A 230,686-nucleotide genomic window follows, 5' to 3' on the forward strand; every position below is an offset into this window, starting at 1 on the left:
GCGCAGGGAATCAGGGCAAACAGGCGGGAGGTCACGAAAGTCGCACAATCCGTGCAAAGTCAAAATGTAAGACGGATTTTATAATAGACGATTAAAGTTGCCGCCCGCAGCCCTCATTGCCTGCTCATGCCCGATTATTCCGCTACCCTGCCCGATTCACCGCCCGCCCCGTTCGCCTGCCCCGTTCCATTCATCAAGGAGGGCCAGCGCTATGCATTCGATGGCGCCTCAGGATCCGCCGATGCGCTGGCGATTGCGCGCTACCATTTAGCGTATCGCGACCGCATGCCGATGCTTGCGCTGATCTGCGCAAGCGCGGTCGATGCGCAGCGCCTGCAGCAGGAAATCGGCTGCTTCGCGCCCGACGTGCGCGTGCGGCTTCTACCCGACTGGGAAACCCTACCGTACGATACCTTCTCGCCGCATCAGGACCTGGTGTCGGAGCGTCTCGCCACGCTGCACGACCTGGGCGAAGGCCGCTGCGACATCCTGGTCGTGCCGGCCACGACCGCATTGTATCGGATGCCGCCGGCCACGTTCATGGCCGCGTACACCTTCGAATTCAAGCAAGGCCAGCGGCTGGACGAAGCCAAGCTCAAGTCACGGCTCACGCTGGCCGGCTACGAGCACGTGAGCCAGGTCGTGCGTCCGGGCGAATACTGCGTGCGCGGCTCGCTGATCGATTTGTTCCCAATGGGCTCGTCGCTGCCGTACCGGATCGACCTGTTCGACGACCAGATTGATTCGATTCGCGCGTTCGATCCCGATACGCAGCGCAGTCTTTACCCGGTGCACGACGTACGCCTGCTGCCGGGACGCGAGTTCCCGTTCGACGAGGCTGCGCGCACGGCGTTTCGCAGTCGATGGCGCGCCGAATTCGAAGGCGATCCGTCACGCGCGCCGATCTATAAGGACATCGGCAATGGCGTGCCGTCGGCGGGTATCGAATACTACCTGCCACTGTTCTTCGAGGACACCGCGACGCTGTTCCACTATCTGCCCGAGCACACACATTTGGTACTAGTCGGCGATATCGAGGCGTCGATCCGGCAGTTCAGCGCCGAGACAAAGCAACGGCACGCGTTTCTGTCGCATGAGCGCGAGCGTCCGATTCTAGCGCCTGCGCGACTGTTCCTATCCGAGCAGGACTTCTTCACATTGGCCAAGCCGTTTGCGCGGCTCTCGCTCGGCACGAAATCCTCGGACGACGCCCAGCGCTGGTCGATGCCGCTGCCCTCGCTGGCAATCGACCGGCACGCGCAGGATCCAGTTGACGCACTGCGCCGCTATCTCGGCACGGCAGGCCATCGGGTTCTGCTCGTCGCGGAGTCAGCCGGACGCCGCGAGACCCTCTCTCAATTGCTCGTCGATCACCATCTGCGAGCGTCGCTGTTCGATTCGTTCGACGCGTTCGTACAAGGCGACGCGCCGTTTGGGTTAGCCGTCGCGCCCGTTGCATCCGGCTTCGTGCTACCGGCCGAGCATATTGCGCTGGTCACCGAAACCGAGCTGTACGGGCCGCTTGCACGCCGTGCCAGCCGGAGACGCCAGGAACAGGCCAGCGACGTCGATTCGATGGTGCGCGATCTGTCTGAGCTGAAGGTCGGCGACCCTGTCGTTCACAGCCAGCACGGTGTCGGACGGTACATGGGCCTGGTGACGATGGACTTAGGCGAAGGCGACACCGAGTTCCTGCACTTGGCGTATCAGGGCGACAGCAAGCTGTACGTGCCGGTGTCGCAGTTGCACGTGATCTCTCGCTACGGCGGCGCCGATCCGGACAGCGCACCGCTGCACGCGCTCGGCTCGGGCCAATGGGAAAAAGCCAAGCGGCGCGCCGCCCAGCAGATCCGCGATACCGCAGCAGAGCTGCTGAACCTATATGCGCGCCGCGCAGCGCGCCAGGGCCATGCGTTCGCGCTGGACCCGCGCGACTACGTGCGCTTTGCAGAAAGCTTTGGTTTCGACGAGACGCCGGACCAGGCCGCCGCCATCGCCGCGGTGATCGGCGATATGACCAGTGGCAAGCCAATGGACCGGCTGGTGTGCGGCGACGTCGGGTTCGGCAAGACCGAAGTGGCGCTGCGCGCAGCCTTCATCGCGGTGCTCGGCGGCAAGCAGGTGGCGTTGTTGTCGCCGACGACGCTGCTGGCCGAGCAGCACGTGCAGACCTTCACTGACCGTTTTGCCGACTGGCCGGTGCGCATCGCCGAGTTATCGCGCTTCAAGTCCACCAAGGAGGTCAATGCCGCGATCCAGGCGATCAACGACGGCAATGTCGACATTGTGATCGGCACCCACAAGCTGCTGTCCGCTGATGTGCGCTTCAAGCGCCTGGGGCTCGTGATTATCGACGAGGAGCACCGCTTCGGCGTGCGGCAAAAAGAAGCCCTCAAGGCGCTGCGCGCGGAAGTGGACGTGCTGACATTGACCGCTACGCCGATCCCTCGCACGCTGGGCATGGCGCTGGAAGGGTTGCGGGACTTCTCGGTGATCGCCACTGCACCGCAAAAGCGCCTGGCGATCAAGACCTTTGTGCGGCGCGAGGAAGACAGCGTGATCCGCGAGGCGATGTTGCGCGAGCTTAAGCGCGGTGGCCAGGTTTACTTTCTGCATAACGAGGTCGAGTCGATCGACAGCCGCCGCGCGGCGCTCGAAGCGCTGGTGCCCGAAGCCCGCATCGCGGTGGCGCACGGCCAGATGCACGAGCGCGATCTCGAACGCGTGATGCGCGACTTCGTCGCGCAACGGGCCAACGTGCTGCTGTGCACGACAATCATTGAAACCGGGATCGACGTGCCGAGCGCCAACACGATCCTCATTCATCGCGCCGATAAATTTGGCCTGGCCCAGCTGCACCAGTTGCGGGGCCGTGTCGGTCGCTCCCATCACCAAGCGTACGCCTACTTGCTGGTCAACGACCCGCAGTCGCTGAGCCGGCAGGCGCAGCGCCGCCTCGAGGCGATTCAGCAAATGGAGGAGCTGGGGGCCGGCTTTTATCTCGCGATGCATGATCTGGAGATCCGCGGCACCGGGGAGGTGCTGGGCGAGAAGCAGTCAGGCGACATCCAGGAAATTGGCTTCCAACTCTATACCGATATGCTCAATGACGCCGTGCGCGCGTTAAAGGATGGCCGCGAGCCGGACTTGAACGCGCCGCTGGCCGCCACCACCGAGATCAACCTACATATGCCGGCAATCCTGCCGGCCGATTATTGCAGCGACGTGCAGGAGCGCCTGTCACTGTACAAGCGCCTGGCTAATTGCGAAGCAGGCGAGGCCATCGACGGCATCCATGAAGAGCTGATCGACCGCTTCGGCAAGCTGCCGGTACAGGCGCAGGCGCTGATTGAAACGCATCGACTGCGGCTGGCCGCCAAGCCGCTAGGCATTATCAAGATCGACGCGGCGGAAAGCGCGATTGGGCTGCAATTCGTCCCGAATCCACCGATCGACGCGATGCGCATCATCGAAATGGTGCAAAAGCACCGGCACATTAAGCTGGCGGGGCAAGACAAGTTGCGGATCGAGTTGCACAGTCCTGACCTGGCGAGCCGGATCGCGACGGTTAAGGAAACGCTGCGGGCGTTAGGCGCACCGGGCAAGCAGCGGACCAACGCATGAGCGGCGCCACGCTGTGCCGCTCATGCACGGCGCACAACCGCCTGAGTCAACGCTTGAGTCAAACTCCGTGCGCACGGCGCTAACGGAATTGATGCCTCGCCGCTTTGGAACGGATTCGTTTTTGGGTATGATCGACTCGTGATCAATGGGAGCCACACTATGTCTGCATCCGCGACATCGGCGTCGGCCGGTTCATCGGCCGCGCTGCCGGGTACTCCACCCTCGCCCGATCTGCCCGCCAGTGCCACCGCCATTGCGTGGACTGAGAAGCTGATTAGCTTCGATACCACAAGCCGCCTGCCCAACCTCGGATTGATTGAAACAGTACGCGACTACCTGCGCTCAGCCGGTCTTGACGCGACGCTGACGTACGACGAAACGGGCCAATGGGCTAACCTGTTCGCCACTGTACCGGCCCATGACGGCACTACACACGGCGGCATCGTGCTGTCCGGCCACACCGACGTGGTGCCGGTTGAGGGACAGCAATGGGACAGCGATCCGTTCGTTGCCCGCATCGACGACGGTAAGCTCTACGGGCGCGGCAGCTGCGATATGAAGGGGTTCATTGGCACCGCGCTCGCTTTGCTGCCGCAGATGCAGTCGGCGAAGCTCGCCAAGCCGATTCATTTCGCGCTGTCGTTCGACGAGGAAGTGGGTTGCGCCGGCGCCCCCCTGCTGCTCTCGGATCTGCAAAAGCGCGGCCTGCGGCCCGAAGGCTGCATTGTTGGTGAGCCGACCAGCATGCGCCCGATCGTCGCCCACAAGGGAATCAATGCCTACCGCTGCTGCGTGCGCGGGCACGCGGCCCACTCATCGCTGACGCCACAGGGGCTCAATGCAATCGAATATGCGGCGCGGCTGATTTGCCACATACGCGACGTCGCGCAGCGCTACCGCTCACACGGGCCGTTCGACACGCTCTACGACGTGCCATTTACGACCGCACAGACCAGTACAATCACCGGTGGCAACGCGATCAACACGGTCCCAGCGCACTGCGAATTCCAGTTCGAATTCCGCAACCTGCCGACGATGGATCCGCAGGCCATCCTGGCGCAGATCGAGACGTATGCGCGTGATACGCTGCTGCCGCAGATGCGCCGCGAGCATCCGGACGCAGCCATCGAGATCTCAGAGATCGCCGCTGCCCCGGGGCTGGACGCCAGCGAGCAGGCGGCGATCACGCAACTGGTACGGGCGCTCACCGCCGACCAAGCCAAGCGCAAGGTCGCATACGGCACCGAGGCCGGCCTGTTCCAGCGTGCCGGCATCCCGACCGTCGTCTGCGGGCCGGGCAATATCGAGCAAGCCCATAAGCCCAACGAATTTGTTTCGCTCGAGCAACTTGGCGCGAGCGAGTCATTCATTCACAAACTGATCACCAGTCTCGAGGTTCATGCACATGTCTGATTGGGCCGTGCCGCCGCCTGTTTCGAAGCCGTTGCCCGCGTCCGCGGCGAACCTATCGACAACGCCCGCGTCGGTTGATGGCCAACGCGTACCGACGCTGGATGATATCGCCGCGCAGCACCTAGCGCTCGCCCCATGGGTGATTCGCACGCCGACCTTCGATCGCAGCGATTTTCCGTCCCTCGAAGGCACGACGGTCAACTTCAAGTTCGAGTTATTCCAAACCGCAGGCTCCTTCAAAGTGCGCGGCGCGTTCTCCAACCTGCTGGCGCTGAACGACGCGCAGCGCAGCGCCGGCGTCACATGCGTGAGCGCCGGCAATCACGCGGCCGCCGTCGCGCACGCCGCGATGCGCCTGGGTATCAGCGCTAAGGTGGTGATGCTCAAGACGGCCAGCCCAACGCGCATCGAGTTGTGTCGGCAGTACGGCGCCGAAGTGGTATTCGCCGACGATGGCGCGCAGGCGTTCGACAAGGTCCGACGCATCGAGGCGGACGAGCGGCGCTGCTTCATCCATCCGTTCAATGGGTATCGCACCGTGCTCGGTACCGCGACGCTCGGCTACGAATGGGCCACGCAGACGCCAGCACTGGACGCGGTGATCGTACCGGTCGGCGGCGGCGGGCTCGGTGCGGGTGTCGCCACCGCGTTGCGCCTGGTGAACCCGCGCCTTCATGTCTATGGTGTCGAGCCGGAAGGGGCCGACGCGATGAGCAAGAGCTTCGCGGCAAACCATCCGGTGAAGATGGGCCCGATGCGCAGTGCCGCCGATTCGCTGTTGGCGCCGCACACCGAGGCGTACAGCTACGAGCTGTGCCGCCGGCACATCGACCGGATGGTTACCGTCTCCGATGACCAGTTGCGCGTGGCCATGCTGCGCTTGTTTGAGCAACTGAAACTGGCTGTCGAGCCTGCGTGCGCAGCGGCGCTCGCCGCACTGCTCGGGCCGCTACGCGATGCGCTCGAAGGCAAGCGCGTCGGCGTGCTGCTGTGCGGCACCAACACCGATCCCGATACGTTGTACCAGCACCTAACCTACGCGCGCACGCTGTCGAGCTAGCTTTCCGTTTCCTGAAGCGTCCCTATCCCGAGGTACGTGTCAGATTCTTCACGCAATTCGAATACGGGTGGCAATTGAAGGAAATGCGTGGCGAATGTTTCAGCGCGATAGTTCGATGCCTTCGTGATTCGCCAATCTTGCCGATTGCGGGCTTGGCTGCACTTCGAGCACCGTCACGGTCGGCTCAATAGACAGGCCAGGCTCGATGGACGGGCCACTACAGATCGTTTAGCATGGGCGTTTTCGCCTTCCCATTTTCGACGCGTTATCGATGAGTTCCCCCCTTCACTCGCAGCCGGACAGCCCTTGCATCGGCGTATGCTCCACGTTATTTGACGAAGTCTGCAAAGGCTGCGGCCGGACGGCGGCGGAGGTGTCAAACTGGGTGTTCATGACCGACGATGAAAAGCGCGCGGTCTGGAAACGCATCACGCGCGATGGAACCGCGATGCGTTTCACGCGCGCCGCCGATTGAGTCGCAGGCCAACGCAACACTTATGAACGCGCGCTGCGGGCCCTGGGCAGCCGCCCCGGGAGTGGATCGCCTACGCGCTAGCCAAACTGCCCCGAGCAGAGCGCTTCATGCTGGCAACGTCGTTTTTTGCGCGGGGCGAATGACCGACCTTCCCCATCGTTCAAGACAGGTCAACAGGGAGAGGCAAGGCGTGACCCTACGGCGTAGTAGCTAATAAACAAAAGCCATTTCACGCCAACAACACGGTGGCGGCGTGACTTCGTTCGGCGCGCTGTGCGCTGCCCGGTTTCGGGCCAGGGAAAATGCTCGTCCACGTCAATCAGACGCTCAATCAGGCAAGCGTGAAGCGAAGCATGTCGTCGGCATCGGACAGGCATTGCGGAGTTCGTGCCAGTGCAGTGCCGGCAGTCACGTCTACGCAAACGCCGGTGCAAAAGATCGTCGTTAAGAAAGTTAACAAGCCCTCGCCTCGCCCTGGCATCTGATTTATCGAATCGGTTACGCGCCGTGGGCGGCACGCTTGTTGCGCGATAACCGGTCATCGGGGGCCAATCCGGCCGCCGCGCTTCCAGGAGATCGGTATGTCCACTTTATCCAAAGGCGACAAAGTCCAATGGCAAACTTCGCGGGGACGCACGGACGGCGTCGTCACCCGTAAGGTGACAGGTACCGCTAAGGCGGGCCGCCACGTCGTTAAGGCATCTGCGCGCGACCCTCAGTACGAAGTCAAAAGCGCACGTACCGGCAAAACTGCAATCCACAAAGCGGATGCGCTAAAGAAAGTGGGCTAACGATCCGTGGCGATAGTGTCGCGTGGCCCCCGCTCTATGGTGACGCTTCGGTTGCGGCCCACGCGCAAAGGCGTATAATACTGTATATCCATACAGTATTGCCATCGCGATGGAATTGCTGAAGAAGCTAGAAATTTTGGCAGACGCGGCCAAATACGATGCATCGTGCGCCAGCAGCGGCGCGCCTGAACGAGATGCACGAGCGCGTGTTGGACTAGGTGCCAGCGTAGGCGCCGGAATTTGCCATAGTTACACGCCCGATGGCCGGTGCGTGTCGTTGCTGAAGATTTTGCTGACCAATTTTTGCCAGTACGATTGCCAGTATTGCGTGAACCGGCGCTCCAGCAATGTCCCGCGCGCGCGTTTTTTGCCGCAGGAGGTCGTCAATCTGACGATGGACTTCTACCGGCGCAATTACATCGACGGCCTATTCCTCAGTTCCGGCGTGATCCGCAGCGCCGATTACACGATGGAGCAGTTGGTTCATGTGGCGCGGTCGCTGCGTGAAGAGCACCAATTTCGCGGTTATATCCATTTGAAGACAATCCCGGACGCCGATCCGCGGCTCATCTTGGAAGCTGGCCAATATGCCGACCGGCTTAGCGTTAACATCGAACTGCCGACCGACCGCGGCCTGCAACGGCTGGCGCCCGAGAAAAACGCGTCGACGATTAAGCGCGCCATGGGATCGATCCGTCTGGCTCGGGAACAAGCACAGAGCGAGAAACATGCGCCACTCAACGCGCCGGCCGGGCAAAGCACGCAAATGATCGTGGGCGCCGATGATGCCGACGACCGCACCATTTTACGCACCGCGCAAACGCTGTACGGTGCCTATCAATTGAAGCGCGTGTACTACTCCGCTTTCAGCCCAATCCCGGACAGCCCGTCCGCGCTTCCGTCGCACGCTCCGCCGCTCCTGCGCGAGCATCGACTGTATCAGGCGGACTTCTTGTTGCGCGGTTATGGTTTTCGTGCTGAAGAGCTGTTTCAAAAAGACGGCGATCTGCCACTGGACATCAACCCAAAGCTAGCCTGGGCGTTGGCGCACCGCGAATCGTTTCCGGTCGATCTGAATCGCGCGCCGCCGTGGCTGATCGCACGCGTACCGGGCATCGGCGTACGCAATGCAAAACGGCTGGCGCAGTTGCGTCGCGTGCGCGCGATCCGCTATCACGATTTGATTCGCCTGCGTTGCGTAATGGATCAAGTCAAATCATTTATTGTGGCGCAGGACTACAGGCCCGCACGAGTCGATATGCCATCGGAACAGCTGCGGCACGCCCTGTCGCGCGCGCCCGTACAATTGGCGTTGCTATGAATGGCGCGTGCCCGTCCACGCTGATAGTCGATGGCGGCTACGCCAGTTGGCGCTCGCAGGCGTTGCGCGCGCTTGCGGCGCGTTGGCCACCAGAGGCCGTGACATGGGTCGAACGTGGTTCGGTAACAAGCGCCACCACGGCACAAATGCCGCTGGACTATCCAACCACCGCACCGGTCGTATGCGACGAGCAGACGCGGGAATCCGGCGCGGACAGCGGCAGCACTGGCTTGCGCGTGAGTGTCTCGAGCGCGTTGGCCTCGCTGCTGCAGGACGCCGCGCTGTATCGTTCGCCGCAACGTTGGGCGCTTTTGTATCGGGTTGTGTGGCGATGGTGGCATGGCGATCGGGCAGTGGCATCGGCGGCCGACGAAGACGGCGCGCGACTGCACGCGATGGCCAGGTCCGTGCGTCGTGCCAAGCACGACATGATCGCGTACGTGCGTTTTCATCGACGTGGCGGCGCTGCGATGCCGGAATATCTGGCCTGGTACGAACCCGAGCATGACGTGTTGGCATACGCCGCAGAGCACTTTGCACGCCGCATGGGAACGTCGTCCTGGTGGATCGGCACGCCACAGGGCACGGCGCTATGGGATGGCGCGACGCTGCAGTTCTCGGCCGTATCCGGCGATGCGGTGGCAATACGGGCCGATGCCGCTGTCGACGAAGTTGAGTCGCTGTGGCTCGCCTATTACAAAAGCACTTTCAATCCGGCGCGGCTGAACGAAACGGCACTGCACCAGCACATGCCGGTGCGCTTTTGGAAAAGTTTACCTGAGGGACCGCTGATACCGGCGATGATCGCCGACGCGCGAAGTGGCACGCGTCGTATGGCGCAGGCTAGCACAGTGCGCGCGATGACAGGCAAGCCGGTCATCGTGGACGCGCAGCGCGCGCGGCCGTCACGGCCGGTCCCGTCTTCGCTCGACGAATGCCGTCGCTGTGAATTGTGGCGCAATGCTACCCAGGCGGTGCCGGGCCACGGTCCGGAAACCGCCCGGATGATGCTGATCGGCGAACAACCAGGGGACTACGAAGACTTGGCCGGCCGTGCGTTCGTGGGCCCCGCCGGTCAGGTGCTGGACGAGGCGCTGCGCCGCGCCGGTGTGCCGCGCGACACGGTTTTCCTGACCAATGCAGTCAAGCACTTCAAATGGCTTGCGCACGGCAAGCGGCGTTTGCACAAAACGCCAGCGCAACGCGAGATCGACGCTTGCGCCCATTGGCTAGAGCACGAACTGGCGCGTGTACGGCCAGCCGTCATCGTTACGCTGGGTGCCACGGCGCTGAGGGCGGTCCTGCGCCGCAACGTCAACATGCAGGACTACCTGCACGCTCCTGTACGGCTCGGCGATACGTGGCTGGTCGCCACGTGGCACCCGTCCTATGCGCTGCGAGTAGACGACGCTGCGGCGCGGGAAAAGATCGTTGCGGCAATGGGAAAAGCCGTCGCGTGCGGACAGCAGTTGGCCACGGCAGCTGTTGACGCGGGATGCGCGCGAGGCATGCAGGACGCGTCATTAGCCCGGCTCACATGCCGCATTTTTTATTATCGAGTAGGCTAGCCAAGGCCTATATCCGCTAGGCACGACTTACGAGAACGCTGCCAGCGCAAGGCGCGATACGAATCTTGTACTACGCCCCCTCATGATATATATATTTAAAGGAGCCGTTATGAGTCGTATCCTCGTTGAATTACCGGATTCGCGGATTGAGGAGTTGGCGGTTATCGTGGAGACCGAACATCGTCCACGCGCTGCCATCATTCGTGACGCAATCGAGGCGTATATCTCCCAGCGCAAGCGCACACTCGGGGCAGACGTCCTCGGGTTGTGGAAGAGCAAGAAAGTCGACGGCCTTGCCTACCAGCAGGAGCTCCGCTCCGAATGGTAAAGGCGCTTTTTGACACGAACATCCTGATCGACTATCTAAGCGGAATCAACGCTGCGAGGAAGGAGCTGGAGCGCTATGAATATCGTGCGATCAGCACGATTACCTGGATGGAGATCCTTGTTAGTGCCTCCACAGAGGAAGAATCTGCGATTCGAGCATGGCTCAGTTCATTCGATGTAGTCGCCCTCGATAATGCGATCGCGAACCGGGCAGTGGAGATTCGAAAAACCAAGCGGATTCGGTTGCCGGATGCCATTGCATGGGCGACGGCACAGGTGCACTCGCTGCTGCTTGTCTCACGCAATACGAAAGATTTCCCTGCGGACGAACCAGGCATGCGCGTCCCGTACAAAATTTAGGAAAGCGCAATGGCTTACAAAATCGTGCGTGCTGAGGGCCGAACAACGTAAGCGTTTTTTCGTCGTCTGGTCGCACGACTGCGCGAACGCGGGCCGCCGGCAAAAGTAATTGTCGCCAGACAGAAGACGAAGAGCGCACGGCTCTGGGTGTACGTGCGCGACGACAGCCGTTCAGGCTCGGCGCAGCCGGCTGCGGTGTGGTTTGCCTATTCGCCCGAGCGCAAAGGTATCCATCCCCAGACCCATCTGGCCGGATTCGAGGGCATTGTGCAGGCCGATGCTTACGTCGAGCCACCTGCAAGGACCGGGTTTTGTTCGCACGTGGAAACGCGCACATAGCCGATTTTCATCCGTAGGCTTGTTGACCTATGGACACGTCGTACCGATTGCTCCGCCGTAGTCCATAGAAACGATCGTTTTATCGAACCATTGCAAGCGCGGCAAATATGGCACATAAACACCTATGCGTGTAAGCACCCAAATGGAGGGCATTATGAGCACTGTGCGCTGGAATATTGCCGTGTCATCCGACACGGATCAGTCCGTCCGCATGTTCCTTGCATCGCAAGGCGGCGATCGCAAGGGCGATCTATCGCGTTTCATCGAGGAGGCGGTACGCACCTATATCTTCGAGCGCGCCGTTGAACAGGCTAAGGCGGCGAACGCCAACGTGAGCGAGGCTGATTTGACGGCTATCGTGAACGAAGCCGTGCAATGGGCGCGTGAGCACTGATGCGGGTCGTCCTCGATACCAACATGTTGCTCAGTGCGCTGCTCTCGCCGCACGGCTTGCCGGACACCATCTATCGTGCATGGCAGAAGGATCGTTTCGACCTGGTGACATCGGCCGCGCAAATCGACGAACTGCGCCGCGCGAGCCGCTACGCGAAGTCCAAGGATGTGCTCCAGCCGCACCGCGTCGGCACGATGGTCAACAACATGCGGCGCTCGATCATGCTAGATGCGCTGCCGCCTCTGCCGGATGGCATCGAGGTCAACGATCCGAACGATGCGTTGCTGTTGGCGATGTCCTTGGCCGGCGAGGCCGACTATCTGGTGACCGGCGACTATCGCGCCGGGCTATTGCAACGCAGCAGTATCAGTCGTGCGCGCATCATCACGCCGGCGGCCTTCTGCGCCGAGACGCTGTGACATTACTCTAGTCGGACCTTCAAAATTCAAAATTTAGATGACAAGATTCGTGCAAGGGAAGTGAAACAGAACAGGTCGTGGCGCAGCGCCAAAGCGAGCGCAGCCACCCAAGCACAAAAAAGGCGGGCTTGATGCCCAATCGGGTAATGGCGCGCAGCAGCCAGCGCAGGTTATAGCCTGTCGAGCACAGCACGGCATGTACCGCATCACCCGTGACGCCTTTGAGCCAGCAGCGCCGCATTCCATGATCCTGTTTGAGATGCCCGATGATCGGCTCGATGGCTTGACGCCGCTTCAAACGACGCTGTTGTGCCGGGTTCAGCCTGTTGAGTTTTCCGCGATGCATCCACTGTACGGGCGCAACCTGAGCATCCACACCACGAAAGCCCAGATCGGTCAGCACAGTCTTGACACGTGGGGCACCGGCCAGATCCTGTAGCAGGATCGAGGTTTGTTCGAGCTGTTGGGCCAAAATGTGGCCGTCGTAGGGATTGCCAGCGAACGCTCGCGTCCCGACAATGAGCCCTTGTTTGTGCGTGATAGCCAGGCTCACCTTGACGCCGAACTCGTACGGTTGGCGGGCCTTGCCTTTACCGATGCATGCCACTTCCGGCGCGTGTAGTGCGTACAGTTTGTCTTTGTCCTTGGGGCGCTGTCGGCAAATGCGCCAGGCTTGTTGCAGCCACATGTGCAATGGCACTTGTCGCTCGTGCGAGATCTCGCCCAGCTTGCGCTCGATCTCGCGCAGCACTCGGCCCAACACGGTACGCTGACGCTTGAGCACGCGGTGCAGACGCTTAAACTGCTTGGCATGCGCGTAGCCACCGGCACGTCGGCGTAGTCGTTTGCCTTCGCGCTCGTAGGTTTGCTTGAGCGCCAAGCCCGCGTGCTGTGCCAAGCGCACCAGCTTGCTACGCGCTACCTCCAGCAGCCGGCTGTCAGTCGGATAAGCAATCGCTTTCTCTTGGACGGTAGTATCCACGATCACGCTCTCACATTCGACTGGCTTGAGCACCTTCATTTGTGCGGCAGCGGTCATGGTCGCGGCCAGCCATTCTTCGATGCCGGCTTCACCCAAGGCTTGCCGAAAACGCACTAAATTGGTCGGATCACATGGCAGGCGTGGCTGAAAGTACTGCTCACCGCAGAAGAACTGAAATTACACATCCTGTGCCCAGCGCTCGCATACCGACTCATCACTTTCGTTGTAGGCATGCTTCAGATAGAGCAGCCCCACCATCAATCGGATTGACAGTCGAGGACGACCGGCTACGCTTACACCGGCGCCAGCCAGCTTCGGCGCCATCCCGAACAGATCGGGCACTGTGCTGCTTTGACCTTCGCGCGTGCGCCGCTCAAACAGCGGGACGAGCGTCGCTTCAATCGTGCTCCATGGCATACGCGTGGCCAGCACCACAAGCGGGTGCCGCAGATCAATCATCGCGTCCAGGCGGCTACGAAAAAAATCTGGTGTCCCACAAGAACTTGTCTGGCTCGTGCTCATCGGCAGTGTTTAAAACTCCCAGAAATTTCCCCTATTGGATTATCTTTCTGGGAGTTGCGCAACCCCTCGATTGATTTCTGCGCCTGACCGCAACAGCATCTCAAACTTTTTTCAGGGCCGACTAAGTAAATAAAATATTCCTATTTAGTCGGTTCTGAATAAACCGCAGACGTTGGTGCAGTAAGGCTCTGAGGCCAGAATGGTGTTGTGGGAATTGCAAGAGGCAGGCATATTAATGCGAGATTCCTGCAAATTTCGACGAGGTTCGGATGGGTCCGAAGACGCCGGTGCCAGAGGGAGATTTGTTTCGCCAACCGCTGCGCGAGCAGATCAACTTGAAGCATCCGTTGGTTCGTCTGGCCGATCTAATTGACTGGGACCGATTGAGCGCGGCGATGAGCGCGAGCTTCGTGTCGCAGCGCGGCCGGCCGGCAACGTCGCCGCGTTTGATCGCGGGGTTGCTGTATTTGCAGCACGCCTTCGACTTGTCGGACGAGGATGTGGTCTGGCAATGGCTCGAGAACCCGTATTGGCAGGTGTTCACCGGCGAGACGTACTTGCAGACCAAACCGCCGATCGATGCGTCGAGCCTGACGCGCTGGCGCAAGCGGCTAGGCGAAGCCGGCGTTGAAGAACTGTTGGCTGAGACAATCGAAGCGGCCAAACGCGCGAACGTCATCAAGACTTCGAGCCTGAAGCGGGTGATCGTCGATACGACAGTGATGGAAAAGGCGATTGCGCATCCCACCGATTCGCGCCTGCTCGAGCGTTGCCGAGAACATCTAGTCAAGGCGGCCGCCTGGCACGGGCTGAAGCTGCGGCAAAACACCAATCGCGAGGCTCCGCGCCTGGCAAGTCAGGTAGGCCGCTATGCGCATGCGAAGCAGTACAAGCGGATGAACAAAGCGCTGCGCACTTTGCGTTCTCGAGTGGGGCGCGTGATGCGCGATCTGGAGCGGCAACTCAATGGTGTCGCTGGGCAAACTCGCGCGGCGTTGGAAGAGCTGATCAGCCGCACGAAGCGGATTCTCACGCAGAAGCAGAAGGACAAAAATAAGCTGTATGCGCTGCATGCGCCGGAAGTAGAATGTCTGGCCAAGGGTAAAGTACACAAACCGTATGAATTTGGCGTGAAGGTGTCGATCACGACCACGCACAAGGAAGGTCTGGTAGTCGGCGCTCGTTCGATGCCGGGCAATCCGTACGACGGGCACACGTTGGTTGAAGCGTTGGAACAAGCAGCGATCCTGAGCGAGGTGCAGCCGCAGATCGCCATCGTGGACCGTGGCTACAAGGGTGTAGCCATCGATGAGGTGAAAATCTATCACCCGGGTTTGCGTCGTGGCATCACACGCGGCTTGCGCGCAATGATCCGGCGGCGCAGCGCGATCGAGCCGGCCATCGGACACATGAAGTCAGACGGCAAGCTCGATCGAAACTGGCTCAAGGGTGCGCTGGGCGATGCCATCCACGCGGTGCTGTGCGGCGCCGGCCACAACCTGCGCATGATCCTGCGCAAGCTGCGGCTTTTTTACGCCCTGATTCTCCTCGCTTTGCTCAGCTTCAAAACCGCTGCGCCCTCGGCTGCATGACTTCATCTGCGAGCTAAAACGAATTGTTCAGGCCCAACTATTTATATTTAGCATAACGGAATCATTGGGTTATATCGACTCTCCATCTCTAGTCAACGTTAGCGGTATGCAGCCCATGCTGCATGCAACGACGGGCCAGTCCAACCAGCCCACGAGAACAGGCACCAGCCAGCTCAAATGCTCAAGCTCGGCTCAAGCCCATTGACGAAACAACTGGCTACATTCACGCAGCAGCGTTCGGCATTCAATATGCTTAGCCTTAACCAATAAACGCAGCTGGGCAATCGTAAACACGGTGTGCCTTTGCTAGCCTTTTAGCCTATCGCCTAAGGCTGCGCCATCGCCTTCTGTTAGTCTTATCTGCCTGCGGCCGGCAGAGCAGGCCCATGCCAGCCGCTATCCGGTGTGGGCGGTACATGGCTGCCAGCCCTGCCACCCACAGCTTTGTATCATTTAAATCGGAATCCGCTGGCGATCAGCGAGCTGGAAACGAAGGTGGCCGTGCGTTAGACTGTGTCCCCCAAGTCGAAGGTTTATCACCTAATGTGATATCTAGCGTTGCACCATCGCGTATCGCGTTAAACGGTAGCCAACTACTGTCATAGGGATAACCGTTCAATTTAACACTCTGAATATACGTGGACGATGCATTCGCCGCATTGATGGTGAGTACCTTGCCATTACCCATTTTTACCACGGTTTTAGGAAAGAGCGGTGACGCGATCGTCAAACCTGGGACGGCTGGAATGGCCGGATATAATCCCAGCGCCCCCCAAACCAACCAACCTGACAGTGCACCGACATCATCATTACCGGGCAATCCCGACGGTCGCGTAGTAAACTGGGTGTTGACGATCCGACGCACCACTTGCTGAGTCTTGAATGGCTGAGCAGTCCAATTATATAGCCATGGTGTCGCGAAAGAAGGTTCGTTGCCAATCCACATGTGAAGGTCGTCCGAACCAGCATTAATGTAGGTAAAAAACGAATCAAGTCGATTAATTGCTTGGTCTTCTCCTCCCAGTTTTTCAAACAAGCCTTGAATATCATAAGGCACCATCCATGTATATTGCTCTGCGTTACCTTCAACGTAGCCGTGAGGACCAGGAGTGTAAGCCGTCCAGCGACCGTCTGCATTGCGCGGCTGAAGCTGCGGATAAGGTTGACCTGGAACTGCATCCAGTTCGATAAAAATGGTCTTCAATTTCCAGAGCGCAACAGCAATTTTTTGCCATTTCAGCATTGCCTAATGCGAGTGCAAACTGAGAAATAGCAAAATCTGTGTTCGCGTATTCCACTGTGGTCGACGTATTGCCATTTCTATTAAAAAAWTCATAATACGTCCGGTCTGCAGGCAAATAGCCGAGCGTACAGTAGTCGTCTAGACCGGGTAAAATAGTTACGTTTTTACATTTTTGGCATTCGCCAAGCGCAGTATTGAACATGATACCAAGCGCTCTGCGAAGATCAAATTGATTTGCACCATAGAAATAGCTTTGTGCAACAACAATAGATGCCGAATCACCCGCCATCACATTGCTTGTTGTATTACCTTCAACCCACTGCGGAAAAATACCCCCACACTGCTGCGCGTCGGCAATAAGTGAGGTCATCATATCACTGAGCTCGCGTGGCGACAGAATCGACAGCAGCGGTATCAGAGAACGGTATATGTCCCAATTAGAGAAATTGGTGTAATGAACACGCCCAGCTTCTGTTTTATGTATTTCATCGTCAAACCCTAAGTAATCTCCATTTACATCACTAAACACGGCTGGTCCGGTAAAAGCATGATAAAGTCCTGTATAAAACTTTTTCGTATCTTCATCACTACCGCCGCTGACCTGAATAGCATTCAAATATTGGTTCCAGCTGGCATCCGCCTGTGCACGGATGGCGTCGAAGCTTGCCACACTTTCAGACTCGAGGTTTAGCTTGGCATTATCGACGCTGACATACGACAACCCAACTTTCATACCAACGACCAAATCCGATGCTTTTTTGCTAGAGGGGTTAAACGTTAGAGTCTGCAGTGTTGCCATCAATCTTGCTCGTGAATGGCTGATCCAATCTAGCATAAAAATATAATTTATAATATTGTCTATTATTGCAAAAATCACCTCCCATCGTCCAGCCCGATAACGCCTTTTCATCACCTTCGACGGTAGTAATATTACCCACCCCTCTGTTAGTTTTTCCTATTATTTTAAGTATTGCAGGTTTGCCAGCAGGATAGGTCAAGCGCGTTGCACCAGTGCGCAATGTCGCAGTTAATTCAACATTTACACCATTATCCAATAAAACTTTATAATATCCTGGCTTGGCTGTTTCATTTTCGTGACTAAAAGATGATCCACCGAGTTGACCTTCCTCCGTAGCTGGAAAAATTGGAAAAGCTCCGCCAGCATCGCATCCCACCCCGCTGACGTGAGTCATACTGAAGCCAGTGATACGATTTTGGCTATAATGATAGCCTGGTGGACTCCATTTGCCAGGCACGCCTGGCGTATCCGGTCCCCATTGCACCATTCCAAACGGAAGTTGTACTGCGGGTGTGGTAAAGCCGCCAAGTGAATCTTCCTGAGACCCAGAATCGAACGGAGGTGTTCGATCCGTTCCGATCATTGGATCGACATATTGAGTTAGCGGTATTTCTTTTGGCAGCAAGTCCGAAGTAGATGCCAACACGCTACCAACCATATTAAATGTCAAAAAAGCAGCGCCACACAGATAAAAAAAATTCATTTTTCACCCTTAATTCAATTTAATCAACCAGCAATATAATATGTATTTCCTATAATTCAAATTATAAATTAAAATCAATATATAAGTAATTATCCGGTGTACATAATATACAACAACATCGTATAAGCAATATCGTGCCCCATATTTTCACCCATAGTAAAGCACCATCTATGAGTCTTTTCAGGCCTTACATTCTCCGGCCGCACTCCCCAAGGTTGGCTCCCGAGTAGATCAGGTGTTCCATTCGACCCATCGCATATGGACCAACCGTCTGGAATTTCCGTTCCGAAAAATGGTATAATCATGCCTTTTACAAAATTCGTTACTTCCTATATTATTTATAATATAATCCATATCAGCATGAACCGCATCGCCGCTGACCGTAATACCATTACCCTTACCAACCTTCAATCCCTCATTGGATGATAATCCTGAGTCCTCTGCCAACTTTACGGCCACACCAGTGCTCAACACCTCAATGCCCTTGCCTTCTTTGACTGACACCTTGTCACCCGAGACCTCTACACCGTTGCCCTCGCCAACCTTCAATCCCTCATTGGATGATAATCCTGAGTCCTCTGCCAACTTTACGGCCACACCAGTGCTCAACACCTCAATGCCCTTGCCTTCTTTGACCGACACCTTGTCACCCGAGACCTCTACACCGTTGCCCTCGCCAACCTTCAATCCCTCATTGGATGATAATCCTGAGTCCTCTGCCAACTTTACGGCCACACCAGTGCTCAACACCTCAATGCCCTTGCCTTCTTTGACCGACACCTTGTCACCCGAGACCTCTACACCGTTGCCCTCGCCAACCTTCAATCCCTCATTGGATGATAATCCTGAGTCCTCTGCCAACTTTACGGCCACACCAGTGCTCAACACCTCAATGCCCTTGCCTTCTTTGACCGACACCTTGTCACCCGAGACCTCTACACCGTTGCCCTCGCCAACCTTCAATCCCTCATTGGATGATAGTCCTGAGTCATCTGCCAACTTTACGGCCAGCAAGCCACTAGTTTCATTGCATTCCAATCCCATTCCGGGCTTCCCGATATCTTCGTCCTTAGGGCTGCCCACTGCTTTCCATCCTGCATTGGCTCGGTTGATCAATGTGGCAAATCATCCGCTACTGGAATTTTGTGCGTATCAAACGCCTGTTTTAGCTCATCAGTCGTGCTAGGCGCAGTGGACGGACTTGTTTCGTTCAGTTCACGGTAGGGCTCTTGTTTAGACAGACGGGACATGAGAGGCTCCTTTCAAAGGTTAAAAGACACAACAAGTTCAAATTAGCGCTACTTAAATCCTTTGTTTCTCTCTGATATAAAACAATTTATTGTCTCTGACGTAACCCAAATTAAACGGGTCACTGCCCTCAGCCTGTTCTTCTCGGGACGCAACTTGAAGCGTGCTAATACCAAACGCCTCCACGCTTGAGGAGAACTCAACTGCATGCGCTGGCATACGCTCGCATGTCAAGGCTAGGTCGACGACACCAGCGGCGTTTTCTTCACAACTGATGTGCCAAGTTAGTCCTGTATCTGGCAGGGGCCCACACCAGTCCAGCGCTGGCGAAAAACTGACCCCCGACGCACCCGCGTTCCGCAACTTCAGTTCAACAGTCTCTCCGACGAGCACGCAGTCCTCGCTAGGACAAATGCGCAGCGTGTGTGTTTTGCCCCAACGAAGCTGACTCGGCTCAGCTGCCTCCGTAACCGGTTGATCATCGAGCGTGATATCAAATTGCTCCCACGGCGACGTCGGGATCGCGCGTACAGTGAACGTATACTGATCCGGCTCAATGTTATACGGGGCATCGACACTCGCCTCGACAGACGTTTTATCTTCCGTTGGATGATAGGTAAAATAGGCCCAACCCTCTTCGTCGGTAGTACACGATTCTGTTCTCTTCGGCGTCTTCCATTGCACCACCACGTTGTCGGCAGGCACTTTCGCCACGCTATTGCATACTCGCACTGCCAGCTGCACCGGTTCGTTCGATGGAATAACCGGCCAGTGTAGCGGTTCTGGATGCTCGCTAATTGCTAATTGATAATGCCCAACCGAACACGGCAATATAAAACGGTCCGCATGATAAACACTGTCAATGGCGATATCAAGCTCGCCGCTGGCGGCATTACCACACTCGATGCGCCACGGTGCGGTGACGTGCTGCGCATCGTCTTCGGGATCTTCGGGATTTGACTCAGTGGCGCTGAGCATGACCTTCAGCCGCTCAGCTTCGTCGGGATTGTCCAATTCACCATAAACATCAGTGCCTGGATAAAGACCGTCCTCGGCCCAACCATTGTCTTCTTCGGGCAGCAGCGTCATCATATGTGTCGCACCACGGCAAATTGGTACCCGGCCATCGGGCAGCAGCGGTGCGATATGCGTGTTACTGTTACCTTCAAAATGAATGCGCACTTTGCCGTCCTGCAACTTCAACGGTGGTAGATGGAGCTGCACCGCCACCCCCGGGTGCACCGAGGCATCGGTGCTACTTCCTGCCACATGCAACTCGCCCTCTCTGAACGGCCATTCGACGGCCAGGTGCGTCGCTTCGGGTGGCTCATGCTCAGGATCGCTTAAACTCACTTCAGGGTTGCGCCCGGACGCCAAGCGCACTTCGAATTCTCTGTCGCCGTCCTCGTACGACTTAAAAAATACCTCGCGTGAAAGCCACTGTGTATAGTCATCAGCGGCCAGGCGATTGTCCGAGCCAGCCGTTGGTAGTTTCACGCAGTCTTTCTTTTCACTGGGCCAGGCGCGCAATTCAGCGTACGGCTCCTTGCCCCCTTGGAAACGAGTCGGCTGATACTGAAACGACAGCTGATACCCATAGTTAGTCGCGTCCAGCTTGCGTGGATTGACCGGCAGCGCAAACCGCTGCTGGACAATGCCCCTTTCTAAATACAGATAATTTAGGCCAGTGCCAAAATCTTTCTCTTGTGCCACTCCCGGTGCATCGGGAGTGGCCACATTCCAGCCATTGTCAGGGTCAAGAAAATTTTTTTCAAAGGTTCCATTTTTCAGTAAGTTGCGGCCAGTCTTGCGTGGAGTTGTCATGATCAAATCCTCTTCAAAGAGTCAAACTCGCGCGTAGGAAGTCGCGCCAAGATGCGTAAGTGGGCTCGGATTCGCTGACGATTCGGATGCCGCATTAAGCAGTTCCTCGACGTCTTGCGCCAATTGACGCCCCCCGTCGACGGCAGTGTACTGAAACTGAATCACAATATCGGTCATCGCTTCGAACAATGCCTGCTGATCGTCTTGGCCGTGCCGCGGAAACTCCAGCAGCCATGACGAGACTGCACCGGTGCCTTCAAACGGGAAATAGCGCCCATCATCAAAACTCATCTGCACCACCCCGCTATCGTCTAAGCCGGTAGATAGCGCAATCTGCCCAGTTGGACGCAAGTTGAAACGAATATCGGTGGTATCTGCCCGATCATCGTTGGGATTATGGGTGTAGCAAACTGCCGCAAAAGAAGGTTTGATCACTGTTTGGCTGGACGTTTGCAGCAGTCGCGCGCGAATGTTTTGGTACGGGCCAATGACCGCCGGGAGCGTGACCGACACGCGCAGCAGCTGGCGCAGATACAGGCCCGGGTAGTCTTCATCTAGCATGCGTGCTGTCAACTCAAACGGCAGTTGACCGTCTTTTTTCAACTGCTCAATCACGCCAGACCAAGCCGTTTTCTTTATTGCCGCCTGTGCCTCAAACAGCTGGCGCAGCGACACGGTTTTGATCAGCTCCAGCCGTCGCTCATTGCGATGCACAAAAGCCGACTCCATTTTCAGTAGCGCAAGCTTAAGCGCTTCACCCGCGCCGAGACCATGATAGTTATCGAACCACACATCGGGCTGAATAAACTGCGTATCATAATCGCCAACCTCGTATTGCCAACACGCCTGCGCCGACAGACACAGGGCAGTGACTGCGTCATAGGCTTGAAAGTACAATGTTGCCATCTGCCCTTGCAGCCAGCGATAGAGCGAGACCTTGCTGCCGCGGGTTTGGCTCAAGAACGTGTACAGCTCCTGCGCTTGCGTCTTGGCGCGACGTTGCTGCTTCAGCGCGGTTTGAGCCGCTTGAATCTGCACTACTTGTGCCGCGATCTGCGCATCGATTGCCTCCATCTCTTTTTGCGCCAGATCCCGCTGGTGTTCCCATTCCTCGCGACGGCGGCGATAGCGATCCGACGCCTCAAGATTCATAGCCATGATTTGTGCCATGGCTGACTCAGTCGCCAGGCCATGCGCAGCGGCTTGAAGCGGCGCGCCAAAGTCCATGCCACCATTGGCCAAACCAAAGACGTTAGGCGCCGTTGACGCGACTGCACCGGCCATCGATAACGCACTCACACCAGCCTGCAGTTCCTGGCTCCGGTTGTTGGCCGCTAGCGCAGCGATCTCCTCAGCCGACACATCACGCTCCACTTGCTCACGGTAATAGTCGTAACGTAATGCGATGCTGGCTTTGTTGGCATGTAACGCCGCTTCAGTTGCTTGCGCCTGCTCGACATATTGCTGCTGCAACTGTTCAGCAAAATCGGCTAGCTCAATCACATGACGCTGTTGTAGTTCTTCTTGCGCGCAGCGATCTCCCGCCTCCATATACTGGCGAACCTGATCGCCAAAACGACACAGTGTTTCTACCGCGTTCTGCGCCCGCGGCAAAATCGCAATAAACCGGTACGGTGGAATCACCAGGTGCGCGCCTGGATTACGCTGGCCTGGGCCGGCCCCGGCCGCTTGTGCGCGCAGCAAATCGCGTGGATTGGCTAGCGCGTCAAACAGCGGCAAGCTCATCGGCTTGCCATCAAGCGTCAGATTATGGCGCAGGTTGTGAAGCCGGGAGGCCAGCGTATCCCACACGTCGAGCAACTGTTGATTGAGCGGCAGGCGAAAGTCCGGCACATCGAGTAAATCAAGCATCACTGGCCCGCCGGGTTGGGCCGGAAGATTGCTGAGTGTCGCGTCATCGAGCGTCGCTTCGAACGCGGTGAGTGCCGTCACATCGGATTGGTTAAGCGCCTCTAGGCTAGCCGGCGTCCAGCGGCTCACGCCGCGAAACGATGGTGCATTGCCCATCAACGACAAGGCCCGCACATACAACAATTTGGCTTCGGTCAGGCTATCGCGTGTCAAGCGCCGATAGAGCGAGTCGGCCCATGCAATCAAATTGTGCACATAATCAAGATAGACCTTTTTACAGTAGTGCTCGGGACGCGAGTACGCAATGGCATCTGGGTCGGTCGGCCCGTCCACTTCATATGCGTCATCACCTTGTCCAATCAGGGGCCGCACCTGCCAATAACTGGGCGTGTCGCGTTCAGCCGGAATCACCAATGCGCTCGGATTGAATAGATAATGCAACCAATCTTGTGCGTCCGCGTAGTTCAACTCGTTTGTGAGTTGGTGTGCCACTAAATGGGGCATATGGAAAAAGAGCTCCCAGAAATAGCGGCCATTGGCACCATCAAAATCCATCAGCACCGGCGTTTCAGGCGCGTCCGGCGTGCCTGGCTCTTCGATATGCTGCGTATCCCAGTGCAGCAACCGCGCCAATGAAAACGAAGCGCGCTGAATCAACTGCCCCGCAAACAGTGTATTGAGCCGTACGTACTTGACGTTTAAATTTTGATCACAGGTAAGATCCAAAAACTGCCCGCCATTGCACTCTACGATTGCGGGGCGGTTCAAGGGTTTTTCTCGAACGGTGACATCAAACCAATTATAGCCATACGAAGAATCATCGTTCTTTGCTCACGCCAAAGACAAATGCATGCTTGTAAGGCCAATTGGCATTCTCGCTTCTAGTCGTAGTGACCATGCCCGTCACAGCGCCACCGTTTAGTGTCAATGGATCACGTTTAACAGTGAGCTCTTCTTGTTCTTGAAAATGATCTCCTTTGCGCTGCCAGACACCAAAAGGCACAGCATAAAAGCTGTGTCGATATGTAACCAGCCGATTATAAATTGATTGAAAGTTATATTTTTTATTTTTTTCATTAATTTTAAATGAAAATCCTGCGCCATCTCGCACATCATTAAATGACATCTTCAAAATATGGTTTTCAATTTCATCTGACAGGCCAAAAGTTATTGTTGTTGTACTATTTCGCTCGGCCCTTAACTTCGTAATTAAGCTTTGCTCATAAAACAACTCGACTTCCGCAACAAAATTGAAAAAATTTTGAGTAATGGAGAATGTTGCCTGACTGGGTCCAGACCGATTACTATTGTTTGGCCGAACCTCCAGCTTGAGCGTCAACCATAAATCATCCCATGATGCTTTATCTAGCAGTGTATACTGCACTAACAGAGTTTCAATGCGCCGGTTTTCCCGTATTGCATGGCATTTGCCGCGGATATTGAAGTCAACTTCGTACTGGATATTACCTTCTAAAGAGAGAATGTCTTCTTTTTTGGTGACGCATTCCACTTCCAAATCAAGCATTGGGTTGATGCCGCCATTTGGCGTATGTGGTGCCCAACTATTGTCATACGTATCATCGGGATTTTTATTCCATCGGACAGACTCGACCTCAAACTCAATCCCCTCAAAAACGGTCTCCCAACTGACGAACCGGCTTTGCAACGTTTGCGGATTGGAAAACCGTTCTGATGCCAAACCCTTAAGTACAGCTTCATTTTTTCCTAAATCAATAGGATCAAACACGGCATTCCATGCACGCGTAATCGCGTTTTCGTCTTCCTTATCTTTTGTTAAAGCTACCGCTAATGTGGTGTCTTGTTTAGAGAGACTTTCGAACGCAATTGCGAGCAACTTAAACGGCGGCTGGTCGTCTTTCTCAGCGTCCCTTGTACCCACTGTCATTGGCGCCGACCACTGACCATTCAGGTTCAGGTACGCGAGCTTGAGGTCATAGTTGTACTCGTTAATCGTCCCGTCATCGCTCATCGTTTCTACTTTCGGATGCTGCTCGACCCACACAACGAACAGTCGGCCGCCGGTGCACACTGGGCGAATCAGCGAGACATTATCGCTAAACGCAACGTCAATCAGTTGCCATTCATCCCACGCGGTGGGATTGAGCCGCGTGTTGGCGGGTTCAAGCTGCACCCGCGCCTTGCGCCAATAGTAGCGGTGCGGCGCGGTCTTTTCCTGTCCGATAAAATAGTAATCGGCATCACGATGACTGGGCCCATCGATGTAGCCACTGAGCACTTTGAGGTTGCTCACTTGCTCAAAGCGCCTCAAGTAGTCGAGCGCCGCGTCGCGCACCCGATCGCTGTTGATACGCGCTTGCGCAATAGACGATTCAAACTCTTTAAAAATTTGCGTCTTCTTAATGCGCAGTGTCGGATCAATATAGTTTTCCGGATACGACTGCAGCAGCTGATTGGCACCCCAGACTGAATACAGCGCCTGCCAGTGGCGCCAATAGTCAATGTCGTCACGCTCATAGGCTTGTGTTGCATGGCCCGGCTCCATGCCATTGTAGATGCCATGGATATACTGCTGAAGACTGGCAATCGCCTCAGCCACCCAAGAGGTGGTGACCTTTGCGCTGACTTGATTGTCCAGCAGCAGATACTGATACAGATCTTCCGGTGTGGTAAGTTGACCGGCCGCAATACCTTGCTCAGGGGCAATCTGCCCCAGATAAAACTGCACCAGCGCATCGCGGCGGGTTTCGTCAAGCTGTGACAAGATTGGGTGATCGGCGTTCATCGTCGTGGTTCCTTATGCGTGTGGCCGTTTTCTCATTTGGGCACCGCTGGCCGACTCCAGGAGGTTGACTTTGAGCCACTGCACATGACCAAGTCCGACCAGACGGATACCTAACGCGAACTGCGCACGCTCACGCCCGCGACAGTCAATCTCCCAACCTATCCCCTGCTCGAGGTCGTTCAGTGGCTCAACTTGCAAAAACGGCGGTGTCGCGCTTAGCCCTAGCCCCATCACGTTGGGACCGCCCCACGTCAACGTGACCTCTTGGTCTTTAAGCCAAGCTTGGTTTGACGCCCGGCTTCACCTGCAACTTGTAGGCTTGTCCATGCCGGAACGTGATAGGCGATGACGCATCGGTGAGGGGTTGGTCATTCAGTATCAATTCCCATCTAGGCTGCGCAAAGATGTCAACGTCAATCGTAACTTCTTGTTCATTGGCCAAACGAGCCACCACGGTGTATGAATTAGCGTGGTCGCGTGGAAGGGGTAGGATACTTTCACCCAATACGTCACTCTTTACGATCTTGGGCTCATCTTCGCCGATCTGCCAGCTCACCGGATAGCGAGCGGCGGGCTCTATTTGGTTCGATCCGCTCGTGGCCTGCACACGTACTTTTAATAAGAGCGGTTGTCCACCCACAACCGTGCGCACGTTACTCTCAGTTATTCGCTCCAGTGTTGGATTGCCGAGCACCTCGATAGCTTGTTCCAACATCTCGAGCGACTGATCGTTTGACTTATTGCCCGGCTTTGGTTTGGGCCCCATATAAGCCGCACCCACTGTCACACTACCGGCCTCAGTTGGCTGAAAGGTAAATTGCGCAAGACCATTGTCATCGGTATAGGACTCACGCAACTCACCGGTGGTCGCAAGCTCCCAGCAGATAGTTTGGTCTGGCGCAGGCTCACCGGACAAGCTCAGCATACGGCATTGCACGGTGATGGCTTCCCCAGCCACATTGCTCGTTATCACACGCAGGTTATACGACCTATCTAAATACGGTCGGTCTACAAAGGTAATCGTCGGGAAAGTTCTGCCTGAATTCGTCCCATAGGAGGCCAAGACATTGCAGTCTTGCACTTGTTGACTGACCAGCTTGACCCGCGCATAGCCATCCCGATCCGTATGCGTGTCAGCCTGCAACAGTCGGCCCGCAGTGGTCGTCCATTGAACCAGACGATCCACGCCGGCATTGTCATACCGGTCCTGGAGTTGCACAAAAAGCTCGACGCTCTCACGCTCACCTGCCAGCGGTGGTTGAACAGGCGGTATGGGTTGCTTAGTAGTAAATCTCAGACTGACTTCATCACAGTCGATCAACACCGTCGGCATGTCAATCACTTGGTCCAACCCGATGCGCGCACGCACGCGGGCCACTCCCATAACGACGCCTGGATAAAGTTCAACAGTGGTCACGCCATCTTCGTTCGTCAGTGTCTGCGTCTGGTGCAAACTACCGGCGTCTTCAACACTCCATCGCACCACAATGCCATGCAGCGGCTCGCCGGCCAAATCCCGGATGGTCAGCGTAAAGGTGGCAATATTGTCCGATGCGTCATAATTGGCAATGAGCTGCTCGGGGCTCACCGTGCATGTGCTGGTCACGCTCTGGCCCACTTCCACCACAGGTCCGCGCTCGGACTGTTCGCTGGCCACTGTCGCAGCGGTTAAGCAACTGAGCGCATTTTGCGCCGCCTTGCGATACGCCGAATCAGGCGAATGTAGCGTGAGCGCGCCCAAATCAAGCAGCGCTTGCGCATTCAGCCCCGTGGTGCGGCACAGTGCGTAGCAGCGCAGCAGCTTGTCGAACTCGACTAGATTGAATACGATGCCCTGCTCGTTAATCGACTGCGCGACCGTTAAAATCTCGCGTGCACTCCAGCCCAACAACTCAGCCAGTTTACCCGCTGCGCCATCGCGCACCAGCCGCAACTGATCTTCAGACGGCGCACTGACACCATCGTGGGCAAACAGTTCCGGGTCGTTAACCAGTTTGAGATAGTGCAGCAGCTTCTCTGGCGGGTGCTGAGCCACTTTGATCACGCGCGCATACAAGCTCAGATAATATAAGTGCTGCAGCGTAATCGTGCCTGCGGCAAAGCCAAACCAATCGCGTCCCCAACTTTGGGCGTGCGCCTGTAGCATCGCCGCATCCAGCTGAAACTGTTGCGCAATACGCGCGAGCCGACCCAATTCGGCCAGCTTCACTAGCATCGTGTCATAGCCCTCGGGCGTTTCGTTGTCCTCGTCCACAAGCGAACGCGTAAACCGGCGAGCAGTGGACAGCAGCGTATCGACCGCCTTGTCAGCAGCCTGCATCGACCACACGAGCAGTGCGTACGCACTTTGACCGGCCCATGCAATGATCGGCAACACGCGCTCCGCGCTCAGCTGCAAATACCCCGCTACACTTTCTTGCACCACCGCCAGCTGGGCAGCCCGTGCACGCAACACCACAGCTAACAGTGTTTCGATTAGATTTTGCTTTTCCACCTCCACTGGCGCCGCATCGTCGTGCTTGGGCACCGGCGCACTCGGCGCAGCTCGATGATGGCCACGTGCGTTGTCGGGCTTGCTAGCATACAGTGCATCGATCACCTGCGTGAGGATTGTGCGGGCACTAAGCGCATACGCGTCGTCTGACGCCGACACGCCATCGCGTATCACGCCCTGCTCATCCATCAAATCGTGCAACAGACATAGCCAATCTGGCGAGATGGAGTCTATACCGTTAATTATGATCGTCTCGGGTATTCCTGCTTCGAGCAGCGTAGTGCGCGTCACGCGCACCGGCTCGAGTCGGCTTTTGAGCTCCTGGATTAGTTTCTTTTCCGCATCGGTGGCCACCGTGGGGGTGACTGGCGACTGCACATGTTGTATCAACCACACAACGTCGATATTGTTGCCTTGGCACCACTCGACGCAATTGACTACGGCCACTAACGTGCTGAGCAAATCCGCGGAACCATAGACTTGGTACGTCAGGTTTACGGGCCGGCCCGCCATCTGATTCACCAACGATGGCCCCCCATCACCGAGTATTTCCAATAGCGCGGTCAGCACAATTGGATGCAGCTTTAGCGTGCGCGCCAGGCTTGTGATGCGATAAAAAGACGAGACCGTGGCCAGCGAACGTGTCAGCCGTAGTTGATTGTCTTGCTGCGGTGTACTGCCAGTGTTCGCTTCGGCAACCAAGCGAGCTAAATATTGAAACGTTTCTTGATTCAGACCCAATGCGGCACAGATGTGCTGCACCGTCTGCTTACCCCGCTCGTCGTGCTCGGCTGGCCGAATATCGAAGGGCGTGTCATCGAGCACCAGCGGCTGAGCAAACAGTGACTGAGCATTGAAGAGGCGGTCAAACTGCGACGGTGTCGTGCCTTGCCCATACGGTGAAATCTGATGCAGCCACGCGGCAAAGTCCTCAGCCTTCACACCATAGCGCTGTCGCAGGTCCTGAAACACGCCCAACGCGCGCAGTGTGTTGGGCGTCATCCACGGTCGCTCGACGGCCTCGCCTTGCTCAGCAATAATCGCTGCGCTCACCAAGCGATCCGTGTCAGCGTACGATAGGTTCAGCCAGCGGCTGAGCCGAATCAATCGATTCGCCCGATCGGCCCGATCTTCGGTTAAATTCACGAGACGATGCGCTGGTTGCGCGTCGAGTTCGGGATTGCCATCGCCGCTCAGCCGCGCTTGCCCGAGATCGGCCTTACTGTCGATATCAATCGACGGTTGCGAAGCGCTGTTGACAAACACCGCGCCAAACATCGACGCATCGACGGGCCCCGGATCGGGTTTGACATTCGGCGAGGCCGTGGGCGCGTGCGTTTGCAGTGCAAATAGCTCATCCAAGGCGTGGCGTGACATATCCGTGCGCAGACAAAAAACGTCGGTGCGCTGTAGCTCAGGCAGCGTATCAACACCAAAATGCCGCTTGAAAAACGTCGTCTGGTCCTCGCTAAGCGCGGTGGCCCGTACCGCGAGCGTATGCGGGTCATAACGGTGCGAGCGCGCCGTATCAGACGTAGCCAAACCGGGAAAGTATGGCGCCTCGATTAACAGCGCACGCCGGTTAGCACCCAGGCCAGTGCTTTGCTGCATCGCCGCATCCGAGCGCGGTGAATGCGCGCCTTTGCGGTAGAAGTACGGATAGTCGTTGTCCGTGTGCCGCGCGACATCGCCCAGCGTCAATGGCGGCTCTGCAAACGCGAGAATTGCATTGATTTGTTCCTGCCAATGCTCATACGGTAAACGCCACGGGTAACGGCAATCGGCCAAGGCCGTATCCACTGCATCATTGAGCGCGTCATCTTCGTCGCTCGACGACGCGGGCAAATACTGGTCAATCGCATGCGCGAGCACATCGTTGACAATCGAAAGCGTGCGGCACGGCTGATTCATCGCAGCCGTATCAAGCACCTTTTTTGCAATGTCCGGTCGGCGCTGAGCGAGCCGGATCTTAAAATCGTCCTCTGAGTCTGCCTCCAAGGCTAGCGCAATTCGATATAGCTGCATCAGGTACGCGACCGACGAGGTCCGTGACTCGATTGCGCTCGGCTGCGCCATCGCGTCAAAGTCTGGTTGGAACAACCAGTCATAGCGAGGACCGGCCGTGAGCGCATGCAGGCCATGACGCAACTCGAACGCACGCCGCCCACGCAGCTCCTGTTCGCGAAAGCGGCGTGCCACCGCCACCGCCACGCTGCGCGCTCGATTATGCAGCCGCCGCGCTTCGGTAATGTGCAGCTGATTAAATTGGCGCATCCATTCGCGAGGATGGTGTTGTGCCAATGTGATCACCGAACCGGCTTGCGCGATCACCGAGCGCACGACTGACGACTCGGCAGCGCCTATGCGCTGCATTAGCGACGCAAATTGCTCAGAAGACTCTGAATCCATACGCTTCCTCATTGTGTCGGCCTTGCTTCTACTCTCGCAGACGATGGCCATCTTGAATTCGCGTGAGTCCATCTACCCATATCTGGATAAATTAATAAGCACAACCAACAGATTAAAGATTTTTAGCTTAGCAATGCTACGCACTGCCAACGCAGCGGCACTTTAAACAAATGGCTTAAACGAGCGGACTACCCAAAGTGCAGTGAGATGTCACTGGTAAAGAGGCGTGCAAACGCCTTAGGTTACGCAGGACGGTTGAAGAGTACAATATAGGCAGGGCAAGCAGAGGCGTTGCACAGACACGGCGCCATTCGGTTTATGGCTGGGGTACTTCTTCATCTTGTTCCTCCAGACATCAAATTTATCTATCAGGAACGACTATCGTTAGGCACCCGTTCGCTGACCGATCACTTCATCATTTAGCCGCTGACCCACAATATATTGAAGCATCGTACTGCGCTGTCATGCGCAACTTCAACGATGTGGCTTCCGACCACTATAGAACGTCATCGTATAAACCTCAAACAAATTATCTTTATTTAAACCGACAAACAACTGAGGTGCCCGGCGCAAGGCATGCTTCGAACAACTTTTGCTTGCTCCGCCGGACAAATCGACGCTTGCCGTTCGCGGCCGACGCTAACGGCCTTCAAGCCAGTTGGGCAAATATACAGAGCAGGCCAGTTGGCAGCCGTCGAAGATTACTGCACCAGCCATCACGGACTGAAGGCCGTGGCTCGACGTCACGGCGTGAACGTTGAATCGCTACGCAGATGGTCTGCGCTTTACCACGTGCATGGCGTCAACGGGATACAGCAGAAGCGCAGGAGCCGAAACTTCAATATCATTGGCGACTGGGACCGCGCGTATGACGAAGGCGGTGTGGCCGTCTTGTCTGCGTATTCGTCGATGTACCACATAAGAATGACAAAGCAGTTGATCAACGAGCCTGAGGCTAAGTTGCGTGATGACGAGGTACGCACTCGCCAGGACCTGCTAGACGAGTTGAACCACCTTCGCATGGAGAACGCTTACCTAAAAAACTTGACGCCTTAGTTCAAGCGAAGAAGCAGGCAGCGCCGCAGTGAAAACGCGCATCGTGCTTGAGCTAAGGCGACAAGTACGCGAGCTTGAAGGCCAAGATCCGCTCGGTGTTTGACATTCACAAAGGGCGGTACGGCTATCGACGCATCACCGCGGCCATACCGTAGGAAGGGGAGGCTGAGCCCGGTGGCGTACCGGGCTCAGTTCGCACAGGCATAGCTGCCACACCATCCAACTGTGTGGGGTCACTTTATAGGCAGATGTACCCTTTTTTAACACGCAGGCGCCGAAAGCAACCTTTTACGTCAAGACAGTCCTAACACCGCGCTTACCCTCAATCAACTCTTGCCCATACAGCGACACGCAGAATTCTGCGATCACGTCAAACACCTCGGGTTCGGTCAACAACGTCATATGGCTGGATGAGTTCACCTCAATCATCTCAAAGCTTGGCAATTGTCGTTGCCATTCTTGCCAATAGTTTGTGTGATTAAAGGCCGCGAATTCTTGGCTGTCGGTGGAAAAATAAGGCTCCAAATCTCCCATCCACAAACCACTGGCATTACGGAAGTAATAACAGGCGACTTCCTCGGCCTTCGGCAACGGCAGAATCTGATAATGCTCCACCTGGTAGGATTGTTGAATCCGCGCCACTTGCTCCATCATCTGCTGCAACCGGTCATCACTTATCTTCAGCCCTCGCTGCCGCGCCAACGTCATCAATTGCTGCCGATATTCTTGATGCGACAACGACAGATCAATTTCGTCCCGGTGAATTAACACTTCGGCAAAACGTTCAGGCGTGTCGCTGATCGTCATCTGCAAAGACATATTGACTGCCTGTAGCAGTCGGGTCTTATCGGCCAACTTGGCGGTACGCTCACCGGTGACATCCGGCGAATCCAGCATCACCAAAGTCGTTACCGCTTCCCCCGATTCCTGCAATTGCCGGGTCACCTCATAGGCCAGCATGCCACCGAGCGAGTAACCGCCAAGATCGTAGGGGCCCTGGGGCTGCACCGATTGAATCGCTTGAACATAATAGGCCGCCATCGCCTCAATGCCCTGGAGCGGTTCGCGCTCGGTCATCCATCCCTTGGCTTGAAGTCCGAAAAACGGCCGGTCGATATGATGGGCTAGCTCTTGGTATATCTCAGTGCCACCCAGGGCGCCATGGAACCAGAAAATGGGTCGGCCATCGTCCACCGTATTGAGTCGCTGCAGCTCCAAGAAGTGTGTCGTTGGACGAGTAAACAGCTCGCTGATTTTCACTGGCAGCATGGGCCCTTTTGCGCTCGCCCGCTCACCCCGTTCGTTCAGCAACGCAAGCAAGTCTTGAATCGTGACGCACTGCTGGATGTTGGCCAACGCTAACTCAGGATCGATTTCCGCTTGTAGCCGCATCGCCAACTGGACCATGACGATGGAGTCAGCACCATAGACACTGAGTGGCTTGGCCGGCGACAACTCTTGCGGTTGCATACCCAGCAAATCAGCCAACACGCGCAGCCCATGTTCAGCGGCAGTCTCCTCGTGGCTAACATGCTCATCGACCACGTTCACTGCCGTACTGTCCGAGGTCTGCTGCGTCGCGCTAGCCGCCATAGCGTTGTCATGCAACGTTTTTGGCGTGTTGGACTGCTCGAGCCAGTAGCGTTTTTTATCAAACGCATAAGTCGGCAATGAGACGATTTTTACGCCATAACCAGCAGAGGTATTTTCCGCTAGATTGTCCCAAGAAATCTCACCGCCCTGAGTCCAGAATAGCGCCAGCTGTTGTCGCTCATCGGCAGCCATCAGGCTACGGCTTAACGCGTCTGCGCCAGGACCGGATAGCAGGCTAGCTATCGCCGCCGGTACCTCGTCAATATTGCCAAAGAACAAAGGCAAATTGAGCTTTTCCAACGCAGCCATCCCGTCACCGCGGTTCAGCACCTGCACAATCTTGTACAGTGCAGCGCGTAACTCGTCCATGCTTTTCACTAGCAACGCCAGCCGCCACGGCATCGCTTCACGGCCAACTTGCAGAGTGTAGGCAACGTCGTTGATTCGTAAATCCGGATGCGTATCGAGATGGCGGGCCAACCTCGACACCCCCTGGTGCAATGAGCGGACGCTTTTCGCCGATATCGGCACGATATAAAGAACACCGTTCTCGACCTGCGCTACATTGCCCTCTAGTTGTCCTGGGGTTTGCTGATGCTTCTGATATTCTTCAAGCACCAGGTGAGCATTGGAGCCGCCAGCACCAAAAGCGCTGAGCGCTGCCCGGCGCGGATATTGTCGACTTACCCCGTCCGTCTCGACCACGGGCTGAGGCCAATGGCCCAACTCGCGTTGCAATACAAAAGGTGAATTCTCAAAATCCAGCTTAGGATTAAGTGAGCCAAGCAACAAAGACGGCGCCAGTTGCTGATGTTGCAGTTGTAATACCAGCTTGCTGAGTTGGGACATGCCCGAAGCCGCCTCGGCGTGGCCGATATTCGACTTGACCGAGCCGATTGCACAGGATTGGTGGGCCACGCCGGCTTGGCCAAAGACTCGATTCAGCGCACTAAGCTCGATGGCGTCGCCCATTGCCGATCCATTCGCCGCCGCCTCCACATAACTGATCGTGCGCGGATCAACACCTGCTCGCTTGAAGTTGCTGTCGATCAGCGCTGCCTCCGCCTTGGCACTAGGCATCGAAAAACCATGGGTATGGCCGCCATGATTGACGGCGGTCGACTTGATCACCGCCAGGATCTGATCGCCATCGCGTTCGGCGTCGGCCAGTGTCTTAAGCAAGACTGCGCCGACCCCTTCCGCCGGCAAATAACCATCGCCGTCGGCAAAGCTGCGGCTGCTGGCGTGGCTGCCCAGCACCTTACCGATACTCAGGCCGATGTATTTTTTCGGATGCAGCGTTAGGTTAACGCCGCCGGCAATCGCCAGCCGGCAATCGCCATTGCGCAGTGCCTCACCGGCGGCATGGATCGCGGAGATCGACGACGAGCACATCGTGTCGATCGCCAAACTCGGCCCCTGAAAATCAAAGAAATAAGAGACCCGGTTCGCAATCGCGCTGTATGAAGTCACGGACACCAGCGACTCTCTGACGAAATCCGCTTCAAACGCTTGGTACTGTTGGTACATGACGCCGACAAACACGCCAACCTGCTGCTGATACTGCTGTTTTAACCGTTGTCGAGTCAACCCGGCACTTTCCAGTAAGTTCCAGCAAGTTTCGATAAACAGCCGGTCGTTGGGGTTGATGATTTCCGCCTCACGAGGCGACAGATTGAAAAACAGCGGGTCGAAATCTTCTACCCCATCGAGAAAACCGCCCCATTTACAATAGGTCTTATCAAACCGGTCGCGCTGGTCAGCAAAATAAGCCTGATGGTCCCAGCGCTGCGTGGGCACTTCGCTGATGAGGTCTTCGCCGCCTGCCAGCTTATGCCAAAACGCCTCCAAATCTTCGGCGCCAGGGTAGCGCCCGCTTATACCGACGATCGCCAGTTCACGGCTTGAATTGGCCATTGACGGGGTATCTTGCCGCGCAGCACGGCGACGACGCTTGCGCGCGGGCAGCTGCGTCGCAACGGCTATTTGCTCGACCTTTTCTACCTGCGCTACCGGCTCTGTCTTCTGTTCGTTCTTGGCGGTCGTGCGCCGATTAACCGGCTCGCCCAACACCCGCTGCTGCAACGCGTCGCGATGATGATGAATAAAGTACTCGCTCAGCTCACGCACCGTTTGGTATTCGTATAACAACGTATTCGGTAGCGAGCCAAAACTTTGTTCCAGTTTAGTCGTCAGCTCGGTGAGGATGATCGAGTCAACGCCGTAGCGTTCGAAGGAGCCATCGCTGTCGATTTTTTCTACAGGCCGCTTCAGCGTCGTCGAGAGCAATTGCTTGAAATAACGGATCGCCGGCTCGGTCAAATCCCGGTGCACTGATTCGTCATTGGCGTTGGCCACCGGCGACGGCTCATCAACTAGAATTTGCGTCGTCGGCGCAGCAGGCTGTTCAGCCGCGACCGGCTCGTCAAACATAGCCGACACCGGCTCATGCCACTGAGCCGCGATAAAGGCTTTAATTTTGGCGGTATTGCCTTCTAACACCATCAACCGCTCAGGTGCGCTGGTATCGGCAAGCGCCCGACGCAGCAACTCCAGGCCACCGTGATCGCTCAACGGTTGGATGCCAGTCTGCTCGACCATGAGTTGCTCGCGTTGAGGATCAATCTGCATCCCGCCATTGCGCCATAACGGCCAGTTCACCGCGAGCGTGCGGCCATGGCGATGACCCGCAGCGGTCTGGCGGTTACGCCAGCCGGTGAACTCGTCCAAAAAGGCATTAGCCAGCGCATAGTCGCCCTGGCCAACATTACCAATCACCGCGGAAACCGACGAAAACAGGACAAAACAATCTAGCGCAAGATGAGCGCTAGCCCGGTCCAGATTCAGCACCCCCGCCACCTTAGGCCTCAGTACCGCCGCCCAATCGGCCTCGCTCTTGTTGTTAAGCAAGCTGTCCCGGGTCAGACCAGCACAGTGAAAAATGCCGTTAATACCGCCAAACTCCCGCTCGCACCGCGCGATTAGTTCATCGACAGCGGTCCGATCCGCCACGTCCAGCGCCTCAAGCTGCACTTGAGCGCCTAACTTTTTGATATCGGCGATCCGCTCGGCGGCTTTAGACGACAATTGGCCAGCCGAGCGGCTAGCTAGGATCAACTTGGCGCCATGCGCTTCCCGGGCTATCGCTTCGGCCAGCAACAGCCCCAATCCACCTACGCCGCCGGTCAGCAAGTAGACGCCGCCGGCGCGCCACGGCGCGGTTCCGGTAGCGGCCAACGCCGTTTCCCGCCAGGACGCCACCTGGCACTGATACCGGGTTCCAACGCTATCCTGATAACGGACTCGCTCGTCATCCTGATCGCTATCCTCGATCAATAACTGCGCCAGCGACTCAGGCGAATGGATCCCAGACACCTCAATGCACTGGCCGGCAGCGATCAGTCCTTCGTTTTTAGCGGTCTTGAGCAGCGCTTGCAGTGATGCGAAGACCGGGGCGGTAAGTCGTGGGCCATGATCACTGTCAAGCAGAACCAACTGCACCAAGCTATCCGATCGGTTGTCTTTCAGGTAACCAAGCAAAACGCCGGCCAAGGATTGCAACGCTAAGGCGGGATCCTCCGCAGCGGCAGGCAATCGCTCGACGCTGATCTGCCGGCCCGATCTCCGTTCCTGGCAGCAGTCTGCCAGTTTGTCCAGCATGATGGGTTGATTACCCGCCAGTAAGATCAATTGCCGGTTGTAGTGTCGTTCACCGTCCTGGCGTGGCGCTTTATCCCGCCAGATTGGCGCCATCACCAGCGACTTAGCCTGACTGCTATCCAATCTTTTCGACGAGAAGCCAAGCAGACGCAGCGCCACCCGGCCCTGGGCGTCACACAGATCCACGTCCAACTTGTTAATTCGTCCGGGATGGTGATTAGCGGCATAACGTACCCATGCATAGCAACCGTTGCCGAGCAGGTTAAGATCACCCAAAATCACGCCATCCAGCGCAAAGGGTACGAGTGGCTCACGGCGAGCATCCGACTGAGTCGGATCTACCAGCGCCAGTCCTAACGCCGCCTGCAACGCTGAATCGAGCAGGCCGGGAGGCAAACGCAGCGACTTGTCGCACTCGTCAGCTTCTGAGGGCTCGCCGGGCAACGCCAATTTAGCCAGCACTTGGCCGTTGCCCGCCTGCAATTCGCTGATCCCGCGGAAGTGTTCCCCATAGTTCAGCCCCATCTTGCCAAGGATTTGGTAGCACTGCTGTGGCTCCAGTCGCTGCTGCTCGGTAGCAGCGGCGATGGCTGGCAAGTTCAGCTGCGGTAAGGCTTGAGCAGTGCCGAGCAACGCCACGCCGCGGCAGTAGCTTGGGCCATCCACGGTAGCACCGAGAATCTCGAACAGAATCTCGCCATTGTCTTGCTCTGACAGCTCGATGTCGATGGCCAGCTCGCCACCGTCATGGCGCATCGGGTGCTGCCACGCGATATGCTTGAATTGGACCAGCGCCTCATCGTCGGCCAGCGACAGCTCGACCGCAGCCCTGGCCATTTCTAAGTAAGCGACCCCTGGCAGGATTTTGACGCCATTGACCCGATGCTCGTCAAAGAAGAATTCGTTACCATTAAATCGGCTGCTAAACCGTTGCCCCGCCAGGTCCGAAGTATTACGCTGCACTAAAGGATGTAGGATCGGCTCACCCGAGTGCTCGACCGCCAGCGCAGCGCTGATCCAATAAGTTTCACGGCTAAACGGATAGGTCGGCAGCGGGATTCGATGCGCCCGACCATCTGGATAAAGCTGACGCCAGTCGACGGTTGCCCCCCGGCACCATAACGCGAGCAACGTGTCGCGATCCTGTTGTTGCAGCGCTCGGAGCACCTCACCCGTCGCAATGTCGCCGGCAGGTTCGTCGCCCTGATCGTCGCCGTTGGTAAGATAGTGTCCGAGTTGGTCCAGAAGGCTGTCTCGACTGTCTGCCACGATTGCCAACCGGCATTCCATCGCCTCACGGCCCAACTGTAAACTGGCGGCCAAATCCGGTAACGCAAGCTGAGGCCGTTGCGCTATAAAGTCAATCAACTGCTTGACTCGCGACTTGAGTGCGTCAGGCGTCCTGGCCGATATCGGAAAGATCGTCGCAGCGCTGCCTTGTGCGGTTACGCCGACCGGTGGCTCAGCCGCCTCCAGTACGATGTGAGCATTCGTGCCGCCAAAACCGAACGAGCTGACACCCGCACGACGGGGCGTGTCAGACTGCTGCGGCCACTCCCGCGCTTGCTGCAACACTTCAAAAGGGCTGTCAGCCAAGTCGATATAGGGATTAAGCTGCTCGCTATGCAGGCTCTTGGGTAGATAACCGTGTTTGAGAACCAGCAACGTCTTGATCAATCCGGCGATACCAGCAGCAGATTCGAGGTGGCCAATATTGGTTTTTACTGAGCCGAGGTAACAGCGCCGCTCGCTGCTACGGCCCAGCTCAGCAAATGCCTGCTTGAGCCCGCTGATCTCAATGGGATCTCCGAGACGAGTGCCTGTCCCATGGACCTCAATATAGCCTATGCTGTCAATATCAACGCCTCGACAGGCCTGTTTGATCAGATTGGCTTGCGCCGTGGAGTTAGGCGCGGTCAGCGAATTGGCGTGGCCGCCATGGTTTCTCGCCGAGCCAATAATCGTGGCTACGATGTTGTCACCATCGGCCAATGCTTGTTGGTAATCCTTGAGGATTAACACTCCAACGCCTTCGCCCCGCACATAGCCGTCGGCATCGGCGGCAAAGGTTTTGCAACGGCCGGTAGGGCTTAACATGCCTGCCTTCGCGGCGCCGATGAACACCATGGGCTCGAAACAGAGGTTGACCCCACCGGCGACCGCTACCGTGCAGTCACCGTTAAGAATGGCTTGCGCCGCCTTGTATACTGCCACCAACGAACTAGAGCAGGCCGTATCGACCGGCGCGCTGGGACCGTGAAAGTCGAACAGGTAGGAAATCCGATTGGCAATGATCGAATGGGCGTTGCCAGTAGCATCGTGAGCGCCTGCCGCCGTGCGGGCCAATAAACCGTTATAGTCGGCTGACGATACGCCGATATAAACCCCCGTATCACTGCCACGCAGGCTTTGCGGGGGAATCCCCGCGTCTTCGAAAGCAGCCCAGGTTTGCTCCAGCACGATGCGGTGCTGAGGATCCATCGCTTCGGCTTCACGCGCCGAGATTTTAAAGAAATCGGCGTCAAACGCCATGGGGTCCTTGATGAAGCCGCCCGGGCAAGCAAATTCTTTCCGCAGGTGGCGGCGTTCGGCAATGCCCGGCACGTTCCAATAAGGAAACTCGCTGATGGCTGAGTGCCCCTGCACCAGTAAACGCCAAAATTCCTCAGTGTTATCGGCGCCGGGAAAACGCCCGGAGAAACCAACGATCGCCACTTTGCTGGCGTTCGGTTCCGTTTTAGCACCGCTGTCTACGCCACCGCCGATTTGCCGTCGGGTCTGCTGCTGCACAGTTTGCCGTTGTCCCGCACGCCGCTGGGTGGGCAGGCTGATGTCATTTAAATCGTTTGCAGTTGTCTTTTCCATGGCTCTGAATGCCCTTCCCATCCTGATGTGCCCGGCCGCATTGCGTACCGGGTCGATACGTCAGATTCAGTCAATCGCCTTAGGCGGCTTCCAGCCTCGCCACCAACTCGCCGAGCTGCTGCTTTTCATAAAACAAATCAGGCATCAATTTGGTACCGAAGCGTTTGTTCACGCTATCGGTCAGCTGCACGACCATAATTGAATCCAACCCTAGATCATGCACCTGGGTCGACTCGCCGATATCTTGCGCCGCAAAGCCCAGCTTGTCCTGTAACTCCTGTTGGATAAAAGCAAGAATTTTTTCGCCAAATCCCGCTTCGCTATCATCGGCCTGCGGCTTAGCCTCCTGCTTTTCCACCCTAGCTGTAGTCGGCTGGCCTGCGGGCTCAAGCAGCGGCCGGGCGAGTACAGCAGCCGGCATATTGGCCATTTCGACTGTCCCAGTCAGTAAGGAATGCTTTCGATCGACACTTGCTACCTCTTGTTTGCCAAGATACAGGCTGACTTTGTCTAACTTGACGCAAATTTGCTCCCGCTCATCCAGCACAAGTAAGCTAAGCGATAGTTCGTTATCGTTCAGCCCAATTCCCGAGAGCACGACGGAAAAGCCCCCTGCTGGCGTGTGGTAGCAGCAAAGCCGTTCGATATTACGCACAATGACTCGGCCTTGCGGCAACCCTAGCTCATCCAGCAACAAGTAGAGCGCTTTATCAATGGTCGTCGCGAGGTAGGGTGATAGCTGAACGTTGTCAGCATAATGGTTGTGACGGTTAACTGGCGGCCGGCCCTTCAGCACCAAGCCGCTGCGGCCAATTGTCAATTCGCCGTCATGATCCAGATAAGGGGCGAAATCATAACCGGCTTGCGCCAGTCGCTGACTGACTTCGGCGGCGCTGAGCTGGCGGCCCGCCTGCAGTGCCTGGCGATTGAGCAACTCACGGGCATCATCCAACCACTGTTGCGGTAGGGGCGGCTCGTCGCTAGTCAGTGGATTGATCACGGCAAAGCCTAGGTGGGTAGGCTGTTCACCACTGCGACGGAAATCAAACTCTAGCTCCAGTTGCTCGCTGTCAATCTCGAACAGCCGGTACTCCAGTCCGGTCACCGTCGTCCAGTCGGCGATATAGTGTTCGAACGCACAGGACACCGACAGCGTGCGGCCGTCGAACCGCGACGCCAATGCCGGCATCGCCAGCGCGACATCGGCAAAATTGAAAGCGCTCAAGCGCCGGCCGCCCCGTCCACTGTAGACGTAATCCAGCAGTTCGTCTTCGACGAAGTCGGTGCGGAATATCGCGCCTGGCTGCGGAGTCGAGCAGTTCTTTGCCACCAGTGGATGCAGCTTGTTTTTAAACATCAGCGGATTGACGATCGACGACTCGTAACCTTCCTCGGTGTACCAGCAGCGCGTTTTCTCGAAACGATAGGCCGGCAAGCTGATCCGCACCGGCGGTTGGGCATACAGACTGGCCCAATCGACTTGGCTATCGCCGTTCAGCCACTGGGTCAGCAGCGGCGCCAACGGATCGTTTAAGTCGGACTCCAGCGGCTGTACCGCGTCGCTTTCCTGGAAGCGATAGAAGATCTTGCTGTCCGCACTGGATTGATAATGCCCGTCAATACAAGCGTTAAGCGCACGGGACAGCGCCTGGCGGGTGCGACAGCGAATCGCCAGCCGGTTGCGTAGGTTGTTTTTGCCCACCTGTAGCGTATAGGCGATTTGCGCCAGCGGTGCCTCGCTGCTCGCCAGCCAATCCCTAAAGCTTGTCAGGTTCTGCGCCAACAACGCCAGCTTGTGCACCGAGAAGACAAACACCAGCTGATCTTCTGAGATTTGTCCGGCGCTGTCCGCTGGCTCTGGGTATTCCTCGACGATCATATGGGCGTTCATGCCGCCGGCAGCAATCGAGGTAAGCCCCGCCCGACGCGGGAATACCTGCTTGCGACCATTAATGATGCGCTCCGGCTGGCGCCATTCGATCAACTGCTGTGGCACGACAAACGGCGTATCAGCAAAGTCGATATCCTGGTTGAGCTGGCTCGAATGGATCGACGGCGCAATCTGCTTATGCTTGAACTGCAGCAAGGTTTTAGTCAAGCCGGCAATGCCCGAAGCCGCCAATAGGTGGCCGATATTCGACTTGATCGAACCCAGGTAGCAAAACTGCTTGTCGTCAGTCGCCCAGCGAAACGCGTTATTCAGTCCCAACACCTCGATCGGGTCCCCTAGCTTGGTGCCAGAGCCATGGCCCTCGATATAGGAGATCGAAGACGGATGCACTTTGGCCTGATCCATCGCTTGGCGAATTGCCAGGGTTTGCAAATCCGGGTTAGGCACATTGAAGCCGTTACGCTCGCCGGCATTCGTCATCGCTGAGCCTTTGATGACGCCATAGATTTGATCCCGATCGGCAATGGCCCGATCCAAACGCTTGAGTAGTACTGCACCGATGCCTTCACCAATCACCGTACCATCAGCACCCACCCCGTAGCTGTTGACCGACTCCGAAGTGATCGATGTGAAATTGCCTTGGGATGTATTCACCGTGGTGTACGGGTGATACATCAAATTGAGGCCACCCGCCAGCACCATCTTGGTCTCGTCATGCTTGAGCATTTGACAAGCGGTGTGGATACAGGTCGAGGACGACGAGCACATGGTATCGATAAACAGGCTCGGACCCGTGAGGCCGTAGAAATAAGAGACCGTCATCGGAATGGTCGCCATGCCTGACCCGGAAGCCATCGAGCCACGGAATACGTTGCTCTCGAAACCGTAGTAGTGGTAGTCATTGGACATGGTGCCCAACAGCACGCCGACATCGCCGTTATAACGGCTCAACAGGGTTTCTTTCGAGTAACCGGCGTCTTCAAAGGTATGCACCGCCACCTGGAGGAACAGTCTGACCTCTGGCGACATATGGTCGGCATAGACCTTGGGCATTTTGAAATAGCTGTAGTCGAACTTGTCAACGTCCTTGATGAAGGAGCCATTGATGCAGGTGGTCTTGCCTAGCACCTTGCGGTTCTTGTAATAGATTTTGCTGTGGTCCCACCGGTCTGCCGGAAAGTCGCTCATGCAGTCAACGCCATTGGCTAAGTTTTGCCAAAGCTCATCGATGCTGTCCGCCCCCGGGTAATAACCGCCAAGGCCGATCACTGCGATATAGTTCGCTAACTCGTTGTCCTCGACGCGCTCACCGGAGGCACCCGACGCTACGGACGTGCCTAGCGCTACGGACGTGCCAGGCGCGACGGGCGCGACGGATCCAATGGACGTGCCACTTGACGCTGCTGGGCTGTTGGCATTGGAATGAGCAGCAGCGAAACGATTCAGTGGCAACGACTGCGCTAACGCAGGCTCGACGGCGCTTTGTTTCATGGTTGGCACTTGATGTTCAACGGTTGACACTTGAACGCCACGCGAAGTCTCCTGCTGCTCTTCGCTAGCGCTGAACATCGCGACAAACTGGTCGCGGTATTTCACCGCGAAATGGTCAACCATGCCAGCAATATTGACATGCTCGAACAACAGGGTTTTGGGTAACGAGCCGAGATATTTTTCCAACTCATTGGTTACGCCCACCGCCATGATGGAATCAAAGCCATAGACCTCGAATTTCTCCGACGGATGGATTTTCGCCGTATCGATCTGGACCACGTCGGCGATAATTCGCGTGACAAAGGCTTCAATCCTTTTTTTCAATTCGCTATCGCTGAGGCTCGCCGTTGCGGCAGCCGGTGCGGGTTGGGCCGGAGCCTGCGGTTTGGCGTCCACCGGCTGGCCAATGGCCGTCAGCCGCGATGACTCGCCATAGATCACCCAACCCTGAGCGCTGACCGGGTTGTTCAACAGTTGCCACAGGCTTTTGACGCCCTCCTCCACCGGCATCGGCACGATACCCAACCGTTGCCGCATCTGTTGCTCGATCACCGGCGCCAACTTCATGCCGCCATCGCGCCACAGCGGCCAGTTGACGCTCAGTGAACGCCCCTTGCGCTTGCCGTCGCCGGCCAAATTTTGGCGGTACTGCATAAAGGCGTCCATATAGGCGTTGGCGGCGGCATAGTCCACCTGACCAAGATTGCCCATCGCCGCCTGAGACGAACAACAGACAAAGAAGTCCAGCGCACGTTCGTTGATCGCCTGATCGAGCGCCTCGGTACCGGCCACCTTTGCTGCAAGCACCTGCTCAAACTCGCTGGCAGGCTTATTAATAATCATGCTATCGCGGATGACGCCCGCGCTGTGTATCACCCCATGTAGTGAACCTTCTTTGGCATAGATGTCGTCAATCCACTGCCTAACCGCCGCTGCGTTGCCGACGTCTAGCGCCTGGTAGTGAACTTGGGCGCCCAGTGCTCGTAACCGATCGGCTTTTTGTTGCAACGGCTGGCTGACGGTTGAACGTCCTGCCAAGTAAAACACCGGGTTGCGACAGCTGCTCACGATATGTTCAGCGAAAATCAAGCCCAGCCCGCCCGCGCCACCGGTGATTGCATAAATACCGCCGTCGCGCAACGGCGCCTGCTCATTCTGTTGCGCTGGTGCTAGCTCACGCCACTGCCTGCTATACAAGCTGCCGTTGGCGAAGACTCGCACCAATTCGTTGCTGTGGTAACGGCTCTGCTCGACGATCACTTTGACCATCGCATCATTGCCCATTTCGGGATCGAGCGCGACCAAGCGAGCTTTCAACGCGCTGTTTTCGATCATCGCCGTTTTCAACATCGCATCCAGTGCGGTCAAGCGCAGATCGTCCTGGCCCTGCCCCACAAAGAGCTGCAAATAGCCGTCGGCATGACCGCTAAGCAACCGCTGTAGCCACTCGAGCAGCGCCAGCGCTGCTGCTTGGTAGGCCGCGGCGTCATTTTCACCTGGCGCACCCGGTAGTACGCTGACCTGATTGCCAAACTGCCGGCGTATCTCGCTAACCGTCGTCTCTGGCAGTCCAAGCAAAAGTAACTGTGGCTTGGCGTCAGCCGGCAGCCATTCACCGAGGCTGCCGACGGGTTTCCAAAACGGCGTCCGGATCAAGCGCCCCAAAGTCTCGTCGCTGTCTGCCGCCTCGTCGCTATCTGCCATGACGGGTGCCTGGGCCGGTTGGGGTTCAACGCCAGTCTTGCGTGAGCTAAAACCCTTTAGCTGAACCAGACATTGGCCTGCATCATTGCAAATTTGCAGGTCAATTTTCTCGATCGCGCCGCCACCCCGAGCTTCACTGTAAGCCGCGGTAACCGTCAGTGGCCCGGCTCTGAGCGCCTGTTCCACTGAACCGTACAGCCGTAGGCTTTCCAGCGCAAAAGGCAGCATCGGCTCGGCAGCGCCTTGCCGGCGGCTCTCCAATGAAGCTGCGATATGCAGCGCACTGTCGAGTACGCCCGGCGGCAACAGAACACCCTCTAATTGGGGATCAAGCGCCTCGTGGATTAACCGGCCGATCACCCGGTCGCGGCCGATGCGGATTTGGCCGGCGGCGCGGAATGTCACGCCGTAATGGACGCCCATCGTGTCAAAATCGTGGTACAGCACGTCATGGCTTCGCTCACTGACATTGCACCGAGCGGCCCATTGCGCCAGGTCAACCGGTTGCGGCAACGGTGCGGCGACGGCCGCCAACTGCGCGTCGCCCTGGGCGTGCAATTGCTGCGTTCCGCCGTCCAGGCTGTAAATCCTGAACGACACGCTGTCGTTGCCGTTCACGGCCAGCTCACAGTACAGTTCGACGTCACGGTCGCCGCCACCGACTGCAAAAGCCAGCGGCCGCAGCCATACCACGTTCTGTAGCGTGACTTGCTGCGGCGGCAGCTCGCTAGCCCTGACGATTGCCTCACGCGCCAGTTCGAGGTACGCGGCACCAGGGAAGATCAGCTGGTCGCCGATACGGTGATCGGCCAGGAACGTCTCACGACCGCTAAAGCGGCTGACAAACCGCTGCGTCGCCAACGTCGAAATGTTGTGATGCACCAGCGGGTGCAGCCGTTCCATAGGCTGGTTCACCACGAGCGTGGGCTGTCGTTGGCGCCGACGGCCTTCGGGCCAATAGTGCTCGCGAGCGAACGGATAGCCTGGCAGCGGCAAACGCGGCGGCATGCTATGCGCACCGTTTTGTGCCGCGCCAAACAGTCGCCGGCCATCGATGTCGTAGCCCTGGCGATAGAAGTCCGCGAGGCCAAACAACAACTCCCTGGTTTCATCTTCGCTGGCATTGCGACTGTCGTCCAGCAGCTGATTGATATAGCGCGCAATCGTCTTCTGCGCAGAAAACTCGCGCTCCACCTCACCGACAAATAGGTTGGGACGCTTTTCGCCCGCCAGATATTGCGCAAGGGTGTAAAGCACTTCTTCTAGATCCGCCGCCACTAGCGCCAGGCGATGGCGAAAATGGTGACGTCCTTCCAGCAACGTATAGCTGATCGACGGTAACTGATTATCGCGGTATCCGCCCTGCTGCAGAGCCGCGCTCAGTTGTTCGATTTTTTCTTTCAGCGCCTCAGCGGTTTTGGCTGATAGGACAAACAAATAACAGGGCCGTCGGAACGGTGACGCATCACGCTCGCGACTGTAGCTTTCCAGTACAACGTGGGCATTCGTGCCGCTCATGCCGAATGCGCTGACCGCGCCCAACCGCTCACTGTCGCGGCCCGCCGCCGGCCAGGCCTTGTTCGTTTTGTTGACGTAAAACGGGCTTTGCTGCCAGTGGATATAGTCGTTTTCTTGCTCGCAGTGCAGGCTGGCCGGAATGGTTTCGTGGCGGAACGCCTGCAACAGGCTAATGACGCTAACCAAGCCCGACGCGGCAAAAGTATGACCGAGATTGGTTTTGGTGGAAGTCAGTGCGCAGTGGCCTGGCTTGTTGCCTCGGAACGCGTCGTTGAGCGCGTTAATTTCTACCGGGTCTCCCAGTTGCGTGCCGGTACCATGGGTCACAATATATTCGACAGCTTCGGTATTCATCCCCGCGCGCTGGTAAACCTCCTCCAATAAGCGCTGCTGAGAAGCGCCGCTTGGCGCGGTAATACCGTTGGTCTTGCCATCGTAGTTGATGCCGCTGCCTCGCAAGACGCCGTAGATCGGGTCACCATCGGCCTCGGCTCGGCTCAGAGGCTTGAGCACGACGCAGCACACCGCCTCGCCCGGCACCATGCCATTGGCCCGGCGATCAAAGGCAAAACATTTACCGTCCGGTGACAGCATCCCTGCCTGGGTCATGCCAATAAAGGCGTCCGGCGAGAAAATCAGGTTAACTCCGGCGACAACCGCGATCTCGCATTCGTTATTACGCAGGCTCAACGCTGCTTGGTGTAGCGCCACCAACGCTGACGAGCAGGCGGTGTTAATCGCCATCGTCGGCCCGGTCAGGTTGAGAAAATAGGCGAGCCGCGACGCCAAGATACCATTATGGCCCGAGGTTAGGCTTTCTTCGCTCGCCAACCGCTGGAAGTCGCCCTCCTCAACGCCAACAAACATCCCCACCCGTTGCGTTTCAAGGTGACGCGGGCCGACGCCGGCATCTTCCAGCGCGTTCCAGGACTCCTGCAACAACAGCCGCTGCCTAGGATCCAGTGTTTTCGCTTCGCGGGGCGAGATCTCAAAAAACATGGGATCAAACTCACTGACTCCTGGCACGCTGCCCATCCAAATACAACGCGTCTTGCTGGGATCCTCGCGATGATCGCCATAATAATCGCGCCAGTCGTAGCGATCAGCCGGGATCTCGCCCACCATGTCACGTCCTTCGGCTAGCACACGCCACAGCTCATCGGCATTGCGAGCACCAGGGAAGCGGCCACTGATCCCGATAATGGCGATTGTGTCGGCACTCGATGTTGACGCGACGACAGGAGCCGGTATCGGCAACGGCTCCGTTGCGCTGATCACTTCACCGCGATAACAAGCTTCGACCGCCTGCCGGTGGTGTGCTAGTAAATAGGCGGCGATTTTTGCAAGGGTGGAATGGCTAAAAAACAGCTCCGGGGTCAATTTGAGGCTAAGGTGACGACTCAACAGTCCGGCGTATTCCGCCAAGCTAATGGAATCAAAGCCGAAGTCCGCCAAGTTGGTGTCTTCACCAAGCGTATGCCGTTCGGCATTGAGCGGCCGGCTCGCCAAATCCCGCAAATCCCATAACAGAGACTGCTCTACGCTCAGCCCTTTGAGTTCCGGACGGCTTCGCGTCCGCTCGCTCATGGGTTGGGCCGCCGTTGCTTTAACCGTTGAGTTAGCCGTTGCTTTGCGTGCCGGATCATTGATCCCGTCCACTAATTGCTGCAATCTCGCCGGCTCACCAGCCAACACCAGCATGTGATCGGCATCGCTGGCGACAATCTGCTGCAACAACGTCAGGCCCTCAGCGTTTTCCAGCATGCGCTGACCGCTCGACTTCAAATAAAACTCGGTCGATGCCTGCTCGCCCACTGCCATACCACCATTGCGCCACAGCGGCCAATGGATCGCCACGACACGCCGAGCACGCCCGGCCTGTGCATAACGCGCATAGGCCTGCTGGAATCGATTAGCCATCGCATAGCTGCACGCTCCCATATCGCCAAGCATCGCCGAGCTAGACGAGAAATAACAGATCAATGCCAGCGGTTGCGCCGCCAGCACTTCATCCAACACAAGCGTGGCCTTGACCTTAGGATGCAATACCGCGTCGAAATCAGCTTGTGCACTGTCAAACAGGCTGCCCTGCGCGCTTAGGCCAGCAGCATGGATCAATCCGTCGATCGGTCCGCTCTGTGGCAGCACCTCGGCCAGCGCAGCGGCTATCGCCTGACGATCAGCACAATCAGCCTGCAAATAGAAAATGCTGCACTTATCATGACGCAGGCTATCAAGTTGCGCCTGTTGGGCCGCCGACAGCGAGGAACGACCGTTTAGAATGAGAGTGAGTTGACCGTCGCTGCGTCGCTTCGCCCGGCTTGAAAGGTCTTGCGCTAACAGCAACCCCAATCCACCCAGCCCTCCGGTGATCAACAGCGTATTGATCTGCTCCAGTGCCAGCGGCTCGACAGCTGCGGTTGCACGAGTCGACGCCAGCCTCAACTGGAAAGTGCGCCCGCTTTGGTATAGCCTGCCGCCCGCCGCGTCGCCGCTAAGCTGCAGCCACAGGCGGCGCAGCCAGCGACTGTCGTCGCCGGTGTTATCCGGCAAATCAATCGCCACTTCGACGGGGCAATGCGCCATTACTGCGCCGAGCGAACGCTCGATGCCGATCCAAGATTCAAGATAACAGCGCTCAAGCGCGTCGCCAGCCCGGCCGGCCAGCAATAATCGGTCGATTGGCGCCGCCGTGGCAGCCATCGCCTTAAGCAGGGCGACAATCGCGCTGTTGTCGATCATCCAGCGACGATCGTCCATACTCCATAAATAGAGCACTCGGCTAGCGCCATGAGCCGACAACGCGTGTTGCAGACCTTCTTGTAACTGCTGCGGATCGTCGACTGCGACACGATAATGGCCATCGTCATCGCGTTCATTTCGATTACCGGCCGCAATAAATATCAATTCGGTTTGCGCACTGAGCGCACGGACCTGCTGCACTAACTGCTGCCGCAGCCCAGGTTCGCTCAGCAAGCAAATCAATCGTTTGATCGGCGCGCCCGGCCCCGGTTCATCAACTTCCTGCCATTGCTCCGTATAGGTTGCCACTGTCGTTTCGGTGGCCACTGTCGTTTCGGTGACTGCTCTTTCTCTTTGTCCGACGGTAGCTGCCGGCGCATCTAGCCAGTACCGCTCTTTGGCGAATGCATAGCTCGGTAGACCGATTCGGGCCGGACGCGGCCCCTCGCCATAAAGACACGTCCAGTCCAATGCTTCGGCCTCTTCAGCGCCAGCAAGCCATCGCGCCGCCAACTGTCGCATATCGCCAGCGGCCACGGCCTCTTCGGCCGTCATGCTGGCTATGCCAAAGTCGACGCCCGGCTCGCCGGCCATCCACGCTTGCAGCTGTCGCCGTAACTGCTCCACGCTGTCAACCATGAAAATGGCCCGCGTTGCCATCGCCTCCCGGCCGGTTTGCAGCGTGTAAGCCAAAGCGGCAAGATCGGGCGTGTGTTGCGCCAGGTATGCCAGTAACCGCGCCACCTGCTCTTTCAAGCGTGACGCATTGCGCGCCGACAACGGAACCAGCACCTTCTCGCCCTGGTGCGTGGCGAACTCGCGCTGCTCACGATACTCTTGCAGCACAACATGAGCGTTTGTGCCAGAAAAACCAAAGGAGCTGACGCCAGCGCGCCGCGGTGCGCTTTGCTCCGGCCAGTCGCGTCCTTCTCGATCGATCACCAGCGGCGAATCATCAAGCTTGATGTGGGGATTCTGTTGTTTAAAGTGGCCTAACGCCGGCAACTTATGGTGCTTCATCTGCTGCAGCACCTTGATGACTCCCGCGATGCCTGCCGCACCCTCGGTATGACCAATATTGGCCTTCACCGAGCCAATATGGCAAAAACCCCGGTCGTTGGTATAACGTGCAAAGGCCCGCTTGAGCGCATTGATCTCGATCGGATCGCCAAGCTTGGTACCGGTGCCATGGGCCTCGATATAACTGAGGCTACGAGGATCAATGCCGGCATCTTGCCAAGCATGCACGATCACGTTTTCCTCTCCGGCCACGCTCGGTGCAGTCAGTGAGGGCGTGTAGCCACCGTGCAACGCCGCCGAACCCTTGATGATCCCATGAATCGGATCGCCGTCAGCCAACGCTTTCGACAGCGGCTTAAGCAGCAGCATCGCCACGCATTCGCCTGGTACGTAACCGTCCGCTTGTGCATCAAAGGTGTGACAGCGTCCCGTCGGCGATAGCGCGCGGATCGCAGAAAAATACCGGTAGTGCCAGGATGACAGCAGTAAGTTGCTGCCGCCCACAAAGGCCATTTCACATTCGCCGTTGCGCAATGAAACACAGGCGGCGTGCAACGCCACCAACGACGACGAGCAGGCCGTATTGAACATCAGGCTCGGCCCTTTGAAGTCGAACCAGAATGAAATTCGGTTGGCGGCAATCACCCCACTGCCCGTGGCGATATAGGGATCCATCGGCAGTCCCAGCTCGGTGATCTTGTCAACGTATTCGTTGAAACAGGACCCGATGAATACGCCGGTACGACTGCCTCGTAACTGCCTGATTACTCCAGCATTCTCGGCAGCAGCGTAAGTGCTCTGCAGTAGCAGCCGCACCTGAGGATCCATCCATTGGGCTTCGCGGCGAGACAGATGAAAAAAGTCGGCGTCGAATTTATCGACGTTGTCGATAAAACTGCCCCACTTGGAATAGGTCTTGTCATGCGCGTCAGGATCAGCATCAAACCAAGGCGCAACGTCCCAGTGATCTGCCGGCACCTCCTTGATCAGCTCACGGTCCTGCCAGATATTTTGCCAAAATTGGTCAAGGTCGTCGGCGCCACCGAACTGTCCCTGCATACCGATGATGGCGATATCCTGCTGACGGTCACCGCCGCTGACGGCCTTGGGCGAATCGTGGGCGACACACTCGTCCATGGAACAAGTTTCAGCAATCGGCGAAGCATCACTTACCTTCACCGGCGTAACACTTGTTTTCACCGGCGCAACGTCAGTCGTCTCGCTACGCCCGGCCAATAATGGCGTAAAAGCCGCTTTATACTCCTGCCATAAAAACGTCGCCAGTTCAGCCACACTGGGATATTCAAAAAATATCGTCGGCTCCAGCTCGATCGCTGCAGCACTTTCAAGCCGACTCGTCAAGTTGACCAGCTGCAGCGACTCCAGTCCCAATTCCATCAAGTTGCGGTGACGCTGCTTTTTACCAATTTGCTTGGCACCGAGGGCTTGCAATTGTGCCAACAGGTAGTCTTCGATCCCTTCGCGGCTACAGCCACTGTCACTGTCGCGCCGCGCTTTATCGTCAACCAAGTGGCTGCCTCGCAGCCGCTTCAGCGAGCATCCGCTGAATTCGGCCACCAGCACCCCATCGTCGCCGTACAGCTGTGCGTCGAACAACACCAGCTCGCCAGAATTTTTGACTAATTGGGTATGAATCCAGCCCGTTGCCGGTGCTTGGCCACGATGGAGGACCAGCGATTTAACGCCAAACGGAATAAAATTGCTGTCCAGTTGTTCGCTGGCCAGCAGCGGAATGACAGTCAAAAAGGCGCTGTTGATCAACAACGGATGCAAGCTGTAGTGGCGGGACTCCGCGTCGTCAGAGACAGCCAGCGTAATTCGGGACAGCGCTTCGCCGTCATCCTGCCGCTGGTAAAGCGCCTTTAGGGTCCGATAGCTATCGCCGATGTGGATCTGCTCGCTAATCTGGTAGATCGATGCCAGCGGCTCTACCGCTGTCATACCCGCCATGAGCGCGGCTGGATCGACCTGCCGCCGCTGGGCCGCCACGGCCGACAATTCACCACTCGCCTTAGGCTGCCAAGGCGCTGACGGCGAATGTCGGCATACCGCCTCGAAGACCCGCCCATCACGCTGGGTTGCGCGGATCGCCACCTCAAGCTGCTCACCTTCAGCCAGCGCGACGGGCGCGGCAAACGTCAGCTTTTTCAGTTGCAGCGCCTCACCATCGGCGAGCTGGCCCAAGCCGTACTCCAGCGCCAAGCTGGCATAGGTCAGTCCCAACAGGATCTGCTGCTGATTGAACTGGTGATCCTTGAGATAGCGCTCATCGTAATGGTAAACAGCGGCTGCAATGGGGTTCTCGATCGCCGGTGGCGCTTGAATCACCCGCTCCGCCTGGTCACGGCGATAGCTAGCCCGGATCTTTTCAAACTCTCTGGCCGCTTCTTCGACACTGATTTCTTTGCGCTGTATTTTCCGGTGTAGAACCCTAATTTGACTGTCCACTGTTCTCTTCGCTCTCAAATGCGGATATGGCAGGCGGTGTCCAAGCGACTTTCCCGCCCGTGTCCGGTTAGCGACCGGTCAGGTCGAGAAATGCCTTGTTCGAAGGCCGCAAAAACGGCAGGTAGGTTGGCGGCGGCAACTTGCCCACCAGACGCGGTGAGATCCCCTTGGGCCCCATCTCTCGAGCCAACATCGCGATAAACAGCGTGATCTCCAACGCGGCGACATGACGGCCGAGACAGGTGTGAGGACCGCCGCCAAACTGGCAGCTTTCCACCTGGTTCGGTGCCCGATCCATGCCCAGCCAGCGCTCTGGCCTCCAGCTATCCGGATCCGGGTAGCGTTCAGGATGACGAGAAACATGCAGCAGGCTGACACCCACCATCGCACCGGCAGGGACCGTATGACCCATCATTTCAAACTCGGTATGCACCTTGCGCATTTCAAACGGCGCCGGTGGATAGAGCCGCAAGGTTTCTCGGAATATGGCTTCAGCCAGCGGCACTTGCTTGACCAGTTCCTCATGGGTATAAGGCACGCTGTCTAGGCCAGCGACCTGTTGACACAACTGTTGCCAGACGTGCGGGTGCTGCGACAGCATTAACGCCGACCACGCCATCACCGCGGCGGTTGTTTCCGAGCCGGCAAAACCCAGACCTAGGATGTTGTGCACCAATTCGACCTCAGACATGCCGTTGCCGTTATCGTCGCGACCGAAGATCATCGCCCCGACCAGGCTATCACGGTCGTTGTTGGCGCGTACCGTGGCGACGATTTGTGACACCCGCTGCTCCAGCCAGCCGCGCGCCTTACGGCAGCGCCAGGCAGGAAAGCCCGGCAAGTTGATTTTCAGCGGGATCATGCCGAGAAAAAACTCTTCGTACTGGTGGCGCCACTGCTCTAGCTCGTGGGTTTCAATGCCCATAATCCGGAACACCACCTCCAGCGCAATATCCTTGGTCTCTGGGAAAATCGCCAATTTGCGCTCGCTGGTCCAGCGCTTGAGCCGTTGCTCGATGGTTTCCACCACGAACTGGCCGACTCGCGCGCGGGTCAGCCCTTTCGGGGTAAAAGCATCCATGCTAGCGCGACGCGCATTGCGATGGCGTTGACCATCAAAGGCGTTCATTGCCTCGCCGGTGATAACCGGCATCTGTTCGCGCAGATAGGAGTTGTCAGTGTACTTGTTCTGAAGGATCGCCAGGCCATCCTCATCCATAATCTGCAGCACAGGTAGCTTAGTGCCGAAATAAGTCCAAAACATCGGCCCGCAAACCGCCTCGGCCTGGCGCAACTCACTGAGCGCATTCTGACTGATCTTATGGACATGGCCCAGCAGTGGAATCTTGCCTGGCATGACCGGAAACCCGTCTTTCATTTTCAAGTTCTTGGCAACCGGGCGCGCCACGTTGGCCGGCTGATCATTGCGCTCGATTTTGAGATCGTTTACCGCCACCTGGCTAGGTTGCGCTTCCATGCCCGCATCTGCCTGCGCCAACGCGATCGTATCTTGTTTATGGTTCATTTTATTCCCCGTTATGCATTCGTTAGACTGTTGTGATCAGTTGCTCAAATTGTTCAGCATTCAGCTCGCCGCTACTAATGCGGCGATAGAGCAGGTTATTGAACAACGGTTGCGGCGTTGCGGCGACCTGCGACGGCTGCGCCATCGCGTGTTCAAACTCATATTCCGGCAAAGCGACCCGATTGCCACCTTCCGGGTAGAGCGTGGACGTGTCCAACTGCGCGCCGCGGCAATAAGCTGCCGCCATCTGCGCGAGCGTGCCTGACGCGGTCCCGGCCTCCCCGTCTTCAATACCATCAAACGGCGAGATCCAGCAGCAGCCTTCCACCGACAGCTCGTCAGACAGCAATGACTGCAGCCGTGCCACCATCTGTTCCATGGTGTCGGCCACCACCGCCGCGCGGTGCGTCAAACGGTGTTCACGCTGCGCTAAGCTGTAGGCCAGATCCTGCAGTTCGAGACTGGGATGAGCAACGGTAAATGCGTTGAACTTTTTTAAGTAGGCTAACAAGCTGTGGCGGCTAGCCGCCGCGAAAACCAACAACTGCGTCTGCCCTTGACGGTGTCTGAGCGGTGTCCGACGCTCCAGGTGCTCCTCCACCACTAGGCTGGCGTAACTGCCACCGGCGCCAAAAGAATTGATTAAGCAACGGCGCGGCTCACGCGCTCCCTCTGCGCTTACCGGCGCCGGCCACGGCGCCACCTGCTGTTGCAAATAAAAAGCGCTGCCCTCGAGCCGTATATGAGGGTTGGGCGGGTCGGCGTTGATCGACGGCGCCAATTGCCCATGCTGCAACTGCAGTAACACCTTGGTGAGCTGGGAAATGCCCGATGCCGCCTCAAGGTGGCCAATATTTGACTTAACTGTGCCAAGCGCGCAGCTGGAGGGCTGCATATCGCCAAACACTTTTTTAAGCGCCGCCACCTCGATTGGATCGCCCAACTCGGAGCCATTGGCCGCCGCTTCGACGTAGTTGATTTGCGCCGGTTTCAAGCCAGCCCGCTCGATGGTTTGCGCAATGAGCCGAGATTGCTGCTGAGTATCCGGAGCCGAATACATCAGCCTGCCACCGCCATGATTGACGCTGGAACTTTTGATCACCCCGTAGATTCGGTCGCCGTCGGCCACGGCTGCGGCCAAAGGTTTGAGCAGCACGGCGCCGGCACCCTCGCCCGGAATCATCCCATCACCTTGACCGAAGCCGCGGCTAACATCGCTACTACCCAAGTAGTTAGCCAGTTTTAGCGTCTGGTACTTGGACGGATCAAGAATTAGATTGACGCCGCCGGCGATTGCCATTGCACAGTCGTTCTGCAACAGGCTTTGGCAGGCCAAGTGGATGGCAGTCATCGAGCTGGAGCACGCCGAATTGACCGCTAGGCTTGGGCCCTTCAAATCGAAATAATGGGAAATCCGATTGGGTATCTGCCAGTCAGTAACATTTGACTTGATCGCTGCCCGCTCCAGGCTGCTCTCGGTCCATGGCGATTGGTGATACATCGAGCCGATGAAGACCCCGACTCCCGCCGCGTCGCGCTGCTGGATTCGGGCGATGGCATCGCTGTTGTAACCTGCGTCCTCAAAGGTACGCCAAGTCACTTCAAGCATCTGTCGCAGCTCTGGCGAAAGATTGCTTACCTCCTCGTGAGGCACACCGAACAACTTGTGATCAAACTCCTCGACTTGTTCAAGGAAACCACCGTAGTACCGTCCAGCCGCCCAGGACTGCGTGCCGGTTAGAGACTCGGACCAACGCGAATTCGGTGCCTCACTGACACAGTTACGTCCATTGCGCAGGTTATCCCAGAAACACGCCAAGTCGGCGGCCATAGGATAGCGGCCACTGACGCCAATAATCGCAATATCCCGACACGTCGTGGGCTGTTCGGCAACCGTCGTGGGCGGTTCGGCGACCGTCGCGGGATGTTCAACGACGCTTGCTTGCGTGGTCGTCGCCATACGACGAGCACTATTGGCATGGTTGTCGATTGGCTGGACATGACGGGGAGCGTGACGCGGCGCACGCTCGTGACTGGCCGCCACCGCAGTCACTGGCTGCACCGCAACCGGGCGATTAACCTGCTGGCTAGGCGCAAAATGCTTGGTCAGCGCAGCGCGATGCTCACTCAGAAGGTAGTCCGTTAGCTGATTGATCGTGTTGTATTCAAACAGTATGGTACGCGACAGCTCACCGGTTGCTTTCTCCAACGCCTGGATCAGGCTGATCTGCAAAATGGAATCGATGCCGTAGCGATCGAAGGCAACATCCCGCTGCAACCGCTCAGGCGCAATATTGACCAGCTTCGACAGCACTTCAGTAATCAGCTGACGGCACTGCTTGGCTAGAACGGCTTCGTCGATCTCGCCCTCAGCTATCGTCGGCGTTACCCTGGGTGCAATGGCTGCGACGGGTGCGATGGCTGCCACGGGTGCGATGGCTGCGACGGACGCATCCACCGCGACGTCGATGACGTCGGTAACGTCGGTGACGTCAGCGACGGGCATAACCCGTTGCTGCGCCGGCAGACGCGCCACGCCATCACTCACGGCGACGATAATTTGCTGGCCCAAGCCATGACTACCCGCGACTGGGAAGGCAATGTCGCCAAAGCCCTGCGACTGCAGCAGCCGCTGCCAGCTCTCGGGAGACAGACCGGGACAGCCGTCGATTCTTAGCGCCTCGTCATCATAGAGCCACCAGCCTTCGAGCAGACCGAAGGTCAGGTGAGTAAACATCGAGCGCCCACTGATTTCGTTCAGCAGCAGCAACCCGCCATGGCACAGCGTGGCTTTGGCATTTTGCAGCGTACAACGCAAGTCTGGCGTAGCATGCAACACATTAGTGGCAATCACCAAATCGTATTGATTCGTGCTAATGCCCTGCTCCAGGCAAGCTTTGCTGACGTCAAAAATGGCGGTGCGCAAATAGGGCGCGTCGGGCGCAAAATGCTGTTCGGCATGGCGCAGGAAAGCCTGCGACAAATCTGTGTAGCAATATTCAGCGATCTGATGCCGCCACGGCCGCAGTTTGCTGATCAGCCCAGCGGTCGTGCCGCCGGTGCCCGCGCCGATCTCCAAGATCCGCAGTGGCCGGTTGCCTTCAGCATGACGGCGGGCGATATCCACCACGACCTCACCAAGCGCCTCGTTGAAATAATCGGAAATCTTGTTGTTTTTATAGATATCTTCTACCAACGACATGGAGCCGCCAGGGAACATCACCTCGGTAGCCTGCTTCTCACCGCGCAGGATAGCCGGCAACGCCCGAGCACACGTTTCCACTAGCTGCAACTGAGCATGCAAATCGCCATCCCGGCGCCATTCATCGCTCGCCTGGCGCCACTGCGACCACAGTGATGCGGCAGCAGGGATGGCCGTCAGCAACTGCCCTTGATCGTCGATATAGCCTTTTTGCGCCAGCAAGCGCAGGCTTTCCCGCAGCCACCGACGATAAAAGGGATGGGCGTCAAGGTTCGCCGCCACCGCCGGATGGGCGGCAATCTGTTGTTCAGTCAGTGGGCCACCGCCGGCTAGCTCGCCCATGCAGGCGAAGGTCAGGGCCAGCAACAGTCGGTCCATCTCCGTCGCCGCGCTGTGATGTTGCGGCGGCGGGCCGAGCCTTTGAGCTACGTTTGTCCACACATACGACGCTGGCGGCTTCTCCAACGGGTAACAATGCAGCTGTGTGCCGCTGTCGATACCGGCAATGGTCATCGGCTCAAGCAGTTTGATTAAACCCACCTGTGGCAGCGCACCGGCTAGCAACTGATCCAGTGCCGCCATGCCTTCGTCCGGCTCGATTGAGCCGAGCCCCTGTTCAGCCATCCGGGCTCGATAGCCGGCATTGGCCACCACGCCAACGCTGCCCCAATAGCCCCAGTTGATAACCTTGACTGCGCAACGCCAGTGTTGATTGAGCTGAGCGGCAAAAGCGTCCGCGAAGGCGCAGCCAGCGGCGTAATTGCTTTGGCCAGCGGCCCTGCTAAAGGCAATCATCGACGAGAAAAACAACACAAAATCTAGCGCCGGATTGTCGGCTGGCGTAAAGACCTGGGCCATCCGAACACTGGTCGCCATCTTGGCGTCGAGACAGGCAGTGAACTGCGCTTCGTTCATCTGCTCCAAGCGAGCGTCATCCAGCACCAACGCCGAGTGCACCACGCCATGGATCGCGCCAAACGATTCGACCACCTGCCGCCTGGCCTGCGCCAACTGCTCAACATCAGCAGCGTCAGCCTGGATATACAATGGCGTCGGAGCGTTGCATGCTTGGCTTATTTGTGCCAGCGCCGCCAGCTTGCGATGGATTTCATCGTCAGCGGCGCGGCGGCCAAGCCAAATTACTTTGGCACGGTAATGACGGATTACGTGACGCGTCCACACTTCACCAATGCCGCCGGCCCCCCCTATCACGACGTAGACGCCGCCTTCACGGTAGCTCACGCCGCCATCTGTTTGAGCCTGCTGCGCCAGCGGCAATAGCCGTTGGCAAAACCATTCGCCATCACGCCAGGCCAAGCATTCGCCGGGCAGCCTCTGCACAGGCGTTGCGGCCGGCAACCCCTGAGCGTCAGCCGGCAGATCGATCAGTTCAACCCGCCAATGTTCATATTCCTTTGCCAGTGATCCCGCCAAGCCATGACAGGCCGCCTGCTCCGGCGCCAACGGCTCACCGGTACGCACCGCGACGCTGGCGGTCAAGATCAATTGCAGTTCCAGCGCTCGCTGCTGATAGCCCAGTTGCAACAGCGCCTTGATCAATCTGAACAACGCCAGCACGCTTTGTTCACGGCTGTCGATCAACCGTTGATTCGCAAAATCGGTCGACGGTTGCGGCGCCAGCCAAATCAACCGCTGAAACGGCGCGCAAGCAGCCAGCTGAGCGGCAATCCCGTCAATCGTTGTCGCCAGCGACGGCAAAAATTCAATCTGCGGGTGTTGCTCGGCCAGCCAGTTGCGCCGTCCCCCAGCCGCGCCAATCGCCAGGGTGGGCAACGCTTGCCGGGCGGTGGATGCATGGTCGGCCACCAGCCATTGTGGCGCCAGCAGGCTCAGTCCTGCTGGCAATCGATTGCCAGCGGTGAGAGACGCCATGTGCCCGCGCGTGCCATTCAACGGCCGGGAACTGAAACCGCGGAAACTGACAGCGATGTGCCCTCGCTCATCACACAGCTCGATATTGATCCGCTGCACTGCGCTGCTTTGGCCACGGCGGTCAACGTCGATTAACGCCCACATAACCGGTCGGCAGCCATCGTATACATTCAGTTGCTCTAACGCGAAAGGCAGCAAGGTCTCGTTCAGGCCCTGCGCTTGTTGCAGCAATAAGCCGATCGATGCCTGTACCGCTGAGTCCAGCATACCGGGGTGCATCACCCAGTCGCTGCTCAACCATTTGGCATCCAGCTCGAGCCTAGCCAGCAATTTGCCGTCGCCGAGCCACAGCTGCTTGACACCACGGTGGCTGGGGCCATAGTCGATATTGATGGGTTCAAATAGCGAGTATAGCTGCTCAGCCTCAACGCTACGCTGCCACGGGCCCGCTGCGAGGGCTTCGAGATCCAGTGGCGTCACGGTAGCGGCAGGGATGACTTGTGCGCTGCCTTTGCAATGCTCGACCTCGTCGCCCTGAACCTGTGAGTAGATCCTGAAATTGATTGTTTGCTGCTCCAGCGCCAGCTCAATATGCAACTCGTTGTGCTGCGACGCCAGCGTATACGGAGCCAGCCAGACAATGTTTTTAAATTGCAGCCAACCGGCGGCCAATTGCTTCGAATCCCATGATTGGGCGATCGCCGCCCGAGCCATTTCCAGATAGCCGACGCCTGGCATGGTTGGACGGCCGTTGACTTGATGGTCGGCAAACCAACACTCTTGGCCGCGCCAGCGGCTACTGAACCGCTGGCGGTAAAAATCCGAGGTATTACGCTCGAGCATCGGGTGCAACCAGCCGCCACCGGGCACTGAATCAGTGACGGGTCCGGTCGCCAAATCCGTCACCCAGTAACGCTCTTGGGCAAACGGATAGCCTGGCAGGCTGAGGCGTTGCATCGAACGCCCATCGCGATAGAACTGTCGCCAGTCGATCGCCAACCCCTGTGTCCACAATTCCAGCAATTTGTGGTACTTGCGCTTGTCAATCCATGCCGCAAGCGCCGCAGCCATGTCTTCATCCTGACGAAACAGCGCCAGCGCCCGGTTCTCACCTTCGCTACGGCCACGATAGACAGCTTTGCCACCGGCGGCGAAATCGGCAAGTTGGCGCTGCAAATCAGTCAAAGAGTCACTGAGCAGCGCGAGCCGCTCTGGCATCGGATCACGGCCAACCTGCAGCGTGTAAGCCAGATCATCGAGGTAACGCTCAGGGTTGAGCCTGGCCTCGGCCGGCTCCGCGGCAATAAACTCGGCCAGGCGACGCGCATATTCACGCAATTGCTCCGGCGTTTTGGCCGACAGCAGGATCGGTCGCGCACCGGACGTCACGTCGTGGCGAGGGCGCTGCGGCGGTTGGTATTCCTCCAGCAGGATATGCGCGTTAGCACCGCCAAAGCCGAAGGAGCTCACCCCCGCCCGCCGCGGCAACGCATGACCGTTACTGTCCTTGGCAGCCAACCAAGGCCGGCTTTGCTGCACGATATAAAAGGGGCTGTTGTCCAGTTCAATATACGGATTGAGCGCTTCGCAATGCAGGCTCTTAAATAGCACCTTGTGCTTCAATTGCAGCAATACCTTGATCACCCCGGCAATACCGGCCGCCAATTCAAGGTGCCCGACGTTTGATTTCACTGAACCCACGCCGCAATAGCCTGGCTGCAGTGGGCCAATGCCCAACTCTTCACTCAGCTCGCGGAACGCCATTTTCAGGCCGTTGATTTCGATCGGATCACCCAGTTCAGTACCGGTGCCATGCGCTTCGATATAGCCGATGCTGCGTGGATCGACACCGGCTTGGCGATACGCTGTTTTGAGTAACTCCGCTTGAGCCCGCGGGTTTGGCGCAGTCAACGAATTCGCCTTGCCACCATGGTTTTCCGCGGTGCTGCGAATCAGCGCGTAGATGTGATCGCCGTCGGCCTCGGCCTGCGAACGATTCTTCAGCACAATCATCCCAACCCCTTCGCCCCGGGCGTAGCCGTTAGCCTGAGCCGAGAAGGTTTTACTGCGCCCATCCAGCGCCAGCATGCCCGCTTTATTGAAGCTGATCTGCGCTTCGGGCGCGATAAGGGTATTCACGCCGCCGACGATCGCCATTTGGCAATCTCCGTTGCGCATCGCCTGAACCGCCCGGTGGATCGCCACCAGCGACGATGAGCAGGCCGTTTCGACTGGCTCGCTGGGACCATGTAGGTCAAGCAGAAAGCTCATTCGATTGGGGCCGACCGACGGTACCATCGCCGTGGCACTGTAACCCTCCACCGGCACGCCGGTTTTGGCGATCAGGCTGCTGTAGCCAGTCATTCCGGTGCCAACAAAAATCCCGGTACTGCTGCCCGCCAGATCAGCAGTGGCATAGCCCGCGTCTTCAATCGCCAGCCAGACATAGGTCATCAGCAGGCGTTGCTGAGGATCCATCAGCTGGGCTTCCCGCGGCGAAATACCGAAGAACAACGGATCAAAGTGGTCCACGCCGTGGATGAAGCCACCCCATTTGACGTTGGTCTTGTTGGGCTGCTGATGCGGATCGCCATAATATTCACGCCAGTCCCAGCGATTGGCGGGGATCTCGCTGATACAGTCTCGGCCTTCCGTAAGATTGCGCAAGAACTGCTCGACATCGTCGGCCATTGGGAAGCGGCCGCTGACGCCGATCACGGCAATATCGTCCTCCTGCGCCGGTTTGCTCGGAACAGAAGAGACAGCCTGATGAGCGGAAGATTGCGCAACTGTCAGTGGGCGCCGCTTGAGCGCCGATTTTGACGCCTGGACGCCATGTTGCTGCGGCGTTGAGGACGATGGCTTGACCTGCTGTTGTGGCGCCCTTTGCTGCGGCGATAGCTTGGCCGCGAGCACGCTACCGTGCTCGCGCTCCAGGTACGCCGCAAAACGGTCAATTGTGGCATGTTCAAAAAAGATCGTCGGCGCCAGGTTAAGTCGCCATTGCTGTTTCAACGTGCCCGCCAGCGCGGTTAGGCTGATGGAGTCGAAGCCGTATTGGCTGAACTCGGCATCGGTACGGATCTCTGCGGCAGGAATTTTCATCTGCTGGGACACGAGATCGATCAGCGCGCGGCGCAATGGCTCGGCTAATGGCGCCTCGGCATCGGTTGGCAACGCCGGCGCTACGTCTTGGTGTTGCGACGCGTTCTCATGCGCGAGTGCCCTATCGGCATCGTCGCCGCCGGTCACCAGCGCGGTCATCTGCTCACGTCGCCCGTTCATCACGAGCAACTGCGGCTGATCCCAGGCAAAACATTGGCACAGCGCATGAATTCCAGCATTGGTGGGCATGGCCACCATACCAGTGCTTTCTGCCATTTGCTGCGCAATCGTCTCATCTACCTTCATGCCGCCTTCTTTCCACAACGGCCAATTGATCGCCAGGCTACGGCCGCTTCGCCGTCCCTGCTTAACCAGCTGGCTGCGGTACGCGGCGTAGCGGTCGACAAAGGCGTTCGCTGCCGCATAGTCAGCCTGGCCGGTATTGCCGATCACGCCGGTACCCGACGAAAAGAAGATCATGAAATCCAATGGCAGCTCGGCAGTGGCTAAATCCAGGTTGCGAGCGCCGGCCACCTTGGCGGCCATCACTTGTTTCAGTTCGTCATCCTGCTTATTGATCAGCAGGCTGTCTCGGATCACGCCGGCGCTATGCAACACGCCATTGAGGCGGCCATGCTTGTCGCCAATCCATGCAACCAATCGCTGCACCGCGTCGCGGTCGCTGACATCCAGCTGCCGGTATTCAATCGTGTTTCGACCCGCGTCGATCTCAGCCACGCGCTGCGGGTCCACCGCAGAGCGGCCTGTCAGAATCAATGTGGCATCGCTGACACTGGCCGCCATCGCCCGGGCAAAAATCTGTCCAAGGCCCCCAAGCCCCCCGGTAATCAAGTAGACGCCACGATCTTTCCATGGCGTGCCGACTGCTAAATCAACGCTCGGACAAGGGCGCCAGCGTTGCACTTGGCGCTGTCCTGCCTGGTAACGGATCTCGACGTCGCCGGTGGCGGCGTTTTCCTTTAGCCGTTGCACCAATGATTGCGGCTCGTCCAACTCAATCAATTGGCCGCTCAAGCCCGGCGCTTCGAGTTGCAGGCTGCGCAGCATGGCCGCTAGGCCGCCGATCATCCGATCGCCTTTGGGGTTGTAGAGCGCAAGCTGGATCAGTGAGCGTGCACTGACGCCCCGACCGAGTAACGGCCGAATCCGCTGCAACAGCGCCAGCGCCGCCTGTTGATAATCCTCGGCTGGATCCTGCTGCGGCACGGCCAGTAACTCACAGCGACAATCGGTACCCTGCTCGGCTAGCTGGCGTTGCACGTCGGCGACACATGGCTCATCAAAGCCGCTGAGCAACACGAATTGCTGGTTAAAGTCGGCCGTCTTACGGTGACGGGCCGCCTCGTCAATCCACTGCGGCTGGAACAGCACAGTTTCTGTCAGCGCAGGCTCGGTCGTGGCCTGATCGCTATGGTCGCCGAGTACCCGAGAGGTAAAACCTTGCATCAGCACGCAAAGCTTGCCCTGCTGATTAAAGAGTTCGATATTGAGTCGTTGCAAGCTGGTGTCGGCCTGCTGGTCGTCGCGCCGCTCGGCATAAGCCACCCTGGCCCACATCCGCTCACTGCAGCGGTCCCATATTTGCAAGCCTTCAAGCGCAAAGGGCAATGCCGGCCGCGTCGCCGGCGGCAGACTGCCCCGATCGCCTTCGGGAAGCACGACGTCAGCGCCGATACTCAGCGCAATCGCCGCTTGGAGCGCCGAGTCCATCAGTGACGGATGCAGCAGGTAGTCATTCAGGCTGTCATGTTGGCAGGACGGCAACGCAAGCTCCGCCAATACCTCCGCCCGTCCCAGCGCGACCGATTGCAGGCCCTGGTAAGCTGGGCCATGCTCAAATGTCATCGCCCGATAAGCTTGGTAGCATTGCTCAGCGCTTAGCTGGCCGCCGTCCATCCTAGCCTTCAAAGCCGCCAAATCAACTTGGCGCTGCGCAGCAGGCTCAACAAAACTGGCCAAGCCCTGGCTGTGCAGCACGGGTTCACCCGAAACAAGGCCTGAAGGCGGGTCATAATCGCGGCTGGTGATCTCGAAGCGGATCTGATTGTCCTCTTCCAGCGTCAACGCCACGTCAATTTGCCGTGCTTGGCCGTCGATGATTAACGGCCGCAACCAGACAACATCGCTCAATACCGGCTGCTGCGCTGTTCCCGCCAAGCCGTTGGCAGCCATCGCCACCGCGGCTCGGGCCATTTCCAGATGACCGACGCCGGGGAAGATCTGCTTTCCACCCACCACATGCTGCTTGAGGAAAAATTCTTCGCCATCAAACACGGTGGTAAAGCGCTGGCTTAGCAGATCTGAAGTATTTTGCGTCAGGAACGGATGCAGGCGACCCACGCTTAAACTGGGTGCCGCACCAACATCACCTCCCGCCGTACCCCGACGGGCAGGCGGTATCCAGAAATCCTGCCGGGCAAAGGGATAAACCGGAGCGTGAATACGTCGGGCGTCGGCATTATAGCGACGGTTAAACGCGTTCCAATCGATATGGCCGCCCGCCACCCAAGCTTTAGCCAGGCGTTGTAAGTCAGCGTGATCGTCGGTAGACGGCAGTTCGATAGCCGAATGCTCGCCTGTGCCAATCTGCCCGTGCCATGCGTGCTCAGATGCACGGCCGTCCAGCCAGTCATTGAGCTGCTGTGTCAGTTGGGCTTTGTCGGTGCATAGAAAAATCAACCGATGATCTTGCGCCAGCCGGCCCGTTTGCAGGGTATAAGCGAGATCCGCAAGCCGAACCGCCGGATCGGCCAATGCTTCGCGCACTCGACAAGCATAATGCTTGAGGCTATCGGCGGTGCGTGCCGATAGTGGCAAGAGCCTCGGCCGTGACACCTCGGCACAGGTCGCAGCGGCCACTTCAACTGCCTCACGGACCACGATGTGCACATTGGTGCCGCTGTGGCCAAAGGAATTAAGCGCCGCCATCCGCAGCCCGCTGTCACCGACTGGCCAGTCTTTCAACTCGCGATGAATAGTGAACGCCGAGTCTGCTAATGCTATCCGTGGGTTCAGTTGTTCAAAGTTCAATAAACCCGGCAACTGCCGGTATTTCATTGACAGTAGGATTTTGATCAAGCTGACGACACCCGCAGCCGCCGAAGTGTGACCGATATGGGCCTTGGCGCTACCTAACGTACAGTAGCCGGTATCAGCGGTGAACTGTCGAAAGGCCCGGGCCAGCGCGTTGACCTCCACCGGATCGCCGAGCGGCGTGCCGGTGCCATGGGCTTCGACATAGCTAATCTGCCTCGGATCAATACCAAAACGCCGATACAGTTCGCTGATCAGCCGCTCCTGAGCCTGGCCGCTCGGTGCGGTAATACCGTTACTGGCACCGTCCTGGTTCATGCCCGAAGCACAGATCACCCCATAGATCGGATCGCCGTCCGCTATCGCTTCCGGTAAGCGTTTGAGGGTCACCATGCCGACCGCTTCCGACAATACGATGCCATCGCTGCGGCTATCGAAGGTATGGCAGCGCCCAGTGGGCGACAACATATCCATCTGCGACAAGCTGATCAGGCTGGGCTCGCCAAGCGTAGCAAAAACCCCGCCGGCCAACGCCAGATCCGTCTCACGGTTGCGCAGGTTTTCACAGGCCAGGTGGATGGCCACAGCCGAGGATGAACAGCCGGTATTGACGACTAGCGCCGGCCCTTTGAAGTCGAGAAAATAGGACAGTCGTGACGCGATGATGGCATCGGAGGCGCCGATAAACGTTTCATGGAAATAACCCGTCGGCTCGGCGCCGACAAAAATCCCCACCGCCTGATTCCGGAAACTTTTGGGGTTATAGCCCGCATCTTCCAACGCCTTCCAGCTTTCCTGCAGGATCAGCCTTTGATGCGGATTCATCGATTCCGCGTCACGGGGCGAAATATTGAAGAACAACGGATCAAAGTCATCCCGCTGCTCGAGCACGCCTCCCCATTTGCAATAGGTCTTACCGGGCTGGCGCTGCGACGAATAGCTGCGCCGGGCGTCCAGATAACGCTCGCCCAATTCAACGATGCCATCGACGCCAGTGCTAAGGTTACGCCAAAAGCGCTCAACGTTGTCAGCCGCGGGAAACTGTCCCGCCATGCCGATGACTGCGATTTCAACAGGCTCCTGCGCCCGCCCCGTGCCAGACACGGCTTTATCCGCTGCTTCGGTCTGCTCTGTCCCTAGTGTAGCGCTCGCGGCTTTCAGTCGTTGCAAACGCTGTTTGGCCTCGGCCACGGTGATCTGGCGATTTTGAAGTCCGGCAATGATGGACTGAAATTCTTGGCTGCTCATTATGTCGTTTCCCGGCAAGTGCCTACGCTGTACAGCGGTTTTCAACAGCGTCACCGTTCTACGGTACCAATACTTACTAAATTAAGCAAAGAATCGATGGATAATTCACCGGATAGAAATTGTTTTTCGAGTTGATGGTCGAGCGGATGCGGTGGCTCAAACTGACGGTATGGCTTGGGGGCACCACGCGCTGCCGAGCCGGCTTGATGGACGCCGTTTAGCCAAGTGGCCAGCTCTGCGCGATGATGATCGACCAGGTACGTGGACAACGTCGTCACGGTGGGATAGTCGAACAGTATCGCCGCGCTCAGCTCGATGCCGAGTGCTTCATTCAGGTGGTCCACCAAGCTCGCACCGAGAATGGAGTCAAGGCCATAATCAGAAAACGGCTGCTCGTTATCGATCTGCGCCGCGTCGAGCTGCAACGCGCTAGCCAACCCTTGCACCACCAGCGCGGCGGCAGCTTCTTGGGAGGCACCATTCACCTGAGCGGTAACAACCGGATCAAGCGTGGGCGCCAAAACCAGCTCAGGCGTATGCGCCGAAACCGGCTCAGGCGTGTGCGCCGACCCAAGGCCATTGGCAGACTCAACATCGCCACGCTGTCCGCCAGCCAACCGGGCGCTTTCCGCTGGGTATTGGCCAAGCAGGTAGTCAACCAGGCTATCCAGCGTCGGGTAATCAAAGAGCAATGCGGTATTCAGCTCTATACCGAGCGCTTCACCCAGATCGCCGACAAAGCTGACGCCAAGAATGGAATCGATGCCGTAATCGGCAAACGGTTGATCCGTCATGATCCGCTCGGGCTCTAGCTGCAGCGTTTTGGCCAGGCCGTTGAGCGCCACTGCGGTCAGTGCATCGCGACTGTCGCCGTTTCCGACCACGCCAGCGCTGCGCTCCTGAACGTCACTAGCCTGAAGTCCAGGACTGCGGTACGCCTGCGTTGGGCGATCCGCTGGGGCCGCACACGCGTGACCTTCGCTCTGAGCGACGATAATCTGCTGGCCGAGGCAATGGGCGCACTGCGCCGGAAAAGCCACGTCGCAGAACCCGGTCTCGCCCAGCACGCTGGCCCAGCTTGTTGGATAGAGCGCCGGCGTGCCGGGAATTCTCAGCTCAGGATCTTCGTACAGCCACCAGCCCTTGAGCAAGCCGAAAGTGAGGTGGGAGAACAGCGATCTGTCGCTGATCTCGTTCATCACTAGGATCCCGCCGCGACGCAATACCGCGTTGGCGTGACTTAGGGTGCGGTGAATTCTGCCAGTGGCATGCAGCACGTTGGCCGCGATCACAATATCGTAATGACCTAGCGTCAGTCCCTGGCTTTCCGGCGACTGCTCGACATTCCACAGTTGGTAAGTGAGGAAAGGATGAGCCGGACCATACGTTTTTTTGGCGTACATCAAAAATGCCTTGGACATATCGGTGTAGCAGTATTCGGCGATATGCTCACGCCAGGGTTGTAGCGCCGGCAGCACGATTGACGTGGTGCCCCCGGTGCCAGCGCCAATCTCCAGGATCCGAATCCGGCATTGGGGATCCTTAGCCAGTAGCGCTTCGATGTGCTGCTGCACCACGCCAGCGACTACCTGGTTGAAGTAGTCAGACAACGCATTGTTGCGATAGACCCCTTCGACCTTTTCCATCGATGACTTGGGGAATATGACGTCGGTTGCCTGGACCCGGCCACTGAGTATCGCCGGAAGCTGTTGCAAGCAGGCGTCAACCAGCTCAACCTGAGCCTTGCGCTGAGCAGAAGCCCTCAACTCGCCACTGAGTTGGTGCCAGCGCTCAGCCAGTCGTTGTTGCTGAGAAGACGCCTTGTCATTGGCGCAAATCTGCGTGCCACGGCGCAACACCAGCCCATGCTGTTGCAGCAGATCGATACAGGTTGACCACCAGCGACGATAGTGGTCGCCAATGCCAGCCTGACGGCGCATCACTTCGCTGTCTTCAAAGCATCCCGGCTGCCCAAACAGTCCCATGCGGCACAGCTGGACAAACGTCATGCCGGCCATCGCCTCGTCAAAAGGCATGGGGTCATGGGCAGCCAGCAGCGGTGCAGCGGCAACGCGGTAGCGCTCAAAGCCATCGATCGGCTTATGATCACCGCCGTCTGCGAGCACGATGGGCTCCGGTTGCAACTGCATGAGTTGCTGCACGGGTGCTGAAGCCGCCATGCAGATAACGTGATCGAGTTGGCCCCGACTCAGTGCCTGAACAAAGCGGGCGAAACATTCAAAGCCGTCGCGATCCTCCAATGCACCAGCGTGGCGGCTCATCGGTTGCGCCGACGGGTCAACCGCCTGTTGCTCCGTGAGCGACGAAAGCCAAAATCCCCAGTTGATTGCGCCTACCGGAAAAGCGGCATGATGTCGCAGGCTACGTACCAGGCTGTCGCAGAAGGTGATTCCGGCAGCATAAGCGCCCAATTTAGCGGCGCCGGAGAAGGCAAAGCTCTGCCCCGACGAGAAGTAGCACATGAAATCTAACGGTTCATTGGCAAACGCCCGGTAGAACTCAATGCCACCACGGCTTTTCACGTCCAAAATCTCGTGGAACTGCGCCTCTGGCATCCGGGTCAGGGCCTCTTCATGGTTGAACACCACACCAGAGAAAATCGCTCCGTTGATCGTGCTGTGACGCTGCTTGATCTGCGCTACAGCGCGCTGCAGCGATGCCAGATCGTTGGCGTCAGCTTGCAGGTACGCCAACTGCGCTGGATCGACCGCACTACCGACACTGCTCAAGCAGCGATCCAGTCGCCGTCGCACCTTGGGATCATCCGCCCCACTGCGCCCGAGCCAAATGACGTTGGCTTGGTAGTCGGCAAGCAGGTAGCGGCTGATAATCCCGCCCACTGTACCGCTACCGCCGAGGATCACGTAAACGCCGCCGCGCTTGAGCGCCGGGGTAACAAAATCTGTGTTGGCCCGCACCGGCTGCTGGGCCTGCCAGGCCAAGCTGAAGATGCGACGGCGATAGCGCTGGCCTGCACGCAAGCACAACACATCACCCCGCGCCAGCCCACGCTCACTTTGCAACTGACGCACCCATTGCGGCAGGCTCCGGCTGTCGGCCCGCTCACGACTATCAACATCGAGATGACGCACCCGGAATCGATGCTCGCCCTGGGCAATGGCATAAGCCATGCCGGTCAAACCGCCGCCAAAGGCGTTGACTGGCTCACCAGCCATGCCAAAGTTGTTTTGGCTAATGATATAGCTATCAATCGTTTGACGACCGCCATGTTGCTTGAGCCACTTGATCAACCGGAGCAACACAATCTCGTTGTATCGCGGGCTGTCGAGCAGCGCCTGCCAATCGGTTGCCTCGCCTGAGCCGCCGATAAAATAAAAACAATCGATCGCTGGATAGCCACCGAGACAACAATCCAGTGCTTGCGGATCTGCCACATCCAACAACCAGTGATCCGTGCCCACCAAACGGTTGAGCTGTCCCGGCTCCAATCGGATGACCTTGCCGCCGCCGTCAACAAAATCTGCGCTGGCGAGGTACTGGCTCGCGATCGCTTCGGCAGCGACCGCGGCCGATGCATCGGCGACAATCAAGACGCAACGGTGCTCGCTGATCAGTGGCTGATCGTGTCGCCCATCGGCCTGCCAGCGCGCTACATAGCTCAGTCGATCACAAACGGTTGACGCCACCGACGCAGCCACCGTCTCGATCGCGCTGGCGGGTTGGGCCGGGACTGGGGTTACCTTGGCAACTGCGCGCTCGTCACTGGCGATAGGCGCTCGGGCAGACGGCTCGCTATGGGGCAACCAGAAGGTTTCGCGGGCAAACGGGTAAACCGGCACGCTAATCCGGTAGGGCCGCGGGCCCGGGCGTTCAGCATGCAGCAGCGACCAGTCGATCACCTCGCCGTCCACCCATAATTGCAGCAGTTTGTCGAACTTACCGTTAGCAGCCCAGCGGCGGATAACCGGAGCCCAATCATCATCGGCTTGAGTGGCTAACCGTTCGCGCTTAACGTCGCCCACATAGATGCCGTCACCTGCCTGGCCGCCGCTGTCGATAAACGCCCGCAGCTTCATCGCTAGCGCAACGGGCGTCTCAGCCACCAGGCCAAGCCGCGTCGCCATCATCTCCCGGCCGGTTTGCAGCGTATAGGCCAGGTTGGCCAAGTCAGCCTCCGACATAGACGGCCGGGCTTCAATATAAGTTAGCAACGCCTTGGCATAGTCGTGCAGGCGCTCGCCGTCTCGGGCCGACAATAGAATCACCTCAGCGCCACGATGGTTTGGCAGTTCGCGGTATTCGTTGTACTCCTGCAGCAACACATGCGCATTCGCGCCGCCGGCACCAAAGGATGAGACACCGGCAATGCGCGGTCCTTCCGCTGCTGGCTGCCAGTCGCCCAACGCCTGTTGCAAGTAAAACGGCGTGGTATCCAATGTCAAGTTGGGATTGAGCTTGGCGGCATGCAGGCTTGGCGCAATCTGCTTGTGCTTGAGCTGAAGAATCACCTTGCTGACGCCAGCGATGCCGGCCGCGCCTTCTAAATGGCCAATATTCGATTTCACTGAGCCCAGCGCGCAACGACCCAGATCGACGCCGTCCATCGCAAAAGCTTGGCTCAGCCCGCTCACCTCGATCGGATCGCCTAGTTCCGTGCCCGTGCCATGGGCCTCGATATAGCTAATCTGGCTTGCGTGCAGCCCGGCTTGCTCGATCGCCAGGCGGATCACTTTGGCTTGAGCCTGAGGATTAGGCACAGTGTAACCGTTGGTTTTACCACCATGGTTGACCGCCGTGGCGCGGATGATTGCATGGATGTTGTCCCTGTCCGCTAACGCCTGCGACAGTGGCTTCAACAACAGAACGCCGACACCCTCGCCGGGTACGAAACCGTTACCGCCTTCGCCAAAGCTGCGGCAGCAACCGTCTTTGGACAGCATTTGGCCGGCACATAACTCAACATAGTTGGACGGATGCAAATAGAGGTTGACGCCACCGGCGAACGCCATTCGACACTCACCGCGACGCAGGCTTTCGCAGGCCCGGTGCAGCGCGGTCAAAGACGACGAACACATGGTATCCACCGGTTCACTCGGCCCGTTTAGACCCAGGACATAGGAGACCCGGTTGGCTGTTGAGCTAAACGATGTGCGCGGGAATATCAGATGACCTTGTTCACGCAACGCCGGCCCATAGAGGCCGTATCCGGTTTTGGTGATACCGGCAAAGACACCGACATTGCCTTGGTAGTGTTCAACCAGATCCGCCTTGGTGATGCCGGCGTCTTCCAGCGCCTGCCAGCAGGATTGCAGGAACAGCCGTTCCTGCGGATCCATGTTGACCGCCTCACGAGGCGAGATATTAAAAAACAGTGGATCAAAATCGGCAAAACCCTCAACAAAGCCACCCCACTTACTGTAGCTACGGCCCTGCTTCAGCGCCTGCTGCACTGAGTCAACATAAAAGTCCTGCAGCGGCCAACGATTCGCCGGAATTTCGCTGATGCAATCGCGCCCTTCCTTGAGGTTGCGCCAATACTCGTCGAGGTTGTCGGCTTGAGGATAGCGACCACTCATTCCGATCACCGCGATGGGCTCAACCGCAGCTGCCACCACCGGCTCAGCCGCCGTTACCCTGCGCTCAGCGACCGTCGTTTCCAGCTTGGCGACCCCTGCCTCACCTTGGCTCAAAGCCTGACTCGGCACTCGCCCGCCGCTTTCCACTTCTACCAAGCCGCTCCACAACAAGCAAGCGCGATGATGCCGCTCCACCAAATAGCCGGTCAACTTGTCCAAGCTGTGGTATTCGAAAAACAGCGTTTTCGACAGTTGACGCTCCGCCGGCTGCAGCGATGTCATCCGGGAGAAAGCGTCTTCCAGCGCCTTGTTGAGCCGGGTAATCATGATCGAGTCGATGCCGTACTGCTCCAGCAGCGCGTCGGACTCAACACGCGCGGGCGGCAGCTTGGTAACTTCACAAAACACGGCCTTAAGTCGCTCAAGCGTGGTCGCGATCAACCGCTCACGGTCTACAGCGGCATCGGCCAACGTCACCGGGTCTTGCACGCCACTGCCCGCCGCAGCTAGCACCGCGGCCAACTCTTCAGCGCCTGACGCGGCGGTGAAATGACCGCGGATCTGCGACAGATCGCCTTCAATGATTAAGAGCCGTTCCAGAGCGGCATTCAGTCCCAGTTGTAATGCGTTGACACCATGGACCGACTGCATCGGTGCCATCCCGGTCTTGCGGCGAATATCTGCCCGATCGGCAGCACTGATCTGCATGCCACCGTCCCGCCACAGCGGGTAATTGATTGACATTGTATGGCCAAATCGCTGGCCCTGCTCCACCCGCCTGTTGCGCAAGCTGGCAAAGTGGTCCATGAATGCATTGGCCGCGGCATAGTCAGCCTGCCCCACGCTGCCTAGCACAGCCGAGCACGATGAAAACAAGACAAAAAAGTCTAGGTAAAGCCGGCGGCAAGCTCGATCCAGCAGTTCGGTGCCGATGACCTTGGCAGCAAACACCTCGGCAATGTCCTGGGGAGACTTGCGTGCGAGTAGCCGATCTCGATTGACGCCTGCGCTATGCAGCACGCCGTTGAGGCCGCCATGTTTGGCACAGATCTCATCCATTAGCTGCTCAAGCGCTTGGGCATCGGTCAGATCGACCCGGTGGTAGCTGACTTGGGCGCCGGCGTCGCGCACTTGCTGCAGACGCGCCTGCTGCTGGTGGTCAAGAGCCGAGCGACCGATCAGGATCACCGTCGCCTCACGGCATTGTTCAGCGATCGCCTTAGCAAAGATCAGCCCCAGGCCACCCGCGCCGCCGGTAATCAGGTAGACGCCTCGATCTTTCCAGCCTGCCGTCGCGCCATGCCGGTGTATCGGTTGGCCCGCAGCGACATCGTCAGCCAACTCCTGCCATTGCAGCTCCAGGCGGCCACCGTCAGCGCCGCTTCGTTGCAATACCGAACTGCCGCTGCGGTGCGTCTCAGAGAGCATCGCCGTTAGCTCATTCAGTTGTAGTGCTGGTAATGGCTGGCTGGCCTCAACCTCGACTAACAAGCAACGCGCGCTGAGTGTGGGCTGCTCCAGACAAGCCGTTTTCAGTAGGCCATCGAGACCCGCGTAAAGCAAACTGTCCGACTCGTGCTCGGCAATGGCCAATTCGATGTGCACCCGGCCACTCAATTTTTGTAGACGCAGTAACAGTGCAATCGCCAACTCCTGGTAACGCGCTGCCGGCGTGCGCTTGTTAGAAGCCAGGACCTCACAGCTGAGCGCACCTGCTGCAGCGGCAGACAAGGATTGCCATTGCGCCACCTGCTCACTGCTGAACCCAACCAAAAACAGCAAGCGCTGGCCGGCTCCATCATGAGCATGCGCGTTTCCGCCGACAGGCTCCTGCCAAACAGGCCGTGCGAGGAACAAACCCGTAGCAGACTGCGGCAGGTCATCGCCCGTTGATTCACTCGTTGCATTCGGCGCTTCAATCGCGCTGTGCGCGGCGATGGCCGACTGTGCGGTCTGATCGACCCAGTAACGCTCCTTGGCAAACTGGTAACTCGGCAGATTCAGGCGCTTTGCCGATCCGGCCGGCCACCGCGTCGCCCAGTCGATCTCGGCTCCGCCGACCCATTCGGTGGCCAGTTGCCCAGCTTCGTCGGCCGACAATACTGGCGAGTCGCCATTGGCTAGCCGTGCCAGTTGGGCTTGCAGGTCCGAAAAATTGTCGGTCACCACCGCCGCGCGCACCCGCATAGGCTCTCTAGCCGTCTGTAAGGTAAAGGCCATATTGGCCAGCAGCCCCGGCTGCGACGACGCGCTGTTGTCCAGCCAGCGCGCCAGTGCCCGGGCATTGTCCTGCAGGCTTTCCGCGGTTTTAGCTGACAAGGGGAAAATCCGGCTCACTGTCGGTGGCGCCGGACACAAGTCAACGACTTGTCTCGCTTGGTATTCACCGATGACCAAGTGGGCATTGGTGCCACTATGGCCAAAAGCGTTTAGCGCCGACAGCAGCCGTTTGCCGCCCGTAGGCTGCCAGTCAATCGCTTGGTGGTTGATATAAAACGGCGAGCCCTCCAGTTCAATCAACGGGTTAAGCCGTTCGAAGCCAGGCATCGCCGGCAGCTTGCGATGCCGCATCGACAGTAGAATCTTGATTAAGCCGATTACCCCGGCACCCGCCGCCGCGTGGCCGAGGTTAGCTTTGGCGCTGCCCAATACACAATATCCGCGGGCATCGGTGAACTGACGGAACGCGCGGATCAATGCGTTGGCTTCGACCGGATCACCGAGCCGGGTGCCGGTGCCATGGGCCTCGACATAGCTGATCTGCGAGGGGTCGATGGCGAACTTACGATAAGTATCGCGGATTAACTGTTCCTGGGCATCACCGTTTGGTGCGGTAATGCCATTGCTGGACCCGTCCTGGTTCACTGCCGACGCTTCAATGACACCATAAATCGGATCGCCGTCGGCCTCGGCATCTTCCAGCCTTTTTAGCACCACCATGCCGACACCTTCGGAGATCACCGTGCCATCGGCTGCCGCGTCGAACGCGTGACATTGGCCGCTGGGGCTGAGCATATCGATCGCCGACAGGCTGATCAATCCCCGCTGATCCAGCAGCGCGTACACACCGCCGGCTAGTGCCATATTGCTTTCTGCATGACGCAGGCTTTCGCAAGCCTGGTGGATCGCCACGGCAGACGAAGAGCAACCGGTGTTGACGACCATCGCCGGCCCTTTCAGGTCGAGGAAGTAAGACAGTCGAGAAGCCACGATCGCCTCGGAGCCCCCGGTAAAGGAGTCGTGATGATAGCCACCGGGCTCCGCACCAACATAGACGCTGACCGCACGACCCGCCAGCGTCATCGGGTTATAGCCCGCGTCCTCAAGCGCTTTCCAGCTTTCCTGCATCACCAGCCGCTGGTGCGGAGTCATCGACTCCGCTTCATGAGGCGTGAGGTTGAAAAACAGGGGATCGAAGCAGTCACGGTTCTTCAGTATCCCTGCCCATTTGCAGTAACTCTTGCCGGGCTGCTTATCGGCACTGTAGGCACGAGGATCGAGATAATGCTGCGGCAGCTCTTGCACGCTATTGTGTCCGGCCAGCAAGTTATCCCACAGCTCATCGACATGATCAGCGCCCGGGAACTGTCCGGACATGCCAATCACCGCAATCCGCCCGCTAGCGGCCGGGCTCACCAACGATTGGTCGCTCGGGGCTGCGTCGATAGCCGTCGGCCGACCTGCACCACCCAGCGCAACGGCCATGACTGGACTCATCGTCGCTGCCGCGGCAGCGATTGCCGGCGGCGGTGTCTTCGAGGTGTCGTTGGCTACGGCTGCGGCAGGACGGGCGTCAATCGGTTCAGCCAGCGCCTGTTTGATTTGCTCGCCATACGTGTTTTGCAAATAGTCCCGCAGCTTAGCCACCGTGGCCTGTTCAAACAGGATCGCGCTATTAAGCTTGATGCCCAGTTGCTGGCTCAAATGCTTGACAAAGCCCACCCCCAGGATCGAATCCACGCCATAGTCGGAAAACGGCGTGCGTAGCGCAATGCTCTGTGCGTCAGCCTTAAGCGTCTTGGCTAAAGAATCGATGATTAATTGCTGCAGTTTGCCGGCCATATCTTCGCATTGTCCGGCCTTGCTTGTAGGGTGCTCGTTTAACATTGAGTCGTTGTTTTCCGGTTGGCGCGCCGACGTGGCTGGGGAGGATTGTCCGATGTCTTGCAGGACTAACCCGTCACTATGGGCGGTGATGATTTGTTGGCCTAGCGTGACCCCGTGGTTGATTCGCAGGCTGACTTGCTTGAAGCCTTCACTGCACAGCAGCGCAGTCCAGCTGTCATCGGCCAATAACGGTGAACCGGGGATCCGAAGTGATTCGTCTTCATACAGCCACCAGCCGTCGAGAAGGCCGAAAGTCACGGTCGCCGCTGTAGTCTTGCGGTTCAGCTCGTTCAACGCCAGCAGACCACCACCGCGTAGCATCGCCTTGGCGTGGGCTAGCGTGCGACGCATATTGGCTGTCGCATGCAGCACGTTGGTGGCAATGACGATGTCGTAACCGACAGCGGCAGGGTTGCTATCGTCAAAAGCTTGACTGATATCTAAAATCCGGGTGGTGAAATAAGGGTAATCAGCCGCAAAACAGCTCTGGCCATGCTGTAAGAACGCCCGGGAGATATCGGTATAGCAATATTCACCGATTTGCCCAGCCAACGGCTGCAGCGCGGGCAGCAGCCTTGCAGTGGAGCCACCCGTGCCAGCGCCGATTTCAAGGATTCGCACTGGCCGCTGAGGCTCCACCTCGACCCGGCGGCGCACCTCATCGGTTACCACCGCCGCTAATTGATCATTGAAAAAGTCCGACAGCGTATTCTGTTTGTAAATCCCTTCGACCTTGGCCATCGAACCATCGGGGAACAACAGATCCGTGGGCTGAATCTGCCCAATGAGAATGTGCGGTAGCTGTTGCAGGCAATCATCGATCAAAGCCACCTGAACGCGACGGTCACGGTCTTCCAGATAGCGATCGCGCTGCTCCCGCCACGCCGCCCAGATCGCGGCATGGCGCTCTTGGGCAATGTGTACCGCCAGGCCAAAGGCCTCGCCCTGCTGCTGTAGATAGCCATGCTCTACCAGGATCGCCAAGCACTCCTGCCACCAGCGGCGATACCTGTCGCTGATCCCTGCCTGCTGTCGCCAGGCTTCAGCACTTTGCTGTCCTGGCGCGGTGAAAATCCCCAGCGTCTGCAACTGGATCAACAGCAATACGGCAATCGACTGGTCCAGCATCCGAGGATCAAAGATGTGCTGCAGCCTGGCTAGCTCGGCGGGCTCCAGCTCGACGCTCTGCGCGGGTGGCGCTGGCACGGCAAGTGGATCCAGCTTGTACTGGCGCCCCTGCGGCACGGCCATCAACTGACGCACCGCCGTTGAAGCCTTGATACACAACAACCGAGGCAGCGAGCCGCCAGCCAGGTTGGCGACAAAGCGGCTGAAGCAAGCAAACCCTTCGTCATCGTCAAGGGCATCCATGTGTTGGCTGATCGCCTGCGGTTGCAGCGACGCACGCCAAAACCCCCAGTTGATCACGCCGACTGGGAAAGCCGCCGCCGGGCGGATCGCGTCGGCAAAGGCATCGGCAAAGGTGATGCCGCACGCATAAGCCGACAATTTGGCCGCACCGGAGAACGCAAAACCCTGGCCGGAAGAAAAATAACAGAGGAAATCGAGTGGCTGCTCGGCAAATGCCTGATAAAAATGGATGCTGCCGCGGCTCTTGATTTCAAGAATTTGCCTAAATTGCGCTTCCGAGGTCTGTTGGATGCTGTTCTCAAAGTCAAAGACCATGCCGGAGAATATGGCGCCATTGATCCGCCCATAGCGTTGCTTGATCTGCGCCACGGCCTGCTGCAGCTGCGACAGATCCGTCGCGTCGGCCTGAATATAGTCGACCCGGCCATGAAAAGAGACCGCCGTCACACTTTGCTGCACCTCGCGGCTGTCAGCAGCCTTGCGCCCCAGCCAAATCACGCTCGCCTGATAATGCTCGATCAGCTGGCGACTTATCACCTGGCCGATGACACCGCTGCCGCCCAGAATGACATAGACCCCCTGACGCTTTAGCGCTGAACGGCTGTTACCGCTCACGGGCAAGGCCAATGGCGTCAACTGTTGAACAAAACGCTCGCCTCGGCTGAACTTAACCAGCTCTCCCCGCTCTGAAGCGGGTTCAGCGAAGATTTGCGCCAGCAACCGCTGCCGACCCTCTAGCGTATCTAACTCCACGGAGCAGATATCTAGGTTGCGAAGTTGCACCCGGTGATCACTCTGAGCCATCGCATAACCCAGCCCGGCCATGCCCGCCCCCAGCGGATTGCCCACGCGCTGTTCACCGGCAAATGGGTAACGGTCCAGCGACAACAAGAAACAATCTATCCACGCGCTGGCGGCTAAATGGTGCTGCAACGCCTTAAACAATCTAAGCAGTGGCAATTCGTTGTGTTGCACACTGTCGGCTAGCATCAGCGGCGTGACGTCGCGCTTAGCTTCCGCGCCAATCACGATCATCTGCGCCACCTTGCCGACCGCCGCGAGGATCCGCGCAAAACCTTGCGGATCCTCGTCGCCACAACGCCAGCGACCCGCCGCCAACTCGGTAGTCGCGCCCGTCCCGCAGTCGATCTGCACCACCGTGCGGCTATCGCGATAATGATCAGCCAGTGCCGCTAGCAGCAGCCCGGTCGCCGCGCCGCGTTGCTCCGCCGCCACGAGCACAATCGCCCCAGGGCCTGCCAACATGGCCCGCTCGGCAGCCGCTTGCGGCTGCCAGCGCGGCAGATAACAGCAATGGGATAAATCGCTGTCGGCCAGCACCTCACGATCGAGCAACGGCAACGACTCTGCCTGCTGGACGTCAGCCTCGCCATGACACGGGGTGGGGTGCGCCAGTGAGGGCATCCAGTAACGGTTTTTGGCGAACGGATAACCGGGCAAGTTCACCCGCATCGGCTGCCGATAAGCACGATCAAGATAGAGCCGATGCCAGTCGATTACGCCGCCACGCACCCATAACGCCGCCAGTTCGGCCAACTCGCGTTGCTCCAGCCAACGGCCGATTTGCTTTTGCGATTCAGCGTCGGATCGCTGCGCCTCGAGCGCCTCGTCAAACGGATCGACATGACCGTGGAACGCATCGTCGATCGGCTCGCCGTTGAGCCACCGTGTCAGACGGCGCCGCAGATCTGGGAGGGTGTCAACGATGAGCGCTAGCCGCACGTCCATCGCTTCTCGCCCCACTTGTAGCGTATAGGCCAAATCGGCTATCTGAACCTGGTGACCGTCTTCACTGTCAAGGTAAGCCTGCAATCGGGACACCGACTCAGCTAGGCGCTGTTGATCGCGAGCCGACAGCAGGATCAACCAGGGACCGGCTGCGGCGGGTCGTTGGTCTACCGCACCAATATATTCTTCCACAATCAGTGAGGCGTTAGCCCCACCCGCCCCAAAAGACGAAATCGCCGCAATCCGCGTGTCGCCGTTGGCTGGCCACGGCGTCAACTGCCGCTGCACGCGAAATGGCGTACCTTCAAAATGAATTTTGGGATTGAGCTGCTCGGCGTGCAACGACGGCACCAGTTGGCGATGCTTGAATTGCAGCAGCACCTTGCTTAGCCCAGCGATACCCGCTGCGCTTTCACAATGGCCAATATTGCTCTTGACTGAACCAATGGCACAACCCTGACTGGCCACGCCGTTGCAATTGTCAAAGGCTCGGCTCAAGCCGCTGATCTCAATCGGATCGCCCAGTGCGGTGCCGGTACCATGGGCCTCGATATAACTAATCCGGCTGGCGTCGATCGCTGAGCGCGACAGCGCTTTTTCTAATACACGCTGTTGGGCACCGGCGCTGGGCACGGTATAGCCGTTGGTTTTGCCGCCAGCGTTAATCGCGCTGCCACGAATCACCCCATAGATCGGGTCACCATCGGCAACTGCCTTGTCCAGCGGCTTGAGCACCACCGCGCCCACCCCTTCACTATCGACAAAACCGTCGGCGTCATCGCCAAAGGCACTGCATCGTTCGCCTGGCGACAGCATCATCATCTCGCACAGGTTGAGATAGTGGTGCGGATTGACGATCAAGTTGATGCCGCCTGCAATCGCCATCTCGCAGCTGCCATTAGCCAAGCTTTCAAGCGCCAGATGAATCGCCGTCAGCGATGACGAGCAGGCGCTGTCGACCACAAAACTCGGTCCCTGCAAATTCAGCTGATAGGACACCCGATTGGCAATCGACCAATAGTTGCTAATGGGGTTATAGCTGCCATTCATGACCCCAACAAAAACCCCCACCTCGCCCTGTTGATACAGCGTTGCCGGGTTGTAACCCGCGTCTTCAATACTGTGGTAGGCCACTTCAAGGAAAAGCCGCTCTTGCGGATCCATCCGCTCAGCTTCGCGGCGGGAGATGCGGAAAAACGCCGGATCAAACTGATCAACGCCCTTCAGGAAACCGCCCCAGCGGGTATAGAGGTGGCCGGCCTTTCCCTTCTCCGGATCAAAATAACGGCGCCAGTCCCAACGGTCGGCCGGAATTTCATCGATCGCGCAATGGCCGCCGGCCAGGTTACGCCAAAATGCAGTCATCGACTCTGCGCCGGGATAACGGCCGTCGAGACCGATAATCGCAATCTTGTTCTTGCCGTCCCGCCCGGCCAATTCAACCGTCGCCGGCACGTGATCGATCTCTGGCGTGCCATTGACCTCCAACGCCGGCTGGGCATTGGCCTGCGACCCTTGCTGGTCAACGGCGGCTGCCCCCTTGTTCGGCTCAACCTTGGGCTGTCCCAATAAAGCTTTAAGCTCGTCTTGCCGATGCTGAATAAAATATTCAGTCAGCGCCGCCAAGGTTGGCATTTCAAAGAACAACGCACTGTCAATAGCCTCGAACTGCTCATTGAAAGCATTGGTCAGCCTGACCACTAGGATCGAGTCCAGACCGTAGTCCTCCAGCGGACGAGACAGGCTCATCTTGTCTGCCGGAATCTTCAGCGTTGACGCCACCAGTTTTCGAAGGTAATCGCTCACCCGCCGCCGCCAACTGCCCGACGCTATGCCATCCTGCGTCGGGTTGGAATCGTCATCACGCTGGCTGGCGATGGACGGCCGCGCGCTCGGTCGCTCAACCTTTGCGATAGGTTGACGCACGATACCGTCACTCTGGGCAACGATAATTTGCTGGCCTAGGCCGTGGGCCTGCTGAGCGGGAAACAGCACCGGACTCAGCCCCTCTTGCTCCAGCACCGCCTGCCAGCCAGCCGGCGACAATCCAGGGCAGCCGGGAATACGCAATGCACCATCCTGGTAGAGCCACCAACCTTCTAGCAGACCGAAGCTCAGGTGGGTAAACAACGATGCTTCACTGATTTCATTGAGCAACAACAATCCCCCTTTGCGCAAAGCTGCCTTAGCGTTGCGCAAAGTCTGGCGGATCTCTGGTGTGGCGTGCAGCACATTGGTCGCCACCACCAGATGATAATGATCTGTCGCAATCCCCTGCTCCATGCAAGGACGGGAAACATCGAACAGCCGGGTTTGTAAAAACGGGTTATCCCGGCCAAATTCATGGGCGCCATGCTGTAGGAAGGCATGGGACAGATCGGTATAGCAATATTCGTCGATATGTGCCCGCCATGGCGCCAGCGCAGCCAACAGCCCTGCCGTGGTACCACCGGTGCCTGCACCAATCTCGAGGATGCGTACCGACTCGGCGTCCTTAGGACGGCTTTCAACATAGGCCAACGCCGCTTCGATTAGGACCCGATTGAAGTAATCGGAGATCTTGTTGTGTTTGTAGACTCCTTCCACCAGCGCCATCGAGCCACCAGGAAAAATGACGCTGGTCGCCGGCTTCTCGCCGGTCAGTATAGAGGGCAGGTCCTTCAGGCAAGCGTCAAGCAACTGCGCCCTGGCTGCCAAGTCACTGTCCTGACGCCAATTCGCTAGCCGCTCGTGCCATTGCTGCCATAACGCGTCGGGGTCGCCCACGTCAACACCAGCGACATATTTTAGGCTTTCGGCTAGCCACAGGTAGAAGTAATCCGGCGTGGCGTTACCGTGCTGCGACGCAAGGCGCCGTAAATCTTCGCTGCGATGCAGTCCTAGCCTGTGCAATTGGTTCGCCAGTAGGCGGCACGCCAGCGCTTCAAGCTCACCGGCCAGCGTTGCTGTAGTCTGATTTGCGTCTGTTAGCATGCTTCAATCCTGTGGTAACGCGTCTGCCGTCTCTTCATGGTTGCGATATCAAGGTGTTGCGTCATACGCACTCGAGCGTGCCGGAAACACCGGAGATGGGTTGGCTTGCGCCCAACGGCGGCGCCAACGCTGCTAGTCTATCCGTCAGCCGATTGCGCATCACCGCCATACTGCCGTGGTCATCAGGATAAAGCTTGATTTGCTCATGGCTGAGCAGTCCAGCCAAGCTGTCGAGGCCGTCGATCTCTTCACTTTGAAGGGTTTTCAGCAACGCCAATTGATTCATCACGCCGCCCAACAATTGCTCCAATACCAGCATGCCTTCCTGCGGCTCGATCGAGCCCAATCCTAGCGCGCTCATCCGGTCACGGTAACGGACGTCACTCACCGAGCCGACACTGCCCCAATAGCCCCAATTGATCACTTTGACCGGGCAAGGCCAATCGGCTCTGAGTCGATCGGCAAAGGCATCGGCAAATGTGCAGCCGGCAGCATAGTTGCTTTGGCCAGCGGCTGTGCTAAAGGACATCATCGACGAGAAGAAGAGGACGAAATCCAGCGAAGCGGCGCTTGGCTCGAAAGCCCGAGCCAGTGCAACGCTGGTCGCGACCTTGGCGTTTAGCACACGGGTAAAGGTCTGTTCATCCATATTGGCTAGGCTTTGGTCCTTAAGCACGATGGCCGAGTGCACCACACCGTTGATCTCACCAAAGCGCTCGATAATGTGTCGTCGTACCTCGGCCAGTTGCTGCTCGTTTGCCGCATCGGCCTGGAAATAAACAGGCGCCGGGGCATTATGGCGAAGACTGACAGCAGTCAGTTCATCGAGCTTGGCTTTAAGCTGCTGATCCGGCGATCGACGACCGATCCAGATCACCCTAGCGCGATGGTGGCTGATGACATGGTGGCTCCAAACTGTGCCGATCCCCCCCGCACCGCCGATCACCAGGTAGACGCCGCCGTTGCGATAGGCGGGCTGCTGCGTTGCAGGCGGCGCATCGACCGTCACCCGGGCCAGCTTCCGGAACCACCACTGATCGTGGCGCAGCGCCAGCAATTCACCCGAAGCGGCGTGATCGAATGGCGCATTGGCCAGAGAAGCCAACTGTTCGTTGGGCAGATCCGCGAGTTGCACTCGCCAGTGCGGATATTCCTTGGCCAAAGAGCCAGCCAATCCGTGCACTGCAGCATGGGCTGGCCGGCAGGACTCGCCAGGCAGCGTGTTAATCGCCTGCTCGGTGACCAACGTCAAACGTAGAGGCTGGCGACCGTAACCCAAACTCAGCAGCACCTTGATCAGTCTGAACAGCGCCAGTACGCCGTGCTGTTGTGCGGCAACCAGTTCCGACGCGCTGGCACAATGGTCGTCGCTGGCTGGCGCCAACCAAATCACCTCGGCGAATTTCGATTGGGTATTCAGTGCGGCCTGGTAGCCGGCCTCCGAGTCGTCCGTGTTCGGCGCCAACGCAGCGCCGGGATACAGCTTGGCCAACGCCTGGCGCCGCGCCGGGGTTGCGCCGAAGATCAGCACCGCGCCCTGCTGTTGACGCCGCTCAGCGACCGCACCGTTGATCACCGACCAGATCGGCGCCAGCAGATGGCGCGCTTCCTGCTGCTGGGGGACAAGTGGATCGACCCGCTCGAGCGCCACGCTTGGCGGTTTTGACTCTGCAGGCAGTTGCCTGGAGCTTAAGCCCAAGAACCGTACGCAGATTTGTCCTTGATCGTCGCAAAGATCAATATCGATTTTGCCGGCCGCGTTATCTGCGTCGTCTCTGTGCAGCAACGCCCACATCCGCTGACGACAAGGCGCGAGGATTTCCACCCGCTCCAGCGCAAAGGGCATTAAAGGCGACGCCCGATCCGCCACGCTGCCGTCGAGCGGCAACAACATGCCGATCGCCGCCTGCAGTGCGCTGTCAGTGATCCCCAGATTCAGCCACCAGTCATCGGCTGTGCCGGGCAATGCGCCATCGAGTTCCAACTGCGCCAGCACATCACGCCGGCTACCCCGCTGCGCCACCATCAACTGGCGGATCCCGCGATGGCTGTCGCCGTAATCTATGCCCATCTCACTAAAGAGACGATAAACTTCGTCGCTGTCAAGCCGCAGTCGCCAGTTCAGGCCCTGCCAGTACGCCAGATCCAATGGCTCTTCATGAAGCGACAGGCCGGTTATCGCAGTGGCCTGGCCATGCAGCACGGATAAGTCGCCCTCGTTGGTGAACCATTTGACACGAATCCGTTCATCCACGCGCGCCAGGCTGATCTGCATACGGCGCGGATTGGACTCAACCGTCAACGGCGCTAACCAGTGCAGCTGCTCAATCACCATAGCGTCTGCTTTGCCGTGGGCCAGCGAATGCATCACCGCGACCCGAATCATTTCCAAATACGCCACACCGGGTAGGGTTTTGCGTCCACTCACCTTGTGATCCTTCAGCCAAGGCTCGTCACCGCTAAATTCAGTTACAAATTGCTGTTGCTCAAACCTTGAGCTGTTTTGATGCACTAACGGGTGCAACTGCATAGGCGTCGATGACGATACGGGTCTAGCTCCCGTAGGTGCCCAGTAACGGCGAGTGGCGAACGGATAACTCGGCAAGCTGATTCGCTGGCGTTGCTCACCGCTGGCAGTCCATAGCGCAGCCCAGTCGATGGACAGGCCCTCGCTCCACAACTGCAGCAACGGCTGCTGTTCACCGTCCTTAAAGAGCCTGACCAGCTGCTCACGCCACTGCCCCTGGAAGCGAGCTTTAAACTGTTCAACCCGCTCGCTGGTCGTGCTCGCGTCGCCACAAATCCAGCCACGACTGTCACCGTCTGACAGGCGACGTAATGCGTCGAGCAAGCTTGCCATCCCGCTGGTGATGAATGCTGCACGATGCTCCATCGCTTCCCGGCCCACTTGGAGCGTGTAGGCAATGGCCGCCAAGCTATCCGCGGCTTGCAAATGCTCGAGTCTGGCCAGCAAGCGGCTGGCGATCTGCCGCAGCTGCTCGGGCTCTCGAGCCGACAGCAGAATCATTTCGGGCTTGCCGCTATCGTCAAGCACGGGCTTAGCTTGACAGTACTCCGCGACGATCAAATGGCCGTTGGAGCCGCCGGCACCAAACGAGGAAATGCCGGCGATCCGCGGTACGGCCTGACCATTCAGCAACGGCTGCGGCCACGCTCGCAGTTGTTGGTTGACCTCGAAGGGCGTTGCCGCAAAGTCAATAAAGGGATTGAGTTTTTGTGAGTGCAGCGACGGCGCAATCTGCCGGTGTTTCAACTGGAGCAGCACCTTGGTCAACCCAGCGATCCCCGCTGCCGCTTCACAGTGACCAATATTCGACTTGACCGACCCTAACCAGCAAGTCTGCTCCGGTTTGCGTGTTCCCAGCGCGTTGGCCAGGCCAGCGATTTCGATTGGATCGCCCAGCTTGGTGCCCGTGCCATGCGCCTCGATATAGCTGACGATGGCCGGATCGACGCCGGCGTCCTGCAGCGCGCCGCTGATCGCTGCCTGCTGTGCCCGTGGATTGGGCACGCTGTAACCGGTACTCTTGCCACCGTGATTCAGATAACTGCCTTTGATTACCCCATAAATGTGATCGCCATCGCGCTGCGCATCGGCCAGTCGCTTTAGGATAACGGCACCCACCCCTTCGCCCGGCACATAGCCGTCACCGCCTTCACCGAAGCTCGCGCAATGGCCCTGGTTCGAGATGAATTGACCACTGCTCAGCATCAAGTACTTGTTGGGATGAATCGTCAGGTTGACGCCACCGGCAATGGCCATCGACGTGCGGCCATTGCGCAAATCCTGACAGGCAAGGTGAATGGCCGTCAGCGAGCTGGAGCACATCGAGTCAACCGTCATGCTCGGGCCCTGCAGATTGAGGCAGAACGATGTCCGGTTGGCGATACTGGCGGTGCAGCCAGCAAAGCCCATGCGCTGGCCACGCAGGCTGGCTTCAGCACCGAATAGCTGGTATTCGCCATACATGACGCCGACGTAGACGCCCACTTGCGCGCTATCCTCGGTCTGCTCGCCACCGATACGGCGGCTGTAACCAGCGTCTTCCATCGCCGACCAGGCGGTCTGCAGGAATAGCCGTTCCTGTGGATCAATCAGTTCAGCTTCCAGCGGCGAAATATTGAAAAACAGGGGATCAAATTGATCGACGCCGTCGATAAATCCGCCCCACTTACTGTTGTGCACGCCACTTTCACGACGATTTTCGCTGTAGTACTCGCGCCAGTTCCAGCGCTCGGCCGGAATTTCGGTGATGCTGTTTTTGCCTCCACGTAGATTCTGCCAGAAGGCCTCCAAATTTTCAGCTTCGGGATAACGCCCCGCCACGCCGATGATCGCGATATCGTCCCTGCGCTGAGGACCTAGCTGGCTATCTTGCAGCCTTGGCTGGACACGGGGGCTTATTGTATTCGCCACGCTGTCGAACAGCCGGCGGGACTGACTGACCTTGCCCCCGGATTCTGGCGTCGCCAGCGGCTTTTGTTCGTCAGTCGGGATTACCGCCGTCGTACCCTGCGGCTCGAGCGGCCGGTTGGCCAAATAGTGCGCCAGTTGCTGCAAGCTGGAGTGTTCAAATAGCAGCGTACGCGGTAAAGCGCCAAAACGTTTTTCGAGCACGCTGGTCATCTCCATGATCTTCAGCGAGTCAAGGCCATATTGCTCGAAGCACTGCGCATCATCGATCTGTTCCAGCGCAATCCCCAGCGTGCTCGCCAGCATTGCGCGCAACTGCGCGTTCAACGAGCCGCAGGCAGCGGATGCGACTTGGCTGACAGCGGGCTTTTGCGGCAGCCGCGCGACGAGATGATCCGCCAAGCTTTGCAAGCTGGGATATTCAAAAAACAACGTCTTCGGCAGCGGCCCAAAGCGTTTTTCCAGCGCCGCCGTCATGTCCATGACCATCAGCGAGTCAATGCCGTATTTTTCAAACGGCTCGTCGTTGTCAAGCCGCGACTCATCGATCTTGATCGTGTCGGCTAACAACCGGCGCAATCCCATTAATACATCGTCGCCGTCGACCGCTGTGATGGCTGGGCTGACAGGCGCCGGTTCACGGCTTAGCAGCGCGACCAGTTTGTCTTTGTCGCCTGCCAGGACCATCAACTGATCTTCATCGCTTTGCAGCGCCTGGTATAGCGCCCGAATACCCGTCGTCCCGGTCATCGCCTTGATGCCAGTGCGTTGCGCCAGCGCACGTCGAGCGGCATCGTCCATTTGCATGCCGCCTTCGAGCCACAGCGGCCAGTTAATTGCCACGGTGCGGCCATGGCGCTGTCCCGCCGCGACCCGTTGATTGCGCAGACCGGCAAAGGCATCGAGATAGCCGTTAGCCGCAGCGTAATCACTCTGCCCGGCGTTGCCCAGTACGCTGGCAATAGATGAACATAGCACAAAGAAGTCCAGTGCCACCGCAGCGCTGCACTGGTCGAGGTGGCGCACGCCAGCTACCTTAGCGGCGAACACGTCTTCGAAGTCCTGCTGCGTTTTGTATGCTAACAGCGTGTCACGAGTGAGCCCGGCGCAATGGATAATGCCATGTAATCCGCCGTGTTCCATCATGATTGCAGCGATCAAGCGCTCAACCTGACCCGCCTGTGCCAGATCCACAGCACGGTAGTGACATCGTGCGCCCAATTGCGCCAGCTTGTCGGCAACCGACGGCGCGTTAGCCTCGGTACGGCCGCACAGCACCACGCTCGCGCCCGGTGCAGCGTCCAGAATCGCCCGCGCGACGATCATGCCCACGCCGCCCAGGCCTCCAGTAATCAGATAGACGCCGTCCGGCCGCCAGGGCGCAGGGCTATGACTTAATGGCCGGTGGTGCCAGGTTAGCTCCTGGCGCCGTAACTTGCCGGCATCAAGCAGATAACGCAATTGGCGCTCACCAGGTGCAGCCCGTTCGGCCGCCAGTTGCCCCGCTAATTGCGACGCATCGAGCCCAGGCGACACTTCTATCAACTGGCCAATCAACGCCGGCTGCTCCCGGCTGGCGCTGTACAACAGGCCGCCAAGACCGCGATAACCGTGCTGATCGTTTGCCGGGATCACCAGCTGAACCATGCAGCGGCGCTCAGTGCGAAGCAGTGGTTTGAGTTGTTCGACCAGCGCCAGCGCCGCCTGTCGATAATCGTCACTGTGCATCACCAGGCTGGAAATGGATGGATGCGCTTGTAACTGCTCCGGCAGGCTGGCAAAGGCTGGATGGTGGCCCAGCGTCAGCACCAGCTGGGACGTCACCGGCGCATCCGTGGCCGAAGCCAGCGCAGCCTCACGCCATTGCCGGTGGCAGAGCAGTGTTTCGCTGGTAACGTCGTTGTCAGCAGACAACGTTTTGAACGACAACTGACGGATGGTCGCGCAGCACCGGCCGTTTTTGTCAAACAGAGCCAGATCAAAGCGATAGCCACCTGGTGTGCGTCCAGCACGGCGAATCTGGACTTGCAGTGTTGTCGGGCAGTCGTCAAATAGCACCCATTCGGCCAGCCCCTCGGGCAACAGCAACGGTGGCCGCTCTCCAAGCTCATCAAACAACAATGCCATCACCGCTTGCATCGCGGCATCCAGCAGCCCAGGATGAATAGCGTAACCGTCGCTCACCGCAGCGTCTTCCAGCGCAACCCAAGCCAGTGCTTGGTCCCCATGGCGCAGCAGCGACTGGATCCTGCGATGGCTTATGCCATATTCGATGCCCATGGCGGTGAAACGCTGGTAGCAGGCATCAACATCCATCGGGCGAGCGTCGCCAGTCATGAAGTCAAGCTTCGCCGGTTGCGCCACAGCGGTCCCCGCCACCGCCCGGCAATGCAGTTGCAGCTGCCCGGCGAAATCATACGAGCAAATCCCGATTTGGCATTCGCCATCCGGCTGCGCCGCCAGCTCAACAAATAGCTCGCCATGGTTGGTCGCCTCCACGCTGAAGGGCTGATACCAGAACAGGTCACGGATAACCCGCGCCGTGCCCGCAGGCCGTTCATCACCCAATGCGTCCGTGAGCGCCGCATCGATCATTCCGATCATCGCCGCACCCGGCAAAACGCCGCGACCGTTGATTCGGTGTCCAGAAAGGAAGCTTTCTTGGCCACTGAACCGGCTGAGATAACGCAAACCACGTAGGTCAGAGACGTTGCGATGCAAGAGTGGATGAAGTCGCGCCTCGCTGGTCGCTAACGCTTGCGCCGGCTCATCGTTGTGCCAGTAGCGCTCACGGGCAAACGGATAACCTGGCAAGCTAATTGGCGTCGGCGTGCCCTGTCGGTACATCAAGCGCCAATCCAGCGTTAACCCGTTGACCCACGCCTCGAGCAATTTTTCAGGCTGGCCACGGTCAATCCAGTTAGCGATGGTGCTTTGTCTGTCTGCACCAGCCAGCAGCGACAGCGCCTTTTCATGATCCTTGACCCGGCCGCTATAGCAGGCAGCTGTAGACGGATGATCAATAAAATCTTGCAGTTGGGTCTTCAAATGGGCGAGTGAGCGAGCCAGCCATCCTAGCCGATACTCCATCGCTTCCCGACCGACCTGCAACGTATAGGCCAGTGCCGGCAAATCGGCGTCGCCTAGCTCGTCCTGCTCCAGTGCATGCAGCAACAGGCTGACCTGCTGCAATAGCTGGGCCTGCGTCTTGGCCGATAACGGAATGATCGCTGGCTGCTGCTCGTTGACGACAATCACCGGACGCGGCCGATGATCTTCGTATTCTTCGATCACTACGTGCGCGTTGGCACCACCAGCGCCGAAGGATGACACCGTAGCAATTCGCTTGAATGCCTGACGGCTGCCGTTGATCATGACCTCGGGTCGATGCCAGTCAGCCAGCGACTGCTGCACTATGAACGGCGTATTAGCGAAATCAATTTCTGGATTGAGTTCATCGGCGTGCAGCGACGGAGCCAGTTGGCGGTGCTTGAGCTGCAGCAGCACCTTGGTGATGCCCGCAATGCCGGCAGCACTTTCACAATGGCCGATATTGGACTTGATTGAGCCAATCGCACAATACTGTTTAGCGGCCGTCTCGGCGCCGCTATTGAACGCTCTGGTCAAGCCCGCAATCTCAATCGGATCCCCCAGCGACGTGCCGGTGCCGTGGGCTTCGACATAGCTTACCGCCCTAGCCTCCACGCCGGCCCTGGCCAACGAATCGGCCACCAGTCGGCTCTGGGCCAATGGATTCGGCACGGTATAGCCGTTGGTCTTGCCGCCGGCATTGATCATGCTACCTTTGATCACGCCGTAAATCCGATCACCGTCCACCTCAGCTTGAGCCAACGGCTTGAGCAGCAGCGCACCCACGCCCTCGCCGGCGACAAAACCGTCGGCATCTGTCCCAAACGCCTTGCACTGCTTGCCTGACGATAGCATTTTCATCTCGGTCAGACGCATATAGTGCACGGGATCGATCACCAAGTTGACCCCACCGACCAACGCGCAGTCGCTCACGCCGCTATGCAAGCTTTCCAGCGCCAGATGGATCGCGGTGATTGACGATGAGCAGGCGGTATCCACCGCCATACTCGGTCCTTGGAAATTGAACTGATAAGACACCCGGTTGGCGATCGACCAATAGCTGGACTGATGGGTGTAGGTTCCATTCATCACGCCGACAAACACGCCCACCCGATGCCGTTCAGACAAACGACCCGGGGTATAGCCGGCATCGCTGATGCAGTGATAGGCCTCTTCCAAGAAAAGCCGCTCTTGGGGATCCATCTTCTGCGCCTCATGGGGCGAGATATGGAAAAACAGCGGATCAAATTTGTCGATGTCCCGAATGAAACCGCCCCAGCGGGTATAAATGCTGCCTTTTTTGCCCGGCGTCTGATCGAAGTATTGACGCCAATCCCAGCGATCCGCCGGCACTTCATCAATACAGTTCTCGCCATTTTTTAGGCGCTGCCACAGCGCTTGGACATTATCCGAATGCGCGTAGCGTCCCGCTAGGCCGATGATCGCGACGTCAGTGCCACCCTGGCCCTTTGGCGCGCTGTCGGGCGTCTTGGCGGCAAAGCGGTGCCCAGCGGCTAGCTTGACTAACGTATTGGCCGCATGCGTCGAGGCTGTATCCACCGACGCTGGCTGTTCGACCACCGACGCCTTATCCAGTCCCAGCAGGGCCCTAAGCTGATCTTTTTGTGACTCAACAAAATGATCCGCAAGCGCGTCGATGGTCTGGTATTCGAAGAACAGCGTACTGCTGATCCCCGACAGCTTGTCGCGCAGCAGGTTGGTCAGCTGCACCACCAGGATCGAATCGATGCCATACGTCTCGAGCGGCTCCCCGGCATCGATCTGCTCAGGCCGAATTTTGAACAGCCCGCCGATCATCTGCTTAAGATAGTGCACCGTCTGATCTTTTAGCGCCTGGGGCGTCACCTCGCCCACCGATACCGTGTTGACGCTGCGCTGCGGTGGCCGCGAAGCGGGAGCCGCCTGCACTGCCAGGCGCTTGGGCGCAACCTTGGTCGGTTCCACATCGCTGTGTCGATCCTGCCAGATAACGCCGTTGCTCTCGGCGATCACGATTTGCTGACCAAGGTCGTGGTCGGCCAGCGCCGGATAATAGACCTGCCTGTAGCCTTCACTCTCCAGCACCTGTTTCCACTGTTTGGGTGCGAGCGCGGGTCCACCGGGCAAGCGCAAATCCTGATCATCAAACAACCACCATCCCTTGAGCAAGCCGAAGGTCAAGTGGGTAAACAGGCCGTTGCGACAAATCTCGTTGATCATCACCAGGCCGTTGTGCTTCAACGCTGCCTTGGCGTTTTTCATCGTCCGCCGTAGATCCTGCGTCGCGTGCAAGACATTGGTGGCCATCACCAGATCATAGTGACCAATCTTGATGCCTTGCTCAGCCAAAGGCCTGTCAACATTGAAGAGCTGATAGCTGAGGTACGGGTTGTCCGGCCCGTACGTTTGCCGCGCGTGCATCAGGAATGCCTGTGATACATCGGTGTAGCAGTATTCCGCGATTTGCCGCTGATAAGGCCGAAGTTTTTCAAACGCCCGTGCACTGGTGCCGCCAGTGCCGGCACCAATCTCCAGAATACGGATCGGCGTCTGCGGCGCCTGTTCCAGCCGTGCCCTGACAAACTCAACCATCGCGTTGAGCATCACTTCATTGAAAAAATCGGACACCGGATTATGCTTGTAGATCCCCTCGACCATGGCCATCGATGAGTCAGGGAACATGATGTCCGTGGCCATGATTCGCCCATTGAGGATCGCTGGCAGCACCCGCAGGGTGGCCTCGGCAAGGATCACCTCAGCTTTCAGACTGGCGTGTTCTAGCCAATCCGGCTTTTGCGCCTCCCATTCGTTCCATAGGGATTCAACTGCCAGCGGCTGAGGATGGGCCACACGATAGGCTGTCGGACAATGGCCGCCCTCCATGGACAGGTAGCCGCGCTGCGCTAGCTCGTCAAGGCTCTTATCGATCCAGCGCTCATACATCGGCAGCAAACCGCTGCGTTGCTTCATCTGCTCGATGATTTCGTGCTCGCTACTAAACCAGCCCAGTTGCTGCAGCTGGGCGTACAGCAAGCGGCCTTGCAACGCGTCGATGGCCGCCTTGCGGGCCTGCATCTGCTGCGTCACCGTCCGAATCGCGTGGTTGTCCACAACCAGATGTTTTTTTATCCGGGCAATCAGCGACGGGTAGGCTTGCGTCAGTCTCTGGCCATACTCGCCAAAAGGCCCAGCCGGATGCGTCGGCAGCGCCAGGTGGCTGAACGTATCGCTAAGCCGCTGCGAGGTCCGCAAGAACGTGAGCTGGGAAAGCGGCCCGGCCAACAGCATGTCCAACGCAGCCATCGCCTGCTCGCCCTCGATCGAACCGAGACCGACCTCAGCCATTCTTCGACGATAGTCTTCGCTGGCCACCGAGCCGACATGCCCCCAGTAACCCCAGTTAATCACTTTGACTGGGTAGGAACACTGCTGTGCAAGATAATGGCCAAAGGCGTTTTTAAACGTACAGCCGGCGGCGTAGTTGCTCTGCCCAGCTGACTTGGTAAAGCTTTGCAACGACGAGAAAAACAACATGAAGTCCAGCGGCTGATGCGCAAACATCTCAGCCAGACGAACGCAAACATCCACCTTAGCGGCCAAGCCGGTGGTAAATCTTTGCTCATCCATCCGCGCCAGACTTTGATCCTGAAGCTGGATGGCTGCATGAACCACGCCATGGATCCTGCCATACTCGGTGTAGACTTGTGCCACCGCCTGTCGTAGCGCGGCATGGTTGCTGGCATCGGCACGAAGATAGCGCGGCGCGGGTCCAAGCTTGGCAAGCTCGGCGATCGCCTGGTCAATGTCGCTGTTCTGCTCGCGACGTCCCAGCCAGATAATTTGCGCCCGTCGAGTGCGAATCAGATACTCGCTCCACAACCGGCCGATACCACCGGCGCCGCCAATCACCAGATACACGCCCTCATCGCGATAGAGACTGTCTACGTCGCCTAGCTGCGCGGCCGCATCCGTTGCATCCCATTTCGACAGCGGTAGGTAAGGCGCAAGATATTGACGGTACCAGACATCGTCGCGACAGACCAGCGCATCGCCACGAGGATGGGTGGGCAATGACAGCGGATCCACAGTGGGCCAACCGTCGCCTACCGGCAGATCCACCAGCCGCACCCGCCAGTGACTGTATTCCTTGGCCATGACGCCAATCAGTCCATGCACGCTGGCATGAGCCGGTGCCACCGGCCCGGTCACGGCTTGAGAGTGGCTGTCAGCCTCGTTAGATACTGTCAGCACACCTCGAGTCATCACCGTCCAGGTCAGCGGCTGCTGATCCAGCGCCAACGCCAGCAGTGCCTTAATCAAGCGAAAGCAGCTCAGCACGCCATGCTGCTGGGCGCGGATCATGCCGTCGAGATTCTCCTGCTGCGCCAATGTTGCCGGTGCCAGCCATATCAGGTGCTCAATGGGCCCCACTTCGCGCAGCCGTTCCGTAAGCTGCTCAATAGATTCATGGCCATCCAACAACAATGAACCCGCTTGCGGATAACGGGCGATCAACTGTTTGTGGCCCTGCGGATCATTGCTAATTAGCAGCAGCCGGCCGGTAGACGGGACCAGGTCTTGGGGGCAGAAACGTTGCCACTTTTCCACCAGATAACAGTCGCTTTGTGGCCGATCTTCAAGCATCACTTCCAGCGGTGACGGCTTTTTCATGACCCGTAGCGCAAATTCACGCAGCGCGGCGCAATGTTGGCCCTGTTGATTATAAATATCGATATTGAATGTCGACTGTCCCGCTTCAGTCTGCTCGGTGCAAGGGCGCACCCAAGCCCAGATCTGATGACCCAGCTCGGCGCCGCTCAGCTGTAGTTGCGTCAACGCAAAAGGCACCCACGTATGCGTCAGTTGCGGCGTCAACCCTTGATCGAGCTGATCCGCGACGAGTAAGCCTACGGTCGCCTGCAAAGCGCCGTCCATCAGGCTGGGATGTAAAACGAGTCGCTCGTGCTCCGAGGTCAGCGCTTGCGGTAGTTCAATCTGCGCCAGCACTTGGCCACCATCGATCCGCAGCGCTTTCACCGATCGGTGCCACGGGCCATAGTAGATCTGCATGCTGTCGAACAGCCGATACAACGCATCCGCGTCGAGCATATGGCCGCCGATCGCCGCTTGTAGCGAAGTCAACGATTCTGCCGGTTCATCGGCATCCTGAACAAAAGCCGCTTCGCCTTGGCAGCACACCGCCTGCTGTTTGCGCTCGAGAATGTCGAAGGTCAGTCGATGTTCGTCAGGACTGTCGATACGGATCTCGACTTCAACCGAGTCGTCGCTTTGCTGGCTGAGCATGACCGGCTGTGACCACACCAGATTGCGCAAGCTCAGCACGCCGGTTGGCACCTGCTCCCCCAGCGAGCGGATGATCGCCTCACGCGCCATTTCAAGGTAGGCGACGCCCGGCAAAACCTTGTGGTCACGGATCAGGTGATCCCGCAGGAAGAACTCCCTGCCGTCGAATATTGAGATAAATTTTTGCTGCGACAAATCCGATACGTTGGTGTGCAGCAAAGGATGCACCCGTCCCCCACCGCTTTGCTGTCCCAGCGACGGGAAGTGGGACTCGCCAGAGACCCAGATCCGTTCGCGAGCAAAGGGGTAGCTGGGGAGGCTGATCCGCTTGGCCGCCTCTTTCGGCTGACCAAATAGCGTCCAGTCAAGCGCCAGCCCTTTGACCCACAGCTCCAGCAGCTTATCGTATTTGCGTTTGTTGGCCCAGGCGGTCAAGGTCGCCGCCATATCGTCATCATGGGCGAGCACCGCGATTGCCGCCTTATGATCTTTGACCCGGCCGATATGAATGCCATCAAAGAAGCCGAACGGTTCGGGCTGGTTGGCCAGTAACTCGGCGCTTTGCGCCAGCTTGTCCTGCAATTGGTCGATCGACTCGGCGATAAAAGCCAGGCGATACTCCATCGGCTCCCTGCCCTGCTGCAACGTAAAGGCCAGATCGGCCAGCCGCGGCAGCGTAAGCTCAGCACCGGTCCGATGCAGGAACTGATGCAGTTGCTCGACTTGCTGTCGTAATTGAGCGGGCGTTCTTGCAGATAGAGGAATCATCGCTGTCTGTCCACCGACGTCGTCGTCCCGAGTCGGTGCAATATACTCAGCAATGATCACGTGCCCGTTTGAGCCACCCGATCCGAAAGACGAGACTGAAGCCGCACGGGGATACTCTCGCTCCCGGCCATCGAGATTCAACACCGGCCGCCGCCATTCCTGCAGCTGCTGAGGGATATAGAACGGCGAATCGGCAAAGGGGATGTTGGGATTCAAGCGCTTTGAGTGCAGCGAGGGCGCCAACTGGCGATGCTTAAGCTGCAATAGCACCTTCGCGATCCCGGCAATGCCTGCCGCCGACTCCAAGTGTCCAATATTCGACTTGACTGAGCCCACCGCGCATTGTTGAGCCGACGCCATCGCGCTACCCAGCGTCGCGCTGCGCCGAGTAAAGCCCAATTGCAGGCCAGTGATTTCGATCGGATCGCCAAGCGCTGTGCCCGTGCCATGGGCCTCGATATAACTTAGCTCTCGTGGATCCATGCCGGCCTTGTCGAGCGAATCGGCGATCATGGCGCCCTGCGCATTGGGGCTCGGCACGGTGTAGCCATGGGTCTTACCGTTATGGTTAATTGAGGTCGCCCGGATCACCGCATAAATGTTGTCGCCGTCGGCCTCGGCGCGGGACAGCGGCTTGAGCAGCACCGCGCCAACCCCCTCGCCGGGCACAAAACCGTCCCCCCCGTCGCCAAAGCTGCGACAGCGACCGTCAGAAGACGACATCGTCAGCTGGGACTGAATGAAATATTTGTTCGGATGCAATGACAGGTTGACGCCACCGGCCAGCGCCAGTTGGCACTCGCCGCGCCTTAGGCTCTCGACCGCCAAGTGCAGCGCCGTCAACGACGATGAGCAGATGGTGTCGACCGCCATACTTGGACCGTTGCAGTCGAAGACGTAAGACACGCGATTGGCGATCGAACCAAACGACGAATCGACCGCATCTTCGGTGCAGTCCGGAGCGCTCGAGCGCGTATACAGCAAGTATTCGCCGTGCATCACACCAACGAATACCCCCATTTCACCCTGGTAATGACGCCGCAGCCCGGCTCTATCGTAGCCGGCGTCTTCAAGCGTGCGCCAGGCGGTTTCGAGGAAGATCCGCTCTTGAGGATCCATCCGCTCGGCATCCCGCGGCGAAATATTGAAAAACAGCGGATCAAAACGATCGATGTCGTCGATAAAGCCGCCCCACTTGGTGTGGATCTTGCCTTTTACACTGCGGTCGCGGCTGTAATATTTGCTGTGTTCCCAACGCTCGGCGGGTATCTCGCTGATACTATCGACACCGTTTTTGAGGTTGTTCCAAAAACTGTCGATATCCGCTGCGCCGGGGAACCGACCGGCCAAACCAATGATGGCGATCGGCTCATTTCGCTCGCCCCGGTCATAGCGTCGCACTGCCGTTACGTGTGGCTGCTGTTGCACCCTGGCGGCTAGGACGGGCTGCGTCGCCTGAATCCCCAGTAATTGCCGGCTGCGCAGCGGATGCTCGGCGACAAAATAGCCCGCCAACGCAGCAATACTTTGGTATTCAAAGAACAAGGTCGCCGACAGCTCGCCAAACTCCTGGGCCAAACGTTGGTTCAGCGTGGTAATCATGAGCGACGTCAAGCCATAACGATCGAAGGTGTCTTCACAATCGAGGTTATGTTCAGGAATCGCCGATACCTTTGAGAAATGGCGCTTGATATGGTTTTCCAGTGCCTGTCGCAACACCTCATCTTGTTCTGGCTGCGACGTGTCATTTCCTAGCTGCGACGCCTCGTTTCCTGGCCGCGACGCCTCGTTTTGCAGCACGTCGGCGCAATCGCTGTTTGCCGACGCAGCGATATGGCAATCGACGGCCGCAAACGGATAAGCCGTCAACGCCACCCGGCGATGGTGATGCCGAGCGATCTGCGCTAAGCTGCTCTGTCCGGCGACCCATTGGCCAGCAATCGCTGTCAACGCTTGGCGGTCCAGTCCCTGAAGATCCTTTTCAATACGGCTGGGCTGCGGCTCTTTTTTGAGGCTGCCGCGCAGCGGCATCTGCGAATGTTGACCTTGAAGTCGCGCCACCAACTCGTCTCGGCTATCGGCCACGACCGCCAGGCGATGGTTCAGCGCGACTCGACCGACACACAGGGTGTAGCTGATATCCCCAAGGCTGACATCGTTAAACCGTCCAGCTTGCATATCGTCAGCAAACGCCGCCACCAATTGATCAAGCTGCTCGCTACTTGCGGCGGCAAACGGAAACAGCCAGGGCCCGTCGCTTTGCCGTACAGCGGCCTGTTGCGGCGGTGCCTCAACAATCAGATGACCACCAGATCCGCTAGCACCAAAAGCATTGATGAGCGCGCGCTGCGGCCCCCGCCAGTCGCTCAGCTGATCGGCGATGGCAAGATGGTTGTCGTCTAAACAAATCATCGGGCTGAGCGGATTGCAACCGAGCGTCGGCGCGATCTGCCGGTGTTTCAGCTGCATCAGCACTTTGGTGATCTGCGACAGCGCCGACGCTGATTCGAGGTGACCGATATTGGCTTTGATCGACCCCACCAACAGCGGCGCATCGCTACGGCGCGCGCCAAACACGTTGCTGATCGCCGCAAACTCAGCCCCATCCGCGAGGCTGGCGCCGGGGGCCGCGGCCTCGACATAGCCGATCTCGTCAGCGGACAGTCCCGCCTGTTGTAGCACTCGACGCATCGACAGCGCGTGGCTATCGGCATTGGGCGCACCGTAACGGAAAGTCTTACCGCTATGACTGATCGCCGTCGCGCGGATGACACCGAGGATTGAATCGCCATCCCGCATGGCGTCTTCGAGTGGCCTAATCAACAGCGCGCCGACACCTTCGCCAGCCACCCATCCATTGGCATGGCGGCCAAACGGATAAGATTGGCTATCGTCGGACAATAGCTTCAGTGACGTCAGCAGCTCGAGGTGCGACGGATGGCTGATCAAATTGACGCCACCGACAATCGCTGCCTGGCACTCGCCCTGGCGAATACTGTTGCAAGCAAAATGCAACGCAGTCATCGCCGACGAGCATGAGGTATCGAAAGCGACGCTGGGGCCATTGAAATCGTTGAAGAAAGACACACGGTTGGCGATCGCCGACAGGAACGAGGTAGCCCGCTCGCCTTGTTCAGTCGGCCGATGATGCTGGTAATCGCCCCACATTGCGCCGACAAACACGCCAATGCGCTCGGCCTGCCGCCGCAGACTCGCAGCGGTATAGCCGCTACTTTCCAGACAGTGCCAGACCGCTTGCAGGAACAAACGCTCCTGGGGATCGAGCGTTTTCGCCTCCGCCGGCGTAATCTTGAACAGCAATGGATCAAACAACTGCTTGCCAGCCAGGGCACCCACCGCCCACTGTGGCGAATCGCCCGCATCGTCGCTGCCGTAAAATAGCGCTTCGCGACTCAATGGGATGATGCTTGCGCGGCCAGCGCTCAAATTTTGCCATAGCTCATCAGGGTTCGCGGCGCCAGGATAGCGGCCGCTGATGCCGATGATTGCCATCGCGTCGCCATTGCAGTGCGCCTTGACCGCTCGGGACGACACGTGTTCATTGATCTCATGCGCCGACGCGTGAGCGACTTGAGCGGATTCATCGGTTCCGTGCATTTCTAGCCGCGGCCAGCCAGCGGGCAGTGGTTGCGTCACCGCGCCGCCCACAAAGCTGTGTACCAGCTCATCGCCGTCATCCAGATCGAACGCGTCGCGGATTTTATTGAAATACATCGATCCAATCGGACACAGGCCAATGCCGAACTCACCCTGCTTTTCTAGCAGTAGCTGACCGATTCTGCCCGCTTGAAGCAAATTGAAATAACGGCTTTCATCGCCGTAGGTCGTAGAGTGACCGGCGATGATAAAAATTCGCAACCGTGCCTGATGAGCGTGCTTACGGTTAAACGGCGTGTAGCAACTGTTGATTGCCGCTAGATCGCCGTCGCTGATCCGCACTAAGCTATGGCTGTCGCCCTGGTAGCGGTATACCCCGGCAGGCAACCATGGCCCTTGGCAGCCTTGCTGTACGCTTTGTTCAGCAACGTGCAAATAAACTTTCAGCGCTAACCCGGCATCGGTGTGGTACAGCTGCCCGTTGACCTGATCGGCCCGCAACAGGTTTAACAGCCGGCTCAGCTGACCCAAATTCAGCGGCCCATCGCAGTATTGCCGCTTGGCAGCCCGCAGCCGCAGTGCGTCAGCGCTGATCGGCTCGGCGCACAGCTCAATTACGCCGTCGCCCTGCTCCGGCAAGTCATGGCGAATCTGGCGCTGCTCTTCATGCAGTTGAGCCAATTCCTCCCGAGTTGGTAACGCGAAACCGTTATTTTTCTCGCTTAGAAAATCAGCAAACAGAGGGCCAGACTGACGCCAGTGATCATTCAGTGCTTGACCTTCCACCGCCACGGCAGCCGGCGCAACGCCCTCGATCAAGCAGTGCAGGAACCGATGGCTCGGCCGTAATTTAAACAACCCGGCAATCGCCGCAAAATCGACGCCATAGGCCGGAGTCAGCGCGATGTCAAAGTCGCGCTGGCGGGACAACAATAGCTGCTCAATATAACCCGCCTCGAGCACCAGTAAGAAGGGTGACGCCTTATTGTAGATTGGCGCGATCGCGTCATTTTCGGCGATCAGGAACAATGCAAAGCCAGCCTCGGCCAGCTGCGCGCGTTGCGCCGGCGGCAAAGCCTGTGCATCCAGCTGGGCCGGTACGCTAACGGGCAGCAGGCGGTTGAGCTGCGGTTGGTAATAATAGACGCCGCCAGCCAAGCCGTCGATCCGCTCTTCAGCCACATACAGATAGCACTGGATAGCATTCAAGCCACCCGCCGACGAATAAAGGTACTTGCCCTGGCCGTCTAGCGGCACCTCTCGTAGCAGCGACAGCAGACGTCCAAGCCGTTCGAGATTCGCAAATGAGCCTTTGGTCGGTCGCCAGTATGCCCGAGGATCAAAACTGACTTTTTCTAACGGGACCGAACCCCTGTCCGTGGATTGGCAAGCCGGTGCAGCGCTCAGCGGCGGCGGCTCCACCTCGTCAGCCGTTATGCCTTTAGCCTCAAGAATATAAGCGGTAACTGCAGCGATGGTCGGATGCTCCAAAAACACATCGACTGGCAGCGTCACCTGATGCTGCTGTTGGATGCTGTGGACTGCTTGCACCAACGTAAAGGAGGTGGCGCCCTGATCAAACAGATCGTCATCGGCTGCCAGTTCGTCGATCCCAAGCGCCTCGATAAAATACTGCTGCAGCCAGGCAGTCAGCGACTGCGAGTTGATCGCTTGCCTGCGCGGTTGGGCCGTCGCCTCCACGTCACCCGTGAGCAGCGCCTTGCGGTCCGCTTTGCCGTGGGCGGTCACGGGAATCTGGTCAATAAAGCTAACCAGATTGGGCACCATATATTCCGGCAAACGCGCCTTAATGAAATCCCGTACCGCTTTCTTGTCCAGCCCCTGAGCCACCACAAAGGCCACGAGTTTAGGATCTGCTGAACCAGGATCCTTAACCAGCACCGCCGCATCGTCGATCGCTGGGTGGCTTTTCAGTGCGCTTTCGATCTCACCCAGTTCAATGCGAAAGCCTCGCAACTTGACTTGCGAATCGAAACGGCCAAGCAGCTCGATCTCGCCATTGCTGAGGAAACGGGCCTTATCACCTGTGCGGTAGAGTCTGGCGCCGGCCTCGCCAGAAAACGGATCGCGGATAAATTTTTCAGCCGTCAACTCAGGCCGATTGAGATAGCCCCGAGCCAGGCCGAGACCGCCAATGCACAACTCGCCAGTTTCACCGATCGGCACCGGCTTTGCTTCGCTATCCAGAATATATATCTGGATATTATCGATAGGTCGACCGATTGGCACGAGCTGGTCTTCTCGCGGCTCACCTCGCCAATAGGTCACGTCCACTGCCGCTTCGGTCGGACCATATAAGTTATGCAATTCGGCGCTCAACAGTTGGCGGAACTGGAGCAGCAAGTCGTGAGTCAGCGCCTCGCCGCTAACAAATACTTTCTGTAGCGATATGCATTCGGAGACCGCCGGATGCTTAAGGAAAAAGCGCAGCATCGAAGGCACAAAATGGCAGATGGTGATCTGCTCCGCTTGAATGACCTCCACCAGGTAATGCGCGTCCTTGTGACCTTCCGGCTTGGCCATCACCAAGCAAGCGCCGCTGAGCAGCGGCAAAAACAGCTCCCAGACGGAGACATCAAAGGTAAACGGTGTTTTTTGTAAGATCCTATCGGCTGCGCCAACCTCATAATGGCGCTGCATCCACAGCAGGCGATTACAGATTGCCTTATGCGGCAGCATGCAGCCTTTAGGCCGGCCGGTAGAGCCCGACGTATAGATGATATAGGCAAGATCATCGGGACCATTGATTGGCACAGGATTGGCCTCATCGCCAAACAGCGCTTGCTGATTAGCATCGTCCAAGCAAAGCACTTCGCCGTCATATCCCGCTAGCCGACTACGAAAACGCTGTTGCGTCAGCAACACTGTCACCGCAGCGTCGTCAATGATCAACGCCAATCGCTCATCGGGATAGCCGGGGTCCAGCGGCAAATAAGCACCACCGGCCTTCATGATCGCCAGTAGCGCAATGATTAGCTCTACTGATCGCTCCATCTGAACGCCCACCAGACTATCTGGCCCGATGCCTAGCTCCCGCAGGTAATGGGCTAGCCGATTGGCCTGCCGGTTTAACTCGCGATAGCTTAAGGCCTGGCCTTCGAAACGCACCGCCACCGCGTCCGGGCTGCGCTCAACCTGCTCTTCGATCAACTGCTGTAAGCACTTGTCCAGTGGGTATGCCTTATAGGTATCGTTCCAACCGGAAAGGGTCTGACTGTCTTGTATGTTCACGAATTACTATCCTGGTCATTGTGCACAGCAATCATGTCCGGGCGATGCCGCTGTTTGCTCTGCTAGCTGTCATTCGTCAAGCCGTGGTCTGTCGCTTCGCGCCCTTCCAGCCGAACTAGGGCAACTTCCTCTGCGACTATGAGTCCGTATCTGGCTATGAGTCCGTGTCTAAATGTAGGATGGCGAGGCGATTCAACTCATTACGGGATATTTGTCTGCAGCTAGCGTCGCCGCCAGTTGGGGCTCCTGTACCGTCCACAGGCTATCGTCATCGGCCAACGCCTCGAGCAACCGGCAGTAGTCGGCAAACATCGCTTCGACCTGCGCCGGCGCCAAGCAGCCAGCCGCGAGATCCCAATGGATCAACAGCGCGTCTTGATGCTCGATGCTGAGATTGTCCAACGCCACCCCATGCGTGCGACTCGCGCTCTTGGTCAACCTCGTTCCGTCTGGTAGATCCAATGGTCCTTGCGGATTGAGCCGGGTAAAAACCACCGGAAAATTCAGCTTCCGCGGTTGCTGCTTATCCGTTGCTACCTTACGCAGCGCCTGCAAGCCGCTGATCGCGCCGTGGCGTTCGTCCTCCGTGAAGATTCGCTCACAACGCCGAACCCGCTCGATGAAAGTCATCGGTTCGTCGTTAAAGTCGATCCAACTCAAAGTCGTAAAGTCACCGACCAGCGCGTTGATCTCAGGGTGTACCGCAGGCCTGTGCCAGCCTGGAGCCACCAAAGTAAAGGCCTGCTTGCTGCTATGTTCGGCAATACTCCACGCATAGGCAGAAATCAGGAGTGCGTCCGCGCAGATGCCTGCTTGCGCGATGCGGTGGCGTAGCGCCGGCCAGCAATCAAGGCGGTGCTCGTAGCCTAGATACTGCCCCTTAGCATCTTTGTCACTCACCCGCGGCCCCTGCGGTAGCAGGCGGAATTTTTCTTGCCAGTACGCAGCGGCGTTTTGCGCCGCTGGCGAACGTCTGTATTGTCCAAGCGCTTTGATATAACCACCGAAATTAATCGATAACGGTGCCGGTGGGCGGCCATGGTAGAGGTCCAGCAACTGGCGGATCAGCAGATCCCGACTGGGCAAGTCGGCAATCAGCAGGTCTACCGCCAGATGCACCAGGCTGCACCGCCCGTCCAACTGACTGACTCGCAATTCGGCATAGGGCCAATCCCCCAGCGCCGTTACCCGACCGAGCATTTCATCGGCAATCTGGTCCACATCGACGCCCTGCTCGCTCAGTTCGAGTTGCAGTGGTGGCACAGCCTCCATGAGCTGCTGGGTGCCGCTGGGCAGAATGCGGGTGCGCAGCATCGGGTGGTGAGCCACCAATTGCCGCCAAGCCTGCTCCAACCGACTCATTTCAAGATCCTCTATGGCCACCGCCATATAAAGGTGCGAGCTGCTTTGCTTGGGATAAAGCGAGCGGCTAAACGCATACGCCTGCTGTTGATCAGTCAACGCAAATGGCGTTTTCGGCGGCTCGCTCGGCGCCAGCATAAAGGAGCCCGTATGCCCGGCGGTCGAAACGGGTAAGGGTTGCTTAGCGGCCATTAGTCGCCCCACCAACTCACCCGTGTTTACAGCCTGCCAGTCAACCTCGCCATCTGCCAACTTGTGCAACAAATGGCAGTAGTCAGAAAACAGCTGGTCAATCATGCCATCCGGATAGCAGTCGATGGCGACGTCCCAGCTGAAACTCAGTGCACCACCGCACTCTCGCAGTTGATGATCGAGGTTGATCTGCGGCGTTTGCGTGACACAGTAGTGCTGCGCGTCGCCAAAGCTGTCCGCGCCTCCAATCACTGGGTTGTTGAGCATCGACGTAAATACCACCTCGCCGCCGCTAAAATGCAGCGACTTGCCGCAGCGGCGCCGGGTTTCTCGCAGCGCGGCAACGCCGCTGACGCTCATATGGTCAATGTCCTCAAGCAATTGGCGCTGAACCCGCTGCGCCAATGCAGCCAGGGTTTCTTCCCCTGCGTCGACAAAGGCAAAAAAATGGTTCGAGATGAACGGTCCAATTACATGATCAATCGCTGGATGTAAGGGGACACGGTTATAGAACGTGGAGATCAACGAAAATGCTTTGCCTGCATTGGCCTGCCTAAGAATTAAGCCGAACAAGGTCAGCAACAATGCCGTACCTGAGATTTGCAACGCATCGCTCTGCTGTTTCAATCGCAGCCAGCGGCTTGGCTCCAGCATCGAGGCCAGTCGTCGCCGCTGGCGGCCAGCTGGCCGTTGGGCCTTGGGCAAGCACAAACCTGGTGGCATTTGCGCCAGCTTGTCGACCCAGTATTGCAAATCACGCTGGTAGCGTGGAGACTGTTTGAATGCTTCCAGCGACAACTGGTAGTCCCGGAATGACAAGCCGTGATCTGGCAGCTGCGCAGCGGGATCCCGATAAAGCATCAACCACTGTTGCAACAGTAAGTCCAAAGAAGTGGCATCGACCACTAACTCGTCGATACTTAGGTGTACCCGGCTGCGCTGTTGATCCAGCAGCGAAACGCGGATTTCAAAAAGCGGCGCCTGCCCCGGTAGGTAGACGTTGTGGGACATCGACGCACGAATGGCTGCCAACGCCAACTCGCGGCCGGCCGTGTCGATTCGTCGCAAATCCCGTGCTTTGATGCGATAAGAGGCCGATGCTTCGATTTGCTGGCGACCGTCGTCGAGCAGCTTGACTCGCAGCATTTCATGTCGGCTCATCAATCGATTCCAAGCCTGATTGAGCCTGTAGACTTCGAGATCTGGCCAGTCGAATTCCAAATAGATATGACAGCCTACCCGCTCAGTCTCGGCCAGTAGCTTGCGCCCCGACAGAAAAGATTGTTGGATATCGTTGAGTGCAAAAGGCTGCCACTGATCGTTGGGTGCCGTTTGCAACCGAGGCACTGGATGATTATTGTCGCCCTGTCCCGCTAGTGCCGCCAGGCGGGTTTCCACCTCGCCAAGGCTCAGATAGGGGCTCAATTGCGCTAACGATACCGATAGCTGCAATTGCTGCTCCAATTTGGCTTTCAGACCGACTGCGGCCAGCGAGTTGAGGCCAAGGCTGGCCAAACTACGCGATTCACAACCGTCAAGCGCTGCTGGCTCGCATCCGAGTAGCCCAGCCAGTATTTGCCGAAAGCCTTGCGGTTGTGCCACACCTTCGCTTGTCTGGCAGGCTACAGCAGCCTGCCGTGGCGGCAGCCAGTGACGTGTCTTGGCAAAGGCATAGCCGGGCAGACTGATACGCCGCGCCTCACCGAGACGCGGCAATTTGAGCCAGTCTAGCTCAACGCCCTGCCGCCAGTAACCGGCCAGCGCTTGCAAATCGCAACGGGTAAAGGCCAGGTCCACCTCGTCGCTGATACCTGCCTGCAACGGATCGATTGCCATCGTGTCCGCATCGAGCATCGTGATTTCACTCATCGGCGCACGATTGAGTGCGTCGAGCTGCTGTTGGAGCGACACAATGCTGTCCACCACGCCAGTCCAGCGGCATGCCATCGCAGTGCGTCCCACTTGCAAGGTATAAGCGATGTCAGCCAAGCACAGATCGGGCCGTTGGGCAATATAGCGGCTTAGCCGCGCCGCTTGCTCCGTCAACCGCGCCGCATCATGTGCCGATAACAGGATTAGCTGGGGTCCGACATCCTCTTGTATCGCACGCTGCGGTGCGATGTACTCCTCCACGACTAAGTGGGCATTGACGCCGCCGAAGCCGTAACTATTGATACTCGCTCGCCGCGGTAACGCAAGGCCGTTCGCGTCCTTTGGCGCCGGCCATGGACGGCTGTCGGCCTGCAGCCGCAATTGGCGCTGATCCAGCGTGATCGCGGGATTCAGTTGTGCATATCCTGGGATCCCTGGTAACTGCCGCTGCGCCACAGCGTCGATCACTTTGAACAACGCCGCCATGCCAAAAGCCAGTTCACAATGACCGATCACCGGCTTCAATGTACTGATCGTCCAAGGACCATCGTGGTCGTCGTCGCTCAATTCCGCCCGGGCGGCCTGGATGGCGGCTATCTCTATTGCATCGCCGAGCAACGAGCCGACGCCGTGCGCTTCCACGTAACTGACGCTGTTCGGCTCCACGTTGGCCCTGCGGTAGGCGGCAACGATTGCCGCTTTCATACTGTCTTGATTGGGCGCGGTCAGCGAAGCCCCTCTCCCGCCGTGGCAAACGCCGCTACCCTTGAGCTTCAAATAGATATGATCGCCATCTTGCTCAGCGTCCGCCAGTGGCTTGAGCAACAGTACGCCAACGCCTTCGGAACGCACATAACCATCGGCCCCCGCTTGGAATGAGCGCGTTTGACCGTGTGCGCTGAGGAAACCCATCAGCTGATACCCTGCCGTTTCGTCGGGCGACAACAACAGGTTGACTGCACCGACCAGCGCTTGCCGACACTCGCCGGCCTTGATCGCCTGCATCGCTCGGTGTAACGCCACCAACGCCGATGAACAGGCCGTGTTGCAATATTCGCTCGGTCCGCGTAGATCCAGGAGGTAAGAAACCCGGTTCGCATACATGCACGCAGACGAAGACGTCAGCAGGAACGGGCTATCTTTGGGGACTTCAACGACGCTGCGATATTCACTCGGTGCGGCAGCAATAAATACACCGGTGGGGCGACGGGCTAGCTGCGCCGCTGGAATGCCGGCATCTTCAAGCGCCAGCCAAGCATGTTGCAATAGCAGCCGCTGCTGAGGGTCCATCAGCGCCGCTTCCGCCGCCGACACGCCAAAAAATGGGTGATCAAAGCAATCAATATCGTCGATATATCCGCCTACAGACCCAGCATTGGCGCGCCCAGCCGGCGCCTCACGGATCTGACTGGCGCCGCTGCGTACCGCCGCCCAAAAATCCTCCAGTTCCCCGCCGGGGAAACAACCGCTGATACCGATGATCGCAAAGTCATCGTGGTCTTCGATTGAGGGGGATGGCGGTTTTTGCGGTGACGTGGTGGTGGATGGGGGGGTGAGTACGTTGCTGCCGCTCGATGACGGCGCCTGCCCGTCCAAACGTTCTTTTAGTGCCGCAACAATCTTGTCAATGCTGTTATGGCGAAAGAAAAATGTCGGCTCCAGCGTGAGCCCGAACATCGGTCCCAATTGCTCACCCAACGCGAGAAGATCCGCTGAGTCTAGTCCCAGCTCCATCAAGCTGTGGCGCGACGACAGCCGGCTGTCTTCCGATTGACCCAAGCACCGGTTGACTCCCTGACGCACCGCGTCATCGATGGATACCGTGGGCAACGCCATCGGTGCTGTGGTCAGTTGCAGCGCTTGACGCTGGCGGCTGGCCAGATCGTAATGCACCAGCACGCCGTAACCCGAGTTGTCGTGATCAGCCGGACGATAACCCGCCACCAGCCGCTCGATCCGTGCGCCGTGAAGCTCATGAAAACGCAGTACCGGATCCAGTAGGATGCCTCGCTCGTCACGGCTGTGGATATAGTCACCCAAAGGAATGTGCCGATGCTTCGGATAGTCCTTGCAGCGGGTCACCCCCACCACGGTATCCACACCATTGAGCACAGTGCAGTATTGCAGCATGAATTCCAGCAACTGATCGCCATACCCGCTGGACTGATGGGCTGGCAAGATGTTCAGGCTCTGGACCTGGACTATGCTGCCTTCGGTATGGTAAAGCTGATCGACAGTCGCGAAGTTGACCCCGAAAAGGCCATCGATTTTCGTGATCCGCTGCGAATAGATTACGCCGACCACCTCGCCATCGAGTTCCAGTGCCAACTGTCCAGCTGACCACTGACTCAGCCGGCGACGCAGGATTGACTCGTCAACCCTTGCGCCGTCCGGCCAACAAGCCTTTTCCAGCCTCAGCAGTGCAGGCAGGTCATCGATGGTCGCATAGCGAATACGATATTCTCTGACCTGGTAGCAACCCATGGTCGCGTCGCAGTCAGCTCGATCCCGAGGCAACTTGTGCAACATTCCCGGATTCGCAAACAATCCGGCGCCGGCCAGTGCCATCAAGTAATGGGCCGCTTCAACACCGTAATGATAAGCAAAGCGATCAGCCAAGGCGCCGCTAGGGCGCCAGTGGCTTTCGCTAAGGACTACAAAATGGCTGCTCGCTAAAGCCGCCAGAGAATTAAACTGGGCTTGCAAGCCACCCAACACGCTGGCGCCATCCGCCGCCAAGCCGTTGGAGCGGATGTAATAGCGTTGTGGCGCCAGTTGCGATTGCGACACCGGCGTAGTCCCCGGTTCTTCGAGATTTTGCTGGCCCACACTTAGCCATAGCACTCGTTCGCTCGCCCCAACGCCAGCGTCTTCAAGGCGTCGTCGAAGCGCAGCCAGATCGCCCCACACGGCGTCATCCAGCACGAGCAACCGTAGTGGCGAGCTATCCAGCACCTTGCCTCGGGCAGTATGCTGGCGAATCCATTGCCACACGTCCTCCAGTGAACTGTTGGGACGACGGCCGAATTCAATGATCCAGTCTGGCTGCGTGGCCAACGGCTGGACATCAAAAATCGTGCCCAATAGCTGTTCAAGCGCTGGCTGGTCGCCGCGCCAGATCTGCCGCTCACCCGCCTCCTTTAGCCACCGCGATGCGGTGGTCCATCGCTCTCTCGTTCCAAACAGTACGTCATCGAGAGTCGACGGTAGGCTGGCACAGTACGCAAGGAACGACTCGCTCAACAGCTCAGACAATAGTGCCCGCCGCGTTGGGTTGAGCGTCAGCCCCTGCTCACCACTGCTTTGAATCCACTGTCGAGCCACCAGGAAATCCGTCACCTGGTGCACCAACCTTGGGCTGATTCGGCCACTATCGATACGCCGTGGATCCACCTGTCCGGTGCCGTGGTCGATTGCATCGCTCAACGTCAGCCGACGCAATATCGCCAACGCCAACAAATCGTTGAGGCTGTGAACCAATGCAGAACAATGCAAATTCCAGTCCAACGCCGACAGCGACAACCAGCACGACAGCTGCGTCAAGTCTTCTTTGACGGGTTCGCGCTTAGGCGCGAGCCACGCAAACATTTCATCGATCCGATCCGGCAGGGCTTGGACAGCGCATGCTTGGCGGTTAAAGAAATATTCGTTGCCGCTTGACTGGCCCAGCCAGCCAAACGCCTTGAGGCCATCAAACGCGACCCGCAACGGGCCGACATTGACTGACGCGGTCAAGGCGAACTGTTCGAGCTCGAACGGCTGGCAGACTCCACGACGGGAAATCAGGTCACGACTTTCGAGACTCAGAATAATGGAAAGAAAAAACAGACGATCGGTAAAAATGACCATCAAAAGGTTTCCATAGCAATGTTTCAGTTATTAGATAGAAAATAGCTTAAAAACCATGTTATCTCAATGGTTTATTAAAACAGCACGATGGGTTCGCGGCATGCCCAAACTAGCGCAAGTCTGGAACAATCTGTCGTCTAAGGATAGGTTGATGAAGTTCCAAGACAAGTTTTGCTCACACTATGATAAATTTTTGTAGAAATTCGGCTGCGTTACACCTACCTTTGAATGCAAAAATCACGATCGCTCCGTGTGCGCAGCGCTGACTATGTCGGCAAACCCAAGCGAAAAACGTCAGAACGTAGCAGTGTGCGGAATCGCGCGGCTAATCGCTGACTACGGTGTCCGTATGTCGCTTCATCACATTTCGGCAACCCTCGCAGCAGCGCTGCGCATCAACGTCAGCACGGTCATGCAGCATGGATCGATATCGTGTCGCAACAATGGCCGCATTGGTATACTTGGATACCCCGATACTGTTCGGGCGTGGATAGTACGAAACTACACCACGTGTTAAACGTATGCGGCAAAAAGCGGCAGTTTTCTTGATAGCGTCACGCGCTATGCGGGGCGACAGCCGAGCGTGAGCTGGCAGGGCGAAAAGCTGAACGTGCGTCCTAACACCGGTTTGCAGCGACGGACGTGCACCAGACATTCCAGCTGTACAGGACCGCAGAATAAGTTTTGGCTAGAATACTGGCTCCCTGCACCCTCCACCTCCCAGGACGAAATCTATGCCGTACCTCTGCGAAGGGCGAAAAACTTCTATTGTCTTTATGTTTCCAGGCCAAGGCTGTCAGTTCTACCAGATGGGCCGGGAACTCTATCAAAACAATTCGGTGTTCCACCGCTGGATGAACGAGCTTGATGCGCTGATTCGCGTCGAGCTTGGACATTCGTTAATTGCCGAAATTTACGATGCTAATAACGCACGTTCCAAGACGTTCGACGATCTTCGTATTAGCCATCCAGCCATCTTCATGGTGGAGTATGCCCTGGGCAAAACGCTGATCGAGCAGCAGATCCAGCCCGACTATCTACTCGGCACTAGTCTCGGGGAACTGGCCGCCGCCGCCCTCGCAGAGACGCTGCCGCTGTCCGACGCCATTCGTTTCGTGACTCGTCAGGGTCAGCTATTTCACCGTCGTCAGTCTCCGGCCACGGAAGGGACGATGCTGGCGATTCTCTGCGACGAATCGCTTTACCAGCAAACGCCTCTACTCCATGATCATTGCGATATTGCGGCTTATAACGCTCAATCGCTGATCGTCATCGCCGGCCAATCCGCGCGGATTGCAGAGGCTGAACGCTACCTCAGCAGTCGAGATATCGTGTTCCAACGCCTGCCAGTCAAACAGGCTTTTCATTCCCGCCATATCGATTTCCTTAAGCCGGAGGTCGATGTGCTAGCCAGTGAGTTGCGTTTACGGCGCGCGCAGATCCCGGTAATCTCCTGCCACAACACCGAGACCTTGAATCAACTCACGACCGATCACTTTTGGCGGACCATCCGCGAACCGATTCGCTTTTCTCAAACACTGGCGCGGATTGAACGAGAAGCGGCCGAGCGCGGTGAGTCAATGATCTACTTAGATCTCGGCCCCAGCGGCACGCTAGCCAACCTAATCAAACAAAATATCCGCGACCGTCAGGCGCCACAAACTTTTGCTGTGCTCAGTCCGTTCGGCCGTGACCTTGAAAAATTTGATGAAACGCTAGCGCTCGGACGGACACTAAAACCGCTACCCGCGAGCGCAACTGCGCCAGCACAACAAACGTCCCAGCAAGACCAGTCATTCGTGCGGCCTGCGCCGCAGCAAGTTCAGCAACCAGCGCATGGGGCGCAGCAGCCGTCGACGCGGCCAGCGACTGGCCCAAAGCGCGTCTACGTCTTTCCTGGCCAGGGATCGCAACGCGTCGGCATGGGAGCGGAGCTGTTCGAGCAATTTCCCGATCACGTTGCCCAGGCCGATGAAATTCTTGGCTATTCGCTAAGGACGCTTTGTTTGGAAGATCCAGATCGCCAGCTGTCCCATACCCAATATACGCAGCCAGCGCTCTACACCGTCAACGCACTAGCGTTCCTAAACAAGCAGCAGCAGGATCGTCGCCAACCGGATTACCTTGCCGGCCACAGTCTGGGCGAATACTGCGCGCTCTTTGCCGCTGGGGCCTTTTCATTCGAAACCGGCCTGAAGCTGGTCAAAAAACGGGGTGAATTGATGGCACGCGCTACCGGCGGAAGCATGGCTGCGGTCATTGGTCGCTCCGCAGATGAAATCAAATCGCTCCTATCTCAGCACGGCTTAAATGCTCTGGACGTGGCCAATTATAATTCGCCATCCCAAACCGTCCTCGCTGGTCCCGTTGAAGCTCTTAGCCAAGCCAAAGAGATCTTCCAGGCGCTGGAAATCACGGTTATTCCCCTGTCAGTCAGTGCTCCGTTCCATTCCCGTTATATGCAAAGCGCGATGGAGGAGTTTGGCGAATATCTGAAGCAGTTTAGCTATTCCCCGCTGCAAATACCCGTAATCTCCAATATCCATGCCGTTCCCTACCGGGATAACGAACTGATCGATAACCTCACCCGGCAGATCTGCGGATCCGTGCGGTGGGTTGAGACCGTTCAGTATTTGATTCGCCAAGGGGAGTGCGAGTTCGAAGAGCTCGGGCCAGGAAATGTGTTGACTAAACTAATCAACAGTATCCGAGCCGCGTCAACTCCTGTTTGAAACAAAGCCGCTGATCGTAGCCTACTGCTCTGATCGCGGCATATCCTCACGCTTTTGTTTGTTATTGGAAAAGCAGTGATGGTGCGGCTCAATCATTCAAGCGGCTCCATCACAAGCATGGCGAATAATGTGGGCTGAGATCGACAGGGCCAGCCCACCTTCAACAGCGCGAGGCTTACCCTAGCTTAAAATAAAAAATTACGCAGATTTTTTAAGACGCCAAAATTTGTACGCCAAATGGCCATTTTTATAAGCCTTCAGGCCACTATCGTCAAAAAAGTGGAGCATCGTATCGAATGCATGATACACGTCGGGCGGCAGAAGGCTATGCTGCTGCTTTTTTTCATTCACCAATGCCTTGAGTACGTGCTTTAGGTGACCTTGCTCGCTGTCAAAAGCTCTAGCCACTCCTTCAGAAATGTCAACATGATCCTCTACTTTAAACTGGGCGTTGCGGATCATTGCGTGATGCTGCTCTAATACGTTAGTGAAAAAATCAACGCCAATCTTATCTTTTTCGGACAACGCATCCTGATTGTCGCCCTTCATGGTATCGGCATAAAAAAACAAACCTTCTTTTTTCAGCACCCGCCGCACTTCTTCACCAAACCTATTCATGTCTGGATAACAGTGAGATGACTCGATGTTGATTACCGCGTCGAATTCTTCATCGGCAAAAGGTAAGTCCATCGCATCGCCGCCAATAAAGGACAGCCCGTCAAGACGATGCACCTGCTTGCAGAACTCGATATGTGCTGGGCAGAAGTCCAGCCCAGTCACCGATGCGGCGCCAGCGTACCTGACCAGGTAAGAACAATTTCCCCCTCTTCCAGAACCCACTTCAAGGACCTTTTTACCGCGCAAATCGGCATCACCTAAAATGGTTCGGATCAAGTTAGCTGAACATCTCTGCTCAAGGTCCTCCTCTTTGATCCAGTCAAAGTTGCTGCGATCGTCCAGATAGCCGTAGTTCAGAAACGTTAGGCGGTCATCGGGGAACATCCGAGTCATCATGTCATACCATTGGCTGATCGGCGATACATCTTTTTCTGACAAAGCTTCCATTCTTTACCTCGTTCTTGAAATGACTATTGAAATTTTTCTTATCATAACCTACTGAGCAAAAACGTTCCAGCTAGATTATTTGGGCTTGCGCAGCCAGCTGTTCACGGCAATAAGCGTATGCGGCACGCTTGGGACTGCAGGCGGTTGCATACGCACTCAATATCGGCCTGAGTTGTACCGAACTTGCCTAGCAATTCGGTCTCATCCAAGCCGACAGCATACGCAAGCATACGCCGATTCGTTGTAGACGCACCAACCCACGTACAGCGTGCCAGCATGTCCCATGTGCCGCTAACGCAAAATCTTTCCGAAGATACGGATCACTTTCGATGTTGGTTTGCACCGTCAGCTGACGCATACCAAGAGCCGAAACAAAGAAGTGGATATGCGCGAGATGCAGATGCCTGCCGAGCTGTCCCAGCCACTTCTCGGTCAGGCTGCCCGGCGACACAGCGTATCCGTTCAGCATGATATTGCGGGAGCTGTAGCGGCCGTTGGCACCGGCTACGATTGAACGCCGCCAAGTTGAATGTCGATTGCGACTTGTCGAATGATAAGTCGTTACCCGAATGATTCGCATACCATAATTCTAAGATCACATTAAGCACTGACCGATCACCGCAATGGCACCCTCCCCAAGACGGTAATCACGCCCGCTGGCGAATTGAAGTTGGCTATCCTCCGTGATCGGCGGGCGAGGTCCGAGCTACAGCTGTTGGGTAAATATCAGCGCCGTCTGCCAGGTTTTGGCGATTACGCCATGAGCGTGCGCGAGATCCAAGGCCATTTGCTGGGACTGTATGGCCTTCGGGTGTCGCCCGATCTGATTGTCATACCGCGGCTTATCCGCCGGCTTATGTTAGCCGCCAAAAACCTCGCGCTTGTGACGTATCGTTGCGCGCCTGTGCTCACTTTTCGCTAGCCTGCTGCGTAACCTCGCGACGCGTGGCGTCTTCTTTCCTTCTTGCTGGGCTTGCCGATGGACTTCGATCTGAATGCCGCTTTAAACGACTATCAGACCTATATCTGCGCGTTAGAGGCTCGCCCGACACCCGCCGCGTCATCGCCCCCACCGCCGCAGCTGCCCAGCGCCGCGTGGGCCAACCCATCGGCCAAGCGGCCCACCACGTACCAGGACCTGCCGAGCGAAGTCATCGCGCGCATTGGTGACTACGTGCCCGTCCAAGACGTGATGTCGTTTGCCACCGTCGATCGGCGCACCTATTATGCGATGCAGACCAGGCGCCTCGTTCACAGCTATTGGCAACGAGCAAAACAAGCGGTGACCTTTCAGTCGATCCACCGCCTGCTCGATGAGATGGACGGCACGCTCGCCGATCCGGCGCAGTACGCCGAACCCCTGGACGCGCTGTGCCAACGTCTGAAAATGTTGAAGGCCGGGCGCACCCGTGTATTTAAGCGTTTATTCGCAGCCGCGCAGCGTATCCCGCAAGACGGTGTGCAGATACAAAAAGCGCTGTTGCTCATGTATCGGGACCTCATCTCCTATGAGCGCGAATGGATGGAACTGTTTGACTTTGCCTACGCGCTGGCCGAACAGCGCAAGCCTGGGCAAGACAATGTGTGGCCGGAACTGGCGCTTGGGCTGTCGAATTTCTCACCCGATACCCCCGAAACCCCTCACTTTGCTCAGTGGTATTACGCGATTCTGGCACGGCTGCCGTCATTGAGCGTAGCCGAGCAAGCGCAGATCATTCCCACATTGGCCCGTGTACTAAATAAATTTAATAAAGCAGACCCGCGCATCCCCGAACTCTATACACTCTTACACGACTACGCGTTACGCCTGCCCCCCTCTCATCAAGGCGCATCGGTCGGCGCGTTGGCAAGTTACGTGTGGCGCTTTCCGGAAGCGGAGCGATCCGTGCGGTATGCGCAAATGCGCGATTGGGCGCTGTCGCTGCCTGACGACCAGTGGGGGGTCGCGCTGCAGCGTTTGCCCGAAGGATTGGGTAGGTTCTCACCTAAGCGACAAGCGCAGGAGCTARCGTTGCTTGAACGCTATCTGGGGAGCGTGCCGACGGCGCAGCGCACGCAAGCAGCAGTCGGGTTAATCAGAAGTACCTATTTCATCAATGACACGCTAGCCAAGCGGGGATGGCAGCAGGGATTGAGTCTACTGAACGGGGCGGACGAGGCCGCTTTATGGGAGGTACTGAGCGAGCTTCGGGCCAATGGGGTGCTATGTCGCCGGAGCAATCGTCAATGGAAAGTGGCAATGGGCGAGATCACGCGCTTTATGAAAGCCAACCAGTTTTCCAAACCCGCCCAGGCGCGAATCCAAGACAGTGCGACCTGGCTCAGAAGTGAGCCAGATTAACAACAACAGTGGTCCAAGAACACCAATCCGTTAGGGCATTGCATAGCGATGATCTGCATGATTTCTTCGGACCGTTTCACTTTTGAAGAACGGCATCGACATAGCGCGACGTCAGATCGTCGTGCGCCGAGCCTATCCGATTTCTTGTGTGTGAGGCATAAACTATTGGCAAAGGAGCCAACATGCCTCGCAAGCGAAAAGAAGAATCGACGATTAAGCCCGGTCGCGGGCTGAACCTAGAGCCGGAGCTGATCAAGCAACTGGTGCCCGGCACGCTGGAGCGAACAACGATTAACGAGCAGTTTGCCGCGCTCAAGAAAGCGATCTTCGAACGGGCCCTGGGCGCAGAGCTGACGCATCACCTGGGCTACGAGAAAGGCCAAGCCAAGCTTCAGGAAAACGAAAATCATCGCAACGGCAGTAGCCGCAAGCGAATCACAACCGACGATGACCTGCTGGAATTAAATATTGCGCGCGATCGCAACGGGACATTCGACCCGGTGCTCATCGCCAAAGGCGCGCAGCGTTTTACTGGATTTGACGACAAGATCATCGCGATGTATGCACGCGGTATGACTGTACGAGAAATCCAGGGGTTTTTTGCAGCAGATGTACGGCATCGAAGTCTCACCTGACTTTGTCAGCACGGTCACGGACGCCGTAATCGACGAGGTACGCGAGTGGCAGCAACGGCCCCTTGAAGCGATGTATCCAGTTGTGTTCTTTGATGCTTTGCGCGTGAAGGTGCGCGACGAAGGAACGGTGAAGAATAAGGCGATTTATCTCGCACTTGGCGTGCGCCGCGACGGCACACGCGATGTGCTCGGGCTTTGGATCGAGCAGACTGAGGGCGCCAAGTTCTGGCTGCGCGTGGTCAACGAGCTGAAGCTGCGCGGTGTGCAGGACACTCTGATCGCCGTGGTTGACGGCCTGAAGGGCTTTCCCGAGGCGATTAACACTGTGTTCCCCGAGACAACAGTGCAAACCTGCATCGTTCATTTGATTCGCAATTCGCTGGATTTTGCGAGCTGGAAAGAGCGCAAGCAAGTCGCCGCCGAACTCAAAGAAGTGTATCGGGCGCCGTCGGCCGAAGCCGCGGCGCTGGCGCTCCAAGCGTTCGACGACGGCCCGTGGGGGTGCAAATATCCGCCGATCGCCGCCCTGTGGCGGCGTGTGTGGGAGCAGGTCACTGCCTTCTTTGCCTTTGCGCCGGACATTCGCAAGATCATCTACACAACGAATTCGATTGAGTCGTTGCACATGCATCTGCGCAAGATCATCAAGGCACGTGGCCACTTCCCGACCGATGAAGCCGCGCTCAAGCTGGTCTGGCTGGCGCTGCGCAATGTCATTGCCAAATGGACCAGTTCCCGACATGATTGGAAAAGCGCAATGACGCAGTTCGCGCTGCTCTACCCTGTGCGATTCACGGACATTGTTTCACTTTTTGGAGCGCCGTTTCCGTTGTGTGTTGAGTCGCGGCTCCGGTGGGAGACGCGAGCTCCAACACACGCTGATGATGTTCGGCGAGGGTTTTGTCGACTCGCCATTCGCGGTGCCGAATTCGCTCTTTCGTTTCGTCGTAAGCACCGTGGACATCCTCCGCGAGAGGTGTAATTTCGCTCAGCTCCGCGATACGATCGACTGGTGTCTTGCCACCGAGTGATCCGTGCGGACGCCGCCAGTTGTAGTCGAACTGCTACTCCTCAATTCGCTGGCCGATCGCATCTTCGGTCGGCCGATGATGCAACCAGAACTCATTTAGATCGGTGAGCTGTGACCGCTCGACTTTGCCGTTGAGGTGTGGCGAGCGTGGCGGAATTGGTCGGAATTTGATGCACTCGCTCATCAAACGCCGTTGCACTGACTCGGCGAAGAACTCGCCGCCTCGATCAGCCTGGATATGCTCGATCGGAAACGGCATTTCCTCGATGACGCGGTCAAGAAAAAGCAGCGTATTTCGAGCATTTCTGCATGAGTAGAGCGCCAGTATCCGGAAGCGTGAGCAGTCGTCGATCGCCGTGTATTGATAGATACCTCGCGCGATCTTCATCGTGTCCATCTGGACTCGGTCTCCTGGAACCGGACGGCTATAGCGTTTGGGCTGCGATGGCCTTCTGGCGTGGACCAGCGGCTTTACCGATGCCTTACACAAAACCTTGTGAATGGTTGCAAGGGACAGCTCTCTTTGCCCGTGCAGCCGTAACTCGCTTTGGATCCGCCGTGCTCCCTTGCGCTCGGCACGCAGCCGCAGAATTTTTGCTCGATCCGCCTCAGAGACCTTCCCATTCGGACTGTTGAGAGGGCGACGGCTTTGAGAGCGAAGTCCTTCCTCTCCGTCATCTCGGTAGCGACCTAACCACTTGCGAAGTGTCGGTCTCGATATGCCGCATCGCACGCATACAAGACCGGCGTTGCCGGTCTCATGATACATGCGTACCCAACGTAATCGCGTTGCAATCTCACGGTCCATCGCCTCATTCTAGTTGAAACGATGTGTGCGAATCACACACGCGACAGTAGCTGGCGTTCATCGGCCAATCACCCAAGTCCGCGATTTGCTTGAAATACTGGTAGGCCGCACTGTCTTCTGGATATTCCGTAAAGCATTTTGCCATCGCACAGGCTGCTGCCATCAACCGGGCTCCTTTGACCTCATCCTTTCCTGCGAGCTCTCTAATGCTCTGCTTCTCCTCTGAGCGCAACTACCGATTGAACCGAACACGACAAATGCAAGGTTCATCGTTCACTCACTAAAATTGGCGAATCTTTAGCCAAGTGAGAAACGTAAAGACTAGAGCGAGAAGTATCCCTTTTATAACAATACTTTTTATGTTAATCGCAGCTAGCACGCCCAATACTCCTAATTTTCGATAGCAACCACTAACAAATAGGCAACTTATATAAATGCCCGCTACCCAAATCAAGGCCATTCCTGCGATGCAAATAAAAAGGAAGAAAACCAGCAAGGTTAGCAAGCGCCCTGTCATTTCTCCCCCCAGGTTGCGATCGCATCTGCTGGTAAATAGCATCGATTATTTCCTGCCCTGATGCACCGCCAATCGAACCTCCGATGGGACCAAAGTTGTTCGGTCTAAACAAATTCCATCCGCTACCGGCCCATACTCCCGTGCCTGTCCAATTTGGGGTATTAATTGTCGATTTGATAGCAGAGTTGACTCCGGATTCGCCAAGCTTTCCAATTCCATAGCCCAGACTTGATAGCAGACCACTGGTCACAGCCGATTCCGTGACACTATCGCTCTTACCGTGCATCGCATTGTTGAGTGCTGTCCTAGCCGCTCCGCCAGCAGCGTTCACGCCCATATTCCACAACAGCCCGCCATATGCACCAGCCATACCCGTACTAAAACTGGTCGCCACATCCACCGGATTGACTGTGCCATTTTGCAGATATTGCGATCCAGCATTAATACCGCCACTAATAATGCCAGTTCCCACTGGTGACGCCCACATGCCGGAACCCAGCGCACCCTCGCTGCTAAAAATCGGCGCTCCTGGCAACGCAGCAACTGGGCCTCCCACTGCAATCGCGGCCGCGCCAGCCGCTGCGCCCAGCGTCTGTTTTGCAATCACCTCACGACTAGCCGCATCGCGATTCATTGACGCATTGATGGCCTCTGGTGAGGGCGCGTTAAGCCCCATGCCGTCTGGATAATATCCTACATATATACCCGGATCAGCCTTCTGTTCCGGCGTCGCGTAGAACATATACCCCGGCCCGCTGTCACCGTCTGCCGGCATCATCCCATGCGCCTGCCTCAGGAATTCATGGGCCCGTTGATTCCATTCGCCTGGCGAGCCATTCTGTATTTGCAGGTTTGCCTGTATTGTCAGTTCTTCACGCGCCTGTTCGGCGCTCAAACCGTAGCGCTTCGCATACACCGCTTCACGATCACTGATCCACTTCCTCTCCTGCGGATGCAGCTGCCGATTAAACCGCCCCTCCGTCACCGCAGCCGTCGTCACAGCCGGTGTGTCTTGACCCGCCATCCCCGCCACCGCTGCCACCAACGAACTCACCAGGTTTGTTTGCGCTTCTTTCTGCCGCTGCGTCAACCCCTGCGTCGGCCCGAGTAGCGTGCCCAGCATCGAACTGGCCGCCGCCCCCATCGCCCCCGCGCCGCAATCCTGGCGGCTAGCCGCCGCGCCCGCGCACCCCACCAGCGCATGCAGCGCCGCACGCGCCTCCTCGCTTTGCAAGCCATCCGCCACGCGTTTCACTTCACTAGCCGCCAAACCCTGCACGTAATTGACGGTCGCCGACAGCGCGAACTGCCCCGCGCCTGCCGTCACATTGCCTCCCGCTGCTGCGCCCAACGCCGACAGCGCCCGTCGATAAGTGCCGCCCGGGCCCCATTGCGCCTTCAGCTGCGCCGCCTGCTGTTGCGCTTGCGCCCTGGCCTGTGGACTCAGATTCGGGTCCTGCGCCGCTTGTTGCGCTTCATCCAGTTGCGCTTGACGATGACCCACGAACGTACCGATTTGATGCGTCAGCTGATTCGCCATCTCGAACCCCGCCTGAATCTTCTGCTTGTCAAAGATCGGCTTGAGCGCGTTATCGCCATCTTGCCCGCTCCACACCTGCTGGTTCAGCCCGGCCAGGCTTTGCGCAACGTCTTGCCCCGTCAAAGCTTGCTGTTGCGCCTCGTCCGTAATGCGAATCGTACCGGCGCTGATCCCGCTCAGCGTCGTGCTGCTGGCCTTGCCCGAGGCGGCCATCACGCTGGGCGGCGCAACGCTGAATCCGCCCGGGGTCGACGGCAGCTTGCTACCCGGGACTTGCTCGGCGCCCGTCGCCGCCTGTCCAGACTGGGTCGTGCCCACCCCTTCCAGGTCTTCGCCACGACCACTGCTGCCCAAACTGTACCCCCTGCTCATGCCCACGCTACTGGCCTTGTACCGTCACGCTGCCGCCGAACGATACCCTTAAGCGTAGTGTCGCCGCCCGACTCCAGCACCAGTCGGTTACCCGCGCTCACGTGAGTGGATGTCCAGTTCACGTCAGTGCCTTCGCCCCGGCCACGTGCGCCACTGACGCTCGCCGTCACACCGGCTGCCTTACCCTGGGAGCTTAGGTTCACCGCCACGCCTGCTCCACCGCTGAGAGTGACAGTGCCATCGGGTAGTTGCACCTCTTACTCAACCAGCCAGACGATATCGTGGGTCAACTGCGCCATCTGCTGCGCGCATCAGATTCAATCACTCACGCCAAGCTCGTTGCTATTGCTTGCCATTTTTTTCTGAAACTCCCGTCCTCTCCTCTTGCTTTAGTACCAGCAGCTCTTTGATAAATTGATATGTAATACTTCCAAATATGGTTATATAGACTGGAAAACCGACTATAACCGGCTTCCATCCACCACCTTGCGCGAACGAAAATATAAGCACAACCACCGGAATACCAATGGCACACATATATGCAACCGCCGCACGCTTAAATATGTTTATTTTTTTCCTTCTCAAATCAGTAAACATATCGCCTCTATTCTTTACTCTTTATTTTTATTCGTCTCTATCACTGCTTGAGCCGGACCAGATAAAACTTGGATTAACTGATTTATAAACGCCCCTGCAGGTCCTGGCATTGTTGCATTTATTCCTTGACTCAGTGCTGCTCCAGTCAAACCGATACCCGCAGAGAGGTCCGGGTTGCCTGATTGCGTGATTGCCGTACCCGCAAACGCCCCTGTTCCCGCCAGCAGGCTGTTATAACCACCCACCACAATTTTTCCCGCGGTACTCCCGCCCAACGTACTCAACGGTAAGAAAAACGGTGCCGTTACTCCAGCAACACTACCCACAACCAGCGACTTCCCTACATCCGGCTCACTATTCGACAACCCCATTGCTCGGCTGATCACATCGCCTGCGTAGTCATACCCCGTACCCAGCCCCGCTGCCACAGCAACCTTCGGTGCCAACACAATCGCTCCTGCGCCAGCCGCCGCACCCAGCGTCTGTTTCGCAATCATCTCTCGACCGGTTGCATCATGATTGGCCGACGCATTCATCGCTTCTGATGTGGGCTGGTTAAGTCCCAAGCCGCTCGGATAGTGCCCCGCATACATGCTCGGATCAGCTTTCTGCGCCGGCGTCGCATAAAACATATAACCTGGCCCGCTCTCACCGTCTGCCGGCAGCATCCCATGCGCCTGCTTCAGAATTTTATGGACTCACTGATTCCATTCGCCTGGCGAGCCATTCTGCACTTGTGGGTTTGCCTGTATTGTCAGCTCTTCACGCGCCTGTTCGACGGTCAAACCGTAGCGCTTCGCATACACCACTCAAGACCATTGATCCACCTCCTCTCTTCCGGATGCAACTGCCGGTTAAACGTAGATTTTCTATCTCGACTCTCCCTTCTGAGCATCATCTTTCTTTTTGTAACTCTCCCGCGCTTCGCGATATGAATTTCCGAATGGCTTAATCCCTAACATAGCTGCTCTTGATGATATACCACCCACTGCAACCAACGCAAAACCGAACAGAGCTACAAACATTACATTATACTTGAATCCAATAAGCGTGATCGCCCCTCCTATAAAACACGCCCCCCTCTAACAACCGGGGTAAAATTTCCATCTCGAATGACCCAATTTTTCATTTCTTTTCAGGCTGCTCAAATTGATTTATCCAGTCTAAACCCTTGACTACTCCTCCAATCTCATTGAATACAGGACCATACAAGGGATATCGCTCGGAAGCAAAGTAATCGCCCTCCTTGAATTTATTAATCGTATTTTGAATCCCCCACCAAGGATTCGAGACAGGATTGAAGAATGGATCAACTGCTCGACCCAGCCCTATCGAATCCCCAAAAAGAATTCCAACCTCCTTTCCTGCAAAGGCCGGCGTAGCCTTTGTTATTCCAAGAACCGCCTTTCCAATCCATGAATAATTACCACACCTTTAGAATCAACTTCGAATAACAATATACTTTGCATCGCACCATCAGACAAAGACAATTTTGTTAAGTAATTTAAAATATGATTATTGAAGTGCGGCACAGTTACATCAAATATAGAATTATAACGATTTATCCCATTATATACTACCATCTTCAAGATAACTTGAAATTGCAATCCTCCAATAGCAAGGAAAAAATTTTTTCTACCGTATGCAGCGTCACCCCATATCAAATTTTTAGGACTCTCACTTGAACCACGGACCGAATTTCTCCGGATCGTCGCTCAACATCCCTGCCTTGCGCAGCGGTTTCGGTAAATATTTTGCAAACAGGATAAACTGGATCAAAAATACCGGAAACCCAACACCAAAGACGGAAACGCCATCACTCCAGCCAAGCAACTTCCTACATACCCCGATCACCACGACCGTATTGCAGCCAGCAGTAGAAAATGAAGTCAGACCAACCATAATCCAGATTTGAAGCATGGCATATAATCTGCACCAATTCATTTTTTGTCTCCAACTGTCTGCCGCACATCGTTAACCACTGCCGCCCCTTTCGTACCCACACCAAGCAGTAACATGCCCTGCGTCGTACCATATGGCCAAGGCTGTTTAGTAAGCGGAAGTAGATTCACATTATCGATACGTGGAACCGTCACGCCAAACATGGAAACAGGGCGATTCAATCCATCGGCCACTCCCACATTGAGCGGAACCGGAGTCCTCAACGCAGCGACCGAGAATGCGAAATTAAATCCGTCATAAGCAACGTTGCCCCATCCTGGCGGCAACATCTGGTTGAAACCCCAGCGCAACGGATTATCACCAGGTGCATTCACACCGTTATAGCGGTTATACAGACCACTTCCGCCCTCTACCGCTTCGCTCAACCCAAAGCCCGCCATCCAGCCGCCGACCGTGCAGCCAAGTCCTGTCGTGCAAAGTCCGACACCTGTCTTCGCCGTCACGCCTCCAATAACGACCTTCGCCGCATCCTTCGCCACGCCCCCTGGATCGCTCTTCACCGCATCGCCAATCTTCTGGCCTGGGGTGTACTTGAACAGCCCCGCCTCTTTCCGTTGATTTACCCAATCGATTTCTGGTTGAAGTTGTGAAGCCTCAAGCTGGCTCACATAGTGCTTCTTGTACTCCTCGCTTCCCGGCTTATACTCCGCCCAGCACTTCACCGCATAGCACGCTGCCTTTGTTAGCCGCTCTTGCTCAGCCTTATTGCTGCCCGCTCTTTCCGCGATCGCCCTCTTTTCATTGTCGTTAATCTGCCGATTAAACCGCCCCTCCGTCACCGCAGCCGTCGTCACAGCCGGTGTGTCTTGACCCGCCATCCCCGCCACCGCTGCCACCAACGAACTCACCAGGTTTGTTTGCGCTTCTTTCTGCCGCTGCGTCAACCCCTGCGTCGGCCCGAGTAGCGTGCCCAGCATCGAACTGGCCGCCGCCCCCATCGCCCCCGCGCCGCAATCCTGGCGGCTAGCCGCCGCGCCCGCGCACCCCACCAGCGCATGCAGCGCCGCGCGCGCTTCCTCGCTTTGCAAGCCATCCGCCACGCGTTTCACTTCGCTGGCCGCCAAACCCTGCACGTAATTGACGGTCGCCGACAGCGCGAACTGCCCCGCGCCTGCCGTCACATTGCCCCCCGCTGCTGCGCCCAGCGCCGACAGCGCCCGTCGATAAGTGCCGCCCGGGCCCCATTGCGCCTTTAGCTGCGCCGCCTGCTGTTGCGCTTGCGCCCTGGCCTGTGGACTCAGATTCGGGTCCTGCGCCGCTTGTTGCGCTTCATCCAGTTGCGCTTGACGATGACCCACGAACGTGCCGATTTGATGCGTCAGCTGATTCGCCATCTCGAACCCCGCCTGAATCTTCTGCTTGTCAAAGATCGGCTTGAGCGCGTTATCGCCATCTTGCCCGCTCCACACTTGCTGGTTCAGCCCGGCCAGGCTTTGCGCAACGTCTTGCCCCGTCAAAGCTTGCTGTTGCGCCTCGTCCGTAATGTGAATCGTACCGGCGCTGATCCCGCTCAGCGTCGTGCTGCTGGCCTTGCCCGAGGCGGCCATCACGCTGGGCGGCGCAACGCTGAATCCGCCCGGGGTCGACGGCAGCTTGCTACCCGGGACTTGCTCGGCGCCCGTCGCCGCCTGTCCAGACTGGGTCGTGCCCACCCCTTCCAGGTCTTCGCCGCCACCCCTGCCGCCCAAACTGTAACCTCCGCTCAGCCCCACGCTACTGGCCTTGTAATCGGCGTAGTTGACGATATCCTCGGTACTTAACGTGCGCGTCGTCAAGCTATTCGCTCCGTCACGCACCGCCTGCTGCGTGCTGGCGATCGCCGCACCCTTCAAGCTCGTGTGACCCTTGACGTTAATCTGGAAACCACCGTCGCCCGCTTGGATGCCACTGCGCTCGGTCACGCTCGCCCAGTCGCTTGCAATCTTTTGCTGGCTGAAGCTAACGCTACCCGACACACCCAAACCCGCCGTCACGCTGCCGCCGAGCGACATATCCCGGCTGCGCTCGCTACTGCGCTCTTGCAGGCTTTCGATGCTCAGATCCCCGCCTACCTCGCCGATCACTTGCCGGCCATTGAGCACCGCTCCCTTAAGCGTAGTGTCGCCGCCCGACTCCAGCACCAGTCGGTTACCCGCGCTCACGTGAGTGGATGTCCAGTTCACGTCAGTGCCTTCGCCCCGGCCGCGTGCACCACTGACGCTCGCCGTCACACCGGCTGCCTTACCTTGGGAGCTTAGGTTCACCGCCACGCCCGCGCCACCGCTGATGCTGCTGTGGGTCAGGTGCGACTCGCGGGCGTTTTGCGCGGCCAACAAATTGATTTTGCCATCGGCCTTCAGTTGGATATCACCGCCACCTTGGATGTCGCTGCCTTGTACGGTCAACGTGGAATCTTGGCCCGAACCGATGGCTTGAACCCTCACGTCGCCGCCAGCGGCAATGCTCGATCCCGATGCGGTGGCGCTGTTGTAGGTGGCCTGACTCCCCGTCTGCGCGCTGCCCACGGTGACTGAAATGTTGACCCCGCCACCCGATTTCGGATCCTGGGCGATGGCGTCGACGGTGTTCTTGGCGGCCAAGCCAGTCGTCACGCCCAGCAACGCTTGCATACGGGGATCGGATGTCTGTCCTGCCGACCGCTCCACCTGCTGCGCGGTCTGGACCGCTGCTATCACTGGCGCCGTCACCGCCACTGTCAAACCCGATTGCTTGAACTGAGTTTGCTGCGTACCCTGACTCTGCTCACGGGCTTCCGTAATAATGACTTTGCCCGCTTGAATATCCACATCGCCCCTCGGCGTGAGGATATGACTGCCTTCTTGCCGATAAAGCTGTTTGGCAGCCAAGGTCACGTTACCATTGGTCGAGCCCACGGTGGAAGCCGTTGCACGAGTGCCGGCCTCTTGCTGGTCAGCGCTGTGCGCCTGACTGCCAATTGTCACCGACATCGCGCCATTATGTAGTAAACCACTCTTCTTGGTCTCCTTGAAGTGGCTTTCGCTGTGGGTCTGCGTCGCAGCCTGGATAGTCAGGTCGTTTTGCGCCTCAATGAATGTGCCCTTATCTGACACGACGTTGCTGCCGGTCAAGGTCACGTTGCGACCTTGCACCGCCACCGTGTGGCCGCTGAAGATGCTGGCCTGCGCGGTAGTGTCCGCCAGGCTGTCGCGAGTGGTGGTTTGACTGGAGCCGAACAGATTACGACTTTTATACTGCCGGCCTTCGCTCCAGTAGCGGCTCGTTTGCCCGCTCACGATGTTGATATCCCCATCGGCCAGCGCCACCAACGCGTCTTGATCGCTGTTGACGCGGGCTGCACGGGCATTCAGATCGCCACCCGCCTGCATGCGTACGTTACCCCGCGCATGCACGGTGGCCCCGATCTCTTGCTCAGCGCCTTGCTTCAGGTAGTTGTTGGCGTCGATGACGTTGCTTTCTTGCTCCGCGACTTTGACCGTGCCGAGATTCAGATCACGGCCGGCAACTAGGGCAGTCTGACCGTTCTGCCCGTTGTTGGCGATCTGCGCGGCAATTAGATTGACGTCGCGCCCAGCGCCGGCCACCAGGGGGCCGCCAAGGGGGTAGTTAACGCTCAGACCGGCTATACGGTCCAAATGAGTACGGCTAAAGTCGCTCTGGCCAGCTTGCTTGGCATCGCTGCGGGTTGTGGTGATCACATTCAGGTCGCGGCCAGCCTGAACGAATAAGGCTTGGTCAGCATCAATGCTGCCGCCGATTACGTCAATGTCGCCAAGCGCTTGGGCAGATACTGTCTTGCCGGTGATCCGGCCACCCACGTTACGCAAATTTTCGGCATTCAGTTGCACGGCAGTGTGTCCAGCAAGGGTGCCTGTGTTGACGAGATCCTCCTTGAGTCGCATGTCGATCGCTTCCGCGGCGAGCAGTGTACCGTTACCGTCAAGGTCGCCCGGCTTGACGCGTGCGTAGACTTGCGGCACTAGCGCGCGAGTGACAGTGCCATCGGGTAGGTACACGTCCTGCTCAACCAGCCAGACAATATCGCGGGTCAACTGTGCCATCTGCTGCGCGCTCAGCGCTACGCCAGGACGCAGGCTCCATGCTTTCGCATAAGCGCTGCCGGCCTCGAGCAACGCTTGGTATTGCGCCTCATCGCTGGCGTAGCCTTTCAAAAAGCGCCGACCTGTCAATTGCGCAACTTGCTCACGCACCAGCATTTGTTCGTAAAATCCGTCCCCCAGGCGCTTGTGTGTGGCGGTTGGATTCTGCTTTGCTTGCGACAGCAGGGTAGCGGCGCTTTGCCAGGTGCGATAGTCGCTAAAGCGCGGGTCGGTCTCAATCAGATAGCTGCCATTGTTGGGCTGAACACGAAATAAGCTGTTGGCCGGTACTTGAGCGCTCGGCTGGACAGTGCGGATAACCATAGGGGCATCGCCGCGCATATCAAGCACGCCTTGCTCATTTTGGCCGCTCGTGGGTTCCTGGCCGTTTGCGCTTTGTTCCTGGCCGCTTATCGCCGGATCCGGACCGCTTAGCGTCGGATCCTGGCTGTTTATCGCCGGATCCGGACCACTTATCGCGACATCGACCTGGCCCAGCTCGAGAGCGCCCGCACTAGGCGCGGCCGACACTTCGATAATCGCACTTGCTCTCGGAGCGTCATCTGCCTGGCTAAGCTGTTGCTGTGCGATCGCATAGCCACGCGCGCCGCTGGCGGTATGCTGCTCGACCTTGGAGACGGGCAGCGTAATCGTGTGCACAGTGTCGGCTGGCGTGTAAGCCATCCGTGCCCCCCAGTGGCGCTGATGTCGGCGCCTGGTGCCACCACGCCACTCATTCCAAGTGTACTGGCTAGTGCCTGCTTCTCGGGTGATATGCTGGCCAAACACAGCCTCATTTTTCAGATTACCTAAATCGCCCTGTAACGTGCCACCGACGAAGATATGGCTTTTGTCGTTGGTGAAGTTTTCACCCTGCAGCACAAGATTACCGCCCGAGCGAATGAGCGCCGGCGCGCTTTGCGTGACCCGGGTCTCGTATTCGGTGCGCGTTATATCGTACTGGGTCCAATTGCTGATTTCGGCGCCGGTGCCATTGTGAAAATAACAGCCGGATTTGTGCCCTCCCGCCCAATGATAGTCGTTGATATCGTGTTTATTGGGATCACCGGCTGGCTGGAGCGCCATACTCTGGGTGGGCCCGCTAACCTGCACCAGTTCGGTGGCAAAGTGCGCGTTGCGATTGAGCAGGTGCTGGGTGTTGAAACTCAGGCCGCCCAGCGATTCGATCGTAGCGCTGTCGTTAAGTACGTGACCGGCACGACCCATGGCCTGGCGCTGCTCACTCAGCGTGCCGCCGATGTTTAGCGCTGTACTATTATGGCCAGCGCTAAAGATCAGCGCCTGCTCGCGGTTGTTGACGACTTTCGCACCAATATCTAGCCGTGCCCGCGCAGCAATGACCGCGGCTCGACCATCCTCTTGTCGATTGTCAACGGTGTTGGCCTGCAGCGCAAGGTGATCGCCATAAAGGCGGCCTGTGCCGATATTGTCCACCGCGTCGGCCTCGATGCGCGACTGCGCTCCGTCAATCAAGCCACGGTTAGACAGCTTGCCATCGGTGGCCACCCACACGCGGGTTCCATTGATCCGGCCACCAACGGTGTTGTCGATTTGCGCGCCCCGTACTTCAAGCTCGCCTGCTTGGAATACGCCACGGATGGTCAATTGCCCCTCCGTACGCACGACGGCATGGCCGTTGGCAATCACTTCGTGATCGTTGTCAAAGTCCTGCTGCAACTCCAGATTCAAATCACCGTTGGACAGCAAACGGCCCGCTCCGCTTAGCCTGCTCGCACCGATATCCAGCCGTGCCCGCGCGGCGATGACCGCAGCCTGGCCGTCCTCCTGTCGATTGTCAACGGTGTTGGCCTGCAACGTAAGCTGATCGCCGTAGAGACGGCCCGTGCCGACATTGTCCACCGCGTCGGCCTCGATGCGCGACTGCGCGCCGTCAATCAAGCCACGGTTAGACAGCTTGCCATCGGTGGCCGCCCACACGCGGTTCCCATTGATCCGGCCATCGACGGTGTTGTCGATCTGCGCGCCCCGTACTTCAAGCTCGTCTGCTTGGAAAGTACCGCGGTTAACCAGCCGGCCCGCCGTGCGAATGACGGCATGACCGTTGGCAGTCACTTCGTTCTCGTTGTCAAAGTCCTGCTGCAAATCTAAGTTCAAATTGCCCTTAGAGAGTAGATGGCCTGCTCCACTCAGACGATCAGCCTCGACACGAAAGTCGGTGCCAGACAATAGCGTGCCAGCCGAGTTATACACGCGGTCGGCAAAAACTTGAATGCTACCGGCCGAGGAGACGTTGCCTTGCGTGTTGTCCAGTACGCTATCAGTGTCCGCGCCGGTGATCTCCACGCTGCGATTGGCGGTGATGGTCCCGGCATAGTTGTCGATATGCTTGGCTGTCAACGCAACGGCGTCACCTCGCAAACCTAACGGCGTAGCCGGGTCCGTGCTACGGGTGTCACGGTTATCAATCCGTTTAGCGTTCAGCGATAACTCGCCACTCGCGGCTATCAGGCCGCCCTCGTTATCGGTGACATCAGCCACGCCCATCTGCAGCGCCTGTCCAGCCTGTATCACGCCACCCCTATTGCGCAGACTGTCAGCCTTGAGCCCGACTTCGGCGCTGCCGCCAAACTGGCCTTGAGTATTATTCAACGCACCAACGTGCGCGGTGAGTTGGCCTTGGCTATGCACCACGCCGGCGCGATTGTGCAGTTCGCCACTATTTAAGTCCAACTCGCCGCCGCTAAAGATGCCGCCCGTTTTGCCGGAATCGATGTTACACACCGTTTGACCGTGTGTTTGCACGCGCATCGCGCCGCACGATTGCACTAACCCGCCGGTGTTATCCCAGTGCGCCACTGCTCACGTCGAGGCGACCGGCGGTGGCTCATCAGTGTGCCGCCAGTGTTATTCAGTGCCGCCTGCCGAGTATCGAGTTTGACCTGGCTGCCCCGGATCGCGCCGTCGGTATTGTCCAAGTCTGTGCTGTCCAACGACAGCTCGCCGGCAGCCTGAAGCGTGCCGCCCGCGTTATGGATATGGCCTTGGCTGTCCACCTTCAGGTGGCTTTCGGTTGCACTCACCAAACCGTCTTCGCGATTATCCAGCGTGGTGGACGTGACGCGCAGTCCGTGGACACCGATCAACTTACCCCGGCGATTGTCCACTGTAGATGCGGTTACACTCAAAGCACCGTCGGCGGCGAGCGTACCTTGCGCACGGTTGTCGAGCGTGCCGCCCACGCTCACGTCCAAGTTGGATCGACCTTTGGTTCTGATCATGCCACCCTGGTTACGTAAATCGCGCGCCTTCACCGTCGCGTTGCCGGCAGCAACAAGCTGGCCATTGGTATTGTTGAGTTGATCCGCGATGTCAACCTGCGTGTCGTGTGTGCCAGCCGCGCTAATCCTACCCCGTTCGTTGATCAGTTGTTGCGTCTGCAACGTCATCGCGCCATTACCGTGAATGGCGCCGTGGGCGTTGTCCAACACGTCGCGTACCTTCAACTCGAGCATGCCGGCGCCGCTGCCATGCAGCATGCCTTCGGCGGTAATCAGCGTGTCTGTGTCAACATGAATCTGCTTGGCTTGGGTCAAGCCGCCGCGCAGGTCGGCCCTATTACTGATCAGAGTCAAAACGCCATCGCTCACCAGCGTGCCACCGACGCCTTCGAGCTGCGGCACCTCGATCTGCAAATGGCCACCGCAAGCTTGCTGCACGCGACCTTGCGCGTTCTTGAGCGTGTTGGCGCGGATATGCAGCGCCCCGTCGCTGACAATCTGCCCGCCTCGGCTATTATCAAGCGCATTTTTCGCCTCCAGACGGTTATCACCACCGGCTACCACCAGCTGACCCGCGCGGTTATCGAACGATTGGGCGTTCAGCGTTAGCGGCCCGGCTAGTTGCATCTGCCCCGTCTCGTTTTGTAGCGCACCAAGTTGGAGTTGATGGCTGCCTGTCACATACAGTGCGCCCAGACGGTTGACCAGATCGCCGCCCTTTACGTTTAAATCGCGCACGCCTAAATGGCCGCCCTCATTGTCCAGACCTGCGTGGGCCGTCAAATCGATGGCACCCTTGGCCATGACGCGGCCGCCGTCGTTATCCAGTATGTGGGTAACGTTGAGTGCACCCGCCACGAGCGGCACGGCGCCACTGTCACCCAAGACGTTCATGCCCGATAGGCCGTCATGCCCAGGCGTCGTGGCGGCATCGGCGTCCGCCCCAGCCTGTCCGATGCGGCCGTCCTCCCGGTTATGCACCTGCGCGGCGCGCACAACCAGGTCCTGCGCACCAGTTTGCTCCATGGCGCCGCCCCGGTTTGTCACGGAATCTGCGTTCACTTCCAAGCGCATGGCATTCAACGTGCCTCCCCGGTTGTCCAGATCTTTTGGGGTGTCGAGCACGAGTTCGCGTCCAGCGCTGATCGTACCGCTGTTCGCCACGCCACCGCCAACGTTCAAGCGCGTATCGGTACTGGCCTGCAGAGCGCCGCTGTTTTCCAAACGGCCGTCGGCGGTCACCACCAATTCGCCGGCTGATGCGCCGATTTGGCCAGCGTTGCGCATACCCACGCCGTGCTCAGTACCGAGCAGAACGATTTTCTGCGCGTACATGCCGCCGAGTTGGCCCACGTCCAGGGCGAAAGCCGGCACATTGCTGTCGGTGGCAATGGGATCCACCACGCTCTGGCTGGCACTGACTTGATTGGCGCCGGTGGTAACGCGCAACTGCTGGGCCCAGAGGCCAGCATTGAGCCGGACGGAGCGCGCGATAATGTCAGTGTAATCGGCGCGGCTCGCATCGAGCCCGCCACCAGTGATGGTAACGGCGCCTTGCTGCACGCGGTAGCCGTCGAGGTTGCCGCCATTCATGATCGGGGCGCCGGTGGTCAGCGTGACACGATTGGCATTGATGAAGCCACAGCCGTCACAACTAATCCCGGCCGGATTGGCAACCACGACGTGGGCACGCTCGCCGGCCACTTCCATGTAGCCGCGCAACTGACTTGGATGGCTGGCGTTGATCTCGTTGAGAATCACACGTGCGGTGCCATTGACTAGCCACGGATTGCCTTGCACCCACCCACCGAGCTGCGTCTGCGTGTGGGCGCTAGCGTTGTTGAGAATCACGCCTCGATGGCCGACGTCAAATTGCTTATAGGTATTGCGCGACACACCGCCCGCGTTGGGGGCTTGGATGTTAATCAGCGGCACGCCGTTGGCGGCGTTCAGTACGGTTGACTGCTGGTCGCGCGGCGCGCCAAGATCAGGCACGATCTGCGCTTGCGCGAGATCAATGACCAACCCGAGCGACAATAGAATCGAAAAATCCAGCACTCGCATCGTCGCCAGTAGGCTGCAAGCCGATCGTGCGGCCCGAACGCCGCGTGGCTTGCCTTGACTGGCGACATGCTCCGCCACGGCCATCTGTAAACCGCGGGCCCGATTGAAGACGACCTGATATGAATGTGAATTCATAACGGGCATCCGATAAAGATAGCAGCACCCAAAATCGGGGCCTAATACGACCAGCTGACGTTAAAGCCGGCATTGAAGCGACGGGTCTGAAAACCCGCCGGCTTGCTAAGCGGCGTACCGGCAAAAACATCCCAAAACAAGCCCTTGGCCCCGCCGCGCAGGCCAATCACGGCACCCGCTAAGTGCTGCCCAATCAAAAAGCTTGTGGACGGCCCGCCCACTTCTGCATAATCCGCACCCAGATAAAGCGTCTGACCGGTGTGGCCCAGCGACCAGCCTAGGTCATTGCGCACCAGCCAGCCTCGGTCGCCGATCAAGGCGCTTTCGCCATCAAAACCGCGCACGGTATAGCGCCCACCGATGGAAAAGCGTTCCGGCAACGCCAGCGGTGTGCGGCTCCATTGTCCGCGCCATGCCGTGGTGTAGCGCAGTTGCTGTGCAGCGATGGTAAATGGAATGGTCAGTTGGGCATCCGCGGTAATCAGCGATGGACGCGACGTCCCCTCACCCAAAAATTCCTCCGGCGCCGGCTGAGCCCCCAACATGCCCGTACCCTTGCGGTACGCCACGCCGCTCTCCAGCGTGGCGGAGCCGATGAATTCGCGGTGACTTAACCCGATTTCCCAGCCTGCCGTGTGGCGGCGCTGTACCCCGATCTCGGTGCCATTAACGAAGCTGCGCGCATGGCGTAACCACCCGCGCACATGGGCGTAGGTCTTGCGCACGGCATCGCGATAAAGCAGGCGCGAGAGGCGCACCTCAGTGAAATCGCCATCGCCACCGTAGCGGTAAGTTTGGTAAGCACCCGCGACCGACTGGTGATAATCATAGCCACTGGTCGTGAAGCCCAAGAGCCAGTAACGATACGGCACCTCATAGTGAACGGTATAGCCACGCGTGCCTTTGGGGCCGCTGTGCCCGCCGCCAAGGTCGTGGTTAAAGCTGGCGTAAAATAAATCATTAAGCGTCCACCAGTTGTCGTATGAAACAGTCACACTACCCTGGTATCGACCGGTGTACCGGCTGCCTGCATCGTCGATAGCGACGTTCAGGCGGACCGGATGCGCCTGTGTCCACGCAATCACCAGGTCGCTCTCGCCAGGCTGGGCGTCGGGCCCTTCGGCCGGCGTGATTTGGATGTCAGCGTCGGCCGTCGGCACACGCTTAAAGTTTTCTAGCCCCTGCTCGATGTCACGCAGGTTGAGCAAATCGCCTGAGGTAACTGGCACGGCGTTCCACCACGTCGCGCGCGGGCTGCTGTCGTCGGCGAAACGAATCGCTCGGATCCGCCCCGGAATAAGCGTAAGTGCAAGCGTGCCGGTCTTCAAATCCTGCGGGGGTGCTAGCACGCGCGTGGTCACGTAACCACGCGCGACGATCGCGTTTTGCATCCGCTTCATCGTCAGGTTGATGCCTGCCGTGCCCAGACAGCGTCCAATGGCCGGATCGTTCGGCGGATTGGCCGCTGCCAACGCCCACTGAAAATGCATGGCCATGTCACCGTCGAGTTTAATGCGCTCGATGCGGAAACAGGGTGACTCTTCCACAGGAAGACGCGCTTGCTCAGGCACGAACGGGCGTGCCAACCGCACGTCCGGCGTGGCCTCGCGCTGCTGCCGAAGTACGCGCTCGCGCTCCTGTTCTCGCAGCGGCTGCTGCTCGGTACCCTCAAGCGGTAGCGCTTGCGCCAACATCATGGGCGCCAGACCCACGCAAAACCCTACCCCTTTTCTGCTCCACTGGCGATGACAAACCGCCTGCTTCGCCTTTTTCCTTGTCGTAATAATCATTTTATGCCTAGCGCTGCGGCCTAAATAAAACACGCTGGGACCCATCCTAGCAGAACTCGCACACCACACACTCGAGCAGCCGCCGCACCCCTCCGTTATGACGGCGGACCGCGAGCGTGAAGGCATGAAGAAACGATCGGCCCGGCGCCACCATGTTGATCGGGTACATCCCGTTTCCAGCCGGGACACTTTAAGGATCCGGTGAAGGCACCCCAGACGCGAATTCCCATCGATCAGACCGCGGCGAGCGACCCATGACGTGCCATTCCTCACCGGTGAGGGGGTGACCCAGCCACGCTGCAAGCAGCAGGTCATCATTGGCAGCAAGCAGTGCACCGCACCGGGTTTGGTGCAGGCTCCAACGCTTAAGAGTGGTTCATCGGGCTTTGCCCGATCCCGAAGGATGAAGCAAACCTGTAACGCCGCCGGGTCCGCAGAGGCCAGTATGCGTAGGCAGCGGTGGTCGAAGTCGGCGCATTATCGGGTGCGATAAACCCGTTTGACAGTTGGACCCGCAGCCTCAGGCGGCGCTACGCATTGCGTTGCGCCAAATCAAACCTATTATTGCTGCATCGCCAGCTTCAGTCCAAGCAGGACGAAGATGATGCCAATAATCTTTTTCTCCCAGCGGCGCAGCCAGTGCAAACGTGACATGATGCGGCCAAGCGAGCGTATCGAAAAAATTACAGCCGTCAAGTACAACGTACCTATGGCGACAAAGATCAGCCCGAGCACGATGAACTGCCAAAACGTCGCACCGCGCTCCGGATGCGCAAACTGTGGCAGGAATGCAAGAAAAAACAATGCGACTTCTGGATTTAGCACCTCGACCAGCATCGCTTGAACAAAGGCTTTCTTAGGTGGAACCGCAGCCGGCCTCGGCGTGCGCGCATACCCAAGCGTCGATTTCTCGAGCAAGGCCTGCACCCCAAGATACAGTAGATACGCGACGCCGGCCAACTTAACGATATTGAATGCCAGCGCCGAGGTCATCAGCAACGCGGATAGGCCCACTGCTGCACAAAGCGTGTGGATAAGATCTCCGGCCGCCACACCGAGCCCAGTGAATACGCCGATTTTGCGACCGCCTTGTACTGTGCGCGTGAGCACCAGCAGCACGGCTGGCCCGGGAATCAACAACAGCCCGAGCACGACCACGACAAAGGTGCCCAAAGTCGAAAATTCCAGCATTAAAAGCTCCTATCGCCGTTCATTAATCACTTCAAGCCACGTCCATGCGTACTGCTATCAAGTCTGGCACATGGGCGATAATAGCCCATAGTCACTCTGGGGAGCCTTAACGTGATTGTTGCGCGTGTCTAGTATGCGATTTTCGCGCGGGCAACTCCTAGGCAGCCACAGCGTGTTTTGCAAGTCAGTGAATAATGCCTTGAAGCTCTCGCTTCCTTTGGCGACATGGACGTATTTCTAGCGCGAGAAGGCTAGCACGAAATGATACAGCCGGTGATCGAATGGCGCGCTGGCGATCGCCACGCGTAGCCAGCCATGTCGGTTAGGATTGCCGCGATCGGCGTTCCGTTGGCGTCGGTGGAGATTTGATGCTTGAAACCGGGTCGCGCTCGACCGGTAGGGTTCGGACCAGGTTCCGCCCGCCCCAATCGCGCAGCCTGCGCCAGCGACTCACCCCCGAGCCGCAACCCAATTGCGCTAGCAGGTCACGCCAGCGAATGTCGGTCTTGGGCACGAACACGGACGCCCCGTCAACGCCGTTCTCTTTTGTAGTTACAATGCCCGGAATACACTTTAGTTTTTCGCTGACCCCTACTCGGAGCTCATTAATTGATTGGTGCACATCAATATAATCTTTTGAATGAAATTAGAAATCTTTAATCACATTATTTTCCGATAGCACACAACAACAAAAAACTAGTATTAAAATTATGGCATAGTATAATTATAAACACCGCCACCCCACTATAAAATATATTAATCTATAATTATATTTATAGGCACCCAGTTTTTCAACCATAAAAATTAATGACTTGATTGGCTTGCGCAAACACATTCGGCGTCGTTTTAACATTTTCCTCTAGCTGGACTTTTTGCACCTTTCATGCAGAAACTAGCGGCAAATACCTACAAAGGGGCTCATAGAAAAATTCCGATTTTATGCATATTTAAAATTGAGCACTACACAACCCGTTTAAGCATAATATTTTTCCACCTATACCACCATTGCTTGCACCAAAGTATGGCAATTCCGTTAGGCTCCGCTCCAAGTCCAATAAGCCAAAACGCGTGATAACTTGCGCAAGCCGGCCACTGGCCGGCGGTGCGGTCGGCACAGTACTGCTCTCCTTCTCAAACCAGGCAAACACATCAGTTAGCTGGGCAAGGCGTGCGATAATAGTCTCGAGCGGCAGCACCAATGCATAAAGCCCAACTGATCGTCCGCGTGTTGCTCAAGCCCATACAGATAAGACTGCAGCAGAGCGTCCAGCCATTCAACGTGCGGCAGTAAGGCCATCATCGGCGAACTTTGTCAATCTGATAGTTCAGGTCATGCGTCGGTGCCAGCAGCCGCATTGGGGTGCGTTAAAACACGTATTGAAAGGTTTAGTCCATCATGTTTACAACATGCGTTGGATAACAAGCGTCGCTATCCATTGAGCAGCATCACAATCGTGTTGCTTGTGTTGCTATAGCCCTAATCAACCCTAAAACGGCTTTCGAATGTAGTTCCCTATGGTCTGCATCCACCACATGAAGCTGGGTATTGGCCAACGAGTTCTTTATCTTAGCGTTGTTTACACCCATTTTTTGGCGGTAATTTTTTTTAAACGGCGTAACAAAATCCAAGCCTCCTTTAGGGGCAATATTATCTTTTCCACCCGAAATATGGATATAATGCTTTACCGTCTCTCCGAGCTTTTCTTCCGAAGGCAAATGATCACTCCGTATAGGCGTGCCCAAAGTGACCAGTTGTTCAATATTACCTTGTGTTAGTTTAATCGCTTCAAAAGCGACATTACCACCATGGCTATGAGCGATCACATTCGTGATGATGCCAGCCCGTGTGTTTTCATCGATTTTTTTCGCAAGGGTTTGCCCCGCCTCAATACGAGCGAGTCGATGATTTTTGCCACTCCATTGCAAAGCGGTCACCTTCCCACCAAAGTTTCCTCGAACAATATCGGCATACTTTCCGTTCGGGCGGGTCCAGCCCACTTCAGCCGCTGTGGCGTTAAATGTGCCGTGAATCAAAATAGTTTCAATACCATTGTCGGGTCGCTCGGACGGTTCTATAAAATTAGGTGGACGATTGAGATAGTGCATTTTATGAAAAAAATTCAATAAGCCATAGGACATCTGCTTTCGAGTGGCTTCTGATATGGGTTCTTTTTTTTCTTTGGGTACACTTTTATCATGACCGATTTCGAGGTTGGTGATATAAATTTCTTTCGATCCATTGTAAAGGCGTTCCGAAATTGCTTTCACCCATTTAAATGGCCTATCTGGGTCTATATCAGGCCAGCTAACCGGTCTCACTGACGAATCCAGCTCATCTTGGCTGGAGGCAACCTGCGCTCGCCGAGCCTTTCTCTGTTGGTCGGACTGAAGTTCATAGGACTTTCGCATAGCTCACCTCATTGAAAAATATAACTTCATAATTTTCCAGTAGTCAGATGGCAATCATTTCAGCCGGACCATAGCAGGTTTTCCGGCGCAAAAAATAATTACCTGCTTATTAAACAGCATACTTGCTCGCTGTCACTTCAGTCAGCCCGTTGATGTTCACCGGCACCTGCACGCCGATCTTGCTCCACTCGTCTGCATTCTCGTTAATCACCCGGTTCACGACCCCGTACGTCTTCTTATCAAGCAGCCCACTCACATGAACCACCGGCGGATCATTGCGATTTGTGTACTCGCAGGTCACCGCCAGACGCGCCAGTTGCACACGCGCTGATTGCACTTGATTCACGTCTTCCAGTAATGTCAGTACCTTGTCCACTAGCGCGCGCTTGAACGGCAACGACTTGTCGTAGTCCTCCCACGATTTGGGCATCGCCTGGTCAAGCATCGGTTTCAATATTGGTGGCGTCTTCTCCGTCTGATCCCGCCCCAGCTCGATCGGAATGGTCACTTGGAAATTTAGACACAAGCGTGGCCGATCGCCCAACGATTGCCAGAAATTACCCAGGCTGGACAAATGTTCCGATGGCGCAATGACCCGCGAGAATAACGGCAAGTTCAGCTCCCTGAGACTCGTATCCAACTCAGCGTTAAGCAACGCGTTGAGCACCGCGTTCATCACCATCATCGGTTGGCTGTCCGGCCCCATCCCTTGTTTCTTCGGCTGTTCCCAGTACGTAACGAGGTAACAACAGCGCGCGTTCACTTGCCGGGGGTCAAATGTTCCCGTCTGCGCCCGATACGGGCGGGGTTGCGCATGCCGCAGCTCCAGATCCTCCTGAATATCGTAGAGGAACACACAGACTGTGGGATTATCCGGCAGGCAGGTTTTGTCCGGGATATCAAAACGAATATTGATTAAACCTGCGCTGATCTCATCCAGGTGTTTTTTCAGTGCAGCTTGAATCGTTCTATTCAGCGCAATGATTGCCTGGCCACGCTCTAAATCCTTGCATACTTGCTGCTTAAGCTCGTCATCCATCATCACGTCCGTTATTCAAAAGTGCGATTTCCCAGCGCGCCGCATCCCCTCAACCGAGAGTCCCTATGACGCTTAGATAGGCGGCATGATGCGCCCGGTCTTACTCAATTCACGGCGCACCGCGCGCGCGATATCGGCCCAATTGACCGCTCGACTCTGCTCGGCTGCGAGCCAGCTCGCGAGCAACGCGACGTTACGAATGCCCGCGCCGGTCAATTCCGTGACTGACGCAAGCTGCGCAAAATCCACTTCCTCGTCCACTGCCACCTGCGCCGGCCAAATCGCACGCCACATTTTTTCTCGCAAATGGGCATCTGGTGCTTCAAAGCGCGTCATGAACGTTAGCCGGCGCGTGAACGCATCGTCCAAATGGCTCCGGTTGTTTGTTGTCAGCACCACGAGCCCCGGGTACTGCTCTAGTCGTTGCAACAGGTACGACACCTCGATATTCGCGTGCCGATCCTGCGCGTCCTTGACCTCACTGCGCTTGCCAAACAGCGCATCGGCCTCATCGAACAGCAACACACCAGTGTCGGCCCCGGCCAAATCAAAAATCCGCGACAGGTTCTTTTCCGTCTCACCGATGTACTTGTTGACCACCGTCGACAGATCGACACGAATCAGCTCCACGCCTAATTCGCCGGCGAGCACTTCAGCGGCCATCGACTTGCCAGTGCCCGACTCGCCATAAAAAAGCGCACTGATGCCCGTCGCGTGGCCAATTTTGTGTGCAAACCCGCGCGCGAGCACCGCGTCGCGCTGCCGGATCGCCGCAATAATCTCGTGCAGCTGCTCGGTCACGCTAGCGCTGACAATCAAGTCATCGAACGTGCGCCGCGGTAGCACGCGCTGCGCGAGCGAGCCAAAGTGTTGCTGGCCCCGCACGCGCAGTGCCTGATGCAGATCGGCTGGCGTGAGTGGCGCCTGCGCGTCGCGCAGTACTCGATAGCCGTGCGCCTCCTGCAACGTGGACTCGAGTGCATCCGGATTGATCCGCGTGTGTTGCAGCAACACCGTCAGGTCCCACGCGTCACCGGCCCGCCCCAGACTAGCCTGCAGCACCTGCGCGTCGTCTTCGCGTGTGCGCGGCGGCAGCGTCACGCGCACACGCGGCAAAGTGGCAAACACGTCGCTCGCGTCCTGCTCGGAGCATAGCCCCACTACCAGCTGCCCCGCCAAGCGTGGCGCCAGCGCATTGAGCAATCGACCATGCCGCGCCACACCGTCAGCGAGTTGTTGCAGCACCAGCACGCTGCCGTGCAAGCGCGCTTCGCGCAGCGCCGCGAGCAGCAGCGGCCATGCCTCGTCCATCTCGTCTGGTAATGCCGCCAGATTGACGATTAGCGTCGGGCGACTCGCGTCGCGAGCCAGCTGCGCGATCAGCGCCAGGCAACCGTCGGCTGGGTGCAACAGTAATAACGGGGCACGGCCCGGTTCAGCCCCGAAACAGCACGCGGCAATCTGCTGCGCGCAGGCGGCCCACGGGCCGTCACGCAGTACGTCACCGGCGCAAGAAGCGGAGCACCACTGCGCCACCTGCGTGAGCGCCGTAGGCAGCGATGTCGCGTCTGCGCCGCTTAAGTAGCGATAGACGGTCTCGTCCACGCGCAAGTACGATGCGTCATCGCGCGTGCTCGCGCGGCCGTTGCGCTCCGCCAAGTAGACAAGGCCGTGGTACACCAAAGCGCCAGCGTCTGTGCCAAGCAAGTGGCGGTGCGCGATGCGCTGCACAGGCGTCGCGCTAAAGAGCGTTAACGCGAATTCCACACCGGGCCAACTCGCGCCTTCATCCCCCTGCAAATAAGCGATCAGCGCACGATAACGCGGCTCGAAAAGTGGCAGCACGCATAGCATCAGTACCTGGGTCTCAAACGGTGTCAGCTCAAAACGATTGACCAACTCGGCCAGTCGCCCGTGTGCGGCCGGCGCATGCAGCGTTGTCCACGGCGCGGCGCTGTCGCTGCTCCAATGCGGCATGCCGCGCGGGTGTGCGCAACTGGCTTCGAGCGCCTCCACGGGCTGGAGCAACCCGGCGAGGTTGAGCCGGTCGTCCTCGTGTTGCTGCTGCCAGATGAGCAGGCGCTGCACTACCTGATCAACGTATTCCAGCCACGGCCCTAGCGTCTCGAACGCTGCGCTCACGCGCGCCGTCTCGCCTTGCGCCCCGGCCGGTTCGACTGCGAGGCGCGGCTCCGCGTCTGGCGCGGGCACATCGAGTGAGGGGAAGAGCTTCATGCGATCCAGTCCACGCTCAGCGGGCTTGATAGCCACGGCAGCGCCACCTGCGTCAGCGGCCATGGCACTTCGTTCAGTAAAATATCGATTGCCTCGCGCGACACGCTCAGCATCAATGCGCCGTCGATCTCGTGTAATGTGCCGGGGCGTTGCAGAAACAGGGCGCGCAGCTCGCCGATCGAGCAGCGGCTCAGGCGCGGCAAACTGTCCAGCGCACCCGCCAGCCATCCGTCCAGCATCTCGCGCAACTGTGCTGTCAGCGGCTCGGGCTCCAGCGGTCCAGCGTCCGACACGCCGCATAGCATGCGCGTGAGCGGCGTTCGCCATTCGGCACACACTGGCTCGCTCCATGCGAGCCAGTCCAGGCACGCGAGCGCCTGCTGCCGCGCCGCGTTATCCTTGAACTGGCCCGTATCATCGGTCAACGTCAGCGTCCGGAACAGCCTTGGTAACGTCGGCCATAGCAGCACTAAACCGGCATTGGCAACCGGCAACGGCAGCGCTTGAACCAGCGAACGGCTCATGTCCCTCGGCGCCTGTGTTCGGACACGCGGCTTAGGCGCGGCTGCTTCGCCATAGCGCGCCGCGTCAGAAGCGGCCTGCGCGGTTGGCAGCGCTGATGTATTCTGACCCGCCACCGTCGAGTGCCTGTGCCCTGCACCGGTCACCTCAAACAAGCGAGCGCGCCAGCTGCCCGTTGCGTCATCCGTGGCCACGGGCTCACCGAGTCCGTGCGCCAGCGCCTGCAGCGCGGCCTGCACCGGCTCAGTCGGTGTCTCGCTCAGCAGTGCGTGCGCATGCTGCACTAGCGCCTCGCCCAACCGGGTCGGAATCATGGCTGGCATGGGCTGCGTCGCGCCGAGCACTACCCGCCACAGTGCCAGGCCCACCGGGTCGGGTGGCGGCCACTCCGGTAGCCAGCTGCGCCGCCTCGACAGGCGCCGCAACGGGCCAGCTGCGCACCCACGGCAGCGCCCGCAGAATCACCGCCAGGCCCGCCTCAACGCGCGTGGTGCTCAGCCATAACGGCCCCCCCGTCTCGGGCGAGTGTCCAGTCGCCAGCCACGCTGCCAGCGCATCGCACGTGGGCGGCGAGAACGTGGCCAGCAACCGCAGCAAGCCGCGAGGATGCAGGCATGCGCTCGCCAGTGCAACTCGGAGTGCGTCAGGCTGCGGCTGCATTAGCTGCGCACACAACCACGCGTCCGGCGTACAAGGCGGCATCCAGGCCGCCGGCGCGTGCCACACGCCAGTGCGCAGATACGCAGACAGCGCCGGCAGACCAACCACGTCGGGTGCCGGGACCAGTGCCGAGGCAGTCGTCGTTAGCGCCGTAACGCTGCCAGCCCTCGCCGCCTCTCGCCCGCGCAGCATCTGCCCCGTCTCGGTGCGCGTTTCTCGTTCATACATCCGCACTCCGGCGCGCGTTCCCAGCGTCACCCATCCGTCGTTCGCCATCACGTCCTCCCACGCAGCCAAACGCGCTTCACCGATCCGCGACGGCGACACCCGCCTCGCCTCCCTTTGCCATCGCCGCCACTGCTCGCTCAGCTGCTGCACGATTTGTTCATCGCGTTCCGTTTCAACCAAACTTGCTCCGTTAATCTGCAACGGCGACGCCCGCCTCGCTTCCATTTGCCATCGCTGCAACCGCTCGCTCAGCTGCTGCATGATCCGCGCCTCAAGTTCTGCTTCCAGTCGGCTCAATCTCACGTCGCCCACATCCAGCACCAGTTGTTCGATCATCCCGTTCCCTGCGCCAGTCTGCGCTCGCAGCGCCGACAGGCGCGACTTCAGATGCGTGTGGCACCATGCACTGCAGCGTTGCTGCACCCGTGGTGCATCGCGTCCGTTCACGCGCAGCACGAAGTGCAGCGTGTCGATACTGACACCATGAAAATCACTCAATCCGTCCATACGTTCTCCCTGACATGCCCTAAACGATTTGCTCGCTTAATGTCGGGTGCAGCGCTCCTTAGACCACGATGCCGCTACCTCATCGTTTATTGCGCTCCGTTGCCGATCGCACCGATTGCGAATACGGCAGTGGAACGCGTGCTTCTCGTGCGCTCTGCCTTCCGTCACGCATGCCTGTGCCGCGCTCGCGTCAGCCCTCTCTCGGTCAACGCGCAATCTATTCCACTGGGCAACTTGTCCGGCGTACTCGTCAACAACGCTTATTCTTGGCTGTGCATACAACGTCGCCACTATTCCGCTCATGCCAATACTTGGCATTTGCGCTTCCATTGGCAAACCGAACTGGTTCGGATCAAGAATGCACTGGTACGCAGCACGTACCGCTTCGAGCCGTTGTCGCATATCGCGAAAACGCGGGGCGAAACGCTCGTCGTAGGGTCGCCGACCGATGTGCCCTTGTAATCAAACGCCTGACACTGCTGCAAGCCTCCTTCCGAGCTTGCGAACATGTCTGTTGAACACGGAGGCGCCCCTGCTTCCGTGACACACTTGCACCGACTCGTCAATCAGGCGTTCGCGGCCAACCCCTACCTCTTCTACGCTTATCCAACCATGCGATGAAACTCCGACGGCTTTATAAGCAAGCACAACGCGATAACCTCACGAAAGGTCGGAAATGCCAAACGCACATGCAACTCTGACCGCTGGCCAAAGAAAAGCACGGAGTATGGCCTGCACGGTGTACGTCTAGCCGCTTCCCACTGGGCCCTATTCCTGTGCGAGAAACACCTGGCAGCGCACGCCGTCGGTGTCCGTGTACTCCGCGATCTTATAAGGTCCATTGGGCAAATCCAGGGTCCACCACTCCGTGTCAAAAGGCTGAGGTTGATCATTACCTGGCCAGTCGGAACCGGGATTACCTGGCCAGTCGGAACCGGGATTACCTGGCCAGCCGGAACCGGGATGACCTGGCCAATCGGAACCCTGATTACCTGGCCAACCGGAACCGTGATTACCTGGCCAGTCGGAGCCCTGATTACCTGGCAAGCTGGAACCGGGCTGGTTATCATCAGGTGAAGTACCAACATCCCCTGAAGAAACCTCAAACGTGAGCCGTGACGATCTCCCTCCTCGGCCGTTCGGGTCGTCCTCTGCCCTTATTACGACAGACGCGGATGAATTCGAGAACAGCTTTGACTTAGCCTGCACACTTCCTACTACCAACTTGAACTCGCCTGTCGTTGTGCTGAAGTCGTCTTGGGCTGGACGTGCCACAAAAAATTTCCTGGGTATTTCGCGTGCGGTTATGGTGACTTTGGCTCCGCTTTCGTCCGTGCTGTACTCGAAACTGACGAAACTGCCATCAGCGCCCTTTAGGCAATCGACGCCGCATGCGCCAAATATTCCTACCTGGACCTCGAGTTGTACCGCACGCGACAAGAGTTTGGGGTCTTGCGTCAACTCCTGCACCAGGACTGCAATGTGTCCAGCGCTCCTCAATGTTATGTCGCCGTTCCTGCTGAGGTCCGCAACTATCGGCTTCCACTCATTGTCTGGCGTATTACCTTTGGTAAAACACAATTCGCCGCCCCGGGACGGGCTCACGTAGGCCAGCTGCCTTAGGCTCACGGACTGAGACTTTGCAAGTATAAATGGGTTGGTCTTCTTCACGTCCGGCTTCACCGTCTCGCAATACGCCGCTTTATACCCTTCTCCGTAGGCATCATTGAGCGCCTTGGCAATATCCTGTTCCATTTTTGAGGGGTTTGAGTTGCTGTTCGGCCTGGAACCGGTGCTCGTGCCGCTGACCGCCTTACCTAACGCACCGCTGCCGGCCTGCACGGCCGCCTCCTTAAATTTGGTCAGCTGTATGTCGGTGAATTTCAGCTGCTTATCCTTGAACTCAAACCACCCCATATCGGCCTTAAGCTGTACCCCTCCCGTTGGATCGATATCCAGGCCCTTGTCTTGATTCACCTTGACCGACAACTGATTTGTTGCATTGGGTTCAATCAGACTCAGTCCACCTTTTTCTGCAATATGAAGCTTGATCGGCTCATTTGCTTTTTCTACGATCAGCCCCGCGCCGAGCTTGACCCTCAGTCCATCATCGGTCGGATCAAGGCCGCCGTCGGGCGCTGCCTTCACCGCCACGCCGCTCTCCTCCACCCGAATCCCGAGCCCTGGTTTAACCATGAGCCCCTTGTCTTTCTCCAGCACTAGACCGCTTTGCTTGTCATCTACTGTCAACTCGAGCGCTTGAGTCACCTCGTTAAACTTCAGTCCGCCTGATTTATCCGCCGCAATATTTACCTGCAGCGGATGATTGACATCCGGCACAGTTAACCCACTACCCGGCTGCGGGGGCTGCGTAAAATCGCCCTCGTTAAACCCCAACGTTTTTCGCCCCACGTCGGCCAGATCGATCAATTCGCTAAAGGTTGCCTGCGTCGGGATCTGCCCCGAACCAAAGCTTTTCTTTAACCCCTCTGCTTTCGATCCCTTGCCGTTTTCGTTGTATTCGTCCGTCATGATTGGTTTCATTCCTGATTCAGAGCGTGCGAGTTGCGTGATCAAGCAACGATACACATGATTCTGTGCCTCTCTGTCAACGTGACTAGCTCATCAAGTCCTCAAGGTCGAGGGTCAGCTCGCCATTGCCGTCGAACTTCAGCCCCCCGTTAGGCGCGAGTGCCACGGCCACCCCGGCTTTATCACTCGCCACCCCTTCGTCACACTGGATCTGCAGCGCGGGCCTCGGAGATTCGGCGTCGAACTCCACGCCCCGACCGGGCCGCACCTGCAGCCCAGTGTTGGTTAGCACCAAACCGGCCCCTGCATTGACCGACAGTTGCGGCGACTCATCAGGCGCCTGTTGCTGACATGTCAAACCACTGTATTGCGCCAGTTTTACATCGAGCGCTCCGGTGTCCTGCCCGAGCTGCAACCCACCGGCAGAAATCAGCATCAGATGCAAACCAACGTTGCGCTCGAGTCTCAGTCCCGGCCCCGCCGCGACACTCAATACGTTGTCCGCCACGTTCAATCCGCCTGCGTTCGCATCAGTCAGATTGAGCATCGCCTTGCCCATATCCGCTCCTGCCGTTCCGATTTTTAAGCCCGGGCCGGGTGCGGACTCACTACCCAGCCCTAGCAGCGTCGCTCGGTTTGCTAAATCAATCAGGTTCACAAAATCGGCGGCCCGGGGTACCGCTGCGACCATTCCTGGCTTTATGGTAAAAGCGTCACGGACCGCGGCCAACGACGGCTCTGGATGATACGGGCTCGCACTTTGCATTTCGGATTGCTTTTCGGTTTTCGACCTTGCCATGTCACGCACCTCCTGCCACCCAGTTCAGTTTTCGAGACAGTCCGGCGGGTATGCCGCTATTAGACTTGAAGCTATTAATCCTTTGCCACATAGAAGACCAGTGTACTCTTAAGCGTATCCACATTATTTGGACAGGTCCACATAGTTAGTTCTTCTTGCGATTTTTCATCAAGAATATGGGCGATCCCAACCCCTGTCCTGTTGTCGATCGGTGCATAGCCAATCGACAACAAATCGAGTAATCGATAGGACAGATCACCTGCTGGTTGGCCTTCCTGCTGCCATTGTTGATAGAGCGTGCCGAAGCTCTGGAAATCAACATCGTTCAACCAGTGCAGTTGAAATGTGAGATGGCTAGGTACTTCATCAGCCAGGATGCCCCGTACCCATCGGTCCACGGCCATCGGATCGGCGACCGGATCCTGCCTGAGTCGCTCGCGAGGCAATACCACACTTAGCGTCAATTCGAACAAATCCTGCTTGTATGGTGCCGACCACTTCCACAGATAGGTTTTATCGTTTGGCCAATCATCAGAACCTTCCCATTGAGCCAACACACAGCCTGCGACCGGATCAATCTGCACGATCGTCGCTGTGTGCAAATCAGGCGGCGACATCGGCTGCTTCGTATCGAATTTACTCAGCGTGATCGTGGTACCCGGCAGCAAGTCGTCGGGGAAGCTTTCCATCCACAACACTCTCCACCTCTGAGTGGGATCGTCCTGTAACCGACTGTTTATCGTCTGATATGAAGGCTGGTACATAAGGTCATATACCTTACGCTTAAGCCATACGGGACTGAATTTCCATTGCCAAAATTTCCCCTCCTGATAATCGGCCACGATCGACTCGGCCGATCCTTGCAAACGATGGTGCTGCTTCAAATCGATCTCGACCGTATAGCCCGATCCGGTGATGCTCACGTCATGAACCACATTTGCAAGCAGCGGGATAGTTTCTTCATCGTGGTCTTTCGGTATTAGGTCGATGAGTTGACCCTTCTGAAGACGCTCCACTCCGCTTCCCGCCATAAGCGTCAATGTCAGCAGATCTTTGGGCCTGTCGTGCGTAATATCTTGAATATCTTGCCAGTCACGACGCAAATCCTCGAAGGCGGGTGCGACGGGTAATAGTTCTCGGTGCTCAATCAAATAGAATGGCACATCCTCACGCCGAATGTCCTTGAATCCCTGGCCACTAAACAACCTCGGCCCCATGCCCAGACGTGCGGCGATGCGCCGCTGCAATGCTGACGGCTCGCTGATACTAATGGCCGCGCGATCATAGGTCAGCGCGGTAATTTGGCGCAGATAGGCTTGCTGAACCCGACGAAACTCTGTGCTGCTCACTTTGAGCAGCGTCCGCTCGGCCCGCCCCGCCCCAAAGTAGCCCAATAGATAGTTTAAGATCTGCAGTTCTTTCTCGTTGTCCCGTGCAGCTTTGTCCGCGCACTTTGACAACTCGTCGATGTAATCATCCAATATCCATCGCGCATTGTCGCGGCTCGGCTCGTCTTCTGGCGCGAGCACTTCCTTCTTGCCGCGCGCATAGGCAGGTAATTGCCCATCGCCCCAAATCAGTGGCGTATCCAGCATGCTCGACTCCGGCTTGGGATCCTCACGCCGATCGAACGACAATACACTGGGTAGTTGCGCCAGCTGCGCACAGCGATTGACCAACCATTGCTCAAACGGTAGTAAAAACAGCATCAGTTGACGTACCGACTCGCGAGTCGCGATTTTTGACAGAGCATCCGGCACCGTTGTCAGCATGTCCCACACCTGCTGCAAGCCATAGCAAGCCGGCAAATACGAGCCTGCGCTGCGGTAGCGCGCCGGATCCCGATATTGGCCATATGGCATCTGCTTGGGCCGTTCACATTGTCGGGCAGGCTGCTGCGCCTGACAATCGAGTTTGTTCAGTTCGTCTTCGAGTAATTCTTTCCTCACGGGGAACTGCTGTCCGCGCTTCCGAAATTGCAGGCCGCCGCCGTTTTCCAGCAGTTGATCCAAGTCGCGCTTGCCATCCTCCTTGCGCCAGACGAGTGGATAGTGCTCCGGCGGCACCGTGAACTGGGTACTGTCCTTTCCCTTCAATGCCACGGCGCTTACACGCTTGACTCCGGTAAGCGCTTGCAGCGGTATCACTAACCGCCGCACGTCCAGCACGCGCGCTTGCCGGTAATCGACCAACGTGGGCAACTGCGTCATCCAGCCATGTTCGAGTTTGGGGCCACAATAGACCGTATCGACCGCATATCCTTGCCCAGTCAGCTCGTTCGCACTCACATGTTCGACCGGCGCATTGAACCAGTGCTCCACCGTCATCACCACCTTCGCCGCCAAGCTGACCGCCTGATCGTCGGTCAGATCGTCGTCAACATCGATGACAAGTTGCAATGGCACTGGTGCCGGCTTAACCCAGCACACCTGGGGGATCGATTCACACAGATTCCGGTGCGCCTGAAAGAAGGCATCGACTGCCGCGCTAGCATCGGATAGCGAAATTTCTGGATGAGGTGCGGCCCACAACTGATAGCTCCCAGCAAGCACATAGTCTGAGGGATCCGGCTGCATCGGGAACCGGAATTCAAGTGTCTTTAGATCGTATTGATAACGGTAACGCGCATCAAAGGTCGCCGGTTCAAGCTGCGCATCGAGCAGACAAAAGCGGCTGCTGCCGCTCTCGCCCACCGTCAGATCCAGCAACGCACGGCGGTAATCGTCCAGCGTGACCGGGCCGCACGTCAGCGCACGCTGCGGCCCGTAGACCGGCGTGATCAGACTATCCTGTTGTTGCCACTCGGGATCCTGCGTCTTCTCCGGCGGCTGTTCTTCAGGTGTGAGCAGATCGATCAGCGGTAACGTATGCCGATAGCTTACGTCCGCCGCAATGAAGGTCAACGCCTGCAGCAATGTCACGCCCGGATCGTGCTCGCTCGGATCAGTCCACAGTTTGCCTGAATGGGCCTGGATGGTCTCCTGCACTTGGGACCAAAGCGTATCGAAATGAATCTGTTCACGCACGTCGTCCGGGACAGTCAGCTCTTGCGCCATAAATCGACCTTATTTTGTATTAGCAGTTATCCGAGTGCTCATCCAGCGTCTGCGCACACCTATGTTTTACTTCCGGCCGATCACGCTGGATGGCTAGGTGCACCGTGCCTTCATTGCCGTAGCTGTCCGTTACGTGGGCGACTGGCACGCCGGTATCGAGTGTGCCCATCGGATAAGGCTCAATGCCGCCGCTAATCGCAAGGTCAGTCTGTTTCGAACGGATATGCAACCCGTAGATCGTCAACCATTGCATAGGCTGACGACACGGGACCGGACTGAACACAATATCCGTGTCCCCGAATGAAATCGATTGACTGTGCTCGCCCAGCGGGATTTCAATGGTCGCGCCTTGCTTAATCCCATACCGCTTTATAGGAGATTCAGGAGATCCCGAATTGGAAGACTCGGAAGGCTCCGAACCGACCCACCAGCAATGAATCGCATCATCACTTACCGTAATTGCATGCGGTGCCTCATCCGACAGCATTTTGATCGCCGTACCCCAGGCTTTGCTCAACTCCTGACTCGTTAACGCCGTCGGCAGCGTCGGCATCAGTGTGAGCTGCGCCGGTCCCACCAACAAAGTGTTCGCCTGCAGCACATACGTGCCTAATTCAACCGATACCTGTGCATCGGTTGCCACGGCAAGCGGCACAGGCGGCAGCGTGTTGATCAACCAATTTTCGGGCGCAGCGTAATCCACCTTTGGCAACACCTGCAGGCCCAGTTCGAGGCCCGCATCGTGCGAACGCAGCTTATAGGTCCGACCATCCGATAGCGGCACGTCGGCACCCACACCGATGCGATATCGCCCCACAATCTGATCAGCCTGGACATATCGGTGTAACGACCACAGATCGTCCTTCGTCGGCAAGGTGTCCCGCTTGCTCGCAACCTGCACGGGCAAGCAGTACTGGCCGGTTTGGTTAGTGCAGCTTGGACCAGCAGGGGATCCCTGTACGTCCAGACGCTTGCCTGTGTCGCAGTCATACAAAAAGACCTTCTGGTCATCAATATCTATTTGACCGGCGCCCGCAAGGGTAAGCTTCTTCGGGATCACGCAAGCTACTTCGACCTGATTTCGCCCATTGCCATAAATCACCGCGCGTTGCCAGTATGCTCCCGCCAGCTGCTCCCGATAAAACGCCAGTTTGACCTGCGCATATTCAGGCGACGCAAACACCGGCACTAACACCTCGGTGTCCGCTGCATCCACCGAGTCCTCTCGCCCATTGAGCGTCAGACTGTCAACATGTTGCACGACGTCGCAGGCTTGGATCACCCGCATCATCTCGTGATACGCCAGCGGCTGCCCGATCAGGCTTACCAATACGTCGCTCGTACTCCAAGCCAGATAATGAGTATGCAACGCCTGCTGGATCTGCTGGTTGCCCAACGCGCGACTGATGCCCGGCGCGAACGTAACAGACCATCTCACCTGGACCGGCACATAGTCCGGATTGCAGCAGGTGATTTGCAGCCACGGTGACGCACGTTGTGCAAGCCAATCGCGCATCTCGTTCAAATGGGCCTGACTGAACGCCGGTCGTAGCGGATCGCCGTTGTCATTGGTTGACGCCCGAGGCATCAGCACGATCGTCTGACGCGCACGGTGCTGCATCGCACGTACCACGCGCGATTCGGCCAGATGCAGATCGCGGATACCCGGATAGTAATCCCGCAATAGGCGCCCGATATCCCAGTCGGTCAGCGCACGTTCGCGATGACGCAGGCGTGCCGAGACGCGCGCAATCCATGCTGCGCGCGTCTCGGCCGCTCGCCCGCCCGCGGACGGCCATGGCTGCAGCACGCGTTGCAGACCGTCCACCGAATCGACTGTGGCCACAATCGTGCCTGCGGGTAGTGGCTGCTTGAAATGGGCCGCATCGATCGTCTGTGGCTCGGCAAGCGTAGCCGACAATGCGTTTGTGTGCAGGCCGTGTGCCCACGGATACGCGGGCATTGACGCGGCCTGCGACGGCTCGCGGGCCGGGGACTTGACACGCACGCGTAGCCAGTAACGCCCTGGCGGCATCCGACGCTGCAGCGGCGACTCAATCTGAGCTGTATCGAGCGCATCGTGCGGCCAGCTTAGCGACCACACGCCGCTTGTGTACCAACCGTTCGTGCCATCGATCAATGCGTCGTCCAACGGCTCCCAGTGGCCACCTTGCGCATCCTGCGCCAAGTAACTGCATTCGTCGAAGACTAACTGCTGCGGACTACGCAATTGCCAATGCAAACTCAACAACTGGTCCGGCTCGATCGACCGGATGCCAAGATACAGTTCATCGCCATCGTACGGGGGGCTGATCTGCCGCGCATAGCCGAATGGCAGCCGCACACTTTGCTCAAATGCGTTTGGTGTGTACGTGACTGCCCCCACCTTGGGCGCGATGCATGAGATCGCTTGCACGTCGGGTACTGCGCCACCGTCCACCAATGAAAGCCGTACCAGCGGCATGCTCGTTGTCAAGCCATCCAGTTTAGACGCCGCAGCGGGCTCCAGGTCCGCCTGCTCGAACGAGAACGTGATTTTTTTAAAGTTATTTGGATCGGGTTGAGCGTTCTTGTTCTTGACCCAATGGCCCCCCGCACTCACTTCCGCATGCAGTTTCGACGAATCAATGTTGTCCGCGAACGTGACAACCAGCTCCGGTAGAGTCCTGTCGCCAGGCGGATCCAACTGAACCAAAGTCACGATCCGCGCCGCGCGTACTGGGCGATCCTCATCCGGGCTCAGCTCAGGCAAAATCGATTGGGGTGCCGGCGCAAACAGGCGCACGCCGCCGCTTGGCCACGCCTGGCCCGCCGCCTCATCAAACAGCACTCGTGCCACCCGCGCCTTCTGTGACCCGATACACCAGCGCAGATCCGTGCACCGCGCGTGATTGACCGTGCATGTCTGGTCCAACCGGTACACGCGTGCGGTGCCTTCGCTATCCTGGCCACCATCAAACGCCAAGCCGGCTTTCATGACCAGCTCGGGACACGCGTCCTCCAACACCGCCGAGAGCATTACACGGTCCGGCTGCGCCACGCGCTCGAGCATGCCCAGATAATCGCGGTAATATAAATCCCGCAGTTGCTCAGGCAACTGGTTAATCAGCCGCCGGGGCGTGTCGAGCAATTTGAGCATCGCCAGCACGACCGTTTGCGCAACAGGCAATTGGCCATCGGCTTGTTCGGGGCCAGTGGCCAGTTGCGCAAGAGTGCGCAGCACCGCGTCACGTTCATGCTCTGGACCAAACAGTACCGTCTCCCACGTGCCGGTACCGCCCTGCGTTACCGGTGGCAATGCTCGACTGTACTGCGCCAATTCTTGCAGCAGTCGTGGCACGCTGCGATCGTCCAGCACAAAATCCGTCTCGGGTGGCACAATCGGATCGGACATGGTTAATCTCGGTGATAGAAAGAAATTGCCTGCTTTTGCCTTTCGCTAGCCGGCGTAGGTGGAACGCGTCGGGCTCTCGGTTATAAACTCTCCAGTTCCAAGGTACTCCGACATGGGGTCTTCCTGAGGAGGGCTGGAAGTTGATTTAGCTTTGCTTATTACTTTAAGCTTCGCTAAAAATTTTACTCCCTTGACCATGACCGGCTTTCCGCCCACCACTCTCGGCGCAGTTTGTTCTTGAAGTTTTTCGATAACCACCTCTCCAACTCCGCCCATAAAAATCCCTGATTGGTATGTCACACCCGGTACTTTCACGCTGGCCTCATCACCGCTGATGCATACCTTCTTGCCATTCACCGAAAATTGCCCACTTCCTGCGATGTGCGCGACCGGCGGATTGAGCGCCACCGCAGGCCCAAACGTCGTGTCAAACTGCACAGTATCGCCGTCCAACACCACAAGCTTCAACGGGTCCATCAGAATCCCCCGCCTTGCCCGTCTGCAATGTTCACCGCACCCGAAATACGATCCACCGTGTCACCGTCAGCCAATCGATAGTTCACGTCCACGTGCAATGCGCCCTGTTGCTGCGTATCCGGATACAGCGACACCGTCTCGAGCGCCACGCGCGGCTCGTTGCGCGCCACGCTGTCAGTAATGCGCGTATGCAGCTCGGCAAACAGCGCCTCACCGATGTTGTGAAACATCGCGAACTGCAGATCGCATCCGTAGTCCTCACGCATGATCCGCTCGCCCGGTTGCGTCATGAATAGAATTCGCATACCTTGCAGCAGATTTTCCCGTGCCGTCTTGGCCAGCATGACACTGCTTTTCTGCGACGTATCTGCCGTGAAACGTGGTGGGAATGTCCAACCGCGACCAAACAATTCATTTACTTTGTCTTGCATGATGGGCTCCTTAATAGATTTAAACTTCGTTTTGAATCGATCCCATCACAATTTAGTTTTTCAGGTCAATCGTCTTTCCGGTGATATCGACTGCCGTAGTACCGTTTATATCAACTTTGTTACTTTCTATCTGCGCTTTACCCGACGCAAGCGACACCGTCGATTTCGATCCGTTGATGGTCACGCTATCCTTACCTTCCACTTCCACCTTCGGTGCCTTTACCACAACCTCATCACCGCCTGACACGTCAAGCTCGATCTTCTTTGTGCTGCTCACCTTGATCTGTTTGTCGGCTTCAATCGTGACGCTTTCCTCGCCGCTTTGAATACCTACCTTGTCTTTGGCGTGTACCTTCAGCTGTTTGTCCGCCTGCATCTCGATATCGCCTTGCGGATTGCGCAGCGTCACCTGACGCGTGCTCTTCGCGTCGATCGCCAACTGAATCTGCTTATCCGCCTGCTTCGGATCACCCACCGCTTGCGTGATCGTGTCGTGAACTTGTATCGTCATGTCTTTGTCCGCCGTCACGCGCACGTTACCGTTCTTCTTGCCCTGCCCAAAGGTTGCGCTCAGCTGGATGTCGCCATCCTGACTCGCCAGCATGATGCCGTCCTGGTCACTGAGCTTGAATTGATTCTTCGGCTCGCCGTCGACCGTCTTTGTGTTGAAGTAATTGACCTTCACTTCCTGCTTATCCCGATCGAACAGCCATTCGTACCGGCGCTCATATTGGTTCCCGTTTTTGTTGTCTTGCAGGATCATGCCCTTCACATCATTTTTTGCATCGAGCTTGTGTGGCGCCTTATTCTTCGGATTGTGCATTGCACCAAGCATTACCGGAAAGCGCGGATCGTTCTCAAAGAACCCGAGCACGATCTCATCGCCCGGCTCTGGATAGAAAAATACGCCGTTGTCCTGGCTCGCATACAGATGCGTGATGCGCGCCCATAGCGGCTTGCTCTCATCAATCGCCGGCACCTTGACGCGAATCCGGTCCCAATCCGTCTTCGGATCCGCCTTGAACGTGTCCACCACTCCAACCGTCAGTCCCTGGGCCTTGGGCACCAAGGGTGCATCCACCTCCCGAACGGCCTCCAACCCCAGCATCACCGTCGTGCGCCACACGTTCTCTTCGGCTCGAAACCGATGCACGACGCCCGTCACCACACCGAGCCCATCGAGTTGCTTACCAAAACCCTTCACTTCCAGCGTCTCACCCAGTTGGTAATCGGCCTGCCCACGCAGCGTGAAACGCGCCTGCACACCCATCGCCTGCTGGCCCAGCAACCGACCATTGGCCAGCGCACCACACTCGGTCGCGCTTAGCGGCACACCGTATTGCAGCGACCACGTCGCCGCCTGGTCAACCGGCGTCTTGAGCGACGCGGGGTCCAATGCGTGGCTGCCCAGTTTGGCCGCCTTGCCGCGCTTGGGCGGCAGCATCGCTTGCTCGCCGATATTCCAAGCTGACACGTTCACGCCGTGAGGCATGTCCCGGTTGTTTGAGAGCCACATCGCTTCCTCGATTGGGCTTGTCGGTTTGTTGGCCTCCAGGCGATGCTGGGCACCAATCGCCAGTTTCGGCACACCGATCGACACTTGCGCCTGCGGCAGCAGCCACAGTCCGTTGGCTGCCAGCCGTGCGCGCACAAACGCCCAGTCCGAGCAGTCGTATTGCACCATCTGCTCGTGCTTAAGCTCAACACTGGCCGGTATCATTTCCAGATGGGCGCCGACCCACTTCACCGACACGCCATGCTCTTTTAGAATCGCCTGGATGATCTGCCGATCGCTTTGCTCGGCAAACACCCGGCTGCGGTGCGTTGCGCTGAGCCGTTGCACACGATGCGCCACGCGCAGCGTCAATCGCTTGCTACCCTGGCGGACCGTGACCTCGCGTGCAACGATCAGACCCTCAAAGAGCACGTTGCCCGCGGCCTTGATCGTCACTGGTTGGTCCGGCGCGCACTGCGCCAAATCCGCTTGCAATGCATCGTAATCGTCGTGCTCGTTTAATGCGCTTGTCCAGCGCAACGTGGCAGATGGCAGTCGATTAATCAACGTTTGCACATCCACTTCAGTGAGCCGGAATTGCTTCAGAGTGCCGCCTTGGCCAAACTCCACCGCAATATCCAGTGCCGGTGCGTGCGGCGTCACCTCGCCCGCCTGCACGCGCGGCTTATACCGGTTCGCGAGACCGCGCAGTGGCGTGGCCCCGCCCAGCCGACCCGGCGCTGGGATACGCTGCTGTCTTTGGATGGCTGCGAGCGTAATACGCGCCACCGCTCGCTGGGGCGCAGCTTGCCGGTTGAATATCGAATAGTCGATTTCCAGCTGCGTCATGCGCGCCCAAAACTCACGCGGCGCATCGTTGTCCGACAGCCAGCGCACATTGCCCCATTGCACTTTCAAAAAGTGCGGCTCGCCGGTGCCGCTGTCAAGATCGAAGCACAACGCGCGCAGGTGCGCGAGCTGCGCTTCAATCGAGCCACCTGAGCGCGTGCCAATCGCGTCCAGCATCAGCTCCAGGCTCACTTCGCCCGGGTTTGAACGCACGTAGCGACTCATCTGCCGCTGATCGTTTACATACTGCTCCGGCGTGTAGTCAGCGCTGTAGCTCACCTCGATCGACTCCGGGTTGTACATCGCCTCGAACGTGCCGAGCGGGTGTCGACCATCCCGATCCCGATACGCGGATAGCGTCAGCTTGACCAGCGTCTGTTCCCGTGCGCCCATCTCGTCTGGCTCCCGTTAGTCCTCGTCCCGTCCGAGTGCGAGCGCCGCATGCGGCGCCAGCACGCTGATACTGTCTAAATTGTTTTGGTAGGCCAGCGACAGATAATCGCGCGCGGCCGTGCTGCGGCCCGACTGTGCGGCCACCAGTGGCAGCGTATCGCCACCCGGCACACGATGCGCGAGTGCCTGACGCACCTTGCCCGCCTGCTGGCGCTTTAACCCGCCATCAGCCATTAATGTGAGCCGCGCGCTGGCCTGTAGTACCTGGCCGCTGCGATCGAATTGCGTATAAGCGACCCGCAGCGAACGGGCCCGGCCGGCAAAATATCCGTCGCCATGCCAGCGCATCTGCCCCCAGACCACCCGCAGGAACATCGGCTCGCCGGTCTGACTGTCCGGCTCGATCCCAAAGCACATCCGATGCAGCGACTGAATCGCGGTGGCGACATCATCGCCTTGGTCCCAGCGATTAAACACGAGCTCCAGCGACAGGCTGCCCGGCTGCACCTGCCGGTACGCATCGCCGGGCCAGGTGGTCGTCAGCGACGCCTGCGACACATAGTCAGCCTCATAACTCAAATGAATTGAGCTCGGGTTGTACAGTGTCGTGAGCGTGCGCGTGGCCGTCACCGCGTCGCGATCCGCGTAAGCTTCTACGCGCAGTTTCGCCAATGCATGATCGGCTCGCATCAGACCTGCTCCTGTTGTTCACGCAACGCCTCCAGCACGCGTTGCACAACCCGGTCAATTAGCTGTGCCTGTTCCAGAGAATTTAAGTGCGGTGTGGCACGCCGCGGCACACGGCCGCGTTCGTCGTCTACCACGCGCGCTTCAATCACCAATTGTCGAATCTCAACGGTCATGCCCGCACCCCCAGCCAGCGCATCCGGTGATACGCCAGCTCCATCGTATTGATCAATACCGTATTGCTGCTCGCGTCCAAATCACCAACCTGCCATCTGATCGGCACCACGCCGGTGAGCGTCCAGCTGCTGATCGGTAAATTATGCTCGTCAAGCAACATGATGATCGCGGTCAGTCCGTCCGAAAACTGGTCCAGCGCCTTTTGCGTGAGCTGCCCTAGCACTTTCGCGTCCAACCTGTGCATCACGCCATTCACCGCTTTGCCGCCCCCCGCTATACCCAGCACGCTGATATCGAAGTCGTTAAAAGCGCGGCCCAGCCAATCCGTGAGCATCGTTGTGGGCATCACGCCGCGCTCGAGCACCACGTTGCCGAACGTCACCCGTTCTGGTAAATGCCGGCTGCCCACATTGTCGCCGCCCTCGTTGATCGTTTTGACGCTCATCTCACGCGACAGCCCGCTGATGCGCTGAAACCGCATATCGGCCGCCGACACACTCGGCATACGATTCAAGAAAAACGTCGCTGTAAAGCGATGCGACAGGCTCGGCGCATTCGGTTCGATGATCTTGGCCATGATCCTTGTTCTTTTCGCTTGTTATGCGGCCTGCTCAATTGCCGCCTGCTGGTCCAAACGCAATTGAATCTCGACGAATTCCGCCGCATGCAACACCGCCAAGCGCACTTTGATCCGTAATTGGCCCGTTATCACATCGTGTGCCGTCATGCTTTCGCCCAACCCCACGTGGACTTCGAATGCCTGCTCCTCGCGCCCGCCCGCCAATCCGCCGAGCTGCCACAACTCATGCAGCCACGCGCTCACCACTGACTTCAACTTGAACCATGTCATCGGCTCGTTCGGCTCGAACACTGCGAACTGGCACAGCTGTGTCAGGCTGGTCTGCACATATGTCAATAACCGACGAATCTGCACATAACGAAACGGTCCCGCCGTCGTACCGGCCAGTGTGCGGCATCCCCATACCCGCACGCCTCGTCCGGGAAAGCGACGAATCAGGTTGATTGACGGTGCGGTCGCACTGAACCACTGCTGCGCGCCGCTCTCGTGGCATTCGGTGCGCACCACTCTTACCAATGCCTCATTAGCCGGCGCGGACCACACGCCGCGCTCGCGGTCCGTGCGCACCATCATGCCCACGACCGCACCACTTGGAGGCAACACCGGTGGGCCATCCTCATAGTCGGTCACCAAGTGCGGCCCATACAGCGCCGCGTGCTGGCCACGCTCACCCAACGCGTGGGAGCCGCGCAGCGCGTCCAGGCACGCCTGTGCCAGTGCCATGTCGCGCGGTGCATCAAGTACAAAGAACCAATCTGGCCGCTCCTGGCACGCGCTCAACAGGTTGCGCCAGAGGTCGATATAAGACTGCGCTGCTGTGCCAAGCAAGGCCGCACCTGCCGGTTCGGCAGCCATCGTCGGCAACTCCATCGCCTGAACCAGTTGCGGCACCGCTACAAGCGTGATATCTGTTTGGTTGACAATTGGCTCATATGTTTGCGGATTGCCCAGCACTGCCTTCAGCTGCTCAAGCGTAGGCTCTGACTGCATGCGCAGCATGTATACATAACAGAGGTCCCCACCATTATTGAAATAGTGACGCACACTTCGGTAAAGCGGCTGTTGCTCCTGTTGTTGCTTCCACGGCCAATCATCGATTGTCGTCAAGCGCACCAGTTGACTATGCGGCAGATCGTTAGGATTGGAGTCGGAGTCTACCTTTTGCTCGAGCCAGCCTATCCACACCGGCACGGCACTGGGCACCTGCGGTGCCTGCGGCGCCACGCTGTTCGTCTCGGCCAGTCTAACCCCAGACATACTCCATTGCTCCGACCATTGCATGCTCATGCCGCACTCTCACTCTCGTCGCCCGCATTTACCACTTTTTGCATAAACTGCAGTTCAATGCATTTTGCCGGGCGTACTGCCGCTGCACCTATTTTCACGGTTAGTTTAGATCGCCAGAAAATAAATCGCCGTCTGTGTCGGAATATCCAGTCCGCCGGCAATAATCGCGTTGCGGACCACTATTCGATCGGCGCTCCATTATGAAGCGCCGCCCACTTTACATCGCGTCGAATCCGGTTTCACGATACCGATAGCTGCTGCTGCGACACTTGCAAGATGATGAACTCGGCCGGACGCACCGCCGCCAGACCAATCTGCACAATCAGCTTGCCGTTATTAATGTCGTCTGCCGTCATCGTCTGGCCCAGTCCAACCTGCACAAAATATGCTTGCTGCGGCGTACTGCCCTGCAGTGCTCCTTGCCTCCATAGATTGTGCAGATAAATATCGATAGCACTGCGCACCCGCTCCCACGTCGGCGCGCTGTTAGGCTCGAATACCGCTACCCCCATCGCACGGTGCACGTCTTTTTCCACCGCATTGAACAGGCGCCGCACCGGCACATACCGCCACGTGTCCAGGTCAGACTTCAATGTACGCGCCCCCCAAATCAACGGACCCATGCCACGAAACGTGCGAATCACGTTGATTGCTTTGCCGCCCGAGCTCGGCACATTCAGTATTCCGTTGAGATCATTGGACACTTTATACTTTGGCGTCACGCCGCCTTTGAGCGCCACGTTGGCCGGCGCCTTCCACACCCCACGTTCACGGTCTACTGTACAATACGCGCCCGCAACCGCCGCGCTCGGCGGGATGTCAACGCGCGTCTTATCTGACTTAATCGCCCAGTCTGCCTGCAGCCACGGGTAGTACGCTGCCGTGTACGGATTCGAGTCGTAGTCTTTTGTTGGGTCTGTTGCGTTCTTTTGTTCTGTTGCGTCTTTTGGTTCTGTTGCGTTCTTTGCCTTTTTCTGCGTCTCTTGATCGCTGCCTATACTAGCTGTCGAGGCGGTCACCTGACCGTTACGATCGATTTCTTCAGACGGCCCGTCGAATACCGCAAAGTACGTGTTGCCCGGCTTGCAGAGTGTGCTGACAGACGTCTTGAAACTGTCTAGTTTTGCCCCGGCCTGCACCAGTAACGTGATGTCGTCGAACCCCGGCACGGCCGATGCCAGCGAATTCACGTTCATCACGTAGGCCCGCCCGCCACCGTTGTCGAAATACGTCTTCAACGACAGATACAGCGGATCGCTTAACAAAGCGTCGTTAAAATTATTCAACGCCTCCTGAGCTGTCTTCAAGCTGTCTGTCGTTGTTGCGTTGGCCACCGCTTGCTGCAGTGGATCGCGCTGTTTTGCGATGAGTTGGTTTACGTCCAGCCACGACTGGATTTCCTGCCCATCCTGCAGATCGGAAACCTTAGACTGCTTGACGTCGTCACATGCAAACACTGGAATCGCTGTCTCGCCCGCCGGAATTGACAGCGCCAGCTCAAACGGCTCCTCCACATACACCCCAGGTACCTTGTAATCAACCATGATCCCCTCTTTACATTCATTGTCCATTCACCAACTCAATCGTTTGGCGACACGCTCAACTCTCAATGAAAATTTACCGTCACACGATCCGCCGCCAGGCTCAGCTCCTCGAATGCCACTTCGTTACTCGCTGCATCCAGACTTGGCGCGGTAAGCTTGGTCGGAAACGCGTTGCTCACGTTCCACGTCACCAACAGCTCTTTACCCGCCTCATCGGTCAAGCTAATCGAAATGTCCTTCTTTTCCACCCGGTTCAGTGAAATCGAGCTCATCCAGTCATACAGTTGGCTGTTTTTGGGCATCACTCCACGCTTAAGCGTGAGCGTGACTGATTGCGCCTGTCCTGGCATTTGATACAAGCCACCGAGCCCGTCCTTGTACTCAATCTTTTCCACTGACTGCTCTAACCCCGACACGCTGCTGAAGGCCATCTGCTCCTTACCGACCGTTACCGTAAAGCGATAGGTCGGAATTGGATAAGTCGCCGCCATCGTCTTGGAATCCAGTGCCATGTTCTATTTCCTACGTTAATGAGCGTAATCGATCCACTTCGTTACACCACATACTGGGCCCCTTCCCGACTGGGAGGTACCGGCCACCAATCGACATGTCCGGCCAGCTGGAGCCACCGCGTACGTCGCTTCCTTTTCATTGTCAACTTCTTACTCGTGTGCGCCACTCGCCTGACTCGTCGGGGTGGATCGCACACGCTCTCTTTTTGCGGCATTCGGCATACCGCACAAGAACGCGAGTGACCGCATGATATGTGCTGACCTATCGTCTTTGTAGCGCAAATTGTTTCTAGACAACTGCTGCATCCCGAAACGAAAAACGCCCACCTATGTCCGCTTACCGCGCATGTCTTCCCCGAAGGCTGCACGCTAACCTCGGCGGCGGACGACTCTTGCTCGACGACTTATTTGTCGCGCACGACCTTTTATCGGCTTATGCGCCACTCCGACTACCTGGGTCCAACAGCTGTCGTTATCCTCTAAGAGGGCTGATAAAATGCTTGCACAAGAGACAAAAAAGAACCAGGTAACACTCTCATCCCATCTCACAAGGCCGAGAAATCGGCGCGCGCGCAGCAGAATTTCGACTGAGCGTGGGGTCATTCGCCGCGTCGAAATTGAATTGTGAACGGGACAGCCGAAGCAACTGACACGCCCGTGATACGCTGCTCAAGCGCATCGTGCGCGCCCGAAGTACCATGGCTCGCTTTTGCTCCACCGTCAGCTCGAGTGCCTGCAACACAGCCTGTAGTAACATCCGGTCGGCTTGTTCGCGCAACATTTGGCGCCGCAGTACCGCGTGCTCACGCGCGAGCGCATCCCATCGGTGGATCGCTTCGGCCGACATGCCAGTATAGGTCTGCTTCCATAAATACAATGTCGCTCGGCTAATGCCGTGGGTCTTGCACAGCGCCGATGTTGAGTACCCCGCTTTCCATGCATCGAGCACGGCCATGCGCTGATGCGCAGACAATTTGTGTCGCCTCATCGAGTTTCCTAGTGATGTTGCCCCGTTCCAGGCGGCGAGCGAGGCGCTGCCGCCGGCAGGGCGTTTTTGAGGTTCTTGCTTACACTGTTTAAAAACTATTCTTTCTAGACATTGCTTTAAAATTGAGGTATGTAAGGCTTACCGCTGGCGTGTGCCAGATAGCAGCCAAGCTGAGCAAGCTTGATCAGGTTGCCCAAGAGCAACGGCGCCTGCGGAACAGACCGGCTGATCATGGTGAGCCAGAATATGCGCCATGATCTGCTTTAAGAATTCTGGGCCGATGCGAGAGCGAGTTTTGCGTCAAACTTGACCCTGAGCCAGGAGGGGGGCGCCATGAAACGGAAGCGCTTCTCGATAGAACAAATTGTAACTGTGCTCAAGCAAATGGAACTGGGAGGCTGGTGGCGGGCATGATCCGCCAGATCGGCATTTCCGATGCAGAAGTCCTATCGATGGAAGAAGCAATACGCTGGAATGCAGTCGGATCAAGTGCGCAATCTCAAGCAATTGCATGACAAGAATGCGCGGCTCAAAAAGCTCGTTGCTGAGCTGAGCCTGGACAAGACTGCTGCCTCAAAAAGTGGCCCGGCCCGCCCTGAGGAAAGACGTAGTCGATTACGTGGTAAGCCACTACGGATTGACGATGAGGCGGGCCTGGCGGCTCGTGAAGCAACCGCGCAGCGTTCAGTACTACCACAGCGTCAAGGACCCTCGTGCGGAGTTTCGCGTGCGCATGCGCGAGATTGCCTACACGCGCGTGTGCTACGGCTATCGACGTGTCCATGTGCTACTGCACGTGAAAACTGGCAGTTGGGAAAGAACCAGGCGTACCGGCTGTATTGCAAAGAGCAGTTGCAGTTGCGCTCGAAGCTGGCGAAGCGACGAAAGATGGTGGTGACACGGGTAGCGAAGATCATGCCGGCCAAACCGAACGACACCTAAAGTATGGATTTATAGCCGACCAGCTTGCTGATGGCTCAAAATTCCGAACCTTGACGATCGTGGGTGTCTTTACGAAGGAGGCACTGGCCATCAAAGCCGGTCAACGATTAAGAGGCGAACACGTGGTGTCAGCACTGAATCGAATCACAGCCAGAAGCGGCGCTCCACGACACCTGTTCGTGGACAATGGCAGCGAATTTTCCTGGCGTCTGCTCGATATATGGGCGTATCATCATCGCGCAAAAGTTGACTTCACCCGGCCGGGTAAGCCGACGGATAATTGACACATCGAAATGTTACGGATCATTCTGCGACGAGTGTTTAAACTTATATTGGTCCAAGACGTTGAGCGAAGCAAAAGCGCCTCGTCCAAGCGTGACGCCGGAATTGCAACGAGAGCCGTCCTCTCTCTGCTCTCAAAGAGTCGGCGCCCGCTGAATTTGCCTGTCAGCTGGTGCTTTTGCCGGATCCGGCTGGACCCGAAACGCCGAAAAACTCGCAACTCGTTCTAGATCTGGTCTGCGAAACCCAAACGGATCAAATCGGATCACACTCTCGCTTCACACGCAAAGCGATTCATGCATCAGCTGGTTTAAAGCACTGCAACACGCCGGCACACACCAGCGCGGGTCGCTAAACAATGAGCAGAAGAGTGGATATGCTTGATCAAGTATCACGCGGCGTTACTGCCGTGCTCGTGAAACTGACAGTAGGAGAAAGAGACTGGGGCTGTACCGCGCACTTGAGGAGAGTGTCGTTGAGTCAAGCCAGTATCCACTTTCATTATCGTGCCTCAAACATCGCTTGCATGGATTGAAGACCGCGGTACTGCACCTGCCTCAGCGAACCGTCATGCCTCATTTCGCTGCGCGCCCTTCGTTCAGATAGAAAGGAATTTCTCACAAGTGCAACAAAATTTCAAGCTTTATGAACTGCGGCATTTGTCCCATCGTGCCATCACGCTATTGACGTACCCGCTTATGTCGCCCAGGTGCAGTGCGCGATTGACCGCCTCAGACGCTTGAAACCCGTACCACCGATGCATTACCGGCTTGAATTTTCTCATTAAGGCAATTCTACGGAATGAAGAAATCGAAATTTACAGACAGCCAGATCATGGACGCGCTCAAGCATGAAGAGTCGGAACTGGCGGTACCGGACCTATGCCGAGAATTGGTTATCAGCACAGCGACGTTCTACAAGTAGCGTTCGAAGTACAGTGGCATGGACGAGTTGTTGATCGCGCGGATGAAGGAGTTGGAGACCGAGAATGCCCGGCTGCCCAAGATGGTCATCGAGGAGAAGATCAAGGCCGAGATCGTTGCTCAGGCGCTCGCAAAAAAGACTGAGGCTATCTTGCTGGCGTGATATGGCCATGCATGCGGTGTCCAGCCGGAGCGTATCGATTCGGCTGGCATGTGAGGCGTTTGGGATCCGCCAAGCCTGTTATTAGTACGTCGGTCGGCGCAGCGCCGAGAACAACGAGATTGCGAACTGGCTACTGCGTCTGTTCGACAACCGCCGGAACTGGGGCTTTGGGCTGTGCTTCCTGTACTTGCGTAACGTGAAGGGCTTCAGCTGGGATCACAAACGTGTGTACCGGATCTATCGCGAGCCCGAGTTAACTTGCGGATCAAACCGCATAAGCGGCTAATCAGACAGGCACCTGAACCGCTGACGGTACCGTCAGCCGTCAACCAGGTTGGATCCATGGATTTCATGCACGTCCAACTGTCCGCTGAACGCCGCATTCGGCTACTCAACGTGATCGACGATTTCAACCATGAGGCACTCAGCATCGAAATCGACCTCTCGTTGCCGTCGCAGCGGGTGATCCGTGCGATGCGCCAGATCATCAGTTGGCGTGGCAGGCCGAATCGCGACCGATTGGATGTGGATTAACCATCACGACTGCCCGAGCATGGCCCTGGGCGGATTAACTTCAAAGCAGCGGCTGGCCATCGCCGCATAGCTTCTACTTCTGAACTGCGTGAAAAGGGGGTCACCTTTCAAGGTGATTAAATGGCACATGCAGCCTTGATGACACGTGCGGTTAAGACATGCTCGTGCCACGCATCCGCAGCATAGCTTCCCTTCTTGGGCACTTTCGGTTCCCGCACATGTTTGCGCAACGTGCGAAGATCAACGTGCGTAGCGATCTTGTTCAGCCTACGGCCGAGTTGAGCCAATCATAGCCTTCCTATATCTGGGCTGGTACCGCGATCAACATCCCGGCATAGGTTGCCCGGATTCCGCTGACAAAGTAATACGGCGAGAGCTCAATGCCACCGCTAAACAGCGCCGCGCGGCCAAGACGCGGAAATCGGCGTGAAATGAACAGGGAAGCGCCGATGACGAGCGAACCAAATGTTGATCGAAGGCGTGTTGTGTGTACCGTCGTTGCCCATCAACAGATGCCCGTCCATGTCGACGGGCACGCTGGCGATCGTGCGCAGCAAGTGAAGGAATTCGCTGCTGCGATAGAGCCGGCCCAATTCACCCACAACTTTGCCGGCGGTGATGTTCCCATTCTCGCAGCATGCTTTTTGGGTCAGCGCGTATGGAGTAGCCCGGCGGCTTGGCACGCATTACGGCTTGCTGTCGTCGAACAGGTTCATGATCTGCTGGCGCTCCGCCGAATTCACATCGGGCGGCGGCGTCGGCGGTTGCATACCACCCGGCCCCACCGTGCCGAACTGTGCGTTCGAATCGCTTGCACCGGCCGGCGCGTTCGCGTCGAGTCCGATCGACGCGATAAAGCCGTTACCCGGCGTCTTGTCCGCGTAGAACAGCTCACCATCGATCGTTGTCAACCCTTCAGGCATTGGCGCCTGGTACTGCGGCACGCCGCGCAGCGCGCGTCCCATGTACTGGACCCAGATTGGCAGCGCCAGCTGCGCACCGAATTCGCGGCTGCCGAGCGATTTGGGCTGGTCATAGCCCATCCATGCGACCGCGACCAGGGTGTGCTGATAGCCAGCGAACCAGCCGTCCTTGGCGTCGTTGGTCGTCCCGGTCTTGCCGGCCAGGTCGCCGCGATGCAACACGTTGGTTCCCGAGCCGGTGCCCGCCGACGCGACCGAATGCAATAGGCTGTTCATCACATACGCGTTGCGCGGGGCAATCACCTGCGGTGCATTCTGGCCGGCCACCAGCGGCTGGGCCTTCAACAACGGCTCGCCGTGCGCATCGTCGACCTGCGCGATCAAATACGGATTGACTCGATAGCCACCGTTTGCGAACACCGAATAGGCTGCCGCCGACTGCAGCGGCGTCACCAGTCCCGCGCCCAGCGCCATCGGCAGGTAGGGTGGCGTCTTGTCAGGATCGAAGCCGAACCGCTCGGTCACGTATTGCTGCGCGTACTGCGTGCCGATATACGACAGAATCCGGATCGATACCAGGTTCTTGGACTTCTGCAACGCCACACGCATCGGCATCGGGCCCTCGGGCTGGTCATCATCCTTCGGTTCCCACGCGTGCCCACCCGGTGTCGTCGGCGGAAAATACAACGGCGCGTCGTTGATGATGGTTGCCGGGCCCAGCCCTTTTTCCAACGCGGCCGAATAAACGAACGGCTTAAAGCTCGAGCCCGGTTGCCGCCACGCCTGCGTGACGTGGTTGAACTTGTTCTTGTTGAAATCGAAGCCGCCGACCAGCGCGCGGATCGCACCGTCCTGCGGCGTGACCGATACGAGCGCACCCTCGACCTGCGGCAGCTGCGTAATCGAGGCCCAACCGTTCGCCTCGCGCACGATGCGGATCACCGAGCCGGGCCGGATCCGCACTGACGCCGACGCGCGGGGTGACAGTGCGCCTGCGGCAAACCGCAGCCCGTCGCCGCTCATCTGCACGACGGTGCCATCGGACAACTGCGCATCGACCTGCCGCGGACTCGCGTCAATGACCACAGCGACAAGCAGATCACCGTTGTCCGGATGGTCGACGAGCGCGTCCTCGATCGCCTGGTCGCGCTCATCGCCGGCGGGCGGCAGTTCGATGCCCGCCTCGGGTCCGCGATAGCCATGGCGGCGCTCGTAGTCGAGCACCCCTTTGCGCACTGCGTCGTAGGCGGCGGCCTGATCCGCCGAGTCGATCGTCGTCGTGACCGTCAGCCCGCGCGTATAGGCCTCGTCGCGATATTGCGCGTACATCGCCTGGCGCACCATTTCGGCGACGTATTCCGCGTGCACATTGTATTCGTTGCCCGCCGTACGCACGTGCAAGTCTTCGTGGATCGCCTGGTCGTATTGGTCCTGCGTGATGTAGCGCAACTCAAGCATGCGCTTCAAAATGTACTCTTGCCGCACCTTCGCACGCCTGGGATTGACGATGGGGTTGTAGGCGGACGGCGCCTTCGGCAATCCCGCCAGCATGGCGGCCTGCGCTAGCGTAATGTCCTTCAGGTCCTTGCCGAAGTACACGCGGGCCGCCGCGGCAAATCCGTACGCGCGCTGACCGAGATAGATCTGATTCATGTACAACTCGAGAATTTGATCCTTGGACAGCGCCGCCTCGATCTTATAGGCGAGCAACATCTCGTAGATCTTGCGCGTATAGGTTTTTTCGCTGGACAGGAAGAAGTTGCGCGCTACCTGCATCGTAATCGTGCTCGCGCCCTGCGTCCGCCCGCCATGCATGAGGTCCGTGATGCCCGAGCGCAGGATACCGATGAAGTCCACGCCGCCGTGCTTGTAGAACCGATAGTCCTCGATCGCCAGCACGGCCTTCTTCATCACGTCGGGCGTGTCCTGGATTCGCACAAGGCTGCGGCGCTCCTCGCCGAATTCGCCGATTAACACGTGGTCGGCCGTGTAAACGCGCAATGGCACCTTAGGGCGATAGTCGGTCAACACGTCCAGCGATGGCAGCTTGGGTCCCATCACAACCAGCGCGTAGCCCAGCGCCAGTGCGCCGATCACTGCGGCAGCCGCCACCAGGCTGGCCAAGCCCAGCATGCACGAGGCAGTCAGCGAGCGCGGCCCACCCCGCTGGCGTGCCGCGGCATGCTGCCGCGTCGGTGACGCGCGGCGCTCGCCGCGTTGAGGATCGGACGGATCGGGTCGTTTTACGGTAGGCATGTCAAGATAACACCGCGGTCTCGTCGACGCGCGTGATGTTACCGCCCCGTGCGGATTGCGGCGTCGCGACAAAACGCGCATTTTAATGCGTGCACGCGGCGCTCCCCCCGACTTTTTTGTAAGCAATTGCTGATGCGCGCTGCCGCACCGCGTCGCAGCCACGTCGCGTATGATCCGCACATCAGGCAGCGCGGCGGCGCAACAAATCCGCCATCAACCCGTCAAAGCACAGGCGTAGCCTGCACGCGAGCCGGCCAACGGCGCGACAAGTGCGGCTCTTGCAACCACCCGCCCAGCCCCCATATTCGCGACGGTCAATGCTCGTGCGCGGTCCAATCAACGGAGGAATTCATGTCGCTACTGAACACCATCTCCCGGACGCTCAAGGGTCTGCTAAACGACGCAGCCGAATCGGTCCAGGATCCGTCGCGAGACGCGCGGCAGATCATACGCGAACTCGACGACAGCATCGCGAAGGCAGAGAACTCGCTGATCGAGATCGAGGCGCAGGTCGCGATGCAGCGCAGCAAGCGCGACGTCGCCGATGACAAGGTGAAGAAATACGAAGAGGGAGCGAAACGCGCGCTGCAATCCGGCGATGAGGCCCTGGCCCGCGAAGCACTCAGTGCCCAGGCGAATGCGCAGGCCGAACGCGACGCGATTGCGAAGGAACTGGCGGCACTAGAGCCGTCGGTGGGACAGCTCAAGCAGCAAATCAACGCGATGCGCGAACGTCGCAACGACCTGAATGCACGCTCGAATATCCTGCAAGCCAAGCAGCAGATCGCGCAAGCGAAGGATACGGCGGCTACCGCGCTAGGCGGCATCGGCGGCCAAAACCTTGCAGAAGACTTTCAGAAACTCGAGGACAAAGTCGCGCTGCAGAATGCGCGCTCCGACTCGCGACTGAACTCGGCTGACGAGCGTAGCGGCAAAGCGCTGGATGACAAGCTGGCCGCGCTGTCCAAGGGGCCCTCCGTCGACGATCGTCTCGAGGCGCTGAAGAAGCAACTCGGCATAACCGCCCAGTCGTAAACCGCATGCGCCACGCTCCGGTGCACCCCTGTACGGCCGATGCATGGCCCGATCGAACAATGAAGAAACTTTTGGCGATCATCCTGGCCAGCGCCGCCATCGCAGCGTCGGCTGCCGCCTTTGCGTTGCCCAGCACGCGCGACGTCGACAACGCGATTGCACGAGGCAACTGGCAGCAAGCACACAGCCAGCTCGTCGAAGTGTTGCGCACGCATCCGAACAGCGCCCATGCGCACTACCTGTACGGCCAGGTACTCGCCCGGGAAGGCCGAGCCCCGGACGCGCTGGCCGAACTTCAGAAAGCGCGGGCGCTTGACCCTGAACTGCGCTTTGCCTCCAGCGCCACACAGTTCAACGCTATCGAGGCGCGTGTGCAGCAACAGGCCGAACGTGCGGTGTCGCGCAGTGGGCCGGCACCGTCTGCACCCGCGATGCTGCCTGGCAACGCCGGCACGGCGGTGGCGCCCATCACGCCGCCTGTGCACGCGCCGCGCCACGGTCCATCGATCGGCATGTGGATCGGCTTCGTTATCGTGCTCGCATTGGTCGTGCTGCTGGTGTGGCGCACCGTGTTGCACGCACGTTCGAACGATGACAGCCGCGCGCAGGAGCAGCGCCGCGCGCAACTCAAGCGCGCGACCGAACTGCTGAACGCGGCGCGCTCGCTCAAGCTCGATGTGCGTCTCTCGACGGCGCCGGGACACGAAGCGCTGCTTGTCGAAGTCGACGTGATCGAAACCGCGTTGCGCGAGTTGACCGACAAGCTTGCGAACAATGGCAGCCCGGTGCCCGACTATGCACTCGAGGATCTCGAGCGTCGCCTGAACAGCACCCGAGCCCGCACTGAAGGACGCCCCGATCCCAATGCGGCCGCGGGCAATGCCGGCACCGGTACGCTGCCAAGCAGCGGGAACCCGTCCGTGTATGCCCAGGAAGCCGAACGGTTCGGCCAAGCGCCGGGCGGCGCGGCGCCACCGCCACCGCCGACGCAACCGACCGTGATCGTGCAGCAACCGGGCGGCGTTGGAGGTGGCATGGGCGGGCTGTTGACCGGCGTGCTGCTCGGTCAGATGCTCGGGGGCAGCCGCGAGCGGGTGATTGAGCGTGAAGTGATCGTTGACGACGAGCGCCGGCGAGGCAATCCTGGCGTACAGCCCGACCCGGGATTCGATGTCGGCCGCGGCAACGACGATTGGGACGACGACGCGGGCAGTAGCATCGACGTCGGCGGCAACGACGACTCGAACTGGACCTGAACAGCCCACGCATTGCGCGCAGCCGATTGGACGTCTATTGCGGCTACGGCTACAGTATGTACCCGCCGGCGAACATGCGCACGATGAAACGCTGCGCCGTATCCAGCAACACCTCGCGGCGCGCCGGCGTATGGATGTAGTCTTGCGACAGGTGAAGCAGGTATACGACGATCCGCGAGTAAACTTCGTCTAAGCTATCATGCAGCCATCACGGCATCTATTGCATCCGCGGCACGTCGTCGGCCATTTCCGGCGCGACGCCTACCCAGCACGCGACGGACCACGCCGCGCATTGCCGCGAACGCTCCGTGATGTTCGGCCAATGCACAGACGAACACACCCCGATGAAGGAGGACCTGGCTCGGGTGCTGGCAGAACTGCGGCAATTCCTCGGCAGCCATCACGCGTAAGGTCGCTCGAATGCGGTGGCTAGCTTGACGGCAACGTCGTCGGCCCGTTCCGGCAGCACGTTGGTAAAGCTCATTAACAACGCGTCACGTCGCCGCTGATGCAAATACCACTGCGACAGCGCATCGGGTGCGAGGCCGCTGCGCACCGCTGCCCGGGCCAGCAACACGTCGTTCGCCAACGAGCCGTCGCGTGGCGCGGAGCACTCACGCAGCCAGCCGATCAGATGCATACCGCCGACGCTGGGCGAAATATCCAATACACCGCCGACACGACGGTGCAACGCCGCGGCAAGTGCGTCGCGGCGCACCGCATACGCGGCGCGCATCCGGCGAATGTGCCGGCTGAAATGTCCGGCTTCGATGAAGGCTGCGATGCTTTCCTGCAGTGTCAGGGCCGGGGGCGGGGCCAGCAACGCGGCCACCTTGGCCAAGTGCCCGGCGAGCGTTGGCGGCGCGACGATATAGCCGAGCCGCAGGCCGGGCGCGAGCACCTTGCTGAAGGAGCCAACGTAGAGCACGCGCTCGCCGCCGTCCAGGCTTGCCAGCGCGGGCAACGGTCGGCCTGAGTAACGAAATTCCCCATCATAGTCGTCCTCGACGACCCACGCGTTGGCGCGCACCGCCCAGTCCAGCAACGCGAGCCGCCGCGGCAATGACAGCGATACTCCCAGCGGCGCCTGGTGCGAAGGCGTGACGAATGCCATGCAGGCCCGTGGTGCCTTCGCCACGCCTGCGTCGACATCCAGTCCTTCGTCGTCAATTGGCACGCCAACCAATTGCGCGCCGGCCAGCCTTAATGCGTCGCGTGCCCGTCGGTAGCCGGGATCCTCAAACCAAATCGGGCGCGACGCCGTCGCCGGCAATAACGCCGTCATCAGCAGTCCAAGCGCGCCATGATACCCGTTCGTGATAATGATTCTGGCAGGGTCACAGTCGATTCCGCGCGCTATCGCAAGATAGCCGGCAATCGCATGACGCAAGCGGAACTGTCCTTGCGCATCGCCGTAACTGAACGCTTCCGCGGCCAACACGCGCCCTTCGTGACTCGCTACCCGGGCCCACAGCTTGCGCGGGAACAAATCCAACGCGGGCAGTCCCATTTGCAACGGCGCCACGGCTATCGGGGCACTCACTGATGCACTGTCGGCCGACGGTGCAGGCGCGGGCTTCGTCGGCCCATGCTGTGGCGGGAGTCGTGCATTGATCCGGGTGCCGGCCGCGCCGCGCGTCTCGATGAACCCTTCCGCCGCGAGCAACTCGTAGGCCAGTTCAACCGTACCACGGGCAGTATTGAGTTGCGTGGCAAGCGCACGCGTGGACGGCAGCCGCATGCCGGCGGGCAATCGGCCGTCCAAAATGCCCTCACGAAGCCGGGTGACCAGCTGCCGATACATGGGCTCGCCGCACCGGCGGTCTAGCTCTAGCGTGCAGGCCCACTCGGCCGCCGGCATCGTGCTGGTCCGACATTCGCGCGCCATGGCCCGCTTGCCGCCGTGCTCCGCTGTCATCGCCCTGCTCCAGCTCGCATCATGGCCTACTCATTTAAACCGTTTTTGGCCTTTTACGATAACCCATCCGCCGCCTACGATAAAGGCTCATAGTCCATTGACGTGAAAGGAAACCATGATGAGCCAACCTCGCCTGCCTTACCGTGAACTGTCCAAGGACGCCTATCTTGCATTGGCATCGGTCAATGCCGCACTGGGACGTTCCACGCTCGGCCAGAAGCTGTGTGATCTTGTGTTCCTCCGTGTATCGCAGATCAACGGATGTGCGTTTTGCGTCGACATGCATTCACACGACCTGCTCCAGCAAAGTGAAAACATGCAACGCCTGCTCAGCATGCCAACCTGGCGCGAGACCGAGCTATTCGATGCGCGGGAGAGCGCAGCGCTGAACTGGGCCGAGCGCCTGACCACACTACCTGGCGGCCATCCAGCCGATGCCGATTTCCAGGCACTGAAAGCTCACTTCAGCGACACGGAAATTGCCGACCTGACTTTCGCGATCGCGGTGATCAATGCTTGGAACCGACTCGGCGTCGGCATGCAACTGCCAGTCCCACGCCGTACCGCCAGCGCCGGTTGAGTCGCCTGGGTCGCTTACATCGCTTGAGCGCTTGACGCCGCTGGGGTCGGGGCAACCCTGGCAGCACCACCCGAAGATATCGCATTGCTGCGCAAGATCCGCGACAAACTGCAAAAGCGCGACTGACACGCCTACACAAGGTCCCGCGTGGCGCGCGGCAGGCGCCGCAACGTCACGGCGTCAAGTGGTAGGCGTGGACAATGCGTCACCGCTGCCCTTGGCCATCGCGATCTCCTCGATCAGGCCTTCGAGCAGCGTGAAGTTGACCGGCTTGGTCAGGTGCGACATAAAGCCGGCCTCCAGACAGCGGCGCACGTCGTCATCCGAGCCATAGCCGGTCAGCGCCACCGCCGGCACGTGTGCGCCGGTCTCGATGCCGCGCAACGCCGTGATCAGGTCTAGCCCCGTACCATCGGGCAAGCCAATATCGCTGACCACAAGATCGAAGTGCCGCTGCCGTGCGGCCTGCAGCGCCGAGGCCACGGTCCCGGTCGCGATCACGTTGTGGCCAAAGCCCGCGATGAGCTGAGCCATCACGTCGGCTGTGTCCTGATGGTCTTCGACCAGCAGGATGTCCAGCGTGGCACGCTGCGGCGCCGCCGCGATCGTGCCGCGCTCCATCACCGGCCCAGGTGCCTCGACACTAGGCAACACGATCGTAAAAGTGGCGCCGCGCCCTAATCCCTCACTGGCAGCGTGCACCGTCCCGCCATGCACGTCGGTCAGCGCCTTGGTGATGGCCAGGCCTAGCCCCAGGCCACCGTACTGCTGGGTGGTATGCTGCCCACCCTGCTCAAATGCGTTGAATAGTCGCCCCAGTTGCTCCGGCGCGATGCCGATACCACTATCTTGCACGTCAATCTGGATCTGCGGCGCACCGGTTTCAGATGGCACCTCGGCATCGCGCGTGCGCAGCACGATGCGGCCATGCTCGGGCGTAAATTTGGCCGCGTTCTTGATCAAGTTCCATAACATCTGCTGCAATCGCGCGCGGTCGGCGCGGACGAAGCGGTGCTGTGCAGTGCAATCCAGTTCCACGCGCAATTGCTTGACCTGGATGTCGCTGCGAAAAATTTCCAGCACCGCATCGATGAGTTCGTGCACATCCACAGTCTCCAGCGCCAGCAACAGCTTACCGTTGGCCACTCGCGTCAAGTCCAGTAAATCGTCGATCAGGCGAGCCTCCAACTCGATATTGCGTCGAATGATCTTCATGGCCGAGCGCACCGGCTCGGGAACGTCACGAGCGCGCTCGAGCATTCGCGCACTGGCCAGCACCGGCGTGAGTGGCGTGCGCAACTCGTGCGACAGCATCGCGAGAAAACGGTCCTTCGCACGATTGGCCTCTTCGGCCGCCTGCCGCGCCGCCTGCTCGGACTGGAGCAGCCGCTCACGCTCGTCGCTCGCCTCGCGCTGATCCTGGATGTCCGTACACGTGCCGAACCACTTCGCAATGCGCCCGTCCGCTTCGCGCAATGCCGTACCTCGCAAGCAAAACCAGCGATATACGCCGTCATGGCGCCGCAGCCTCACCTCGCGAATGAAGCTATCCGCACCTCGCCCGACGGTCTGTCGCCATGCATCACGCAGCATGGGAAGATCATCGACATGTACCGCGTCGAACCACCCGGCACCCAGTTCCGCGCCAGCCGGCATTCCGGTGTAATCCGACCATTGCCTAGACAGAAAATCGCATTCGCCGCCCGGCGTGCAAGTCCAGACCAGATGCGGCAGCGCTTCGGCAATAGTCCGATAGTGCCGCTCGCGATCGCGCATCCGCTCAGACTCCGCCACGACACGCCGCATCTGCGCTTCGTTCAACGCACGTTCGACGGCCTCGGGCAGGTAATCGAGGTAATCGGCCGCTTTTGGCACCACATCGGACACACCGGCACGCAACGCCTCGATGATCCGCGACTCGTCCGAAAAGCCTGTCGCCAGGATAGCCGGCAGCTTGATCCCGCGTGCAACCAATCCGCGGAAAAAATCCAGTCCGGTTTGTGGCGTACCGAGCCGGTAGTCGAGCACGAGCAGATCCGGCAACGGCTCGCCAATGCAATCGAGCGCCTGCTGCACCGTCGAACATGCACTGACACGATAGCCGACCCGCCGCAACGCGCGCGCCGCAAGCAGTAAGATGCCCTCGTCATCGTCGAGCACCAGCACATGAGCGTCGCTGGACATGATGGCTCCGGGACGTGGTCAGCGTGCGCTCGGCCGCACGCTGCATGGCAGCTTTACGACCTGCAGGAAGAAGCCCAGCCGCCTGACCGCCTCGATGAATGCATCGTATTCGACCGGCTTGGTGATATAGACATTGCAGCCGAGTTCGTAGCACCGCTCGATTTCGCGCGGATCGTCGGTGGTCGTGAGCACGATGACCGGCAGCGACGCGGTCTGCGGCGATTCCTTCAGACGGCGCAGCACCTCGACCCCGTCCACGCGCGGCATCTTCAGATCCAGCAGCACTACGCAGTTGCGCAGATCGCCAAGCGGCTCGGGACCGAAGAAATAGTCTAGCGCCTGGTGACCGTCGGACAGCCGCTTAAAGCCATTAGTCAGGCCTGCGCGGCGCAGATTGCGCTCGACCAGTGTCGCATGGCCATCGTCATCCTCGATTAGGATGATGCTGACCGTCTCCCCGATTGTCATGATTTTTCCCAAGAAGTATTGTATGCACCGGCATACGGACCGAAACCGGCGTCCTCAACCCGGTGCGCGGTCAGTACATGGAGAGCAGCCATGCCCGCCTCGCGCTGTGCCCAGTAAGGCAAACGTTTGCCGCTGTCTTGATTTTTCACCTCTGGTGCGCGACCGATCGCGACACCTCCCGGGTACGCCATGCCCAGCGGCGCGTGCGCAGGTAATGCAACGTAGAACGTCGATCCCGCGCCTTCGGCCGACTCGACCCAGACACGTCCGCGATGGCGCTCCACCATCCGCTTGACCAGCGCAAGCCCGATTCCATCGCCAGGGCCCGCATCCGTATGCAGCCGCTGGAACGCGCTGAATACCTTTGGCAGCGACGCCGCCGGAATGCCGCGCCCGTTGTCTCTTACATAATAGACGCGATGGCGCTCGCCCGTGCCAGCTAGCCGCACCGTGGCGATGCGACCGTTCGGCCCAGGCTGCACGACGTGCGCCGTGGGCGCGGCGGCTTGTGGCAAGTCACCGTCACCGCCCGGATTGATCCAACCGACCTCGATCACGCCGCAGCGGGACGGATCTAGGTAAGCAAATGCATTGCCGACCAACTGGCCGAAAATTTGCTCGATCGCGCCAGCATCGCCCCATGCCGGCGGCAGCGGCTGAACCAGCACGCGTGCGCCGTTCGCCGCCGTTTGGCCTTTCAGCGCCCCGATTATCCGCTGCAATACAGCGCTCATGTCCACCAGCGCCCACTGGTACTCGACCCGACCCGCGCGCGACAACCGCAGCAATGCCTCGATGATGCCGCCTGCGCGGGTGACCGCGCTTTGCAGGAAACCGATCGACTCCTGAATTTCGCCGTCAACGATGCGCTGCAGCCGCTCACGCTCGGCCACGGGCAGATCCAGCTCGCCAATCGTCTCGCGCAACTCGCTGGCCGAGACCTTCAACTCGCGCGAGAATCCTTGCAGATTCACCAATGGCGAGCGCAGATCATGCGACACGCTGTAAATAAACATCTCATTGTCCTGCGTCTGTTGACGCAATTCCTCGTTGACCTGCGCAAGCTCACCGGTGCGTCGTTGCAAGTCGGCCTTCAACAATGCGTGCTCGCGTTCGGCCCGCACCAGCTTGCGGCTCGTATCGTGCAGCACCTCGTCAAGCTGTGCGATTTCGTCGCAGCCACCCAACGGGGCGCCTAGAGGCTCGCCCGTGCCCAGGCGCAGCGCGTTCATCGTCAAAACCTCGATCCGCTGGCCGATGTGTCGCGCAAACGCAAGCGCTGTGATCACCGCAATCAGCAGCGACACGCTCACCGCAAACCAGAGCATGAACTGTTGCGTCTTCAGCGAGCCTTGCAACTGAGCGTTACGATCCGCCTGTAGCTTGTTCTCCGCATCAACAAAGTCGCCCAACTCGCTGCGAAATTCATTGATCTCGCGCGGCATTTCCTCACCGCGGTATGCCTCGATGACGCGCTGGCGCTCACCTTCGCGCAATTGCTCAGCCACACGCTGCGTCAGCTTGCGATACCGGTCGATTGTCTCGCGCATACGCGCAATGCGGCCGGTCTGCTCAGGATTATCGGCTACCGTCGCCTCGAGCGCATTCAGCCGGTCGGCCAGCTCGACCCATGTCGCGCGCTTGTCCGCGAACGACGGATCACCGACGATAATCCCCGTGCGCAATTGCGACGCCTGGCGCAGCAACGGACCAAGCAGCGCCTCGGCCTGGTTGATTACCTTTTTGGATTGCAACGCCCATCGTTCGGCGTCGGCCACTTGCCGTTCCACGCCGAATAACGCGACCAACAGCGCCAGTTCGCACACTACCGGCACCGCGACGAGCAATAGTCCCTTGGTAAAGAGCCTCATGCGCCAACCGGCATCCGCTCGAACGTCAATGCATGTCCCCTTGTCGAAGGCCGGCGTCACATTACGGGTCCAGTGCCGGCCAGCGAACGATTATCGGCCTTGCACGCCGATATTTCAATCGCGGAGCAAGCTCGCGGCGACATGATCCGGATTCATTTTTTGAAATCGGTCAATATGCTATAAAGATCGGAACGCCTGCGCGACGACCGCCGCTGTGTTTGCCGCAGCCGCCGTCTTTTCATTCCATCCATGCCGTTTGAGATGAATACCATGTCCACTCCAAAAAAGCGCAGACACGCATGTAGCGATGAGTCCTTTTTGACCCAACTCGCTGGCTGCAAGCCGTTCGCGCAACTCGACACTAAGATCGCGCGCGCCCGCGCTCAGGACGAACCCGTACTGTATCCGCATGCGCTGCCGGGCCTGGACGTGCTAATTTGCACGGTGCGCGGCGCGCAGCCGCCCTACCCGCGTGCGGCCGAGCTGCGCCGGCGCTGTATCGAATCGGTGGCCCATGCGTTAGAGCAGCCGTTGGACGGGCTCGAGCACGGCGGCTATTGGTACGAGGCCAACGGCGTCGGCTTCCTGGTGTTCGCCAGCCGGGCGCGCACCGCGATCCTTCCGCAATTTTGCTCGATCGCAAACCGGCGCTCACACGGCGCCGAACGTAACATGCGACGCCCGCTGCGAACACGGCAGACCTAAACCGCGGCGTGCCGCCGAGTCAGCCACATGCCGTTCATCGGTGCGTTCGCGCCGTCAGGCGGCTTCGCGCAACTGGCCGGATACCTGGGCCTCGGTCAAGTGGGGTGCGAACATCTCAATCAACCGGTATGCATAGGCGCGCAGGAACGCGCCCTTGCGCAGTCCGACGCGGGTCGTGCTCGGCTCGAACAAGTGCTGCGTGTCCAGCGCGACCAACTCACTGTCTCGCTTCGGATCGTACGCCATCGCAGCGACAATGCCCACGCCCAGTCCCAGTTCGACGTATGTTTTGATCACGTCCGCGTCGATCGCCGTCAGCACTATGTCCGGCGCAACACCGGCCCGCACGAACGCCTGGTCCACGTGCGAGCGTCCCGTGAAATCCTGATCGTACGTGATGATCGGGTAGTCGGCAATGTCCTCCAGCGTCACTGCGGGCTGGGTCGCGAGCGGATGCTCACTTCGCACCACGACGGTGTGATGCCACGAGTAGCCTGGAAATGTCACGATCTCGCCGTAGCGGTCCAGGCCCTCAGTTGCGATGCCGATGTCCGCGTCGCCGTTGATGACCATCTGCGCGATCTGGTGCGGACTGCCCTGGCGCAGCGCGAGATGGACCTTCGGATACATCTCCTTAAAACGATGCACGACCTTGGGCAACGAGTAGCGCGCTTGCGTGTGCGTAGTGGCGACCACCAGGTGGCCGGTGTCCTGATCTGCATACTGCCGCGCGACGCGGCGCAGGTTTTCCGCATCGAGCAACATGCGCTCAATCAACGTGTGCACGGCCTTGCCAGGCTCCGTCAAACCAGTGAGCCGCTTGCCCCGGCGGATGAAGATATCGACACCGAGTTCGTCCTCGAGATCCTTGATTTGCTTGGAGACCCCCGATTGCGACGTATACAGTACATTTGCCACTTCGGTCAAATTCATGTTCTGGCGCACAGCCTCGCGCACGAAACGCAGTTGCTGGAAGTTCATTTCGTTTTCTCAGTTCTCATCGTTGCGCGGGAAACACCCGCACGGCACGCGGCACCGCGGTCACGCCGTCGCCGACGGCCAGCCCCAGCGCGCGCCATGCGTCACGATCGAGCTGCGCTTCCAGCGTCTGGCCAGCCTGAGCCTGAAGCTCAACGCGCACCGAGCCGCCCAGCGGCACGATCCGCCGCACGTCCACGCGGATGCCGTCCTGCGCGGCGCCCGCCTGCGGCAACAGTTGTAGATCGTGCGGTCGCACAAAGGCAAGCGCTGGTCCGCTGAAGTCACCCTGCGCGGCAATCCGTGCGCCTTCGCCGTGCGGCACGAAGCCCTGTTCGCCCAGTGTGCCGGACAGCCGGTTCGCCGCGCCGAGAAATTCATAGACGAACGCACTACCCGGGTGGTCGTAGATGTCCTGCGGACTGCCGATCTGCTCGACGCGGCCATGATTGAGCACCACGATTCGATCCGCAACCTCGAGTGCCTCCTCTTGATCGTGCGTCACGAAGAGGGTCGAGATATGCAGGTCGTCGTGCAGACGCCGCAACCAGCTGCGCAGCTCCTTGCGCACCTTGGCATCGAGCGCGCCGAACGGCTCGTCGAGCAATAGCACCTTGGGCTCGACCGCAAGCGCGCGCGCCAGCGCAATGCGTTGGCGCTGTCCGCCCGACAACTCAGACGGATAGCGTTGCGCGAGCCAATCCAGTTGCACGAGCTTGAGCAACTCGTGGACCTTTTCCCGAATTTGCGCCTCTGAGGGGCGCTCGCGGCGCGGCTTCACACGCAGCCCGAACGCGACGTTCTCGAACACCGTCATATGACGGAACAGCGCATAGTGCTGGAACACAAAGCCGACCTGACGCTCGCGCGCGCCGACGTCGTTCACGTCCTGCCCATGCAGCACAACCTGACCCACATCCGCATACTCCAAGCCTGCAATCACACGCAGCAGCGTGGTCTTGCCACAGCCGGACGGCCCGAGTAGCGCGACCAGTTCGCCGGACGGGAATTCTAGCGACACATTGTCGAGCGCGGTGAAATCGCCAAAGTGCTTTTGCAAGTTGCGAACAATGATGCCCATATCAATTTCCGCGTGGATGGCTAGCTGGCTGCCGGCTCGCTCGACGTCTGGGTGAGCCGGCGTTGCGCGATCAATTTCAACGCGAGCGTCGCCAGCGCAAGCAACGCCAGTAGCGACGCGACCGCGAACGCGGCGACGAAGTTGTATTCGTTGTAGAGAATTTCCACGTGCAAGGGCATCGTGTTGGTCTGCCCGCGAATGTGGCCAGAAACCACCGAGACTGCACCAAACTCGCCCATGGCGCGGGCATTGCACAAGATCACGCCGTATAACAGGCCCCACTTAACGTTGGGCAGCGTCACGCGACAAAAGATCTGCCAGCCGGAGGCGCCCAGCACACGGGCCGCCTCCTCCTCGTCGGCGCCCTGCGCCTGCATGAGCGGGATCAATTCGCGCGCGACAAATGGAAACGTGACGAACACCGTCGCCAGCACGATGCCTGGCACCGCGAAGATAATCTGCACGTTGCGATCTTGTAGCCACGGGCCAAACCAGCCTTGCGCACCGAACATCAGCACGTAGATCAGCCCGGAGATCACCGGCGAGACCGAAAATGGCAAGTCAATCAGCGTAGTCAGTAGACTCTTGCCGCGGAACTCGAACTTTGCGATCGCCCATGACGCGCATAAGCCGAATACAACGTTCAGCGGCACAGCGATCACCGCCGTGATCAATGTCAGCTTGATCGCCGACAGTGCATCCGCGTCGGTCAAGGCGTCCAGATAGACCCCCACGCCCTTGGCTAGCGCCTGATAGAACACCGCGGCCAGCGGCAGCACCAGGAACAGACCAAGAAAAAGCAGCGCGATCGCAGTCAGCGCCCACCGTACCGCACGCGGCTCGGTCGTCACGTCTACACGCGATGCCCGCCTCGGCTGCACGCCAGCATCGATTGCGACCGCCGATTGAGTGGCTTGCTGGCTCATCGCGCCTCGCCAGCCGTGACCACGGACGGTGCGACACTGGGTGGCGTCGCGCAGCGCGTACTGGACGTGCGCCGCTGCAGCACCCATTGCAGCGTGTTGATCGTCAGCAGCAGCACGAACGATACGAGCAGCATCACGACGGCCAGGGCCGTCGCCCCTGCATAGTCGTACTGTTCCAGCTTCGTAATGATCAACAATGATGTGATTTCAGACTTCATTGGCATATTGCCCGCAATAAAAATCACCGAGCCATATTCGCCGAGCGCACGCGCAAACGCGAGCGCAAAACCCGTCAGCAGCGCGGGCAGCAACGACGGCAGGACCACGCGGCGAAAGGTCAGCCAGCGCGTCGCACCGAGGCAGGCAGCGGCCTCCTCCTGCTCGCGCTCGAACTCCTCCAGCACCGGTTGCACGGTGCGGACCACGAACGGCAATCCAATGAAGGTCAGCGCGACCAGCACCCCGAGCGGCGTGAATGCCACCTTGATGCCAAGCGGGACGAGCAGCGAGCCTACCCAGCCGTTACCCGAATAGACGGCGGCCAGCGCAATGCCAGCGACCGCGGTGGGCAAAGCGAACGGCAGATCGATCACCGCATCGACAAGCCGCTTGAACGCAAACTCATACCGCACCAGCACCCATGCTACGACAAAGCCGAACACCACATTGAGCAGCGCGGCGCCCAGCGACGCGCAGAACGTGAGCCGGTACGAGGCCAGCACGCGCGGCGACGCGACGGCACGCGCAAACTCGGGCCACGTCAATGTCGCCGTCTTCAAGAAAGCCGCGGCAAGCGGGACCAGCACCACTAGGCCCAAATACGCGACCGTGATACCGAACGTGACATCGAACCCGGGCAACGCACTGGGCTTGCGAAAATAAAAACGACTCATGCCTGCTACTCGCCTCCAAGCACCGCTCGCACCCGACCCAGGGGATTCGGGCTCGGCGTACGCCGGCAGCCCTCTCAGGCCGCGGGCCGCCGCCTGGCAGCCATCGTCGGCTTACTGTGGCTGATAAATCGAATCGAATACGCCACCGTCGGCAAAATGCACTTTTTGAGCCTTCGCCCATCCGCCGAATGTATCGTTGACCGTGTACAACTTAAGCTTTGGGAACTGCCGGATCAGCGCGTCGGGCACCTTGCTCGAGCGCGGCCGATAGAAGTGCTTTGCCGCGATCTGCTGGCCCTGCTCGGTGTACAGAAAGTTCAGGTAAGCCTGCGCGAGCTTGCGCGTGCCGCGGCGGTCCACCACCTTGTCGACCAGCGCGACCGGTGGTTCGGCCAGAATGCTGACCGATGGCATCACGATCTCGAATTGGTCAGGCCCGAACTCCTTGAGCGACAGGAATGCTTCGTTTTCCCAGGCGACCAGCACGTCGCCGATACCGCGTTGCACGAAGCTGGTAGTCGCACCCCGTGCGCCGGAATCGAGCACACCGGCATTCTTGTACAGCTTTGCGACGAACTCGCGCGCTTTTTGCTCACTGCCACCCGGCTGGTGCAACGCGTACGCCCATGCGGCCAGGTAGTTCCAGCGTGCGCCACCGGAAGTCTTTGGGTTCGGGGTGACGATGGACACGCCCGGCTTGACCAGATCGTCCCAGTCCTTGATCCGTTTCGGATTGCCCTTGCGCACAACGAACACGATCGTCGACGTGTACGGCGCCGCATGGTCCGGCAAGCGTTTTTGCCAATCCGCGTCAATCAATCCCTGCTTGGCGATCGCATCGATATCGTAGGCCAGCGCCAACGTGACAACGTCCGCCTGCAAGCCATCGATGACCGAACGCGCCTGCGCGCCCGAGCCGCCGTGCGACTGTCTGAACGATACGGTCTCGCCGGTCTTGGCCTTCCATTCTTTTGCGAACGCTTGATTCATGTCCTGGTACAGTTCTCGCGTCGGGTCATACGACACATTGAGTAGCGTCCTGTCCGCGACGGCCGCGCCACTGGCCACGATGCCGCACGTCAGCACCCATGTCGCGGCTAACCGCCGCCACACCGATGCACTGTCGCGCTGCCGCGCCCGCCCCGTTACCTGTTCGCTCATTTGTATGCCCGTGGATGTCGTGAGGACCGGCCAAGTCTAACGAACGCGTTTCATTATCAAAAATAATCGTTCCTTATGCTTTTATATTCAAAAGTCGTAAGAGACCGGGCGGCGCGCCAACAATTTATGCCACGAGCAAACAGACAACGATTTCAAGTAACACTTGAAATACTGCGAATACTGTATAAAAATACAGGAACCTGTTCATCCATACAGTAACCTCATGACTAAACTCACCGCCCGTCAGCAGCAGGTCTACGACTTGATCCGCCGCGCGATCGAGCGCACCGGCTTTCCGCCGACGCGCGCCGAGATCGCTGCAGAACTCGGCTTTAGCTCAGCCAACTCGGCCGAAGAGCACTTGCGCGCGTTGGCGCGCAAAGGGGTGATCGAACTGGCGGCGGGTGCGTCACGCGGGATCCGATTGCTGTCAATGGAAGACGGACCGCACCAGTACACGCTGCCACATCCAGCGGTCATGCAGTTATCGCTGCCGCTGGTCGGTCGCGTCGCGGCCGGCAGTCCGATCCTGGCTCAGGAGCATATCGCGCAGCATTACGCGTGCGATCCAGCGCTGTTTGTGAGCCGGCCCGACTATCTTCTGAAAGTACGCGGGATGTCGATGCGCGATGCAGGCATCTTCGACGGAGACCTGCTGGCCGTACAGAAACAGCACGATGTGAAAGAAGGCCAGATTGTGGTGGCGCGGCTGGGCGACGACGTGACGGTCAAGCGCTTCCATCGGCTGGTAAATGGCATCGAATTGATCGCAGAAAATCCGGATTACGAGAACATCATTGTGAGCCCGGGACAAGAAGATTTTGAATTGGAAGGCATTGCGGTCGGCTTGATCCGCCCCAACGCGTTCTAAATACCGACACGGAGAAACCGATGAAACGACTTGCCCGCCTGTTTCCGTTACGCGCGTTCGGGCGCCTGCGTCATCTGCGAGGCCTCGTGCCATGCGGTGCATCATCGCACCCCGCCACTTCGTTCGGTCTGTTGATGGGCGGCGCGACGCCGGCACAGCGCCCGACCGCACCAATGCACGACGGCATGGCACACGTCGTGCGGGAGTACATGGAATTGCCATCTAGCTTACCGGCTTTCGCGCGCGTGCCGCTGCGCCACGGCGTGCCTCAGGCCGAACCGGCCCGTCGTCGCCCATGGCGGGAGGACGAACCGGTGCGCGTCTACCGCAGTGCATCGCGCGTGGTACTAGTGGGCCATATCGATGCGGTTTGCAGCATGATCGACCGGTATATCGCGGCAGAGGAGACTGGGGTTGCCCACGGTTTGCTGGATTAATTTGTTCGCGCTACAACTGCGCATATGACATCGGCCTCATTTAAGCGTCTTGTCGCCGCAGGGGTGACGCTGGCTAGCGGGGTGGCAGGCGTGCTCAGCTACGCGTCGCCTTATATCGTCCTGAACCGCCTGGAGCATGCAGCCGATGCGCGCGACGCCGAGACGGTCAATCGATACGTCGACTACCCTGCATTGCGTGCCAGTTTGAAACAGGAACTCAATGCACGGATCACGCGTGCGGTCGGCGCGCATGCAGATGATTCGCCGCTGGCGCAGGCAGTCGCCAGTGTCGGCACGATGGTCGGTTCCGCGTTAATCGCACCGATTGTCGAAGTCTATGCAACGCCAGACGGTGTGGCCGCGTTGCTAGCCGGCATGCCCCCGCGCGATTTGGCAAGCGACACGACACCGCCGGGCCCGGTGCGGGTTCCGCAAGCGAGTGCGACACGCGGCGCAGCCGTTTCCGGTACGTCGGATTCCGCCGGCCCCAGCGCACCAGGCGGCCGACAGCCCGCGGCCGGCGCGTCCGTAAGCGGCGAAGTTCGCGCGAGTGCCGCCTATCGCGGCCTCAACGAGTTCGTAGTCCGATACCGCACTGATTCGAAGGACCCGCCGTATAGGATGATTTTTAACCGAACCGGCGTTTTCAGCTGGCAACTTGTTGGAGTCAAACTCAACGGTTCATGATGCGGGTCATTGCGACACGGGGCCGACCCATGTGAATCCACACCGTAGCGCGACAACTCAAACCCTTTCCGCCGCTGCAGCGGTGGATAACTCGACTTCATTCGCTTCGCCCGCGCTCGAGACGGCAACCAGGATGCTGCAGCGAACGCGGTCCAGCAACTACGTATTCTCCGGGCCTGTCCACCAGCGAGCCAAGCCGGTGCGCACGATGACCGACCACGACGAGACCCGCCTGCATATGCTCCGCACACTGGGTGATTTCGTCAATCGGATTGCCCAATGCGAAACGGCCATGCGCACTCAGGCCCCGTTTCTGGAGCCAATCCACCCCGTCCTGCAGAATGTCCCGCGCCGCCTGCTCGAACTGCCCGCACGCCACATCGGTCATCAACCCCGCGCTTTGCGCAATGCTCGAGCACATGTTCACGACAGCCAGCACATGCGTCTGCGCCCTAAGGTCGAGTGCCAGCTCGGTTCCCTGACACAATGCCTTGCGGCTTTTCCACTGCCTTGCGACCTTCCCGCGACCCATCGTAGCACAGCAAAATGGTTCGATAGCTGGCGATGTCGACCTCCGTTGGTTCAAAAAGTGAATCCATCCGTGCATCTTCGACCGTCGGAATCAACAAAAAATGCAGGAAAACACGTATCCAGGAATCGATTGCCAGGATCGATCTCAATGCCGACTCTGCCCTCGATGCCTAAACACGCGATTGAATTTACCAGCGTCAAAAAAAGTCCATGCAAATAATATGGTCATCGATGCCCTGTTGATTTACCGCCAGAACGGGCAGGGCTATGGGTTACTCAAATCGAAGGCTCCGGCAAGACGACCACACTGCGTATGTTGCTCGGCATGGCACCGCCGGATGCGGGCATCATTCATGGGCTCGGCGGGCCCGTGCGCGCATGAGTGTCGTGCCGCGACTTGATGCTCTCCATCCGAACTTTCCGTCATCGAGAATCTACGCGTGCTTACCTGGTACTTCGGCATTCTGGCATGCACGGGCAATGCGCGAAGCCGTCGCTGCTCGAATTCACCCAGCTCGACAACAAGGCTTACGCCCGTGTCACGGAGTTCTCAAACGGCATGAAACGGCGCCTGACGGCTGACTCACGCATTAACCAATAACCCTCCCTACCCGTGAGAGACACACCTACGACCGGCCGGATCCGCAAGCTCGGCATCTGGTCTGGAAGCAATGACGCTTGTTGCTTGCACGCGGTAACGTAATGGCTTAGTGAAAACTGCTCAGAATGGTGCAACTTGGTTCACACAGTGAAATTTTTGATTGATAACATTTACGGTGTATTCCAATTAGTAAACACTGACTTTGCACTCAGCGGGCTTTGGTCACACGCATGGCATAATACATATCAAATATGGCGGATTATTCGGTATTCTTCATCGATGTTTACGCCACCATGTTGGTTGGGCTGCTCATGCTAGCCATCGGGGAAACCGCATGTTACGCTTAGCGCAGCGAGGATAAATAACTGTATGCTAGTGACGCACTCGTACACATGGGAAATTTTCCTTACGCCAGCTGATAAATTTTATATAAGTGAAGTTTCATCCGCACTGCATCGCATCGCTTAACTTATTTACCAAAGGAGAGCTATAATGATTAAAAAATACTTAATCTCTTTGATTTTTATGATGCTTCTCGCAATAAATAATGCATTTGCAATGGATGGCGGATTTTGCTTTCCTGTAAAACAAGCAGAAAGAGGACAAAATATTATAGCCAGTACAGAATTGGGGCCTAATATGCAATGGAAGTGCGACGACGGAATTATGGAAAATTTTTTTTATAGACCATTAACAACCACATCGCAAATTTATCAAATGGGTTTCCGCATTGTCGGAGTTTACACCGCCAGCTCTTCCATAAATAAATCCCCACAAGAAAACATCCCCTATATTCTTATTGAAAGGAACCGTTGAAGCGCACAGAAATAATAATAAACAACTAACCACCAATAGAGTGTTGTCAAAATCTGCCTGCTTATACGACAACCACTATAAATAGAAAATCTCAAATTTTGTCATTTTATTATGCCTGCTCTTCGGGTGCCTGTCTTACGGGAAGATTCCTCAAACCGTAAGGCGGGCAAAGCGTTGATGTAGAAAAATCCTCTCTTTTTAACCTTTAACTTCTTTGCCTCCCAACTAGTTTTTAACACAGCATGTTCAGGTCAGTGCATTCCCCTGTTGTACATAGATGCGGCAGATCGTCAAATATTCTTTGGAATACTTATCACGATGATCCGGGCTCATCAAATTAGCCGGTACGTAATCCCCGCACTCTCGACGGATTAACGAGTTTGACAATCAGCGACACACTTGCATACCGTTGCATAATTAGCCGGCCATGAACTAATAGTTTTGGCCTGCGGATGAGTCGTGTGATACCATGTCGCAAACCCGGATGATAGACCTTCACACCATCGATGGCGACACTCTTATAGCCACGGTCAGCGACGGCGGACTGCGGGACCGATCAGCTCTTTCAACGCCGCACGACTTTGCTGGGCTAATCCGTCCAGTTGCCGCTCGACGTCACGCACCACGCACCACGCGCCCAACGCGCGACCACAAGCGCCAAAGCGCCTTCTTCATCCGCTTGTGCGGCTTCGCATGCGCATAGCGGCCGGTCTGGCTTGCCAGACGCGGCGCTTCGTGATTGTCGTTCTGCCGCAACTTCAGCCCGTTCCGGGCCGCAGCCCTCACTCAATGTTTCCGACAACGTTTAAGCAGGCGCGAATCGGTGGGGTGGGCAATTGCCTTTTCCATCACCGCCCGGTATCTATACCCTTGCGGGGCTCCATGGCTGGCCCGCACATTCCTCTGCCAACGCTTCGCTGCCCTCCTCGGGGATGCCCACGCACGGCTCGGAGCGATGTGGCTCTCTATGCCTTCATCGTAGTGGGCTCTCACCACCTGCACCTTGCCGATCTTCCGGCGCACCCAATACAGGTTCTCGAACCATTGCCAGAGCACGTCCTCGTCCGACAGATCGAAGACGTGCTGCAAATACAGCAGCCCTGCGGTTAAGCGCGGCGAATTGGCCGGTCGGCCCCGGTGCGGCACGGTACTCACGTTCATCGCCGTGCCCAACCGCTCCTAGTCGCACAGACGGCAAGGCAGACCACGGATGCTTCAAATTGGTCGGCTCGCGCAGCGGTTGGCGAAACAATCTTCCGCTGTCACCGGCGTCTTCGGACCCATCCATACCTCGTCAGGATTGGCAGGTTTCACACCCCAATATGCCCGCTCTTTGCAACTCCCACAACACCGTTTCGAGTTCGCAGCCTAGCCGCATATGCCTTCCAGGGGAATTCAGAGCCGACTTGCTAGCGCTCAACAAGTTATTTTAGGCAATCTGGCTAAGGGAGCCATGTAGATTATGCAACAATAACCTATGATAGCGGACTATTCTTTCATTTATAATTTATTCAGCCGCAACGCTTGCAACTGTGTTTATAAAAACCTATATTTTTTTCGGGGCCACTCGGATGGTGAATTAATAAACTTTTTTATACGGGATGAGATTAACCATGCGCAAAACAATCAAACTTATTTTGATGCTTTTGTTCCCGCTTGTGACATCGTCGGCTTGGTCTGATGTCGGAGATGTCGATATTGAAGGATACTCCATGGCCGTCCCCAATCAGACTAGTACGATACGGGTCCAAGACGTTCAAGTGAATAACATCGTGGAAGAGGGCGATAGATGTCCGGAGAACGGTCGCCAAGCCAGGAATGCCAACGGAACCCCACTTTTTTGCCAATCTGGGGTATGGAAAACTGCACTGGCGGGCGCCAAGATACGCACGGTATTTAGCGAGTTTGGGAACATGGTTAACCCGCATACTGGAAAGCCTGACGTTGGCCTTGCTACTTGTAACGCCGACGAAATTGTTATCGCTGGTGGCGGCAACTGCCAAAACGGGGACAAAGCATGGTTACACACGTCAGGGCCGCACGGCAATGGTTGGATGGCCAACTGTTACGCGGGTAATCATGGCGACAACCCTGCTCAGGCAATCGCTATTTGTTTGTCTATTCGGTGAATTACGGAAACCTCCATTGTCACGCAAATGCAAAACATAGGGTTTGCACGGCAAGCTTTATTCTAAAACAAGCTGGATTGCCAATCATGTGGCGAGTGAATTAATATTGGAGCGGACTTGCCAATCCAGTGTATGGGCTGGCAACGCCCGCAGCACAACCAAACGGCTGCTGCTAATAGCAGATTGGCGGAATTTTCAGACCATGGTCGGATAAAAGGTCATTTTTTGCCCTCCGCTACGCTTCACGCATGCTGTTTAGTCCATGACAGCAACAATATTGCTCTATCGGCAACTAACCGTCTGCGGCCGTACTGCACACATGTAGCCTTGGAGCGCGCGAAGCTTCTTTATTTCTCGCTGGGCGCCGGCCGCAACGGCGGAAAACGCGTTCTGCCACTGCTGCGTCGAGGTCTGCATAGGCAGTGGTTTGCGGCCTGACCCGCTCGTCGTTGGCCAGCAGCTTACGCAGCCCCAGTATTGCGCCGATGACGGCCAACGCCAGTAGATTCTCTCGTGTTCGTTCAGTGGCATCATCCTTTTCCAGTGCGCATCATGGTCGCCAGACGGTAAGTGCGAGCGCCCAATTGCGTGGCTTACTTCGAGGCGAGCAGCGGGTGAAGCCGCAAGCCAGGTTCTCGAACCGCTATGGGACGCACCATACGTCGGCCGACTCCAAGGCGGGATGGCGAAGCTGATAGGCAAGGCGCTCAAGCTAAAAAAATCGAAAGGCGGTTCACGTTCCACGAGCTGCACACCTACTATGTGACCAGGCACAGGGCAGAACGCGGCATGCTGCCGGCTCTTGATGCAAATCCGGCGACGACCGCACGCGCTGACGACCGCACAAAAATCGCAAAGCGGCGAAGCATGTCATTCTCAACTTGAGAATGACAAAGCAAAAACGGCACTGGATAAAATCTCAGTGCCGTTTTATAAACGCTTGATTTTCTTAAAAATTCTTTGGGGTGGCCGATGGGACTCGAACCCACGACGACAGGAATCACAATCCTGGACTCTACCAACTGAGCTACGGCCACCACTGCAGGAACCGATACATCGAGGCACGCTGCACGCCGGTGAGAACAATCACCAGCGGAGACCGGAATTATACGCAGGGATTTCCCATTTTGCTAGCGGTGGGACGCAAAAAATTCTGACCCAGCTACCGGCTTCACTCGACATGCGCTTTTGCCATGTGATCGTGCCCGGCCGGGCGGGCGTTCAACATGGCGCGCGCCTCGTCAAATATGCGCGAATCGCCAGTGGCCAGTTTTCGATGATCCGACAACACGCGGCGCCAACCTCTCGCGCCAGGTTGGTCGCGATAAAGCCCGAGCATATGCCGCGTGACGGCGCCAATGTAGGTACCCCGAGCCTGTTCGGCCCCAATATACTCGATCATCGCCTGCTCGACCTCGCCGCGCGTACGCGCCAGCGCCGACGGCTCGTAGAAGCGCCTATCGACATCTGCCAGCAGAAAGGGATTGTGATAGGCTTCGCGCCCGATCATCACGCCGTCGACGTGGTGCAGGTGTTCATGCGCCTTCATCCAACGTCTTGATGCCGCCATTGATGACGATCTCGAACTCAGGGAAGTCACGCTTGAGCCGGTACGCGTAGTCATACTTCAACGGTGGAATCTCGCGGTTCTCTTTCGGCGACAGTCCCTTCAGTATCGCGTTGCGCGCGTGCACGATGAATACGCGGCATCCACCTTGCGCCACAGTGCCCACGAAATCGCGCACGAACCCATAGTCATCGATCGCGTCCACGCCGATCCGATGCTTGACCGTCACGGGCACCGCGACAGCATCGCACATTGCCTTCACACAATCGGCGACCAGCGTTGCCTCCTTCATCAGGCACGCGCCGAATGCGCCGCGCTGCACCCGCTCGGACGGACAGCCACAATTCAGATTGACTTCATCGTAGCCCCACTGCTCTGAAAGTTTCGCGCAGCGGGCAAGCTCGTCCGGCTCGCTGCCGCCAAGCTGTAATGCAATCGGGGCCTCCTGCGGCGTGAACGACAGGTGTCGTGCGACATCGCCGAACAGCAGGGCGCCAGTCGTCACCATTTCCGTGTATAGGTAGACGTGGCGGGATAATTGCCGGTGGAAATAGCGGCAATGGCGGTCGGTCCAGTCCATCATCGGCGCGACGCAGATGCGTCGGGCACGATGGGCGTTGAAGTCGGTCATCGGAGCAGCAGTCGCGGAATACGCGAGTATCGCGGGCAAACCGACATTTTATCGTCTCTGCGACGGCCTCGCACCCGCGCGTGTCTCTGCGCAAAAAGCCCAGCCCGCGGTGGGCTAGGGAGTCCCTAATTCAAAAATACATTACTTCAAAACTTGAACTCATCGCAGTAGCCCGGAGCCGTTGAGAGCGCTCGCTCTGCGCGGATTGTCTCACTATGTCCGACGCCGCCGGACTCGAGCCATACGTCGACGCTGCCGGCAAGTTGGTGGGTGCCGGCCTTCATCATTCCGACCATACTGCTGAAACGACCATGCCGGGTGCCAACTGACCCGAAGAAATTTTGGACCCGTAGGTGCCAGGCATGTGACTCGAAGTAAGCAGCAAGCGCTATTAGCGGCATGACAACAGGCGAACCATGTTCCTCGACGCGGCGACGCTCGTGTCATCTATCAGGCAGTTCATGGAATTTCAGCTTCGTGATGCCATTTCAGCGAACACACTGCTCTGCGTGCCGACATGGGCCCAAAATCAGCGTCGGGCGCTTTACGTGCCGTCAGAGGATATGGCTTCGCCCGCTGCTCAGCCGCGCACTGGGCGCCATGCTGGTGCCTCGTCCGTCCATTCTGACGGATCGGGGCCTGCCCAGGCAAACAGAGAAAGCCGGGTATGCCCCCTGATGATCATCGCTGGACCACCCTCGGCCCACTGGAAAGTCTTCGGTCGCAGCCACGCGCTGCGGCTTCTTTTGCTACTTCGCCTCTTCCGCGGAGTGAGTCATCGCCCTGCCGCCCGCGGAGATATCCTGCCCTACGCCGGACACCGTGTTGCACCCGGCCAGCGCGACCCCGGTCAGCATGAGTATTGCAGCAATCATACGTGTCATTTGACTATTCCCAAAAAATGGATGGCATGAAAATGCGGACCGGCAATAACCGCGTCCCCGGTACATCGTGGCCCACGCGCGAAAACGCCGGCCACCGGCATCGAAACCGTCCGGGGTCCGGCTCATTGAACAGAGAAGCAAACAAAGCGCCGCGACGAACACCGGCAGCCCCAAGCACGCAGGTGGCCCACTGCGGCCACAGCGAGATCATAATTTGCTCGGCGCCGACCTTCTGTGCGTTCGAGCACCGATTCATCGAGCAATCAATATGTCGTGCTGGCCGGCGTGCCCGCCGGCGCGCGCCGCGATGTGGGCCCGGCCGGCAACATCCCGCCAGCGTAGTCAGCGCCTGCAACAGCGCGCAGTACTCTACGGTGCGATTTATACTTTAATAGAAAATGGAATCGAGTTCGCGCAGGCGCTAGCCGCTGTGGTGCGACAAAAGGAGAAAGCGATGAGGCACATGACATGGCTGGCAATATACAGCGTCGCGGTGGCAACCGCCTCCGCAGTTGCTGCGCCCTGCGCTGGCATCGCGGCAGACCATCGCACACCGCTCTCCGGTTGGACGATCCCGGCCGGCGCGGCGGCGTCGCCCGCTGTAGCGGTTTCGTCCGGCACGAGATCCGCCCATGCGGGCACCGGGTCGTCTGCGCCAGTCCCAAGCAGTGGCGCAGGCGGCATGTCAAAACGTCCTGAAGACGCAGGCAAGGCCAATAATCCAGACAACATGCCGATCAAGCGCCCGGATTCAAAGACCAACGACCGCATCCTGAGAGATCACCTGCCAAGCGACGCGATCGCCCGGTAGCACGGCGCGGTATGCAGCAGCTGAACTGCAGCGACGATCGCTCTAGACGCGTGTTGACAATCCGCAAAATACGGCTCCCAAATCACCCACGCGCCGACGCTGCCTGTACGAATGCCGCACGGGCATCGCCGGCGGCAGACAGATGGGACGGATATCCGCATAGCTCAGCCCAGCCCGCTGCAGCGCGCGCGCACAAGTATGTAATAGACGTTGGAGCCCTTTTTCAACACAACGCGCTTGCCGCGCAATTGTGCGACCGAACGAATCGGCGAATCGTGTTGCACGGCGATCGCTTCGGCCACCGGGGCGGACGGTTCACTACTGACATAGATGAAGTCGACGCCCCCGCCTGGACAAATACCGGCAGCATCTCGCTGGTGGTTTCTAGGTCTAGGGCCTTCGCGTTGAGCCCCTCCAGCAATTACAGCCCGGCGGAAAACTCCAGCCATGAAACCGCGACGCCTTACGCGGCCAGCCGCTTTCCGAGCGTGCCCTTGAGCAGCACCAGCGTACCGTACTTCTGATAGCCGATGCGCAGCGTGGTCGGCGCATTTCAAAGCGCATCTTACGGGGCGTGGGTCACTGCCAGTCAAGACTCTTGTAGCAAAAGCAACGCGTTGCCGCGCGTGGATCCAGAGCGCCACCCAAATGCTGGCTGTCGGCTCTGTTGTATTGACAACAGATATACACTAATATAGTGTATCTATTGTATATACAAGGAGCTATCATGCGAGACGCCGCTATCAATCTACGTGCCCTGCCTGAACAGCGCGATTTGATCGACCATGCCGCAAGCTTACTAGGCAAGAACCGCTCTGACTTCATGCTCGAAGTCGCGTGCGAGCGAGCACAAGCGGTTGTGCTGGATCGGGTGTTTTTCCATTTGGACGCTGACAAGTTCCAGCAGTTCGTGGCAATGCTAGACGCGCCGCAAAGCGCCAATCCGGGCCTTAAGCGCTTGATGAACATTAAGGCCCCCTGGAAGTGAGTGTGGAACTTTTTGCCCCGCAGTCCCTATGCACTCAGCATCGGCTTGATGAGTTTGACTGTGGCGAGTCAGCTTTAAATGAGTGGCTTAAGCGTCGAGCGTTAATTAATCACCTGAGCGGGGCCAGTCATACGTTTGTCGCGGTTGATGCTGACCAGCGCGTCTTCGGCTATTATGCGTTGGCAGCAGGGGCGGTTTCACATCAGCAAGCCACCGGCGCGGTTCGCCGCAATATGCCAGATCCGGTTCCGGTCATGGTGCTGGCTCGGCTTGCAGTCGATCTACGGGCTCAGGGCATCAAACTCGGTGCGGCCTTGCTGCAAGACGCAGTATGCCGAGTACAGGCCGTATCGGAGAATGTCGGCGTTCGGGCCTTGCTTGTCCATGCGCTGCATGAGCGTGCACGTCAGTTCTACGAGCGCTACGGATTTCAATCCTCGCCAGTGCATTCTATGACGTTAATGTTGCGACTACCGCAAGGCAGCCATACGTAAAGGGCCGCTGGCTGCTACGAGGTGAGCCCCGGCGCTTACGCCGGATGGCCGATTTGCTAAACGTGTGCGAGCGAAGCAACAACCCGCCCTCTTCCTCGCTCATCTTTCCAGATTCCAAATTTTTTGCAGTTCTTCCGCGCTTCCATTGCTCACCAAGGACGCAATTTTCCGCAGCGTGTCCACCAATCGTGTCAGGGCGCCTTGCGATTGCTTCAAGAGCCGTTAAGGGGAATTTCTCAAAAGCTAGAATGCGTGAGACATGGAATAAAGTCCCGACACTCAAGGACGTCGGCGCGAGTCAATCCGGACGCTTTTGAAACCGGACAAACTGTCTATTTTTTCAGTTTTAGTTGTGCCAATTCGTAATATGGCGCGGCCCCCACGTGAGGTCACTATAATGAACATCCTGAGCGCGCAAGCACGCGCCTGCCGTCTACGAATCCCACTATGCAAAGCGTCATTTTGCCGTTCATTGCCGGCTTTCTCGCCGTACTGTTTTTTCATGAGGCAACGATCGCGTTGCTGCACGCGGCCGAATTGACCGACCAATTGCCGTTCTCGACCACGCCGTTCGCGCCCCTCGGCGTCCCTGAGTTCCTGCTCACCGCGCTGCTCGGCGCGCTATGGGGCATCGTACTGGCGTGGCTGCTGCGCGTCGGTCCGCAACGGCCTGCGCCGTGGCTCGGCTCATTCGTGTTCGGTGGCGTCGTGCTGACCGCAACGACGGTGTTCGTGCTCGATCCAATCTGCGGTATCTGGCCAAGCGGTAACATGCTGCCACGCCTCGCGTTTGGTTTCGTCGTCAACGCGATGTGGGGATTCGGCTCGCTGGTGTTCATGCGCGCGTTCATGACGGACAGTGACAAGCCGTCATAAACCGCCTGCGGCACACAAGCACGCGCAAGCAAGGCCGAAACGCCGTCGCAACCGCACAGCACGACGATGCGACGGGCCGCGACAGCGACACGGCGAATCGTCCGGAGCGGATCGTCCAGAGCCAGCGGGGCCAACGTGCGGCCCGCCGGTTCGCGCTGGTCAGCCCCGTGACACGTCACCAGGACGGAAATGACCGCTCTTGAGCAGTACCGGGTGTCCGTCGCAGCGCTTCAAATGCTCGCGCGCTGTGTCGAGGATACGCGCGCGGCCCCGGTCGAACGCGCGGATCCAACCGTCGCGATCGTTCGATACAACACCGAAGTGATCCTCCAGGGCTTCAACGGAGATGGCGCAGCGTACCCGTTCGCCATTGACAATGGCATCGAACTCCACGGTTAGGTTGTTGTCGCGGTACGCTCCGGCTTCAGCGGGAAAATCAATCTGCATGCCAGCCTCGGGAATCGGACGTGGATTCCTATTTTAGCGAGCCACGGCATGGCCAGCCAAGTCGGCCGATAGCGGGACGCCAATTCAGTCGTGCGGCAACGCTAATCCGCTGTAATCGTGCCCGAGCAGCGCACACAGCGCTTCCACCACGAGTTCGTGGTCCTGGCGTTGTGCAAGGCCCGACACGGTCACCGAACCGATCACGCCCGCGCCATGCACGGCCAATGGAAACGCGCCGCCGTGCGAGGCGTAATCGGCACACGACAGGCCATACTTGTCGGCCAGCGTGGCGCCAGACTGTGCAAGGCGCAGGCCCACCGCGTAAGAACTACGCCGGAAATGCTCCACCGTATTGCTCTTGCGGCGCACCCACCGCGCATTGTCCGGTGTCGCCCCCTGCAACGCGCAGTAAAACACCGGATGGCCGAAGGTGCGCACGTCGATCGCGACCGCATGCGCCCTCGCCTTGGCGAGCTCATGCAAGTATGCGCCGAGCTGCCATCCAAAATCCGTGTCAAAGCGTGGCGCGACGAGCGTCTTTTCCTGAAGGACAATGTGCTGCAGGTCTCGAGTGATGTCCATGGGCAATGAGTCCGGCCAGCCACGCCGCCGGTAAATAAGAAGTCGGCAAGGCCGGCCAAGATGAAGCCGATGAAGTCGCAGGCTCTCGCATAAGCCATCATTCTAGCGGCATGGCGGCGCTGCGCGGTGCATTCGCGAACCAGGCAGTCTGATGCTGCACTGACATTGCGCGCTGCACATCCTTGCACCGCAGAACGGACCTGTGTATAATTTAATTCTTCAAGGGACGCGGGGTGGAGCAGTCTGGGCAGCTCGTCGGGCTCATAACCCGAAGGTCGTAGGTTCAAATCCTACCCCCGCAACCAAATTATTTTTTCAAAAATCCCGGATTTCGCACGAAACCCGGGATTTTTGCTTTCTTCATCTTGGCGAGGACCAACTCGCCGATGCTGGATTCGGCAAGCCATTGCGCCAATCTGATGCCGCAAAAGCAGTTCGGGCGCGTTTGATCAAAAACCGTATCCGTTTCCGCAGTGACATAAGGTTTTCCAGCCATAGAACCATCCCCACTGCCTGTCGACGATCAGCAGGGCACGGCGGATGGAATACGATTGCATTGAGTTTTCCTGCCAAGCCGGCGATGAACGGAGAAGCGACAAGGCCCTGTCCATCGCTGATGGGACCTTGGAATGAATACCGCTATAGCTCAGTCACGCGCGCCGATCTGATGACCCGCCATAGGCGGCCCCGTGGTCACGGTGGTGGTCATTGTCTTGAGCGTAACGAAGTTCATGCGACGCATCATCATGAGCCGCATTCAAAACATCGTTTACCCAGCAGCACCTATCTCTAGATATTTTTTCATCACCCAAGCCGCAGTCTAATCGATACGGCTCGGATCACAATCCGATGATGGGATGCTCGCGCCCATTCATGGTGCCAACGCCAGCCGTGCGACATTCGTCGCGCCTTTATTTGTGCCGCAGGCGAGCCGATCACGGGCGCGCTAGCGCGTCGGCGATGCAAAAACGCCAAATGTCGGCCACGCGCCCGATGTTAAACTGCGCACCATTGTCCCACCGACCCTCGATCGATGAAATTTTGTTCTGTCTGCGGCCACGTGGTGAGTCTGCGCGTGCCTCCCGGCGACAACCGCGAGCGCTTCGTGTGCGACAACTGCAATACAATTCACTATCAGAACCCACGTAACGTGGTCGGAACGGTCCCGGTCTGGGACAACAAGGTGCTACTGTGCCGCCGCGCGATCGAACCGCGCTATGGCTACTGGACATTGCCGGCTGGCTTCATGGAAATCGGCGAGACGACAGCGGAGGGGGCCGCACGCGAGACGCTGGAAGAAGCGGGCGCGCGCGTCGAGGTTCAAACACTGTTCACGCTGCTCAATGTGCCGCATGTGCACCAGGTTCACCTGTTCTACCTCGCGCGGTTGCTCGACATCGACGTGCAGGCCGGCGAGGAAAGCCTGGAGGTACGGCTATTCGATGAAGCGGATATCCCTTGGGATAAAATCGCGTTCCCGACCGTTGGGCAAACGCTGCGCTTTTACTTCGCCGATCGCGTCGCGGGCGGCTTCGGCCTACACACCGGCGACATCTTCCGCCCACTGCGCGACAGCTAGTCCCGCGCGCGGGTCACACGTCGCGCAGCGTCGCGGCGCAACGCCCGTGCCGACACGCCAATCTCACTATGGTCCCCTGGCTCAGCCCCGACGATCCGTTCCCGCCACTTGAGCGCGCGCTGGACGAAGCCAGCGGCGCACCCGGCCTACTCGCCGCGAGTGCCGAACTGGATCCGCGACAACTACTCGATGCGTACCAGCACGGCATCTTCCCATGGTACTCGAAGGGCCAGCCCGTGCTGTGGTGGAGTCCCGATCCGCGCATGATCCTGGTGCCCAGCGAATTCAAGGTGTCGATTTCGCTGCGCAAGAGCCTGAAAAAAGTCCTGCGCGAACCTTCTTGGGAGATCCGCGTGGACGCTGGCTTTGCCGATGTGATGCACGCGTGTGCAAACGCGAACCGGCATGGGCAGCATGGCACGTGGATCACGCCCGAAGTGATCGCCGCCTATGAGGCGTTGCACCGCGCCGGCTTGGCCCATAGCGTCGAAACCTGGGTCGAGGGCCAACGCGTCGGCGGTCTGTACGGCGTGAGCTTGGGTCGCATGTTCTACGGCGAGTCGATGTTCGCACACCGTACGGACGCGTCGAAGGTTGCCCTCGCCGCGCTCATTGCGCATTTGCGTGAGCACCGGGTTGACATGGTCGATTGCCAACAAAACACCGCTCACCTTGCCTCGCTGGGCGCGCGTGAAGTATCGCGTCGCACGTTTATCGCCCATATGCGCGCCGCGATACGGCACTCGCCAATCCCGTGGCAATTCGACAAGCACGTGCTGCATCGATACTGGAACAACAGTCGCAACTAATGCGCCCGGACCGCGCGACGGGTCCTGCCGCTGGAGTCGAAAGCCATTTGCAAGCTGCGCGCCCAACGCAACGCGGTGCGCGGGCCCACACTGTCCGATAAGCTTATTGAAATGGCGGCCCTATAAGGGACACCCTGCTGCTTGGCAAGAACTTGCGTACGGTGGAAACCTTCGACTATGCCGCTCGGGGGACCTGCGCCACAACCTGCCATCATTTCGTGATACCGTTGTTACAGCCTCGTGTGCTGGCTTGATTTGGCTGCCGCAAACATGCCATCGGCACCGAAGCGATCTGATGTCGCCACATATTGGGCAAACGATTGCTGTGTGAAGGGCTGACGTGACCTACCTTAACGAACTGCCGATATCGCCGCTGTCAGCGCTGCAATTCTATGCGACAGCGCCCTACCCCTGCAGCTACCTGGAGGGACGCATTGCGCGTTCACAGGTCGCCACACCAAGCCACCTGATCAACTCAGATGTTTACACCGAATTGGTCAAGGCAGGCTTCCGGCGCTCTGGGGTCTTCACTTACCGGCCCTATTGCGACGGCTGTCGCGCCTGCGTGCCGGTGCGTGTGCCCGTCGAGCGCTTCGATGCAAGCCGGACCCAGCGCAAGGTGTGGCGCCGTCATCATGAGTTGATCGCGACGGTCTCGCCGCTGCAATATGATGAGGAACACTACGCATTGTATATACGCTACCAAGCCGCACGGCATGCCGGTGGTGGAATGGATTGTGACAGCCGCGATCAGTACGAGCAGTTCCTACTGCAAAGCCGCATCAACTCGCGGCTGGTCGAGTTCCGCGAGCCGTACGAGCCACGCGGCACGACGCGCTCACGTGCAGTGCGCGAAGCTGCGAGCCCTCGCAAGGGCAAACTGCGCATGGTCAGCATGATTGACATCCTCGGCGATGGCTTGTCCTCGGTCTATGCGTTCTACGAACCTGATGTCGAGCGCTCGAGCTTCGGTACCTACAACATCCTGTGGCAGATTGAGCAGGCACGCAGTCTGAAGTTGCCGTACGTGTACTTGGGCTACTGGATTCGCGAAAGCAGCAAGATGGCGTACAAGGCGAATTTCAGGCCGCTCGAGGGACTGGTCGAAGGTCAATGGCGCGATCTAGAGTCTGCAGGGGCCGACACGCCGCCGCTCGATGCCGCCATCGAACGGCTTGCGCGCCCGGTAAAATAACGGGTTTTCGACTCAGGGCCGTCGGCCCAGCCCACTTCCGTGCTCAGTTCCCTTTATCCGCTCGCACGGGCGCGCCTGTTCCGCATGGATGCGGAGGACGCCCATCACTTAACACTGCGCCTGCTGGGCGCGGCCGCCCGCACCGGCCTCGCGCGTTGCCTCGCCCCGCACGCACCCGATGCGCCGCGCACCGTGATGGGCTTGACATTTCGTAACCCGGTGGGGCTTGCCGCTGGCCTGGACAAGGATGGCGCTTGCATCGACGGTTTGGCGGCGCTCGGCTTTGGCTTTATCGAGGTCGGCACGGTGACGCCGCGCCCACAACCGGGCAATCCACGCCCGCGCCTGTTCCGGCTGCCCCAGGCCGATGCGTTGATCAACCGGATGGGCTTCAACAACCATGGCGTGGACGCGTTCGTCGCCAATGTGCGAGCCGCACGCTATCGTGGCGTGTTGGGGCTAAACATTGGCAAGAATGCCGATACGCCAATCGAGCGCGCGCTTGACGACTACCTGTACTGCCTGGAGCGCGTCTATCCGTTCGCCAGCTATGTGGCGATCAATATCTCGTCGCCGAATACAAAGAACCTGCGCCAGTTGCAAGCCGCCGGCGAACTGGATGCGCTACTGGGCGCGCTCAAGGACAAACAACAGCGGCTGGCGGACCTGCACGGCAAGCAGGTGCCACTGGCGCTGAAAATCGCGCCAGATCTTGACGACGAGCAGATCAAGTCGATTGCGCACACGCTGCTGCGGCACCGTATCGATGGCGTGATTGCGACCAATACCACGCTGTCGCGCACCGCGGTGCAGGGCCTGCGCGATAGTGACGAGGCTGGCGGCCTGTCCGGGCGGCCGGTGTTCGACCCGTCCAACCGGGTAATCCAGCAATTGCACGCGCAATTGGGCGACGCGGTGCCGATCATCGGCGTGGGCGGAATTTTTAGTGGCGAGGACGCGAACGCAAAGCTTGCAGCCGGTGCCTCGTTGGTGCAGCTTTATACCGGCCTGATCTACCGCGGCCCGACGCTGGTGGCCGAATGCGTGCGTGCCACCGCTGGCCATCGCGATTCATGCGTAATATAGGCATCTGAAATTGATAGTTAAGTTTTAATGACGGTTTCACTATGATGACCGCCATCTGTCACTACCCGCCAAGAGGGAAAACGATGAAACTTTCGTTGCTCAGGAAATGGCTCGCCGCGGCGCTGGTCGGCGGCGCACTCGGCGCGGCCGCCGTGGCCGCACCAGCCGCCGACCTGCTCGACCAGGTCAAGGAGCACGGCACGCTGCGCATCGGTCTCGAAGGGACTTATCCGCCATTCAACTTCCGCGATGCCCATGGCGAACTTGTCGGCTACGACGTGGACGTGGCCAAGGCGATCGCGCTGCGGCTCGGCGTGAAGCCCGAGTTCATCACCACTGAATGGAGCGGCATCATCGCCGGACTGCAGGCCGGCAAGTTCGACGTGATCGTGAACCAGGTCGGTATCACGCCCGTGCGACAGCAGACGTTCGACTTTTCTCAGCCCTATACGTACTCGGTCGCGCAACTGATCCAGCGCAAGGACGATTCGCGCCAGTTCAAATCACTCGACAACCTGAAAGGCAAGAAGCTTGGCGTGAGCTTAGGCTCGAACTACAACGACATGGCCAAGTCGGTGCCTGGCATTGAGGTGAAGACCTACCCGGGTGCGCCCGAGTATCTGCGCGATCTGGCGGCGGGCCGCATCGACGCGGCGCTCAACGACCGGCTGATGCTCGCATACTTGATCAAGACCAACGCGCTACCATTGCGTCCGAGCAGCACGCTGGGCCAGCAGGAAAAGGTGGGTATCCCATTCAAGAAAGGCAACCCGAAGTTCGCCAAAGCCATCGACGACGCCATTGCTCAACTCAAGGCCGACGGGACGCTGCCGAAGATCTCCGACAAGTGGTTCGGCCTCGACGTGACCCGACCACTGAAGTAAGCTGCCACCTCGATGTCACCGTTGACGTTGTTGCTGCAGTCCGCCCCCGCGCTCGCCGCGGGTGCGTTGCTAACGATCAAGTTTGCGCTGCTATCGATGGCATTCGGGCTAGCCGGCGGCATGTCCATCGCGCTGATGAGCATCAGCGAGCGGCGTTGGCCGGTGAGCGCCGCACGCGCATACGTCAGCATCATGCGCGGCACGCCGCTGCTGGTGCAGATCTTCGTCGTCTACTACGGCCTGCCGAGCGTGGGCATCGAGTTGGATCCGACGCCGGCCGGCGTGCTGGCGTTGTCCGCGAACGTCTCCGCGTACCTGTCCGAGAGTATGCGCGGCGCAATCCTGGGCATCGCACGCGGCCAATGGCTCGCCGCGTACAGCCTAGGCCTGTCGCGCCAGCAGACGCTGCGCTACGTAGTCGGGCCCCAAGCGCTGCGTATCGCAGTGCCGAGCCTGTCCAATAGCCTAATCAGCCTGGTCAAGGACACCTCGCTGGTGTCGGTGATCACCGTGACCGAACTGCTGCACAGCGCGCAGGAAGTGATCGCGGCCACCTACCAGCCGCTGCCGCTTTATGTCGGCGCAGCAAGTGTGTACTGGGTACTGTGCCACCTGCTTGAGGGGCTCCAGCACCGGCTCGAACGCTACCTCGCACTGCCCACGCGGCACTGAGCGGCCATGCGCTCAGCCTGCTCCGCGCGGTATGCGGGCGGCGAGCGCACTTCACGCACTGTGTGCCCGGTGCGCATCATTGTGCGCCCCCGTACATAGATAACGCTGAGTGCTGCCGATAATGGCCCGAGTGGCCATGATGCGCAGGGCGCACACGGCGTCAACACCGCGTCAGCCGCAAGGCCGAAACCTAATCCGAGAGGACCCACGTTTGAAGGTAGCGATTGTTCACGACTGGCTGGTCGTCCATGGCGGCGCCGAACGGGTGCTCGCCCAGATGATCGACTGTTTCCCGCAAGCGGACATCTTCAGCCTGGTCGACTTCCTGGAAGACCGCTCGTGCCTGCGCGGCAAGCCGGTCCACACTTCGTTTATTCAGAAGCTGCCCATGGCCCGGCGCAAGTACCGCGGCTACCTACCGCTATTTCCACTGGCGATCGAGCAATTTGATCTGTCCGGCTACGACGTGATCCTGTCCAGCTCGTACGCCGTGGCCAAGGGCGTGCTGAACGGGCCCGACCAGCTACACGTGAGCTATGTGCATTCGCCAGTGCGCTACGCATGGGATTTGCAGCACCAGTACCTGAGCGAGGCGGGGCTCACGCGCGGCGTGAAATCCGTGCTCGCGCGCGCGCTGCTGCACTACATCCGCAACTGGGACGCGCGTTCAGCCAACGGCGTGGACCTAATCGCAGCAAACTCGCGTTTTGTCGCGCGGCGCATCCGCAAGGTCTATCGTCGCGAATCGACGGTCATTTATCCGCCAGTGGACGTTGAGCACCTGCAGTTGAATACTGCCAAAGAGGACTTCTATCTGACCGCGTCCAGAATGGTGCCCTATAAGCGCATTGACCTGATCGTGGACGCCTTTTCCCGGATGCCACAGCGCAAGCTGGTCGTCATCGGCGATGGCCCGGAGATGGCCAAGATCCGCGCGTTGGCAGGCCCGAACGTGACGCTGCTCGGCTATCAACCCTTCGACGTGTTGCATTCACACCTGCAGCGTGCCAAGGCCTTCGTGTTTGCCGCCGAGGAAGACTTTGGCATTTCACCAGTCGAAGCACAGGCATGTGGCACGCCCGTCATCGCCTACGGTAAGGGCGGCGCGCTCGAATCGGTGCGCGCCCATACCGACGCACAACCCACCGGCCTGTTCTTCGATGCGCAAACCACGCCCGCGTTGATCGATGCCATCGAGCGGTTCGAGGCGCTGCCCCACGGCACGTTCGAGCCGCTCGCGTGCCGCGCCAACGCGCAACGCTTTTCTGCGGATCGCTTCCGCGCCGCGTTTTCCAACTTGGTTATGGAAGGCTACCAGCGGCTGCAGGCTGAATTGGCGTCGCCAGTCAACGATCCAGCGCGCAACGACGTGCCGTCGTATGCGATCATGCCAGACCAGCCGGCTGTCGCCACCACGCTGGCGTGCGCGCCGTCCAGTCGCGTAAGCTGCTGCGCACCGCGCCCGATACGCATCCCCAGTTTGTGATCTTCAAAGGCACGGAGGACAGCTTCGCGCATTCCGAAGGATGCCTGACTGATACATCGCCATCTTGACTACGCCGCAATCCCGCTCGATATGGAGCACGTGGACACCACCGCGCTGCTCGATGTCGCGAAACGTGACGCGGCGACCATACAGCGAATGCCAACGATGATGGCACTCGACTTCCTGTCTGATATAGGCGCAATGAACGAGAACGTGCGAACGGCCTGATTGCATCTCGCCCACGTCGCTCGAGATCGCCACGCGTTGGACTTAATGTAACGATTTAATTTTTGTCGTTCATTTTGTAGATATTACAGCGCTATCCCAAAGCGCTTTGCGGCTACATCGTGCGTAACTGACGCAAACACCGTCCCTCAATTGTCTCGATGATCAAACGCGTCATTAACGACATCAGCCAAATTTGCTTCCCTGCTCTCAAGCGCAGCATTTAGAGCTATGTCAAACCGCCAATACGCTTAGGATTTAAGCACATGGCTTTTGCAATGTACTATTCTCTTACTAAGCTGAATTCAGCCATGTCGTTCATAAATGACATCGGCCTCGGGGCCACTCATAATGTTGGTGGCGTTTTTAAGCTATGAAAAAGGAGATTCTCATGGATCAGTCCCAAAGCATGAATTATCAAGCATTGGATTTGCCGCTGGATGACGAATCACTGATGGAACTGTGCGCTTCCGAGTCGACGCTAGGTGGCTCAGGGCAATATAGGGAGGCTGGTGTTGGCCGCTTCCTATAATCATTAGTTTGGTATAAAAGCTTACGCTAAGCAATACGCCGAGCACTGGCCTACATGGATGTATATGCGTGGCAGGCGTTGTGAGGGATTGCTTAGCGTCGCGACGCTGTGCTGGTCGCGCCATCAATACGCCGAACTCGTGTTTGGTCCCCTTCCGTTCCCGCTATAGCATCGCCTCCTCAGACGGCAGCGTCGGCGTAGCTGCCAGCACATGCGCGTGCTCGTAAGACGCAGGAGCGAGCCCGGCGCGCAGCGATGGACGAGCCTGCCGCTCATCGAGCACGTCGGCGAAAAGCTCCGTGAGGAACGCCTCGCACAATGCCGCGACGCGCTCGCGTGCTGCCGGATTCAGCACCTCATGATCCATGTTGGGTATCACGCGGGCATGCACACCGCCGATCCGTGCAAGCCGTTGGCCACCATGACCGAAATGAACCTCGAGTTCGTCCAGGCCACGGTCCAGCGGACTGAACAGCAATTGCACGCGAACCCCGCGCGCGGCCAACTCTTTCATCTGGCGACGCGCTCGCTGGCTGCTGCCCGGCGCATCTCGCATGTCTTGCGTCCAGGCGGCCGCGAGGCCCCGCGTGCGCGCCACCGCATAGCGGCACAGCGTGCCGATGACCGGCCGCAGGCTGACCTCGCCGCGCAACACCTGGGCCCACTTCTGCGCGCGCCACATCGAGCGGAAATGCGCGCGGGTCGATCCGGCACCCACCCGGCCGGCGTCATGCATCGTAAATCCATCGGGAAACGAAAAGCCGAGCAGGTTCACCAGCATCAAGCCCCGGATCGCCGCATTGTCGAGCGCGGCGCGCAAGCCCAGGTATGCACCGGAGCAAATACCGAACACCGCAATGCCCGGATGGCCGCGCGAGCGCGCCCAATCGACCGCATCGGACGTGTCGGCGGCCAGCGCGTCGAAACTCAACGAGCCCGGATCGATCTGCGTAGCCGCCGCCGCGCTGTCGCCCAGCCCGCTCGCATCAAGCCGCAGCGAAGCAAACCCCGCACGCGCGAATTGGCGCGCCAACTCGACGTTAAAGCGTCCGTCCCCGACATGGTGCGTGGCGGCCGTGTTGGGGATCACAACAAGCGGCGCACGGCCCAATCTGCCCGCCGGTTCGCAGAGGATGCCGAACAATCGGCCCTGATCCAACTTGACCGGCTGCTCCACCATCCAGTCAGTCTGAAGCGGCGCATCGTCACACATCGGCATCGGCGATGCGGGACGCGATGCGCCCGCCGAAGCGGCCTGAGACGTCACCTCTTCGTTCACCAGCCACTGTGTGACGGCATCGAGCGTAGCCTGCGGGACTTCGGCGAGCCAAGATGGCTGCATCGCGCCCGGGTATTCGGCGAACCAGCCAGCGTCCACACGTGCGCCCTGCGACCGGTACACATCGGCGAGCGCATGGCTCGGATCGTGCGGGTCGACATGCATGATCAGCACTGACGCCGCGGGCGGTGCCTGGACGCGGCGCAAGTCGTGCTTCGCCACCTGCTCCATCGCGGCCAGCTCGAACCGATGCCCGAGCACATCGAATGCGCCAGCCGGTGGTGCGTCGGTGCGCACGTGCGAGCCCGTCTTCTCCCGCCATGTCTGCTGCAACACCTTGAGTTCGCGAACGAACTGCCGGCCCGAGACGACGGGCGCCATTAATACGACGCGCTGCGCGCCGACCTGGGGCGCGGCCTGTGCGGCCACCATCGCGCCGTAGCGCGCCCCGACCAGCGCAATGCGTTGCACCCCCGTCACACGACGCAAATGTTCGACGGCGCTCACCACTTCGCCCGTCCATCGGGTCGGCTCGACCAGCGTGTCACGATCCAGCGAATCGCCGGTGCCTGCATAGTCAAAGCGCAACACCGGAATGCGCCGCGACGCCAACCGCTCGGCCAGTTGCCGCATCGTCTGGTGCAACCATAATGCTTCATGCCCGAGCGGGCTGCACAGCACCACGCCCCAACCCACGTCGCCCGGATCGCCAGCCTGCGCACCATGAAGCCAGCCGAAATGCCCATCAAACGAGACAGGCCGCATCGTCGCGTTCATTCTCTAACCCTCTTTGTTCTTCCACCCGGCGCCTGCGTGCCATGCGCACGGGCCATCCGGCCGTCCCCCCTCCATGACAACGCGTCCACGGCACGGATGCGCCGGTTAGTAGGCGGCATCCGCACGGGTGGGGTCGGTACGCTGACACACCCAATCGAACCATGCTCGTCGCCGTGCGTGTGCCGCCTTCGCGCTGCCCCCCGCGCCGAAGACGGGTATCGGGTTTAATCACGGGCTTTCTCCCGACGAAATAGGGGAAAATCCGGCCATTTTGTTTGTCTGTCACCCCTGGGACGTTCTTCTAGATTGGCGCATACTAGACGTAAGGGGACTCCTTAATTTTCGCGCAGTGCTGCCGATAGGCAACGATGATGGCCAACAGTGCAGCGGTGCGCATCTTGCCGGACTTCGCGCTGTCGGGCTTGGGGGACGCGCCGGACGAGGCGGTGCGCTTGAAGGGATAAAATCATGAATAACATGCTGCATATTGTAATCATCGTGCTCGCGATCCAAGCCGTCGCGCTATTTGTTGCCATGGCATTCGGACGCGCGGCCAAGAGCGGAGATCGTTTCGAAAGACTGAACGAATTCGACGACGCGCGCGCCACCAAGACAACGCTACTCGCGCGTCGCGAAGCCTCCCGGGTGGCACAGCCGGCGCAGGTACAACAACCGAGCCATTGAGCGCTCCAGGACGGCGCGCGTAACACGACGGGCGAACCGCTTTGCGCGTCTCACCCGCCACTGTGCAGCCCCGCTCGGGCCGTATTCCGCCGCTCGCACGCTTCTTCGCGCGGCTACTGGCCGCATGGCGACTTCCATAGGGTCTGCCGCACCCGCTGCGGCCAGGCGGCGATATCGAAACCATGCAACTTGAATAGCGACAGCGCAATCCGTTCAAGCCCAAAGCCGCAGCACCCAGTGTGCACGATTTCACCGGTTTCGCTACGGATGTCCCATGTCTTGCCGAAGTTGTCCATATGGTAGTTGAAGCTGCCACACGCGGTCGGCTTATGCGGATTCAGCACGGTCACCGCCGCCTCGAACTTAAGCTGCAGCGCACGTTGGCTGTTTGCCACGACGCGCCCGCCCCGGCCGAAAAACGGATCGTTGGCCAGCTCCAGTGACATTGGCAACTCCAGCGCATGAAACATCCAGCGCGCATGGTCCATCCAGTTTTGCCGGAAGGCGAGCACTTGCTCGGGCGTGCCCATCCTGACGAACTCGCGCTGCCGAAACAGCTGCATCCGCTCCGGCTCCAGTGACGGCTCCTGACGGAAAACATACGAAAAAATATCGATCAGATGGCCTTGCGCCGGCACCGGACCGCGCTTGGCTATCACCGAGTAGACGGGATAGCAGGCTACTGGCGTCATCATGATGCGTGTGGGCTTTTGCTCGGCGGTCCAGTCCTCGCCTTTATCCAGGCAGGCGAGCAAGCGGGGATGGCTGAAATCATTGCCGCAGAAGCTGAAGACCGTGCCAGCCAACTGCGGAAAGTTCTTCAAGTAACCGCTTTGCTCGAGCAACGTGCGGCTCATCGCCGGCGGAAACCGCATCACGTCAGCACCGCGCTCCACTCCCCATGCACCGATCAAGTCGCTGATGCGCTCGACGACGTCCTCGAACACGGCGCCACGGCCATACAGCCCATCGACGTCGCTCGGAATCAGCAAGCCGCGCTCGAATAACTGCTCCAGAAAACTAGCGGCGCCTGCTGCATCGTTCAGCTCGCGAGTGGTCGCCGCGCGATCGCGCTCGTTCGGCACAGCTCCGGGACCGGACTGTTTCGATTCCAGATTGGCACTACCCATGTTCGGCTCCTTTGGCGGGGATTCGTGTCGCATGATCGATGCTGCGCTTTGTGGGCTCCGGGCGGATGGAAACGGCGCGGCAGACGCTGTCCGGGAACGCCGCCGTGCGGCACAGCAAGCGCACGTTGTACGCGAAAACCCGCACGGCCATCGGTTCGCTGCCGAACAGTGGACCAGTGCACGTTGAGCGTGCACTGCACAACGCCGGCGGCGCAACCTCACCTCTTCGCCAGGATCCATGTCGAATAGTGCGCTTGCGAACAGAGCTTGCCCGCACTCGCCAGTACCTTCGTTCCATAGGGTGCGGCCGCTTTTGGCATTGCAACATTGCGGTGCCGGCGGCGCACGGTGCTATCCGGCCACGCCTGGCGTTTTCTGCGCGTGGCCGAACGAGGAACACATCATGGACTGGAAATGCTGCGAATTCGGGCAACTGAGTTCGGACGAGCTATATCTGATCCTGCGCGCGCGCAATGCCGTATTGGTTGTCGAGAACGCCCACGTGCACCTGGACATCGACGGCAAGGACAAGCAAGCGTTGCACGTTTTCGCGATCGATACGCGTGCGCAGCAGCGATCGGTGGAAGGCTACGCGCGCCTGCTGCCGGGCGATGACATCGACCCGGAAACAATCATTGACAAATTCTTGACGAGCGCCGCGCGGCGCGACGACGACACCGCCGAGCAACTGCTCAGGCGGGCACTGAGCCATGCGCGCGAGCGTTGGCCAGGCGCGCCGGTGCGGATCCACTCGCCGATCTACCGCGAAGCGTTTTATAGCCGGTTTGGTTTCCGCAAGGTCGACGGACCGTTCCTCGAACACGGAATGCCGTACATCGGCATGATCCACTCGATGCGCGACACGACGCTACCCAGCCGCGGCCTGCTGCGCGGCGTGCGCGGCCTCGTCGAGCCGGTGGCCGGCGCGCTGGGCAGCGTCACCCAGCCGGCCCGCGCAGTGCGTGCCGACGCACGCACCGAATCAGACGCTTACGCCTTCTCATCTCGCCTTCCCGCAGATTCCGGAGTAAATCGATGACCGGCACCGAGCCTACATTCACGTCTTCCGTCCCGGCCGACGCGCCGCCGCACCTGCTGCCGGTGATCCTGGCCGGCGGTTCAGGCACGCGGCTGTGGCCGCTTTCTCGCGAGCACCACCCCAAGCAATTGATTGGCCTGATCGCCGATGAATCGTTGCTGACAGCAACTGCCCGTCGCTTGGACGGCATCAGCAGCGCGACGCTAGACAACGAACTGCTGCTCGTGTGCGGCGAGCACCACCGCTTCATGAGCGCCGCGCAGGCGCGCGCCAGTGGCAAGTCCGCCCGCATCCTGCTGGAGCCGGTAGCACGCAACACCGCACCGGCGCTCACGCTTGCCGCGCTAGACGCGCAGGCGCGTCACGGCGACCCGGTGCTAGTGGTGATGCCCGCCGACCATGCGGTCACTGATCCAAAGGCGTTTCAGGACGCCATCGCGCTGGCCGCCCGCTACGCGCAAGCCGGCGCCATCGCCACGCTCGGCGTGCTGCCCCGGCACGCGGAGACCGGCTATGGATACATCCGAATCGGCGCGCCGGTGCAGCATGCCAATGGCACACTGGGCGGCCACGCAATCGAGCGCTTCGTCGAGAAACCGCACCAAGAGCTGGCCCGCCAATACCTGCAGTCTGGCGAATATTGGTGGAACAGCGGCATCTTCGTGGTACGCGCGTCGACCTGGCTTGCGGCAATCGCCGCGTTGAACCCGCTCATGCATGCCGCCTGCGAGGCAGCTTGGCGAAGCGGCGCGGAGGAAACCGGTGGCTTTTTCAAGGCGGACGCGACGGCCTTCGACGCATGCCCGTCCGATTCGATCGACTACGCCGTGATGGAACGGCTCGCCGATCCAGCGGGTCCGGGCATCCAAGGCGTCGTTGTGCCCCTGGCGGCCGGCTGGTCCGACGTTGGCTCATGGGACGCCATCTGGGAAATCATGCCCAAGGACGCAGCCGGCAACGTCTCGCGTGGCCGCGTCATCTTCGAGGGCACGGAGGACAGCTTCGCGCATTCCGAAGGACGCCTGATCGCTTGCGTTGGCTTGAAGGACGTCGTGGTGATCGAGACCGCCGATGCAGTGCTGGTCGCCAACAAGCACGATGTGCAGCAAGTCAAGGCCGTGGTGGCGCGGCTCAAGTCCGAGCAATACGTCGAAGCCGAAGATCATCGCAAGGTGCATCGCCCCTGGGGCTATTACGATTCCATTGACCACGGCGAGCGTTTCCAGGTCAAGCGCATCGTTGTCGAGCCGGGCAAGCAACTGTCGCTGCAGATGCACTACCACCGCGCGGAGCACTGGACCGTGGTGCGCGGCACCGCGCGCGTGACTTGCGGCGACAGAATGTTCCTGCTCAGCGAGAACGAGTCGACATTTATCCCGCTGGGCACGGTGCACCGGCTTGAGAATCCGGGCAAGACGCCGCTGGAGATCATCGAGGTGCAGTCGGGACATTATCTGGGCGAGGACGATATTGTGCGGCTGGATGACCAGTACGGCCGGGCCTCTCGGCCGGCGGCGGGTACACCTGGCGCATCTGGTGTACCTGGCACATCCGGCGCGTCCGGTACCACGCCCGTCGCAACCGCTCATGCGATGGAAGCCGCCGATGCCGTGGGAGTCGCCGATGCCGCGCAAGCCGCTCCGGCCACGGTCGCCTCCCGCGCTGGGGAAGCGCCGAGCGCCATGGCCGCGCCGCGCGGCGGCGTGGGCGCATGGCGAGCCGGCCGTTGACCGTGCGCGCCACAGGGCCCACCCTCGCCAAGCGCGAGATGATGGTGCTGGTCATCAACGATTTCGTGCGCAAAGGCGGGGCGGAGGAAGTGTACCGGACCTCGGTGGACGTACTGCGGGCGTTGCCCGGCGTGGACGCCGAAGGCTTCGACGAACGATCGGTGGCCGCCGCGCATGGCATGGCACGGCGCGCGTGGAATCCGGCCGCGGCGCGCGCGCTGGCCGCCACGATCGAACGTGTTCAGCCCCAACGCGTGTTGGTGCACAACTATCACAGCCTACTGTCGCCATCGATTTTGCCGGTCATACAACGATACAAACGCAAGCTCGGCTACCGCACCTTCCTGACCTGCCATGACTATCACATGGTGTTCTACAATCCGAACCTGCTGACCTATCCGAAGCCGGGCGTGTCCAAGCCTCTACCACTGGAGGCGCTGGGCGACAGCCGGCGGCTGCTCGCCCGCGCCAGTGCACGAGGCATGCTGCACGATGCGGTGAAAAAACTGCATTGGCACGCGGTCAATACGGTGCTAAACCCGTGCGCCGTCTTCGACCAATTCCTGTGCCCGAGCCCGTACATGCGCGATGCGCTGGCACGGCGCGGCATGATGCGTTCAGCGATCCTGCCCAATCCAGTCAATACCCGCATCGCCCAGGCACCGCCCCGCATCGTCGACAAGGACCGCTTTGACCTGGCATTCGTCGGACGCATCGAGCCCGAAAAAGGACTGGATCCGTTTCTCGAACTCGCCAGCCACACGCAATGGCATCGGCTCGGCAGCGTGACCCTCTACGGCGACGGCTCGCAACGCGATACCCTGCACGCGAAGTACACGACGCTGGTCAACTGCGGCCGATTGCGCTTCGCGGGTCGGCTCGACCACGCGCAGTTGTTTGAGGCGCTGCGCGCGCACGATGCGGTCCTGCTACCGTCGATCTGGGCTGAAAACGCACCATTGGTGATCGTCGAGGCAGCGATGATCGGTCTACCGGTGCTCGTGCACGATCTGGGTAGCTTAGCTAGTTTTGGCGATGAGATCGGCAACAAGATCAAGTACCAACACACGCCTGACAGCCTGGTCGCCGCGCTTGATGCACTAGGCATGCATTTGCGCGACACGCGGCGCCGTTACGATTGGTCCCAGTACACGCGCGAGCACTATGCGGCACGGTTGAGCGCCCTGCTCGATTTGCATGCCGGAACCGATACCGTAGGTAAATAGACATGATCGATCAGCGCGACATCCACGCGAAGCTGCCGTGCACAGCCTGCGCCGGTTCATTTTTTCCAGTCCGGAGCCGGACATGTCGTCCGTAAAGAAGAACTTCCTGTTGTTGATGACGCTGCAGTTGTCGACCTACGTCGTACCGCTACTTACGCTGCCGCTGCTCACCCGCGTACTTGGCCCCGAGGGATACGGCCGGCTGGCGTTCGCGTTGGCTGTCATCACCTACTTCATCAATTTCACCAATTACAGCTTCGACCTCACCGCCACGCCACGCATCGCGCTCGCACGCGAAAACCGCGCCGAGCGCTCGCGCGTGTTTTGGGCGACCTTTCTCGCGCAGGTCGCGATTACCATGGCCGGATTCGTCATCCTGCTCGCGTTGACCTTCATTGTCGAGCGCTTCGCTCTTGACCGCACGCTGCTGATCATCGGCTTCGGCATGACTGTCGGCGCCGCGCTCACGCCGAGTTGGTACTTTCAAGGCGTGGAGAACCTGCGCACGATGAGCCTGCTGCTGTTCGCCAGCCGCGCGCTCAGCGTCCCCGCGATGTTCCTACTTGTGCGCGAGCGCTCCGACGTCACGCTCGCAATGGTCGTCAATGCCGCCGTGCCGCTTGGCTCCGGCATCGCGATCTTCGTCTATATGTGCATCCGACGCGAGGTTGAATTCGTTCGGGTGAGCATCACGGACATCGTCGATGCGCTGGCCGGCGGTTGGCAAGTCTTTCTTGCGTCGACGTCGGTCGCATTCTATGCATCGACCAATACCGTGTTGCTTGGTTTCGTCTCAGGCAACGTCGCCGCCGGCTATTTCGCCGCGGGCGACAAGCTGATTCGCGCCGCGATCAGCATGTTGCAGCCGATGAAAGCCGCTGCATACCCGCACATTAGCTACCTAATGCACCATGCGCGTGAGGATGCGATGACCTTCCTGCGCAAGTTGTTCATGGTCCAAGGTGCGATGGTGTTGACGATCTCACTCTGCATCTTCTTCGGCGCGCCGCTCGCCGTGCGCATTCTGTACGGCGCGACCTACGAGCCGACGATCGGCGTGCTGCGCTGGATGGCATTCATTCCATTTATGGCGGGGATGACGGACCTGTTCGGCGTGCAAACGATGCTGCCTCTGGGTATGAAGACCGCGTTCAGCCGCGTGCTGATTTCCTCCGGTTTCCTCAACGTCGCCTTGCTACCGTTGCTTGCGAAGTGGTTCGCTGAACAAGGCGCGGCGGCCGCGGTACTGGTCGCCGAGAGCGCGGTGGCCACCGCGCTGGCCTACGTTCTTTATGTCCAAGGCGTGTCGCTAATTGGACGGGCGGCGCCACGGCAATAGCGATTCCGGAAAGATGCGCTATTGTTTTCAAATGTTCAGGAAAATTTTTTCGGCGTACTGCTTGAATTTTAATGGATGTGCGGTGACGCACCGAAGCGCCTCGTGTCCAACTGTAACGTAAAAAAACTTTGCATACGCGCGTGCACCCACCACGATTTAATGTCGCAGTCACGGAGTAGGGTCGCGAAGGCGATGCTGCAATCGACGCGGATCGTCCCTGTCCTGTGGATATCCTCGATAACTAGATCCAAGGCCCTTGAATGGCAAACCCTCCAGAAAATGGCCGTTTAGACCACATCGACGCGATGCGCGCTATCGCGGTATTATTTGTTATCTGGACGCACTATGCTGAACTACTTGCCCCGCTGGCGGGATCTCAACATGGGTTGGACGCACTACAGCGTTCGGTCAACTTCGGGCGCATCGGTGTCGTGATTTTTTTTGGAATCAGCGGGATGCTGATTCCAAACAGCCTGCGGGGCAGCATCGCCGATGGTACGCGCACATTTTTGATACGCCGTTTCATGCGGCTGTACCCCGCATTCTGGCTTTCGGTACCACTTGGCTATCTTACGTACTGGACGCTGTTCCAACAAAAGATGAGCAGCATCGGCATTCTCGTCAACTTGACGATGATCCCAACGGCATTCGGCTTCGACACCATCATGGGCCACTACTGGACATTGGAAACTGAATTGTATTTCTATCTTTTATGTCTAGTTTTGTTCTGGAGTGGCTTGCTGCATCAAATGCGTGCACTCGTTACCGCCAGCGCGGCACTAGGCATACTGTTCGTCTTGACCACTGCATGGCATGTTATTCCTAATAATGCATTGGGGCAGTACAAGGGCATGTTGTATCATTTGTCAATCATGTTCTGGGGAGCAGTATTTCGCAAGGCGTACGACGAACCCAACGCAATCTTGCCTATCTGGCCACGCAGACGCTCTATCCCTGCGTTGTCGATGACCTACCGTGGCGTATTGATTGCGTTGACCACACTGATCGCTTTAATTGCAGTGGTAATCGCTATCTATACTCTTCGGCGCCATGACTATGCGCACGTTTCGTCGTCAATCGGCTACCTCGTCGGCATCGCGTTGTTCGCCAGCTTCGCCACCCTATTCAAGATCCATCACCCGTCATTTGCGTGGCTAGGCAAAATCAGCTACTCCGTGTACCTATTGCATGGAATACCGCTATATCTTGTGTTCTGGCTGTGTCGGCATTATCAGTGGACCGGCGCGCCGCTTGGCGTCTATATGCTTGCTCCATTGGCACCGGCAATCGCACTGTCCTGGCTAAGCTTCAAATTTTGCGAAGCGCCTAGCATCCGTGCGGGACATGCGCTAACCTGTGCATGCCAGACCCGTTTAACGGAGCGGGCCCGACCGGCTACAGCACGTTCGCAACGCTTCTGAAACACAGGCGCCGATTCCGCGCTACTCTCCATGCACCAGCAACGCTCATGGCAAGAGCGTCGAGCCATGGCTTGACATAGAGCACGCAATAAGTGGCGCAACCACAACGATAAGAGCAGGGCTAACGCCACCCTTCACAGCCCGCATGCATGAACCGCGGGCTATGCCATCGCTACACCCTGCCGCGGGCGATGATTTCTTTGACCACGCTATAGGCTGGCTTTTTCGTGACAGCATCCGACTTGATCAAGCCATAGCCATCGTCAGCCGACATGTCGAACAACTCATACAACTGGACCGACTGCAGCAAACTGTACTGCGACTTGAGCTTGACGAATTCCTGCATTTGAGTGGCCAGGTAGCTCGCTTGTGCATTAAGCAGCGTGTTCTCGGACTGACCATACGGTCGATAGCCATACTCGGAAATCCAGATCGGTCGCCGGAAGCGCCGCGTCAACTCTTGAAGCACATTGATACCGTTCGCATTCGTGATGTCTCCCATATCGCTATACCAGTGCCAGGAGGTGACATCCCAATTAACGCGTGGCCCACTCGTTCCACCTTGGGGATCCGTGCCGTCGGCCAGCATTTGCAAAATACCGAAGTGTAACCACCCGGCGGTAACGGCCACTGCTGCGCGGGGATCCGCGGCGCGTACGCCATCGATCATGCCGCGTATCATCCCGCGGTAAATAAAGTACGGCGTCACTCGGTAGTCGGTGCGAAAGTTGCCGCCACGGGATACGAAACCGATTTCCATTTCGTTACCGCACTCATACAACAGTACCTTACCCTTTAAAATACTTGCGATGGAGTATGCGAGTTGAAAGCTATTGCTGTACGCAGAAGCCTCATCGGTATTGAATAGCTTTGGGGTGATCACCACTGAGACACTAATGCCGGTACCCCTCAGTGCGTCAACAAAAGAGGCAATGTTCTTTGCCCCCATCGTATTCCAAACATCTTGGCGAACATTCGAAACCCCAAGATCGCGCATGTAGGCTATCTGCGTGGCAAACGCCGTGCCATACGCATTACCCGAATTAATGTGTCCGTTGATTCCGAAGAACCCGGACGACACTGCATTGTAGCTGTTCGACGACATGGAACTGGAGGTTGCCGCGGCACTGGATGTCGTCACACTGACGGGTGTAGTACTAGTAGCACTCAAAGCCGATGCGGCTGAATCTAACGAAGTCGCGCCGCTGCTGGACCAGCGGCGCGTACGCTCGAAGCTAGCAGCTCCGACCTCGCTACTTGCACACACTCCCAGCGCCATCGTTCCGGCTGTAGCAACCAGTGTGCGAAGGAATTCACGTCGCACACATAGCGTGTCTTTCGCACTGCCTTGGGAGCCCAAATCGATGTTTGAGGCGCAGTGAGAGGGACTTTTAGATGAATTGCTCTTCTTCGAAATCATGAATTTGAATGTATAGTCATACAAAGGCCGATAATCGAAACGCACGGGCCTTCGCCAAACGTTGGACGAAAGCACTTCGTGCCCGTGCCGCATTGAACGCGACGAAGAACCGCACCCCTGGGACACTGGGCATCGCCTTGCACTTCGTGGGAATGGGACTTCTTCGTGACGAAACGGTAGATCGAAGCCAGACGCACAGTGACACATGGTGTGGATGGCAATCGACAGCCGAATCGACGAGCCCGAAGCTAGCCAGCGAGCGAATTATCCGCACGCAGAAGCTAAGAGAATTAGGATGACGCTTCATGCGTCGAAAGAACGAGCGCACATTCTACTGAATTCGGGCGCTCGGAAAGATGGATGTTTCGCTGCACATGCGCTGACGGCGCATAGCGCAGCCAATTACCGTGCCCGACTCAATGTGCCCGGCCACATGATGCACTCGGTACGACTGTCACGCCGACAGGTAACCCCTTATCTAGGTTATGCCCACCGCCCGAAAGCCGGCACGTATTGGGTCGAAATGGTACGTCAACGCACTGATATGGGTTGAGTCATGCGCGATGCTATACCAATTGACCAAAGCGTATGCGCCCTTCCCGGCTCACGTACGTCACATGAGGCGGCGGTGGTGATCCGACGCCATGACGGCAATAGCCAGCGGTTGCCTCAGTGATTTATTGCGGACCCTGTGAGATGAACGACACGAATTCGAGCCATCGCGGCCGCACTCTGCATGCCGGATCAGCGCGCCCCGGCGGTAAGCAGCACGTCGTCGGTTCATCATGGAGTGGGAGGTTTGACTCCAGTAGGGCACGAGGTGCCTTCAAGGCAGTGGATCGTTATTATCTGGTGTGGGCATTTTTTGTGCCGATCACGTCCGTGCTGGTGTTTCCCAGCGTGCAAGGTACCACGCCGGGCTATTTGATGTGCTTCTTATCCCTGGCAATCGCTATGCTGTACGGAGGCGGCGAGCGTACCCGCTATTTGCGCATCCTTTTAACAGCGATCTTTGTCTGGGTATTGCTGTTTACACTGACGCAACTAGCCGACCTGACCGACGGTTATACGCCTGATCTTGACACCTTGTCGCTGGTCAATCCGTATGACCATTCGTTTGTCATGCGCGCTTCGCTTTTCACGCAATCTCTATATGTCGTCGCGGTGGTACTCTATGGCACCTACCTGTACGTCTACTACGACGACGCATGGGATCGCATCATCGTTGCCTCCGGCGTCCTGTTTGCCGTGTACGGACTTTATGAGTGCGCCTACTACCTTGTGACCGGCCAGCCGGGTGACTTCCTGTCCAATCGCCAGTTCACCAACACGCTGGCCCGGCCCCTGCCCAAGGACATCGTCACGGGCAGCGACTTTCAAACCATGGGCATCGGTGGGATCTCGATGCAGCGTCTGAAGTCGCTAACGGGCGAACCGTCGATGTATGCGCTGTCGATGTTCCCGTTCTGGGTCTACGCCCGCACCGTGCAACGGTCGCGCTGGCCAGCGATCATTATTGGCGCCTCACTCGTGATGACGGCCTCCACGACGGCGATGGTCGGCTACCTGTGCTACATCGGCATCCGGATGATGCACACGCGGATCAATATTATTAAGCTGGTGCTGGCCGCGCTTGCCATTATCGCGATCATCATCGTGTTTAACGAGCAAGTCGTGCAATTGGCAGATGACGTGATAATCAAGAAACTCACCGGCGCCAATTCATCGGGCCAGGAGCGCTCGGCCGGTTTCATGGCCGCCGTCGACTTCTGGCTCAATGCGCCCGTTGCGAACAAGCTGGTGGGAATCGGCTTCGGCTACATCCGCACCACCGACATGTTTTCGACGCTACTAGTCAACAATGGGCTACTGGGCCTTGCGCTGTTCAGCGTGCTATTGCTGTATCCGGCGTTCAAGCTCGATTGGGCGCCGAAGGCGGTCGCGCTACGACAGTGCTGCGTGGCGACCTATGTGATGATGATGGTATCGGTGCCGGAGTTCTCGTACCTTGCACCGTGGACCTTCGTTGCATTTGCCTATTGCCGACTGTATCACCGCAATCGCGCACGACAAGCCGCGGACCGGCATGAAGTGGAACTAACCGCGCGCACCTCACACATGCGCGAGGCTTGAGGCTTGAGGCTTGAGGCTTGAGGCTTGAGGGTAGCAGGACAACGCTTCTTGGTTCCCGGCGCCTCGCTGCAACCCAGCGTCGGGTAACCCCGCTGCCACGGGCAGTATTATTCCGCCAGGGTTGGATGGCCGCTGATTGTCAGCGTAAAGCCGTTAGCGCCGGCTTTCAATTGCGCGGGCACGCCCACGGGCAGCGTCACGGTATCCGCGCCGTGGCCAAAGCGCAGCCCAGTTATCACCGGAATACCGATCAGCGCGCGGATCTGCTCGACCATCGCGTCAAAATCATAGCCATTGTCATACTCCGACAACTGCGCCCCGGTGAAGTCACCGAGCACCAGCGCCTGTTGACGCGGCAGGATGCCGGCCAGATGCAATTGGTACAGCATCCGCTCGACGCGGAATGGATGCTCGTTGACGTCCTCAACAAACAAAATGCCCGCGTCGATGTTCGGCAAGTATGGCGTACCAGCCAGCGCGGCGATCATCGCGAGATTGCCACCCCACAACGTGCCGCGCAGGTCGACGTCGTCGGGCTGTGGCGTCAGCTCACCAATCGTGAACTCCGCGTTGCTGATCGCCGCCCAAAAATGCTCGACTGTGAATTCGCTCAATATCGGCGCGCCGAAGTTGCCGCTCAGCATCGGGCCGCCGAACGTAATGAGGCCACTGTGCGCGAGCAACGCCATCTGAATCGCGGTGAAGTCACTATGGCCACAGATCGCGATCGGCTCGCCGGCCAGCCGGCGTTGCAATCCTGCATAGTCCAGTCCATGCAGCAACCGGATCGCGCCATAGCCGCCACGCACGGCCAGCACGATGTCCGGCAGCGCCCGCGCAGGATCAGCGAGCCGATTCAGGTCCGCGGCGCGTTGCGCATCGGTGCCCGCGAAGCGCTGGAAGCGCCGCTCGGTCGTATCGATGCCCTGGATGTGATGGCCGGCATCGACCCAACGCGCCAGCGCCCGGGCAACGGCTTGTGGATCCTGCGGATAGCCGCAGGGGGCAATCAGTTCGATCGTACGGGGCCTCATGACACTCCTGAGCGGGAAAAGACAGTGCGCGGCGCGTATTGCAACCCGTGCCGACACGGCGCGACGTCGATCAGGATCACACGGCGCGACATCGACCGGAATCAACTTGCGTCGCCGAGTGTACGCGACGTGCGCAACTGCCGACGGCGCTCGACGAAGAACTGACTCAACTCGTGCGAGCATTCATCGGCCAGTACGCCGCCGACAACGCTCGTGTGATGATTCAACCGTGGCTGTGAAAATACGTCGACTACACTGCCGCACGCGCCGGTCTTCGGATCATGCGCGCCGAACACCACTCGAGCGATGCGTGCATGCATGATCGCGCCGGCACACATCAGGCATGGCTCGAGCGTTACGTACAATTCGCAGCCCGGCATCCGATAGTTGGATAACGACTGTGCAGCCGCTCGCAGCGCGACCATCTCCGCATGCGCGGACGGGTCGTGAGTGCTGATCGGCTGATTGAAGCCCTGCGCAATCACCTCGTCGCCCCGCACGACCACGGCGCCTACCGGCACTTCGCCAATTGCATAAGCGCGGCGGGCGGCGGCGCGCGCTAACGCCATGAAATGCAGATCCCGGGCTAACGGGCCCGCGTCAAGTAAACCGCTGTTGCGCATTCAAGCTCCGCGTCGAAGGGCCGCTCAGTCAGTCGCTGCTGGCACGACGGCGCCACCACAGCCGGCCAGGCGCTCAGCGACACGGCGGCAATACTCGTGTGGCACCACCATCGGCCCGCCACGCAGCGATTCGAGCGCCATAGTCAGCGCCAGCCACTTCGCCCGCAGGCGACGCTGTTCCGCGCGATCCGGCGGCGGCCCATCGTGTGCCGGGCACTGAGGGCCCATGTCGCATTCGCACAACGCATGCTCCAGTTCGCGTAGCGCACGCAAATGCTCGACGCCCGGCGGCACAAAGCCGGCGTTTTTCAAAATCCGGTTCGCCACACGAACCTCATGCGGCACAAGCAAATCGTCGTCGAGTTGCAGCGCCCGCCCGCTGCCGGGCAAATCGTCGAATTCACTCCGCGCGGCCGCGGCAGCGATGCGCTGTTCAACCAGCGCGTCGAGCAGTTTCATAGACGGACAAGATTCGAAATGCGCGTCAAGGATACCAAACTCTAGCGTAGTTCAGCCGCCCTCGCGCGAAGTGCAATGGAGCCGGCACTCTATTGCAGCGATCAACCGCTCCAGCCACGCGCGCAGCAGCGTATTGGACCCGACGAGCGCGATCGAGGTGACGATAACGCCGTACACCTGCTGGCGCCGAACCTTGGCGGCCGGCTCCGGCACCAGCCAGTTCGCGCTGTTCACTAGCAACAGCAGCGTTTTCAAGCCAATGACGATCGGCCACAAGCATGCCAGCCTCAGGCGCGGCGCCGAACGGCGAATCGCCAGCGTATAGTCGATTGCGTCGCGGAACTGGTCCAGCGCATGGCGTACAAGTTCCAGCATCACCGGGCGCGCCCGGCCTGCCGCCTCGGCGGACAACAGGTCCCGCGGCGTCAAACCGTACCGCTCGAGCATCGTGGACGGCAAGTAGCAGCGGCCAATCCGCAAGTCTTTAGCGCAATCGCGCAGCACGTTCGTCAGCTGCAGTGCCTTGCCAAAACGCACGCCGCGCGCTGACATCGCCACGGGGTCACCGTGCAGCACACGCGGCAGATGCATATAGGTCATCTCCGTCCAGAACGCGCCGACGCAGCCGGCGACCATGTAGGTGTACTGATCCAGTTCGTGCCATGCCCGTAACGCCACCATCTGCCCGGAGCGCTCGTGCGCAAATGTGGTCAAATCGAACTCCATGCCGCGCGTGAGCGTCGACACAATGCCACGGACCGCCTCGCGATCGCGCTCGGCCAACTGCTGTAGGATCGCCAGCGCCGGCTCGAGCGATTCCAGCAGCCGCCGCTCGTCGGACTGTTGGTGTTGCGCGGCCAACTGCCTAGCCATCTCGCGCAGCGGCCCGCGATCGTGTTCGGCGTCATTCACGTGCGCACGCAGCGTCAATAGCATCCGCAGCCGCAGCGCGGGCTCGATCAGCGGCGTGTCTGCGATCGTGTCGGCGGCGCGCGCCAGCAGATACGCCAGGCCAACTGGGTCGCGCATGCCGGCGGGCAGCACGCGCAGCGTCAAGTAGAACGAGCGGGACACCCCCTTGAGTAGCGGACCGAGCAGGAAAGAGCGCGCCGGATCGCGCATGGATCGGTCAGCAGCAGTCACGCAGGCGGGCGGTTGCGGACCGGCCACCGGCCCGGCGGCACGTCGCGCGTGCGCTGCAGCGCCGTCGGATGGAGAGTCGAACGATGAATCGGACATCGCGCAGCCATAAATTGACAATCACAGCCGGCATTGTACCGGTTCACGCACCGGCGTCGCCGCGCCGTCGGGTCCGGCAAGCCGCCTTCGGCCATCATCGAGGCCTGGCCCGCGTGGAAAAGCAACTCGCCTCCCAATGCTCGAGCGGGTCGAGCGCTGCGGGCGCTAGCGCATGCCCGCGCTGCCGGGCTAGGACGACGGCCTACCCTATCGGGCATTGTTGCGCGTCATATTGAACAACATACCGCCCTTGCCCGGCGTTTGCATCACCACGCGAAGTCGGCGTTCCTTTTCAATGTAGAAACCCACGCCGCGAACCGTCGAGTTTGGGTAGGAACACATTGTGTCGCCTGAGTACTCAACCTCGATATCGTAGGCACTGCCCCACTCACGAGAAACGATTTTGCCGACAAACGGGCAATATCCCTCTGTCCCTGTGATCCTACCCCGGCCATCGATTATCATTTCAATTATGCTCGGCATATTGATCTCGTTGACAAGATAGTCACGTTTGCTGAACATGCCTTTGTATGTCCCGACCACTTTGCTCACAGTCGGCTTGGTATGTAACGCTAGGTCGGCATTGCCTTGGAATTGGAGCGGCGGCAGGCCATCGGCGGATGCGACGATGTGAATCGATTGCGAATTGAACAACAAGTTGTCGGCCTGAGTGGCAATACTCTGATAGCTGGGAAACTGGTTGGCCAGGATCGAGACCACTGTGGAACCGACGTGGGAAGGCAGCGAACGACCGGAATCAGTTGACGCGCTTAAATTGACCTTTATTGCAAGCCGCTCTTTCAAATAGAGGATCCCGGTCCCGGCGTTGCCCATGTCGAAATCGCCAACAATAGCCTCACCTATATCGTCGCCGTGAGCATATATCGCATAAAACTTGCCCGCCGGGGTAACCAACGCGGTGAAATTGTAGTTGCCCGATAGGCTACCGATGTATTGGCCTTGCGCTTCGTGCGCCTCCATGAGTTCGGTCTGTACGCCGGCGTCCGCGACTTGGGCGGCGGGCTCGGGTTCGGTCTGTACGCCGACGGCCGCCACTTGGGCGACGGGCTCGGGTTCGGTCTGTACGCCGACGGCCGCCACTTGGGCGACGGGCTCGGGTTCGGTCTGTACGCCGACGGCCGCCACTTGGGCGACGGGCTCAGGTTCGGTCTGCACGCCGACAGCCGCCACTTGAGCGACGGGCTCGGGTTCGGTCTGTACGCTGGCGTCCGCCACTTGGGCGACGGGCTCAGGTTCGGTCTGCACGCCGACAGCCGCCACTTGAGCGACGGGCTCGGGTTCGGTCTGTACGCCGACGGCCGTCATTTGGGCGACGGGCTCGGGTTCGGTCTGTACGCCGACGGCCGTCATTTGGGCGACGGGCTCGGGTTCGGTCTGTACGCTGGCGTCCGCCACTTGGGCGACGGGCTCGGGTCCAGTCTGTACACCGACGGCCGAAATCCGCGCTTCGTGCTCGCCCACGCCCACATTCAAGTCTTTCACCACAGCTTCGCTTACGCTGTGGCCTGTCCGCCAAATACTACGCCTTTTCCTGCCTCTGTCGTGATTCAGACTACCAATCTCGATCGTTCCATCCGTTGCATAAAGTTGGCCTACATTCGTAATGTTGATTATATTCATCGTATGGGCCGAATTTGTTGTAGGGACTGGAGAACCGACCGTGGTACCGGTGTGCCAGCCTTGTACGGGATCCATTGGCGAGCGGGCCCGCTCTCGTTCTCCGTCCGCCTCTTTGACGACTACGCGTTGGACCATGTCATCATCAGATTTGCCGCCGCCGCTCCCCCCACATGCCCCCGCAGCACCGACAAGCATCACAGCGACACACTGAATTATTCTGTAACGTAGTGCCCTGATAAGCCAACCGGATGCGGCTAAATCCTTCAAAGCCGCGTTGGCGCGCACCAAGTCACGCGCGGTTCGAGCGTCTTCTAACACCCCCCAATTCCGCTTCCTTTGCTCGCAAACTAGATTAAACGGCACCACACCCGCTTTTTTACTCAATTGTTCAAATCCGTGTAAAACTGTCTTTCGCCCAACTCGAAACCGCGTGATCGATGCTCGATGCCCATGCGTGGTCAACTCGATTCCGAGAAAATCAACGCGACTGAAAAAAGACCCGCGAGATATTAGTCCACCCATAGCTTGCCTATTGCCACCGGCCACTTCTCTTTTGTACTTGGCGAAACGCGTCGGGGCACTCAACCCTTCTGCTTGAAACAGGCTACCTCGGCGCCACATCGAACAGCATAGGAATACCCCCCGACCGACGGGGTGTTGGAAACACCGATGACAACGCCACACGGCAGGGTAGCGTCAGTGGCGTGACATTCTACAACCGGGAAACGGGGTGCGGCACTCTATTGCCACGTGAACTGGCATATGCAGGCGGCGAGACGCCTAAGATGTAATTAAGTCGGACAAGTATTGGCTATCGAGTCAGGCAGGTGCTCGCCGGTGGACAGCGCGCAGCGCTGCACCGTCGAGGTAGGCCGTGCGCCGTGCCGGCCCGATGTCAGCAGGCATGTCGAGCATGGACGCGCTTGGGCAGCTCGCACGCCCATCGTGCTCAGTCCTGGCCGAACTTTGCACTGTATAGCTTGATGGACGCCGAGAAATCCAGCCCGCCCATACCGCGTTGGCTCATCGACTGGTAAAGTACGGATGATAAGTATCCGAACTCCAGCAACGGCCGGTTGACATGTTAATGACGCCGGCCAGCACCGCCGGGCCGATGCCGAGCGAAACACCGAGCGACATTGCTTCAGCCACGCCCATCATCGATATACCGAGCACCAGATTGTTGCAGATCTTGGCCACCTGCCCCATGCCCGGTTCGCCGCACCGAACGACGTTCTTGCCCATGCTCAGCAACACCGGTTGAATGCGCTCGAACAGTTGCATGTCGGCGCCAACCATGAAAGTGAGCGTGCCGGTCTGCGCGCCGCCGGTGCCCCCGACACAGGCGCGTCAGCAAACGGATTGCGCTGCCGGCCGGCTGCCGCCGCAATGGCTTGCACCGTCGCTGGATCGACCGTGCTTGAATCGATCAGCCCGATAAAACCGATTTCCATGACGCCTCCTGTCAGCGTAAAGCGATCGTCGTATTGACCCCAGTGCCCGGTGCGTCGTCGAACCAGCGCGCGGTCACGGTCTTGGTTTGCGTGTAGAACTGCACGACCTGCTTACCGTATGGGCCCAAGTCGCCCAGCTTTGAGCCGCGCGAACCGGTAAAGCTAAAGAATGGCACAGGCACCGGTATTGGGATGTTGATGCCGACCTGTCCGGCGTCGATCTCGCTCTGGAATTTGCGCGCCGCGGCGCCGCTTTGCGTGAATAACCCCACGCCATTACCCATCGGGTTGCGGTTCACCAGCGCAATGGCGTCATCGAGGGTGGCGGCTTCCAGCACCACGATTACCGGGCCGAAAATTTCCTGCTGGTAGATCGACATGTCGGTCTTAACGCTTGAGAAAATCGTCGGACCGACAAAGTTACCCTGCTCATAGCCCGGCACTCGCACGCCACGACCGTCCAGTAGCAGCGTCGCACCCTCCTTGATGCCCGATTCGATCAAGCCGACGATCCGCGCCTTAGCTGCCGCCGAAATCACGGGCCCGACATCGGTTCCCGGCTCATGGCCGGCGTTCACTTTTAGCGTCTTTGCCTTCTCCACCAGCTCAGGCAACCAATCGCGCGACTCGCCAACGAACACCACCACCGAGGTCGCCATGCAGCGTTGGCCTGCGGCGCCAAACCCGGCCCCAACCAATGCATTAATCGTCTGCTCACGATTGGCGTCCGGCAGCACGACCGCGTGGTTCTTGGCGCCCATCATCGACTGCACGCGCTTGCCATGCTGGCTGCCGAGGTTGTATACGTGTGTGCCCACCTGCGTGGAACCGACGAACGATATCGCCTTAATGTCCGGATGCGTGCACAGCGCGTCAACCACCTGCTTGCCCCCGTGCACGACATTGAGCACACCGGCCGGCACGCCGGCCTCGAGTGCCAGCTCGACCAGTTCCATCGCCGACAACGGATCCTGCTCGGACGGTTTCAGCACGAACGTATTGCCGCAAACGATCGCCATCGGAAACATCCACAACGGGATCATCGCAGGGAAATTGAACGGCGTGATGCCCGCGCACACGCCGATGGGCTGCCGTAACGTATAGGTGTCAACGCCGCTAGCCACGTTCTCGGCAAACTCGCCGAGCTGCAGCGTGCCGATCGAGCATGCATGCTCAACGACTTCCAGGCCACGAAAAATATCGCCCTGTGCGTCCGGCAACGTTTTGCCCTGCTCTGCCGTCAGCGTGTGCGCAATGCGCTCCATATGCAGGCGAATCAACTCTTGGAACTTCAGCATGATCCGCATGCGAGTTCCGATTGACGTGTGTTTCCACGTCGCGAAGGCACGCTGCGCGGCGGCTACCGCCGCCTTTACCTCGTCATCGGTGGCGAATGGCACGCGGCCGATGACCTGCTGCGTGGCAGGATTGATGATATCGCGCCACTCGGTGGACTGCGATTCGACGAACTGCCCGTCGATCAACAACTTGACGGTGGTCACCTCAAGCGAGGTGGAAGCTATGGCGGAATTCATTAACAGTCTCCAACACTATCAAACTTCTATTTAGGTATCCTACTCGATAGACGGCATGACACGCCGCCGCGCCGATACGCCACCTAGCGTGCCGATGCCGGGCTCAGTGGCGCGGCGCCCGCATGAACGCGGTGCAGATCAACGCGAACACCCCCAATCCAATCAGGTAGGCAACGACATAACGCGGATTTCCGCCTGCGCAAGCGAGCAGCGAGGTCGCGATCATCGGCGCAAACCCACCGCCCAACACGCCGGCGCCCAGCACCATCGCACACCGCACCACCGTCGGATGACGAGTGCCCAGCATCCCAAAGAACGGCGCGGCAAACACGCGCATCAGCAACAAACCAATCACGAACATGCGCTTCTGCCCAATGCGGTCGTTCAAGTGCCCGCACAGTGGCACCGTTACTAATGACAGTATCGCACTGGCGGTAATGGCGTTCAGGATGTCGGCCCGTGGCGATCCCCGAAGCCGCGCGGCCTTCGATGGTTGTTTGCATCTGCATAGTGCCTCCGTTTATTGTCAGGCGGGCCGCCATGGCCGGGCGATATGGGTCGTGTACCGGCATATTGATATGTCCAGTATAAGTAAGCAAACGGCTTCGCTGTATCAACAATAAACCAAATTGGATGTGCATGAATGCACAAGCTGCATGCCAATTTTGCAGTGGAACGCGAAAGTTTGTTAAGTGAGAAGACCGGGCCTTTATCTAACGGTAAATTAGTGCGCGTTCGCTCTACCTGTCTACCTGTCTGCCTGCCTGCACTGTAGGCACCCATCGTCAGCGCCTAGGCATTAGGCACCACAAGCATCATGCGGACGACGATCGGGGACACCTCTACGCCCTGTGAAGAGGTCAAATCATATGTCCCGACTGAACCCAGACGGCGCGCGCCATCCGTATCGATTGCTTGAACTTACTAAAACATGTCTGCAAATAATTCAAGTTGTAGCTGGGCTAATGCTGCGTCATGGTGTCGTTACTGATGACCGCCTGGCTGTTGATGCGGCAGACCGCCGTGCGGATCCGGTCCACCGTCGCCGCCGGCGACGCGGGCACGCGCCGCGACAGGGGTATCGACTGCGCCCACTGTCACCGACGCGGCACAGTACGGCATGCGCCGCCGTCAACGCACGCCGCCGCCCCGGCGGCTCCCATAGCTATCACCTCCATCGCGGTATCGACGGGCTCTGCCGGTGTCAAGGCGTGGATATGCGCCGACCCGCAGCTCACATCCGCCCTCGACAACGCATAGCGGGCCTTCTCGCGCGATATCCTGGTCATCGTGCACGGCGAAACTGACTTGTACTACCGGCTCTGCGGCATAAGCATTACGCTGCCGCCGCTGCGCGAGCGCACCGATTGCGGTTGCGGCTCGAGCGCCTGCTCGCGCAAGAGGCGGCATTAGCCAACAGAGACCGCAGGATCAGCGTCAAACATCTACCGCCGGAGTTGACTCGCGACGACCAGCACGCCGGCAGGCCCACGCCTGGCGGCTTGCCTGGCCGGCACGCTGGCCGAAGCGAAAGCCGATGTGATCAGGCAGGCACTCCAGCGTCACGACGGCAACGTGTCGGCGACCGCCCGCCCGAAGCCTGGGCATCTCGCGCGCGACGCTGCACCGAAAACTACGAGGTCGTAGCGTCGGGCGGCACCGCTCGACAGTTGTGTCCCGTTCTGGCGTTCTATTATTCGCCACCCTTTATTACATTTCCGCCAACAGACTTCGCGACACCATCCACGATTGCGCCGACCAATGCGCAAGCCGGATGGCGCAGCAGCGATAATTGATGTCCGACATATGACGGGCACTCGCTTCGCTGCCGCGCTCGCTCAGCTATTCCTGGAACACCGCATGTCAGACAACGGTCCTTACTTCACCACGCCGCCACTACTTGGACCCATTGAAACAACGACGCCCACGCTCGTAAGTTCAGGCGCGCGCCCGGCACCTGCGCCTTCCCAGATGCCGTCGCGGGAGCCAGTCGCCGCCCTGCGCAATCTTCTCTGGACTGCAAATGGACCCTTCGTCCATACCATGCCGCAGTTCCTAAACCAATCGCGGGAGTACTTTTTCCCTTATAACCCGGCTCCCCCGTTGTCTTGATGGCATCGCCTTCGCGTGCCGCGCCGTCCTGCGCACCGCAGCCTTCCGAGCCGCCGCTGGATAACAGCGTGGAACAGGGCAAGCACGCATGACACGCGATGTGCGGCCAACACGGACAACGTAGTCCCCCGCCCCTCCCCCGATTGGGCGCGACCCGGCGATGCCATACGTCAAGCGCCGGCGGGCGTGCAGCAGTCGCGTGTGCTACCGTGCACACAGCCATCTCACGTTCTCGATTGGCCTGGTGGACCTCGGACGCTTCGACACATGACCACTGCGCGAGCTGGGGACCGTTGCGGCCCTTTCTTTGACGATTAGCTTATCGAGCGATACTGAGTCGTCACTAACACTTGTAGCGGCATAGTCGGCACGCGCCTCAACGCTGTTGACAAATCCCAACAGCTATCCGCGCCGAAACCCGTATTATGGAGATTGTCACGGCCTCCGCTTTACGACTTCTCAATGCCGCCGTCTTCGCCACCCTGCTCGCTACCACCCGTCGTCGTGTGGTTTC

At 58.6% G+C, this 230,686-nt stretch carries 117 protein-coding genes, 2 tRNA genes and 19 pseudogenes (2 of these 138 only partly in view); 53 read left to right on the top strand and 85 right to left on the bottom strand.

What is annotated here, in order from left to right; genetic code table 11:
- Positions 1–35, bottom strand: partial view of a 2-C-methyl-D-erythritol 4-phosphate cytidylyltransferase gene (gene ispD, locus RBRH_RS07205; RefSeq protein WP_013435448.1) — the 5' end (the start) only. 703 nt of this gene lie to the left of the window's left edge; the window shows 35 of its 738 coding nt (coding positions 1–35); it begins with the start codon at positions 33–35; the stop codon falls past the left edge of the window.
- Positions 36–126: 91 nt separating this feature from the next.
- On the opposite strand from ispD, the gene mfd reads away from it, so the two are divergent.
- The 12 genes and pseudogenes from mfd to RBRH_RS07255 all read left to right on the top strand — a co-directional run bounded on the left by mfd (position 127) and on the right by RBRH_RS07255 (position 12,091).
- Positions 127–3,624: a transcription-repair coupling factor gene (mfd, locus tag RBRH_RS07210; protein ID WP_013435449.1), complete on the top strand. Its 3,498-nt coding sequence runs from the start codon at positions 127–129 to the stop codon at positions 3,622–3,624.
- A 159-nt stretch (positions 3,625–3,783) separates the two neighbouring features.
- Positions 3,784–5,037 carry an acetylornithine deacetylase gene (gene argE / locus RBRH_RS07215; RefSeq protein WP_041753582.1) on the top strand — a complete coding sequence of 418 codons (1,254 nt, stop codon included), beginning with the start codon at positions 3,784–3,786 and terminating at the stop codon, positions 5,035–5,037.
- Positions 5,024–6,097, top strand: a complete 1,074-nt coding sequence (locus RBRH_RS07220; RefSeq protein ID WP_013435452.1) for a pyridoxal-phosphate dependent enzyme — start codon at positions 5,024–5,026, stop codon at positions 6,095–6,097. The genes argE and RBRH_RS07220 overlap by 14 nt, the downstream gene beginning before the upstream one ends.
- A 271-nt stretch (positions 6,098–6,368) precedes the next feature.
- Positions 6,369–6,572, top strand: a complete 204-nt coding sequence (locus tag RBRH_RS07225) for a DUF1289 domain-containing protein (RefSeq protein ID WP_013435453.1) — start codon at positions 6,369–6,371, stop codon at positions 6,570–6,572.
- Positions 6,573–7,153: 581 nt separating this feature from the next.
- Positions 7,154–7,363, top strand: a complete 210-nt coding sequence (locus RBRH_RS17180) for a hypervirulence associated TUDOR domain-containing protein (protein ID WP_013435454.1) — start codon at positions 7,154–7,156, stop codon at positions 7,361–7,363.
- Between the two features lie 109 nt (positions 7,364–7,472).
- Positions 7,473–8,684: a putative DNA modification/repair radical SAM protein gene (locus tag RBRH_RS07230; RefSeq protein WP_013435455.1), complete on the top strand. Its 1,212-nt coding sequence runs from the start codon at positions 7,473–7,475 to the stop codon at positions 8,682–8,684.
- Positions 8,681–10,252, top strand: a complete 1,572-nt coding sequence (locus tag RBRH_RS07235) for a UdgX family uracil-DNA binding protein (RefSeq protein ID WP_013435456.1) — start codon at positions 8,681–8,683, stop codon at positions 10,250–10,252. The genes RBRH_RS07230 and RBRH_RS07235 overlap by 4 nt, the downstream gene beginning before the upstream one ends.
- A gap of 109 nt (positions 10,253–10,361) precedes the next feature.
- Positions 10,362–10,580, top strand: a complete 219-nt coding sequence (locus RBRH_RS07240) for a ribbon-helix-helix protein, CopG family (protein ID WP_041754296.1) — start codon at positions 10,362–10,364, stop codon at positions 10,578–10,580.
- On the top strand, positions 10,574–10,939 hold the full coding sequence (locus tag RBRH_RS07245) for a type II toxin-antitoxin system VapC family toxin (RefSeq protein ID WP_013435458.1): 366 nt from the start codon (positions 10,574–10,576) through the stop codon (positions 10,937–10,939). The genes RBRH_RS07240 and RBRH_RS07245 overlap by 7 nt, the downstream gene beginning before the upstream one ends.
- A 96-nt stretch (positions 10,940–11,035) precedes the next feature.
- A pseudogene (locus tag RBRH_RS17185) lies at positions 11,036–11,224 on the top strand (IS66 family transposase); the annotation flags it as partial.
- Positions 11,225–11,432: 208 nt separating this feature from the next.
- On the top strand, positions 11,433–11,672 hold the full coding sequence (locus RBRH_RS07250) for a ribbon-helix-helix domain-containing protein (protein WP_041754297.1): 240 nt from the start codon (positions 11,433–11,435) through the stop codon (positions 11,670–11,672).
- Positions 11,672–12,091, top strand: coding sequence for a putative toxin-antitoxin system toxin component, PIN family (locus RBRH_RS07255; RefSeq protein ID WP_013435461.1), 420 nt, complete (start codon positions 11,672–11,674; stop codon positions 12,089–12,091). Before RBRH_RS07250 ends, RBRH_RS07255 begins: the two co-directional genes overlap by 1 nt.
- Before the next feature lie 19 nt (positions 12,092–12,110).
- Here the strand turns inward: RBRH_RS07255 and RBRH_RS07260 are convergent.
- Positions 12,111–13,595, bottom strand: a pseudogene (locus tag RBRH_RS07260) (IS5 family transposase).
- Positions 13,596–13,864: 269 nt separating this feature from the next.
- Between RBRH_RS07260 and RBRH_RS07270 the strand changes: the two are divergent.
- The gene (locus RBRH_RS07270) at positions 13,865–15,187 is read left to right on the top strand and encodes an IS5 family transposase (protein WP_013435465.1); all 1,323 of its coding nucleotides are present in this window, start codon (positions 13,865–13,867) and stop codon (positions 15,185–15,187) included.
- A gap of 475 nt (positions 15,188–15,662) precedes the next feature.
- On the opposite strand, the gene RBRH_RS20915 is transcribed toward RBRH_RS07270, so the two are convergent.
- From RBRH_RS20915 to RBRH_RS07305, 10 genes are all read right to left on the bottom strand, one after another.
- Positions 15,663–16,391, bottom strand: a complete 729-nt coding sequence (locus tag RBRH_RS20915; RefSeq protein WP_162145551.1) for a glycoside hydrolase domain-containing protein — start codon at positions 16,389–16,391, stop codon at positions 15,663–15,665.
- Positions 16,273–17,229 carry a glycoside hydrolase domain-containing protein gene (locus RBRH_RS17195; protein ID WP_157864377.1) on the bottom strand — a complete coding sequence of 319 codons (957 nt, stop codon included), beginning with the start codon at positions 17,227–17,229 and terminating at the stop codon, positions 16,273–16,275. Before RBRH_RS17195 ends, RBRH_RS20915 begins: the two co-directional genes overlap by 119 nt.
- Complete coding sequence (locus RBRH_RS18840) at positions 17,201–17,932, bottom strand: hypothetical protein (RefSeq protein WP_013435468.1); 732 nt, start codon at positions 17,930–17,932, stop codon at positions 17,201–17,203. Before RBRH_RS18840 ends, RBRH_RS17195 begins: the two co-directional genes overlap by 29 nt.
- Before the next feature lie 231 nt (positions 17,933–18,163).
- On the bottom strand, positions 18,164–19,015 hold the full coding sequence (locus RBRH_RS07280; RefSeq protein ID WP_041753587.1) for a hypothetical protein: 852 nt from the start codon (positions 19,013–19,015) through the stop codon (positions 18,164–18,166).
- 29 nt (positions 19,016–19,044) lie between these two features.
- Entirely contained in the window at positions 19,045–19,182 is a 138-nt protein-coding gene (locus RBRH_RS18850) for a hypothetical protein (RefSeq protein WP_157864379.1), read from the bottom strand.
- Positions 19,183–19,234: 52 nt separating this feature from the next.
- Positions 19,235–21,004, bottom strand: a complete 1,770-nt coding sequence (locus tag RBRH_RS07285) for a hypothetical protein (RefSeq protein ID WP_157864380.1) — start codon at positions 21,002–21,004, stop codon at positions 19,235–19,237.
- Between the two features lie 21 nt (positions 21,005–21,025).
- Entirely contained in the window at positions 21,026–23,644 is a 2,619-nt protein-coding gene (locus tag RBRH_RS07290; protein ID WP_013435471.1) for a Tc toxin subunit A-related protein, read from the bottom strand.
- A 49-nt stretch (positions 23,645–23,693) separates the two neighbouring features.
- Positions 23,694–25,640 (bottom strand): neuraminidase-like domain-containing protein, encoded by a 1,947-nt coding sequence (locus tag RBRH_RS07295; RefSeq protein WP_013435472.1) that lies wholly within the window; start codon positions 25,638–25,640, stop codon positions 23,694–23,696.
- A gap of 12 nt (positions 25,641–25,652) precedes the next feature.
- A complete protein-coding gene (locus tag RBRH_RS07300) occupies positions 25,653–25,895 on the bottom strand; it encodes a hypothetical protein (RefSeq protein ID WP_157864381.1) in 243 nt (80 codons plus the stop codon).
- 16 nt (positions 25,896–25,911) lie between these two features.
- Positions 25,912–30,543 (bottom strand): Tc toxin subunit A, encoded by a 4,632-nt coding sequence (locus tag RBRH_RS07305; RefSeq protein WP_157864382.1) that lies wholly within the window; start codon positions 30,541–30,543, stop codon positions 25,912–25,914.
- Between the two features lie 576 nt (positions 30,544–31,119).
- On the opposite strand from RBRH_RS07305, the pseudogene RBRH_RS21285 reads away from it, so the two are divergent.
- Positions 31,120–31,365: pseudogene (locus RBRH_RS21285) on the top strand (transposase); the annotation flags it as partial.
- A gap of 290 nt (positions 31,366–31,655) precedes the next feature.
- Positions 31,656–31,748 (top strand): annotated as a pseudogene (locus tag RBRH_RS21290) (IS3 family transposase); the annotation flags it as partial.
- A gap of 139 nt (positions 31,749–31,887) precedes the next feature.
- On the opposite strand, the gene RBRH_RS07315 reads toward RBRH_RS21290, so the two are convergent.
- The 7 genes from RBRH_RS07315 to RBRH_RS07345 all read right to left on the bottom strand — a co-directional run bounded on the left by RBRH_RS07315 (position 31,888) and on the right by RBRH_RS07345 (position 110,079).
- Complete coding sequence (locus RBRH_RS07315) at positions 31,888–39,717, bottom strand: type I polyketide synthase (protein WP_041753595.1); 7,830 nt, start codon at positions 39,715–39,717, stop codon at positions 31,888–31,890.
- A 79-nt stretch (positions 39,718–39,796) separates the two neighbouring features.
- Positions 39,797–52,552 (bottom strand): SDR family NAD(P)-dependent oxidoreductase, encoded by a 12,756-nt coding sequence (locus RBRH_RS07320; protein ID WP_013435478.1) that lies wholly within the window; start codon positions 52,550–52,552, stop codon positions 39,797–39,799.
- Between the two features lie 67 nt (positions 52,553–52,619).
- Entirely contained in the window at positions 52,620–54,050 is a 1,431-nt protein-coding gene (locus RBRH_RS07325; RefSeq protein ID WP_232509279.1) for a cytochrome P450, read from the bottom strand.
- 49 nt (positions 54,051–54,099) lie between these two features.
- A complete protein-coding gene (locus tag RBRH_RS07330; RefSeq protein WP_013435480.1) occupies positions 54,100–66,579 on the bottom strand; it encodes an SDR family NAD(P)-dependent oxidoreductase in 12,480 nt (4,159 codons plus the stop codon).
- A 50-nt stretch (positions 66,580–66,629) separates the two neighbouring features.
- Entirely contained in the window at positions 66,630–82,337 is a 15,708-nt protein-coding gene (locus tag RBRH_RS07335; RefSeq protein ID WP_013435481.1) for an SDR family NAD(P)-dependent oxidoreductase, read from the bottom strand.
- A 61-nt stretch (positions 82,338–82,398) separates the two neighbouring features.
- The gene (locus RBRH_RS07340) at positions 82,399–102,804 is read right to left on the bottom strand and encodes an amino acid adenylation domain-containing protein (protein WP_013435482.1); all 20,406 of its coding nucleotides are present in this window, start codon (positions 102,802–102,804) and stop codon (positions 82,399–82,401) included.
- A gap of 192 nt (positions 102,805–102,996) precedes the next feature.
- Positions 102,997–110,079, bottom strand: a complete 7,083-nt coding sequence (locus RBRH_RS07345) for a GNAT family N-acetyltransferase (RefSeq protein ID WP_013435483.1) — start codon at positions 110,077–110,079, stop codon at positions 102,997–102,999.
- 734 nt (positions 110,080–110,813) lie between these two features.
- Here RBRH_RS07345 and fabD point away from each other — a divergent pair.
- Positions 110,814–112,811, top strand: coding sequence for an ACP S-malonyltransferase (fabD, locus tag RBRH_RS07350; protein WP_013435484.1), 1,998 nt, complete (start codon positions 110,814–110,816; stop codon positions 112,809–112,811).
- A 198-nt stretch (positions 112,812–113,009) separates the two neighbouring features.
- Here the strand turns inward: fabD and RBRH_RS07355 are convergent, their stop codons facing one another.
- Positions 113,010–113,876: a class I SAM-dependent methyltransferase gene (locus RBRH_RS07355; RefSeq protein WP_013435485.1), complete on the bottom strand. Its 867-nt coding sequence runs from the start codon at positions 113,874–113,876 to the stop codon at positions 113,010–113,012.
- 289 nt (positions 113,877–114,165) lie between these two features.
- Positions 114,166–114,478 (bottom strand): annotated as a pseudogene (locus RBRH_RS21295) (dioxygenase family protein); the annotation flags it as partial.
- Between the two features lie 11 nt (positions 114,479–114,489).
- Here RBRH_RS21295 and RBRH_RS17210 point away from each other — a divergent pair.
- From RBRH_RS17210 to RBRH_RS17215, 3 genes and pseudogenes are all read left to right on the top strand, one after another.
- Positions 114,490–114,705 (top strand): annotated as a pseudogene (locus tag RBRH_RS17210) (transposase); the annotation flags it as partial.
- 135 nt (positions 114,706–114,840) lie between these two features.
- Positions 114,841–116,217 (top strand): hypothetical protein, encoded by a 1,377-nt coding sequence (locus RBRH_RS07365; protein ID WP_013435488.1) that lies wholly within the window; start codon positions 114,841–114,843, stop codon positions 116,215–116,217.
- 182 nt (positions 116,218–116,399) lie between these two features.
- Positions 116,400–117,645: pseudogene (locus RBRH_RS17215) on the top strand (IS256 family transposase); the annotation flags it as partial.
- Between the two features lie 12 nt (positions 117,646–117,657).
- Here the strand turns inward: RBRH_RS17215 and RBRH_RS07375 are convergent.
- From RBRH_RS07375 to RBRH_RS07440, 16 genes and pseudogenes are all read right to left on the bottom strand, one after another.
- Positions 117,658–118,690, bottom strand: a pseudogene (locus RBRH_RS07375) (IS481 family transposase).
- Between the two features lie 410 nt (positions 118,691–119,100).
- Positions 119,101–121,119 (bottom strand): hypothetical protein, encoded by a 2,019-nt coding sequence (locus RBRH_RS19820; RefSeq protein ID WP_191287741.1) that lies wholly within the window; start codon positions 121,117–121,119, stop codon positions 119,101–119,103.
- A complete protein-coding gene (locus RBRH_RS17225) occupies positions 121,116–121,373 on the bottom strand; it encodes a hemagglutinin repeat-containing protein (RefSeq protein ID WP_083813451.1) in 258 nt (85 codons plus the stop codon). Before RBRH_RS17225 ends, RBRH_RS19820 begins: the two co-directional genes overlap by 4 nt.
- An 88-nt stretch (positions 121,374–121,461) precedes the next feature.
- Positions 121,462–121,716, bottom strand: a complete 255-nt coding sequence (locus tag RBRH_RS17230; protein ID WP_013435494.1) for a hypothetical protein — start codon at positions 121,714–121,716, stop codon at positions 121,462–121,464.
- A 14-nt stretch (positions 121,717–121,730) separates the two neighbouring features.
- Positions 121,731–122,384 (bottom strand): hypothetical protein, encoded by a 654-nt coding sequence (locus tag RBRH_RS07390; protein ID WP_013435495.1) that lies wholly within the window; start codon positions 122,382–122,384, stop codon positions 121,731–121,733.
- Positions 122,385–123,393: 1,009 nt separating this feature from the next.
- Positions 123,394–123,660 (bottom strand): hypothetical protein, encoded by a 267-nt coding sequence (locus tag RBRH_RS07395; RefSeq protein ID WP_013435498.1) that lies wholly within the window; start codon positions 123,658–123,660, stop codon positions 123,394–123,396.
- Complete coding sequence (locus RBRH_RS07400; protein ID WP_162145553.1) at positions 123,657–130,520, bottom strand: hemagglutinin repeat-containing protein; 6,864 nt, start codon at positions 130,518–130,520, stop codon at positions 123,657–123,659. The genes RBRH_RS07395 and RBRH_RS07400 overlap by 4 nt, the downstream gene beginning before the upstream one ends.
- Positions 130,521–130,564: 44 nt before the next feature.
- A complete protein-coding gene (locus tag RBRH_RS16225; protein WP_049786385.1) occupies positions 130,565–133,216 on the bottom strand; it encodes a two-partner secretion domain-containing protein in 2,652 nt (883 codons plus the stop codon).
- Positions 133,217–133,257: 41 nt separating this feature from the next.
- Complete coding sequence (locus RBRH_RS07405; protein WP_041753604.1) at positions 133,258–134,913, bottom strand: ShlB/FhaC/HecB family hemolysin secretion/activation protein; 1,656 nt, start codon at positions 134,911–134,913, stop codon at positions 133,258–133,260.
- A gap of 654 nt (positions 134,914–135,567) precedes the next feature.
- Positions 135,568–136,197: a LysE family translocator gene (locus tag RBRH_RS07410; RefSeq protein WP_013435502.1), complete on the bottom strand. Its 630-nt coding sequence runs from the start codon at positions 136,195–136,197 to the stop codon at positions 135,568–135,570.
- Between the two features lie 320 nt (positions 136,198–136,517).
- Positions 136,518–136,762, bottom strand: a pseudogene (locus RBRH_RS07415) (IS5/IS1182 family transposase); the annotation flags it as partial.
- Positions 136,763–137,643: 881 nt separating this feature from the next.
- Complete coding sequence (locus RBRH_RS17240; RefSeq protein ID WP_013435507.1) at positions 137,644–138,606, bottom strand: lipase family protein; 963 nt, start codon at positions 138,604–138,606, stop codon at positions 137,644–137,646.
- A 109-nt stretch (positions 138,607–138,715) separates the two neighbouring features.
- The gene (locus tag RBRH_RS16230; protein ID WP_049786387.1) at positions 138,716–139,645 is read right to left on the bottom strand and encodes a Pvc16 family protein; all 930 of its coding nucleotides are present in this window, start codon (positions 139,643–139,645) and stop codon (positions 138,716–138,718) included.
- 72 nt (positions 139,646–139,717) lie between these two features.
- Positions 139,718–141,880, bottom strand: coding sequence for an ATP-binding protein (locus RBRH_RS07430; RefSeq protein ID WP_232509280.1), 2,163 nt, complete (start codon positions 141,878–141,880; stop codon positions 139,718–139,720).
- Positions 141,877–142,725 (bottom strand): contractile injection system tape measure protein, encoded by an 849-nt coding sequence (locus RBRH_RS18855; RefSeq protein ID WP_157864384.1) that lies wholly within the window; start codon positions 142,723–142,725, stop codon positions 141,877–141,879. The genes RBRH_RS07430 and RBRH_RS18855 overlap by 4 nt, the downstream gene beginning before the upstream one ends.
- A complete protein-coding gene (locus tag RBRH_RS07440) occupies positions 142,646–143,797 on the bottom strand; it encodes a contractile injection system tape measure protein (protein ID WP_013435510.1) in 1,152 nt (383 codons plus the stop codon). The genes RBRH_RS18855 and RBRH_RS07440 overlap by 80 nt, the downstream gene beginning before the upstream one ends.
- Positions 143,798–143,926: 129 nt before the next feature.
- Between RBRH_RS07440 and RBRH_RS07445 the strand changes: the two genes are divergently transcribed.
- Positions 143,927–144,259 carry a hypothetical protein gene (locus tag RBRH_RS07445; protein ID WP_157864385.1) on the top strand — a complete coding sequence of 111 codons (333 nt, stop codon included), beginning with the start codon at positions 143,927–143,929 and terminating at the stop codon, positions 144,257–144,259.
- A 306-nt stretch (positions 144,260–144,565) separates the two neighbouring features.
- Here the strand turns inward: RBRH_RS07445 and RBRH_RS07450 are convergent, their stop codons facing one another.
- From RBRH_RS07450 to RBRH_RS07510, 14 genes are all read right to left on the bottom strand, one after another.
- On the bottom strand, positions 144,566–146,329 hold the full coding sequence (locus tag RBRH_RS07450) for a hypothetical protein (protein WP_157864386.1): 1,764 nt from the start codon (positions 146,327–146,329) through the stop codon (positions 144,566–144,568).
- A gap of 85 nt (positions 146,330–146,414) precedes the next feature.
- Positions 146,415–147,128 (bottom strand): hypothetical protein, encoded by a 714-nt coding sequence (locus tag RBRH_RS07455; protein ID WP_157864387.1) that lies wholly within the window; start codon positions 147,126–147,128, stop codon positions 146,415–146,417.
- Positions 147,129–147,202: 74 nt separating this feature from the next.
- Positions 147,203–150,184: a hypothetical protein gene (locus RBRH_RS07460; protein WP_013435513.1), complete on the bottom strand. Its 2,982-nt coding sequence runs from the start codon at positions 150,182–150,184 to the stop codon at positions 147,203–147,205.
- Positions 150,185–150,203: 19 nt separating this feature from the next.
- Positions 150,204–153,578 (bottom strand): baseplate J/gp47 family protein, encoded by a 3,375-nt coding sequence (locus tag RBRH_RS07465; protein ID WP_013435514.1) that lies wholly within the window; start codon positions 153,576–153,578, stop codon positions 150,204–150,206.
- A 45-nt stretch (positions 153,579–153,623) separates the two neighbouring features.
- Positions 153,624–154,055: a hypothetical protein gene (locus RBRH_RS07470; RefSeq protein ID WP_013435515.1), complete on the bottom strand. Its 432-nt coding sequence runs from the start codon at positions 154,053–154,055 to the stop codon at positions 153,624–153,626.
- A complete protein-coding gene (locus tag RBRH_RS07475; RefSeq protein WP_013435516.1) occupies positions 154,055–154,486 on the bottom strand; it encodes a GPW/gp25 family protein in 432 nt (143 codons plus the stop codon). The genes RBRH_RS07470 and RBRH_RS07475 overlap by 1 nt, the downstream gene beginning before the upstream one ends.
- Before the next feature lie 52 nt (positions 154,487–154,538).
- Positions 154,539–157,223 (bottom strand): CIS tube protein, encoded by a 2,685-nt coding sequence (locus RBRH_RS07480; RefSeq protein ID WP_013435517.1) that lies wholly within the window; start codon positions 157,221–157,223, stop codon positions 154,539–154,541.
- 15 nt (positions 157,224–157,238) lie between these two features.
- Positions 157,239–157,913: a CIS tube protein gene (locus RBRH_RS07485; protein WP_013435518.1), complete on the bottom strand. Its 675-nt coding sequence runs from the start codon at positions 157,911–157,913 to the stop codon at positions 157,239–157,241.
- Positions 157,913–158,086 (bottom strand): DUF5908 family protein, encoded by a 174-nt coding sequence (locus RBRH_RS18860; protein ID WP_013435519.1) that lies wholly within the window; start codon positions 158,084–158,086, stop codon positions 157,913–157,915. The genes RBRH_RS07485 and RBRH_RS18860 overlap by 1 nt, the downstream gene beginning before the upstream one ends.
- Positions 158,083–158,664 carry a phage tail protein gene (locus RBRH_RS07490; protein ID WP_013435520.1) on the bottom strand — a complete coding sequence of 194 codons (582 nt, stop codon included), beginning with the start codon at positions 158,662–158,664 and terminating at the stop codon, positions 158,083–158,085. Before RBRH_RS07490 ends, RBRH_RS18860 begins: the two co-directional genes overlap by 4 nt.
- 21 nt (positions 158,665–158,685) lie before the next feature.
- The gene (locus RBRH_RS16235; RefSeq protein WP_013435521.1) at positions 158,686–159,954 is read right to left on the bottom strand and encodes a phage tail sheath family protein; all 1,269 of its coding nucleotides are present in this window, start codon (positions 159,952–159,954) and stop codon (positions 158,686–158,688) included.
- Between the two features lie 239 nt (positions 159,955–160,193).
- Complete coding sequence (locus RBRH_RS07500; protein WP_157864388.1) at positions 160,194–161,498, bottom strand: phage tail sheath family protein; 1,305 nt, start codon at positions 161,496–161,498, stop codon at positions 160,194–160,196.
- A 62-nt stretch (positions 161,499–161,560) separates the two neighbouring features.
- Positions 161,561–162,010 carry a phage tail protein gene (locus RBRH_RS07505; RefSeq protein WP_013435523.1) on the bottom strand — a complete coding sequence of 150 codons (450 nt, stop codon included), beginning with the start codon at positions 162,008–162,010 and terminating at the stop codon, positions 161,561–161,563.
- A gap of 535 nt (positions 162,011–162,545) precedes the next feature.
- Entirely contained in the window at positions 162,546–162,998 is a 453-nt protein-coding gene (locus RBRH_RS07510) for a transposase (RefSeq protein WP_013435524.1), read from the bottom strand.
- Positions 162,999–163,331: 333 nt separating this feature from the next.
- Between RBRH_RS07510 and RBRH_RS07520 the strand changes: the two are divergent.
- Both RBRH_RS07520 and RBRH_RS07530 read left to right on the top strand, forming a co-directional pair.
- Positions 163,332–164,418 (top strand): annotated as a pseudogene (locus RBRH_RS07520) (IS3 family transposase); the annotation flags it as partial.
- Between the two features lie 605 nt (positions 164,419–165,023).
- Positions 165,024–165,912 (top strand): annotated as a pseudogene (locus tag RBRH_RS07530) (transposase).
- A gap of 319 nt (positions 165,913–166,231) precedes the next feature.
- Here RBRH_RS07530 and RBRH_RS20195 read toward each other — a convergent pair.
- Together RBRH_RS20195 and RBRH_RS07540 are read right to left on the bottom strand one after the other, a co-directional pair.
- On the bottom strand, positions 166,232–166,399 hold the full coding sequence (locus tag RBRH_RS20195) for a hypothetical protein (RefSeq protein WP_463140212.1): 168 nt from the start codon (positions 166,397–166,399) through the stop codon (positions 166,232–166,234).
- 129 nt (positions 166,400–166,528) lie between these two features.
- Positions 166,529–169,021 (bottom strand): penicillin-binding protein 1A, encoded by a 2,493-nt coding sequence (locus tag RBRH_RS07540; RefSeq protein ID WP_041753618.1) that lies wholly within the window; start codon positions 169,019–169,021, stop codon positions 166,529–166,531.
- 351 nt (positions 169,022–169,372) lie between these two features.
- On the opposite strand from RBRH_RS07540, the gene RBRH_RS07545 reads away from it, so the two are divergent.
- Positions 169,373–170,056 (top strand): PspA/IM30 family protein, encoded by a 684-nt coding sequence (locus RBRH_RS07545; RefSeq protein WP_041754305.1) that lies wholly within the window; start codon positions 169,373–169,375, stop codon positions 170,054–170,056.
- Positions 170,057–170,115: 59 nt separating this feature from the next.
- Positions 170,116–171,312: a tetratricopeptide repeat protein gene (locus RBRH_RS07550; protein ID WP_041753619.1), complete on the top strand. Its 1,197-nt coding sequence runs from the start codon at positions 170,116–170,118 to the stop codon at positions 171,310–171,312.
- 400 nt (positions 171,313–171,712) lie between these two features.
- Here RBRH_RS07550 and pdxR read toward each other — a convergent pair whose 3' ends face one another.
- Positions 171,713–173,230 carry a MocR-like pyridoxine biosynthesis transcription factor PdxR gene (gene pdxR, locus RBRH_RS07555; RefSeq protein WP_013435540.1) on the bottom strand — a complete coding sequence of 506 codons (1,518 nt, stop codon included), beginning with the start codon at positions 173,228–173,230 and terminating at the stop codon, positions 171,713–171,715.
- Between the two features lie 115 nt (positions 173,231–173,345).
- Here pdxR and RBRH_RS07560 point away from each other — a divergent pair, with 115 nt between their 5' ends.
- Complete coding sequence (locus tag RBRH_RS07560) at positions 173,346–173,810, top strand: carboxymuconolactone decarboxylase family protein (RefSeq protein WP_013435541.1); 465 nt, start codon at positions 173,346–173,348, stop codon at positions 173,808–173,810.
- A 180-nt stretch (positions 173,811–173,990) separates the two neighbouring features.
- Here the strand turns inward: RBRH_RS07560 and RBRH_RS07565 are convergent, their stop codons facing one another.
- Genes RBRH_RS07565 through RBRH_RS07575 form a run of 3 tightly spaced genes read right to left on the bottom strand, consistent with a single transcriptional unit; the run spans position 173,991 to position 178,333 of the window.
- Entirely contained in the window at positions 173,991–175,994 is a 2,004-nt protein-coding gene (locus RBRH_RS07565; protein WP_013435542.1) for a response regulator, read from the bottom strand.
- Positions 175,995–176,012: 18 nt separating this feature from the next.
- Entirely contained in the window at positions 176,013–176,462 is a 450-nt protein-coding gene (locus tag RBRH_RS07570; RefSeq protein ID WP_041753621.1) for a response regulator, read from the bottom strand.
- Entirely contained in the window at positions 176,459–178,333 is a 1,875-nt protein-coding gene (locus RBRH_RS07575) for a sensor histidine kinase (RefSeq protein WP_049786390.1), read from the bottom strand. The genes RBRH_RS07570 and RBRH_RS07575 overlap by 4 nt, the downstream gene beginning before the upstream one ends.
- Before the next feature lie 270 nt (positions 178,334–178,603).
- On the opposite strand from RBRH_RS07575, the pseudogene RBRH_RS07580 reads away from it, so the two are divergent.
- Positions 178,604–178,963 (top strand): annotated as a pseudogene (locus tag RBRH_RS07580) (hypothetical protein); the annotation flags it as partial.
- Positions 178,964–179,092: 129 nt separating this feature from the next.
- Here the strand turns inward: RBRH_RS07580 and RBRH_RS07585 are convergent.
- The 5 genes from RBRH_RS07585 to RBRH_RS07605 form a co-directional block, all read right to left on the bottom strand.
- Complete coding sequence (locus RBRH_RS07585; RefSeq protein WP_013435548.1) at positions 179,093–180,019, bottom strand: CysB family HTH-type transcriptional regulator; 927 nt, start codon at positions 180,017–180,019, stop codon at positions 179,093–179,095.
- A gap of 16 nt (positions 180,020–180,035) precedes the next feature.
- The gene (locus RBRH_RS07590; protein WP_013435549.1) at positions 180,036–181,097 is read right to left on the bottom strand and encodes a sulfate/molybdate ABC transporter ATP-binding protein; all 1,062 of its coding nucleotides are present in this window, start codon (positions 181,095–181,097) and stop codon (positions 180,036–180,038) included.
- A gap of 20 nt (positions 181,098–181,117) precedes the next feature.
- Positions 181,118–182,023: a sulfate ABC transporter permease subunit CysW gene (cysW, locus tag RBRH_RS07595; protein ID WP_049786391.1), complete on the bottom strand. Its 906-nt coding sequence runs from the start codon at positions 182,021–182,023 to the stop codon at positions 181,118–181,120.
- Entirely contained in the window at positions 182,020–182,916 is an 897-nt protein-coding gene (gene cysT, locus RBRH_RS07600; RefSeq protein ID WP_013435551.1) for a sulfate ABC transporter permease subunit CysT, read from the bottom strand. Before cysT ends, cysW begins: the two co-directional genes overlap by 4 nt.
- 111 nt (positions 182,917–183,027) lie before the next feature.
- Positions 183,028–184,077, bottom strand: a complete 1,050-nt coding sequence (locus tag RBRH_RS07605; RefSeq protein ID WP_013435552.1) for a sulfate ABC transporter substrate-binding protein — start codon at positions 184,075–184,077, stop codon at positions 183,028–183,030.
- A 223-nt stretch (positions 184,078–184,300) separates the two neighbouring features.
- On the opposite strand from RBRH_RS07605, the gene lexA reads away from it, so the two are divergent.
- The 3 genes from lexA to RBRH_RS07620 are packed head-to-tail and all read left to right on the top strand — an operon-like array spanning position 184,301 to position 186,072.
- Positions 184,301–184,948, top strand: a complete 648-nt coding sequence (gene lexA, locus RBRH_RS07610) for a transcriptional repressor LexA (protein WP_041753623.1) — start codon at positions 184,301–184,303, stop codon at positions 184,946–184,948.
- Between the two features lie 20 nt (positions 184,949–184,968).
- A complete protein-coding gene (locus RBRH_RS07615; RefSeq protein WP_013435554.1) occupies positions 184,969–185,385 on the top strand; it encodes a hypothetical protein in 417 nt (138 codons plus the stop codon).
- A 24-nt stretch (positions 185,386–185,409) separates the two neighbouring features.
- Positions 185,410–186,072 carry a DUF2939 domain-containing protein gene (locus tag RBRH_RS07620; protein WP_013435555.1) on the top strand — a complete coding sequence of 221 codons (663 nt, stop codon included), beginning with the start codon at positions 185,410–185,412 and terminating at the stop codon, positions 186,070–186,072.
- A 57-nt stretch (positions 186,073–186,129) separates the two neighbouring features.
- On the opposite strand, the pseudogene RBRH_RS07625 reads toward RBRH_RS07620, so the two are convergent.
- Positions 186,130–186,638: pseudogene (locus tag RBRH_RS07625) on the bottom strand (universal stress protein).
- Positions 186,639–187,696: 1,058 nt separating this feature from the next.
- On the opposite strand from RBRH_RS07625, the gene RBRH_RS18865 reads away from it, so the two are divergent.
- Positions 187,697–188,020: a hypothetical protein gene (locus tag RBRH_RS18865; protein WP_013435561.1), complete on the top strand. Its 324-nt coding sequence runs from the start codon at positions 187,697–187,699 to the stop codon at positions 188,018–188,020.
- A 615-nt stretch (positions 188,021–188,635) separates the two neighbouring features.
- On the opposite strand, the gene RBRH_RS21555 is transcribed toward RBRH_RS18865, so the two are convergent.
- Both RBRH_RS21555 and RBRH_RS21305 read right to left on the bottom strand, forming a co-directional pair.
- On the bottom strand, positions 188,636–188,806 hold the full coding sequence (locus RBRH_RS21555; protein ID WP_013435564.1) for a hypothetical protein: 171 nt from the start codon (positions 188,804–188,806) through the stop codon (positions 188,636–188,638).
- 237 nt (positions 188,807–189,043) lie between these two features.
- Positions 189,044–189,304 (bottom strand): annotated as a pseudogene (locus RBRH_RS21305) (transposase); the annotation flags it as partial.
- Positions 189,305–189,633: 329 nt separating this feature from the next.
- Between RBRH_RS21305 and RBRH_RS18875 the strand changes: the two are divergent.
- Entirely contained in the window at positions 189,634–190,149 is a 516-nt protein-coding gene (locus RBRH_RS18875) for a hypothetical protein (protein ID WP_157864389.1), read from the top strand.
- Between the two features lie 282 nt (positions 190,150–190,431).
- Here the strand turns inward: RBRH_RS18875 and RBRH_RS20205 are convergent.
- The 6 genes and pseudogenes from RBRH_RS20205 to RBRH_RS20210 form a co-directional block, all read right to left on the bottom strand.
- A pseudogene (locus tag RBRH_RS20205) lies at positions 190,432–190,570 on the bottom strand (lysis system i-spanin subunit Rz); the annotation flags it as partial.
- Positions 190,571–191,110: 540 nt separating this feature from the next.
- Positions 191,111–191,186: transfer RNA gene (locus RBRH_RS07640), tRNA-His, on the bottom strand.
- 134 nt (positions 191,187–191,320) lie between these two features.
- A pseudogene (dusA, locus tag RBRH_RS07645) lies at positions 191,321–192,299 on the bottom strand (tRNA dihydrouridine(20/20a) synthase DusA).
- Between the two features lie 797 nt (positions 192,300–193,096).
- Positions 193,097–193,231, bottom strand: a complete 135-nt coding sequence (locus RBRH_RS07650) for an entericidin A/B family lipoprotein (protein ID WP_041753625.1) — start codon at positions 193,229–193,231, stop codon at positions 193,097–193,099.
- A gap of 381 nt (positions 193,232–193,612) precedes the next feature.
- Positions 193,613–193,972: a hypothetical protein gene (locus RBRH_RS18880; RefSeq protein WP_157864390.1), complete on the bottom strand. Its 360-nt coding sequence runs from the start codon at positions 193,970–193,972 to the stop codon at positions 193,613–193,615.
- Between the two features lie 108 nt (positions 193,973–194,080).
- Positions 194,081–194,589 (bottom strand): annotated as a pseudogene (locus tag RBRH_RS20210) (ABC transporter substrate-binding protein); the annotation flags it as partial.
- Positions 194,590–194,769: 180 nt separating this feature from the next.
- Between RBRH_RS20210 and RBRH_RS07665 the strand changes: the two are divergent.
- The 3 genes from RBRH_RS07665 to RBRH_RS07675 all read left to right on the top strand — a co-directional run bounded on the left by RBRH_RS07665 (position 194,770) and on the right by RBRH_RS07675 (position 196,400).
- Complete coding sequence (locus tag RBRH_RS07665) at positions 194,770–195,030, top strand: type II toxin-antitoxin system TacA family antitoxin (RefSeq protein WP_041753630.1); 261 nt, start codon at positions 194,770–194,772, stop codon at positions 195,028–195,030.
- On the top strand, positions 195,027–195,524 hold the full coding sequence (locus RBRH_RS07670) for a GNAT family N-acetyltransferase (RefSeq protein ID WP_013435576.1): 498 nt from the start codon (positions 195,027–195,029) through the stop codon (positions 195,522–195,524). The genes RBRH_RS07665 and RBRH_RS07670 overlap by 4 nt, the downstream gene beginning before the upstream one ends.
- A gap of 447 nt (positions 195,525–195,971) precedes the next feature.
- Positions 195,972–196,400 carry a membrane protein gene (locus RBRH_RS07675; RefSeq protein WP_013435578.1) on the top strand — a complete coding sequence of 143 codons (429 nt, stop codon included), beginning with the start codon at positions 195,972–195,974 and terminating at the stop codon, positions 196,398–196,400.
- A gap of 159 nt (positions 196,401–196,559) precedes the next feature.
- On the opposite strand, the gene RBRH_RS07680 is transcribed toward RBRH_RS07675, so the two are convergent.
- Both RBRH_RS07680 and RBRH_RS07685 read right to left on the bottom strand, forming a co-directional pair.
- Positions 196,560–196,847, bottom strand: a complete 288-nt coding sequence (locus tag RBRH_RS07680) for a DUF1488 family protein (RefSeq protein ID WP_013435579.1) — start codon at positions 196,845–196,847, stop codon at positions 196,560–196,562.
- A gap of 84 nt (positions 196,848–196,931) precedes the next feature.
- Positions 196,932–197,429, bottom strand: coding sequence for a heme-degrading domain-containing protein (locus tag RBRH_RS07685; protein WP_041753632.1), 498 nt, complete (start codon positions 197,427–197,429; stop codon positions 196,932–196,934).
- Positions 197,430–197,656: 227 nt separating this feature from the next.
- On the opposite strand from RBRH_RS07685, the gene RBRH_RS07690 reads away from it, so the two are divergent.
- A tRNA-Met gene (locus RBRH_RS07690) sits at positions 197,657–197,734 on the top strand.
- 2 nt (positions 197,735–197,736) lie between these two features.
- On the opposite strand, the gene RBRH_RS16730 is transcribed toward RBRH_RS07690, so the two are convergent.
- Positions 197,737–197,925, bottom strand: coding sequence for a cysteine hydrolase family protein (locus RBRH_RS16730; protein ID WP_013435581.1), 189 nt, complete (start codon positions 197,923–197,925; stop codon positions 197,737–197,739).
- 537 nt (positions 197,926–198,462) lie between these two features.
- On the opposite strand from RBRH_RS16730, the gene RBRH_RS07695 reads away from it, so the two are divergent.
- From RBRH_RS07695 to RBRH_RS18890, 9 genes are all read left to right on the top strand, one after another.
- Positions 198,463–199,008, top strand: a complete 546-nt coding sequence (locus RBRH_RS07695) for an NUDIX hydrolase (protein ID WP_013435583.1) — start codon at positions 198,463–198,465, stop codon at positions 199,006–199,008.
- Positions 199,009–199,076: 68 nt separating this feature from the next.
- Positions 199,077–199,817 (top strand): leucyl/phenylalanyl-tRNA--protein transferase, encoded by a 741-nt coding sequence (gene aat, locus RBRH_RS07700; RefSeq protein WP_013435584.1) that lies wholly within the window; start codon positions 199,077–199,079, stop codon positions 199,815–199,817.
- Positions 199,818–200,157: 340 nt separating this feature from the next.
- Positions 200,158–201,012 carry an arginyltransferase gene (locus tag RBRH_RS07705; RefSeq protein WP_013435585.1) on the top strand — a complete coding sequence of 285 codons (855 nt, stop codon included), beginning with the start codon at positions 200,158–200,160 and terminating at the stop codon, positions 201,010–201,012.
- Positions 201,013–201,051: 39 nt separating this feature from the next.
- On the top strand, positions 201,052–202,098 hold the full coding sequence (locus tag RBRH_RS07710) for a quinone-dependent dihydroorotate dehydrogenase (protein WP_013435586.1): 1,047 nt from the start codon (positions 201,052–201,054) through the stop codon (positions 202,096–202,098).
- 83 nt (positions 202,099–202,181) lie between these two features.
- Positions 202,182–202,982 carry a cystine ABC transporter substrate-binding protein gene (locus RBRH_RS07715; protein ID WP_041753634.1) on the top strand — a complete coding sequence of 267 codons (801 nt, stop codon included), beginning with the start codon at positions 202,182–202,184 and terminating at the stop codon, positions 202,980–202,982.
- 12 nt (positions 202,983–202,994) lie between these two features.
- A complete protein-coding gene (locus RBRH_RS07720) occupies positions 202,995–203,654 on the top strand; it encodes an amino acid ABC transporter permease (RefSeq protein WP_013435588.1) in 660 nt (219 codons plus the stop codon).
- Positions 203,655–203,865: 211 nt separating this feature from the next.
- The gene (locus RBRH_RS07725) at positions 203,866–205,140 is read left to right on the top strand and encodes a glycosyltransferase family 4 protein (protein WP_083813453.1); all 1,275 of its coding nucleotides are present in this window, start codon (positions 203,866–203,868) and stop codon (positions 205,138–205,140) included.
- Between the two features lie 99 nt (positions 205,141–205,239).
- A complete protein-coding gene (locus RBRH_RS20920) occupies positions 205,240–205,368 on the top strand; it encodes a hypothetical protein (protein ID WP_255743482.1) in 129 nt (42 codons plus the stop codon).
- A gap of 388 nt (positions 205,369–205,756) precedes the next feature.
- Positions 205,757–205,897, top strand: a complete 141-nt coding sequence (locus RBRH_RS18890; RefSeq protein ID WP_157864392.1) for a burhizin family lasso peptide — start codon at positions 205,757–205,759, stop codon at positions 205,895–205,897.
- 163 nt (positions 205,898–206,060) lie between these two features.
- Here the strand turns inward: RBRH_RS18890 and RBRH_RS07730 are convergent, their stop codons facing one another.
- Positions 206,061–207,953, bottom strand: a complete 1,893-nt coding sequence (locus RBRH_RS07730; RefSeq protein ID WP_013435592.1) for a serine aminopeptidase domain-containing protein — start codon at positions 207,951–207,953, stop codon at positions 206,061–206,063.
- A gap of 468 nt (positions 207,954–208,421) precedes the next feature.
- On the opposite strand from RBRH_RS07730, the gene RBRH_RS07735 reads away from it, so the two are divergent.
- Positions 208,422–208,637 (top strand): hypothetical protein, encoded by a 216-nt coding sequence (locus RBRH_RS07735; protein ID WP_013435594.1) that lies wholly within the window; start codon positions 208,422–208,424, stop codon positions 208,635–208,637.
- Positions 208,638–208,750: 113 nt separating this feature from the next.
- On the opposite strand, the gene RBRH_RS07740 is transcribed toward RBRH_RS07735, so the two are convergent.
- The gene (locus tag RBRH_RS07740; protein ID WP_083813454.1) at positions 208,751–209,767 is read right to left on the bottom strand and encodes an amino acid--[acyl-carrier-protein] ligase; all 1,017 of its coding nucleotides are present in this window, start codon (positions 209,765–209,767) and stop codon (positions 208,751–208,753) included.
- A gap of 403 nt (positions 209,768–210,170) precedes the next feature.
- Here RBRH_RS07740 and RBRH_RS07750 point away from each other — a divergent pair, with 403 nt between their 5' ends.
- The 5 genes from RBRH_RS07750 (at position 210,171) to RBRH_RS07775 (ending at position 216,522) form a co-directional block, all read left to right on the top strand.
- Positions 210,171–210,806, top strand: coding sequence for a GNAT family N-acetyltransferase (locus tag RBRH_RS07750; RefSeq protein WP_041754319.1), 636 nt, complete (start codon positions 210,171–210,173; stop codon positions 210,804–210,806).
- Positions 210,803–212,536, top strand: coding sequence for a mannose-1-phosphate guanylyltransferase/mannose-6-phosphate isomerase (locus RBRH_RS07755; RefSeq protein WP_013435597.1), 1,734 nt, complete (start codon positions 210,803–210,805; stop codon positions 212,534–212,536). Before RBRH_RS07750 ends, RBRH_RS07755 begins: the two co-directional genes overlap by 4 nt.
- Before the next feature lie 38 nt (positions 212,537–212,574).
- Positions 212,575–213,762: a glycosyltransferase family 4 protein gene (locus RBRH_RS07760; protein WP_041754322.1), complete on the top strand. Its 1,188-nt coding sequence runs from the start codon at positions 212,575–212,577 to the stop codon at positions 213,760–213,762.
- A gap of 82 nt (positions 213,763–213,844) precedes the next feature.
- A complete protein-coding gene (locus RBRH_RS07765) occupies positions 213,845–215,101 on the top strand; it encodes an oligosaccharide flippase family protein (protein WP_041753638.1) in 1,257 nt (418 codons plus the stop codon).
- Positions 215,102–215,361: 260 nt separating this feature from the next.
- Positions 215,362–216,522, top strand: a complete 1,161-nt coding sequence (locus RBRH_RS07775; protein ID WP_013435601.1) for an acyltransferase family protein — start codon at positions 215,362–215,364, stop codon at positions 216,520–216,522.
- Positions 216,523–216,694: 172 nt separating this feature from the next.
- On the opposite strand, the gene RBRH_RS07780 is transcribed toward RBRH_RS07775, so the two are convergent.
- Positions 216,695–217,942 carry a glycosyl hydrolase gene (locus RBRH_RS07780; protein WP_157864393.1) on the bottom strand — a complete coding sequence of 416 codons (1,248 nt, stop codon included), beginning with the start codon at positions 217,940–217,942 and terminating at the stop codon, positions 216,695–216,697.
- Positions 217,943–218,776: 834 nt separating this feature from the next.
- Here RBRH_RS07780 and RBRH_RS07790 point away from each other — a divergent pair.
- The gene (locus RBRH_RS07790; RefSeq protein WP_157864394.1) at positions 218,777–220,075 is read left to right on the top strand and encodes a hypothetical protein; all 1,299 of its coding nucleotides are present in this window, start codon (positions 218,777–218,779) and stop codon (positions 220,073–220,075) included.
- A gap of 107 nt (positions 220,076–220,182) precedes the next feature.
- Here the strand turns inward: RBRH_RS07790 and ldcA are convergent, their stop codons facing one another.
- The 8 genes and pseudogenes from ldcA to RBRH_RS07835 all read right to left on the bottom strand — a co-directional run.
- Positions 220,183–221,109, bottom strand: coding sequence for a muramoyltetrapeptide carboxypeptidase (gene ldcA / locus RBRH_RS07795; RefSeq protein ID WP_041753644.1), 927 nt, complete (start codon positions 221,107–221,109; stop codon positions 220,183–220,185).
- A gap of 101 nt (positions 221,110–221,210) precedes the next feature.
- On the bottom strand, positions 221,211–221,732 hold the full coding sequence (tadA, locus tag RBRH_RS07800; RefSeq protein WP_013435606.1) for a tRNA adenosine(34) deaminase TadA: 522 nt from the start codon (positions 221,730–221,732) through the stop codon (positions 221,211–221,213).
- Positions 221,733–221,756: 24 nt separating this feature from the next.
- Entirely contained in the window at positions 221,757–222,191 is a 435-nt protein-coding gene (locus RBRH_RS07805; RefSeq protein ID WP_013435607.1) for a DnaJ family domain-containing protein, read from the bottom strand.
- A gap of 51 nt (positions 222,192–222,242) precedes the next feature.
- The gene (locus RBRH_RS07810) at positions 222,243–223,313 is read right to left on the bottom strand and encodes a squalene/phytoene synthase family protein (RefSeq protein WP_041753648.1); all 1,071 of its coding nucleotides are present in this window, start codon (positions 223,311–223,313) and stop codon (positions 222,243–222,245) included.
- A 324-nt stretch (positions 223,314–223,637) separates the two neighbouring features.
- Positions 223,638–225,146, bottom strand: a complete 1,509-nt coding sequence (locus tag RBRH_RS07820; protein WP_157864395.1) for a hypothetical protein — start codon at positions 225,144–225,146, stop codon at positions 223,638–223,640.
- A gap of 874 nt (positions 225,147–226,020) precedes the next feature.
- Positions 226,021–226,504 (bottom strand): annotated as a pseudogene (locus tag RBRH_RS17255) (NAD(P)-binding domain-containing protein); the annotation flags it as partial.
- A 32-nt stretch (positions 226,505–226,536) separates the two neighbouring features.
- On the bottom strand, positions 226,537–228,060 hold the full coding sequence (locus tag RBRH_RS07830) for a CoA-acylating methylmalonate-semialdehyde dehydrogenase (protein WP_013435612.1): 1,524 nt from the start codon (positions 228,058–228,060) through the stop codon (positions 226,537–226,539).
- 103 nt (positions 228,061–228,163) lie between these two features.
- A pseudogene (locus tag RBRH_RS07835) lies at positions 228,164–228,523 on the bottom strand (MFS transporter); the annotation flags it as partial.
- A 1,055-nt stretch (positions 228,524–229,578) separates the two neighbouring features.
- On the opposite strand from RBRH_RS07835, the gene RBRH_RS21310 reads away from it, so the two are divergent.
- Both RBRH_RS21310 and RBRH_RS07845 read left to right on the top strand, forming a co-directional pair.
- Complete coding sequence (locus RBRH_RS21310; protein WP_415878037.1) at positions 229,579–229,707, top strand: helix-turn-helix domain-containing protein; 129 nt, start codon at positions 229,579–229,581, stop codon at positions 229,705–229,707.
- Positions 229,708–230,634: 927 nt separating this feature from the next.
- Positions 230,635–230,686, top strand: the beginning of a protein-coding gene (locus RBRH_RS07845) for a cryptochrome/photolyase family protein (RefSeq protein WP_041753655.1). 1,487 nt of this gene lie beyond the right edge of the window; the window shows 52 of its 1,539 coding nt (coding positions 1–52); its start codon is at positions 230,635–230,637; the stop codon falls past the right edge of the window.

Origin of the sequence: Mycetohabitans rhizoxinica HKI 454 (assembly GCF_000198775.1) — a bacterium.
GTDB lineage: Bacteria > Pseudomonadota > Gammaproteobacteria > Burkholderiales > Burkholderiaceae > Mycetohabitans > Mycetohabitans rhizoxinica.

Excerpts from the sequence above, each read along its gene's own strand:
- RBRH_RS07540 (WP_041753618.1), bottom strand. The coding sequence starts at position 169,021 with ATGCCTACCGTAAAACGACCCGATCCGTCCGATCCTCAACGCGGCGAG.
- RBRH_RS07575 (WP_049786390.1), bottom strand. The coding sequence starts at position 178,333 with ATGAGGCTCTTTACCAAGGGACTATTGCTCGTCGCGGTGCCGGTAGTG.
- RBRH_RS19820 (WP_191287741.1), bottom strand. The coding sequence starts at position 121,119 with ATGAGCAGGGGGTACAGTTTGGGCAGCAGTGGTCGTGGCGAAGACCTG.
- RBRH_RS07780 (WP_157864393.1), bottom strand. The coding sequence starts at position 217,942 with ATGATTTCGAAGAAGAGCAATTCATCTAAAAGTCCCTCTCACTGCGCC.
- RBRH_RS07585 (WP_013435548.1), bottom strand. The coding sequence starts at position 180,019 with ATGAACTTCCAGCAACTGCGTTTCGTGCGCGAGGCTGTGCGCCAGAAC.
- RBRH_RS07225 (WP_013435453.1), top strand. The coding sequence starts at position 6,369 with ATGAGTTCCCCCCTTCACTCGCAGCCGGACAGCCCTTGCATCGGCGTA.
- RBRH_RS07335 (WP_013435481.1), bottom strand. The coding sequence starts at position 82,337 with ATGCTAACAGACGCAAATCAGACTACAGCAACGCTGGCCGGTGAGCTT.
- RBRH_RS18875 (WP_157864389.1), top strand. The coding sequence starts at position 189,634 with ATGCGCAAAACAATCAAACTTATTTTGATGCTTTTGTTCCCGCTTGTG.
- RBRH_RS17180 (WP_013435454.1), top strand. The coding sequence starts at position 7,154 with ATGTCCACTTTATCCAAAGGCGACAAAGTCCAATGGCAAACTTCGCGG.
- RBRH_RS07240 (WP_041754296.1), top strand. The coding sequence starts at position 10,362 with ATGAGTCGTATCCTCGTTGAATTACCGGATTCGCGGATTGAGGAGTTG.
- RBRH_RS07475 (WP_013435516.1), bottom strand. The coding sequence starts at position 154,486 with ATGCAAGACAAAGTAAATGAATTGTTTGGTCGCGGTTGGACATTCCCA.
- RBRH_RS07570 (WP_041753621.1), bottom strand. The coding sequence starts at position 176,462 with ATGACAATCGGGGAGACGGTCAGCATCATCCTAATCGAGGATGACGAT.
- RBRH_RS07830 (WP_013435612.1), bottom strand. The coding sequence starts at position 228,060 with ATGAATTCCGCCATAGCTTCCACCTCGCTTGAGGTGACCACCGTCAAG.
- RBRH_RS07820 (WP_157864395.1), bottom strand. The coding sequence starts at position 225,146 with ATGGATCCCGTACAAGGCTGGCACACCGGTACCACGGTCGGTTCTCCA.
- argE (WP_041753582.1), top strand. The coding sequence starts at position 3,784 with ATGTCTGCATCCGCGACATCGGCGTCGGCCGGTTCATCGGCCGCGCTG.
- RBRH_RS16235 (WP_013435521.1), bottom strand. The coding sequence starts at position 159,954 with ATGAGCATGCAATGGTCGGAGCAATGGAGTATGTCTGGGGTTAGACTG.
- RBRH_RS07315 (WP_041753595.1), bottom strand. The coding sequence starts at position 39,717 with ATGGAAAAGACAACTGCAAACGATTTAAATGACATCAGCCTGCCCACC.
- lexA (WP_041753623.1), top strand. The coding sequence starts at position 184,301 with ATGACTAAACTCACCGCCCGTCAGCAGCAGGTCTACGACTTGATCCGC.
- RBRH_RS07740 (WP_083813454.1), bottom strand. The coding sequence starts at position 209,767 with ATGGGTAGTGCCAATCTGGAATCGAAACAGTCCGGTCCCGGAGCTGTG.
- RBRH_RS07430 (WP_232509280.1), bottom strand. The coding sequence starts at position 141,880 with ATGAAGCTCTTCCCCTCACTCGATGTGCCCGCGCCAGACGCGGAGCCG.
- RBRH_RS07560 (WP_013435541.1), top strand. The coding sequence starts at position 173,346 with ATGATGAGCCAACCTCGCCTGCCTTACCGTGAACTGTCCAAGGACGCC.
- RBRH_RS18840 (WP_013435468.1), bottom strand. The coding sequence starts at position 17,932 with ATGAATTTTTTTTATCTGTGTGGCGCTGCTTTTTTGACATTTAATATG.
- RBRH_RS07450 (WP_157864386.1), bottom strand. The coding sequence starts at position 146,329 with ATGACGGACGAATACAACGAAAACGGCAAGGGATCGAAAGCAGAGGGG.
- RBRH_RS07720 (WP_013435588.1), top strand. The coding sequence starts at position 202,995 with ATGTCACCGTTGACGTTGTTGCTGCAGTCCGCCCCCGCGCTCGCCGCG.
- RBRH_RS07285 (WP_157864380.1), bottom strand. The coding sequence starts at position 21,004 with ATGACAACTCCACGCAAGACTGGCCGCAACTTACTGAAAAATGGAACC.
- RBRH_RS07500 (WP_157864388.1), bottom strand. The coding sequence starts at position 161,498 with ATGGTTGATTACAAGGTACCTGGGGTGTATGTGGAGGAGCCGTTTGAG.
- RBRH_RS16230 (WP_049786387.1), bottom strand. The coding sequence starts at position 139,645 with ATGGATGACGAGCTTAAGCAGCAAGTATGCAAGGATTTAGAGCGTGGC.
- RBRH_RS07480 (WP_013435517.1), bottom strand. The coding sequence starts at position 157,223 with ATGGGCGCACGGGAACAGACGCTGGTCAAGCTGACGCTATCCGCGTAT.
- RBRH_RS07715 (WP_041753634.1), top strand. The coding sequence starts at position 202,182 with ATGAAACTTTCGTTGCTCAGGAAATGGCTCGCCGCGGCGCTGGTCGGC.
- cysW (WP_049786391.1), bottom strand. The coding sequence starts at position 182,023 with ATGAGCCAGCAAGCCACTCAATCGGCGGTCGCAATCGATGCTGGCGTG.
- RBRH_RS07270 (WP_013435465.1), top strand. The coding sequence starts at position 13,865 with ATGGGTCCGAAGACGCCGGTGCCAGAGGGAGATTTGTTTCGCCAACCG.
- fabD (WP_013435484.1), top strand. The coding sequence starts at position 110,814 with ATGCCGTACCTCTGCGAAGGGCGAAAAACTTCTATTGTCTTTATGTTT.
- RBRH_RS07405 (WP_041753604.1), bottom strand. The coding sequence starts at position 134,913 with ATGATGTTGGCGCAAGCGCTACCGCTTGAGGGTACCGAGCAGCAGCCG.
- cysT (WP_013435551.1), bottom strand. The coding sequence starts at position 182,916 with ATGAGTCGTTTTTATTTTCGCAAGCCCAGTGCGTTGCCCGGGTTCGAT.
- RBRH_RS07470 (WP_013435515.1), bottom strand. The coding sequence starts at position 154,055 with ATGGACCCGTTGAAGCTTGTGGTGTTGGACGGCGATACTGTGCAGTTT.
- RBRH_RS17240 (WP_013435507.1), bottom strand. The coding sequence starts at position 138,606 with ATGCGAAAGTCCTATGAACTTCAGTCCGACCAACAGAGAAAGGCTCGG.
- RBRH_RS18860 (WP_013435519.1), bottom strand. The coding sequence starts at position 158,086 with ATGACCGTTGAGATTCGACAATTGGTGATTGAAGCGCGCGTGGTAGAC.
- RBRH_RS07465 (WP_013435514.1), bottom strand. The coding sequence starts at position 153,578 with ATGTCCGATCCGATTGTGCCACCCGAGACGGATTTTGTGCTGGACGAT.
- RBRH_RS18890 (WP_157864392.1), top strand. The coding sequence starts at position 205,757 with ATGGATCAGTCCCAAAGCATGAATTATCAAGCATTGGATTTGCCGCTG.
- RBRH_RS07345 (WP_013435483.1), bottom strand. The coding sequence starts at position 110,079 with ATGGTCATTTTTACCGATCGTCTGTTTTTTCTTTCCATTATTCTGAGT.
- RBRH_RS07510 (WP_013435524.1), bottom strand. The coding sequence starts at position 162,998 with ATGAGGCGACACAAATTGTCTGCGCATCAGCGCATGGCCGTGCTCGAT.
- RBRH_RS07755 (WP_013435597.1), top strand. The coding sequence starts at position 210,803 with ATGACCGGCACCGAGCCTACATTCACGTCTTCCGTCCCGGCCGACGCG.
- RBRH_RS07685 (WP_041753632.1), bottom strand. The coding sequence starts at position 197,429 with ATGGACATCACTCGAGACCTGCAGCACATTGTCCTTCAGGAAAAGACG.
- RBRH_RS07245 (WP_013435458.1), top strand. The coding sequence starts at position 10,574 with ATGGTAAAGGCGCTTTTTGACACGAACATCCTGATCGACTATCTAAGC.
- RBRH_RS07220 (WP_013435452.1), top strand. The coding sequence starts at position 5,024 with ATGCACATGTCTGATTGGGCCGTGCCGCCGCCTGTTTCGAAGCCGTTG.
- RBRH_RS07680 (WP_013435579.1), bottom strand. The coding sequence starts at position 196,847 with ATGCAGATTGATTTTCCCGCTGAAGCCGGAGCGTACCGCGACAACAAC.
- RBRH_RS18855 (WP_157864384.1), bottom strand. The coding sequence starts at position 142,725 with ATGCCAGCCATGATTCCGACCCGGTTGGGCGAGGCGCTAGTGCAGCAT.
- pdxR (WP_013435540.1), bottom strand. The coding sequence starts at position 173,230 with ATGACAGCGGAGCACGGCGGCAAGCGGGCCATGGCGCGCGAATGTCGG.
- RBRH_RS07485 (WP_013435518.1), bottom strand. The coding sequence starts at position 157,913 with ATGCGAGCCGATCATGCATTGGCGAAACTGCGCGTAGAAGCTTACGCG.
- RBRH_RS07620 (WP_013435555.1), top strand. The coding sequence starts at position 185,410 with ATGACATCGGCCTCATTTAAGCGTCTTGTCGCCGCAGGGGTGACGCTG.
- RBRH_RS07235 (WP_013435456.1), top strand. The coding sequence starts at position 8,681 with ATGAATGGCGCGTGCCCGTCCACGCTGATAGTCGATGGCGGCTACGCC.
- RBRH_RS07810 (WP_041753648.1), bottom strand. The coding sequence starts at position 223,313 with ATGCGCGATCCGGCGCGCTCTTTCCTGCTCGGTCCGCTACTCAAGGGG.
- RBRH_RS07390 (WP_013435495.1), bottom strand. The coding sequence starts at position 122,384 with ATGCTGCCGGCAGACGGTGAGAGCGGGCCAGGTTATATGTTTTATGCG.
- RBRH_RS07455 (WP_157864387.1), bottom strand. The coding sequence starts at position 147,128 with ATGGCAAGGTCGAAAACCGAAAAGCAATCCGAAATGCAAAGTGCGAGC.
- ldcA (WP_041753644.1), bottom strand. The coding sequence starts at position 221,109 with ATGAGGCCCCGTACGATCGAACTGATTGCCCCCTGCGGCTATCCGCAG.
- RBRH_RS07305 (WP_157864382.1), bottom strand. The coding sequence starts at position 30,543 with ATGGATTCAGAGTCTTCTGAGCAATTTGCGTCGCTAATGCAGCGCATA.
- RBRH_RS16730 (WP_013435581.1), bottom strand. The coding sequence starts at position 197,925 with ATGGCTGGAAAACCTTATGTCACTGCGGAAACGGATACGGTTTTTGAT.
- RBRH_RS07650 (WP_041753625.1), bottom strand. The coding sequence starts at position 193,231 with ATGACACGTATGATTGCTGCAATACTCATGCTGACCGGGGTCGCGCTG.
- RBRH_RS07805 (WP_013435607.1), bottom strand. The coding sequence starts at position 222,191 with ATGAAACTGCTCGACGCGCTGGTTGAACAGCGCATCGCTGCCGCGGCC.
- RBRH_RS07675 (WP_013435578.1), top strand. The coding sequence starts at position 195,972 with ATGCAAAGCGTCATTTTGCCGTTCATTGCCGGCTTTCTCGCCGTACTG.
- RBRH_RS07255 (WP_013435461.1), top strand. The coding sequence starts at position 11,672 with ATGCGGGTCGTCCTCGATACCAACATGTTGCTCAGTGCGCTGCTCTCG.
- RBRH_RS07565 (WP_013435542.1), bottom strand. The coding sequence starts at position 175,994 with ATGTCCAGCGACGCTCATGTGCTGGTGCTCGACGATGACGAGGGCATC.
- RBRH_RS18850 (WP_157864379.1), bottom strand. The coding sequence starts at position 19,182 with ATGTCCCGTCTGTCTAAACAAGAGCCCTACCGTGAACTGAACGAAACA.
- RBRH_RS07295 (WP_013435472.1), bottom strand. The coding sequence starts at position 25,640 with ATGAACGCCGATCACCCAATCTTGTCACAGCTTGACGAAACCCGCCGC.
- RBRH_RS07410 (WP_013435502.1), bottom strand. The coding sequence starts at position 136,197 with ATGCTGGAATTTTCGACTTTGGGCACCTTTGTCGTGGTCGTGCTCGGG.
- RBRH_RS07775 (WP_013435601.1), top strand. The coding sequence starts at position 215,362 with ATGGCAAACCCTCCAGAAAATGGCCGTTTAGACCACATCGACGCGATG.
- RBRH_RS07460 (WP_013435513.1), bottom strand. The coding sequence starts at position 150,184 with ATGGCGCAAGAGCTGACTGTCCCGGACGACGTGCGTGAACAGATTCAT.
- RBRH_RS07695 (WP_013435583.1), top strand. The coding sequence starts at position 198,463 with ATGAAATTTTGTTCTGTCTGCGGCCACGTGGTGAGTCTGCGCGTGCCT.
- RBRH_RS07545 (WP_041754305.1), top strand. The coding sequence starts at position 169,373 with ATGTCGCTACTGAACACCATCTCCCGGACGCTCAAGGGTCTGCTAAAC.
- aat (WP_013435584.1), top strand. The coding sequence starts at position 199,077 with ATGGTCCCCTGGCTCAGCCCCGACGATCCGTTCCCGCCACTTGAGCGC.
- RBRH_RS07440 (WP_013435510.1), bottom strand. The coding sequence starts at position 143,797 with ATGGACGGATTGAGTGATTTTCATGGTGTCAGTATCGACACGCTGCAC.
- RBRH_RS07730 (WP_013435592.1), bottom strand. The coding sequence starts at position 207,953 with ATGAACGCGACGATGCGGCCTGTCTCGTTTGATGGGCATTTCGGCTGG.
- RBRH_RS07250 (WP_041754297.1), top strand. The coding sequence starts at position 11,433 with ATGAGCACTGTGCGCTGGAATATTGCCGTGTCATCCGACACGGATCAG.
- RBRH_RS18865 (WP_013435561.1), top strand. The coding sequence starts at position 187,697 with ATGATTAAAAAATACTTAATCTCTTTGATTTTTATGATGCTTCTCGCA.
- RBRH_RS07490 (WP_013435520.1), bottom strand. The coding sequence starts at position 158,664 with ATGGCCAAGATCATCGAACCGAATGCGCCGAGCCTGTCGCATCGCTTT.
- RBRH_RS07395 (WP_013435498.1), bottom strand. The coding sequence starts at position 123,660 with ATGAATTGGTGCAGATTATATGCCATGCTTCAAATCTGGATTATGGTT.
- RBRH_RS07590 (WP_013435549.1), bottom strand. The coding sequence starts at position 181,097 with ATGGGCATCATTGTTCGCAACTTGCAAAAGCACTTTGGCGATTTCACC.
- RBRH_RS07605 (WP_013435552.1), bottom strand. The coding sequence starts at position 184,077 with ATGAGCGAACAGGTAACGGGGCGGGCGCGGCAGCGCGACAGTGCATCG.
- RBRH_RS07760 (WP_041754322.1), top strand. The coding sequence starts at position 212,575 with ATGATGGTGCTGGTCATCAACGATTTCGTGCGCAAAGGCGGGGCGGAG.
- RBRH_RS07355 (WP_013435485.1), bottom strand. The coding sequence starts at position 113,876 with ATGGAAGCTTTGTCAGAAAAAGATGTATCGCCGATCAGCCAATGGTAT.
- RBRH_RS07505 (WP_013435523.1), bottom strand. The coding sequence starts at position 162,010 with ATGGCACTGGATTCCAAGACGATGGCGGCGACTTATCCAATTCCGACC.
- RBRH_RS07665 (WP_041753630.1), top strand. The coding sequence starts at position 194,770 with ATGCGAGACGCCGCTATCAATCTACGTGCCCTGCCTGAACAGCGCGAT.
- RBRH_RS07735 (WP_013435594.1), top strand. The coding sequence starts at position 208,422 with ATGAATAACATGCTGCATATTGTAATCATCGTGCTCGCGATCCAAGCC.
- RBRH_RS16225 (WP_049786385.1), bottom strand. The coding sequence starts at position 133,216 with ATGAATTCACATTCATATCAGGTCGTCTTCAATCGGGCCCGCGGTTTA.
- tadA (WP_013435606.1), bottom strand. The coding sequence starts at position 221,732 with ATGCGCAACAGCGGTTTACTTGACGCGGGCCCGTTAGCCCGGGATCTG.
- mfd (WP_013435449.1), top strand. The coding sequence starts at position 127 with ATGCCCGATTATTCCGCTACCCTGCCCGATTCACCGCCCGCCCCGTTC.
- RBRH_RS17230 (WP_013435494.1), bottom strand. The coding sequence starts at position 121,716 with ATGTTTACTGATTTGAGAAGGAAAAAAATAAACATATTTAAGCGTGCG.
- RBRH_RS07230 (WP_013435455.1), top strand. The coding sequence starts at position 7,473 with ATGGAATTGCTGAAGAAGCTAGAAATTTTGGCAGACGCGGCCAAATAC.
- RBRH_RS07615 (WP_013435554.1), top strand. The coding sequence starts at position 184,969 with ATGAAACGACTTGCCCGCCTGTTTCCGTTACGCGCGTTCGGGCGCCTG.
- RBRH_RS07330 (WP_013435480.1), bottom strand. The coding sequence starts at position 66,579 with ATGAGCAGCCAAGAATTTCAGTCCATCATTGCCGGACTTCAAAATCGC.
- RBRH_RS07765 (WP_041753638.1), top strand. The coding sequence starts at position 213,845 with ATGTCGTCCGTAAAGAAGAACTTCCTGTTGTTGATGACGCTGCAGTTG.
- RBRH_RS07550 (WP_041753619.1), top strand. The coding sequence starts at position 170,116 with ATGAAGAAACTTTTGGCGATCATCCTGGCCAGCGCCGCCATCGCAGCG.
- RBRH_RS07750 (WP_041754319.1), top strand. The coding sequence starts at position 210,171 with ATGGACTGGAAATGCTGCGAATTCGGGCAACTGAGTTCGGACGAGCTA.